This window comes from Saccharopolyspora sp. NPDC045839, from assembly GCF_056431645.1.
The window spans coordinates 67,064-256,713 of record NZ_JBWKKH010000011.1 but is presented as its reverse complement, the minus strand read 5'-3'; the positions used below and the strand labels follow the sequence as shown (position 1 = coordinate 256,713).

General features: G+C 70.1%; 175 protein-coding genes. 85 read left to right on the top strand and 90 right to left on the bottom strand.

The genetic code is table 11. From position 1 onward, the window contains the following. Positions 1-136: 136 nt before the first annotated feature. Positions 137-1,018 (bottom strand): 3-oxoacyl-ACP reductase, encoded by an 882-nt coding sequence (locus tag AC07EQ_RS18580; protein WP_478389147.1) that lies wholly within the window; start codon positions 1,016-1,018, stop codon positions 137-139. Positions 1,019-1,495: 477 nt separating this feature from the next. Here AC07EQ_RS18580 and AC07EQ_RS18575 point away from each other — a divergent pair, with 477 nt between their 5' ends. From AC07EQ_RS18575 to AC07EQ_RS18565, 3 genes are all read left to right on the top strand, one after another. Next, positions 1,496-2,674: an acyl-CoA dehydrogenase family protein gene (locus AC07EQ_RS18575; RefSeq protein ID WP_478389146.1), complete on the top strand. Its 1,179-nt coding sequence runs from the start codon at positions 1,496-1,498 to the stop codon at positions 2,672-2,674. A gap of 79 nt (positions 2,675-2,753) precedes the next feature. Continuing rightward, positions 2,754-3,845 (top strand): acyl-CoA dehydrogenase family protein, encoded by a 1,092-nt coding sequence (locus AC07EQ_RS18570; RefSeq protein ID WP_478389145.1) that lies wholly within the window; start codon positions 2,754-2,756, stop codon positions 3,843-3,845. Position 3,846: 1 nt separating this feature from the next. After that, complete coding sequence (locus AC07EQ_RS18565) at positions 3,847-5,424, top strand: long-chain-fatty-acid--CoA ligase (RefSeq protein ID WP_478389144.1); 1,578 nt, start codon at positions 3,847-3,849, stop codon at positions 5,422-5,424. Here the strand turns inward: AC07EQ_RS18565 and AC07EQ_RS18560 are convergent. Continuing rightward, on the bottom strand, positions 5,412-5,693 hold the full coding sequence (locus AC07EQ_RS18560) for an SDR family oxidoreductase (RefSeq protein ID WP_478389143.1): 282 nt from the start codon (positions 5,691-5,693) through the stop codon (positions 5,412-5,414). The two genes, AC07EQ_RS18565 and AC07EQ_RS18560, sit on opposite strands and share 13 nt — an antisense overlap. A 537-nt stretch (positions 5,694-6,230) precedes the next feature. Between AC07EQ_RS18560 and AC07EQ_RS18555 the strand changes: the two genes are divergently transcribed. The 4 genes from AC07EQ_RS18555 to AC07EQ_RS18540 are packed head-to-tail and all read left to right on the top strand — an operon-like array spanning position 6,231 to position 10,138. Further along, entirely contained in the window at positions 6,231-7,853 is a 1,623-nt protein-coding gene (locus tag AC07EQ_RS18555) for a nuclease/transposase family protein (protein WP_478389142.1), read from the top strand. Positions 7,854-7,861: 8 nt separating this feature from the next. Beyond that, entirely contained in the window at positions 7,862-8,377 is a 516-nt protein-coding gene (locus AC07EQ_RS18550; RefSeq protein ID WP_478389141.1) for a SigE family RNA polymerase sigma factor, read from the top strand. After that, positions 8,370-8,732 (top strand): hypothetical protein, encoded by a 363-nt coding sequence (locus AC07EQ_RS18545; protein WP_478389140.1) that lies wholly within the window; start codon positions 8,370-8,372, stop codon positions 8,730-8,732. Before AC07EQ_RS18550 ends, AC07EQ_RS18545 begins: the two co-directional genes overlap by 8 nt. Continuing rightward, a complete protein-coding gene (locus tag AC07EQ_RS18540; RefSeq protein WP_478389139.1) occupies positions 8,729-10,138 on the top strand; it encodes a DUF2079 domain-containing protein in 1,410 nt (469 codons plus the stop codon). The genes AC07EQ_RS18545 and AC07EQ_RS18540 overlap by 4 nt, the downstream gene beginning before the upstream one ends. Before the next feature lie 3 nt (positions 10,139-10,141). Here the strand turns inward: AC07EQ_RS18540 and AC07EQ_RS18535 are convergent, their stop codons facing one another. Both AC07EQ_RS18535 and AC07EQ_RS18530 read right to left on the bottom strand, forming a co-directional pair. Continuing rightward, positions 10,142-11,245, bottom strand: coding sequence for an NAD(P)H-dependent flavin oxidoreductase (locus AC07EQ_RS18535; protein WP_478389138.1), 1,104 nt, complete (start codon positions 11,243-11,245; stop codon positions 10,142-10,144). Between the two features lie 221 nt (positions 11,246-11,466). After that, positions 11,467-13,110 carry an acyl-CoA synthetase gene (locus AC07EQ_RS18530; RefSeq protein ID WP_478389137.1) on the bottom strand — a complete coding sequence of 548 codons (1,644 nt, stop codon included), beginning with the start codon at positions 13,108-13,110 and terminating at the stop codon, positions 11,467-11,469. Positions 13,111-13,293: 183 nt separating this feature from the next. Here AC07EQ_RS18530 and AC07EQ_RS18525 point away from each other — a divergent pair, with 183 nt between their 5' ends. Then, on the top strand, positions 13,294-14,097 hold the full coding sequence (locus AC07EQ_RS18525; RefSeq protein WP_478389136.1) for a crotonase/enoyl-CoA hydratase family protein: 804 nt from the start codon (positions 13,294-13,296) through the stop codon (positions 14,095-14,097). A 176-nt stretch (positions 14,098-14,273) separates the two neighbouring features. On the opposite strand, the gene AC07EQ_RS18520 is transcribed toward AC07EQ_RS18525, so the two are convergent. Continuing rightward, positions 14,274-15,824: an acyl-CoA synthetase gene (locus tag AC07EQ_RS18520; protein ID WP_478389135.1), complete on the bottom strand. Its 1,551-nt coding sequence runs from the start codon at positions 15,822-15,824 to the stop codon at positions 14,274-14,276. A gap of 150 nt (positions 15,825-15,974) precedes the next feature. Further along, positions 15,975-17,024 (bottom strand): LLM class F420-dependent oxidoreductase, encoded by a 1,050-nt coding sequence (locus tag AC07EQ_RS18515; protein WP_478389134.1) that lies wholly within the window; start codon positions 17,022-17,024, stop codon positions 15,975-15,977. A gap of 98 nt (positions 17,025-17,122) precedes the next feature. Here AC07EQ_RS18515 and AC07EQ_RS18510 point away from each other — a divergent pair, with 98 nt between their 5' ends. The 5 genes from AC07EQ_RS18510 to AC07EQ_RS18490 are packed head-to-tail and all read left to right on the top strand — an operon-like array spanning position 17,123 to position 21,709. After that, a complete protein-coding gene (locus tag AC07EQ_RS18510) occupies positions 17,123-18,100 on the top strand; it encodes a Zn-ribbon domain-containing OB-fold protein (protein WP_478389133.1) in 978 nt (325 codons plus the stop codon). An 18-nt stretch (positions 18,101-18,118) separates the two neighbouring features. Then, positions 18,119-19,174: a thiolase domain-containing protein gene (locus tag AC07EQ_RS18505; RefSeq protein ID WP_478389132.1), complete on the top strand. Its 1,056-nt coding sequence runs from the start codon at positions 18,119-18,121 to the stop codon at positions 19,172-19,174. Next, positions 19,174-20,331: a thiolase domain-containing protein gene (locus tag AC07EQ_RS18500; protein WP_478389131.1), complete on the top strand. Its 1,158-nt coding sequence runs from the start codon at positions 19,174-19,176 to the stop codon at positions 20,329-20,331. Before AC07EQ_RS18505 ends, AC07EQ_RS18500 begins: the two co-directional genes overlap by 1 nt. After that, a complete protein-coding gene (locus AC07EQ_RS18495; RefSeq protein ID WP_478389130.1) occupies positions 20,328-21,197 on the top strand; it encodes a TIGR03619 family F420-dependent LLM class oxidoreductase in 870 nt (289 codons plus the stop codon). The genes AC07EQ_RS18500 and AC07EQ_RS18495 overlap by 4 nt, the downstream gene beginning before the upstream one ends. Positions 21,198-21,256: 59 nt before the next feature. Continuing rightward, positions 21,257-21,709 (top strand): nuclear transport factor 2 family protein, encoded by a 453-nt coding sequence (locus tag AC07EQ_RS18490; protein WP_478389129.1) that lies wholly within the window; start codon positions 21,257-21,259, stop codon positions 21,707-21,709. A 529-nt stretch (positions 21,710-22,238) separates the two neighbouring features. Here the strand turns inward: AC07EQ_RS18490 and AC07EQ_RS18485 are convergent. Further along, complete coding sequence (locus AC07EQ_RS18485; protein ID WP_478389128.1) at positions 22,239-23,465, bottom strand: cytochrome P450; 1,227 nt, start codon at positions 23,463-23,465, stop codon at positions 22,239-22,241. Positions 23,466-23,676: 211 nt separating this feature from the next. Here AC07EQ_RS18485 and AC07EQ_RS18480 point away from each other — a divergent pair, with 211 nt between their 5' ends. Beyond that, positions 23,677-24,813 (top strand): steroid 3-ketoacyl-CoA thiolase, encoded by a 1,137-nt coding sequence (locus AC07EQ_RS18480; RefSeq protein WP_478389127.1) that lies wholly within the window; start codon positions 23,677-23,679, stop codon positions 24,811-24,813. A 230-nt stretch (positions 24,814-25,043) separates the two neighbouring features. On the opposite strand, the gene hsaB is transcribed toward AC07EQ_RS18480, so the two are convergent. The 3 genes from hsaB to hsaD all read right to left on the bottom strand — a co-directional run bounded on the left by hsaB (position 25,044) and on the right by hsaD (position 27,476). Then, on the bottom strand, positions 25,044-25,613 hold the full coding sequence (gene hsaB, locus AC07EQ_RS18475) for a 3-hydroxy-9,10-secoandrosta-1,3,5(10)-triene-9,17-dione monooxygenase reductase subunit (protein ID WP_478389126.1): 570 nt from the start codon (positions 25,611-25,613) through the stop codon (positions 25,044-25,046). Continuing rightward, positions 25,610-26,512, bottom strand: a complete 903-nt coding sequence (hsaC, locus tag AC07EQ_RS18470) for an iron-dependent extradiol dioxygenase HsaC (RefSeq protein ID WP_478389125.1) — start codon at positions 26,510-26,512, stop codon at positions 25,610-25,612. Before hsaC ends, hsaB begins: the two co-directional genes overlap by 4 nt. Before the next feature lie 103 nt (positions 26,513-26,615). Then, complete coding sequence (gene hsaD, locus AC07EQ_RS18465) at positions 26,616-27,476, bottom strand: 4,5:9,10-diseco-3-hydroxy-5,9,17-trioxoandrosta-1(10),2-diene-4-oate hydrolase (RefSeq protein ID WP_478389124.1); 861 nt, start codon at positions 27,474-27,476, stop codon at positions 26,616-26,618. Positions 27,477-27,602: 126 nt separating this feature from the next. Between hsaD and AC07EQ_RS18460 the strand changes: the two genes are divergently transcribed. Beyond that, positions 27,603-28,487, top strand: coding sequence for an RNA-guided endonuclease InsQ/TnpB family protein (locus tag AC07EQ_RS18460; protein ID WP_478389123.1), 885 nt, complete (start codon positions 27,603-27,605; stop codon positions 28,485-28,487). 15 nt (positions 28,488-28,502) lie between these two features. Further along, entirely contained in the window at positions 28,503-28,889 is a 387-nt protein-coding gene (locus AC07EQ_RS18455) for a zinc ribbon domain-containing protein (protein ID WP_478389122.1), read from the top strand. On the opposite strand, the gene hsaA is transcribed toward AC07EQ_RS18455, so the two are convergent. The 5 genes from hsaA to AC07EQ_RS18430 all read right to left on the bottom strand — a co-directional run bounded on the left by hsaA (position 28,832) and on the right by AC07EQ_RS18430 (position 34,557). Beyond that, positions 28,832-30,004, bottom strand: coding sequence for a 3-hydroxy-9,10-secoandrosta-1,3,5(10)-triene-9,17-dione monooxygenase oxygenase subunit (gene hsaA / locus AC07EQ_RS18450; RefSeq protein WP_478389121.1), 1,173 nt, complete (start codon positions 30,002-30,004; stop codon positions 28,832-28,834). The genes AC07EQ_RS18455 and hsaA overlap by 58 nt on opposite strands. A 44-nt stretch (positions 30,005-30,048) precedes the next feature. Continuing rightward, positions 30,049-31,092, bottom strand: a complete 1,044-nt coding sequence (gene dmpG, locus AC07EQ_RS18445; protein ID WP_478389120.1) for a 4-hydroxy-2-oxovalerate aldolase — start codon at positions 31,090-31,092, stop codon at positions 30,049-30,051. Positions 31,093-31,228: 136 nt separating this feature from the next. After that, positions 31,229-32,122, bottom strand: a complete 894-nt coding sequence (locus tag AC07EQ_RS18440; protein ID WP_478389119.1) for an acetaldehyde dehydrogenase (acetylating) — start codon at positions 32,120-32,122, stop codon at positions 31,229-31,231. A gap of 64 nt (positions 32,123-32,186) precedes the next feature. Next, positions 32,187-32,975 carry a 2-keto-4-pentenoate hydratase gene (locus AC07EQ_RS18435; RefSeq protein ID WP_478389118.1) on the bottom strand — a complete coding sequence of 263 codons (789 nt, stop codon included), beginning with the start codon at positions 32,973-32,975 and terminating at the stop codon, positions 32,187-32,189. Positions 32,976-32,979: 4 nt separating this feature from the next. Next, a complete protein-coding gene (locus AC07EQ_RS18430; RefSeq protein ID WP_478389117.1) occupies positions 32,980-34,557 on the bottom strand; it encodes an FAD-binding protein in 1,578 nt (525 codons plus the stop codon). A 145-nt stretch (positions 34,558-34,702) separates the two neighbouring features. Here AC07EQ_RS18430 and kstD point away from each other — a divergent pair, with 145 nt between their 5' ends. From kstD to AC07EQ_RS18410, 4 genes are all read left to right on the top strand, one after another. Then, the gene (kstD, locus tag AC07EQ_RS18425) at positions 34,703-36,376 is read left to right on the top strand and encodes a 3-oxosteroid 1-dehydrogenase (RefSeq protein WP_478389116.1); all 1,674 of its coding nucleotides are present in this window, start codon (positions 34,703-34,705) and stop codon (positions 36,374-36,376) included. A 220-nt stretch (positions 36,377-36,596) separates the two neighbouring features. Beyond that, on the top strand, positions 36,597-37,736 hold the full coding sequence (locus AC07EQ_RS18420) for a 3-ketosteroid-9-alpha-monooxygenase, oxygenase component (RefSeq protein ID WP_478389115.1): 1,140 nt from the start codon (positions 36,597-36,599) through the stop codon (positions 37,734-37,736). After that, positions 37,733-38,068, top strand: coding sequence for a hypothetical protein (locus tag AC07EQ_RS18415; RefSeq protein ID WP_478389114.1), 336 nt, complete (start codon positions 37,733-37,735; stop codon positions 38,066-38,068). Before AC07EQ_RS18420 ends, AC07EQ_RS18415 begins: the two co-directional genes overlap by 4 nt. 72 nt (positions 38,069-38,140) lie before the next feature. Further along, a complete protein-coding gene (locus AC07EQ_RS18410; protein WP_478389113.1) occupies positions 38,141-39,151 on the top strand; it encodes a 2Fe-2S iron-sulfur cluster-binding protein in 1,011 nt (336 codons plus the stop codon). On the opposite strand, the gene AC07EQ_RS18405 is transcribed toward AC07EQ_RS18410, so the two are convergent. After that, positions 39,138-40,058, bottom strand: a complete 921-nt coding sequence (locus AC07EQ_RS18405) for an NmrA family NAD(P)-binding protein (RefSeq protein ID WP_478389112.1) — start codon at positions 40,056-40,058, stop codon at positions 39,138-39,140. The genes AC07EQ_RS18410 and AC07EQ_RS18405 overlap by 14 nt on opposite strands. A 19-nt stretch (positions 40,059-40,077) precedes the next feature. Here AC07EQ_RS18405 and AC07EQ_RS18400 point away from each other — a divergent pair, with 19 nt between their 5' ends. Next, positions 40,078-41,043: a GlxA family transcriptional regulator gene (locus AC07EQ_RS18400; protein WP_478389111.1), complete on the top strand. Its 966-nt coding sequence runs from the start codon at positions 40,078-40,080 to the stop codon at positions 41,041-41,043. A gap of 72 nt (positions 41,044-41,115) precedes the next feature. On the opposite strand, the gene AC07EQ_RS18395 is transcribed toward AC07EQ_RS18400, so the two are convergent. After that, entirely contained in the window at positions 41,116-42,483 is a 1,368-nt protein-coding gene (locus tag AC07EQ_RS18395) for an FAD-binding oxidoreductase (RefSeq protein WP_478389110.1), read from the bottom strand. Between the two features lie 63 nt (positions 42,484-42,546). On the opposite strand from AC07EQ_RS18395, the gene AC07EQ_RS18390 reads away from it, so the two are divergent. After that, entirely contained in the window at positions 42,547-43,521 is a 975-nt protein-coding gene (locus AC07EQ_RS18390) for a helix-turn-helix transcriptional regulator (protein ID WP_478389109.1), read from the top strand. A gap of 503 nt (positions 43,522-44,024) precedes the next feature. On the opposite strand, the gene AC07EQ_RS18385 is transcribed toward AC07EQ_RS18390, so the two are convergent. The 5 genes from AC07EQ_RS18385 to AC07EQ_RS18365 are packed head-to-tail and all read right to left on the bottom strand — an operon-like array spanning position 44,025 to position 48,812. Beyond that, positions 44,025-45,191 carry a lipid-transfer protein gene (locus AC07EQ_RS18385; RefSeq protein ID WP_478389108.1) on the bottom strand — a complete coding sequence of 389 codons (1,167 nt, stop codon included), beginning with the start codon at positions 45,189-45,191 and terminating at the stop codon, positions 44,025-44,027. Continuing rightward, on the bottom strand, positions 45,188-45,613 hold the full coding sequence (locus AC07EQ_RS18380) for a MaoC family dehydratase (RefSeq protein WP_478389107.1): 426 nt from the start codon (positions 45,611-45,613) through the stop codon (positions 45,188-45,190). Before AC07EQ_RS18380 ends, AC07EQ_RS18385 begins: the two co-directional genes overlap by 4 nt. Then, the gene (locus tag AC07EQ_RS18375) at positions 45,610-46,566 is read right to left on the bottom strand and encodes a bifunctional MaoC family dehydratase N-terminal/OB-fold nucleic acid binding domain-containing protein (RefSeq protein WP_478389106.1); all 957 of its coding nucleotides are present in this window, start codon (positions 46,564-46,566) and stop codon (positions 45,610-45,612) included. The genes AC07EQ_RS18380 and AC07EQ_RS18375 overlap by 4 nt, the downstream gene beginning before the upstream one ends. Positions 46,567-46,578: 12 nt before the next feature. Continuing rightward, positions 46,579-47,751: an acyl-CoA dehydrogenase family protein gene (locus AC07EQ_RS18370; RefSeq protein WP_478389105.1), complete on the bottom strand. Its 1,173-nt coding sequence runs from the start codon at positions 47,749-47,751 to the stop codon at positions 46,579-46,581. An 8-nt stretch (positions 47,752-47,759) separates the two neighbouring features. Further along, positions 47,760-48,812, bottom strand: coding sequence for an acyl-CoA dehydrogenase family protein (locus tag AC07EQ_RS18365; RefSeq protein ID WP_478389159.1), 1,053 nt, complete (start codon positions 48,810-48,812; stop codon positions 47,760-47,762). 201 nt (positions 48,813-49,013) lie between these two features. Here AC07EQ_RS18365 and AC07EQ_RS18360 point away from each other — a divergent pair, with 201 nt between their 5' ends. Beyond that, positions 49,014-49,697 carry a class I SAM-dependent methyltransferase gene (locus tag AC07EQ_RS18360; RefSeq protein ID WP_478389104.1) on the top strand — a complete coding sequence of 228 codons (684 nt, stop codon included), beginning with the start codon at positions 49,014-49,016 and terminating at the stop codon, positions 49,695-49,697. Between the two features lie 409 nt (positions 49,698-50,106). On the opposite strand, the gene AC07EQ_RS18355 is transcribed toward AC07EQ_RS18360, so the two are convergent. From AC07EQ_RS18355 to AC07EQ_RS18345, 3 genes are read right to left on the bottom strand one after another with little or no spacing between them, the layout of a single operon-like run. Beyond that, complete coding sequence (locus AC07EQ_RS18355; RefSeq protein ID WP_478389103.1) at positions 50,107-51,180, bottom strand: prenyltransferase/squalene oxidase repeat-containing protein; 1,074 nt, start codon at positions 51,178-51,180, stop codon at positions 50,107-50,109. After that, the gene (locus AC07EQ_RS18350) at positions 51,167-51,889 is read right to left on the bottom strand and encodes a class I SAM-dependent methyltransferase (RefSeq protein ID WP_478389158.1); all 723 of its coding nucleotides are present in this window, start codon (positions 51,887-51,889) and stop codon (positions 51,167-51,169) included. Before AC07EQ_RS18350 ends, AC07EQ_RS18355 begins: the two co-directional genes overlap by 14 nt. 2 nt (positions 51,890-51,891) lie before the next feature. Beyond that, the gene (locus tag AC07EQ_RS18345) at positions 51,892-53,145 is read right to left on the bottom strand and encodes a glycosyltransferase family 4 protein (protein ID WP_478389102.1); all 1,254 of its coding nucleotides are present in this window, start codon (positions 53,143-53,145) and stop codon (positions 51,892-51,894) included. Positions 53,146-53,306: 161 nt separating this feature from the next. On the opposite strand from AC07EQ_RS18345, the gene kstR reads away from it, so the two are divergent. Further along, positions 53,307-53,915 (top strand): cholesterol catabolism transcriptional regulator KstR, encoded by a 609-nt coding sequence (kstR, locus tag AC07EQ_RS18340; RefSeq protein WP_132490427.1) that lies wholly within the window; start codon positions 53,307-53,309, stop codon positions 53,913-53,915. 42 nt (positions 53,916-53,957) lie between these two features. Here kstR and AC07EQ_RS18335 read toward each other — a convergent pair whose 3' ends face one another. From AC07EQ_RS18335 to AC07EQ_RS18310, 6 genes are all read right to left on the bottom strand, one after another. Further along, a complete protein-coding gene (locus tag AC07EQ_RS18335) occupies positions 53,958-54,998 on the bottom strand; it encodes an MBL fold metallo-hydrolase (RefSeq protein WP_478389101.1) in 1,041 nt (346 codons plus the stop codon). Positions 54,999-55,303: 305 nt separating this feature from the next. Then, on the bottom strand, positions 55,304-55,936 hold the full coding sequence (locus tag AC07EQ_RS18330) for a TetR/AcrR family transcriptional regulator (RefSeq protein ID WP_478389100.1): 633 nt from the start codon (positions 55,934-55,936) through the stop codon (positions 55,304-55,306). A gap of 324 nt (positions 55,937-56,260) precedes the next feature. Next, positions 56,261-56,689, bottom strand: a complete 429-nt coding sequence (locus AC07EQ_RS18325) for a MaoC family dehydratase (RefSeq protein WP_478389099.1) — start codon at positions 56,687-56,689, stop codon at positions 56,261-56,263. Between the two features lie 3 nt (positions 56,690-56,692). Beyond that, positions 56,693-57,154 (bottom strand): MaoC family dehydratase N-terminal domain-containing protein, encoded by a 462-nt coding sequence (locus AC07EQ_RS18320; RefSeq protein WP_478389098.1) that lies wholly within the window; start codon positions 57,152-57,154, stop codon positions 56,693-56,695. Between the two features lie 45 nt (positions 57,155-57,199). Then, the gene (locus tag AC07EQ_RS18315) at positions 57,200-58,363 is read right to left on the bottom strand and encodes an acetyl-CoA C-acetyltransferase (protein WP_478389097.1); all 1,164 of its coding nucleotides are present in this window, start codon (positions 58,361-58,363) and stop codon (positions 57,200-57,202) included. 140 nt (positions 58,364-58,503) lie between these two features. Next, positions 58,504-59,343: an SAM-dependent methyltransferase gene (locus AC07EQ_RS18310; protein ID WP_478389096.1), complete on the bottom strand. Its 840-nt coding sequence runs from the start codon at positions 59,341-59,343 to the stop codon at positions 58,504-58,506. Between the two features lie 201 nt (positions 59,344-59,544). On the opposite strand from AC07EQ_RS18310, the gene AC07EQ_RS18305 reads away from it, so the two are divergent. The 3 genes from AC07EQ_RS18305 to AC07EQ_RS18295 all read left to right on the top strand — a co-directional run bounded on the left by AC07EQ_RS18305 (position 59,545) and on the right by AC07EQ_RS18295 (position 61,086). Beyond that, positions 59,545-60,435 (top strand): helix-turn-helix domain-containing protein, encoded by an 891-nt coding sequence (locus AC07EQ_RS18305; protein WP_478389095.1) that lies wholly within the window; start codon positions 59,545-59,547, stop codon positions 60,433-60,435. Between the two features lie 110 nt (positions 60,436-60,545). After that, positions 60,546-60,779 carry a DUF397 domain-containing protein gene (locus tag AC07EQ_RS18300; RefSeq protein ID WP_478389094.1) on the top strand — a complete coding sequence of 78 codons (234 nt, stop codon included), beginning with the start codon at positions 60,546-60,548 and terminating at the stop codon, positions 60,777-60,779. Next, on the top strand, positions 60,763-61,086 hold the full coding sequence (locus AC07EQ_RS18295) for a hypothetical protein (RefSeq protein ID WP_478389093.1): 324 nt from the start codon (positions 60,763-60,765) through the stop codon (positions 61,084-61,086). Before AC07EQ_RS18300 ends, AC07EQ_RS18295 begins: the two co-directional genes overlap by 17 nt. A gap of 66 nt (positions 61,087-61,152) precedes the next feature. Here AC07EQ_RS18295 and AC07EQ_RS18290 read toward each other — a convergent pair whose 3' ends face one another. The 7 genes from AC07EQ_RS18290 to AC07EQ_RS18260 form a co-directional block, all read right to left on the bottom strand. After that, a complete protein-coding gene (locus AC07EQ_RS18290; RefSeq protein WP_478389092.1) occupies positions 61,153-66,171 on the bottom strand; it encodes a tetratricopeptide repeat protein in 5,019 nt (1,672 codons plus the stop codon). Positions 66,172-66,597: 426 nt separating this feature from the next. After that, complete coding sequence (locus AC07EQ_RS18285) at positions 66,598-67,689, bottom strand: lysozyme (protein WP_478389091.1); 1,092 nt, start codon at positions 67,687-67,689, stop codon at positions 66,598-66,600. Positions 67,690-68,088: 399 nt separating this feature from the next. Next, positions 68,089-69,285, bottom strand: a complete 1,197-nt coding sequence (locus AC07EQ_RS18280) for an alkyl sulfatase dimerization domain-containing protein (protein ID WP_478389090.1) — start codon at positions 69,283-69,285, stop codon at positions 68,089-68,091. After that, positions 69,282-71,291, bottom strand: coding sequence for an acetate--CoA ligase family protein (locus AC07EQ_RS18275; protein ID WP_478389089.1), 2,010 nt, complete (start codon positions 71,289-71,291; stop codon positions 69,282-69,284). The genes AC07EQ_RS18280 and AC07EQ_RS18275 overlap by 4 nt, the downstream gene beginning before the upstream one ends. A 71-nt stretch (positions 71,292-71,362) precedes the next feature. Beyond that, positions 71,363-72,691: an MFS transporter gene (locus AC07EQ_RS18270; RefSeq protein ID WP_478389088.1), complete on the bottom strand. Its 1,329-nt coding sequence runs from the start codon at positions 72,689-72,691 to the stop codon at positions 71,363-71,365. 155 nt (positions 72,692-72,846) lie between these two features. Then, entirely contained in the window at positions 72,847-73,449 is a 603-nt protein-coding gene (locus tag AC07EQ_RS18265; RefSeq protein ID WP_478389087.1) for a TetR/AcrR family transcriptional regulator, read from the bottom strand. Between the two features lie 95 nt (positions 73,450-73,544). Further along, entirely contained in the window at positions 73,545-73,862 is a 318-nt protein-coding gene (locus AC07EQ_RS18260; RefSeq protein ID WP_478389086.1) for a hypothetical protein, read from the bottom strand. Between the two features lie 616 nt (positions 73,863-74,478). On the opposite strand from AC07EQ_RS18260, the gene AC07EQ_RS18255 reads away from it, so the two are divergent. The 4 genes from AC07EQ_RS18255 to AC07EQ_RS18240 all read left to right on the top strand — a co-directional run bounded on the left by AC07EQ_RS18255 (position 74,479) and on the right by AC07EQ_RS18240 (position 80,419). Beyond that, a complete protein-coding gene (locus AC07EQ_RS18255) occupies positions 74,479-75,789 on the top strand; it encodes a hypothetical protein (RefSeq protein ID WP_478389085.1) in 1,311 nt (436 codons plus the stop codon). A 206-nt stretch (positions 75,790-75,995) separates the two neighbouring features. After that, positions 75,996-76,373, top strand: a complete 378-nt coding sequence (locus tag AC07EQ_RS18250; protein ID WP_478389084.1) for a hypothetical protein — start codon at positions 75,996-75,998, stop codon at positions 76,371-76,373. Positions 76,374-76,476: 103 nt separating this feature from the next. Beyond that, the gene (locus AC07EQ_RS18245) at positions 76,477-77,817 is read left to right on the top strand and encodes a hypothetical protein (RefSeq protein WP_478389083.1); all 1,341 of its coding nucleotides are present in this window, start codon (positions 76,477-76,479) and stop codon (positions 77,815-77,817) included. A gap of 229 nt (positions 77,818-78,046) precedes the next feature. Further along, complete coding sequence (locus AC07EQ_RS18240; protein WP_478389157.1) at positions 78,047-80,419, top strand: Tex family protein; 2,373 nt, start codon at positions 78,047-78,049, stop codon at positions 80,417-80,419. A 95-nt stretch (positions 80,420-80,514) separates the two neighbouring features. Here the strand turns inward: AC07EQ_RS18240 and AC07EQ_RS18235 are convergent, their stop codons facing one another. From AC07EQ_RS18235 to AC07EQ_RS18195, 9 genes are all read right to left on the bottom strand, one after another. Further along, entirely contained in the window at positions 80,515-80,775 is a 261-nt protein-coding gene (locus tag AC07EQ_RS18235; protein WP_478389082.1) for a hypothetical protein, read from the bottom strand. 482 nt (positions 80,776-81,257) lie between these two features. Further along, positions 81,258-81,998, bottom strand: coding sequence for a barstar family protein (locus tag AC07EQ_RS18230; protein WP_478389081.1), 741 nt, complete (start codon positions 81,996-81,998; stop codon positions 81,258-81,260). A 55-nt stretch (positions 81,999-82,053) separates the two neighbouring features. Further along, on the bottom strand, positions 82,054-85,743 hold the full coding sequence (locus AC07EQ_RS18225) for an RHS repeat-associated core domain-containing protein (RefSeq protein ID WP_478389080.1): 3,690 nt from the start codon (positions 85,741-85,743) through the stop codon (positions 82,054-82,056). A gap of 10 nt (positions 85,744-85,753) precedes the next feature. After that, positions 85,754-86,455, bottom strand: coding sequence for a WXG100 family type VII secretion target (locus AC07EQ_RS18220; RefSeq protein WP_478389079.1), 702 nt, complete (start codon positions 86,453-86,455; stop codon positions 85,754-85,756). Next, a complete protein-coding gene (locus AC07EQ_RS18215) occupies positions 86,452-86,769 on the bottom strand; it encodes a type VII secretion target (protein WP_397529005.1) in 318 nt (105 codons plus the stop codon). Before AC07EQ_RS18215 ends, AC07EQ_RS18220 begins: the two co-directional genes overlap by 4 nt. 2 nt (positions 86,770-86,771) lie before the next feature. Beyond that, the gene (locus AC07EQ_RS18210; RefSeq protein ID WP_478389078.1) at positions 86,772-87,221 is read right to left on the bottom strand and encodes a YbaB/EbfC family nucleoid-associated protein; all 450 of its coding nucleotides are present in this window, start codon (positions 87,219-87,221) and stop codon (positions 86,772-86,774) included. 208 nt (positions 87,222-87,429) lie between these two features. Continuing rightward, positions 87,430-88,413, bottom strand: coding sequence for a hypothetical protein (locus AC07EQ_RS18205; RefSeq protein WP_478389077.1), 984 nt, complete (start codon positions 88,411-88,413; stop codon positions 87,430-87,432). Positions 88,414-88,524: 111 nt separating this feature from the next. Then, on the bottom strand, positions 88,525-88,785 hold the full coding sequence (locus AC07EQ_RS18200) for a DUF397 domain-containing protein (protein WP_478389076.1): 261 nt from the start codon (positions 88,783-88,785) through the stop codon (positions 88,525-88,527). Next, on the bottom strand, positions 88,782-89,639 hold the full coding sequence (locus tag AC07EQ_RS18195) for a helix-turn-helix domain-containing protein (protein WP_478389075.1): 858 nt from the start codon (positions 89,637-89,639) through the stop codon (positions 88,782-88,784). The genes AC07EQ_RS18200 and AC07EQ_RS18195 overlap by 4 nt, the downstream gene beginning before the upstream one ends. 123 nt (positions 89,640-89,762) lie before the next feature. Between AC07EQ_RS18195 and AC07EQ_RS18190 the strand changes: the two genes are divergently transcribed. From AC07EQ_RS18190 to AC07EQ_RS18180, 3 genes are read left to right on the top strand one after another with little or no spacing between them, the layout of a single operon-like run. Next, the gene (locus AC07EQ_RS18190) at positions 89,763-89,972 is read left to right on the top strand and encodes an HC3 family zinc finger protein (protein ID WP_478389074.1); all 210 of its coding nucleotides are present in this window, start codon (positions 89,763-89,765) and stop codon (positions 89,970-89,972) included. Next, the gene (locus AC07EQ_RS18185) at positions 89,969-90,166 is read left to right on the top strand and encodes a hypothetical protein (RefSeq protein ID WP_478389073.1); all 198 of its coding nucleotides are present in this window, start codon (positions 89,969-89,971) and stop codon (positions 90,164-90,166) included. The genes AC07EQ_RS18190 and AC07EQ_RS18185 overlap by 4 nt, the downstream gene beginning before the upstream one ends. Beyond that, on the top strand, positions 90,166-90,465 hold the full coding sequence (locus AC07EQ_RS18180) for a hypothetical protein (RefSeq protein WP_478389072.1): 300 nt from the start codon (positions 90,166-90,168) through the stop codon (positions 90,463-90,465). The genes AC07EQ_RS18185 and AC07EQ_RS18180 overlap by 1 nt, the downstream gene beginning before the upstream one ends. 155 nt (positions 90,466-90,620) lie before the next feature. On the opposite strand, the gene AC07EQ_RS18175 is transcribed toward AC07EQ_RS18180, so the two are convergent. Together AC07EQ_RS18175 and AC07EQ_RS18170 are read right to left on the bottom strand one after the other, a co-directional pair. Then, positions 90,621-91,364 (bottom strand): metallophosphoesterase, encoded by a 744-nt coding sequence (locus tag AC07EQ_RS18175; RefSeq protein WP_478389071.1) that lies wholly within the window; start codon positions 91,362-91,364, stop codon positions 90,621-90,623. Between the two features lie 117 nt (positions 91,365-91,481). After that, entirely contained in the window at positions 91,482-93,059 is a 1,578-nt protein-coding gene (locus tag AC07EQ_RS18170; protein ID WP_478389070.1) for an SMI1/KNR4 family protein, read from the bottom strand. Between the two features lie 23 nt (positions 93,060-93,082). On the opposite strand from AC07EQ_RS18170, the gene AC07EQ_RS18165 reads away from it, so the two are divergent. Continuing rightward, positions 93,083-93,367: a hypothetical protein gene (locus AC07EQ_RS18165; RefSeq protein WP_478389069.1), complete on the top strand. Its 285-nt coding sequence runs from the start codon at positions 93,083-93,085 to the stop codon at positions 93,365-93,367. Here the strand turns inward: AC07EQ_RS18165 and AC07EQ_RS18160 are convergent. After that, entirely contained in the window at positions 93,310-93,807 is a 498-nt protein-coding gene (locus tag AC07EQ_RS18160) for a GNAT family N-acetyltransferase (protein WP_478389068.1), read from the bottom strand. The genes AC07EQ_RS18165 and AC07EQ_RS18160 overlap by 58 nt on opposite strands. A gap of 76 nt (positions 93,808-93,883) precedes the next feature. Further along, complete coding sequence (locus tag AC07EQ_RS18155) at positions 93,884-94,453, bottom strand: TetR/AcrR family transcriptional regulator (RefSeq protein WP_478389067.1); 570 nt, start codon at positions 94,451-94,453, stop codon at positions 93,884-93,886. 91 nt (positions 94,454-94,544) lie between these two features. Between AC07EQ_RS18155 and AC07EQ_RS18150 the strand changes: the two genes are divergently transcribed. The 4 genes from AC07EQ_RS18150 to AC07EQ_RS18135 all read left to right on the top strand — a co-directional run bounded on the left by AC07EQ_RS18150 (position 94,545) and on the right by AC07EQ_RS18135 (position 97,724). Next, the gene (locus AC07EQ_RS18150) at positions 94,545-94,973 is read left to right on the top strand and encodes a DUF4267 domain-containing protein (protein WP_478389066.1); all 429 of its coding nucleotides are present in this window, start codon (positions 94,545-94,547) and stop codon (positions 94,971-94,973) included. Between the two features lie 513 nt (positions 94,974-95,486). Beyond that, positions 95,487-95,897 (top strand): helix-turn-helix domain-containing protein, encoded by a 411-nt coding sequence (locus AC07EQ_RS18145; protein ID WP_132490476.1) that lies wholly within the window; start codon positions 95,487-95,489, stop codon positions 95,895-95,897. Between the two features lie 73 nt (positions 95,898-95,970). Beyond that, positions 95,971-96,528: a hypothetical protein gene (locus AC07EQ_RS18140; RefSeq protein WP_478389065.1), complete on the top strand. Its 558-nt coding sequence runs from the start codon at positions 95,971-95,973 to the stop codon at positions 96,526-96,528. After that, on the top strand, positions 96,525-97,724 hold the full coding sequence (locus AC07EQ_RS18135) for an MAB_1171c family putative transporter (protein WP_478389064.1): 1,200 nt from the start codon (positions 96,525-96,527) through the stop codon (positions 97,722-97,724). The genes AC07EQ_RS18140 and AC07EQ_RS18135 overlap by 4 nt, the downstream gene beginning before the upstream one ends. A gap of 90 nt (positions 97,725-97,814) precedes the next feature. On the opposite strand, the gene AC07EQ_RS18130 is transcribed toward AC07EQ_RS18135, so the two are convergent. The 8 genes from AC07EQ_RS18130 to AC07EQ_RS18095 form a co-directional block, all read right to left on the bottom strand. After that, positions 97,815-98,441: a hypothetical protein gene (locus AC07EQ_RS18130; RefSeq protein WP_478389063.1), complete on the bottom strand. Its 627-nt coding sequence runs from the start codon at positions 98,439-98,441 to the stop codon at positions 97,815-97,817. Positions 98,442-98,559: 118 nt separating this feature from the next. Beyond that, positions 98,560-99,303, bottom strand: a complete 744-nt coding sequence (locus AC07EQ_RS18125; RefSeq protein WP_478389062.1) for a MerR family transcriptional regulator — start codon at positions 99,301-99,303, stop codon at positions 98,560-98,562. Positions 99,304-99,482: 179 nt separating this feature from the next. Continuing rightward, on the bottom strand, positions 99,483-101,120 hold the full coding sequence (locus tag AC07EQ_RS18120) for a DHA2 family efflux MFS transporter permease subunit (protein ID WP_478389061.1): 1,638 nt from the start codon (positions 101,118-101,120) through the stop codon (positions 99,483-99,485). 673 nt (positions 101,121-101,793) lie between these two features. Continuing rightward, positions 101,794-102,540, bottom strand: coding sequence for a FadR/GntR family transcriptional regulator (locus AC07EQ_RS18115; protein WP_132494732.1), 747 nt, complete (start codon positions 102,538-102,540; stop codon positions 101,794-101,796). A 121-nt stretch (positions 102,541-102,661) separates the two neighbouring features. After that, complete coding sequence (locus AC07EQ_RS18110) at positions 102,662-103,429, bottom strand: 3-oxoacyl-ACP reductase (protein ID WP_478389060.1); 768 nt, start codon at positions 103,427-103,429, stop codon at positions 102,662-102,664. A gap of 46 nt (positions 103,430-103,475) precedes the next feature. After that, on the bottom strand, positions 103,476-104,846 hold the full coding sequence (locus AC07EQ_RS18105) for an aldehyde dehydrogenase family protein (RefSeq protein ID WP_478389059.1): 1,371 nt from the start codon (positions 104,844-104,846) through the stop codon (positions 103,476-103,478). Then, positions 104,830-105,558, bottom strand: coding sequence for a gamma-glutamyl-gamma-aminobutyrate hydrolase family protein (locus tag AC07EQ_RS18100; RefSeq protein WP_478389058.1), 729 nt, complete (start codon positions 105,556-105,558; stop codon positions 104,830-104,832). The genes AC07EQ_RS18105 and AC07EQ_RS18100 overlap by 17 nt, the downstream gene beginning before the upstream one ends. Next, the gene (locus tag AC07EQ_RS18095; RefSeq protein WP_478389057.1) at positions 105,539-106,897 is read right to left on the bottom strand and encodes a glutamine synthetase family protein; all 1,359 of its coding nucleotides are present in this window, start codon (positions 106,895-106,897) and stop codon (positions 105,539-105,541) included. The genes AC07EQ_RS18100 and AC07EQ_RS18095 overlap by 20 nt, the downstream gene beginning before the upstream one ends. A gap of 231 nt (positions 106,898-107,128) precedes the next feature. Between AC07EQ_RS18095 and eat the strand changes: the two genes are divergently transcribed. After that, the gene (gene eat, locus AC07EQ_RS18090) at positions 107,129-108,568 is read left to right on the top strand and encodes an ethanolamine permease (RefSeq protein ID WP_478389056.1); all 1,440 of its coding nucleotides are present in this window, start codon (positions 107,129-107,131) and stop codon (positions 108,566-108,568) included. Between the two features lie 166 nt (positions 108,569-108,734). On the opposite strand, the gene AC07EQ_RS18085 is transcribed toward eat, so the two are convergent. From AC07EQ_RS18085 to AC07EQ_RS18075, 3 genes are all read right to left on the bottom strand, one after another. Beyond that, positions 108,735-109,121 carry a YchJ family protein gene (locus tag AC07EQ_RS18085; RefSeq protein ID WP_358572664.1) on the bottom strand — a complete coding sequence of 129 codons (387 nt, stop codon included), beginning with the start codon at positions 109,119-109,121 and terminating at the stop codon, positions 108,735-108,737. A 248-nt stretch (positions 109,122-109,369) separates the two neighbouring features. Beyond that, a complete protein-coding gene (locus tag AC07EQ_RS18080) occupies positions 109,370-111,274 on the bottom strand; it encodes a primary-amine oxidase (protein WP_478389055.1) in 1,905 nt (634 codons plus the stop codon). A gap of 113 nt (positions 111,275-111,387) precedes the next feature. Continuing rightward, positions 111,388-111,750 carry a winged helix-turn-helix transcriptional regulator gene (locus AC07EQ_RS18075; protein ID WP_478389054.1) on the bottom strand — a complete coding sequence of 121 codons (363 nt, stop codon included), beginning with the start codon at positions 111,748-111,750 and terminating at the stop codon, positions 111,388-111,390. Between the two features lie 153 nt (positions 111,751-111,903). On the opposite strand from AC07EQ_RS18075, the gene AC07EQ_RS18070 reads away from it, so the two are divergent. Continuing rightward, positions 111,904-112,596: an SDR family NAD(P)-dependent oxidoreductase gene (locus tag AC07EQ_RS18070; RefSeq protein ID WP_478389053.1), complete on the top strand. Its 693-nt coding sequence runs from the start codon at positions 111,904-111,906 to the stop codon at positions 112,594-112,596. 20 nt (positions 112,597-112,616) lie between these two features. Here AC07EQ_RS18070 and AC07EQ_RS18065 read toward each other — a convergent pair whose 3' ends face one another. After that, positions 112,617-112,829 carry a hypothetical protein gene (locus tag AC07EQ_RS18065; protein WP_478389052.1) on the bottom strand — a complete coding sequence of 71 codons (213 nt, stop codon included), beginning with the start codon at positions 112,827-112,829 and terminating at the stop codon, positions 112,617-112,619. Positions 112,830-113,421: 592 nt separating this feature from the next. Beyond that, positions 113,422-114,399, bottom strand: coding sequence for a quinone oxidoreductase family protein (locus AC07EQ_RS18060; RefSeq protein ID WP_478389051.1), 978 nt, complete (start codon positions 114,397-114,399; stop codon positions 113,422-113,424). 137 nt (positions 114,400-114,536) lie between these two features. Between AC07EQ_RS18060 and AC07EQ_RS18055 the strand changes: the two genes are divergently transcribed. The 3 genes from AC07EQ_RS18055 (at position 114,537) to AC07EQ_RS18045 (ending at position 117,373) form a co-directional block, all read left to right on the top strand. Further along, on the top strand, positions 114,537-115,001 hold the full coding sequence (locus tag AC07EQ_RS18055; protein WP_478389050.1) for a MarR family winged helix-turn-helix transcriptional regulator: 465 nt from the start codon (positions 114,537-114,539) through the stop codon (positions 114,999-115,001). A 105-nt stretch (positions 115,002-115,106) separates the two neighbouring features. After that, positions 115,107-116,681, top strand: coding sequence for a sensor histidine kinase (locus AC07EQ_RS18050; RefSeq protein ID WP_478389049.1), 1,575 nt, complete (start codon positions 115,107-115,109; stop codon positions 116,679-116,681). After that, positions 116,678-117,373, top strand: coding sequence for a response regulator (locus AC07EQ_RS18045; protein WP_478389048.1), 696 nt, complete (start codon positions 116,678-116,680; stop codon positions 117,371-117,373). The genes AC07EQ_RS18050 and AC07EQ_RS18045 overlap by 4 nt, the downstream gene beginning before the upstream one ends. A 176-nt stretch (positions 117,374-117,549) precedes the next feature. On the opposite strand, the gene AC07EQ_RS18040 is transcribed toward AC07EQ_RS18045, so the two are convergent. The 6 genes from AC07EQ_RS18040 to AC07EQ_RS18015 form a co-directional block, all read right to left on the bottom strand. Beyond that, positions 117,550-118,782: a cytochrome P450 gene (locus AC07EQ_RS18040; RefSeq protein ID WP_478389047.1), complete on the bottom strand. Its 1,233-nt coding sequence runs from the start codon at positions 118,780-118,782 to the stop codon at positions 117,550-117,552. Further along, entirely contained in the window at positions 118,779-119,315 is a 537-nt protein-coding gene (locus tag AC07EQ_RS18035) for a GTP-binding protein (RefSeq protein WP_478389156.1), read from the bottom strand. The genes AC07EQ_RS18040 and AC07EQ_RS18035 overlap by 4 nt, the downstream gene beginning before the upstream one ends. 43 nt (positions 119,316-119,358) lie before the next feature. Then, positions 119,359-119,718 (bottom strand): DUF742 domain-containing protein, encoded by a 360-nt coding sequence (locus AC07EQ_RS18030; RefSeq protein WP_132495647.1) that lies wholly within the window; start codon positions 119,716-119,718, stop codon positions 119,359-119,361. Continuing rightward, a complete protein-coding gene (locus AC07EQ_RS18025) occupies positions 119,718-120,131 on the bottom strand; it encodes a roadblock/LC7 domain-containing protein (protein ID WP_478389046.1) in 414 nt (137 codons plus the stop codon). The genes AC07EQ_RS18030 and AC07EQ_RS18025 overlap by 1 nt, the downstream gene beginning before the upstream one ends. Positions 120,132-120,206: 75 nt before the next feature. Further along, positions 120,207-121,529, bottom strand: a complete 1,323-nt coding sequence (locus AC07EQ_RS18020; RefSeq protein WP_478389045.1) for a sensor histidine kinase — start codon at positions 121,527-121,529, stop codon at positions 120,207-120,209. A 267-nt stretch (positions 121,530-121,796) separates the two neighbouring features. Next, positions 121,797-122,423 (bottom strand): superoxide dismutase, encoded by a 627-nt coding sequence (locus AC07EQ_RS18015; RefSeq protein WP_478389044.1) that lies wholly within the window; start codon positions 122,421-122,423, stop codon positions 121,797-121,799. A 164-nt stretch (positions 122,424-122,587) separates the two neighbouring features. Here AC07EQ_RS18015 and AC07EQ_RS18010 point away from each other — a divergent pair, with 164 nt between their 5' ends. Continuing rightward, entirely contained in the window at positions 122,588-123,391 is an 804-nt protein-coding gene (locus tag AC07EQ_RS18010) for an SAM-dependent methyltransferase (RefSeq protein WP_478389043.1), read from the top strand. 99 nt (positions 123,392-123,490) lie between these two features. Then, positions 123,491-124,603 (top strand): acyltransferase family protein, encoded by a 1,113-nt coding sequence (locus AC07EQ_RS18005; protein ID WP_478389042.1) that lies wholly within the window; start codon positions 123,491-123,493, stop codon positions 124,601-124,603. 35 nt (positions 124,604-124,638) lie between these two features. On the opposite strand, the gene AC07EQ_RS18000 is transcribed toward AC07EQ_RS18005, so the two are convergent. Then, positions 124,639-126,006, bottom strand: coding sequence for a S28 family serine protease (locus AC07EQ_RS18000; protein ID WP_478389041.1), 1,368 nt, complete (start codon positions 126,004-126,006; stop codon positions 124,639-124,641). 148 nt (positions 126,007-126,154) lie between these two features. Between AC07EQ_RS18000 and AC07EQ_RS17995 the strand changes: the two genes are divergently transcribed. Next, the gene (locus AC07EQ_RS17995; RefSeq protein WP_478389040.1) at positions 126,155-126,550 is read left to right on the top strand and encodes a PPOX class F420-dependent oxidoreductase; all 396 of its coding nucleotides are present in this window, start codon (positions 126,155-126,157) and stop codon (positions 126,548-126,550) included. Between the two features lie 168 nt (positions 126,551-126,718). Here the strand turns inward: AC07EQ_RS17995 and AC07EQ_RS17990 are convergent, their stop codons facing one another. Both AC07EQ_RS17990 and AC07EQ_RS17985 read right to left on the bottom strand, forming a co-directional pair. Continuing rightward, complete coding sequence (locus tag AC07EQ_RS17990) at positions 126,719-127,669, bottom strand: cellulose-binding protein (RefSeq protein ID WP_478389039.1); 951 nt, start codon at positions 127,667-127,669, stop codon at positions 126,719-126,721. Between the two features lie 269 nt (positions 127,670-127,938). After that, a complete protein-coding gene (locus AC07EQ_RS17985; protein ID WP_478389155.1) occupies positions 127,939-128,514 on the bottom strand; it encodes a TetR/AcrR family transcriptional regulator in 576 nt (191 codons plus the stop codon). Between the two features lie 441 nt (positions 128,515-128,955). Between AC07EQ_RS17985 and AC07EQ_RS17980 the strand changes: the two genes are divergently transcribed. The 3 genes from AC07EQ_RS17980 (at position 128,956) to AC07EQ_RS17970 (ending at position 133,992) form a co-directional block, all read left to right on the top strand. Further along, positions 128,956-130,449, top strand: coding sequence for an aldehyde dehydrogenase family protein (locus AC07EQ_RS17980; RefSeq protein ID WP_478389038.1), 1,494 nt, complete (start codon positions 128,956-128,958; stop codon positions 130,447-130,449). 423 nt (positions 130,450-130,872) lie between these two features. Then, positions 130,873-132,423: an APC family permease gene (locus AC07EQ_RS17975; RefSeq protein ID WP_478389037.1), complete on the top strand. Its 1,551-nt coding sequence runs from the start codon at positions 130,873-130,875 to the stop codon at positions 132,421-132,423. Positions 132,424-132,444: 21 nt separating this feature from the next. Beyond that, entirely contained in the window at positions 132,445-133,992 is a 1,548-nt protein-coding gene (locus tag AC07EQ_RS17970; protein WP_478389036.1) for a GMC family oxidoreductase, read from the top strand. A 162-nt stretch (positions 133,993-134,154) separates the two neighbouring features. Here AC07EQ_RS17970 and AC07EQ_RS17965 read toward each other — a convergent pair whose 3' ends face one another. The 3 genes from AC07EQ_RS17965 to AC07EQ_RS17955 form a co-directional block, all read right to left on the bottom strand. Then, positions 134,155-134,529: a VOC family protein gene (locus AC07EQ_RS17965; protein WP_478389035.1), complete on the bottom strand. Its 375-nt coding sequence runs from the start codon at positions 134,527-134,529 to the stop codon at positions 134,155-134,157. After that, positions 134,526-135,140, bottom strand: a complete 615-nt coding sequence (locus AC07EQ_RS17960) for a TetR/AcrR family transcriptional regulator (RefSeq protein WP_478389034.1) — start codon at positions 135,138-135,140, stop codon at positions 134,526-134,528. Before AC07EQ_RS17960 ends, AC07EQ_RS17965 begins: the two co-directional genes overlap by 4 nt. Before the next feature lie 150 nt (positions 135,141-135,290). Then, positions 135,291-135,854: a helix-turn-helix domain-containing protein gene (locus AC07EQ_RS17955; protein ID WP_478389033.1), complete on the bottom strand. Its 564-nt coding sequence runs from the start codon at positions 135,852-135,854 to the stop codon at positions 135,291-135,293. Between the two features lie 49 nt (positions 135,855-135,903). On the opposite strand from AC07EQ_RS17955, the gene AC07EQ_RS17950 reads away from it, so the two are divergent. Further along, positions 135,904-137,076 (top strand): benzoate/H(+) symporter BenE family transporter, encoded by a 1,173-nt coding sequence (locus tag AC07EQ_RS17950; RefSeq protein WP_478389032.1) that lies wholly within the window; start codon positions 135,904-135,906, stop codon positions 137,074-137,076. Between the two features lie 58 nt (positions 137,077-137,134). Here the strand turns inward: AC07EQ_RS17950 and AC07EQ_RS17945 are convergent, their stop codons facing one another. Continuing rightward, entirely contained in the window at positions 137,135-137,770 is a 636-nt protein-coding gene (locus AC07EQ_RS17945; RefSeq protein ID WP_478389031.1) for a cyclase, read from the bottom strand. Between the two features lie 368 nt (positions 137,771-138,138). Between AC07EQ_RS17945 and AC07EQ_RS17940 the strand changes: the two genes are divergently transcribed. Next, positions 138,139-139,035: a TIGR03619 family F420-dependent LLM class oxidoreductase gene (locus AC07EQ_RS17940; RefSeq protein ID WP_478389030.1), complete on the top strand. Its 897-nt coding sequence runs from the start codon at positions 138,139-138,141 to the stop codon at positions 139,033-139,035. A 218-nt stretch (positions 139,036-139,253) separates the two neighbouring features. Here AC07EQ_RS17940 and AC07EQ_RS17935 read toward each other — a convergent pair whose 3' ends face one another. After that, positions 139,254-139,787, bottom strand: coding sequence for a DinB family protein (locus AC07EQ_RS17935; RefSeq protein ID WP_478389029.1), 534 nt, complete (start codon positions 139,785-139,787; stop codon positions 139,254-139,256). A 431-nt stretch (positions 139,788-140,218) separates the two neighbouring features. Between AC07EQ_RS17935 and AC07EQ_RS17930 the strand changes: the two genes are divergently transcribed. The 10 genes from AC07EQ_RS17930 to trpA all read left to right on the top strand — a co-directional run bounded on the left by AC07EQ_RS17930 (position 140,219) and on the right by trpA (position 149,421). Next, positions 140,219-140,902: an HAD family hydrolase gene (locus AC07EQ_RS17930; RefSeq protein ID WP_478389028.1), complete on the top strand. Its 684-nt coding sequence runs from the start codon at positions 140,219-140,221 to the stop codon at positions 140,900-140,902. Further along, positions 140,899-141,939 carry a phosphotransferase family protein gene (locus AC07EQ_RS17925; RefSeq protein WP_478389027.1) on the top strand — a complete coding sequence of 347 codons (1,041 nt, stop codon included), beginning with the start codon at positions 140,899-140,901 and terminating at the stop codon, positions 141,937-141,939. The genes AC07EQ_RS17930 and AC07EQ_RS17925 overlap by 4 nt, the downstream gene beginning before the upstream one ends. 1 nt (position 141,940) lies before the next feature. Then, the gene (locus AC07EQ_RS17920; protein WP_358572602.1) at positions 141,941-143,152 is read left to right on the top strand and encodes an acyl-CoA dehydrogenase family protein; all 1,212 of its coding nucleotides are present in this window, start codon (positions 141,941-141,943) and stop codon (positions 143,150-143,152) included. An 81-nt stretch (positions 143,153-143,233) separates the two neighbouring features. Next, a complete protein-coding gene (gene fabG / locus AC07EQ_RS17915; protein WP_478389026.1) occupies positions 143,234-143,989 on the top strand; it encodes a 3-oxoacyl-ACP reductase FabG in 756 nt (251 codons plus the stop codon). Continuing rightward, the gene (locus AC07EQ_RS17910; RefSeq protein ID WP_478389025.1) at positions 143,989-145,209 is read left to right on the top strand and encodes an acyl-CoA dehydrogenase family protein; all 1,221 of its coding nucleotides are present in this window, start codon (positions 143,989-143,991) and stop codon (positions 145,207-145,209) included. Before fabG ends, AC07EQ_RS17910 begins: the two co-directional genes overlap by 1 nt. Further along, entirely contained in the window at positions 145,206-146,324 is a 1,119-nt protein-coding gene (locus AC07EQ_RS17905; protein ID WP_478389024.1) for an acyl-CoA dehydrogenase family protein, read from the top strand. Before AC07EQ_RS17910 ends, AC07EQ_RS17905 begins: the two co-directional genes overlap by 4 nt. Before the next feature lie 104 nt (positions 146,325-146,428). Next, complete coding sequence (locus AC07EQ_RS17900; RefSeq protein ID WP_132487543.1) at positions 146,429-146,881, top strand: MaoC family dehydratase; 453 nt, start codon at positions 146,429-146,431, stop codon at positions 146,879-146,881. A gap of 187 nt (positions 146,882-147,068) precedes the next feature. Next, positions 147,069-147,239: a tryptophan biosynthesis modulator TrpM gene (trpM, locus tag AC07EQ_RS17895; protein ID WP_478389023.1), complete on the top strand. Its 171-nt coding sequence runs from the start codon at positions 147,069-147,071 to the stop codon at positions 147,237-147,239. Between the two features lie 98 nt (positions 147,240-147,337). Beyond that, entirely contained in the window at positions 147,338-148,582 is a 1,245-nt protein-coding gene (trpB, locus tag AC07EQ_RS17890; protein ID WP_478389022.1) for a tryptophan synthase subunit beta, read from the top strand. An 8-nt stretch (positions 148,583-148,590) separates the two neighbouring features. Continuing rightward, positions 148,591-149,421: a tryptophan synthase subunit alpha gene (trpA, locus tag AC07EQ_RS17885; RefSeq protein ID WP_478389154.1), complete on the top strand. Its 831-nt coding sequence runs from the start codon at positions 148,591-148,593 to the stop codon at positions 149,419-149,421. 65 nt (positions 149,422-149,486) lie between these two features. On the opposite strand, the gene AC07EQ_RS17880 is transcribed toward trpA, so the two are convergent. From AC07EQ_RS17880 to AC07EQ_RS17870, 3 genes are all read right to left on the bottom strand, one after another. Continuing rightward, positions 149,487-151,046: an AbgT family transporter gene (locus tag AC07EQ_RS17880; RefSeq protein WP_478389021.1), complete on the bottom strand. Its 1,560-nt coding sequence runs from the start codon at positions 151,044-151,046 to the stop codon at positions 149,487-149,489. Between the two features lie 174 nt (positions 151,047-151,220). Then, positions 151,221-151,658, bottom strand: coding sequence for a nitroreductase family deazaflavin-dependent oxidoreductase (locus AC07EQ_RS17875; protein ID WP_478389020.1), 438 nt, complete (start codon positions 151,656-151,658; stop codon positions 151,221-151,223). A gap of 1 nt (position 151,659) precedes the next feature. Continuing rightward, positions 151,660-152,403, bottom strand: a complete 744-nt coding sequence (locus AC07EQ_RS17870) for an SDR family oxidoreductase (RefSeq protein WP_478389019.1) — start codon at positions 152,401-152,403, stop codon at positions 151,660-151,662. Positions 152,404-152,491: 88 nt separating this feature from the next. Between AC07EQ_RS17870 and AC07EQ_RS17865 the strand changes: the two genes are divergently transcribed. Continuing rightward, complete coding sequence (locus tag AC07EQ_RS17865) at positions 152,492-155,554, top strand: AfsR/SARP family transcriptional regulator (protein ID WP_478389018.1); 3,063 nt, start codon at positions 152,492-152,494, stop codon at positions 155,552-155,554. 3 nt (positions 155,555-155,557) lie between these two features. Here AC07EQ_RS17865 and AC07EQ_RS17860 read toward each other — a convergent pair whose 3' ends face one another. The 4 genes from AC07EQ_RS17860 to AC07EQ_RS17845 form a co-directional block, all read right to left on the bottom strand. Continuing rightward, positions 155,558-156,175: a TetR/AcrR family transcriptional regulator gene (locus AC07EQ_RS17860; RefSeq protein WP_478389017.1), complete on the bottom strand. Its 618-nt coding sequence runs from the start codon at positions 156,173-156,175 to the stop codon at positions 155,558-155,560. Between the two features lie 70 nt (positions 156,176-156,245). Beyond that, complete coding sequence (locus tag AC07EQ_RS17855; RefSeq protein WP_478389016.1) at positions 156,246-157,019, bottom strand: SDR family oxidoreductase; 774 nt, start codon at positions 157,017-157,019, stop codon at positions 156,246-156,248. A gap of 104 nt (positions 157,020-157,123) precedes the next feature. Continuing rightward, positions 157,124-157,879 carry an SDR family oxidoreductase gene (locus tag AC07EQ_RS17850; protein WP_132487561.1) on the bottom strand — a complete coding sequence of 252 codons (756 nt, stop codon included), beginning with the start codon at positions 157,877-157,879 and terminating at the stop codon, positions 157,124-157,126. A 43-nt stretch (positions 157,880-157,922) separates the two neighbouring features. Continuing rightward, positions 157,923-159,599 (bottom strand): class I adenylate-forming enzyme family protein, encoded by a 1,677-nt coding sequence (locus AC07EQ_RS17845; protein WP_478389153.1) that lies wholly within the window; start codon positions 159,597-159,599, stop codon positions 157,923-157,925. 197 nt (positions 159,600-159,796) lie between these two features. Here AC07EQ_RS17845 and AC07EQ_RS17840 point away from each other — a divergent pair, with 197 nt between their 5' ends. From AC07EQ_RS17840 to AC07EQ_RS17830, 3 genes are all read left to right on the top strand, one after another. Then, the gene (locus tag AC07EQ_RS17840) at positions 159,797-160,777 is read left to right on the top strand and encodes a chitinase (protein ID WP_478389015.1); all 981 of its coding nucleotides are present in this window, start codon (positions 159,797-159,799) and stop codon (positions 160,775-160,777) included. A gap of 170 nt (positions 160,778-160,947) precedes the next feature. After that, complete coding sequence (locus AC07EQ_RS17835; RefSeq protein WP_478389014.1) at positions 160,948-161,532, top strand: DNA-binding protein; 585 nt, start codon at positions 160,948-160,950, stop codon at positions 161,530-161,532. A 40-nt stretch (positions 161,533-161,572) separates the two neighbouring features. Continuing rightward, positions 161,573-162,229: an RES family NAD+ phosphorylase gene (locus tag AC07EQ_RS17830; RefSeq protein ID WP_207954457.1), complete on the top strand. Its 657-nt coding sequence runs from the start codon at positions 161,573-161,575 to the stop codon at positions 162,227-162,229. 277 nt (positions 162,230-162,506) lie between these two features. Here AC07EQ_RS17830 and AC07EQ_RS17825 read toward each other — a convergent pair whose 3' ends face one another. Beyond that, positions 162,507-163,484: a TerC family protein gene (locus tag AC07EQ_RS17825; RefSeq protein WP_478389152.1), complete on the bottom strand. Its 978-nt coding sequence runs from the start codon at positions 163,482-163,484 to the stop codon at positions 162,507-162,509. A gap of 529 nt (positions 163,485-164,013) precedes the next feature. Between AC07EQ_RS17825 and AC07EQ_RS17820 the strand changes: the two genes are divergently transcribed. Both AC07EQ_RS17820 and AC07EQ_RS17815 read left to right on the top strand, forming a co-directional pair. Continuing rightward, positions 164,014-166,827, top strand: a complete 2,814-nt coding sequence (locus AC07EQ_RS17820; protein ID WP_478389013.1) for an alpha/beta fold hydrolase — start codon at positions 164,014-164,016, stop codon at positions 166,825-166,827. After that, positions 166,824-167,753, top strand: a complete 930-nt coding sequence (locus tag AC07EQ_RS17815; protein WP_478389012.1) for an ABC transporter permease — start codon at positions 166,824-166,826, stop codon at positions 167,751-167,753. Before AC07EQ_RS17820 ends, AC07EQ_RS17815 begins: the two co-directional genes overlap by 4 nt. 66 nt (positions 167,754-167,819) lie before the next feature. On the opposite strand, the gene AC07EQ_RS17810 is transcribed toward AC07EQ_RS17815, so the two are convergent. Further along, entirely contained in the window at positions 167,820-168,860 is a 1,041-nt protein-coding gene (locus AC07EQ_RS17810; protein WP_478389011.1) for a sigma-70 family RNA polymerase sigma factor, read from the bottom strand. Between the two features lie 76 nt (positions 168,861-168,936). Here AC07EQ_RS17810 and AC07EQ_RS17805 point away from each other — a divergent pair, with 76 nt between their 5' ends. The 6 genes from AC07EQ_RS17805 (at position 168,937) to AC07EQ_RS17780 (ending at position 173,810) form a co-directional block, all read left to right on the top strand. Beyond that, positions 168,937-169,527, top strand: coding sequence for a DinB family protein (locus AC07EQ_RS17805; protein WP_478389010.1), 591 nt, complete (start codon positions 168,937-168,939; stop codon positions 169,525-169,527). A 587-nt stretch (positions 169,528-170,114) separates the two neighbouring features. Further along, positions 170,115-171,812, top strand: a complete 1,698-nt coding sequence (locus tag AC07EQ_RS17800; protein ID WP_478389009.1) for a sensor histidine kinase — start codon at positions 170,115-170,117, stop codon at positions 171,810-171,812. 43 nt (positions 171,813-171,855) lie between these two features. Next, positions 171,856-172,296 carry a roadblock/LC7 domain-containing protein gene (locus AC07EQ_RS17795; protein WP_478389008.1) on the top strand — a complete coding sequence of 147 codons (441 nt, stop codon included), beginning with the start codon at positions 171,856-171,858 and terminating at the stop codon, positions 172,294-172,296. Positions 172,297-172,298: 2 nt separating this feature from the next. After that, positions 172,299-172,658, top strand: a complete 360-nt coding sequence (locus tag AC07EQ_RS17790; RefSeq protein WP_358572567.1) for a DUF742 domain-containing protein — start codon at positions 172,299-172,301, stop codon at positions 172,656-172,658. Beyond that, positions 172,639-173,211, top strand: a complete 573-nt coding sequence (locus AC07EQ_RS17785) for a GTP-binding protein (protein ID WP_478389007.1) — start codon at positions 172,639-172,641, stop codon at positions 173,209-173,211. The genes AC07EQ_RS17790 and AC07EQ_RS17785 overlap by 20 nt, the downstream gene beginning before the upstream one ends. A 32-nt stretch (positions 173,212-173,243) precedes the next feature. Further along, complete coding sequence (locus tag AC07EQ_RS17780; RefSeq protein WP_478389006.1) at positions 173,244-173,810, top strand: GAF domain-containing protein; 567 nt, start codon at positions 173,244-173,246, stop codon at positions 173,808-173,810. A gap of 70 nt (positions 173,811-173,880) precedes the next feature. On the opposite strand, the gene AC07EQ_RS17775 is transcribed toward AC07EQ_RS17780, so the two are convergent. After that, positions 173,881-175,437 carry an acyl-CoA dehydrogenase family protein gene (locus tag AC07EQ_RS17775; RefSeq protein ID WP_478389005.1) on the bottom strand — a complete coding sequence of 519 codons (1,557 nt, stop codon included), beginning with the start codon at positions 175,435-175,437 and terminating at the stop codon, positions 173,881-173,883. Positions 175,438-176,099: 662 nt separating this feature from the next. On the opposite strand from AC07EQ_RS17775, the gene AC07EQ_RS17770 reads away from it, so the two are divergent. The 6 genes from AC07EQ_RS17770 to AC07EQ_RS17745 all read left to right on the top strand — a co-directional run bounded on the left by AC07EQ_RS17770 (position 176,100) and on the right by AC07EQ_RS17745 (position 182,234). After that, positions 176,100-176,996: a LysR family transcriptional regulator gene (locus tag AC07EQ_RS17770; RefSeq protein ID WP_478389004.1), complete on the top strand. Its 897-nt coding sequence runs from the start codon at positions 176,100-176,102 to the stop codon at positions 176,994-176,996. Between the two features lie 233 nt (positions 176,997-177,229). Next, positions 177,230-178,423 (top strand): CaiB/BaiF CoA transferase family protein, encoded by a 1,194-nt coding sequence (locus tag AC07EQ_RS17765; RefSeq protein ID WP_478389003.1) that lies wholly within the window; start codon positions 177,230-177,232, stop codon positions 178,421-178,423. Beyond that, complete coding sequence (locus AC07EQ_RS17760; RefSeq protein WP_478389002.1) at positions 178,420-179,193, top strand: crotonase/enoyl-CoA hydratase family protein; 774 nt, start codon at positions 178,420-178,422, stop codon at positions 179,191-179,193. The genes AC07EQ_RS17765 and AC07EQ_RS17760 overlap by 4 nt, the downstream gene beginning before the upstream one ends. Continuing rightward, positions 179,190-179,924: an acetoacetate decarboxylase gene (locus AC07EQ_RS17755; protein WP_478389151.1), complete on the top strand. Its 735-nt coding sequence runs from the start codon at positions 179,190-179,192 to the stop codon at positions 179,922-179,924. Before AC07EQ_RS17760 ends, AC07EQ_RS17755 begins: the two co-directional genes overlap by 4 nt. A 13-nt stretch (positions 179,925-179,937) precedes the next feature. Next, positions 179,938-180,882, top strand: coding sequence for a 3-hydroxyacyl-CoA dehydrogenase NAD-binding domain-containing protein (locus tag AC07EQ_RS17750; RefSeq protein WP_478389001.1), 945 nt, complete (start codon positions 179,938-179,940; stop codon positions 180,880-180,882). Between the two features lie 167 nt (positions 180,883-181,049). Then, positions 181,050-182,234, top strand: coding sequence for an acyl-CoA dehydrogenase family protein (locus AC07EQ_RS17745; protein WP_478389000.1), 1,185 nt, complete (start codon positions 181,050-181,052; stop codon positions 182,232-182,234). Between the two features lie 201 nt (positions 182,235-182,435). On the opposite strand, the gene AC07EQ_RS17740 is transcribed toward AC07EQ_RS17745, so the two are convergent. Further along, complete coding sequence (locus AC07EQ_RS17740) at positions 182,436-183,845, bottom strand: MFS transporter (RefSeq protein WP_478388999.1); 1,410 nt, start codon at positions 183,843-183,845, stop codon at positions 182,436-182,438. A 61-nt stretch (positions 183,846-183,906) separates the two neighbouring features. Here AC07EQ_RS17740 and AC07EQ_RS17735 point away from each other — a divergent pair, with 61 nt between their 5' ends. Both AC07EQ_RS17735 and AC07EQ_RS17730 read left to right on the top strand, forming a co-directional pair. Then, a complete protein-coding gene (locus AC07EQ_RS17735) occupies positions 183,907-184,431 on the top strand; it encodes a winged helix-turn-helix transcriptional regulator (protein ID WP_478388998.1) in 525 nt (174 codons plus the stop codon). 271 nt (positions 184,432-184,702) lie between these two features. Next, positions 184,703-185,287 carry a TIGR03086 family metal-binding protein gene (locus tag AC07EQ_RS17730; RefSeq protein ID WP_478388997.1) on the top strand — a complete coding sequence of 195 codons (585 nt, stop codon included), beginning with the start codon at positions 184,703-184,705 and terminating at the stop codon, positions 185,285-185,287. A 248-nt stretch (positions 185,288-185,535) separates the two neighbouring features. Here the strand turns inward: AC07EQ_RS17730 and uvrB are convergent, their stop codons facing one another. Further along, positions 185,536-187,692 (bottom strand): excinuclease ABC subunit UvrB, encoded by a 2,157-nt coding sequence (gene uvrB, locus AC07EQ_RS17725; RefSeq protein ID WP_478388996.1) that lies wholly within the window; start codon positions 187,690-187,692, stop codon positions 185,536-185,538. A 108-nt stretch (positions 187,693-187,800) separates the two neighbouring features. Here uvrB and AC07EQ_RS17720 point away from each other — a divergent pair, with 108 nt between their 5' ends. The 3 genes from AC07EQ_RS17720 (at position 187,801) to AC07EQ_RS17710 (ending at position 189,536) form a co-directional block, all read left to right on the top strand. Then, positions 187,801-188,232 (top strand): SPW repeat protein, encoded by a 432-nt coding sequence (locus AC07EQ_RS17720; protein WP_478388995.1) that lies wholly within the window; start codon positions 187,801-187,803, stop codon positions 188,230-188,232. Between the two features lie 94 nt (positions 188,233-188,326). Continuing rightward, the gene (locus tag AC07EQ_RS17715; RefSeq protein ID WP_478388994.1) at positions 188,327-188,923 is read left to right on the top strand and encodes a ribonuclease FAU-1 family protein; all 597 of its coding nucleotides are present in this window, start codon (positions 188,327-188,329) and stop codon (positions 188,921-188,923) included. Between the two features lie 106 nt (positions 188,924-189,029). After that, a complete protein-coding gene (locus tag AC07EQ_RS17710; protein WP_235883697.1) occupies positions 189,030-189,536 on the top strand; it encodes a DUF402 domain-containing protein in 507 nt (168 codons plus the stop codon). Positions 189,537-189,650 lie beyond the last annotated feature (114 nt).

Sequence of the window (189,650 nt, the reverse complement as noted above, 5' to 3'; positions counted from 1 at the left end):
CACCCAACCCCCCCCCCCCCCCCCCCCCCCCCCCCCCCCCCCCTGCCCCCCCCCCCCCCCCCCCCCCCCCCCCCCCCCCCCCCCCCTCCGCCCCCCCCCCCCCCCCCCCCCCCCCCCCCCCCCCCACTCCCGACGGCTAGGGCAGGGACAGCAGCTCGGTGCTGGCGAAGTTGCGCTCCGGGTCGCGCTCCGCGAAGTAGGCGCCGACGGTGCCGGCCAGCTCGTCCTCCGTCCACAGCGGACCGCCGGTGTCGAAGCGCTGCTCGACGACGGGCGCCGCCATCAGCGCGATCATCCCGCTGTGCACCACGAAGACCTGGCCGTTGATCGCCTGCGCGGCCGGACCGGCCAGATAGGCGACCAGCGGCGCGACGTGATCGGTGGACAGCGGGTCGACGCCGGTTTCCGGTGCCGGGCCGAAGACTTCCTCCGTCATCGCCGTCCGCGCCCGCGGGCAGATGGCGTTCGCCCGCACACCCATCCGCCCCAACGCCCGCGCCGTGGACACGGTCAGCGCCGCGATGCCCGCCTTGGCCGCCGCGTAGTTCGGCTGCCCCGCGGAGCCGAGCAGGAACGCCTCCGAAGCGGTGTTGATCACGCTGCCGTAGGTCGATCCGGTCTGCTTGTACTCGTCCCGCCAGTGCGCGGCGGCGTTGCGGGACAACAGGAAGTGGCCGCGCAGGTGGACGCGGATCACGTCGTCCCACTCCTGCTCGGTCATCTTGAACAACATCCGGTCCCGCAACACGCCGGCGTTGTTCACCACCACGTGCAAGCCGCCGAAGCGCTGCACCGCGGTGTCGACCAGCTCGCGCGCTACGGCGCTGTCGGAGATGTCCCCGGCGACCGCCACAGCCTTGACGCCGAGATCCTCGATCTCGGCCACCACCGCCGCCGCGCCGCCGGAAACGTCGTTGACCACGATGTTCGCACCGGCGCGAGCCAGGGCCAGCGCCTCCGCGCGACCGAGCCCCGCACCCGCTCCGGTGACGATCGCGACTTTCCCGTCCAAACTCACCGCGCCTCCCGGCTCAGTCGCAGGTCACGATCTGGCGAACCATTTCGCTTCCCCTTGAGCACCGCTGCCTCCACCGGTTGGTCACCTCACCGAGATCGCCCGCGCTGTTATCCAAGACACAGTAGAACGTGTTCTCACTTGCAATCAAGAGCCGGGGAGCAGATCGGGGAATATTCGCCCAATGCACTGGTATCTGCTGTTGCAACCAGTTCTACCGATTCGCGAGAACCGGCCGTCCGGGCCACCTCGATCAGCCATCCAGCCCGCACAACGAGCCACCCGGCCCCCGGTGACTGCTCCATTCGGGGACCGATCCGAACGCCGCGCCTCCATAGAACCGGTTTTCACGGCGACGCGCGACGCGGCGCCCGCGAAAAATCACTCGTGGCAGTGCGATGTATCGACCGCCTCGCCACATCCGGACTATGGTTGGTGAAACATGTTCCACACGCTCTCCCGTCGATGCAGGAGGGATGCATGCGCATCGCCTACACGCCCGAGCAGGAGCAGCTGCGCAAGGAGCTGCGCCGCTACTTCGGCAAGCTCATGACACCGGAGCTCCGCGACGAACTGACCGCGCACGGCGACTACGGCGACGGCGCGGCCTACAAGCAGCTGGTCCGGCAGATGGGCGCGGACGGCTGGCTCGCGCTGGGCTGGCCGGAGGAGTACGGCGGGCAGAACCGGAGCATGCTGGACCAGCTGATCTTCACCGACGAGGCGGCGATCGCCGGCGCCCCGGTGCCGTTCCTGACGCTCAACAGCATCGCGCCGACCATCATGCGCTTCGGCACCCCGGAGCAGAAGGCGCACTACCTGCCGAAGATCGCGGGCGGCGAGATCCACTTCGCGATCGGCTACTCCGAGCCGGAGGCGGGCACCGACCTCGCCTCGCTTCGCACCACGGCCGACCGCGACGATGCCGGATACGTGATCAACGGCCAGAAGATGTGGACCAGCCTGATCCAGTACGCGGACTACGTGTGGCTGGCCTGCCGGACCGACCGCGACGCGAAGAAGCACCGCGGCCTGAGCATCCTGATCGTGCCCACGGCCGCACCCGGCTTCTCCTGGACGCCGGTGCACACCGTCGCCGGACCGTCCACCAGCGCCACCTACTACCAGGACCTCCGCGTGCCCACCTCCGCGCTGGTGGGCGCCGAGAACGAGGGCTGGCCGCTGATCACCAACCAGCTCAACCACGAGCGCGTCGCGCTCACCTCCCCCGCCCCGCTGCGGCTCGCGCTGGACGAGGTGCAGGAGTGGGCGCGGGAAACGCGGCTCACCGACGGGCGCCGGGTGCTGGACCAGGAGTGGGTGCGGCGGCACCTGGCGCGCGTGCACGCCGGGGCGGAGTTCCTCAAGCTGGTCAACTGGAAGATCGCCACGACCGCGGAGCAGCAGCCCGCGCCGGCCACGGCGTCGGCGACCAAGGTGTACGGCACGGAGTTCGCCACCGAGGCCTACCGCCTGCTGATGGAGGTGCTGGGCAGCGCCGCGTACGTGCGGCAGGGCTCCCGGGGCGCGGCGCTGCGCGGCCGGATCGAACGGATGCACCGCTCGTCGCTGATCCTGACCTTCGGCGGCGGGACCAACGAGGTGCAGCGGGACATCGTCGCCGCGGTGGGCCTCGGCCTGCCCCCGGCGAAGCGCTGACCGGCCGGCCACCGCGGTCGGCCCCGCGACCACCGCAGTGGCTGCGAGACCTCGACGACAGGACTTCTAGGGAGAGTTCATGGACTTCTCGTGCACCGAGGCGCAGCTCGATCTGGGCGGGCTGGCCAGGGAGATCCTCGACGATCGCGTGACGAACGAGCGCCTGCGCGAGGTCGAGCGCGAGCCAGACCGGTTCGACCGTTCACTGTGGACGGATCTGGCCCGGGCGGAGGTGCTGTCGGCGGCCTTGCCGGGTTCCGTCGGCGGCGGCGGTTTCGGGCTGCTGGAGCAGTGCTCCGTGCTGATCGAGCTGGGACGCGCGGTCGCCCCGGTGCCCTACCTCGCCTCGATCACCACGGCCACGGCGGCGCTGGCCCGCTTCGGCGACCCCGATCAGCAGCAGCGCTGGGGCGTCCCGGCGGCGAAGGGCGAGCTGGTGCTGACCGCCGCGCTCACCGAGGAGCACAACCCCGACCCGCGCCGTCCCGCCTGCCGCGCCGAGCGCTCCGGCGACGGCTGGGTGCTCACCGGCACCAAGACCACGGTCCCGGCCGGCGCGGTCGCCGATCTCGTGCTGGTTCCCGCGTCCACATCGGACGGACCGAGGATCTTCCTCGTCGAACCGGCGCAACTGTCGGTGGAACGGCAGCGCATCGTGGACGCCGACAGCGAAGCGTGGCTGGAGCTCGACGGCGTGCGGGTCGGCGACGACCGGGTGCTGGGCGAGGCGTCCCTGGAATGGCTGCTCACCCGCGCGACCATCGGCACCTGCGCGCACCAGGTCGGCGTCCTCGAGCGGGCGCTGGAGCTGACCGCCGAGTACGCCCGCGAACGCGTGCAGTTCGGACGGCCGATCGGCAGCTTCCAGGCCGTCGCGCAGCGGCTGGCCGACGCGTTCATCGACGTGGAGGCCGCGCGGCTGACGCTGTGGCAGGCGGCGTGGCGGGTCGACGAGGGGCTGCCGTGCGCGACCGAGGTGGCCACCGCGAAGTTCTGGGCGGCCGACGCCGGGCACCGGGTGGCCCACACCGCGGTCCACGTGCACGGCGGCGTCGGCATCGACGTCGACCACCCGCTGCACCGCTACTTCGTCGCGGCCAAGCGCAACGAGTTCTCCTTCGGCGGCGCGGCCGACCAGCTGGGCCGGCTCGGCGACGCCCTGGCGGTCTGACATGACGCCGACGGTGACCGACCTCCTGCTCGCCCGCGCCGACGACGACAGCTGCGGGCTGCGGTTCGAGGACCGCGTCTGGACGTGGTCGGCGAAGGTGCGCGCCTGCGCCCAGTACGCCTCGCTGCTGGAATCCCTGCGCCGCCCCGGCCCCTTCCACGTCGGTGTCCTGCTCGGCAACGTCCCGGAGTTCGCGTTCCTGCTCGGCGGCGCCGCCCTGTCCGGCGCGGTGGTCGTGGGCCTGAACCCGACGCGGCGCGGGGCGGCGCTGGCGCGCGATGTCCGGCTGGCGGACTGCCAGCTGGTCGTCACCGACAGCGCGCACGCGGAACTGCTGGCCGGCCTCGACCTCGGGGCGGCGGAGCTGCTGGTCATCGACGAGCCGCGGTGGCCGGCGCTGCTCGTCGAGCACGCCGGCAGCGCGGTCGATCCCGTGCCCGCGACGCCCGATGACCTGCTCGTGCTGGTGTTCACCTCCGGCACCGGCGGCGAGCCGAAGGCGGTCCGCTGCACGCACGGCAAGATCGCCGCGCCCGGCCGGATGCTGGCCGACCGGTTCGGCCTGACCGGCGACGACGTGACCTACGTGTCGATGCCGCTGTTCCACTCCAACGCCCTGATGGCGGGCTGGGCGGTCGGGCTGGCCGCCGGGGCGGGAATCGCGCTGCGCAGCCGCTTCTCCGCCTCCGGCTTCCTGCCCGACGTGCGGCGCTTCGGCGCGACCTACGCCAACTACGTCGGCAAACCGCTCTCGCACATCCTGGCCACGCCGGAACGACCGGACGACGCCGAGAATCCGCTGCGCGTGGTGTACGGCAACGAGGGCAACGAACGGGACCTGGCGCGGTTCGGCGAGCGGTTCGGCTGCCGCGTCGTCGACGGTTTCGGTTCCTCGGAGGGCGGCGTCGCGGTGGCCCGCACGCCCGACACGCCTCCCGGCGCGCTGGGCAGGCTCCCCGACGGCGTCGCGGTGCTCCACCCGGACACCGGGAAACCCTGTGCCCGCGCGGAATTCTCCGCCGACGGCCGCCTGCTCAATCCCGGTGAGGCGATCGGCGAGCTGGTCAACACCGCCGGTTCGGGCTGGTTCGCGGGCTACTACAACGCCCCGGAGGCCGACGCGGAGCGGATGCGCGACGGCATGTACTGGAGCGGCGACCTCGCCTACCTGGACGCGGACGGCTTCTGCCACTTCGCGGGCCGTTCGGCCGACTGGCTGCGGGTGGACGGCGAGAACCTCGGCACCGCGCCGATCGAGCGAATCCTGTTGCGCCACTCCGAGATCACCGAGGCCGCGGTGTACGGCATCCCGGATCCGCAGGTGGGCGACCAGGTGATGGCCGCGCTGGTCGCGACGCCGGGGTTCGACCCCGCGACCCTCCACGACTTCCTCGCCGCCCAATCCGATCTCGGCCCCAAGCAGTGGCCCCGCTACGTCCGGCTCGCGGCGGAACTCCCCCGCACCGCGACCTTCAAGGTCGTCAAGCGCCAGCTGGCCGCGGAGGGCCGCGAAACCGCGGATCCGATCTGGCACCGCTCGACCACCCGCTACTCCCCGGTGCCCGATCAGGCCAGGTAGCCGCCGTCGACGTCGAGGACCGCGCCGGTGATGAACGACGCGCCGGGCCCGGCCAGGAACGCGATGGCCGCCGCGACTTCCGCCGGCCTCCCGAACCGGCCCAACGCGTTCGCCGAGCGCTGGACGTCGGCGAACGGCCACGACCACGGCTTCGACGAGACCGGCCACCTGCCCCTGATCGGCCCGGTACGCGGCGGCCCCGTCGAGCTCCGCCACCACTTCCTCGGCGCGGTCGCCGGACGTGGCGTAGCTGATCGCCACCGTCGCACCGTCGGCCGCCAGTGCCCGGGTGGTCGCCGCCCCGATACCCGCGACGACCTTCGCGAACTCGCCGTTGCGGTAACGCTTCGACAACCGTCCCATCCGCGCCACAGCCCCTCGTCTAGCCGGAAGCCAACGGCGAAGGTTGCGATGCGTCCGCGAGGACCGGGACCGCAGATCTACTCATTTCCCGTCGAGGTCCGGGTCACAACGGCGAGCCCACGGCCGTCCGTGAGGGTGATCACATCGGAGCGGGAAATTCTCGCGCGGTGTCAACCCGAATCGTTCTAGCCGAGTAGAGGGATCATGACGTTGTGGAGCTGCTGTCGGTTAAGCGTGCACAGTGTAATTTTGGGTTCGGTATGGTGTTTGCGTGAATTTGACGGAGTGGGTGCGCGCGGGGATCAGTCCTCATCCGGCGTATCACTGGTTCCGTCAGGACACGTCGCCGGTACCGGGTCACCGCGTGGTTCGGGTCGAATCCCGAGATCGGTTCGGGGATGAACTGCGAACGGGCTCGCAAGGTACCGGAGGAGGCGACCGGCATGGCTGAGGGTCCACTTCGCTCGATTGACGCGCCGTTCGTCGCTGTTCGCCCTTCTGGTGTGGCAGTACGTGACCGGCTCAAGCACCTCACACCGCAGGATGAGAAGGTGTTGCGCCTGGTGGGCGGGCATCTTGGGTCGCTGGCCTCGCGTGATCTCAAAGCGCGGTGCGCGGACGGGTTGAAACATTCCACTGACACCTGGGCGGGCAGGAAGCGTGAGCTGACCGCGGTGTCCTCAGCACGGTGGGCAGGCAGCATCACGAAGGCCACCCATGATCAGTGGGCTCTTGCGCGGCGCTGCCAGTTCGCGCATATCACGTCTCTTGAAGCGGGCATCCGCACCATTGCGCACCGTCTTTCCCTGCCCCTAGGGCAGAAGGGCACGAAACGGTCGCCGGGCGGATACCGCAGCAGGCAGGAATGGCATGTGAAGAAGCGGCGTCTGCATGTGCTGCAGTACCGCCTCGCCGCACAGCAGGCCGACCGCAATGCCGGAAAAGTTCATGTGGTGCGGGGAGGGAAAAAACTCGCCCGCAACCGGCACAACCTTCAGGCAGCCCAGCTGACCGAGCTGCAGTGGCGGGAACGCTGGGAAGCCGCACGCTGGTTTCTTCAAGCCGACGGGGAGAGCGGAAAGCGGCACGGAAACGAAACGATCCGCGTCACCCCCGAAGGCGAAGTCAGCATCAAACTTCCCGCGCCGCTGGCCGAGTACGCCAACGCCCGGCATGGCCGGTACGTGCTGTCCTGCAGGGTACGGTTCGCGCACCGGAGTCGGGAGTGGGTCGACCGGGTCGAGACGAACCGGAGCGTGGCCTACCGCATCCACTACGATACCCAGCGCGGGCGTTGGTACATCACCGCATCCTGGCACTATCAGCCCACCCCGACGACCCCGCTGCATACGGCGCTGGTCGACGGTGTGGTCGGTGTGGACACCAACGCGGATCATCTCGCCGCGTGGCGACTCGATGAACATGGCAACCCGATCGGCCACCCTCGCCGCTTCCACTTCGATCTCGCCGGTACCGCCGATCACCGTGATGCCCAGGTGCGGCATGCCCTCACCCAGCTGCTGCACTGGGCCCGCATGTGCAGTGTTCGCGCTATCGCCATCGAAGACCTCGACTTCACCGCGGAGAAGACCCGCGAAAAACACGGCCGCCGCAGGCGGTTCCGGCAACTGATCTCCAGCATGCCCACCGGCAGACTCCGCGCCCGCCTCATCTCGATGGCCGACCAGAGGGGCATCTCGATCATCGCAGTTGACCCAGCCTACACCTCGAAATGGGGCGCCCAGCACTGGCAAAAGCCCCTCACCAACAACAACCGCAAGGTCACCTGTCACGACGCTGCGGCCGTGGCAATTGGACGACGCGCTCTCGGACATCCGATCCGGCGACGGACGGCACCTCCCCGCACCCACCAGAGCGATGGATGCGGGCATCGGACCGTCCAGGCCCGACCGGGCGCCCCAGAACGTGAGGAACCCCGACCCCGCAACCCCGGACCACGCACAGGATGCGCCGGTGCCGGACGCGGCGAGAACACGGGAGCCCAGTGTGCCCAACACCGTTCGGGGCACACGGCTGAGCCCGTACAACTCATGCTCAGTCTCTAGAAACGGTTATGCGAGTCTTGACGGTCGAAGAGTTCGAGGAGTTCTACGCGCTGTCGGCCAGGCGGCTGATCGGTCAGCTGTGCCTGGTCACCGGTGATGTCCACGAAGCCCAGGACGTGGTGCACGAGGCATTCGCGCGGGCGTGGGCGCACCGGAGCGCGCTGCTCCACGACGGCGCGCCGGAGGCGTGGGTGCGCGTCACCGCCACCCGGGTGGCCATCAGCCGGTGGCACCGCGCCAAGCGCGCGACGCAGGCGTGGGCCCGGCTCGCCGGCCAGCGCCCGGCCGTCGTGGACGAGCCGGACCCGGGAGGGCTCCTCACGCTGTCCGCGATCCTGCGGCAGCTACCGCCGAGGCAGCGGCTCGTGATGGCGCTGCACTACGTCTGCGACCTGTCCGTCGCGCAGATCGCCGAGGAGGCCGGGATGTCCACCGGAACCGTGAAGACCCACCTGGCACGGGGCAGGGCCGCGGTGGCGGCGCGGATGGGCGACATGTTGCGCGCGGAGGACCACGGTGCCTGACCACCACTTCGAGCCCGCCGAGGCGGCGGACGACCAGGTGCGCGCGGCACTCCGCCGCGCCGCCGCCGAGGCCGAGCGGCACGCGTCGCCGCTGCCCGCCGGCGAGATCACCAAGCGCGGCGGGCGGCGGCTGCTGCGCCAGCAGATCGCCGCCGGGGCCACCGGCGCGGCCGCCGTGGTGGCGATAGCCGTCGCGGTCACGGTGACGACCGACGGCCGCGAGCAGCAGCCCGTGGTTCCCGCCGGTCCGGCTCCGACGCTCACCACGTCCGCCGCGACGTCGGTCGTCCCGTCCTCGTCCGCCTCGATCTCGCCCAGCACGTCCAGCATCCCGATCACGACGGAGTCCCGATGAGCGCCACCACCGCCGTTCCCACCACCGCCGCGGCCCGCAGCCACCGCGCGGTGTCGAACCAGGTGGTCCTGTTCCTGCTGTGGGCGGCGTTCTTCGGCTGCTACGCCTGGATCTCGTTGTCCCGCTACAACAGCTACGGCTCGATGTCGTTCGACCTGGGCATCTTCGAACAGGTCGTGCGCTCCTACGCCGAGGGCCGGGCGCCGGTCGCGGACCTGCTGGGCCCCGGATTCGTGATCTTCGGCGACCACTTCAGCCCCGTGCTGGTCCTGCTCGCGCCGCTGTACTACCTGGTCCCCTCCGCCCAGACGTTACTCGTCACGCAGGCGGCCCTGTTCGCGCTCTCGGTCGTGCCGGTCACCCGCGCCGCCACCCGCCTGCTCGGCCGCACCCGGGGGTGGACCGTGGGCGTCGCCTACGGCCTGTCCTGGGGCGTGCAGCGGGCCGTCGACTTCGACTTCCACGAGATCTGCTTCGCCGTCCCGCTCATCGCCTTCGCCCTGGAGGCGATGCTGGCGCAGCGGTGGTGGCGCGCGCTCGCGCTCACCGCGCCGCTCGTGCTGGTCAAGGACGATCTCGCCCTCACCGCGGCGGCGATGGCGCTGGTGCTGGCCTGGTGCGCCAGGCACGACAAGCGGTTCGCCCGGGTCGCCGTGGCGAGCGCCGTTCTGTTCGGCGTCATCTGGGCCTGCGTCACGCTGCTGGTCATCCCGTCGTTCAGCCCGACGGGTGCGTACCGGTACTGGGACAAGATCTCCGGCGACACCCCCTTCCCCGCCTCGCTGCTGGAGGGCTTGGGCGAGAAGTTCAGCACCACGCTGTGGCTCCTGATCCCGACGACGGGCCTGATCGCGCTCCGCTCGCCGGTGCTGCTGGTCATCCTCCCGACGCTCGGCTGGCGGTTCGCGTCCGTCGAGGAGCACTACTGGAGCACGGACTGGCACTACAACGCCGTGCTGATGCCGATCGTCGCGCTCGCGATGGTCGACGCGATCGCCCGGCTGCGCGAGACGCATCCGTCCTGGTTGCGGGGCTACGCCTCGCACCTGCCGGGGCTGGTCCTGGCGGCGGCGGTCGCGCTCAGCGTCATGCTGCCGGTCGGGCAGCTGACCAAGAGCAACGACGAGCGCTTCGACCAGGATCCGGTCGCCGCGGAGAGCGTGCTGGACCAGATCCCGGACGGCGCCACGGTCCTGGCCAACAGCGCCACGATCGCGCACCTCACCGACCGCTGCCGGGTCTTCTTCCCCGGCAACACCGAGGGTTTCGTGCCGGACTACGTCGCCGTCTACGAGCCGGACAAAACGGCCGAGGAGATGCGCGACTACGCCGAGGAATACGGCGGGGCCAGCTTCCACATCCTGTCGGAGTACGACGGATTCTGGGCGCTGCGCCGCGATTCCTGAGGCTCAGCGGAGTTTGTTGAGGGCTGCGATCGTTTCGTCCAGTTCGGCGAGGAGGTCCGCGATGACGTCGGCGACCGGGCGGATCTTGTTCATCCGGCCGACGATCTGGCCCACCGGCATCGAGACCACGCCCGGATCGCCGGAGCGCATGATGCGCTGGTGGGCCTCGCTGACCAGGATGTTCTGCAGCGGCATCGGCAACGGTTCGGGGGCGTCGTCGGCCGCCCACGAGTCCGTCCAGCGGGTCTTGAGCAGCCGGGCCGGTTTCCCGGTGTAGATCCGGGAGCGCACGGTGTCGCTGGAGCCCGCCGCCAGCAGCGCCTGCTGCGTCGCCGTGTTGCCCGGCATCTGCTGGTATTCGCTGGTCGTCAGCCAGTACGAGCCCAGCCACGCGCCGCCGGCCCCGAGCGCGAGCGCCGCCGCGATCTGCCGACCGGACCCGATGCCCCCGGCCGCCAGCACCGGCGCCCGGTCGCCGACCGCGTCGACGATCTCCGGCACCAGCACCATCGTGGCGATCTCGCCGGTGTGCCCGCCGGCCTCGTGCCCTTGTGCCACGACGATGTCCACGCCGTTGTCGACGTGGCGACGGGCGTGCTCGGCCTTCCCGGCCAGCGCGGCGACCAGCACGTCGTGCTCGTGGGCCTGCCGGATGACGTCCACCGGCGGCGAGCCGAGGGCGTTGGCGATCAGCCGGATGGGATGCCGCAGCGCAACGTCCACATGGGACCGCGCGACCGAGTGCAGCCAGCCGAGCACGCCGTCCGCCTGCTGCTCGCCATCGGCGAGCTCCGGCACGCCGAGGTCCGCCAGCGTCCGCTGCACGAACTCCCGGTGCTCCGGCGGGATCAGGGCCTGCAGGTCGACGGCCGCGCCCTCGGTGGGGATCTTCGCGGGCATCACGACGTCCACGCCGTAGGGCCTGCCGTCGGTGTTGTCGTCCATCCAGTCCAGCACGGCGTCCAGCTCGTCGGCGTCGTTGAACCGGACGCAGCCGAGCACGCCCAGCCCACCGGCCCGGCTGATCGCGGCCGCAACGTGCTCGGAAGGCGTGAAGCCGACGATCGGATGCTCGATACCCAGGGTGTCACAGATCTTCGTTCGCATAGCAGATCTCGTTTCCAGGCTCATTTTGCGTGGCGGTGCGGGTAGCGGAACCTCAGACGCCGCCTGGACTGTGGGAGCCCCGACTTACGTATGACCAATACGCGGCATCGGGGCTGTCCTCGCCAGACGACATCTGAGAACCCGCGGCGGTGCGAGGTGCGAGGGTGGGCTAAGCGGCTGGCGCCGCTTCAAGAACAAGGGAAAGTCAAGTTCAACTGCCCTCAGCTCGGTTCGGTGGCCGTCTCGCGCCGCGACGGCTTGTGCACGTCGGCCGGCTCGTGCGTCTCGGTGTGCCGCTTCGCCCAGGTGTAGTCGGGCTTCCCGCTGGGCGAGCGGGTGACCTGGTCCACCAGCCACAGGCTGCGCGGCACCTTGTACCCCGCGATCCACTCCCGGACGTGCGCGTCGAGATCCGCGAGCCCCGGCGTCGCGCCGGCCCTCGGCTGGACCACGGCCGCGACCCGCTGGCCGAGCCGCTCGTCGGGCACCCCGACGACCAGCGCGTCGAACACGTCGGGATGCGACTTGAGCGCGGCCTCGACCTCCTCCGGGAAGACCTTCTCGCCGCCGGTGTTGATCGACACCGAGCCGCGTCCCAGCATCGTCACGGTGCCGTCGTCCTCGATCCGCGCGTAGTCGCCCGGGACGACGTAGCGGGTGCCGTCGATCTCGACGAACACCGACCGCGACTTCTCCTCGTCCTTGTAGTAGCCGAGCGGCACGTGCCCGCTGCGCGCCAGCCACCCGATCTCGCCGGGATCCGCGAAGCTCCCGTCGTCCCTGATCACCGTGGTGTCGGCATCGGCGTTGACCCGCGGGCCACCGGTCTGCGCGCTGTCGCGCCCGATGACGCCGATGCCGCTGAACCCGGTCTCCGAGGAGCCGATCGAGTCGGTGATCACCACGTTGGGCAGCGCGTCGAGGTATTGGCGCTGCACCGATGGCGAGAACAGCGCGGCGCTGCTGGAGATCGCCACCAGCGACGAGGCGTCGTAGCTGCCCTCGTGGAATGCCTCGATGAGCGGCCGGGCCATCGCATCGCCCACGATCGCCAGCACGTTGACCCGCTCCCGCTCGACCGCCCGCCACACCTCGTGCGCGTCGAACTGCGGCACGAAGACCACTGCGCTGCAAGCGAAGAGGTTGCCGAAGCTGGCCCACTGGGCGGCCCCGTGGATGAACGGGGCGGCGGGCAGCCGGATCAGGCCGCCGCTCTCGGCGCCGGCGCGGGCCTGCTGCCACTCGTCGCGCATCGCCTCGCCGGTCATGAAGTCGATGCCGCCGCCGAGCACCCGCCAGACGTCCTCGTGGCGCCACATCACGCCCTTCGGCATGCCCGTGGTGCCGCCGGTGTAGAGCAGGTAGAGGTCGTCGGCGCTGCGTTCCGGGAAGTCCCGCTCGCCGGACCGGCCGGCCAGCACCGACTCGTACTCGATGCCGCCGTACCCCGCGTAGTCGGCGTCGCTGCCGTCCTCGATGACGAGAACCTCGCGCAGATCCGGGAAATCCGGCCGGACCTTGGCCACGTTGTCGCTGTAGCGGCGCTCGTGCACCAGGGCGGCGAGGTCGGCGTTGCCGAAGATGTAGCGCAGTTCGTTCGGCACGTAGCGGAAGTTGATGTTGATGGGCACCGCGCGGATCTTGTAGGCCGCGAGCATGGTTTCCAGTGCCTCGATGGAATTCCGGGAGTAGACCCCGATGTGGGAGCCCGGCCCGAGGCCGCGGGCCGTGAGGTGGTGCGCGAGCCGGTTGGCCCGCCGGTCCAGCTGCGCGAAGGTCAGCCGCCGCTCGCCGCAGACCACGGCGACGCGATCTGGCATCAGATCGACGGCGTGCTCGAAAAGATCTGCGATGTTGTATGCCACCCCAGAGAAAGTAGAACGTGTTATCGTTCCGGACAAGAACCCGAAAAGCCGAATCGATGTCACGTTCCGCAGCCGGGACACCCGCTCGCGGAGCGTGATCCGGCTTGCCGTCCGGCAGGTTCCTCCTGCGGCCGAACGGGTGATCCGGCGAGCCCATTCCCAACACCGACCGGAAAGGTTCCCATGACGTCGACAACCGAGGTCGTCGAGCAACCCCACTGCCTGGTCGAGCGGCGCGGCGCGGTGCTCGTGGTGACGATGAACCGGCCCGAGGTCCGCAACGCCCTGTCCGGGCCGATGCTGGAGATCATGCGGCAGGCCTGGGACGAGGTGGACGGCGACGACGACATCCGGGCGTGCGTGCTGACCGGCGCGGGCGGCGCGTTCTGCGCCGGCGCCGACCTGAAGGCGATGACGCAGGCGCATCCCGGCGACACCGCCCGCGGCATGGACATGTCCGTGATCGAACCGCTGCTCAAGGGCCGGCGGCTGACCAAGCCGCTGATCGCGGCGGTGGAAGGGCCCGCGGTGGCGGGCGGCACGGAAATCCTGCAGGCCACCGACATCCGGGTGGCGGGCGAGAGCGCGCGGTTCGGGGTGTCGGAGGCGCGCTGGGGCCTGTTCCCGCTGGGCGGCTCGGCGGTCCGCCTGCCGCGCCAGATCCCGTACACGGTCGCGGCGGACATCCTCCTGACCGGCAGGCACGTCTTCGCGCCCGAAGCCAGGGAACTGGGCCTGATCGGCCACGTCGTCCCGGACGGCCAGGCCCTCGGCAAGGCCCTGGAACTGGCCGACCTCGTCACCGCCAACGGCCCGCTCGCGGTGCAGGCGATCCTCCGCACGATGCGGGAAACCGAAGGCATGCCGGAGAACGAGGCGTTCCAGGTGGACGCCCGCCTAGGCATGGCGGTCTTCGGCAGCGAGGACGCCAAGGAAGGCCCCAGGGCCTTCGCGGAGAAGCGCAAGCCCCAGTTCCGCGGCCGCTGACACCCAAAGCCGACCCCCGGCAGGGAAGTCCCAATTTTGCCTAAAATTGGGACTTCCCAAAGCGCCCACACCGGAACCAGGCCCAGCAGGGCCTCCCAATTTTGCCTAAAATTGGAGCTCGTGCGTCCAGGGACTCGTCTCGCAGGTCACGGTGCGGTGCATCTCCTTCGACAGCGTCAGATCGCGCGGTCGCGGTCGGTCCAGTAGGGCTCCCGGAGCTTTCGCTTGTAGAGCTTTCCGTTGGGGTCCCGGGGAAGTTCCGCGACGAAGTCGATGCTGCGCGGGATCTTGAACTTCGCCAGCCGGTCTCGGGCGAAGGCGATCAGGTCCGCCGCCAGCTCCTCCCCCGGCTCGACGCCGTCGGCCGGCTGCACGACGGCCTTGACCTCCTCGCCCCAGTCCGCGTGCGGCACGCCGAACACCGCCACGTCCGCGACCTCCGGGTGCACCGACAGGGCGTTCTCGATCTCCGCCGGGTAGATGTTCACCCCACCCGAGATGATCATGTCGCTCTTGCGGTCGCACAGGTACAGGTAGCCGTCCTCGTCGAGGTAGCCGACGTCGCCCATGGTGAACAGGTCGCCCATCCGCGCCTGCTCCGTCTTCTGCGCGTCCCGGTGGTACTCGAAGCTGGAGCCGCCCATCCGCATGTAGACGGTGCCGATCTCGCCGGCCGGCAGCTCCGCGCCGTCGTCGCCGAGCACCTTGACCGTCGAGCCCGGCCACGCCTTGCCGACCGAACCCGGCTTGTCCAGCCACTCCGACGCGGTGATCGAGGTGCCGCCGCCCTCGGTCGCCGCGTAGTACTCCACCACCACCGGTCCCCACCACTCCAGCATCGCCCGCTTGACCTCGGGCGGGCACGGCGCGGCCCCGTGGATCGCCGCGCGCAGCGACGAGACGTCGTGGCGCGCGCGGACTTCCGGTGGCAGCGCCAGCAGCCGGTGGAACTGGGTCGGCACCATGTGCGTGTGGGTGACGCGGTGCAGTTCGATCAGCCGCAACATCTCCGCCGGGTCCCAGCGGTCCATCAGCACCGCCGTGTGTCCGAATTGGACGGAGTGGCTGACGAAGTTGAGCACCGCGGTGTGGTACAGCGGCGAGCCGCACAGGTGCACGTGGTCGTCGAACGGCTGCAGGCCGAAGATGCCGAAGAACCACTTCGCCGCGGCCGGAACCTCGTCCGGGTCCGCCCCGGTCAGCGGGCGCCGAACGCCCTTGGGGCGACCGGTGGTTCCCGAGGTGTACAGCATGGGCGAGCCCATCGTCCGCGCCTCCGGGCGCTTCGGTGGCTCCTGCGCGCCGAGCCCGGAAAGGGCCTGGAATCCCGGGATCTCGCCGACCGCGAAGCGGGCCGACGCGGGAAGCCCGCTGCGCGCGGCGGCATCCGCGGCCGTCTCGGCGAACCGCTCGTGCGCCACGAAGGCCTTCGCCCCGCTGTCCTCGATCAGGTAGGCGACTTCGGCGCCGACGAGGTGCCAGTTCACCGTCACCGCGTAGAGCCCGCATTGCAGCGCCGCGAAGTACGCGGCGAGCAGGTCTTCGCCATTGGGCAGCATCAGCACGATGCTGTCGCCGGCCTCGAGGCCCATGCTCTGCAGGCCGCGCCCGTAGCGGTCCGCGGCGGCGGCGAGTTCGGCGTAGCCGACCGCTCTTCCGTCCGGTGCGATCACGGCCGTCCGGTTCGGTTGTTGCTCGGCGATCTTCCACAGCCCGATGTCGGACACGGCGGACTCCTGTCGACGATGACGCGGGATTCGGAGTACTGAGCAGGGCGCGGCGGTGGGCGAGGAGTCATGAGTGCTGAGCCGGTTCTTACCGGGTTCCGCACTCACGACATCACGAGCCGACCCGCGCGACCTACAAACTAGAACCCGTTACAGATCTTCGGCAAGCCCCAGCGCGTCCGCGACGCCGCGCAGGTGCCCGGTCTCGCGGCAGCCGACCAGCAACGTGTCCACCCCGGCCCGCTCCCACTCCCGCACCCGGCTGCGCACCGCAGCGGCGTCGCCGATGATCGCGATGTCATCGACCATCTCGTCCGGCACCGCCGCGACCGCCTCCTCGCGCCGCCCGGCCGCGAACAGCCGCTCCACGTCGTCGACGGCGGCCCCGTAGTCCATCCGCCGGAACAGCTCGGCGTGGAAGTTCATGCCCGGCGCGCCCATCCCGCCGATGTAGAGGGCCAGCGAGGGCTTCAGCCGCGCCCGCTCCGCCGCCGGGTCGTCGGTGACGACCACCTGGCAGCTGGCCGCGATCTCGAACTCCTCGCGGCTGCGACGTGCGCCCGGCCTGGCGAATCCCTCGGCCAGCCAGTCCTCGTACGTCGCGGCGATGCGCGGCGAGTAGTACACCGCCAGCCACCCGTCGGCGATCTCGGCGGTCTGCGCGACGTTGCGCGGCCCCTCGGCGCCCAGCCAGATCGGCAGGTCGGCGCGCAGCGGATGGGTGATCGGGCGCAGCGGCTTGCCGAGGCCGAGCGAGCCAGGCCCGTCGTAGGGCAACGGGTGGTGCGGGCCGGCGTTGCGCACCGGCGCCTCGCGGGCCAGCACCTGCCGCACGATCGAGACGTATTCCCGCGTTCTGGCAAGGGGTTTCGCGAACGGCGTGCCGTACCAGCCTTCGACGACCTGGGGGCCGGACACGCCGAGCCCCAGCACGCAGCGGCCGCCGGAAAGGTGGTCCAGCGTCAGCGCGTGCATCGCGCACGAGGCCGGCGAGCGGGCGGAGAGCTGCGCGACCGAGGTGCCCAGCCGGACCCGGCTCGTCCGCGAACCCCACCAGGCGAGCGGGGTGAACGCGTCCGACCCCCAGGACTCCGCCGCGAAGATCCCGTCGAATCCCACGCGCTCGGCTTCGAGAACGAGTTCTTCCGCATTCGACGGCGGTTGTGCACCCCAGTAGCCGAGCTGCAGCCCTATCTTCATCCGCGAACCTCCTCGTCCGGCAGCACTGCTGGCGAATCCTCCCGGGTCATCCTGCCCGGATATTGCCCCAAAATCGAGAACATGTTTCACTTCAGTGCGTGACTGGGCTCCCGGAACCACTCAGCGCCCCTCTCGAAATCAGCTTCGACTACACCCGATCCCTGGGGCCGGTGCACGGCCGGTTCGCCACCGCCCTGCGGGATCGCCGGATCGTCGGAGTCCGCGGCAGCGACGGCCGGGTGCACGTGCCGCCGGTCGAGCACGACCCGGAAACCGCCGCCGTCCTCGACGAATTCGTGCCGGTCGGCTCCCGAGGCACCGTCGTCAGCTGGACGTGGATGCCGGAGCCGATGGAGGGCCAGCCGCTCCAGCGCCCGTTCGCCTGGGCGTTCGTGCTGCTGGACGGGGCGGATACGCCGATGCTGCACGCCGTCGACGTACCAACGCCGGAGCAGATCAGCACCGGGATGCGGGTGCAGGTCCGCTGGGCCGAGGAACTCGGCAACGGCATCCGGGACATCGCCTGCTTCGAACCGGCGCACGACGTCGTGAGTGATTTGGAGCGCCATGACGATCCAAACCACTCACGACCCGAACCCGTCACCACGCTGACCTCCCCGGTGCACCTGCACTACCGGCACTCGGCGTCCCCCGAGGAGAGCCGGTACCTGCGCGGCCTCGCCGAAGGGCGGCTGCTCGGCCAGCGCTGCCCGGCGTGCGCGAAGGTCTACATCCCGCCGCGCGGCGCGTGCCCGACCGACGGGGTGCCCACCGAGGAAGAGGTCGAGCTCCCCGACACCGGGATCGTGACCACGTTCTGCATCGTCAACGTCCCGTTCCTGGGCCAGCGCATCAAGCCGCCGTACGTGTCCGCGTACGTGCTGCTCGACGGCGCCGACATCGCGTTCCTGCATCTCGTGCTCGGCTGCGCGGCCGACGAGGTCCGGATGGGGATGCGGGTGCGCGCGGTGTGGAAACCCCGCGAGGAGTGGGACCACACGCTGCAGAACATCGACCACTTCGAACCGACCGGCGAGCCCGATGCGCCGTTCGAGTCCTACGCCCAACACCTCTGAACCCTCCGGGAGTCCGCCGTGACAGACGTAGCCGTCGTCGGGTTCGCGCAGGCACCGAACGTGCGCGCCACCCGGGGCACCACCAACGGCGTCGAGATGCTGGTACCGATCTTCCGCGAAGTGCTGGCCGAAACCGGGCTCGCCAAGGAGGACATCGGGTTCTGGTGCTCGGGGTCGTCGGACTACCTCGCGGGCCGGGCGTTCTCGTTCATCGCGGCGGTCGACGCCATCGGCGCGTTCCCGCCGATCAACGAGTCGCACGTGGAGATGGACGCGGCGTGGGCGCTCTACGAGGCGTGGGTGAAGATCCGCACCGGCGAGGTCGACACGGCGCTGGTCTACGGCTTCGGCAAGTCCTCGGCGGGCGACCTGCGCCGGACCCTCGCGCTGCAGCTCGATCCCTACTCGGTCGCGCCGCTGTGGCCGGACTCGGTGAGCATCGCCGGGCTGCAGGCCCGGCTCGGCCTGGACGCCGGCGACTGGACCGAGCGCGACATGGCGGCCGTGGCCGCTCGAAGTCGTGCCGCCGCAACGGAAAACCCCAGAGCACAGGTGTCCGGATCGGTCGAGGCCGAGGATCTGCTCGGCGCGCCCTACCTCGCCGATCCGCTCCGCGCGCACGACTGCGCGCCGATCTCCGACGGCGCCGCCGTCGTCGTCCTGGCGAGCGCGGACCGGGCCCGGGAGATCCGCGAAAGGCCCGCCTGGATAACCGGTTTGGAGCACCGCGTCGAGTCGGGCAGCCTCGGCTCCCGCGACCTGCGCCGATCGGCTTCGACCACCGCCGCGGCGCGTGCCGCCGGGGCCGACGGCATCGAAGTCGCGGAACTGCACGCGCCGTTCACCCACCAGGAAATCCTGCTGCGCCGGGCGATCGGGCTCGACGACTCGGTCGCGATCAACCCCTCCGGCGGCGCGCTCTGCGGCAATCCGATGTTCGCGGCCGGCCTGGCCCGCATCGGCGAGGCCGCGGCGCGCGTGATGGACGGGCGGGCCGGGCGGGTGCTGGCGCACGCGACCAGCGGCCCGGCGCTGCAGCAGAACCTGGTCTGCGTGATGGAGGGAAGGTCCTGATGGGCAAGCGGTCGGCGGCGGTCCTCGGGACCGGCCAGACGCACCACACCAGCAAGCGGCTGGACGTCTCGATCGCCGGGCTGTGCCGGGAGGCCGCGGAGCGGGCGCTGGCCGATGCGGGCCTGGACTGGCCGGACATCGACGCCGTCGTGGTCGGCAAGGCGCCCGACCTGTTCGAGGGCGTGATGATGCCGGAGCTGCATCTCGCCGATTCCCTCGGCGCCACCGGCAAACCGCTGCTGCGGGTGCACACCGCCGGATCGGTCGGCGGCTCGACCGGCAACGTCGCGGCCAGCCTCGTGCACGGCGGCGTGCACCGCCGGGTGCTCGCGGTGGCGTTCGAGAAGCAGTCCGAGTCGAACGCGATGTGGGCGCTGTCGATCGTGCCGCCGTTCACCATGCCGGTCGGCGCGGGCGCGGGCGGCTACTTCGCCCCGCACGTCCGCTCCTACATCCGCCGCTCCGGGGCGCCCGGGCACATCGGCGCCATGGTCGCGGTGAAGGACCGGCGCAACGGCGCCCGGAACCCGTACGCGCACCTCAAGCAGGACGACATCACGCTGGAATCGGTGCTGGCCTCGCAGGTGCTGTGGGATCCGATCCGCTACGACGAGACCTGCCCGTCCTCCGACGGCGCGTGCGCCGTGATCATCGGCGACGAACCGGCGGGCGGCCCGGCCGCGTGGATCCACGCCACCGCGATGCGCACCGAGCCGACCACCTTCGCCGGGCGCGACCAGGTGAACCCCCAGGCCGGGCGGGACGCGGCCGCGGCGCTGTGGAAGCAGGCGGGCATCACCGATCCGCTGTCCGAAGTGGACGCCGCGGAGATCTACGTGCCGTTCTCCTGGTTCGAGCCGATGTGGCTGGAGAACCTCGGCTTCGCGGCCGCCGGTGAGGGCTGGAAGCTCACCGAGGCCGGGGAAACCGCGCTGGGCGGCCGGCTGCCGGTCAACCCGTCCGGCGGCGTGCTGTCGTCGAACCCGATCGGCGCGTCCGGGCTGCTGCGGTTCGCCGAGGCGGCGATGCAGGTGACCGGCAAGGCGGGCGAGCACCAGGTGGACGGCGCCCGCACCGCGCTCGGCCACGCCTACGGCGGTGGCTCCCAGTACTTCTCGATGTGGGTCGTCGGAGCCCAGAAACCGGGGGAACGATGAAGTTCACGCTGTCCGTCGCGATGAGCCCGCTCGACCAGCTCACCGAGCTGGCCCGCACCGCCGAGGAATGCGGCTTCGACTCGGTCGCCCTGCCGGATTCGCTGTTCTACTCCGAACAGGTCTCGGCGGCCTACCCGTACACCCCGGACGGCTCGCGGATGTGGACCGCGGAAACGCCGTGGGCGGACCCGCTGATCGCCGCCGCGGCGATGGGCGCGGCGACCTCGCGCCTGCGGTTCTACACCTCGGTCCTCAAGCTCGGGCCGCGCAATCCGGTCCTGCTGGCGCGACAGCTGGCGTCGGTCGCGGTGCTCACCGGCGACCGCTTCGGCCTGGGCATCGGGCTCGGCTGGGCGCCGGAGGAGTTCGAGTGGTGCGGCGCCCCGTACGCGAAGCGCGGCGCGCGGGTGGACGAGGCGATCGAGGTCCTGCGGTTGATCCTCGGCGGCGGAATGGTGGAGTACCACGGCGAGTTCTTCGACTTCGACCGTCTGCAGATGAGCCCGGCACCGGCGCGCCCGGTGCCGATCTACGTTGGCGGGCACACCGATGCGGCACTGCGCCGGGCGGCCCGGGTGGGCGACGGCTGGGCATCGGCGATGATGGGCATCGACGACCTGCGCAGCACCATCGGCCGGCTCGCCGAGCTGCGCGCGGAGTGCGGGCGAGCGGGTGAGCCGTTCGAGATCCAGGCGGTCTGCGTGGACCGCTTCGGCGCCGACGGCTACCGGGAACAGGCGGAGATCGGCGTGACGGACGCGATCGTGGTCCCCTGGCTGTTCGACGGCCACGGCTTCGACGCGGACCTGAGCGCCAAGCAGGCGTCGATCGCCAAGTTCGCCGAGGAAGTCATCGGTAACGTGTGACCGCAACCCGGGCCGGGCGCTCTCGCGAAACCGAGGTTCACCAGACCAGGAGGCGGAACGTGGCCGAGGACAGCAAGGGCGTGCACTGGGCGGCGACGCGCGAGCCGCACCCGGCGCGCGAAGCGGCGCTGGCGTCGATGAGCGCGGTGGCGCGCGGCGCCAAGGACGAGTGGGTGGCGCTGTTCGCGCCGGACGGCGTCGTGGAGGACCCGGTCGGCCCGTCGATCTTCGATCCCGAAGGCCGTGGCCACCACGGCCGCGAAGGCATCGCCGCCTTCTGGGACCTGGCGATCGCCCAGGCCGACCGCATCGAGTTCCACATCGACGACTCCTTCGCGGCGGGCCGCGAAGTCGCCAACGTCGGCCGGATCACCACGTTCCTCCCGGACGGCAACGCGATGGACGCCGAAGGCGTGTTCGTCTACCACGTCGACGACGCCGGCCTGATCCGCTCGATGCGGGCGTTCTGGGAATTCGACCGCGCAATGGCCACCATCCGCCAGGCGAACTGACACCGGCCCGATTCCCGACTTCAGGGGTCGTTCCAGGATGGCCAAGGGCAAGCCCATCCCGAAGACTCCGATGCCTGACGGGATGGCGTTTTCGCGCAGTGACGACTCCCCTTCACGCGGGGCGCTGATTTCGCGCGAAATCGCCGCCCCGCGGTCCCGCCTCACACGTACCCGCGCCCAAACCGAAACGAGTCCTGCAAATCGGAAACCCGCCTCGCCGATTTCACCCGATGGGCGCAGGCCCTGACCAACTAGAGCCGGTGCCGGACTTCCCGATTTCGGCGCCGTTTCAGCAAGGGACGCGGCCCGCGTGAGGCCTGGCCGCCGGGAACGCCTGGCGGCGTTTTCGCGCGAAACCGGCGCTCCGCGTGAGGGCGGGGTGACGGTTTCGCGCGAAAACGGCGCCCCGTCAGCCACCCGGCGCCTTCGGGATGAGCCCTTCTGGAACGACCCCGTGGGCAAAATCGGGCGCTCTGAACGCGCGGCATCCCCGACCGGGTCTTCCCGGCCGGGGGTACCGCTCGGGTGATCAGGTGTACTGGACCTGGACTTCCTTGATCCCGTTGAGCCAGCCGGAGCGGAGGCGGCGCGGGTCGCCCACCCGCTTGATGTCCGGCATGTGATCCGCGATCGCGTTGAAGATCAGGTCGATCTCCAGGCGCGCCAGGTTCGCGCCGAGGCAGTAGTGCGCGCCGTTGCCGCCGAAGCCGACGTGCGGGTTCGGGTCGCGGGTGATGTCGAAGCGCTCCGGCTCGTCGAAGACGTCCGGGTCGAAGTTCGCCGAGCTGTAGAACATCCCGACCCGCTGGCCCTTCTTGATCTCCACGCCGCCGAGCTCGACGTCCGTCGTCGCGGTGCGCTGGAACGCGACCACCGGCGTCGCCCAGCGCACGATCTCGTCGGCCGCCGTCGACGGGCGCTGCTCCTTGTAGAGCTCCCACTGGTCCGGGTTGTCCATGAACGCGAGCATGCCGTGGGTGATGGCGTTGCGGGTGGTCTCGTTGCCGGCCACCGCCAGCAGGATCACGAAGAAGCCGAACTCGTCCGAGGTCAGCGCGTTGCCGTCGATGTCGGCCTGCACGAGCTTGGTCACGATGTCGTCCATCGGGCAGCCGCGGCGCTCTTCGGCCATGTTCGCGAAGTAGCCGAGCATCTCGGCGGCGGCGACCTCCGGCTGGATGTCGTACTCCGGGTCGTCGTAGCCGATCATCTGGTTCGACCAGTCGAAGATCTCCTTGCGATGCTCCTGCGGCAGCCCCAGCAGCTCCGCGATCGCCTGCAGCGGCAGCTCGCAGGCCACGTCGGTGACGAAGTCACCGGTGCCGCGCTTGCGCGCCTCCGTGGCGATGTGCTGCGCCCGGTCGCGCAGCGCGGCCTCCAGGCTGTTGATGGCCCGCGGGGTGAAGCCCCGCTGCACGATCTTGCGCAGCTTGGTGTGCTGCGGCGGATCCATGTTGATCATGATGAACCGCTGCAGCTCGATCTGCTCGCGGCTCATGCTCTCGTTGAACCGGATCACGGCGGTGTTCTCCCAGGTGGAGAAAACGTCGCTGCGCCGGGAGACCTCCTTGACGTCGGCATGCCTGCTGACCACCCAGAACCCGCCGTCGTCGAACCCGCTTCGACGGTCGGGCTGCTGGTTCCACCACACCGGCGCGGTGCGGCGGAGCTCGGCGAACTCGGCCAGCGGCAGCCGTTCGGCGAGCAGGTCGGGATCGGTGAAGTCGAAGCCCTCCGGAATGCGCGGTGCGACCACGGATACCTCCTACAGCGGCGCGAGATCCGACCGAAGAATTGGAACGGGTTCTAAGCAAGAGAACCACACTTCCAAGATTCAGTAAACCCCTGTAACTAACCTTGAATCGAGCAAGAGAACGCACTTTCGATCATGCTTGATTCGAACTCTTGTAAAGGCATCAGAACGTGTTCTAGTTTTGAGCGCGGAGACCGTGCGAGAGGAGATCCAGGTGGGCAATCCGGTGATCGTGGAAGCGGTCCGCACGCCGATCGGCAAGCGCCGCGGCCGGCTCTCGGGGCTGCACGCCGCCGAGATCCTCGGCGCCGCGCAACGCGGCCTGCTCGACCGCGCCGGCATCGACGCCGCCGAGGCCGACCAGGTGATCGGTGGCTGCGTGACCCAGGCGGGCGAGCAGTCGAACAACGTCACCCGCACGGCGTGGCTGAACGCCGGCCTGCCGCACCAGGTCGGGTGCACCACGGTCGACGCGCAATGCGGGTCGGCGCAGCAGGCCACGCACCTCGTCGCGGGCCTGATCGCCGTCGACGCGGTGCGGGTCGGCATCTCCTGCGGCGTCGAGGCGATGAGCCGCGTGCCGCTGCGCAGCAACCTCGGCACCGACGTGGGCATGCCGCGCCCGGACACCTGGGACATCGACCTGCCGAACCAGTACGAGGCGGCGGACCGCATCGCCGAGCGCCGCGGCATCGGCCGCGAAGAGCTGGACGCCTTCGGCCTGCGCTCCCAGGACCGAGCGCAGGCGGCGTGGCGGGAGGGCCGCTTCGACCGCGAGATCGTCCCCGTCCGCGTTCCCGGCGGCGACCCGGTGACCCGCGACGAGGGCCTGCGCGAAACCAGCATGCAGGCCCTCGGCGGCCTGAAACCCGTTCTGGAGAACGGGATGCACACGGCCGGGACGTCGTCGCAGATCTCCGACGGCGCGGCGGCGGTGCTGCTGGCAGACGCCGACCGGGCCGCCGAGCTCGGCCTGCGGCCGCGCGCCCGGATCGTCGCGCAGTGCCTGGTGGGCGGCGAGCCGTACTACCACCTGGACGGGCCGGTGCAGGCCACCCAGCGGGTGCTGGAGCTCAGCGGCATGAAGATCGGGGACATCGACGTCTTCGAGGTGAACGAGGCGTTCGCCTCGGTGGTGCTGTCGTGGGCGGCGGTGCACGAACCGGACCTGGACCGGGTCAACGTCAACGGCGGCGCGATCGCGCTGGGCCACCCGGTCGGCAGCACCGGGGCCAGGCTGATCACCACGGCCCTGCACGAGCTGGAGCGCCGCGACGCCACGACGGCGCTGATCACGATGTGCGCCGGCGGAGCCCTGGCCACGGGCACGATCATCGAACGGCTGCGCTAGAGGCGTCGAGGTGAACGGCCCGTTCGCTCCGCCAAACGAGACGAACGGGCCGTTCACCCCATCTTCTCGACCCCGACACACACCTCCGATATCGAGGTGAACGGACCGTTCACCTCGATAGACAAGACGAACAGGCCGCTCGCTCGAACACCGACGCGCACCACCAGCAGTGCAGTGAACGGCCTGTTCACCTCACTAGACGAGGCGAACAGGCCGTTCGCGTCGGGCGCTCACAGCCAGTCGTCGGGGTGGATCGTGGTGAGGAACAGGTCGAGATCCGTTGGCGGGGACTGCGGCGTCGGGGCGAGCCCCGCGTAGGCGCCCCGGTAGAACAGCAGCGGTGCGCCGGCAGCGGTTTCGCCGAGGGACCGGACGCGGCCGATGGCGATGTAGTGGTCGCCCGCCTCGTGCACCGCCTCGATGTCGCAGTCGATCCAGGTCAGCACGCCGTCGAGGATCGGGGCGCCCGACGGGGCCGGGTGCCAGCGGAGGCCCGCGAACTTGTCGTCGCCGCTGCGGCCGAACACGGAGCTGACCGGTCGTTGCGACTCCGCCAGGACGTTGACGCAGAACCGCCCCGCCCGCTCCAGCACCGGCCAGGCCCGGGACGTCCGGGCCGGGCAGAACAGGACCAGCGGCGGATCCAGGGACAGCGCCGCGAACGACTGGCAGGCGAAGCCCACCGGCCGCTCGCCGTCCGTCCCCGTCACCACCGTGACGCCGGTGCCGAAGTGCCCCAGCACCCGCCGGAACACCGCCGGCTCCGGGGCGAGCGACACTCGTGCCTCGTCGCCGCTCATGGGCGGGCGCCGACGCTGAAGTCGTGGCCCCACAGGCTGACCGCCGTGCTCTCGCGGGCGATCCAGTCCTCGTCGTCGACCTGCCTGCCCTCACAACCGAATTCGACGTCGAAGCCACCTGGCGCCTTCATGTAGAACGACAGCATCAGGTCGTTGACGTGCCGCCCCAGCGTCGCCGACATCGGCACCTTCCGCCGCTGCGCGCGGTCCAGGGTCAGCCCGACGTCGTCGACGTCGGCGACCTCCACCATCAGGTGCACGATCCCGCTCGGCGTCGGCATCGGCAGGAACGCCAGGCTGTGGTGGCGCGGGTTGCAGCCGAAGAACCGCAGCCAGGCCGGGTCCCCGTCCGCGGGGCGGCCGACCAGTTCCGGTGCCAGCCGCATCGAATCGCGCAGCCGGAAGCCCAGCACGTCCCGGTAGAACCGCAGCGCCGCCTCGTCGTCGTGGGTGGACAGCACCACGTGCCCGAGGCCCTGCTCCTCGGTGACGAACCGGTGCCCGTACGGGCTGACCACGCGGCGGTGCTGCAGCGCCACCCCGTGGAAGACCTCCAGCCCGTTGCCGGACGGGTCGTTGAAGCTGATCAGCCCGTTGACCCGGCGGTCGGCGAGCTCGTCGGCCGTGCCTTCCTTGTACGGCACGCCCGCGCTCTCCAGCCGGGCCCGGACCTCGTCCAGCTCCCCGGAGTTGGCGACCTCCCAGCCTGACGCGGCGAGCCGGTCCTGCTCGCCGGGCAGGATCACCAGGCGCGCCGGGAAGTCGTCCATCCGCAGGTACAGCGCGTCCGGGTCGCCTCCGGTGCCTTCGATCATGCCGAGCACCTTCAGGCCGAACACCCGCCACGCCTCGACGTCGGTCGCCTCGATGCGCAAGTAGCCGAGCGAACGAATGCCCACGGCGGGCCTCCTATTGATCGTCTTGACTGTGGCTTGCGTGGCGGTGCGAGCCGAGTCCCACACCGCAAGCGGCTGACGCCGCTGGTAAAACAGGTCCCTCAGGTCAGTCGAGCAGGAAATCCTTGGCGATCCGGTTGAATTCGGCGAATTTCTCCACCTGTGCCCAGTGCCCGCACTGGCCGAACACGTGCAGCTGCGCGCGTGGGATCAGCTTCAGCGCGACCAGCGCGCCGTCCAGCGGGTTGACCCGGTCCTCGCGACCCCAGATGAGCAGGACGCGCTGCCGCAGGCGGTACGCCTCCCGCCACAGCATGCCTTCCTCGAAGGTGTCCGGGTGCATGAACGACGCACCCATCGCCCGCATCGCGGCCAGCGACTCGGGGGACGAGGCGGCGGCGTAGCGCTCGTCGACGAGCTCGTCGGTGATCAGCGACTGGTCGTAGACCATGGCCCGCAGGAAGTCGGCGAGCTTCTCCTTGCTGGGACCCGGCGGCGCGCCGAAGGCGCTGAGCTTGCGGACGCCCTCGGTCGGGTCCGGCGCGAACGCGTTCAGGCTCAGGCCGCCGGGGCCCATCAGCACCAGCCGCCCGGCGCGGTCCGGGTGGTTCAGCGCGAAGCGCACCGCCGTGCCGCCGCCCAGCGAGTTGCCCAGCAGGTGGGCGCGTTCGATGCCGAGCTCGTCGAGCAGCTCCAGCAGCGCGGTCGCGCTGTGCGTGAAGTACTGGCCGTGCTCGGTCGGCTTGTCGGAGCGGCCGAAGCCGGGCTGGTCGACCGCGATGGCGTGGAAGTCCTCGGCGAAAACACCGATGTTGCGGGAGAAGTTGCTCCACGACGAAGCCCCTGGCCCCCCGCCGTGCAACATGACCACTGTGGACGCCGACGGGTCGCCGGCCTCGTGGTAGTGCAGGGTCAGTCCGGACGGCAGCTTCGCGGTCCGGCTCGTCGTGTCGAAATCGACCGTCATCGGACGTCCAATCGACGGATGTCTACCCAAGGGTGAAACGCCGCCAATCCGGGGACCACATCTGCCAGGATTCGCGATGTCCACCACGATGATCGGATTTGCACGTCAACTCCTATCATCTGTTACATGGCAGGCACATTGGTGAAGCGGGCATACAAGTACCGCTTCTACCCCACCGAGGAGCAGGCAGCCGAGCTGTCACGCACCTTCGGTTGCGTCCGCAAGGTCTACAACCTCGCGTTGGACGCGCGGACCCGCGCGTGGTTCACCGAGCAACGCCGGGTGAACTACGCGGATACTTCCGCGATGCTCACGGCCTGGAAGAAAACTGAGGGCCTCTCGTTCTTGTCCGAGGTTTCGAGCGCGCCTCTGCAACAGTGCCTGAGGCACCGGCAAGGAGCGTTCGTCGCGTTTTTCGGCAAGCGTGCCGGCTACCCCCGCTTCAAATCCCGCAAACGCTCCCGCAGCTCGGCCGAGTACACCAGGTCCGGGTTCCGGTGGCGCGACGGCCGCCTGACCTTGGCGAAAATGCGTGAGCCGCTCAACGTCGTGTGGTCCCGCCCGTTGCCCGTGGGGGCGAAACCATCGACGGTCACGGTGTCGCGTGACGGCGCTGAACGATGGTTTGTGTCGATCTTGGTCGAGACGAGCATCCCCCGTGGAACCGCCGCGAGCCGCACAGTCGGATCGGACATGGGACTCACATCGGTGGTGACGCTCTCCACAGGGGAGAAGGTCAGCAACCCAAAGCACGAGGCCCGGGCGCACTGGCGACTCGCACGTGCCCAGCGAGCCCTGTCTCGCAAGCAGAATGGCAGTAACAACTGGGAGAAAGCGCGCTTGGAGGTCGCGCGGGCGCACGCAGAGATCGCCGATCGACGACGTGATCACCTGCACAAGCTGACGACTCGACTCGTTCGCGAAAACCAGGCGATCGTGATCGAGGACCTGAACATCCGCAGCATGCGCAAGAACAGGAGCTTGTCTCGTGCGATCTCCGATGCTGCGTAGTCCGAGTTCCGTTGTGTGCTGAAGTACAAAACCGCGTGGTACGGCCGAGAGCTGATAGTGATCGACCGCTGGTTCCCTTCTTCGAAGATATGCTCGGAGTGCGGGAAACGTTCCGATTGCATGCCCTTGGGCATCCGCGAATGGACTTGTGGCTACTGTGCCGCCATCCACGATCGGGACATCAACGCAGCGCGGAACATCCTGGCCGCCGGGCCGGCGGTGTCGGCCTGTGGAGCTGGTGTGAGACCTCAACGGGAGACCTCCCGGACGGGGCAACCGGCCGTGAAGCAGGAACCATCCGGCGCGAGCCGGGCGGGAATCCCGACCTTCGGGTATGGGAGTAGTCAAACCATCGAATCCTTCACTGGGATGCCGAATTCTCCGGAACCGAACATCAGGTAGGCGCGCTCCAGGTCGTTGGCGGCGTGCACCCGGCCCGCGTGCGCGTCGCGCCAGAACCGCTGGATCGGCGTGCCCGACCACAGCGCCCGACCGCCGGAGTTCTCGAAGAGCCGGTCGATCGCCGAGATCGCCCGCGCCGTGCCGCGCACCTGGTCGCGCCGCGCCCGCAGCCGCAGCGACATCGGGACCTCCTCGCCCGCCTGCACCAGCGCGTACTCCTCGGCGAGGTTGTTCGTCAACTGCAGCCACGCCGCGTCGATCTCGCTGGCCGCCTCCGCGATCCGCACCTTCGCGAACGGGTCTTCCTTGGCCTTCTCCCCCGCGTACGCCGCCCGCACCCGCTTGGCCTGGTGCGCCACGTGCGCGTCGTAGGCGCCTTGGGCCATGCCGATGATCGGGGCGGTGATGGTCGACGGATGCACCGTCCCCCAGGGGAGTTTGTACAGCGGCGCGGTGTTGACCTGGTGCCCCGGGCACTGCGTCTTGGACATCGACACGAAGCTCAGCGCCCGGTGCTGCGGGACGAAGACGTCCTCCACGACGATGTCGTTGCTGCCGGTGCCGCGCAGGCCGACGGTGTCCCACACATCTTCGATCCGGTAGTCGCCCAGCGGGAGCAGGTACGTGCAGAAGTCGACCGGCTTGCCGTCATCGCCCAGCACCGGCCCGCCGAGGAACACCCACGACGCGTGGTCGCAGCCGGAGGAGAAGCTCCACCGCCCGCTGAGCCGGTAGCCCCCGTCGACGATGGTCGCCTTGCCCATCGGCGCGTACGACGAGGAGACTCGCGTCGCCGGGTCGTCGCCCCAGACTTCGTCCTGGGCCTGCTCCGGGAACAGGGCCAGGTGCCACGGGTGCACGCCGAGGATCGACGCCACCCAGCCGGTCGAGCCGCACGCGCTGCCGATGAGCCGGACCGCGCCGTAGAAGTCCAGCGGATCGGCTTCGTAGCCGCCGTAGCGCTCCGGTTGCAGCAGCGCGAAGAAACCGGCCTCCTGCAGGGCCGCGATGGTCTCGTCCGGGATCTTCCGGCCGTCCTCGGCCTTCTGCGCGCGGTCCCGCAGAACCGGCAGGAGTTCCCGCACCCGTTCGACGACTGCTCGACTGTCCTTCATCGGCCGCTCCCGTTTCCCGAGTGATCACAGGCTAGAACATGTTCTTATTCGTGTCGATCCCGCTGGAGTTCCAGCGCGATGTCGATGAGCTGGTCCTCCTGACCGCCGACGAGCTTGCGCTCGCCCGCGCGCACCAGCAGCGCCGCCTCGCTGACGCCGTAGCGCTCGGCCTGCCGGGCGGCGTGCTTGAGGAAGCTGGAGTACACCCCGGCGTAGCCCATCATCAGCGCCGAGCGGTCCAGCAGGCATTCCTCGGGCATCGCCGGGCGCACCACGTCCTCGGCCGCGTCGGCGATGGCGAAGAAGTCGATCCCGGTGCGGATGCCGAGCTTGTCGCACACGCCGACGAACGCCTCCACCGGAGTGTTCCCCGCCCCCGCGCCGAAACGCCTTGCGCTGCCGTCGATCTGCACCGCGCCGGCCCGTGCCGCGGCGACGGAGTTGGCGACGGCGACGCCGAGGTTCTCGTGCCCGTGGAAGCCGACCTGCGCCTCGCCGCCGACCTCCGCGACGAGCGCCGACACCCGCTCGGCCACCTGCTCCAGCACCAGCGCGCCCGCCGAGTCGACGACGTAGACGCACTGGCAGCCCACGTCGACCATGATCCGCGCCTGCTTCGCCAGCGACTCCGGCGGCTGGGAGTGCGCCATCATCAGGAAGCCGACGGTCTCCAGGCCCAGCTCGCGCGCGAGGCCGAAGTGCTGCTCCGACACGTCGGCTTCGGTGCAGTGCGTGGCGATCCGGCACACCGAAGCGCCGTTGTTGCGGGCGATGACGATGTCGTCGGTGACGCCGACTCCCGGCAGCATCAGCACGGCGATCTTGGCGTTGCGCGCCGTCTCGGCGGCGATGGTGATGAGTTCTTGTTCGGGCGTGCGGGAGAACCCGTAGTTGAACGACGAGCCGCCCAGCCCGTCGCCGTGGGTCACCTCGATGACCGGCACTCCCGCGCCGTCCAGCGCGGTGACGATGTCGCGCACCTCCGCCGCGGTGAACTGGTGGCGCTTGTGGTGCGAGCCGTCGCGCAGCGACGTGTCGGTGATCCGCACGTCCAGAGCGCCGGAGTAGGTGTTGGGCAGGTCGGTCATGCCAGTTCCGCCTCTCCGCGTTTCACAGTTGTGGTTGCGGCCGGCTCAATCTCGCGTTTCGCGGTTTCTTGCGGCTGGTTCGCGTCACGTTCCCCCAAGGTGCGGCTGAGGAGGACTGGGGTTGACACAGGGCTACTCATGCCACTGCCTCCTTGCCGACCAGCTGCTCCCCCACCCGCACCGCGGCGGCGGTCATGATGTCCAGGTTCCCGGAGTACGGCGGCAGGAAGTCGCCCGCGCCCTCGACTTCGACGAAGATCGCCGCGCGCGCCATGCCGCCGGTGGCCGGCGACGGCTGGTCGAACTGCGGCTCGGCGAGCAGCCGGTAGCCGGGCACGTACTCGGCGATCTCGGCGGCCATCTTGGTGATCGACGCGCCGATCGCGTCGGTGTTGGCGTCGGCCGGGATGGCGCAGAAGATCGTGTCGCGCATGATCACCGGCGGATCGGCCGGGTTCAGCACGATGATCGCCTTGCCGCGCTCCGCGCCGCCCAGCACCTCGATGCCGGTGCTGGTGGTGCGGGTGAACTCGTCGATGTTGGCGCGGGTGCCCGGCCCGGCCGACACCGACGCGACCGACGCGACGATCTCGGCGTAGGCGACCGGCACCACCCGCGACACCGCGTGCACCATCGGGATGGTGGCCTGGCCGCCGCAGGTGATCAGGTTCAGGTTCGGCGCGTCGAGGTGCTCGTCGAGGTTCACCGGCGGCACCACGTAGGGCCCGACGGCGGCCGGCGTGAGGTCGATGGCCCGGATGCCCGCCTCGGCGTAGCGGGGCGCGTTGGCCCGGTGCACCTTCGCCGAGGTGGCTTCGAAGACCACGTCGGGGCGGTGGTTGTCCAGCAGCCAGTCCACGCCGTCCGCGCTCGCCGCGACCCCGAGATCCGCCGCCCGGCGCAGCCCAGCGCTGGCCGGGTCGATGCCGATCATCCACCGGGGTTCGAGGTGCGCGGAGCGGCTCAGCTTGTGCAGCAGGTCGGTGCCGATGTTGCCGGATCCGACGATCGCCGCGGTCGCCTTGCCCATTCCGCCTCCTTTCTGCAGGTCAGGTGTCGTGAGTGGTTGTGGTCGCCAGGGCAGCCACAACCACTCACGACCCGAACGACACCGACACGGAGCCCAGTTCGGCTCCCCCGCACCGGAAGTCGGCGCGGAATTCGTCACCGGGCGACACGTCGATCGCGCGGGTGCAGGAACCGGGCAGCACGACGTTGCCGGCCCGCAGCCGCACGCCGAAGTCGGCGACCTTCCGCGCCAGCCAGGCGACGGCGGTGGCGGGGTTGCCCAGCACCGCGTCGGACCGGCCGTGCTCGATGGCCTCGCCGTTGCGCCACAGCACCGCGCCGATCCGTTGCAGGTCAACGGAACCCGGGTCGATCCGCGCCGCGCCGAGCGCGAAGCCCGCCGAGGACGCGTTGTCGGCGATCGTGTCGACCAGGCTGATCCGCCAGTCCGCGATCCGGCTGTCGATCAGCTCGATCGCCGGCACCAGCGCCTCGGTCCCGGCCAGCACGTCGGCCTCGGTGCACTCCGCGGGCAGGTCCGCGCCCAGCAGGAACCCGACCTCGACCTCCACCCGCGGCACGCAGTACCGCCGCGGGTCGACCGGTTCGCCCTCGGGCAGCCGCATGCTCGCCAGCAGGTGCCCGTAGTCGGGCTCGGACACGCCCATCATCTGCTGCATGACCGGCGAGGTCAGCCCGACCTTGTGGCCGACGACCGGCTCGTCGCGCCGGCGCACGTTCAGCAGCTGGATCTCGTAGGCGTCGACCGCGTCCAGCCGCGGCACCGTTTCCACCAGCGGCGGTATCGGCGCGCGATCGCGCTCGGCGTCCCAAAGCCGCTGCGCCACCTCGGCGCGCGCGTCAGCTGCCAGCATCCGTTCACCCCTTCGCCGAGTTGAGCCCGGCCCGGCGGCCGGAGAACACGCAGTCGGCCAGCGACAGCCCGCTGATGTAGGACTCCGAGCACACGCCGACCGCCGAGCGACCGGCCGCGAACAGGCCGGGAACGGTGCCGCCGTGCTCGTCCCGCACCTGCCCGGTGCCCTCGTCGACGAGCAGCCCGCCGACGGTGAGCATCGGGCACGGGTAGGCCAGGCTCGGCCGGATCGAGACGTCCAGCAGCGCGAACGGCGGCCGGTCCAGGACCTGGACGAACTCGGCGGGTTTGCCCGCCGGATCGGGCTTCCCTTCGTGCGCAGCCATGTTGTGGCTGTCCACTGTGGTCTTCAGTCCCGTCGCGTCGACACCGGCTGCACGGGCGACCGATTCGAGCGTGTCGCCGGTCGCCGCGGTCGAGAGCAGGTACCGCGCTTGCAGCCGCTGGAACCACACCGTCTGGCTGCGCAGCTGCTGCTTGGCCAGCCGCTGCAACCGCTGGTCGACCAGTAGCCAGCCCCGCCCGCCGTGCCGCTCGACGAGCGCCTGCCCGTGCGCGGCGCCGTAGCGGGATTCGTCGCCGACCCGCCGGCCGTCCCGGTCGACGAGGACGCCGCTGAGCATCGCGCTGGGCGGGCTGATGAAACGCCATGCCGAGACCCGGTCCAGCTTGCCGACCGCGCCGCCGGCGTCCTGCCCGAGCCGGATGCCGCTGCCGTCGTCTCCCCGCGTGCCCAGCGGCAGCCCGCCCCGGTAGGCGGGCGCGAATCGCCGCATCATCTCCCGGTTGGCCACGAATCCGCCCGCAGCCAGGACCACCGCCCGGTCCGCGTGGATCCGCACGGCTTCGCCGCGCCGCTCCAGCCGCTCGACCCGGCCGTGCAGCAGCCGCGCCAGCTTCGGCACGTACAGCCCGGGTTTCGCCGCGACGCGGCTCAACGCCCGGTGCACGCGGCGAGCGGCTCCGCCGACGCGCTCGCAGTCCACCGCGCAGACCCGGCCATCGGCGTCCAGCACCAGCTCGCGCGCACGGGTCTCGGTGAGCACCTGGACCCCGGCCCGGCGCACCGCCTCCGCCAGCGCCGCGAACAGCACTTTCCCCGACGTGCCACGACCCTTCGTGCGGTGGCCTCGCGGGGCGGGCACGGCGATATCCCGGAAGCCGCCCGCCGCTTCACTGCCGGAGTAGTAGAGGTAGTGCCGGTTGCTCGGGTACGACGTCTTGTACGGGCAGAGGCTTCCCTCGAACGGCACGCCCTGCTGCTCCAACCAGGTGATCATGTCGGCGCTGGAGTCGCAGAACCGGCGGAGCGTGTCCGCGCCGACCGCGTCGCCGACCTCTTCCCGCAGGTATGCGTACATCTCCTCGGGCGTGTCCGGCACGCCGGCCGCGCGTTGCTGCCGGGTGCCGCCACCGGCGTAGACGACGCCACCGGACAGGGCGCTGGCACCGCCGCCGCCGAACCGGTCGATCAGCACGACGCGGGCGCCCGCGCGGGCCGCTTCGAGCGCGGCGCAGGCCCCGGCGACGCCGAAGCCGACGATCACCACATCGGCGTGCAACGCGCTGCGCTGGACCATCGCACCCCTCACAAGTTTGGAACAGGTTCTCTTCGTGAATTCATCGAGGCAAGTGCCTGTTTTCTGGCTACACCATAGCGCCACTGGCACAGAAATCTATAACATGTTTCAGTATTGACCGCGAGGTTGGCGCGAGGGAGGTGCGATGACCGCAGGGACACCCGATGCCCGCTCCGAGTTCGACGTCGTCGTGGTCGGCAGCGGCGCCGCCGGGATGACGGCGGCGCTCACGGCGGCCCGGCAGGGACTCGACGCCGTGCTCGTCGAGAAGGCGGCGAAGTTCGGCGGCTCCACGGCCCGATCCGGCGGCGGCGTGTGGGTACCGAACAACCACGTGCTCGCCGAGGCCGGCATCACCGACAGCCCGGAAGCCGCGAGCAACTACCTCGCCCACATCGTCGGCGACGCGGTCGACCCCGAACGACAGGCCGCTTTCCTGGCGGCCGGCCCGCGGATGCTCGCCGACGTCCTGCCGAGCACGCCGCTGCGCATGCGGTGGGTGCCCGAATACGCGGACTACTACCCGGAAGCCCCCGGCGGCCGGGTGCGCGGGCGATCCATCGAGTCCGCGCCACTGGACGGCCGGGTGCTCGGCGACCTGCTCGCCGACCTCGAACCCGGCTACGGCAAGGCCCCGGCGAACCTGGTCGTCACGCAGGCCGACTTCCGGTGGCTGAACCTGCTCGCCCGCCACCCGCGGGGCCCGCTGCGCGCCCTGCGGGTGGGCACGCGCTGGCTGCTCGCCCGGATCCGCGGGCAGCGCCTGCTCGCGCTCGGCCAAGCGCTGGCCGCGGGGCTGCGGGTCGCGCTGCGGGACGCCGGAGTGCCGGTGTGGCTGAACACCCCGCTGATCGACCTGGAGCACGACGACGGCCGGGTCACCGGTGTCGTCGTCGAGCACGCAGGCGAGCGCCGAACCCTGGTGGCACGGCGCGGAGTCGTGCTGGCCGCAGGCGGTTTCGAGCACAACGAGCAGCTGCGCAAGCAGCACCAGCGCGAACCGATCGGTACACAGTGGACCGTCGGCGCGAAGGCCAACACCGGAGACGCGATCACCGCCGCCCAGCGGCTCGGTGCGGCGACGGAGCTGATGGACGACGCGTGGTGGGGGCCGTCGATCCCGCTGCCCGGCGGGCCGTGGTTCTGCCTCGCCGAACGAACCCTGCCCGGCTGCATCCTGGTCAACGGCGACGGAGAGCGGTTCGTCAACGAGGCCGCGCCGTACGTCGACGCGGTGCACGCCATGTACGGCCCCGGCGACGGGCCCGGGCGGCACATGCCGACCTGGCTGATCGCCGACCAGCGCTACCGCAACCGGTACATGTTCGCGGGCCTGGGCCCGCGACAGCCGTTCCCGGGCCGCTGGTACAAGACGGGGGCCGTCCAGCGGGCGGCGACGGTCGAAGCGCTGGCCGAGCGCATCGACGTGCCCGCCGACGCGCTGCGCCGCACGATCGACCGGTTCAACGGCTTCGCCCGCAACGGGGTGGACGCCGACTTCCAGCGCGGCGACTCCGGATACGACCGCTACTACGGCGATCCGCGCAACAAGCCGAACCCGAGCCTGGGCGCGCTGGAGGTAGCGCCGTTCTACGCCGTGAAGATCGTGCCGGGCGACCTCGGCACCAAGGGCGGCCTGCGCACCGACGTGCACGCGCGAGTGCTGCGCGAAGACGGCACGCCCATCGAAGGCCTGTACGCGGCGGGCAACACCAGCGCCGCCGTGATGGGCCGCACCTACGCCGGACCGGGTGCGACCCTCGGCCCAGCGATGACCTTCGGATATCTCGCCGCGCAACACCTGGCAACTGAGGGGTGAATTCGGCAATGGGCTTGCGTAGCGGTGCGGGTAGCGGAACCTCAGACGACGTCTGGACTGTGGGAGCCCCGATTTATGTATGCCCAATACACGGCATCGGGGCTGTCCTCGCCAGACGACGTCTGAGAACCCGCGGCGGTGCAAGTCGAGTCCCCCACCGCATGCGGCTAACGCCGCATTTTCAAAAGCCTACTGAGGCGGTACGAGCGAAAGGGACGAGATGACGGCGGCAAACAACGACGAGGTGCGCACCATCGACGTCGGGACTCCACCGACCCGGTTCGCGCGCGGCTGGCACTGCCTCGGACCGGCCGAGCAGTTCAAGGACGGCCGACCGCACGCCGTGGAGGCGTTCGGCACCAAGCTCGTCGTGTTCCAGGGCGAGGACGGCGGCCTCAACGTGCTCGACGGCTACTGCAGGCACATGGGCGGCGACCTCACGCAAGGCACCATCAAGGGCAACGCGGTCGCCTGCCCGTTCCACGACTGGCGCTGGGCGGGCAACGGCCGCTGCACCGGAATCCCCTACGCCAAGCGGATCCCGCTGCGCGCCCGCACCAAGGCGTGGCCCGCGATGGAGGAGAACAAGCAGCTGTTCGTGTGGAACGACCCGCAGGGCAACCCGCCCCCGGCGGACGTGACGATCCCGCACCTGCCGGAGTCGTTCTCCGACGAGTGGAGCAACTGGACCTGGGACACCGTGCGCATCGAGGGCTCGAACTGCCGCGAGATCGTCGACAACGTGGTGGACATGGCGCACTTCTTCTACATCCACTTCGCGTTCCCGACGTACTTCAAGAACGTCTTCGAGGGCCACGTCGCCAGCCAGTACCTGACCACCAAGGGCCGCCCGGACATCGGCGCGGGCACCTACTCCGGTAGCGACAACCAGGTGCGCTCGGAGGCGTCGTACTACGGGCCGTCGTACATGATCGACCGGCTGTGGAACGAGTACCACGGCTACACCATCGAGACGATCCTGATCAACTGCCACTACCCGATCACCGCCGACTCGTTCGTGCTGCAGTGGGGCGTGCTGGTCAAGAAGCTGCCGGGGCTCTCCGACGAGCAGGCCGACAAGCTGGCGGCCAAGATCGCCAAGAACACCGGCGTCGGGTTCCTGCAGGACGTGGAGATCTGGCGGAACAAGACGCGGATCGACAACCCGCTGCTGTGCGAGGAGGACGGCCCGGTCTACCAGCTGCGCCGCTGGTACGAGCAGTTCTACGTGGACGTCGAGGACGTCAGCGAGGACATGGTGGCGCGGTTCGAGTTCGAAGTGGACACCGGCCGCGCGAACGAGGTGTGGGAGCGGGAAGTCGCGGAGAACCTCGCGCGCAAGCAGGCGGAGAGCTCATGACCTGGGCGAAGGCACCGGACCTGGCCGACCGGCCCGCGGCGCTGGCCAGGGTGCGCGAAGGCACGGCCGCCGACCGGGCCGACTACCTGCGGTCGGGGTTGTGCCCGGTGGAGTGCGCGCGCTGCGGCGTCCGCGTGCTGGCGAAGAAGAACAGCCCGCAGCACACCAGCATCCAGTGGACCGCCGAAGGCGCTCGCCGGTGCGCGACGTTCGCCGACCGCCCGGGCGAGGTCGCCGAGTCCTGCACCGACGTGCTGGAGAGCATCGACGCCGCCGCCCGCGACGGCTTGATCGAGACCCCACCGCACGGTCCCGACCGCAATTTCCATTGAAATCGAAGGTTCGATTTCAATGGAAATTGCGGACCAGACCCACCGGGCCCACCCAGACCTCAGGAGCCAGTGATGCCCGAACCCGCCCGACTGCGGGTCGCCGCGGTCATCGACGAGACCCGGGACAGCCGGTCGCTGGTGTTCGAGCCACCGCCGGAGTGGTCCTACCGGCCCGGCCAGTTCCTCACCCTGCGAATCCCCAGCGATCGCACCGGTTCGGTAGCGCGCAGCTACTCCCTGTCCAGCTCGCCGCACGTCGACGAGGCGTGGCAGGTCACGGTGAAGCGAGCCGGCTACGGCTCGAACTGGCTGTGTGACAACGTCGTCGCCGGGACCACTGTGGACGTTCTGCCGCCCGGCGGCGCGTTCACGCCGGGTTCGCTGGACGAGAACTTCCTGCTGCTCGCGGCGGGCAGCGGGATCACGCCGGTGCTGTCCATCGCGAAGTCGGTGCTGGCGGCCGGGACCGGGCGCGTGGTGATCGTCTACGCCAATCAGGACGAGGATTCGGTCATCTTCGCCGCCGAGCTCCGGGATCTGATCGCCCGGCACCCCGACCGGCTCGTCGTGGTGCACTGGCTGGAGTCGGTGCAAGGCCTCCCGACGGTGCCCGCACTGCGCGAGCTGATCAGGCCGTTCGCGGATCACGAGTGCTTCGTGTGCGGCCCAGGCGGTTTCATGGACGCCGCCTCGGAAGCGCTGAAGGACCTGGAAGTCCCGCGCGCCCGGACCCACGTCGAACGCTTCGTCTCCCTGAAGCGCAACCCCTTCGAGAAGAAGCGGCCCAAAGCGCCCGAACCGGCCGAGGACACCGCGACGATCGCGGTCGAGCTCGACGGGGAACACCACCGGTTCGCGTGGCCACGCCAGAAGCGCCTGCTGGACCTGCTCCTGGAAAAGGGCCTGGACGCGCCGTTCTCCTGCCGCGAAGGCGCGTGCAGCGCCTGCGCCTGCCGGATCCGGAGCGGCGAGGTGAAGATGCTCCAGAACTCGGTCCTCGACCAGGAGGACCTCGACGACGGGATCATCCTGGCCTGCCAGTCCCTCCCGATCACCGACGAGGTCCACATCACCTACGATTGAGGCCTCCGGCGAGCACGTCCGAGGCGAAGTCCGCCGCCGAGAGCGGCGGCCGCCCGAGGACCTCCTGAACGCCGGTTCCCAGCTCGGACTCCGCTTCCGCGCGGTAGTTGCGGTAGAGCGCGGCCAACCCCGCGACGTACTCGGCCGACAACCCTGCGCGCACCAGTCCGGCCTGCCATTCGGCGTCGGGCACGACGTCTCGGTATCGGACCGGACTCCCCAGGACGGCGCCGAATTCGCCGGCCAACCGCTCGACGGTGATCCGCTCGGGGCCGCTGAGGAACAGCTGGCCACCGACCGGCCGCTCCGCGAGCAGCTCGGCGGCGGCCACCTCGGCGATGTCGCGGGTGTCGATGAAACCACGCGCCCCCGCCCCTCCCGGATCGGCGAGCGCCCCAGCGGCGATGGAATCGCGCTGGCCCAAGAAGTTCTGCAGGAACCGGTCCGGCCGCAGCACGGTCAGCTCCGGCACGCCCATCGCCTGCAGCCGGTCGACGACGACCTCGTGCGCCCCGGTGACCGGGTCGGGCTCGTCGGCGGTGCGCCACGGCAGGGCCCCCAACTTCACGATCCGCGTGACCCCGGCTTCCAAGGCCGCCCGCGCGAGGCCGATCTCGGCCTCCGCTTGACCCGAACGGTAGGGATGGGCGAGGTACAGGCGCTCGGCACCGTCCACTGCGGCGCGCACGTCGGTGGGATCGCCCGCGTCGCCGCGGATGACGCGACCGGCCACCGGCCCCAGCGAGGCGGCGGAGCGGTCGGAGCGGACCAGGTAGCGCACGTCGGGGTTGCCGCGCAGCAGTTCGGTGAGCTCGCGGCCGACGCTGCCGGTCGCGGCGGTGATGAGGATCTTCACCACCCGATCGTCCGGCGCGGCGCCCGGGCCGGCCAGCAACGAACCGGCCATCACTGGATATGTTCTGGCCATGCCGCGCACTGGTCGACCGCGCCGGGTGGTGGTCCCGGTCCTGCCCGGTCTGCCGCTGTTCGAGCTGGCCGCACCCGCCGAGATCTTCGGCACCGATCGCCGCGACCTGCATCCCGACTGGTACGAATTCTCCTTGTGCGCGGTCGGAAGCCGCTCCGTGCCGGTGCAGCCGACCGCGCGGCTGCGGCTGGACGCGGGAGTGGCCGCGCTGTCCGAAGCGGACACGGTCATCGTCCCGTCCTGCGACGCACCCGGAACGCCCGCACCGGCGTCGCTGCTGAGGGCGCTGCGGCAGGCCGGGCGCCGGGGTGCCCGCATCATCGGCCTGGGCGGCGGCACCTTCGTGCTGGCGCAGGCCGGGCTGCTGGACGGGCGAGCGGCCACCACCCACTGGATGTTCGCCGCGGAGTTCGCCCGGGAGCACCCGCAGGTGCGCGTGCGGCCCGACGCGCTCTACGTGCAGGACGGCCGCTACTTCACCGCCGCGGGCACCGCGGCGAGCATCGACCTGTGCCTGCGGCTGGTCGCCGACGATCTCGGCGCGGCCGTCGCCGCCCAGGTCGGCAGCCGGATGATCGCCTCCCCGCACCGCAGCGGCGACCAGGCGCAATCCCGGCCAGGACCGGCGAATCGCACCACGGGGCCGAGCCTGGCGGCGACGCTGGACTGGGCGATCAAGCGCCTCGACCGCGATCTACCGGTCGCCGAACTGGCCGAGCACGCCTCGATGAGCCTGCGCACCTTCAACCGGCAGTTCCGCCGGCAGGTCGGGATCAGCCCGGTCCGCTGGCTGACCCGGCAGCGGCTGTGGTTGGCCTGCCGGCTGCTGGAGACCACGGACCTGACGATCGAGCGCATCGCGCAACGCTGCGGCTACACCCACGCCGTGCCCCTGCGGCAGCACTTCCGGCGGGAGTGCGGGATGTCGCCCGGCGACTACCGCGCCCGCCACGGCGAGCGGTGACCTCAACCGACCGGCACCCGCGGTTCCGCATCGACGCTGGTCACGTGCCGTGAGTACCTGCAGGAACACTGATCAGCGCGCCGGCGGGATGTTGTGGTTCAGGCGGAAGAGGTTCTTCGGGTCGCGGGCCTTCTTCAGGGCGCTGAGGCGGTCGTAGTCCGCCGGGTCGTATGCCGCGCGGACGCCTTCCGGATTGGCGCTGCCGCCCGCCAGGAAGTTCAGGTTGCGGCCGCCCGTCGACCACGGGGACATCTCGCGCATGACGCGGCTCTGCAGCTCGCGGGCCGCGTCGACGGTGGCTTCGTCGACCTTGGAGTTGACGCCGAAGACGTACGGCGCGTCGCGGTGCCCGACGCAGTTGCCCGCCGGCCGGGACAGCGCGCCACCGAGGTGGCGGACCTCGACCACGCACCGCTGCGGCGCGTCGGGGCCGACCAGGTCGAGCAGCGTCTTGATCGCCGCGTCGTCGAAGTCGCGCAGCATCGCGTTGTCCGTGACGTAGCCCATCGGCTGGACCGGGTCGTTGTTGATCGAGCCGACCTCCCGGTACGGCATCTCGCGCACCGAGTCGATCAGCCGCGGCCCGACGGCCCGCAGCGGCTCGGTCAGCCGCTCCCCCGCCGCCGGATCACCGGAGTGCGCGATGCGCACGTGCACGACGTGGCGGCCGCGCAGCGGCTCCGGCAGGGCCGGAACGTCCGGGAACGGGACCAGCGCGACCGAGGAGGTCATCTCCTCCGGCAGGTCGCGGGTCCACTGCTGCCAGGTCCGCAGCACGTCGCCGATCAGGTGCGAGTCGAAGTACAGGCCGCCGCCGTAGAGGCTCGCGACCGGCATCAGGTCCACCTCCATGCCGGTCACCACGCCGAAATTGCCGCCCGCGCCGCGCAGCGCCCAGAACAGCTCGGCGTCGGATTCGGCGGTGACGCGGCGGAGCCGCCCGTCGGCGGTGACGATCTCGATGGCGCGCACGTGGTCCGCGGCGTAGCCGTAGCGCCGCCCGAGGTGCCCGAGGCCGCCGCCGAGGGTGTAGGACACCGCGCCGACGTGCGGTGCGCTGCCGGACAGGGGCGCCAGCCCGAACTCCGCCGCGGCCTCGACCACCTGGCCCCAGCGCACGCCCGCGGCGAACCACGCGGTGCGCCGCCCGGCGTCGATCCGGACCTCCGACATGCGACCGGTCGTGATCAGCACGCCGCCCTCGACCTCGGAGGCGATGCCGTGACCGGTGCTCAGCACCGCCACCGGCAGGTCCCGCGCCGCCGCGAACTCGACCGCCGCCCGCACGTCCTCCGCGTCGACCGCGCCCACCACGACCTGCGGTCGGCGCTGGTCGAAGGCCAGGAATCCGGAACGTTCGGCGTCGTAGTCGGTGTCTCCCGGCAGGAAAACCGGTCCCTGCACGCGGTCGGTCAGTGCGGCGAATTCGTTTGGTGCCATGCCAGGAACGTTAACCATCCTTGAGGACAGTTCTTGTCCTAAGTGGTGTGCGATCCTGAGCACATGACCACGACGCTGCCCGCCCGGTTGCTCCGCCTGCTGTCGCTGCTGCAGAGCCGCCGCGAGTGGTCCGGCGGCGAGCTCGCCGACCGGCTGGAGGTCACCGGCCGCACCGTGCGCCGCGACATCGACCGGCTCCGCGAGCTCGGCTACCCGGTCGAGAGCACCACCGGCACCGCGGGCGGCTACCGGTTGGCCTCGGGCAAGAACCTGCCGCCGCTGCTGCTCGACGACGACGAAGCCGTCGCGGTGGCGGCCGGGCTGCTCACCGCCGCGAGCGGCAGCGTGACCGGCATCGAGGAGAGCTCGATCCGCGCGCTGGCCAAGCTGGAGCAGGTGCTCCCGGCCCGGCTGCGCGGCCGGGTGGGGGCCCTCGCGGGCGCGACGGTGCCGGTGGTGGTGCGCGACGGCCCGCAGGTCGACGCCGGGACGCTGGCCCTCATCGGGGCGGCCTGCCGCGACCACGAAGTGCTGTCCTTCGACTACGAGAAGCGCGGCGGCGCAACGGAATCCCGGCGGGTCGAACCGCACAGCCTGGTCGCGGTGCGCGGCCTGTGGTACCTGATCGCCTTCGACCGCGATCGCGAGGACTGGCGCACCTTCCGCGCCGACCGCCTGATCCGGCCGCTGGCCACCGGCCGCCGCTTCGAACCGCGCGGCCTCCCCGCGGATAGCCCGGCCGCACATATCCGGCGCTCGATCATCGACGCGCCCTACCGCTACTCCGCCCGGATCACGGTGCAAGCCCCCGCCGAGACCGTGCGCGAGCACCTGCACCCGCTGCTGCCGGACCGGGTCACCCCGATCGACGAGCACAGCTGCACCGTGCGGCTCGGCGAAGACGCGCTGCCCGCGATCACCCGCCGTGTCCTCGACCTGGCCGTCCTCGACGCCGACTTCACCATCGACGCCCCGGACGACCTGCGCGATCACCTGCGATCACGTCTCGGGCGATTGCTCGACGTGCTGTCCGGGTAGCCGACCACGGTGAGTGCCCGAATTTCCCCCGAGAAACCGACCGTTTGCACCTTTTCCTCGAAGCGATCTCGGCCGACGTGAAGGCCGAGGGCACGAAGATCAGGAGTGAACCATGGGTGTCGGCGGTGCAATCCGAGCCAAAGTCGCGCAGTACCGAGGCCGGATCGCACTCCGATGCAGACCCCCGCACGTCCCGAACATGGACGAATGCCCGGCCGGCGGCGGCCACGCCCCGGTCCCGAAGCAGGGCGGCGGCGGCCGCGTCTGCGCCAAGTGCGGCGAGTCCTGCTGACCCTGGTTCCACCAGAGCATGCCTCGTGGCGGCTTTCGCCTTCGGCAGGCTGAAGTGAACGGACCGTTCACATCCTCTACCGGCACGAACGGTCCGTTCACTCCACACAAACAGCTCCTGCCGAAGTTCGGATGGCTGAAGCGAACGGACCGTTCACCTCGCCTACCGGCACGAACGGTCCGTTCACTCCACTCCAAAGCGCTCACGAGGTTCACGTCCGGGAGAGCACCAGGCCGCTGGTCGGGACGCCGGTTCCGGCGGTGACCACGACGTGCCCGACGTCGTCGACCTGGTTCACCGCCGAGCCCCGGACCTGCCGGACCGCCTCGGCGATGCCGTTCATGCCGTGGATGTAGGCCTCGCCGAGCTGGCCGCCGTGGGTGTTCAGCGGCAGCCGCCCGCCGAGCTCGATCGCACCGCCGGCGATGAAGTCCTTCGCCTCGCCGCGCCCGCAGAAGCCCAGTTCTTCCAGCTGCACCAGGACGAACGGCGTGAAGTGGTCGTAGAGGATGCCGACCTGGACGTCCTGCGGCCCGATCCCCGCCTGCCGCCACAGCTGCCGGGCCACCACACCCATCTCCGGCAGCGCCGCCAGGTCGTCGCGGTAGTAGCTGGTCATGGTGAACTGGCCGGCGCCGCTGCCCTGCGCGGCCGCGGCCACGACGGCGGGCGGGTGCGGCAGGTCCGCGGCCCGCGCCCGGCTCGTCACCACGATCGCCACCCCGCCGTCGCTTTCCTGGCAGCAGTCCAGCAACCGCAGCGGCTCGGTGATCCAGCGCGACGCCTGGTGGTCGGCCAGGGTGATCGGCCGCTGGTAGAACCAGGCGTGGGGGTTGGTCGCCGCGTGCTTGCGGTCGGCCACCGCGACACGGCCGAAGTCCTCGCTGGTGGCGCCGTAGTCGTGCATGTAGCGGCGGGCGAACATCGCGACCTGCGCGCCGGGCGTGGCCACGCCGACCGGGTACGACCAGCTGTTGTCCAGCCCCGACGAGGTCGGTGCCGCGGCGGCCGCGGCCTGCACCTGCCCGAACCGGCTCCCGGAGCGCTCGTTGAACGCCCGGTAGCAGACCACGACCTCCGCCACGCCGGTGGCGACGGCCATCGCGGCCTGCTGCACCGTGGCGCACGCCGCGCCGCCGCCGTAGTGGATGCGGCTGAAGAAGCTCAGCTCCGGGATGCCCAGTTCCCGGGCGACGGCCGTCTCGGTGTTGTTGTCCATCGTGAAGGTCACCAGACCATCCACATCGGACGGTTCCAGCCCGGCGTCCGCGAGGGCGGCCCGGACGGCCTCGGCGGCCAGCTGCAGCTCGCTGCGCCCGGAGTCCTTGGAGAACTCCGTCGCGCCGATCCCGACGATCGCCGCTTCGCCCGAGATCATCGCGCCACCTCCGGAAGTTCCACCCGGACCGTGCCGGTGACGTGCGTGCCGAGGCTGTTGCGGCCCAGCACCTCCACGACGAGCACGTCGCCGTCCCGCTCCAGGACCTGGCCGTGCATGGTCAGGACGTCGTAGGCGTAGCACGGCACACCGAGCTTGATCGCCACCCCGCGAACCAGGGCCTCCGGCCCGGCCCAGTCGGTGACGTAGCGCTGCACCAGGCCGGTGGTGGTGAGGATGTTGACGAAGATGTCCTTGGAGCCCTTGGCCACCGCGAGGTCGCGATCGTGGTGCACGTCCTGGAAGTCGCGGGTGGCGATGGCGGTGCTGACCACGAAGGTCGGCGAGACCTCGATGCGTTCCTCCGGCAGCGCGTCGCCGATGCCCACTTCGGCGAGCGACCGCGTTCGAGCCAGTGTCATGACGCCTTCGGCCTCCATCCGGGTAGCACCAGTTCGTCGTCGATCCGCTGGAAGTCGGCCACGACCCGCTGGCCGATCTCGACCGCCGCCGGGTCGACGCCGCGCAGCTCGCCGAGCATCCGCACGCCTTCGTCGAGCTCGACCAGAGCGACGACCAGCGGTAGTTCCTTGCCCGGCACCGGCGGGTGGTGGTGCACGATGTAGCTGTAGACCTCGCCGACTCCCTCGGAAACCAGGTAGGTCCGCTTGGTAGCGCCGCACTCGGGGCACATCGGCCCCGGCGGGTGCCGCAGCAGCCCGCACTGCCCGCAGCGCTGGATGCGCAGCTCGCCGGCCGCCGTGCCCTCCCAGAAGTACGCGGTGTCCCGGTCGATCGCCGGCCGGATCACGTCGGCGCCGGATCGTTGTTGCGGCGCTTCGGGTTTCCGCTCCGGCGGGCGGAACTTCAGGACCCGGAACAGCATTTCGGCCACCGGCTCGTCGCCGACGTACCAGGTGTTGCGGGTGGTGACGAACCAGCCTTCCCCGAGCCCGGTCTTCTTCGGCCCGACGACGCCGTCCAGCCGGGTGGTGACGGTGAGCTGCTCGCCGTGCCGCAGGTACCGGTGGTAGGTCTGCTCGCAGTTGGTCGCGACGACCGAGGTGTACCCGGCGTCGTCGAGCGCGGCCATCATCGCGTACAGCGGGTCGTCGGTGTCGCGGTCCGGGTGCAGGCCGCCCATCGTCCACACCTGCGCCATCGCCGGGGGCGCGACCGGTCCGCCGTGGACCGATGCGGCCGCATCGGCCGCCGAGGTGTAGACGGGGTTGGCGTCGCCGATCGCCTCCACCCAGTTGTTGATCATCGGGAGGTTCACGGGATCGCGCGCGGCTCTCGGGGCGCTGGGCCCGCGCTGCTGGATGCGGTCGGCGGCGGCCAGGATGGCGTCCGTCGCGGTGGCAGTGCTGGTCATGTTCCCTCCGGCTCAGCGCGGCACGCGTGGCAGGTCGAGCCCGGCAGTGGCGATCAGTTCGCGCTGCACCTCGTTGACCCCACCGCCGAAGGTGAGCACGAGGTTGCGCTTGTACTGCACGTCGAGCCAGGCGAACAGGTCAGCGGTGTCCACATCGGACGGATCGCCGTGGCGGCCGACGACCTCGGCCAGCAGCCGGCCCAGGTGCTGGATGCGCTCCGAGGAGAACACCTTGGTCGCCGAGGCGTCCGCGACGGCCACCGGCCCGAGCGCGGCCGCCGCCGCGACCTGCCAGTTGAGCAGCTCGTTGACCCGCTCGCAGGCGCGCACCCGCGCGAGGACCCGGCGCACGTCGGGCAGTTCGAGCAGCGGCGTGCCGTCCGGCGCGGCCCGGCCCCGTGCCCACTCGCGCACCCGGTCGCGCATTCCCGCGATGCGCCCGGCCGGGCCGAGCATGACGCGCTCGTGGTTGAGCTGGGTGGTGATCAGCTTCCAGCCCCTGTCCTGCTCCCCCACCAGCATGTCCACCGGCACCCGGACGTCCTGGTAGTAGCTGGCGTTGACGTGGTGCGCGCCGTCGCAGGTGATGATCGGCGTCCACGAGTAGCCGGGATCGCGGGTGTCCACGATGAGGATCGAGATCCCCTTGTGCTTGGGCGCATCGGGGTCGGTCCGGCAGGCCAGCCAGATGTAGTCGGCGTCGTGCGCGCCGGTGGTGAAGATCTTCTGCCCGGTGACCACGTAGGAGTCACCGTCCCGGACCGCCGCGGTGCGCAGCGAGGCCAGGTCCGTGCCCGCGTCGGGCTCGGTGTAGCCGATCGCGAAGTGGATCTCGCCGGCCAGGATCTTGGGCAGGAAGAACGCCTTCTGCTCGGGCGTGCCATAGGCCTGCAGGGTCGGCCCGACCGTTTGCAGCGTCACGGCGGGCAACTGCACGTCCGCCCGGGCGGCCTCGTTGGCGAAGATCAGCTGCTCGACGTCGCCGAAGCCGCGCCCGCCGTACTCGACGGGCCAGCCGACGCCGAGCCAGCCGTCCCGCCCCATCCGGCGCACCACGTCGCGGTGCGCGGAGCAGTGCCGGTCCACCGCCATCCGCTCGCGCTCATCGCGCGTCACGAGATCGCCGAAGTAGGCTCGCAGTTCGTCCTGCAGGGCGCGTTGCCCGGCGGTGAGTTCGATGAACATGCCCCTCCTCAGGCTCGCGCCGCGAGCACGTCCAGGCGGTGCTGCGCGCCGCCTGCCAGCCGGGCGAGGTCGGTGATCAGCGACGAATAGCGGTGCAGCGGGTAGGTGATGTCCAGGCCGAGGCCGCCGTGCAGGTGGTGGCAGGTCTGCAGCACCGCCGGGGCCTCCTCGGCGAGCCACCACGCGGCGACCGCCAGGTCCTCGGCCGCGTCGAGCCCGGCGGCCAGCCGCCAGGACGCGGACTGCGCGGCCAGGTGCACGGTGCGGGCGGCGATGTAGACGTCGGCGATCTGCTGGGCGACGGCCTGGAAAGCGGCCAGCGGCTTGCCGAACTGATGCCTGGTGCGCAGGTGTTCCGCGGTGTGGCCGAGCGCGCCGGCCACCGTGCCGTCACCCACGGCGCAGATGCCCGCGAGCGCGCATGCGTGCAGGTCGGCGAGCACCTCGCGGTCCGGCGCGCCGCCGAGGAACTCGCCGGGCGCATCGTCGAGGCGGACGGACCATTCGACGCCGGACGACGACCGCACCTGGTGCAGCGTCACGCCTCGCGCGGCCGGATCGACGAGGACGACTCCGGGACCGTCGGGTGTGCTCGCGGGGATCAGGATCCGGTGCGCGAGGTCGGCGTGCAGAACACCGGTCTTCGTACCGGAAACGCGGCCGTCCACCGCCTCGGTGCGCGGCTCGTCCGGCAGCGGCGACGACGGCTCGTTCAGCGCGGCGGTGAGAATCCTGCCGTCCAGCAGCTCGTCCTGCTGGGCGGGCGTGCCGTGGCGCGCGACCGGCAGGACGCCGAAGGCCAGCGTGCTCAGGGCGGGGACGTCGGCCGCCGCGCGCCCGATCTCGGTGAGGACGATCGCCGTCTCCAGCACGCCGAGTCCCGCCCCGCCCAGCCGCTCCGGCACCGCCAGGGACCGCAGCCCCGCGTCGCCCAACGCCTTCCAGATCGCCTCGTCGTAACGGGTTCCATCGCCTGGTGCGCCGCGACCGGATTCGCGTCGCAGCACCTCGGCGGCCAGATCTTGCACGGATTTCTGCGTTTCCCCGAAGGCGAACTCCATCCGACCCGCCCCATCCATCGCCCGGTATTGAAACTTGTTCTAGTAGTACCGGCAGGCGGACCGCATTGCAAGCGGTCGGATGCCCCGACAACGTTGACGACCGCGCCCAGACCCGGCGAAAGACAACAGGTTCTACCGGAACTGCCCAGTTCAGGAGGTAGGATTCCGGCGGCACCGAACCGGACCAGACGGAGGACGCACGTGACGCAGGGATCGGCCACCGACCGCGAGCAGCACCCCCCGATCCCGGCGGATCTGCGCGAGCTCGCCGAGCGGGCCACCGGATTCATGCCGCCGGCGGAGGGCCAGGCGCTCTACGAGGCGGCGCTGGAGCACCTCGGCACCGGCGTGGCGGTCGAAATCGGCACCTACTGCGGCAAGTCCGCCATCTACCTCGGCGCCGCGGCCCGCCGTACCGGAGGCCGGATCGTCACGGTCGACCACCACCGCGGCTCCGAAGAGCACCAGCCGGGCTGGGAGTACCACGACCCGAACCTGGTCGACCCGGTCGTCGGCAAGCTGGACACGCTGGGCGAATTCCGCCGGACGATCGCCGCGGCCGGCCTGGAGGACGAGGTCACGGCCATCGTCGGCCGCTCCGGAGCGGTCGCGGAGTTCTGGCGAACGCCGCTGTCGCTGCTGTTCATCGACGGCGGCCACACGGACACGGCAGCGAGCACGGACTACGAGGGCTGGGCGCACTGGCTGGCGCCGGGCGGAGCCCTGGTCATCCACGACGTCTTCCCGAACCCGGAAGACGGCGGCCAAGCGCCCTACCGGATCTACTGCCGAGCCCTGGAAACGGGAGCGTTCCGCGAAACCCGAGTCGTCGGCTCCCTCCGGGTCCTCCTACGCACAACGGGCGAACCAGGCACCCGCCCCTGAAGCCCGAACCCCCGAATCCCAAACGACCCCCAACGGGCCCCTGCCCCAAGGTCCACAGTTTCAACTGAAACCGCTACGGGTTCCAAGGAGCGTTTTCGATGCTCCGTGCGTGATGCCTGCGTCGCCGGGTCGCGAGTGGTCATGGCTGCTATAGCGACCATAGCCACTCACGACCCCTTGGGACCTGGCCTGATACCGCAGATCAGGACGAAAAGGCCCAAGGGAACCAGTGAGATCCAGTTTCAGTTAAAACTGGGCCTCACCGGTGTGTCTGGCCACGACACGCCGAAGGCTGTGGACAACTTCCGCAATTTCAATGGAAATCAGAGGTCCGATTTCCATTGAAATTGCGGATGGACCCGGTGGGCACCGACGTCAGCGGACGATCGACCAGGCGCCGAACGGTCCGTCAGGTGCCGGAGACGTTCTCGAGTTCGCAGCAGGGGACGTTCTCCAGCGGCAGGCCCACCGGGAGCTTCTCGCCCCGGAAGATGCCGTTGCCCGGCGTCGCGCGGGACAGCGCGTCCGCCGCCAGGACCACCGCTGCTCCGGTCCAGGTCGAACGCTCCTCCGGCCAGCGCTTGCCGTCCGCGTAGACCAGGCCCGTCCAGTACGAGCCGTCCGGGTCGCGCAGGTGCTGCATCGCCGCGAGCAGGTCACGGGCCCGGTCGTGCTCGTCCAGCGCATCCAGGCTCAGCACCAGTTCGCAGGTTTCCGCGCCGGTGACCCACGGGTGGTCGTCGACGCAGCGCACCCCGAGCCCGTCCACGACGAAGTCCGACCAGCGCGCGAACAGCCGCTGCCGCCCGGCCTCGCCGCGCAACGCCCCGCCGAGGATCGGGTAGTACCAGTCCATCGAGTACCGGTGCTTCGGCGTGAACGCCTCCGGGTGGTGGCGCAGCGCGTGCCCGAGCCGGCCCAGCGCCACCTCCCAGCCCGGCTGCGGCTGGTCCAGGTACTCGGCCAGCGCGAGGGCGCAGCGCAGGCTGTGGTGGATGCTGGAGCAGCCCGACAGCAGCGCCTCGCCGGTCGGGATGCCCGACTCCCCCACGGCCCAGTCGATCTCGCCCCGCTCCCGCTGCGCGGTGAGCACGAAGTCGATGGCGGCCCGCACCACCGGCCACATCCGCTCCGCGAACCCGTCGTCGCCGCTGATCAGCAGGTGGTGCCAGACGCCGACGGCCGGATACGCGCAGAAGTTGGTGTCCGACCCGGCGTCCTCGATCCGCCCGTCGCGGACCTGCAACGGCCAGGAGCCGTCCGGGCGCTGGGTCGCGCGCAGCCACTCGTAGGCGCGCTCGGCCTCGGCGAGCAGCCCGGTCGCGGCCATCGCCATCGCCGACTCGACGTGGTCCCACGGGTCCACGTGCCCACCCGGGAACCACGGCACCGCGCCGGAGGCCAGCTGCGTCGCGGCGATGGCCTTGCCGGTCTGGACGGCCGCCTCGGCGGACAGCACGCCCGGAACCTCAGGCCCCGGCACGGGCCGATCCCGGCTTGCCCAGGTAGACCGCGATGCTCTTGCCCATCACCGGGTCCAGCAGGCGCTCGGCGGTGCGGGTGATCCAGGGCCCCTTCATCAGGTCCCACACCAGCATCCGGTGGTAGAGCTTGGGCAGCGGGTGGTCGTCGTTGTCGGTGCCGACCGCGCACTTCAGCCACCAGTACGGCGAGTGCAGCGCGTGCGCGTAGTGCTGGAACGCCGGGCGCAGGCCCGCGTCGCGGAGCTTGCCGATCAGCTCGTCGGCGGAGTAGATCCGCACGTGGCCGCCCTCGACCTGGTGGTACTCGTCCGACAGCGCCCAGCAGATCTTCTCCGGCCACGCGCGCGGGACCGTCACGACCACCCGGCCGCCGGGCTTGACGACGCGCACCAGCTCGCGCATCGCCTTCTCGTCCTCGGGGACGTGCTCCATGATCTCCGAGGCGATCACGCAGTCGAAGTGCTCGTCCGGGAAGGGCAGCGCGAGCGCGTCACCGGAGACGGTCTGCGCGGCGGCGCCGTCGGGCACCTGGTTCTCGGCCTTCATCGCGGCGAACATCGCCGCCACGTTCTCCAGCTCCGCGACGTCCTGGTCGAACGCGATCACGTCCGCCCCGCGCCGGTAGAGCTCGAAGGCGTGCCGCCCCGCGCCGCAGCCCAGGTCCAGCACCCGCTGGCCCGGCTGCACACCGAGCTTGTCGAAGTCCACCGTCAGCAAGTTGCTCCCTCCCCGGCGCGCGCCCTCCGCGCGATCGCCTCGGCGTAGCAGTCGACCGTCGCCGCTGCCACCGATTTCCAGCTGTACTTCGCCAAAACCCGAGCCCGGCCGGCCGCGCCGAGCCGCTGCCGCCGATCGGCCGAGTCGAGCAGCCCGGCCAGCGCCGTCGCCAGCGCCTCGGCATCGCCGGGCGGCACGAGGTCGGCGCACTCGCCGTCCGGCCCGGCCACCTCCGGGATCGCCCCGGCGCGGCTGGCCACCAGCGGCGTCGCGCAGGCCATCGCTTCGACCGTCGGCAGCGAGAACCCCTCGTAGAGCGACGGCACGCAGGCCACTTCGGCGGAGCCGAGCAACTCCGCCAGCTCGGCGTCGCTGATGCCGCTGACGGTGCGCACCACGTCGCCGATGGCCAGCTCCTCGATGCGCTGCTCGGTCGGTCCGCCGGGCGTCGGCTTCGCGACCAGCACCAGCTCCACGGCGCGTTCGGTGCGCAGCTTCGCGACCGCCTCCAGCAGCGTGCCGATGCCCTTCATCGGGGTGTCCGCACTGGCCATCGCCACGATGCGGCCGGGCACCCGGGGCGCGGCCGGCGGCTTGAACACCTCGGCGTCCACGCCCAGCGGCACCACCTGCAGCTGCTTCGCGGCCACGCCGAAGTCGCGCCGGATGTCGGCGGCCGAGGACTCCGAAACGGTCAGCAGCTGCGGGATCCGGCGGGCCACCCGCGCCTGCATGCGGGTGAACCCGTACCAGCGGCGCACGCCGACCCGCCGCCAGCCGGTCGTCCCGGCCAGGTCGACCTGGCGGTCGTGCGTGATCGGGTGGTGCACGGTCGCGACCAGCGGAATCCCGGCTCGCTGCAGGGCGAGGAGGCCGTAACCGAGGCACTGGTTGTCGTGGATCACGTCGAACTCGTGACGCCGGGCTCGCAACAGCTTCGCCGCCCGCAGGCTGAAGGTCAGCGGTTCGGGGAAGCCGGCGCTCCACATGGTGCCGACCTCCAGCAGGTCGACGGCGTCACGCAGTTCCCGCCAGTGCGGAGTGCGGAACGGATCCGCGTCGTCGTAGAGGTCGAGGCTGTCCACCGCGGTCAGATCCACCCCGGGATCCAGCTCCGGGTACGGCTTGCCGGAGAACACCTCGACGTGGTGGCCCAGTTCCGCCAGCCCGCGGCTGAGGTGCCGGACGTAGACGCCTTGTCCGCCGCAGTGCGGCTTGCTCCGGTAGGACAGCAACGCGATCCGCACGGCTCACCTCACACAGCCCGCGCCCGGCGGGCTGGGTAGACTGGAACATGTTTCGATCGAACCACGTCGATCACCTTAACCCGTCAGGGTGGTGCGGCGACGAGCCGCGTGGTGACCACCACGCGTTTCGACCAACGAGTCTTCGAGGGGACCGACGCTGCATGGCAAGCACCTCGCGGAATGTGCTGCAGGCGCTCCGGGACGACGAGACCGGTTCCACTGCCCAGCACGAACGCCGCAAGCGAATCATCGACGCCACAATCGCGCTGGCCACCAAGGGTGGCTACGACGCGGTCCAGATGCGCACCGTCGCGGAGAAGGCCGACGTGGCGCTGGGGACGCTGTACCGGTACTTCCCGTCCAAGATCCACCTGCTGGTGACCGGCCTGGCCAGGGAGTTCGAGCGGGCCCAGGACAAGATGGACCGCACGAAGATCCCCGGCGAAACGCCTTACGAGCGGGTCATGTTCGTGCTCAACCGCACCACCAAGACGCTGCAGCGCAACCCGCAGCTGACCGAGGCGATGACCCGCGCGTTCATGTTCGCCGACACCTCGGCGGCGGCCGAGGTCGACACCGTCGCGGCGCTGGTCGAGCGGTTCTTCACCAACGCCATGACCGTCGACGATCCCACCGACGAGGAGAAGGCGATCGCGCGGGTGATTGGCGACGTGTGGCTGTCCAACCTGGTGGCCTGGGTGACCCGCCGCGCATCCGCGTCCGACGTCTCCAACCGCCTGGAGCTCACCGTCCGCCTGCTGCTGGCGTGAGTCTTCCGGGGTCGCTCCGGAAGACCCGCGCCGGCAGTCGCGTCAGGCCTGGCCGGGCACCGCGTACTCGACGATGCCGTCCGTCGCGGACGAGGTCAGGATTCCGCGGGCCACAAGGACATCCAGGTGCGCGTTGGTCTCGCCGACGGCCAGCACCTGGTTGAACAGGTCGAGGTCGAGCAGCTTGCGGTTGTGGCGGGTCCAGCCCAGCTTCAGCGCGGCCTCGTACGCGGTGCCCGCCCCGTCGCGGATCGCCTCGGCCGTCTGGTCCAGCCGTTCCTCGTGGTGCTGCAGCAGTTCCGCGGCCCGGGTGTGCGAGCTCCCGCCCGTCGGGCCGTGCGCCGGCAGCAGCCGCATGTCCGGGTAGGACTGCATCAGGCGCAGTGAGTCCAGGTACTCGCCCAGCGGGAGGTCGGCGCGCGCCGGTTCGACGCCGATGGACGGCGTGATGTGCGGCAGGATGTGGTCGCCGGAGAACATCAGCGACGACTCGGAATCCAGGAACACCACGTGGCCCCGGGTGTGCCCCGGCGTCGGCACGGCGAGCAGGGTCCGGGACTGCAGGGGGATCTCGACCTTGCCTTCCAGCCACTCGTCCGGGAGTTCGTAGCTGCTGCGGGACTTCGGCGCCTTGCCGCCGTACGCCTCGGCGAGCTTGGCGAGCAGCTCGTCCGCGCCCCAGCGCCGCAGCCGCTCGGCCTCGGCTTCCTGCCGGTTGGCCAGCAGCGCCTCCATGGAGGGCTGTTCGCCCGCGCCGAGGCTGATCCGGGAGCCGAAGTTGCGGCGCAGCGCGACGGCGAGCGTGTAGTGGTCGCGGTGGGCGTGGGTGACCAGGAAGCGCTGCACGTCCTCGAAGCCGTAGCCGAGCTCGCCGAGCGAGGATTCGAGCTGGTCGCGGGCTTCGTCCAGGGCCCAGCCGGAGTCGATGAGCACCAGCCCGTCGCCGTCTTCGATCGCGTAGACGTTGACCGCGCGCAGCCCGTCGTTGGGCAGCGGCAGCGGAATCCGGTGCACGCCCGGCGCCACCTCGAACACCCCTGAGTTGATCCAGGCGTGCCGTGCTTCTGCCGCACCGTCGTTCACCGTTGACCTCCAGCCGTCCGCAGCACACTGCTCCCGCGAGGATAACCCGGGCCTCTGCGGCGCGGAGAAGCTTCCCCGCTCCTCGAAACCTAGGCGAAACAGTTCGGCCGTTCAGGGCTCGTGAGCGTTTTGGGCTGCTATAGCGCTCCAAAACGCTCACGAGCCATCACGCACGAAACCGCGGCGCGCCGCAGTGTCTATTGGGGACGTCGCCCTCAATGGACGAATCCGGGCATCCCGCACAAGATGAGTCCAATTTGTACATTCAAAAACCCTGCACCACGACGACGAACGCGACCCCGTCGTCACTCCCGCGACACGATGCCGTCGCAGAGGATCTTGACGTACTGATCCGCGATGGCGTCCGCGGTGAGCGTTCCGCTCGGGTCGTACCAATGCACCGCCGTCCACACCATGTCGCGGATGAAGCGGTAGGTCACCTTGGGGTCGAGGTCCGCGCGGAACACCCCGGCGCTCCGGCCGTCCTGCAGCACGCGGGTCCAGACCCGCTCGAAGTCCTCGGCCGCCTGCTGCAGGTAGCCGAACCGCTCGAACCCACCGAGGTACTGCGACTCGTTCTGGAAGATCGCGATCGCCGCCCGGTACTGCCGCATCGCGCCGAAGGACCGCCGGATGAGCTCGGTGATCGCGGCGTGCGGGTCGCTCGCCTCGCGCAGCACCTGCTCGTTGGTCTCGCGCTGGGCGTCGAGGAACTCGCGCAGGATCTCGTCGACCATCGACTCCTTGGAGTCGAAGTGGTGGTACAGGCTGCCGGAGAGGATCCCGGCGGCGTCGGCGATGTCCCGCACGGTGGTGGCGAGGAAACCGCGGGTGGCGAACAGCTCGCCGGCGATGACCAGCAGTTCGGCCCGCCGCCCGGAGCCGCCGGAATCCCGCGCCGCGCGGCCGCGGGCGGACAAGCGCTTGGTCGAAGCCACGACGCCATCTTCGCAGAACGCCCCCGACCACACCGCCGGAGGTGGTCGATTTCGCGAGAAATCGACGGTCACCCGGGTGCGGGTCGATGTCTCGCGAAATTGCGACCTCCGGTCGCGGTGCAGGACGTCTTCACAGGTGGCCGAGAGGTTCCGGGTTCCTGGGTGGAGCTCCGGCGGTGGATCGCGGAGGCTGGTCGGGTTCCGGCTCGGCAGGACGGCGGTCAGCACCGAGCCCGCTCCCCTGGCCGAACGCACTACGCCTTCTTCACGCCGCAGAGGCGCCTGTTCTTCTTGCCTGGCAACAGGAACAGGCACCGCGCCGGGTCAGGCGAGCTGGACGACGGCCCTGGCCTTGGCCAGGACGTCGACTCCCCCGGAGGTGGCCGCGAGCTCGATCACGGCCTGCTTGTCACCGAGCTTCTCCGCCACCCGGCCCGCGACCACGACCTCGACTCCTTCGTCGTCGTCCGGGACCACGACCGGCTTCGCGAAGCGGACGCCGTACTCCAGCACCGAGCCCGGGTCTCCCACCCAGTCCGTGACCAGCCGCGCCGCCTCCGCCATGGTGAGCATGCCGTGCGCGATCACGTCCGGCAGTCCCGCCTGCTTGGCGATCCGCTCGTTCCAGTGGATCACGTTGAAGTCGCCGGAAGCCCCGCAGTACTTCACCAGCGTCAGCCGGTGGATCGGATAGCGCTCGGGGCCGATCTCGGTGCCGACCTCGACGTCGTCGTAGCGCACGCTCGCCGGCATGCCTCACTCCTCTCCGGCCGCGGTGCCCCGCGACACGATGACGTTCACCGCGGTGCACACCAGCTCGCCGGCGCCATCGCGGACGTCGGTCTCGATGCGCACCAGCTCGTTGCGCCCGGCGTCGCGGATCTCCGCGATCCGGCCCGTCGCGGTGAGCACGTCACCGGCCCGGATCGGCCGCCGGTAGCGGAACTCCTGCTCGCCGTGCACGACCATCCGGTAGTCGAGGCCGAACTCGGGGCGCCGGATCGGGTTGTCCGACGACGCGGCGCCGGCCGCGACGATGCCGAAGGTCGGCGGCGCGATCACGTCGGGATGCCCGAGCGCGCGGGCGGCATCAGGGCTGCGGTAGGCCGGGTTGGCATCGCCGATGGCGTCGGCGAACTCGCGGATCTTGCCGCGCGTCACCTCGTACGGTTCGCCGGAACCGAAGGTATGCCCGACGAATTCCCGGTTGATGGCCATGAAGCTCCTCCCACACCGCCGAAATCCGTGCGCCCGCGATGCCCGTCAGCCGAGGCGCTCGATGATCGTGACGTTCGCCGTGCCCCCGCCTTCGCACATCGTCTGCAGTCCGTAGCGGCCGCCCGTGCGCTCCAGTTCCGCCAGCATCGTCGTCATCAGCTTCGTCCCGGTCGCGCCCAGGGGATGCCCCAGGGCGATCGCGCCGCCGTTGGGGTTGACCCGAGCCGGGTCGATGTCGATCTCCTTCAGCCAGGCCAGCACCACGCTGGCGAAGGCCTCGTTGATCTCCACCACGTCGATGTCCGAGGCGCTCAGCCCGGCCTTCGCCAGCGCGTGCCGGGTCGCCAGGATCGGCGCCGACAGCATGAAGACCGGATCGTCGCCGCGCACGCTCATGTGGTGGATGCGCGCCCTCGGCGTCAGGCCGTGGTCGGCGACGGCCCGCTCGGAGGCGACCAGCAGCGCCGAGGCCCCATCGGAGATCTGGCTGGCCAACCCGGCGGTGATGCGGCCGCCCTCGCGCAGCACCTTGAGCCCTTCGAGCTTCTCCTTGCTGGTGTCGCGGCGCGGACCTTCATCGCGCTCGACTCCCGCTATCGGCGCGAGTTCCTCGTCGAACCGGCCCGCGTCGATCGCCTCGATCGCCCGCCGGTGGCTGGTCAGCGCGAACTCCTCCATGTCCGAACGGGAGATGTTCCACTTCTCGGCCATCAGCTCGGCACCGCGGAACTGCGTCACCTCCACGTCGCCGTAGCGGTCCTGCCAACCCGCGGAACCGGAGTTCGGGCCGTAGGCGACGGGGAATCCGAGCTCCGCACCGCCCAGCAGCGCGCTGCCGATCGGGATGGCGCTCATGTTCTGCACGCCGCCGGCGATCACCAGGTCGGCCGTGCCGCTGAGCACCGCCTGGGCGGCGAAGTGCACCGCCTGCTGGGAAGAACCGCACTGGCGGTCGATCGTCACGCCCGGGACGTGCTCCGGGAACCCGGCCGCCAGCCACCCGGTGCGGCCGATGTTGCCCGCCTGCGCGCCGACCGCGTCGACGCATCCCCACACCACGTCGTCGACCGCTGAGGGGTCGATCCCGGTGCGGGCCACCAGATTTCGGAGCACGTGCGCGGACAGGTCGGCCGGGTGGATGCCGCTGAGCCCACCGCCGCGCCGGCCCACCGGGGTCCGCGCCGCGTCGATGATGTACGCCTCCGCCATGACCGTCCCTCCGTCGCAGGCACCGGTCGGCTGATCCGGGCGAGGCACCGGCCGGGCAGGCTCGATCCGCTGGACACCAGCGGCAGCCGGAGTCTAGCCGAACAAGCAAGTGTTTGGTAGAGACGAAGAGCGTTGCGACGTCAGGGTTTGCGGGCGACTGCTCCTGCGATGCAGTGCTGCACCGGGTAGAGCGAGTTGAGGCGGGGGCCGGTCGGCCACCAGTCCGCGCACTTCACCAGGCCCGGGTCGATGAGCTCCAGGCCCGGGAACATCGCCTCGATCTCGTCGCGGGTGCGGAACACCCCGGTGCCCATCGGGCTGTGCAGGAACGCCTGCTCCATCCGCCGGGCCAGCTCGTTGTACTCCTCGGTCTCCGGGTCGAGGAAGTGGCTGATGGCCACGTAGGACCCCGACGGCAGCGCGTCGATGTACTCACGCATGATGTCGGCCGGTGGTCGCTCGCCGTCGTAGTGGTGCAGCGTGCCCAGCTGGAACAGCGCGACCGGCTCCGAGAAGTCCAGGTGCCGGTTGACGATCTCGTCCTGCAGGATCCGCGCCGGTTCGAAGATGTCGGCGGGGCTGAAGTGCGTCTGCGAGTTCTCCTCCAGTAACGCGCGACCGTGGGCGAGGACCACGGGGTCGTTGTCCACGTAGACCACCCGCGACTCCGGCTTGATCCGCTGCACCACCTGGTGGGTGTTCTCCGCGGTGGGCAGGCCCGATCCGCAGTCGAGGTACTGCGTGATCCCCGTTTCCGCGGCGATGAACCGGCTGACCCGGATCAGGAACTGGCGGTTGTCCCAGGCCAGCTGCGCGGCCTCCGGCGTGACCTCCCGGACGCGCCGGAAGACCTCGCGGTCCACCTCGTAGTTGTCCTTCCCACCGAGGAAAGCGTCGTAGACGCGGGCGATGCTGGCCTTGCTGGTGTCGATGTGGACCGGGGTAGCTTCACCGTCGGACGCGGTGAGGTCGGCTGCCATGGTGTCCTCGCTTACGGGTGATGTCGGGTGCCTCGGGGTTGCACAGCGTACGAGCTTCGTTTCAGGGAGTAAACGTCCGGCGTGCTAGGAATGTGAGGTCGTGCAAGTCGATCTTGACCCGAACGAGTGGATCGAGCGGTGCGGGTGCATCCACCGCGGCGGTGCGAGAATCGGGCGGAAATTCGACCAGGAGGTGCGGCGATGGCTCGGGAAGCGGGATCCGCCGACGGCGACGCGGCCGGGCCGGACGGCAGCCCGACCGCCCGGCGCATCATCCTGGGCGCGCAGCTGCGCCGGCTGCGGGAGGCCGCGGAGATCCTGCCCGCCGAGGCCGCCTACGCCATCCGCGGCTCGGAATCCAAGATCAGCCGGATGGAACTGGGCCGGGTCGGGTTCAAGGAACGCGACGTCGCGGACCTGCTCACGATGTACGGCGTGACCGATCCGACCGAGCGGGAGCACTTCCTCCGGCTGGTCTCCGAATCCAGGCAGCCCGGCTGGTGGAACCGGTACGCGGAGGCCATGCCGCAGTGGTTCCAGGACTACGTCGGGCTCGAAGGGGTCGCCGCCCGGATCCAGACCTACGAGCTGCAGTTCGTGCCGGGTCTGCTGCAGACCGAGGCCTACGCGATGGCGATCGCGAGCTCGGGACACCCGAAGCTGGCCGATGACGAGACCCGGCGCCGGGTCTCGCTGCGCATGAAGCGGCAGCGGCTGCTCGCCCGCCCGGACGCGCCCCGGCTCTGGGCGGTCATCGACGAATCCGTGCTGCACCGGCCGATCGGCGGCGCCGCCGTGCTCCGCGCGCAGATCGACCACCTGCTGGAGATGACCAAGCTGCCGAACATCGCGCTGCAGGTGGTGCCGTTCTCGCTCAGCGGGTACGCGGCGGAGGGCTCGTTCACGATGCTCCGCTTCAACGAGCCCGAACTGCCGGACGTGGTCTACCTGGAGCATCTGGGCGGCGCGCTGTACCTGGACAAGCGGGAGGAGATCGAGTGGTACGGCAGGACACTCGATCGGCTGATGGTGGACGCCCGCACTCCGGAGCAAACCCGCCAGTTGCTGCGAAAAGCCCGCGAAGTGCTCTGACTCCGAAATCGTTCGAGTACGCACAGTGATCGCGCGTGTGCGCAGAGCTGTGGTACGGTCCGGCGCAATGGCGAATGCAATTGCATGTGCAGTCGGCCGAGGGAGATCTGATGAACGGTCAGTTCGAGGTCCCGGTCTCCGCGCTGGGCGATGTGACCTGGCAGAAGTCCCGCCACAGCGGTAAGTGGGGCAACTGCGTAGAGGTCGCCGCCCTGGACGACGGCACCATCGCGATGCGCCAGTCTCGCCAGGCACACGGCACCGCGCTGATCTACACCCGAGCAGAGCTCGCCGCTTTCGTGCGCGGCGCCAAGGACGGTGAGTTCGATGACCTCGTCAGTTGAAGTTGAGGACCAGGACGCTTCCAGCATCCGCTTGCGCAAGCTCGTGGCGCGGGGCTTCCGGTTGATGCCGCCGGTACGCGACACCGACGGCGAGCTCATGGCGTTGATCTACGTGCGCCCGCACGGCGACATCGTCGACGTGGTCGAGCTCCGCGGCGAGGACGACGTCCGCGCCGCCCGGGTTTCCCGCGGGGCCGACTTCCGCGACGACCGGGTCGAGGCGCAGTGGCGCACGGCCGGTTCGGCGTGCGACGTGCTCGACCAGGTCCTCGCGCTCCCGGAACGCCTCATCACGGTGCACGCCTGACCTTCGGTTTCCCGCGCTCGTGAGTGTTTTGGACCGCCATGGCGGTCCAAAACACTCACGAGTCCGCTACGCGCCCAGCTCGGTCAGTAGTTTCGTGGCTTGGTCGGCGAAGGACGGGTCCTCGGTGCGCACCGCCCGGTTCAGGAGTTCGCGCGCCTGCTGGACTTCGCCGCGCCGGTAGCGGATCTCGCCGACCCGGAAGGCGGCCTCGGCGATGAGTTCCGGGTCTTCGGTGCTCGCCAAGGTGTACTCGTAGTGCCGGACCGCCTCGGCGTGATCTTCGTGCCAGTAGTGCATTTCCGCGAGGTGGGCGGCGGCGAGCGCGGCGGTGGGATGCCCCAGATCGATCAGCGCCTGGAACCACGGCGCCGCGGCGGCGATGTCGCGGCGGCGCTTGGCGATCACCCCGAGGTTCATCGCCGCCTTCGCGGACAGCTCCGCGTCGTCGGATTCCCACGCCCGGAGGCTCCAGTCGTGGGCCTCCGCGTAGTCCTCGGTGTGGAAGGCCATCGACGCCAGCTCCAGCAGCGCCTCCCTGGCGTAGCGGTCCTCCGGCGCGGACTCGATCAGCCGCAGGTAGGTCTGCCGGGCCTGGTCGAGATCGCCGTCCTGGCGCAGGGATTGCGCCAGCGCGTAGGTGGCCATCGGCGAGAACCGGTCGTCGGCGCTGCCCGCCGCTTCGCGGAACGCCTCGATCGCCCCGGCGGTGTCGCCCTCCTCGCGCCGCTTGAGCCCGAGCATCGCCTTCATCGCCGGAGCCAGGACGCCGTCCTGGCTCCGCATGAGTTCCTCGGCGGCGGCCGGGTCGTCGTCCCTCAGCAGTTCGACCAGCCGGTACTTCGCCATCGCGGCCCGGTTTTCGTCGCCGGTGGCGAGCACCCGCTCGTACGCCTGCCGCGCGCCCGCCGAATCTCCGCGCAGCTGCAGCGCCTCGCCCAGCGCGAGCACCGCCTCCGGCGCGGGCTCCGGGGCGCCGATCTCCACCGCGCACCGCAGGTAGATCAGCGCGGCGTCGTGGTCCTCGGCCTCCAGGAACTCCACGCCGGTCTCGTGGGCCCACTCCGCGACGTGGGATTCGGGCACCACTTCGGCGAGCCGGCGCAGGGTGTTCGCGGCGCCGAGGTGATCGCCCGCGGCGCGCTGCCCGTCGAGCACGACGCGGACGTTGTTCAGCGCGTCCTCGGCCATGTCGTCGTCGGAGGTGCAGGACGCGGTCTTGACGAAAGCGGCTACGGCACCGGCGAGATCGTCCGCTTCGTAGCGGATCAGGCCCAGCCCGAACTCGCCGCGCGCCGCGACGTCGGGCTCGTCGCTGCGGCTGACCCGCTCGAACTGGATTCGCGCCGCGTCCCGGTCTCCTTGCGACAGCAGCAGTTCGCCGAGCCGCCCGCGCACGGCGTCGGAATGCCCGGGCACCCCGAGCTCCGCGGCCTCGCCGAACCAGCGGATGGCCTCGGCCGGGTCCTCGGCACGCTCGCCGAGCAGGCCCATCGCGATGATCGCCGTTTTCGGATCGGTCGACTCCGCGGCCCGGCGCAGCAGTTCTAACGCCTCGTCGGTCATCTCGCCGACCTGCTCGATGCGGTGGTGCAGCACCGTCCCGAACTGCTCGGGGGTTTCGGCGGCTTCCTCGGCCCGGTCCCAGATCTCGCGTGCCTCGGCGACCTCCCCGGCGGCGAGGTGGAGGTGGCCGAGCAGCACGCCCGCGTCCACCGCCCAGATGCCGGAACCCGCGGCGATCGCGTGCCGGCACGCGGATTTCGCGCCTTCCTGGTCGTGCAGCCGGGTCAGCAGCTGGGCCAGCAGCACACCGGCCTTCGCGGTGGCCTCCGGTTCGTCGGCGGAGCTCGCGCGGCGGTACCAGGCCAGCGCCAGCGCGTGCTCCCGCTCGCCTTCGGCGAGTTCCCCCAGCGCGATCTGGCCCTTCGGGGACAGTGCGGGATGGCCGTGGTCGGCGACCATCCGGAAGAACTCCCGGGCCGCGGGTTCGTCGTTGTTCGCCAGTGCCCGGCCGAAGTCCAGCCCGAGCTCGGAGCAGGTCTGCAGGTCGTCGCCGAAGGCGCCGGACAGGATCGACGCCGCGGCCGCCGGGTCGCTCCAGGAAGCGCACCAGTAGTCGGCGACGCGCGCCGAGCCGAAGTGCTCGCGGATCGCCGCCCGGGCGCCCTCGACGTCGCCGTCCTGGATCAGCCGGAATCCCCGCTGCTCGGCGGTTTCGACGCCCATCTGCTGGTACACGTACGGCGTGACATCGGGATCGCCGAACTCCAGCGCCCGCTCGTAGGCGTCCTTCGCGCCCGCCTCGTCGCCGTTGTCCCGGAGCAGGTTGCCCAGGTCCAGCGCGGCCTGGGCCTGCACATCCGGCACGCCCGAGGCGATCACGCGCTCGAACGTTTCCCGCGCGCGCTCGGTTTCTCCGCGCCGGGAAAGCAGAACAGCGATGCTGGCGGTGGCGTGGGCGGCCTCGACGCGGGTTCCCACCGACTCCGCGCGGCGGAACGCCTCCATCGCGCCGTCGGTGTCGTCCCGCTCGAAGCGGAGGGCGCCCAGCTTCAGGGCGGCGTTCACGGTGTTGGCGGTGTCGCCCGCGGCGACCTCGTCCAGCAGCGCATCGGCGCGGTCGAGCTCTTCCCGGTCCTGCAGCAGATCCGCCAGGCTGCACTTCGCGACCGCGGCCTCGTCGTCGTCCGTGCTCCGGGCCGCGTGCTCCCACGCCTCGACCGCGCCGTCGATGTCGCCGCTCTCGTTGCGCAGTGCGCCGAGGAAGAGCCAGCCCTGCTGGATCCGTTCCGGGTGGCCGGCCTCGACCACCAGCCGCAACGCCCAGTCGGTGAACTCGGCGACGCCCCGGCCTTGGTACCGGTGCGCCAGGTTCAGGCACAGCTGCGTGGCCGTGTAGTGCGGCTTCTCGTCGTCGGCCAGCGCGAGGAAGCTCGCCCGCGCGGCATCCAGTTCCTGCCGGATGGCGTGCATGCCGAAGGCCGCGACCGGCGCGGCGGCGGAGGTGGAGTCGGCCGCCTTGGTGAACAGCTCCAGCGCCGACTCCAGGTCGTCCGCCTCGACCAGTTCCTCGCCGAGCAGGAACGCCGCCCGCGGAGCGAACTCGGGGTGGCTGCCGGCCGCGGTGCGGCGGTAGAGGTCCAGCAGCTCGTCGTGCCGGTCCCAGGTGCGGTACATCAGCGCGAGCTTCCCGAACACCTCGCCCAGCACGATGGGGTGCCCGGTGGCCGCCGCGGTCTCGAACGCCGCGATGGCGCCTTCGAGATCTCCCTGGTCCAGCAGCAGATCACCGAGCTCGGACGCCGCCCACGGCCGCAGCGCGGGATGTCCTTCGCCGACGACCCGGTGCAGCATCCGCAGCCCGTCCTCCAGCCGCTGCTCGCGCAACAGCCAGCGGGCCAGCAGGTGACCGGCCTTCGTCCAGACCAGCCGGTTCGGCGATTCGGCCAGCCCGGTGAGCATCTCCACCGCTTCCGGCACGTCGGTGGTCATCACGTGCTCGGCCTTGATCACCGCCGCCAGGTCGCGGGCCGCCGGTTCCTCGCCGGCGATGAGCCCGTCGATCATGCTGCCGTCGCCGTGCTCGAACTGCAGCAGCGCTTGCAGCACCGGCTGCGCAGCCGGTTCGTCGAGCAGCGCGTGGCGGAACGCGCCGTCCTGCGCCAGCGATCCCTCGTCGGAGGTCGCGGCCCAGCGCAGCGCCCGCCGTGCCCGATCGGGCTCGCCCGCGGTCGCCTCCACCAGGCCGAGCGAGTTGGCCGCCAGCACCGACCAGATGCGCACGCCCATCTCGATGACCTGCTGGTACGCGGCTCGCGCGGCGGCGAGGTCGCCCGCCGCGGCCGCCTCGCGGGCGCGCTGAGCGAGTTGCTTGGCGTCGCCGCCTTCCGGGGCTTCCTGCGCGTCGATCACGTCCATCATGGACAGTGCCAGCTCGGCCTGGTGCGCGACGTGCGGGTCGGCGGCGTCCGCGGCCTTCCGGAACGCCTCGGCGGCGGCCGCCTGGTCACCGTGCTCGTAGAGCAGGACGCCCATGTTGTACGCGGCCAGCGGTGCCTTCTCCGGATGCCCGGAATCGGCCACCTTGCCGAACGTCTCGACGGCTCCGGCGATGTCGCCCTCGTCGCGCTGCAACTCGGCGAGCATGCCGAGCGCCTCGGTCGAGTAGCGCGGGTGGCGGGTGTTGATCACCCGCTGGTAGATCTCGCGGGCCTGGTCGGCCCGGCCGAGTTCGCGGTGCACCATCCCCAGGTGGATCAGCGCGTGCAGCCGCACGTCGGGGCGCGGGTCGTCGGCGGCCTGCCGGAACGCGTCGGCCGCGCCGGGCAGGTCGCCCAGGTCCTCCAGCACGCCGCCGAGCAGCACGTAGCCCCAGCCGAGGTGCTCGGGATGGCGGTAGGCGATCATCCGCTCGGCCATCCGGCGCGCCGTCGCGGAGTCGTCGACGTGCAGCGCGTACAGCTTCGCCGCGCCCAGCGATCCGTACTTCGGGTGCCCGCTGTCCAGCAGCCGCAGCAGGATCGGCTCGGCGTCGTGATCCCGGCCCTGGTCCAGCAGCAGGCACGCCTGCTCGTAGGCGACCTGGAGGTATTCGTCGGCGGACCGCTCGCCGGGGCCCGGCAGGTCCAGTTCTTGGGCGAGCTCGACCACGGCGGGATCGTTGCAGGTCAGGGCGCGATCGCGGGCCTCGCGGGCGCCCTCGGTGTCGCCGAGCATGTGCAGCACTTGCGCCAGCAGGGCGTTGGCGCGCCCGGCCGCGTCCGGGTCGGCGCCGTCGGCGGAGAAGTGCAGGACCGCCTGGGCGGCGGTCAGGTCGTCGGCGTCGAAGAGCAGCAAGCCCAGCGAGATCGCGGCCGTCTGGGCGTAGATCGGGTGCCCGGAGTCCAGCGCCCGCTGGTACATCGCGCGGGCACCGGCGGCGTCGTCGCGCTCGTCGAGCAGACCGCCGAGCAGGCACGCCGCGTGCACGGCGCTGTCGAAGTCGCCGTCGGCGAGGACGGTCCGCAATTCGTGCTCGGCGGCGGCGTGATCACCGCTGATCCACAGCTGCCGAGCCCGGGTGACCCGCTGTTCCCAGAGTGACATGCCGTGCCTCCGATCAGGTGATCATCGATCGCGGCGAGGATATCGGTCCGGCACCCGGGCTTCGGGCGAATCCCCTCCATCCGGGGCACGACGAAGATCACCCATCACGACAGCAACCCGAGGCCGGGGTCATGCGTCCCACGACGTCACACATCCGAGCTCCGATCCAAAGAGGACTCGGGTTCGTCAGCAGGCCGGAGTGAACGGCCCGTTCGCCCCGATAGACGACACAAACGGTCCGTTCACCTCAAAAACCCGACACCAGCACACACGACCAACGACGAGCGAACGGCCTGTTCACCTCAATAGACGAGGCGAACAGGCCGTTCACTCGTGGCCGCGTCGCTGTGCCGGCGCACGAAAAGGAGCGGGCCGCCCGCTTGCGCGGACGGCCCGCTCCCGTCGAAATTCCGGCGAACGCCGGGGTCAGCCGGCCAGCTGCTTGAGCCGCTCGAAGCCCTGCTTGTACTGGTTCAGGTCCGTGCTGCCGCCGATACCGGCGACCTTGCCCTTGTCGGTGTACTGCCAGAAGTCCCAGTCGGAGAAGCCGCCGGGAACCGCCGGGCTGTCCACTTCGTAGGAGGCCAGCCACAGCGGGTGGCCGTCGAAGGTGTCGGTGCCGCCCATGCACTGCCGCCAGAACGACGGGTTGGCGTAGATGATCGGCTCCTTGCCGGTGCGCTCCTTGACCTTGTCGTTGAAGGTCTTGGTCCACAGGTGCATGTCGGACACGGACAGGCCGTAGCAGCCGCCGCTGTTCGGGTCCACTTCCAGGTCCAGCACCGGCGGCAGGGTCTTGCCGTCGGACTGGTAGTCGGCGGTGTTCAGGAACCGCTCGGCCTGCACCTCGGCCGAGGACGAGCCCGGCCGCGCGAAGTGGTAGGCGCCCGCGATCAGGCCGGCGTCCTTGGCGCCGTGGTACTGCTCGCTGTAGCGCGGGTTGGTGAAGCTGGTGCCGTCGGTGGCCAGCACGAAGGTGAACTTCTTGCCGTCGGCCGCGACCTTGCGCCAGTCGATGTCGCCGTTGTGGTTGGACACGTCGATGCCCTCGACCGGCGGGCCCAGCGGGGCCTCCGGAGCCGGCTGCGCCTGCGGGGCGGGCGCGGCCTGGGGCGCCGGGTCCTGGGCGGCCTGCTCGGGAGCGGCCTGGGCCTGCTGCTGCTGGATCGGGGCTTCCACCGCGGCTTCGTGGATCTCGGTCTCGGTCGGGCCGGAGGTCGCGCTGCCGATCACGAGGCCCACCACGCCGACTGCGGCGACGGCGGCGCCCACCTGCATGGACCGGGTCCGCGGCGCCCGCCGCACCGACTCGGGGAGCTTGTCGACGTGCGGCGCAACCCTCTCCCGGAGACGCCGCACCACGGGTGCTTCCTGAATTCGCTGCAGCAGCGGTGCGAGCCACTGCAGGACGCGCTGGATCAGCGGAGCGAGCCACTCGCCGACGCGGTGCGCCGCCGGCCGCACGCGATCCACTGCCGTGCGCAGGGCCTGGTCGGCACGCAGCGCAGCGGAACGCAACCCGCGGTCAGTCGCCTCGTTCGGGGTGGAGGCGTGATCGTTGTTTTCGGGGGATCTTGGTTGGTCGGAGGATTCGGGGTTCACGAGTCACCACACTCCAGCACGGAGCGTGTGCGTGCATCGCGGTTTGTACGTACGCGAGTACCTGGATTAACCCCATCAGGCTACGCCCGCCGCTTGATCCGTCACGATTTGTGACTGTGCAGCGTTCGGCGGCAGGAGCCTAGCGGCTCAGCTCACATGCCCCGCCCCGCGGGGTCGACAACCCACGGGGCGCATGTGCCAGGTGGGGATATCGGTGGCGTTGTGCCACGGCACCGGCGCTCGGGGCCACGTTCGTGAGTGTTTTGGACCGCCAGAGCGGCCCAAACACTCACGAACGCCGCGACCGGCCGCACGCTAGATCCGGTACAGGCTCCGGGACACGTAGCTCGACGTTTGCTTCGCCCGCAGCTCGCACAGCTCCGCCTTCAGCTCGCGGGCCTCGACGACCTCCGGCTTGTCCCCCGGCGCCAGCGCGAGCAGGTCGATCACGTGCAGCGCCTGCTGCACCTCCCCCGCGTCGCGCAGCTCGCGGGCCCGGGCCAGCACCGCCGCCTGGTCGGTGATCGCGTCCGCGACGGCTGCCGCGGCGACGTCTGGGTGGGACGGGTGCAGGTTGGTCGGGTTGAAGTCCCACCAGCCGGTCTCGGACCGCACGATGTCCCGGACCACGTAGTCGCGGTGCCCGTAGGTCTCGGCCATCCACGGCTGCTCGAACAGCTCGGCCGGGTAGTCGAGGTCGTGCAGGATCTCGCCGGCCACCATGCCCTTGTTCAGCCGCGACACCACTTCGGCTCGCAGCCAGCGCAGGGCCCGCGCGGTCCCGGTGAGCATCTCCCCGACCTGCTCGCGCCGCGGCTTGCCCCACTCCGGCACCACCACGGCGGGGTCCAGCGCGGCGAACCGGTCGAGGGTGTCGGCCCAGCGCACGGGGTCGCGGAGGGTTCGCAGCGGCGTGCCGACGTTCGGGATGGACTCGATCAACGCCGCACTGCCGTAGAGGATGCGCTCCTGCGGCAGCCACACCGCCGTCACGTCGTCGGTCTCCGACGGCGCCCAGAGCAGCTGCACCACGCGGCCGGTGGTGCCGAGCGTGAGCGACTCGGCGTAGGTCTGGTCCGGGAACGTCTGCGGGGGTACCGCCGGGAAGTCCTCCTTGGCGCGGCGGAACTGCATCGAGTTCAGGTGGGACTGCAGCCCGCCCGTCTCGGCGTACCGGCGGTAGCGGCGGACCACGTTCTCGTGCGCGATGATCGTCGGCCGCGGGTCGCCGCGGCGTTCGGCGTCGGCGAGGAACCCGGGCACGCCGTAGTTGTAGCCCATGTGCCCGTGGCTGTAGACGATCCAGCGGATCGGGGCGTCGGTGTGCTGCCGCAGGTCGGCGAGCGCGTCCGGGACCAGTTTCGGGCTCGGCCCGGTGTCGACCACCAGCAGCCCCTGCTCGGTTTCGACGATGAAGCTGTTGCCCTGCAGGCCCAGCTGGTAGATCCCCGGGGCGACGACCTGGGTCGGCCGGCGCTTCTCGAGCGGGTTGCGTTCGGCGGTGCCGGTCATGCTTCCTCCGATACGACGATGAGCGAGTCGACGGCGACGGGCGCGCCGTCCGTCGTCAGCAGCAGCGGGTTGATGTCGAGTTCGGCGAGCGCCGGTACCCGCACGACGAGCTCGCCGAGCCGGGCCAGCACCCCAGCGAACTCCACAGTGGACAGCTGTGGAGCCGCGCCGGCGAGGGCTCGTGCGATCGCCCCGGGACGCGCGGGCAGGCGGATCACCTGGCGCGCCAGCCCCGCCTCCTCGACCCGCGAGCCGCCGGGCCCGATCAGCAACGCGGGTCCGTAGTGCGGATCGCGCACCGCCCCGACAGCGATCTCGCCCTGGTGCGCGAGCTGCGGCTGGATCACCGCGCGCGCCCCGGCGAGACCCAGTTCTCCTGCCCTGGCGAGCAGTTCCGCGCAGGTCCCGGCGACGTCCGCCGCCGCGACGCCCAGCTTGACCAGACCGAGGCGAGCGCGGTGCGGCGCGTCCGGTGAGTCGATCTTCACGACGTACCGATCGGCGGGCGGCAGGTCCGCGCCCGCGACGGCGGTGTCCACGTAGCGCACGCCGAGTTCGCGCAGCACCTCGCGGGCATCGATCTCGGTGACCACGCCGGTGTGCGGCTTCAGCATCTCCACCGCCGCCGACACGTCCTGCTCACCGATCTCGACGTCCAGCTGCGCCGGGCGGATCACGCCGGGCAGCGCGCGGATCAGCCCGGCGATGCTCGGGTACACCACCCCGGGTGGCGTGCCGACCAGCGCGCCCGGCGGCGGGCACGCCCACACCAGCCAGCTCGGCGAGTCAAGCCCGGCGATCTTCTCGGCGAGGTCCCGGTACAGCTCCGGGAACAGGTCGCCGAAGGTGAAGCAGCAGACGACGCCGTCCACCTCGGGATCCTCGTCGAGCAGCGCGAGCAGCTGCCCGAACGCGTCGGAGCTGCGGTAGAACTGCCCGCCGAGGTCGATCGGGTTGTCCGTCGACGCGACGCCCGCGAGCTCCAGCTCCTCGATCCGGTCCCGGGTCTTCCCGCTCAGCGGCCGGACTTCCGCGCCGAGCGCGGCCAGCCGGTCGGCGATGATCGCCCCGGCTCCGCCCGACATCGACAGCACCGCGATGTTCGGTCGCGGCGGCAGCGACACCTCGCGTTGCAGGGCGACGACGAGGTCGGCGAACGACTCGTCGTCCTCGGCCACCACGATTCCCGCGTCCCGGCACAGCGCGTCGAACAGCAGCTGGTCCCCGGCCACGGCCGCGGTGTGCGAGAGCGTCGCGCGCTGCCCGGCCTCGCTCGCCCCTGCCTTGAGCACCACGATGCGCTTGCCGAGTTCGACCGCCCGCCTGCCGAGCCGCTCCAGCGCCTCCGGGTCGCGGATCTGCTCCACGTACAGCCCGAGCACCCGCACGTCGGGGCGTTCGACGAGGTAACCGCCGATATCGGTGACCTCCAGGCAGGCTTCGTTGCCGACGCTGGCGTAATAGGTGAAGCCGACGCCGCGGGCGTCGAGCAGGCTGGCCAGCACGAAGCCGACCGCACCGCTCTGCGACACCAGCGACACCGGGCCCGGCGGCGGCGCGGGCCGCGCCACGTACGCGGTGGTCGTCACGTTCGCCGAGGCGGGCTTGCTGATCACGCCGAGGCAGTTCGGCCCGAGCACCGGCATGTCCCCGGCCGCCTCGCGCAACCGCTGCTGCCGCGCCCGGCCGTCGGCACCGTCCTCGGCGAATCCGGACGAGAACAGCACGACGGCTCCGACGCCACCGCGCCGCGCCCGCTCGATCACCTCGATGGCGGCCTCGGCCGGCACGGCCACGACCAGGATGTCCAGCAGCTTCCCGGATTCCGCCAGGTCGTCGAGGATCGGCAGGTCCACGTCGCGATTGCGGGGCTCCACGGCGTACAGCTCGCCGCCGAACCCGCCGGAGCGCAGGATCTCCACCACCCGGCTCCCCCACGACCCGGGCCGGGCGGACAGCCCGATCACCCCGATCGCCCTGGGGAAGAACAACGAATCCAGCGGCATGCTCGGCCTCCTCGAGAAATCAGGTGTCAAGCCTCGTGAGCGTTTGGGACTGCCATGGCGCTCCAAAACGCTCATGAGCGGTCAGCTGCGGCCGGCAGCAGGCCGAGGCGGCGGGCGTCGCGCTCGGGGTTCACGACCAGCACCGCGAGCAGGCCGCCGACGATCATCAGCCCGGCGCACAGGCCGAACGCGGTCTGGAATCCCGCCCCGCCCGAACCGGCCGCCTGGACGAGTGCGCCGGTCACGGCGGGCGCGAACACCCCGGCCAGGGTCACCAGCGCCGTCTTCGACGCGATCACCGCCCCGCGCTTGCGGACCGGCGCGATCTGCGCAGCGGTCAGGTAGCCCAGCGGGAACGCCACGCTCGGCAGCCCGAACGCCAGCGTCATCAGCACCAAAGCGGTGGCACCGCTGGTGTGCGGCAGGAGCAGCATGCAGCCGCCCGCGAAGGTGACGGCCAGCCCGGCGACGACACCGCGGGCCACCCGGCCGGTGGCACCGCGGCGCATCCAGCGCCCGGAGAGCCACGGGACGACCAGCATCACCAGCGCGTTCAGCACGTTCGGGATCACCACGACGACGCCGATCTGGTGCGGCTCGTACCCGAGCGCCTTCTCCAGGTACATCGGCAGCCAGGCGGTGTTCATCGCCAGCGCCCAGTACGCGCCGACCCCGGCCAGCAGGCCGCCGACGAAAGTCCCGTTGAAGAACAGCTTCCGGTACAGCACCTCCGGCTCGCCGCCCGCCCGCACGACACCGTGCTGCCCGGCGTCGTAGGTGGTCAGCGGCCCTTCGCGGCCGATGAACGCCCACAGCACCACCCACACCACGCCGGCCAGCGCCAACGCGACGAACGCCGCCCGCCAGCCGTGGTTGATGATCAGGTAGACCAGCGTCGGCGACGCGATGACCAGGCCCAGCGCGCCGCCCATCTGCGTCAGCGCCGTGGGCACCGACCGGCGGTCCTCCGGGAACCACTTCTGCACGGCGTGCACGACCATCGGCGCGGTCGGCCCTTCGGCCGCGCCGAGCGCGATCCGGCTCAGGTACAAGGTGGAGACGCTGGCCGCTAGCAGCAGCGGCACCGAGGTCAGCGACCACAGCACCGCCAGGACGCCCAGGATCCAGGTCGTCTTGACCCGGTTCGACAGGAAGCCGACCAGCACCGCGGACAAGCTGAACAGCAGGTAGAAGCTGCTGGCCACGGCGCCGTACTCGGCGGCGCTGAGCCCGAGCTCCCGCATGATCGGCCCGGCCGCGAGCCCGAGCACCGCCTTGTCGCCGAAGTTGATCACCATCAGGGCGACGACCATCGCCACGACCAGCCAGGCCCGCACGCTCCCGGGCTGCGTCCGGCGCGTGCCGCTGCCGGCCAACTCGGTGGTCTGGGGAACCGCCAATGGACTCGCCTCCTCGCGGCGGCGGCCTCAACGGCGAGGTCGCACCGACCCACAGAGGAAAGCGCGTGTTTAACGTTTCGTCAATCCTGCGGAGGCAGATTTTCCCTCAGCAGCAAGCTCTTTCCCAATCTACTCAGACATTCTGAACAGGTAGTTCAGCGCTTCTCGGGCGCCTGCGGCCCCAGCCGCTCGGCGAGCGCGAGCATCCGCTCGTCCAGTTCGCGCACGCCGATGCCGAACTCCTTGGCCAGCTGCGTGCGTGCCATCGGATACCCGAGGGACAGCGAAACCATCATCGCGTGCAGCGCCACCGGATCGATCTCCGGATCCAGGGCCCCCTCGGCCTGGTCCTGCTTCAACCGCTGCTGGGTGCGCGGCAGGTCGGGCATCAGCCGCAGCGTCGAGTCGCCGTCCAGCACCAGCAGCGCGACCAGCCGGTACATCGACACGTACCGGATGCAGCCGCGCAGCATGTGCTTCATCCGCTCGCCGAAGCCCAACGGCTCGTCCAGCATCCGTACGCTCGTGATCCGCTGCCGCACGTTGTGCCGCAGCGCCGCGCGCAGCAGATCGCGCCGCGAGCCGAAGTAGTGGTACACCAGCGCCCGGTTCACGCCGGCGTGATCGGCGACCTCGCGCAGGTTGAGACCCTTGAGCACGCCGTCCCGGGCCAGCAGATCCAGCGCCGCCCGCTCCAGGGAGCGCGCGGTCTGCTCGCTGTCCATCGACGCGCCGCCCGGCGTCCGCGACTTAGCCATCCGCGTACCGTACTCAAACCGGATCACCGCAGGGGATCAGGCGGCAAGCGGCGGACCCGCGAAGACGCGGGCCCGCCGATGCAGCCGGGGGTGGGTCACCACCACACGTTGCCGCCACCCATGCCGCCGATGCCGCCACCGCCCCAGCCGTTGCCGCCCCAGCCGTTGCCGCCGTGGCCACCCGGGCCACCGATGCCGGAGTGCCCGACGTCGGCCGCGCCGTCGCCACCGTCGCCGCCGTCGCCGCCGCCGGTACCGCCGCCGGTACCGCCGCCGTCGCCGCCGTCACCGCCGTTGATCACGATGGGGCCGCCGGTGGGCGCGAACGCGGACATGACCGTGCGCGCGGGCAGGAACTCCACGCGCTGCTCGCCGAGCTCCTCCGAGCTCAACACTTCATCCTTTTCGAACACCTGATCCTCCTCCGTCCGGAAAAAGGGCTCGGAATTCAGTGGAGATCGATGCCCGAACAAGGTCCAAACCCCCAGATCCCCGCTCCAATGCCCCAGATTAGTCGGCATCAGCACGGAGGGTAGAGGCAGCCGCAATGCCGCGCAGCCCGAAAACCTCCACCACCCCGGTCGACCATCCCGTAAAACCCCGACCAATATCCATAAACATACCCCATGACCTGCATCAACGCAGTCCACGATCTCCAGCCAATATCAAATTCAATCGAGTAGAGATCTTTTCTTTCGAACAATGCGGTCGCACTCCCGTTTGCTTTTCTCCGGCAAAATCAACTCCCGAAAACACCGCGTCGCGTAATATCCAGCAACCGATCGCGTCGGACGAAATCCGGTCACGCAAACCCACCAGAACGAAATCGTTCGCATTCCGCGCGACGCGAAGATCACCACCCCCGCACCAAGATCAGATTTGCGGCGCGCCGAACCGGCGACGGCACGCGAGCGGACCCCGCGCAACTCGAAATCACCCTTTCGAATTCAGCGAGTCAGTAGTTCTTTCGCCTCGAACTCTGCGACCGTTTGGCCCAGTCATGATCACACCCGGTTAGGAGTTGCGTCGATGAGTAACCGTCCACGTCGGGCCGTTCCCGCCGAGGTGCCGAGCGCCTTCGGCGGCGGCCACAACCCCGGAACGCGCTGGCCGCTGCCCGGCGCCGCCGTGCTCGCCGCGGCGTTCAGCCTCATCGCGGTCCAGCCGGCCGACGCCGCCGCCCCCTCCTGCACCCGGGCCGACAACGGTTCCGGGGTGAACATCTTCTGCAGCCGGGGAATCCCGGCCGGGATGACGATCGACGGCACCGAGGGCAACGACCGGATCGTGCTCACCGGGGCGCTGGCGGGCACCATCAACGCCCGCGGTGGCGACGACACGATCACCATCACCGGCCGCAGCGGCGGCACCGGCGGCAAGGGCGGCAACGGCTACCTCGGCTGGGCCCGCAGCGACCGGGACATCGACGGCACCAGCGGCGGCAAGAACGGCGGCGACACCGGCGGCACCGGCGGCCTGAACGGCACCGACGCCAGGACCAGCGCACGGGCCGGCGGCAGCGCGGGCAAGGGCGGCCCCGGCGGCGTCGGCGGTCCTGCCGTGGCGGAAACCGGCGTGATCAACGCCGGGCTCGGCGACGACACGATCACCATCCTCGGCGGTGCCGGCGGCAACGGCGGTGAAGGCGGCGACGGCGGCCCGGGCAGCACCAACCCGGCCGACGCGCGCGGCGGCGCCGGCGGCAACGGCGGCCAAGGCGGCATCGGCAACCTCGGCCGCATCAACCCCGGCGAGGGCGACAACACGATCACCATCACCGGCGGGAACAACGGCGACGGCGGCACGGGCGGCCGCGGCGGACCCGGCACCGCGGAAACGCGCAGCGGCAACGGCGGTGTCGGCGGCAACGGCGGCGGTGGCGCCCTCGCAGCCAACGGACCCGGCGGCGTCGGCAACGGCCCCACCGGCACGATCGTCAGCACCGGCGACGACGACATCACCGTGCAAGGCGGCAAGGGCGGCCGGGGCGGCGTCGGTGGCAAGGGCGGCGACGGCCAGCCGAGCGCCACCAGCTCCCGCGCGGGCGTCGACGTGGAAGGCGACGGCGGGGCCGGCGGAATCGGCGGCAGCGGCGGGGCCGCCAACGTCGGCAAGATCATGTCCGAGAACGGCGGCCGGTCCGCGGTCCACGTCCTCGAGGGCCCCGGCGGCGACGGCGGCAGCGGTGGCGACGGCGGCGACGGCAGCGGCATGGGCAGCACGGCCGGGCTGCAGGGCCAGGGCGGCCTCAACGCCATCGCGGGCACCGGCGGAGTCGGCGGCACCGGCGGGGCCGGCGGCCGCATCGGCACCGAAGAGGCGGCCCGCCGGAACTCCTGATGAACGCCCCGAGCCGACTGCGGCGGATCAGATCACCGCCCGCCCCGACGAGATGCACCCCGTGGGAGTGAATCGAAGTGCAGCGGACGTCCGGTGCTTCTAGGTTCTGGCCCGTGCGCCGGGATCATGCCGCAGCGGCGCTCCAGCGGGGCGGCCGAACTCCGGTTTTCCCCTGTGAATCCCCTCGAATTGAGAAGGAGCACCAGATGCCACAGACCTCTCGGTCGCTGAGCGCTGCCGAACTGGACGATCAGCGCGTCGAGTTCCTGCCGGCGCGCACGGTCATGTCGACGTTCTGGCTCCCCTGGAGCGGCACCGACGTCCTGGCCCCGTACGACCCGCCCACGCACACTCACACCGTGACCGGCGACGCCAACGTCATCACCACCGGTGACATCACCGGCGGCAACGGCGGCACCGGCGGCGGCAACGGTGGCGGCCAGGGCGGCGGCAACGGCGGCGCCGGCGGCGCCGGCGGCCTCGGTGGCGACGGCGGCGACGGCGGCGATGGCGGCGACGGCATCGGCGGCGACGGCATCGGCGGCAACGGCATCGGCGGCGACGGCGGCGGCAACGTGGGCTGACGCCGCGGATCGTTCGACAGCACCACCACCGGCGGGCGCGACCTCCCCCACCAGCGAGGATGTCGCGCCCGTCGGCCACGTTCGGACCTGATCAGGAGTCGCGATGGCCGCCCCGCACCAGGCCGGGTCGCCCCCGGCGGACGAGGACGTAGCGCACCTGCCCGTGCCCGCGCTCGTGGCGGGCACCGAGCTGATCGGCCGCTACCAGGGCTCCGGCCACCGCGAGGCGCCGTACCTGGTGCGCCGCCGCGACGGGCAGGTCCTCCAGCTCTCGCACCTGCTGTACCTGGCGGCGGCGGGGCTCGACGGGCGCCGCAGCTTCGCGGAACTCGCCGCGCGCCTCAGCAGCGATTCGGCGCGCACCGTCACCGCCGGGCAAGCGTTCTTCCTCGTCGAGAGCCGGTTGCGGCCCGCCGGGATCGTGGCTGTTTCGGAGTCGGGTGCGCCGCCGGAGAAGGTCCCGAAGGGGCGGGATCGGTTGCTGGCGCTGAGGTTCCGCGTCGCGCTGGTGCCGGAGCGCACCGTGGCGGTCATCGCCCGGATCTTCCAGCCGCTGTTCTGGCCGCCGGTGGTGCTCGCCGTCCTCGCGGCCTTCGTCTTCGCCGATGTCTGGCTGGCCGTCAACGGCGGCGCCGAGCAGGTCGTCGCGGGCGCGAAGGAGCTGCTCAACCGGCCGGAGCAGATGCTGCTGGTGCTGGGCGTGCTGATCGTCGCCGGGATGTTCCACGAGTGCGGTCACGTCGCCGCCTGCCGCTACGGCGGCGCGCGGCCGGGCGCGATGGGCGTGGGCATCTACCTGGTGTGGCCGGCGATGTACAGCACGGTCACCGATTCCTACCGGCTCAGCCGCGGCGGCCGGCTGCGCACGGATCTCGGCGGCATCTACTTCAACGCGATCGCGATGCTCGTCATGATCGCCGCCTACGCGCCGACCGGTTCGGCGTGGCTGCTGGCCGCGTTCCTGGCGTGGCAGGCGACCACCTTCTGGCAGCTCCTGCCGTCGGTCCGCTTCGACGGCTACTACATCCTGAGCGACCTGGTGGGCGTGCCCGACCTGTTCGACCGGATGGGGCCGGTCCTGCGCAGCCTGCTCCCGGGCCGCCGCTCGCATCCGCGCGTGCAGGAGCTCAAGCCGTGGGTCCGCCGGGTGATCACGGTGTGGGTAGTGCTGGTGATCCCGTTCATGGCGTACTGGATCATCGCCTTCCTGCTCCTCGCGCCGCACGTGCTGCCCACCGTGTGGCAAGCGCTGGTCCTGCAGTGGAACGGCGTGGGCGCCTCGGTGCGGGCGGGCGCCCCGGCTGCGGCGGCGGTCGGCGTGCTCCGGCTCGCACTGCTGGTGCTGCCGTGGGCGGGCCTCGCGCTGGTGCTCACCAACCTGACCCGCCAGCTCGTGCGTGCGCTCCGCAGGTGGCGGGCGCGCCGGGTGTCCGACTCGCGGTAGGCCCGGCGCCGGAGGACGGCGTTTTCGCGCGAAACCGGCGTTTGCCCTGAGGCGACGGCGCCGGTTTCGCGCGAAAACGCCAACTTCACCCGGTCGACCCGGGGTGATCGCGCGGTCTCGGTGGGCGACGTTCCGACACGCCGACGTGAGTGCCGACGTCGCGCGCGGGCGGTGTCCGGCAGAATGCTCGGTCGGATCTGGCGAAGATCGCAGAGAAGGCGGAATCAGCATCGTGACGACTGTTCATCAGAAGATCGCCGAGGAGCTCGGCGTCCGCGAGCGCCAGGTGCAGTCTGCCGTCGACTTGCTCGACGGCGGGGCGACTGTGCCGTTCATCGCGCGCTACCGAAAGGAAGCGACCGGCGCCCTCGACGACGCCCAGCTGCGCACGCTCGAAGAGCGGTTGCGCTACCTGCGCGAGCTCGAAGAGCGGCGCACGACGGTGCTGGAATCGATCCGCTCGCAGGGCAAGCTGACCGACGAGCTGGAAGCTCAGGTCAACGCGGCGGACTCGAAGGCACGGCTGGAGGACATCTACCTGCCGTACAAGCCCAAGCGCCGCACGAAGGCCCAGATCGCCATCGAGGCGGGCCTGGAGCCGCTGGCGGACCGGCTGCTGTCGGACCCGAACAACGACCCGCAGGAGGCCGCGACCGGTTTCGTGGACGCCGAGAAGGGCGTCGCCGACACCCAGGCCGCGCTGGACGGCGCGCGCTCGATCCTGGTCGAGCGGTTCTCCGAGGACGCCGACCTGATCGGCGAGCTGCGCGAGCAGGTGTGGACGCGCGGCCGGATGGTCTCCAAGGTGCGCGAGGGCAAGGAGGAGGACGGCGCGAAGTTCGCCGACTACTTCGAGTTCTCCGAGGGCTTCGCGGACCTGCCGTCGCACCGCATCCTGGCGCTGTTCCGCGGCGAGAACGAGGAGGCCCTGGAGCTGGCGCTGGAGCCCGACGACGGCGCGGAGCAGGTGGGCCCGACCGACTACGAGCTGCGGATCGCGCAGCAGTTCGGCATCGCCGCGCAGGGCCGCCCGGCCGACAAATGGCTGTCCGACGTGGTCCGCTGGGCGTGGCGCACCCGCATCCTCACGCGGCTGAGCGTCGACCTGCGGCTGCGGCTGCGGCAGACCGCCGAGGACGAGGCGGTCCGGGTGTTCGCGGCGAACCTGCGAGACCTGCTGCTGGCCGCGCCGGCCGGTTCGCGCGCCACGATGGGCCTGGACCCGGGCTTCCGGACCGGCGTGAAGGTCGCGATCGTCGACGGCACCGGCAAGGTCGTCGCGACCGACACGATCTACCCGCACCAGCCGCAGCGGCAGTGGGACCAGGCGCTGGCGAAGCTGGCGACGCTGGCCAAGGCTCACAACGTGGACCTGATCGCGATCGGCAACGGCACGGCGTCGCGCGAGACGGACAAGCTGGCGGGCGACCTGATCAGCCAGAACCCGGACCTGAAGCTCACCAAGATCTCGGTGTCGGAGGCGGGCGCGTCGGTGTACTCGGCGTCGGCCTACGCGTCGCGGGAGCTGCCGGAACTGGACGTGTCGCTGCGCGGCGCGGTGTCGATCGCCCGGCGCCTGCAGGACCCGCTGGCGGAGCTGGTGAAGATCGACCCGAAGTCGATCGGCGTCGGCCAGTACCAGCACGACATTTCGGAGACGAAGCTGTCGCGTTCGCTGGACGCGGTGGTCGAGGACTGCGTGAACGCGGTCGGCGTGGACGTGAACACGGCGTCGGCGCCGCTGCTGACCCGCGTGTCGGGCATCAGCGAGGGCCTGGCGGACAACATCGTCCACCACCGCGACGCCAACGGCCCGTTCCGGACCCGCAAGGCGCTCAAGGACGTGGCACGGCTGGGCCCGAAGGCGTTCGAGCAGTGCGCGGGCTTCCTGCGGATCCCGGACGGCGACGACCCGCTCGACTCCTCGGCGGTGCACCCGGAGGCCTACCCGGTGGTGCACCGGATCCTGGGCAGCACCGGCGGTGAGATGACCGGGCTGATCGGCAACGCGAAGGTGCTGAAGTCGTTGCGGCCGCAGGACTTCGTGGACGACAGCTTCGGCCTTCCGACGGTCACGGACATCCTGGCGGAGCTGGACAAGCCGGGCCGCGACCCGCGGCCGGAGTTCAAGACGGCGACGTTCGCGGACGGCGTCGAGAAGATCGCCGACCTGAAGCCGGGCATGACGCTGGAGGGCGTGGTCACGAACGTGGCGGCGTTCGGCGCGTTCGTGGACGTGGGCGTCCACCAGGACGGCCTGGTGCACGTGTCGGCGATGTCGAAGAACTTCGTCAGCGACCCGCGCGACGTGGTGAAGTCGGGCGACATCGTGCGCGTGAAGGTCCTGGACGTGGACATCCCGCGCAAGCGGATCTCGCTGACGCTGCGCCTGGACGACGAGCCGGGCGCCGGCGGCAAGCCGGAGCGCGACAACAACCGCGGCGGAGGCCGAGGCCAGGGCAGCGGCAACCGCAACGGCGGCGGCCGAAACGGCGGGGGCCGCGGCAACGGAGGCCAAGGTCGCGGCAGTCAGCGCCAGCGCGACAACGCCCCGAGCGGAGCGATGGCCGAAGCCCTCCGCAAGGCCGGCTTCGGCAAGTGATCCAGCACCGGCGCTGTGGCTGATCAGGGGCCCGGGAGCAGTTCTGAACTGCTCCCGGGCCTCCGTCGTCAGGAGAGGTCGTCAAGCCGACTGCATCACGGCCACGTTCCACCGAGCAGATCTCGCCAACGTTCCTCGATGACCGAAATGTCGACCAGCGGGCGCATTTCCGGGTCGAAGAACTCCAGCAGGTGACGAGTCCGGACGAAGGAGATTCCCAGTTCCAGCTGGATCGTCTTGAGGAACGACAGCGGTGTCAGGGTGAACGTCTCGTGGGATTTCAGGTGCTCCAGCAACTCCGTCAAGGTCGCGCCCCGTTCCACGAGCTGCCGGATTCCGAGGTCGCTCTGCGTCATCTGCCTGGCCTCCTGAACTGAACCTCGACGTTGGTGTACTTGCCAGGCTCTCCCTTGAGAGAACCGGGATCCACCGTCGCCTCGGTGATGCCGTACGAGGCCGAAGGCAGCAAGGGCGGTTAGGCTCGCGGTGGTCAGTGCCAGCGCGACAACGCCCCGAGCGGAGCCATAGCAGACGCCCTCCGCAAGGCCGCCTTCGGGAAGTGACGTTTTCGCTGGTCAGGCGACCCGCCCGTACTTCGCGAAGCCACATCGCCGCGAAGTACGGGCGGTCACACTGAACCGCACAGCTAAACTATTCCGCGTTCTCGCTCACCCATTCTCGTACAGCTTCCGGGCCGCGTTCCCGCGCCTCTTTCAGAACCTCGCCGCACTCTAGAATTGCAGGCACAGGCAGAGCACCTCCTGGAAAAATCAGTCCTTCCAGCGCAGCTTCCCCACATACGAACCACCGAAGCCGCAGATCTACCAGAAGGACAAAATCAGGAGGTAACAACATCCACACGAAACTCTTGCATCAAATCCATAACCGCATCCAAGAATTCGAAATCCAAAGAGTTCCGCGAGTCCTGAAAATTCTGCCAGACGATCTTCATCAGAGGTCCCTTCCCGAAGCTGGAGGACATGCAGTCCGCCAGCGCATCGAGATTCGACCCGAAGTATCCTCCAGGACCGTTGACCGCTTCACCCAACGCGCAGTAGAAACCCGGTTTCGTAGAAATGTGCGCGCCGTCCAATTGAACTACATCATCGGAACCGTAGCGGGCAGCCCTATGGTTCGAGGCAAACCAAGAATTCTGGACAACATGCAGCCAAGCATCCTGGTAGTTCGCCGACTGCTGAACCCATTCATCCTTCCCCAAATCCGCACCCGTCGCCCATCGTCTCCACACCTTCGCAGCCTCCGGAAACTCGCAGTGATTACCGAAGAAGCGATATGCAACGCTCAAGGAGCCATCTTGGGCCGATCCCACATCCCCAAGCACCGCGCGACCGATGAAGTACTCGCCAATCTTTTCCTGTCGACGACTCATGACCTCCAGCACGGCATCTTCGACTCTGCGCCTTGCCCTGTTGATCTCGTGGATCCCGAAGAAGATCGTTTCCGACGGCTCGTCGTCCGGATCGACGAAGAAGCCCACCACTTCGTCAGCCGCAACAAGCACGTCACGCGCCTCTTCACCAACCAGCGCGTACAGTGGGACATCCGCGTGATCCGTCATAAGAGCTTCACCAGCCACATTGCCCGACGACCCGGAACCAACACGAGCAAGGCTACTACCGCCATCCCGAATCAGGAAAATGAGGGGCGCTGAACTTCTGAATCTTCCGATAGTGCGTATTCGTCCATCCATACACCTTCGTGCCGTCCGGCAACGTCTTCTCCAGAATTCTGTCAGTATCCGGCCTACCAGGAACGCGGTATTCCTTGGCGTCCTTCCACCAGGGATGTTCACGACCCTTGTAGGTGTCGTGCGATGTGAGGTTACCCGCCTTCACATCGTCATACGCCTGGGCGATCTTGTTGTTCATCCCGTTGGGCAGCGGGTCCGACAGCTTCCCAGTGCACTTCAGACCGAGCGGGTCTAGCCACGTGTGCGGATTGGGGACGTACTGATGCGGGTTGGCACCTCCATCCAGGCCAATCGGGTCGGCGCTGCCGTAGCGGCCGGATGCAGGATCGTAGTGGCGGTGGAAATTGTAGTTGAAACCCGTTTCCGGGTCGTAGTACTGCCCTGGGAATCGCAGCGGGGTGTAGGCGCCCGTTCTGCTCTGATCGACCGTGGCACCCCAGAGCGTTGTTCGGTGGAACCAGGCTATTCCACCTTGATCGTTGATCAGTTCCGTCGGACCGCCAACCAAATCCGTGACGATCGAATAGAACTGTTCGTCGATCCACTCCTGCGACGCTCGGCGCAGTGGCGATCGCTCAGTTTGGGTCAGGGGCCGGAAGGTTCCCGGCTCGTAGTCCCAGACCGTCACGCGGACGTCTCCGAGCTCGGGACCGTTCGGAAGCCCGTCGGTGTGTGCCTGCTCCGCCAGAACAGTGCCGTCCCAAGCGAACTCGACCTGTTCGAGCACCCGCGAGCCATCGGGGGCAAGACGCTGCTTCGCGACACGACGTCCGAGCGGATCGTATCGGTAGCGCCAGCGGGAGCCGTCTGGCGTGAGCACCTCGGTCAGGCGGTCCTCTGCGTCCCAGAAGTAGCGCCACGTTTCGGGCTTGTGGGACAGCCGCTTCCGCTGCCGCAGCACTACACGGCCCTGCGCATCGTGCTCGTAGCGGACAGCGCCCGCCCGGCGAATCAGGGTGCCACTGTACTCCCGGTCTCCCCGCTCCTCGACAGTCTCACCAGGTAGCGCCGGCCAAGATGCATTGGTGATGTTTCCCGCTGCGTCGTAGGCATACCGTTCGGTCCAGCTCGCCCCCGTGACAGCGGTGACGCGTCCAGCGCTATCGAGGTCGAAGGTACGGGGTCCGGTCAGCTGGTCATCCACTCCCGTCAAGTAGCCATCTGCGCGGTAGGTGTAGGAACGTTGCTGCATCCGACGCCCCGCACCACTGGTGAGCGACTGCGAAACCAGCTGGTGCTTAGCGTCCCAACGCTGGGCCAACACCGCGCCACGACCGAGCTGGCGCTCGGTTTCGTTACCTGCGCTGTCGTAGCTGAAGCGCAACGTGCGCCCGGCAGTGTGCAACGCGACCGGCTGGTTGTTCTCGTCGTACTCCCACGTGCTCTCCGCGCCCGAAGGCGTGCGGCGTCGAATCCGCCTACCCAACGGATCGTAAACCGAGGCGACCGTGCGACCGTTGATGGTTTCGGCGAGCACGCGTCCAGCCTGGTCCCGCTGGAACGCGATCTGGGTGTCGTTGTCCATCGCTTCGAGCAGGCGACCCAAAGGATCGTAGGAGAACGTCGCGGTGTTCAGATCGTCACGGCGTTCGATCACGTTGCCGAGGACATCACGAACGAAGTGCGTGACCTCCCCAGCACCATTGCTACGCGAGACCATCTGACCAGCTGCATCGTGCTCGTACGCGACCACCCGGCCGTTGAAGTCGGTCTCCCGAACCAGGTTCCCAGCCAAGTCGTACTCGTAACGCCACACCGAGCCGAGTTGGTTCGTGACGCTGACCAACCGGAGCTCGGTGTCGTAGTGGAACTGGAACCGCGTGCCGTCCGGTCGGACTTCCTGCGATGGCAGATCGAAATGCGTCACATCGGTATGAGTTTCCTGCCCGAGCGCATCGACGAACAGGCGAAGGTTGCCCTCGCCATCGTGCACCCAGCGCTCGGTCGCCCCGTCCGTGAGCGTCATCCCTGCGGGCTTGCCATCGACAGTCCAGCTGAACCGAATGGTGCCGCCCAACGGGTCCACTGCCTCCGTGACGCGGCCGAATTTGTCACGCACGTAGCGAGTCGTTCCATCTCTCGGATTGGTCACGGCAACCGGCAAGCCCGCCGCATCGGTCTCGATATGCTGCATGTTGCCCAGCGCATCAGTGATGCTCGTGAGGTGCCCGCGTTCGTTGTAGGCATAGCTCGTGACCGCTCCGGCCGGGTCGATCGCCCTGATGGGATTCCCGTGGTCGTCGTACTCACGTCTCGACACCGTGCCGTCCGGGGCGACGATCGTGATGGGGAGCCGGAGGTCGTTGTACTCGAACCGGACCTGGCTGCCGTCCGGACGTGTCACCGCGATCAGGTTGCCAACGTCATCGTAGTCGTAGCGGACCGTTCGGCCGAGCGGGTCGGTTCGGGAGAGCAGGCTGTCGTACTCGTCCCACTCGGAAAGGGTTTCACCGCCTAGCGGGTCGATCTCGCGGATCGCCTGGCCCACTTCGTTGAGGTGGTAGGTGGTGCGGGCCCCCTGCGAGTTGGTCCAGTAGGTGATGCGGTTCTCGCGGTCGTACTCCATCGTGCCGCTGAGGAAACCTCCAGACCCTTCACCCGCCACTACGCGACCTTCGGAGTCGTAGGTGAACCGGTACCACTTGTCGTTGCGGTCGGTCCAGCTGGTGATGCGGCCCGCGTGGTCGTAGGTGAATCGCATCGGCAGACCCGAAGCGTTGATCACCTCGGTGAGGCGTCGGTCTTCGTAGCCGTAGCGCATCAGCGGGACGTCGTCACCGCTGTCCGCTTCGCAGAGATGCAGCGCCGTGACCAGGCCTTCTTCGGAGTCGACACGAATGCGGTAACCACCCGAATGCCGCACCTCGATGGGCGTTCCCGCAGCGTCGCGGTCGAAGTCGATGCGGTGGCCGTTGCGATCCACGATCGTCGTCAAGGGCAGCACCCGGGCATCCGAGGCGAACAGGAGCTTTCGCCCGGTGTCATGCTCGGTGAGGGTATAGCCGCCGTCCTCGTGACGGGTGAGCTCGTGGCGCGAGCCGGCGAACCGCACAGTGGCACCGACCGCCGGTGTCGGAGCGAGCAGCAGCTTGCCATCCTCCGCGGCGAACGAGACACCTGCGCTGCTGAGCTCCAGACGTTGGTCCAGCGTGGAAGTCCAGGACGAGCCGAAGTGCTGGCCGACCCGGTACGACGACAGGTGCATCCTCTTCAGCACCAAGGGCAGGACCGACTCCAGCTCCACATCGGTCTGCGGCAGGATCATCTCGCCGGTGGCGATGTCGATCGGGTCGCCCTCAGTCTGCCGCGAGTCCCCATCCTTCGTCGGGTTCTGCGGGTCGTCGGACTTGTCGCTCAGCGGGGTGTCGTCCTTGCCGCCGGGCTTTGGCGGGTCCGTGGGCGGCGGGTCGCTCTTCGGCGGCGTGTTGCCTGCCGGGTTGGTGGAGCTTTCGCCGTTGGAGCCGGAGCGGCCTTTCGTGGCCAGTTCTTGGGTTGCATCTTGGGCTTTGGAGACGCTGGAGCTCGCGTCTACCTTGCTGGTCTTCTGTGACGGGGGCGAGTCGGAATCCGTCTTGGTGTTCTTTCCGTTGCCGCCTTTGGGCTTCGGTGTCACGGATTCCCCCTCATCCGCTCATGAGCTTGCTCAGGTTCGTCAGGCTGTCGATCAGGCTCGTGACGTAGGTGAAGATGCGGCCGACCCACTTCACCACCGCCGCCACGATCTGGGCTGCGATCACCGGGATCGTCACCACGAAGATCGCTTCGACCGCCCACACGATCACCCGCGCCACCAGGTCTGCGATCAGGTCGCGGACGATCTCGCGGGTCATCTCCACCAGGCCGCCCGCGCCTTCGGTGGCCGAGGCCATCGCCGCCGAGATCGCGGCCAGGCCGCCGACGGCGTCGACGTTGTTGGCCATCATCGACTGGTAGGCGTCGGCCGCCGCGCCCTGCCATTCGGGCAGGTCGCTCTCCAGGCTCGCTTTGAGGTCTTCGGCCATGGAGCCGAGCTCTTCGGCCATGTTGTTCCAGGTCGCGGCGTGGGACTTCACCACGTCGGGCATACCGGTCAGCTCGTCGAGGATCTCGCGCAGCGGCTCGAAATACTCCATGGCCCAGCCGATGCCGTTGGACAGCAGGGCGCTGAAGGGATCCAGCACGCTTGCCGCGACTTCGAGGCCCAGGCCGACGCCGGCCAGCGCGCCGGAGACCCAGTCCTCGCTCTGGATCGCAGTGACCAGGCCTTCGACACCTTCGGCCAGGCCGGAGCCGGTCCACGGCTTGCGGGACGACTCCACCGGGGCGACCAGCGAATCGTCACTCACGGCATCTCACCGCCGGAGGACTGGATCAGGTCCGCGTGCTCCTGATCGATGTTCTCGTAGTCGTCGGCAGTGGCGCGCAGCGACTCGGCCGCGAGCGATAAGTTCTCCGCCACGAAGTCGATCAGCTCGTCCTGGCGGGTGTGCCTGCCTTCGAGCACTCCGGCGATCCAGCCGCACAGGAGCCCGTAGGCCTGGTCGTCCTGCTGGATGTGCGAGCTGGCGGATTTCACCGCGTCGAAGCGCGCCTGGATCTCCTCGATCTTGCCCGCGTGCGCGCGGATCTGCTCGGCGCTGACAACGTAGCCGTCGCCCATGGTCACCACTTCTCCATGAACGACTGGTTCTCGTTGCCGTCCTCGACGTCGGGTTCCGGTGCGGGTTGCTCGGGCTGGTCGGTGCGCAGGTGATTCCCGACCGATTCCGAGATCGCTCGCGCCGCCGCGGATTCGGTGCCGACCGTGTCGGCGATGATCTCCTGGGAGCGGTCGGCCAGCTGGTTCTTCGCCTGGGCCAGGGTTTCCATGATGGTCCGCGAGACCACGTCGGGCGCGGTGCGCTCCATCTTGCTGGTCAGCTTGAGATCCACCAGCGCACCCGTGGAATCGATGGTGAGCTCGACCAGGCCCTTCGGGTCGGTCGTGGTGACCCGGACCTCCTGCAGCCGATCGCTCATCGTCTGGGTGTCGGCGGCGAGCTTCTCGATCCGGTCCTTCCACGCGGCCAACCGTTCGCGGGCACCATCCGGGTCGAGGATGTTCCCGTCCATGCGCTCCCCCCAGGTTCAGGTGCGGACACAGAAGCCTTGCAGCGGGAGGGTAATCAGCCCGGCGCACCTGTGGGCGGGAAATCGATCAAATGGTCCAATCGGCGGCAGGATCACAGTCGATCGCACTAATGGGCCAGAGGGTCATAAATGCGTTAGGGGGGCGCCTTGATCAGCACAACTGGTCAAGACGCCCTCGCAGTCCGTCCTATCAGCACTCCTGGCCGATCGGTGCGGGCGGGGTGCAGCCGTGGCGAGCTGCGGACTGCTGCGCGAAGCGCTGCAGATCGGCCAGTTCAGCGTCATTAAGGGGTTCCTCGCGGAAGTTCCCGTCGGTTCCCTTGGTCACGGATGCCTGGTAGAAGCCGGGGGCGAACGGAGTCGCGCAGGTCGCCGACGTCCAGGCAGAGGACTCATACGCGCCAGACGGCCGGTCGATGGCCGGGTCCCGGCCTACGTAAGCCTCCTTGTACTGCCCGTACGTGGCGGTGAGCAGCAGGCCGTCGACGAGCACGCACTCCTCGACGGGCGCGGTCCCCGCATCGGTTTCCCAAACCGTCTCGGCCGACGTCATCCCGGCACAGGTCCCGGATGCCTCAGCGGCGGGCACAGTCCGGCCGGTTCCTCCTGGAACCGCGAGCTCGGCATCCCCGCCGAGCTGCGCATCGCACCCGGTTTGCTCGACAGCGGACCGCGCTGTTCCGACGACGGCGCGGACCAGCTTGCGGCGCATGTCGGGAACGCTTTCCGGTGCATCAAGCTTGACCGTCACCGCGATCCCAGTGCCTTCGTGGCTGCCCCAGTTTCGGCAACCCACCAGCACGGATGCGGTTCCGTCGGCGTCCACGACGAACCCGGACCACCCGGCCTCCAGCGGAACCGGGAAGGAATCCTGATCTCGGAACGAGTGGAGATCGAAATTCGTGGACCTATCGCTCGGATTCTCGATGTAGACGCCGGCGTTGTCAGCCCTGCAGTGCACGTTCACGCTCTGCGAACTGACCTTCTCCTCGTACTGCTCGAGCAAGAAATCGAAGCCGATCAGGCTGAACCTGCTCGCCCCGGACAGGTCGAGGATCGGATCAACCGGAAGCATCCCGCCACAAGCCCGGCCCACCATCGCCGCCGGATACTGCTGCCAGAACCCATACCCGCCAGCACCCACCAGCAGCACGACCGCCCCGATCACGAACAACCTGCGGAACCGCCTCGCCCTGCCGGAACCCGCCCGGACTCCGCCTCCACCCTCTAAGCCACTCATTCGGAGCAGCGTAGACGATCTTGCAGCCTCAACCGGCGCGATCGGTCAAGCCTCGAAGCGGCCCGCCTTCACGGCGGTGACGAATAACCGCCACTGCTCAGCGCTCGCCGTGAAGTACCCGGCGGCCCGGTCCTTCGAGTCCCGCACCGCCGCACCGTACGTCGCGGGCGCGACCTCGACGCAGGCCGTCTCCTGGTGAGATCGGGAGGACTTCCGCCAGTCCCCCTCGATCCGCCCGACCTCAACACATGTAACCTGCTGCGCGGAACGGCTGGACTTCCGCCAGCCGGTGGGAAAATCGGTCATCGGCAACCACCTTCCAGCTCGTCGACAATCTCCGCGATCCAGTTTGCAGAACGATCTGGCGTCATGGCCAGGCTTCGAAGCTGTGAAACTGCTGCAGCATGAACCGTCACTTCGTTCTTGCTGTAGAGGAACGCACCGGTTGTCAAGTGCTCAAGATGAACGATCGACTCCGTCTTGGCGAACTCGAAGAGGATGAAAGAGCCCGCATGAGCGGGATGCCATGCCCCCGAAGCAGCTGGTAGCACTTGGATCGTGACATTGGGAAGTTCGCTCATCTTGTGAACGAACCGCAGCTGATTTGCCATGATCGAGCTGCCGCCGATCGGTTCCCGCAACGCCGTCTCCGTGATGATCGCAACGAAGTTCGGCGCATCGTCACCTGTCAGAACGTCTCGTCGACCGATCCGCATGGCTACGCGAGCTTCCAGGTCGTCTCCAGGAGCAGTGCCCATGATCGCCCTCGCGTAGTCCGAGGTTTGAAGCAAACCCGGAACCACACCGGTTGCAACGTCGGTGATCGTCGTGGCTGTCCTCTCCAACTCGATCAACGTCGTGAGCTCACGCCGGATACCAGTAACGCCTGAAGACACCAACCAGTTCGGCTGGTCAGCACCGCGCGCCATGTCGACCAGTTCTGCGTATCTGTCGCCGTTCACGCCCAGAGTCGCCAAGATCTGCGCCACGTCTTCCGGCTTCGGTAAACGCGTACCCGATTCGTAGCGTGACACCGACACGTGACTGACGCCGATCTGCTCAGCGAGTTCCTGCTGCGTCAGCCCAGCATCGCGGCGGCACTCACGAAGTTCAGCGCCGAGTGCCCGGGCCTTGGGCGTGTGTTCGGATTTTCCGACCATGAAAACCATGCTAGGCGTTTGACCTGCATAAACAACACCCTATTGGGTAGTTGATCGATCGATTCACCATCGGCAGACTTTTACCGGTAAGCGCGGTAAGACTCTCCGAGACTGGAGCCGCCGATGTATCCGTTCCACTGGGTTCCTGCCGCTGGGCAGCGGCATGCGAGCTTGGATGCCAAGCCCGTCGGGTGCGCCTATCCGACCGGGACGCAGGTGGAAACGCTGTGCCAGCAGGAGGTTTCTGCGGACAGCAGTGAGTTGGCGTGGCTGTGGGGCACCTGCGTCGAGTGCAGCCGGAAGGCTCGGCAGCTCGCCGGTGTCGATCCATGAGCGCGAAAACCGCTGCCCTGGCCGCTTTCCTGAGCAAGACGCAGTGGCTCATCGACGATCTCGCGTTCAACGCGGGTGCCGGTCGGCTCGACGCCGTCGACGTCGATGCGGCGACCGCCGCGCTCGAAGAAGTCGTCCGGCTGCTGCGCGAAACCCCACCGACCGTGATCGACCAAGCCGAAGGAGTCTCCTGATGTCCCCGTTCTGGACCGCGATGGCGTGCCTGCTCTCCCTGCTCACCGGCATGACGCTGATGTATGCCTGCCACCGGCGACCCCAGCACGCGGGAGCGGGCGAAGGCGCGACGAACGTCTGGCAACTGATCGACCACGTGGAAGCCGAAATGACGCGGGACGCCACCCCGACCGGCAGGCACCACCTGCGAGAACCCCGGGAGCCGACCGAACATTCCACACTGGACACGGTGCCGATCCACGAGCCGCCGTCGTTCGAGCTCCACCACCGGGTCCTGGAAGCCCTGCAACGCCTCTGACCACCTGGCCCGGCTCGATGCCACCTCCCCCGACCCCGAGGCATCGAGCCGACGCGGCCGGGCGGCGCACCCCCTGCGCCGCCCGGCCGCACCCCACTGAGAATCCACAGTGGATGATGCGATCCGGTATTACTAGCCGTTGGCCATCGCCGCTGTCAGGGCACGACGCGGAAGTGGGTGGTCAGGCGCCCATCGTCGGCCAGCACGTGGAAGGCGATGCCGGGCGGCACGTCGCGATCGTCCGGGCGGTCGCCTTCCCAAGCCATACGCAGGTTCCAGTTGACCGCCGGCCCCACGAGCAGCGGCCGCCCGGCGAAGGTCGAGGCGGCCGCAGTGTGGGCATGCCCGGTCAGCACGGCGGCGACCTGCGGGCGCGCTTCGAGCACGGCAGCCAGTTCTCCGGGCTGTTCCAGCAGGATTCCGTCGATGAACGGGTGGTGGAGCCCGACCGGCGGGTGGTGGAACGCGATCAGCGCCCGGGCATCCGGCGGCAGTTCGTCGAGTGTGTCGCCGATCCAGTCGAGCGTCTGCGCGTCGAGGCGCCCCTCGTCGCGGCCCGGGATCGTGGAGTCGCACATCAGGATCGCGGTCCCGGCGACGTGATGGACCTGGTTGACGGGCTCGCCGCCGGAATCTCCGCCGAGCAGGACCTTCCGGTATTCCGGGCGCGCGTCGTGGTTGCCCGGGCACATGAGCACCGGGAACGGAGCGGCGAGAATCCGCGCTGCCTCCTCGTATTCGGCCTCCGCGCCGTGATCGGCGATGTCCCCGGTCACCAGCAGCGCATCCACCGGGCGGGGCAAGGCCCGAAGGTGGTCCATCACGCGCGTGGCGCGTTGCGTCGCCCACTGGCTGCCGTCCAGGTGCAGATCGCTGATCTGAGCGAGCAGAACGGTCATCACTCCTCCAAGACGTGAGCTTCAGGCGCAGAACTTCCCAATTTTAGGCAAAATCGGAACCCACCCGACCCATGCCCGAAGCTCCCAATTTTAGGCAAAATCGGAAACCGCTTGGTGCTACTCGGTCGCCCCGGAGTAGGTGTCCAGCCGGAACGGGCGCTGGGCGAGCCATTCGCACCACTCCGCGGTCTCGCGCAGCGACGACGTCCCGACCCGTTCCGCCGCCGCGAGCTTCGCCGGCCGCCGGTCGGCGGCCCGCAACCGGTCCCACTGCTGTGCGTTGAGGATCAGCACCCGGACGCTCGGCAGGTCCGCGACGACCAGGGGGTCGACGACCTCCACTGCCGACAGGTCGAGGCGGGCCAGCGACGGCAAGGATCGGAGCACGTCGATGTCGATCGGATCGGTGGTCCCGGCCAGCTTCAGGTCCCAGAGCAGCGGATGTCCGGCCAGGCCGGTGAGGTCGATGCGCTCGGCCTCGATCGCCGCGCGCTCCAACGCGGGCAGGTCTCCGATCCGCGCGTGCACCGCCGATGCGCGGTTGATCGACAGCTCCCGGAGGTCGGGCAACGACGCCAGCGCGGCCAGATCCAGCTGCTCGGCGTCGTTGAGGTACAGGCACTGCGCCGTCCAGCCGTCGTCGATCCGGCTCACGACGTCCGCGAGGTCCCGGTCGCCGAAGTCGTGGTAGACCTGCTCGTGCCCGCCGCCCGAGCCGCCGAAGCCGGTGAAGGAATCCAGGTAGTCGGACTCCGGGTCCTCGTCCTCGAAGTCCTCCTCTCGGAGGGATTCGACGACCTCGGTCAGCATGGCCGTCACGGACTCCGCGACCAGCACGGGCGGGCCCATGATGTCCCGGCCGTACTCGATGACCTGCCCCGGGCTCCCCCGCTCGCCCGGGTCCAGGTCGACCGCGATGTCGTTCATGGCGAAGTCGGTGCCGAAGGTGATCCACCAGTCGTTGCGGGAAACCCGCTTGATCGCGCCCGGCGGATCGGGCTCGAAGACCACCGCGTCGTCGAACGGGCCGTCGTTCCAGCCCAGCGAACCCGGATCCCCGGTGGTGAACCACTCGACCACCACGTCCAGCGGATAGGGCGAGAACCCGCCGAGCAGCCCGGTTTCGGCCGCGTCGTCGCGGGTCATCCGGTACAGCGCCCGCAGGTCCTCCGGCAGCCGCGCGCCGATTTCGTCCTCCGCGGCGGCGATCTCGGCCTCGGTGTAGCCGGGCCGCAGCTCGGGTGGCCGCCCCTTGATCTCCGCGTACCGCTGGACGAACTCGTTGAACAGCAACGAGATCTCGGCGAGCGCCTCCGGGTCCGTGGGCGCGCCCGAGTTGCGCGCGGCGGGCGGCAGCGGCATCCCGGGCAGGGGGTGCCCGGGAAGGCGGAGGCCGTGGTCGAGCACGACGCGGGTAGCCGAATCCAGGTCCGCGGTGCAGGTGAGGTCGAAGCTCCCCGACTCGCGCACCGCGAGTTCCACGACGAGCGGGCTCGCCTCGGATCGCAGCAGATCGACCAGCTCCGACTGGGCCTCGTGGAAGTCGTTGCCGAGGCGGAAGTGCGCCGAGCCGACGGGGTAGGTGGTCTCGGTGACGCCGGGCGTGATGCGCAACCAGGTGGTCGCCGCCTCCCCTGCGTCCGCCAGGAAAGCCTGTGCCAGCCGCCGCGCGGTGGCATGCAGTTCCGTCGTCAAGTCGAACTCCTCGGCAGTCATCGATGCGAGGGCCAGCGTTCTGCCGGCTGCGGGACCAGGTCCTGCACGTCACCGGGAACCTCGCGGCACTCCAGGCCGTGGTCCCGGACCATCGCGGCGAACTGGCGGTGCGCGGCGACGGCGACCGGATGGCCCGCGTCCCGGATTCGGCGCCCCAGCCCGGCATCGCCGCGTGCACGATGGCGGAGTTCGCCGCGACCGGTCAGGGTGCGACGGCGCGCCTCGGGCGTCAGGAGGCGCGCGGCAGCGCGAGCCAGTCCTGCCAGGTGATGTCGCGTCCCAGGTAGCGGGGCTGCTGGAAGGGCCAGTCGGCGGCGATCCACTGCGGAACCAGCGCGTCGAACGCGCGCTCCACCTCGCCGCCGACGAGGTCGTCCACCACCCACCAGGCGACCTCGCCGTCGGAGCCGGCGCGCTCGGGCGGGTCGATGTAGACGCAGCCGAAGAGCGCCGTCTCGTCCTCGTCCAGCAGCGCGTAGTTGAACGACTGGTGCGCGGCTATCTCCTTCTCGTGCCGCAGCAAGTCGGTGCGGTTCTCCTCATAGGTCATCGTCTCCCTGGGCCAAGACCAGGCCTGCCCGAAGATCTCCCACAACCGCTCTCGGGAGCCCATCACGGCGGGGTAATCGCGCACGGCGTCCGCCTCCCGGATGGGCCGCAGGTGAAACGCGGTGCCCGGCACGGGCACGTGGACGGGGTGGACGAAGTCATCAGGGAGCCAACTCATAAGGGCCGAGGCTACAACCGGCCGGCGGACGACCACCGGGCTTCGGCAAGACCGACCGCGATCCGGCAGAAGGGCTCTAGGCGAACTGGTCGATCAGCAGGTCCAGGCGGGCCTCGTGGTGACTGGCTCGGAGCCGGTCGCCGCGGGTCAGGATGGCCAGGCCGTGCAAAGCGCTCCAGAACACCTCGGCGAGGGTTTCCAGATCGCGGTCACCGGCCAGCGGTTCGAGCACCGCGATGAGCTCGCCGAACGCCTCCTTAAGCGCGGCGGGCGAATCCGCCGTGCCGAACGGGATGTCGACGGGCCGCACGAACATCGCCTCGTAGAGCGCGGGCCGGTCCCGGGCGAAGTTCAGGTAGGCGTCGGCCAGTGCGCGCAGCGCCGTCTTGGGGGCGCGGCGCCCCTGGCGAGCCCGGCGGAATTCGGTGGTGATTTCGGCGATGCCCTCGATGGCGACGGCGGCGATGATCGCGTCCTTGCCGTTGAAGTGGCTGTACAGGACCGGCTGGCTGTACTCGACGCGCTCCGCCAGCCGCCGCGTGGTGACGGCGTCCCAGCCCTCGGCTTCGGCGAGCTCGCGCGCCGACTCGATGATCAGCCGGTGCCGTTCCGCCCGCTCCCGTTCCTTTCGCTCTCTTACAGACATGACCGAATCCTAGCATCGCTAGACAATCAAGCAGAGCTATTGCTAGCGTCGCTAGCGAACGGATCACCGCTAGACAAATGGGGAGCCAGCCATGACGCTGCGACGCTTCAACACCGGCCTGATGATCGTGCTCGGCCTCTTCGTGGTCTCCTTCGGAACGAGGTTCCTGATCGATCCGATTGGAGCAGCGGCAGGGTTCGGCATCCCCAACTGGCCGCAGGGCGACGCGGCGGGCTACTTCATCATCAAGGGAGTGCGCGACCTGGCCTGCGCACTGATCATCTTCATCCTGTTAGCGCTGCGTCAACGCCGAGCCCTGGGCTGGGTGGCGCTGGCGGACGCGATCATCCCGTTCGGCGACATGATCGCGGTCCTCACCCACGGCGGCACACCGGCGGCGGCCTTCGGCATCCACGCGGCCACGGGAGTGGTCGTGGTGGTGGCGGGAATCCTCCTGCTCTGCGAACGACCGCACCCCACCACCACAACCGCGCCGGCCCGCCAGGTCGCGACGGCGTAGCGATCAGCGCACCTTCGCCGGCAGAGGCGGAGTCAACGGCCTGTTCGCTTCGATAGGCGAGGTGAACGGACCGTTCGCCTCATCCACCCGAACCTCGACGAGCGCCGCCGGAACGGAGTGAACGGACCGTTCGTCCCGATAGACGAGGCGAACAGGCCGTTGACTCCCCCCTGAACGCACACGCGCCGCCCGGGCCGCGACCCACTAGCGTGCGAGCGGCGATCGCGAACGATGGGTGGCGTCGCAGCAGGCCTGGTCAGGACCCGTGCGCATTGTGCGTCGCTATGGCGAAACCAAGTACGCACGGCCATCTGCCTGTGCGAATGCCGGTTCGGCCCCTGGTGCCAGGCGGGGCGCGGGTCGACGCGCGACCCGTGCGCCGCCTGGCACACCCCCAGATTCCGGACCCCCCGGAATTCCACGATCGTGTAATCCGATCAAACGGTAGTCTAGAATGTGAGAAATCGTCAACGACGTGGTGGGCACGCGTGCTGTGATCTCGGAGTGAGTGCGATGGCTGACCCAGGAGCCGCCCTGGCCGAACGGCTGGCGTGGCTGCGGGAGTCCTTCCCCAGCCCCGAAACGGGAAGACCGTACGACGTCAAGACGATCGCCACGGCGACGGGGATGTCGGTATCGCAGCTCTACAAGATCCTTTCCGGCGAATCGCCCAACCCCGGCTGGCAACACCTGAAAGCGCTGGCCGCATTCTTCCGGGTGCCGTTGGACACGTTCGACAACAGCGAGCACGGCGAGAAGATCCGGGCGCAGCTGGCCACCCTGGTGGAACTGCGCGCCCTGAAAGAAGAAGGCGTGGAGTCCGTGAGCCTGCGCGGACTGACCGCCGCCCAGGCCGACCGGATCCGGGGCGTGGTGGAAGACCTGCGCCGCTCCAACAGCACCACCGGTCGCGATGAGTCATGAGCGCGGTCACAACTCGGATCCGACATCGTTCCGCTGCGCGCGGCTGGTGCTACCGGTGAGCCACGATCGGGACGTGACACGATCCGACCATCGCGATCTGACGGCGCGGTGCCAGGAGCTGGCCGCCGCGCTGCCGCTGCCCGCGCCCTGGGACCTGCAGACGTTCATCGCCGAGTTGGCCGAGGCCCGCGGCCGGCCGATCGAGCTCCGCCAGGTGTCCACCGTGGACTTCGACAGCCCCTGCGGAGCGCTCGTCTCGCTCACCGACCGGGACGTGATCGGCTACGTGACCAGCACCCCGCTGCACGAGGAGCACATCATCCTGCACGAGGTCGGCCACCTGGTGTGCGGGCACTCGGACACCAGGCTGGCCGACTCGCCGGTGGTGGCCGCGCTGGTGCCGGACCTGCCGCGGGAGCTGGTCGAGAGCGTGCTGGGACGCTCCGCGTTCGACGCCACCACCGAGCAGGAAGCGGAGCTGGTGGCGAGCCTGTACCTGTACCGCGCGGGCCGCGTGCCCGCGCCGATCCGTGGCGTGCGCAAGCTCGACGCGAAGAGCGGCCGCACGCTCCGCCAGATCCAGGCGACGTTCGACAGCGCACGCCGCCGAGGGCCCGAGAAGCTCCGATGATCAGCATCATCCTGCAAGGCGCGGGGATCGTTGCCGTGCTGGCGGCGGTCACGAAGCTCGCGCAATCCCGGCGCTCTTTGACGCCGAGCGTGGTCTACCTGTGCGGCGCGATCGGCTTCGTCGGCCTGTCGGCGGCCCTGGTGGCCCCGGCGTCGCTGCTCTGGGTATCCGCCTGGGAACCGATGCCGAACCTCGGCCGGTTGGTGGCCAACATCCTGGCCATGGTCGCCGGCGTGTGCGTCCACGGGCTGCTGACCCACCTGGTGCACGACGGCGCACGGGCACGGCGGGTGATGCGCGTCCAGGTCCTCGTGGCCGCCGTCGCCGCGGCCACCATGACGGCGTTGATGATCGCCGCCGGCATCCCGTTCCACCCCGAGTTCCTGTCCGCGTTCGCCGACCGCCCGGCCGTGGCCGCCTACGTCACCGTGTTCGCGCTCTACATCGGGTGGGCCACCTCGGCGTTCGGGTGGTTCCTGCGCCACTACATCGCCCAGAGCAGCCGTCGCTGGTTGCGCGCCGGGCTGCGCACGATCCAGGCCGGCTGCGTGGCTTCCGCCGGCTGGGCGCTGACCAAGATCGCCGCTGCGGTGTGGGCGGTGACCGGACACGACCCGGGCGTGCTGGACCCGTTGGGCGGCGCCTGTGCCGGGGCGTGCGTGGCGCTGGTGGCCGTCGGGGCGACGATGCCGGTCTGGGGTCCTCGGGCGGCGATGCCGATCACCTGGTGCCGCGCCAAGTTCCAGGCCCGGAAGCTGCACCCGCTGTGGCGGCGACTGGCCGACGAGCTGCCGCAGATCACCCTGCCCGCAGGCGCGGTCGCCTCGAACGCGCAGTTCGCGCTGTACCGGCGGGTGGTGGAGATCCGGGACGCGCAGCTGGTGCTGCGGTCCTTCGTCCACCCCGAGGCGGGCGACTGGGCCCGCCGGGCCGCCGAGGAGGCCGGGCTCGACGAGCGTGCGACCCACCAGGTGGTGGAGGCGGCGGGCCTGGCGGCCGCGCTGGACGCGCATGCCGCTGGCCACCGGCACCGCACCGAACCGGGCGAGGCCACCGCGCCGTACCGGGGCATGGCCGCCGACCTGCACACCGAGGCGCGCTGGTTGATCCAGGTCGGCCGCACTTTCGACCGGTCGCCGATCGTGTCGACCGTGCGGGACCGCGCCCGAGCCGACCTCCCGGACCCGACGCCCTAGCTGCGACCGGGCTCGCCTGACGCCGATTTCGCGCGAAATCGTCGCCACCTTGGCACAGCGAACGGCGATTTCGCGCGAAATCGCCGCGGGTCAGGCCAGCGCCGCGAACAGGCCGCCGCCGACGACCGCGCCGACGACCGCTCCCACGGTGACCTGCGCGGGCGTGTGGTCGCCGAGCCGCGCCCGGGACCAGGAGACCGCCGCCACCACCAGCATCAGGACCAGGTAGGCCGGGTGGTAGACCACGGCGAGGATCACCACCGCGCCCGAGGCCACCGCAGAGTGCATGGACACCTTCCACCAGACCGTGATGCCGCCCGTGACGAACAGCGAGGCGATCATGGCGATGTCCAGGGCGATCAGCAGCCACGGCGCACCGAACGCGACCAGCAGGCCCAGCCCGATCAGGCTCATGACGATCAGCGCGACGAACGGCACGAACCGGCCCGCGCGGTCGCGCACGTGGTGGCTGTCCCACCGACCGGTCTTCGCGCCCCACACGATCACGCCCATCGGCAGGATGCTGCTGGTGGCGGAGACCAGCAGCCCCCAGCCCAGGGTGGGAGCGAGGGCGCGGGTGGCCTGCCAGGCCACCGCCAGCGGCAGCAGCACGACGATCACCCACGGCGCGAAGACCTCGGTGAGCACGCGCGCCGCGCGGTCCTTGCCGGACCGCCGGGCCGGCACGGGGTCGGTCTTGGGGGCTGCGTTGGTCATGGGCTCCTCTGGCGCTCAGGTGACGGGCAATGTCCACATGGGACAGATCTGGGTGCGTCGTGAGTACTTCGGTTCGCCATGGCGATCCAAACCGCTCACGAGCGGCTGGCCACGCCGATCAGGATGCCTCGCCTGGCTTGCCGGTGTTCACCAACAGCTCCACCAGCTTGTCGCCGAGCACGCCCGGGATGACCCGCTCCGCCGAGCGCGCCGCGGCCGCGTTGAGCGCGGACATCACCAGCGGCCGCAGCCGCTGCAGGACGTCGGAGTAGTACGGGATCTCGTCGTCGCTGGGCACCGGGCGGGTCAGCACGTGCTTGCGCACCACCTCGACCAGGATCTCCGCCACGTGGTCGATGTCCTTCTGCAGCTGCTCGGCGAGGTCCAGCACCTCGTTGAGCGGCACGCCGAGGCTGACCAGTTCCGCGCCGGCGTCCAGCAGCTGCGGGCTCGGCGAGACGAAACTGCGGCCGCGCCGCTCCAGCAGACCCAGTTCGATCGACCGCTTGACGTTCGACGGGGAGAGCTGCTTGCCGAACTTCTTGCGCAGCTCCCCCACCGTGACGGCGCGGGGCGCCTCGTCCGCCCAGGACGCGCCGACGACCTCCTCCAGCCCGAGCACCTCGCCGAGGCTGCGCCCGGACTCCCAGGCCGCGATCATCTCCTTGATCTGCGCGAACGCGTAACCGCGCTCCAGCATGTTGATGATCAGCCGCAGCCGCACCAGGTGCGCGTCGGAGTAGATCGCCGTGCGACCCTCCCGGCGAGGCGGCGGCAACAGCTCCCGGTCCTGGTAGACGCGCACGTTGCGCACCGTCGTGCCCGCAGCCCGAGCAAGATCGTCGATCCGGTAGTCCGCCACTCGACGAAGTCTAGTTCCCCTGTTCGAACCGCGCCGCGACCTGGGCCGCGCCCGTGCGTCGCCCGAACCGGCCGGCTTCGAACGGGGCGAGGCCGACGGGCAACGGCAGCCGCGAGCACGATCCCCTCGCGGCCGAGCAGCGGGCGTGGCCACCGCCGCGCCCGCTGCTCCGTCGAACGTCAGCCAGCGTCCGCCTTGGCCGCTTCGCCTCGTGGGGCTCGGTCGTTCCCCTTGAGCGCGAAGCAGAACAACGCGGCTACCACTAGCACCGCGGCGGACGCCAGCAGCACCACCTGCATCGCTTCGACGAACCCCACCGCGAACGCCTCCTGGCCCAGCCGCGCGAAGAGGGCGGCGTCCTCGGGCGACAGACCAGCCGGGACCGACGGCGGGCTGAACCGCCCTCCCCCGGCCACCGCGCTCTCGACGAACTGCGCGCGCAACCCCGCGGGCAACTGGCCCGCGCGCAGCTCCGCTTCGCCGCGCAGGGCCGAGTTCAGGCAGGAGGCCAGGACGGCGCCCACCAACGCGGTGCCCAGCACCCCGCCGACCTGCCGCGTGGTGCCTGCGACCCCCGACGCCGCACCCGCGAACCTGGGATCGACGCCGTCCATGGTGACCTGCTGCAACGGCGCGAACGTCGCGCCGCTGGCGATGCCGATGATCAGCAGGCCGGGCAGGAGCGGCCAGGCTCCGGAGTCCGGCCCCGCCATCGCGGCGATGACCACCAGACCGAGCGCGAGCATGATCATCCCCGCGGCGAGGACGCGCTTGCCCCCGATCTCGTCGGCCAGCCTCCCCGCATACGCCGAGCCGATCGCGGTGAGAACGGCGTTGGGCAGCAGGACGAACCCCGCTTCCAGCGGCGAATACCCCTGCGCCAGCTGCAGGTAGAGGACGAGCACGAACGCGGTGCCGATCATGCCGAGCTGGAAGACGAAGCCGATCCAGTTCCCGGCCGCGAAGTTCCGCCCGGCGAACAGGCCCAGCGGCATCAGCGGCTCACCGCGCTGAACGTGCTGCCAGCCGACGAACAGCGCCAGGAGCACGACACCGGCCGCGATGACCGACGGGATGCCGATCGGCCCGCTGATCGTTCCCCAGTCGTAGCGCTCGCCCTCGATGAGGCCGAACACGATCCCGCTCAGCCCCGCGGTGGCGAGCACGACGCCCACCAGGTCGATCTTGTGCGGGCGTGCGACGCGCAGTTCCGGGACGAACACCAGGGCCAGCACCGCGGTGGCCACCCCGATGGGGACGTTGATGAAGAAGATCCAGCGCCAGCCGAGGTGGTCGACGATGAACCCGCCGAACACCGGGCCGAGGATCGGCGCGAGACCCGCGATCGCGCCGAAGACGCCGAACGCCCGGCCGCGCATCCGCGGCGGGAAGATCGTCAGGATCGACGAGATCACCTGCGGGAACAGCAGCGCTCCGCCCAGCCCCTGCAGCACTCGCGCGCCGAGCAGCTGTCCCGGCGTGCTCGCGAGGCCGCAGAGAGCGGATGCGGCGGTGAAGGCGGCGATGCCGGTCAGGAACAGGCGCCGGTACCCGAAGGTGTCCCCGAGCCGTCCCGTCGTGATCAGCAGCGCCGAGAAGACCAGCAGGTAGGCATCGATCACCCACAGCACCTGGTCGTACGAGGCGCCGATGCCGTCGATCAGGGTCGGGACCGCGATGTTGACGATCGTCCCGTCGAGCAGCGACATGAAGAAGCCGACGCAGAGGATGCCGAGCACCAGCCACGGGCGTCGCGCCGCGGGCCGGTCGGCGGAATTGTTCTCCAGCACTCCGATTACCTCCGAGAATTCGGGCACCGGTCGGCGATCCGGGGCCGAAGCACACGGCCTCGGGCCCGGATCCCATGACCGGTCCGGGAAAAGTGGGTTTCCGGTGACGTCGCGGAGACGCCCTAGAACCCGGGTTTCGGAGGATTGCCGGAAGCTGCGCCGAGTTCGGCGCGCGGAGAGCCGGAATGCGGTGATTCGAAGGCAGAACGCAGGTCTGCTCGCCCGATTGTCACAACCATCTCAGAACACCTTGCTGCGATGTGGTGTGACTCCCACCTTTCTCGCGTCATCGGACCCGAGGAAAGCTGATCGGCGAGGCTACGTCCACGATGGGAGGTGCCCACGGTGAGATGTCGACGCGGAGCCTAGCACGACGCGCCCCCGGGCCGGGCCGAGCTGTCGTGACCGCGGTTTCAATTGAGCGTTTTTCATCCTGGTCGGCCCGTAGCCGCGGGTCGCAAAGCCGCATGTCGGTGGGGTGTCGCATGCGCCGCAGGCGCATAGCCCACCTACGACACTGGCACCGCCGCGGGTTCTCAGCGTTCGCCTGGCCAGGACGGCCCCTCCGCCGTGTATTGGCATACATCAGGAGGGGCACCCACAGACCAGGCGGGCGCTGTAACTCCCGCAGGGGGGCCGCCACCCGCACCGCCACCCAAAACGAGGCTGGAAAAACCTCATTGAAACTGCGGGGAACCCGTCACGACAGGAAGCCGCGCAGCAGCGACGCGGTGCCCTCCAGGTGCTCGGCCATGGCCCGCCTCGCGGCCTCCGGATCGCCGTCGAGGATGGCCCGCACGACCTCCTCGTGCTGCTCGTTGGAGTGCACGATGTTGCGCTCCAGCAAGGGAATCGCGTCGAGCAGCTCGTTGAGGCGCATCCGCACGTCGGCGACCGCCGAGGTCAGCGACGCCGAGCCGGACAGCTCGGCGATCGCCAGGTGCAGCCGCGAATCCATCCGCCGGTAGTTGTGCAGTTCCGCGGTGCCCGCGTCGGACAGCCGCGACACCAGGTGGGCGCGCTCGGCCTCGCCGAGGTCCCGGGCCGCCGCCTGCTCGGCCGCGCCCACCTCGAGCACGTGCCGGTGGGTGAGGGCGTCGTGCAGGTCGACACCCATCTCCCGGGCGATCCGGCGCGGCCCCTTGCGACTGGGTCGCGGCGGTTCGACGTTGACGAACGTGCCGCCGTAGCGGCCGCGCCGGGACTCGACGTACCCGGACTCCTGCAACGCCCGGATCGCCTCCCGCAGCGTCACCCGGCTGACGTTGAGCCGGGCGGCCAGCTCCCGCTCCGCGGGCAGCCGCTCCCCCGGCGCCACCACGCCGAGCCGGATCGCCTGCAGCAGGCGCTCCACGGTCTCCTCGAACGCGTTGCCGGTGCGCACCGCTCGGAACAGCGCCTCGCTCGCCCGGCTGTGCAGCACCAACGGCTCGTTCTGGCTGCTCACGTCACTCCCCCCGGCCTGTCCTGCCGCGATTCCAACGGGAATCAACGCACCGATTCCCATTGAACCCCGTCAACGTCGCCCCGGCGCTGTGGGGTCGTGAGCGGTTCTTGCGGTTCACATCTCACAGGGGCGTGACGTACGCGCCGGAGATGCCGCCGTCCACCAGGAACTGCGAGGCCGTGATGAACGACGCGTCGTCGCTGGCCAGGAAGGCGACCGCGGCGGCGATCTCGGTCGGCTCGGCGAAGCGCCCCATCGGGACGTGCACCAGACGCCGCTGGGCGCGCTCGGGGTCCTTGGCGAACAGCTCCTGCAGCAGCGGCGTGTTCACCGGCCCCGGGCACAGCGCGTTGACCCGGATGCCCTCCCGCGCGAACTGCACGCCGAGCTCGCGGGACATCGCCAGCACGCCGCCCTTGCTCGCGGTGTAGGAGATCTGCGAGGTCGCCGCGCCCATCACCGCCACGAACGACGCGGTGTTGATGATCGAGCCCCGCCCCTGCCGCCGCATGTACGGCAGGACGTGCTTGCAGCACAGGTACACCGAGGTGAGGTTGACCTCCTGCACCTTCCGCCACGCCTCGATGCCGGTGTCCAGGATGGAGTCGTCGTCCGGCGGGGAGATGCCGGCGTTGTTGAAGGCGATGTCGACGGAGCCGAACTCCGCGTCGGCGGTGGCGAACAGCCGCTCGACGGCTTCGCCGTCGGTGACGTCGGTCTGCACGAACAGCCCACCGACCTCGTCCGCGGCGCGCTTGCCCGTGTCCGGGTCGACGTCGGCGATGACGACCTTGGCCCCCTCGGCGGCGAACCGGCGGGCGGTGGCCAGCCCGATCCCGCTGGCGCCGCCGGTGATGACGGCGACGCGGTCCTGCAAACGTTCCGGCATTTGCTCACTCCCTGGTTCTCGCGGGACACCGGCCGGACGCATGAACTCACACGTCCTCCGAAGTCGGGATGAAGACGTTCTTGGTCTCGGTGAACGCGTCGACCGCGTCCGGCCCGAGCTCGCGGCCGAGCCCGGACTGCTTGAACCCTCCGAACGGCGTGTTGTAGCGCACGGAGGAGTGCGAGTTGACCGAGAGGTTCCCGGCCTCGACCGCGCGCGACACCCGCAACGCGCGCGCCACGTCGCGGGTCCAGATCGATCCGGACAAGCCGTACGCGGTGTCGTTGGCGATGCGCACCGCGTCGGCCTCGTCCTCGAAGGGCACCACCGCGACGACCGGCCCGAAGATCTCCTCGGCGAACGCCGGATCCGCCGGATCGGGCGTGAGAACCGTTGGCGGGAACCAGAATCCACTGCCCTCCGGCGCTTCGCCCTGGAACGCCACCGGCGCGCCGTCGGGGACGTAGCCGGCGACCTTGGCGCGGTGCGCGGCCGAGATCAGCGGCCCCATCTCGGTCTTCTCGTCGGCCGGGTCGCCGACGACCACACCGCGCACCGCCGGTTCCAGCAGCTCCATGAACCGGTCGTAGACGTTGCGCTGCACGAGAATCCGCGACCGCGCGCAGCAGTCCTGCCCGGCGTTGTCGAAGGCGCCGTAGGGCGCCGTCGCCGCCGCGCGCTCCAGGTCCGCGTCGGCGAAGACGATGTTGGCGCTCTTGCCGCCCAGCTCCAGCGTCACGCGCTTGACCTGGCTCGCGCACCCGGCCATGATCCGCCGGCCCACCGCGGTCGAGCCGGTGAAGACCACCTTGCGCACGTCGGGGTGGGTGACGAACCGCTCCCCGACGACCGCGCCCCGGCCGGGCAGGACCTGCAGCAGCCCTTCCGGAAGTCCCGCCTGAAGCGCGAGTTCGCCGATCCGGACCGCGGTGAGCGGCGTGAGTTCGGCGGGCTTGAGCACCACCGCGTTGCCGGCGGCCAGGGCCGGGGCGAACCCCCACGCGGCGATGGGCATCGGGAAGTTCCACGGCACGATCACGCCGACCACGCCCAGCGGCTCCTGGAACGTGATGTTCACGCCGCCGGCAACCGGGATCTGGCGGCCGAAGAGCCGGTCCGGTGCGGCGGCGTAGTACTCCAGCACGTCCCGCACGTTGGCCGCCTCGCCACGCGCATTCCCGATGGTGTGCCCGGAATTGCGCACTTCCAGCCGCGCCAGGTCCTCGATGCCGGCATCCACCGCCGCGGCGAACCGGCGCAGCAGCCGTCCCCGTTCCGCCGGGGCGAGGGCCTGCCAGGACCGCTGCGCGCGGACCGCCCGCGCGATGGCGGCGTCGGTCTCGTCGACGGAGCACAGCTGCACGGTGGTCACGACCTGCTCGGTCGCCGGGTTGATCACGTCATGCGCGGTGGTCACCGCGTACCTCCTTCGCCGCCGCGGCAAGCGCCACGAACAGCCGATCGTCGGCTGCGTCTTCTTCCGGATGCCACTGGACGCCGAGCGCGAACCGCGCGCCGGCCAGCTCAACCGCCTCGACGGTGCCGTCGCCGGCCCGCCCGGTGATGTCGAGGCGCGGGGCGACCTCGGCGATGGCCTGGTGGTGGTAGCAGGGCACCTCGACGTGCTCGCCGAGGACCTCCGCGATCCGGCTGCCCGGGCTCAGCTCCACCTTCGTGCTGCCGAAGACCGCCGGCTCCGGCTGGTGGTCCCGGTGCTCGACGAGGTCCGGGAGGTGTTGGTGCAGGGTTCCGCCGAGCGCGACGTTCATGATCTGCGCGCCCCGGCAGACACCGAGCACCGGCAGGTCGCGGCCGAGCGCGGCGCGCAGCAGCCGGATCTCCCAGCCGTCCCGGGGCGGCCGGGTCGGGCCGAGCTCGGCGTGCGGCCGCCCGCCGTAGCGCGCCGGGTCGATGTCCGCGCCGCCGGCGAGCACCAGACCGTCCACAGCGGACAGATCGGGCTCGCCCGGGAGGACCGGCAGCAGCACCGGGAATCCACCGCCGCGGTGCACCGCGTCGACGTAGGTCGTGGGCAGCAGGGCCGCTTCGCGGTGCCAGACCCCCCAGCTCGCCGCTTCGACATAGGTGCTGATGCCGATGATCGGCCGGTCAGAGGCGTTCGAACCCACGGATCCGCTCCCAGTCGGTGATCGCCGCGTCGAAGGCGGCCAGTTCCACCCGGGCCGCGTTGACGTAGTGGTCGACGACGTCCTGGCCGAACGCCTCGACCGCGACCTTGCTCCCGGCCAGCAGCCCGGCGGCCTCGCGCAGCGTCGTCGGGACCGTGGGTTTGCCGGAGGCGTAGGCATTGCCCGAGAGCATCGGTTCCAGCGGCAGTTCTTCGGAGATACCGTGCAGCCCGGCCGCCAGGATCGCCGCCACCGCGAGGTACGGGTTGACGTCGCCGCCCGGCACCCGGTTCTCCACGCGCAGGCTGTCGCCGTGGCCGACCACCCGCAGCGCGCAAGTGCGGTTGTCCCGGCCCCACGCGATGGTGGTGGGCGCGAAGCTGCCGGCCGCGAAGCGCTTGTAGGAGTTGATGTTCGGCGCGAGGAAGTAGGTCAGCTCCGGCAGGCAGGCCAGCTGGCCCGCGATGAAGTGCTCCATGACCGGGGAGAACCCGTGCTCCCCGGCGCCGGGCATCGCCGGGCCGGCGTCGTCGCGCAGGCTCGCGTGGATGTGGCAGGAGTTGCCCTCGCGGGCGTCGTACTTGGCCATGAAGGTGAGGCTCACGCCCTCCGCGGCGGCTATCTCCTTGGCGCCGTTCTTGTAGAGCGTGTGGTTGTCGCAGCTGGTCAGCGCGTCGGAGTAGCGGATGGCGATCTCGTGCTGGCCCAGGTTGCACTCGCCCTTGGCCGACTCCACGTACAGCCCGGCCCCGGTCATGTCGTTGCGGATCCGCCGCAGCAGTCCCTCGATCCGGCTGGTCCCGGCGATGGAGTAGTCCACGTTGTACTGGTTGGCCGGGGACAACTCGTGGTAGCGCTTGTCCCACGCCTGTTCGTAGGTGTCGCGGAAGACCAGGAACTCCAGCTCCGTTCCGACGTGCGCGGTGAACCCGAGCCCGGCGAGCCGGTCGAGCTGCCCGCGCAGCACCTGCCGCGGCGACGGGGCGACCGGCTCACCGGAATGCCACTGCACGTCGCAGAGCACCAGGGCGGTCGCTTCCTGCCACGGGATCCGGCGCAGGGTTGCGAGGTCCGGGCTCAACACGAAGTCGCCGTAGCCGGTCTCCCACGAGGTCATCGCATAGCCGTCCACAGTGGTCATATCGACGTCGACGGCGAGCAGGTAGTTGCACGCCTCGGTGCCGTGGGCGAGCACCTCGTCGAGGAAGTAGCGGGCCGAGCACCGCTTGCCCTGCAACCTGCCCTGCATGTCGGTCAGCGCGACGACGACCGTGTCCACCTCGCCGGAGGCGACCAGCTCGCGCAGTCGTCCGACGGTCAGCTGCTCGTTGGGCGACACCGGTGGCTCCCTTCGGCCGAACCAGCGGCCATGCATTGGTATGGGACCAGACCTTTGAACGCGAGCCAATGGAAGCAGCCGCCGACTCCGAGTGTCAACACCCGTTCGGCTGCTCGTATGGAATCGGCGTCGAGTTCCGGCCACGGGTATTGACATCGCCCGGAGGCGGCAGCACGCTGCCCAACTAATCAATGGGCCACGGTCATACCAATCTCGGGAGAGGACCCCGCCATGACCGAGAAGCGGCGGCAGGTGGACTACGAACGAGTCGGCAGCGACTACCTGGACAAGCGCCGGCTCCGGCAGGGCGCGGCGGGCTGGGTCCTGCTCGCCGGGCTCGGGGTCTCGTACGTGATCTCCGGCGACTTCGCCGGGTGGAACTTCGGGCTGGCCGAGGGCGGCTGGGGCGGGCTGCTCCTGGCGACGGTGCTGATGGCGACCATGTACACCTGCATGGTGTTCGGGCTGGCCGAGATGGCCTCGGCGCTGCCGGTGGCCGGGGCCGGGTACGGCTTCGCCCGCCGCGCCCTCGGCCCGCTCGGCGGCTTCGCCACCGGCACCGCGATCCTCATCGAGTACGCCATCGCGCCGGCCGCCATCGCGGTGTTCATCGGCGGCTACGTGGAATCGCTGGGCCTGTTCGGGCTGACCAGCAGCTGGCCGGTGTACCTGGCGTGCTTCGCCGTCTTCGTCGGCATCCACCTCTACGGCGTGGGCGAGGCGCTGCGGCTGATGTTCGGCATCACCGCCGTGGCCGTGGTCGCCCTGATCGCCTTCGTGATCGGAATGATCCCGCAGTTCTCGGCGGCGAAGCTGTTCGACATCGCACCGGTGGACGCCGCGGGCGCCAGCGCGTTCCTGCCGTTCGGCTACGCCGGGGTGCTCGCCTCGCTGGTGTACGGCATCTGGTTCTTCCTCGCCGTGGAAGGGGTTCCGCTGGCCGCGGAGGAAGCCCGCGACCCGCGCAAGGACATGCCGCGCGGGATCATCGCGGCGATCGCGGTGCTGCTGGTGTTCGCCGCGGCCATCCTGGTGGTCGCGCCGGGCGGGGCCGGGTCAGCGGCCATCGCCGACGCCGACAACCCGCTGCCCGCGGCCGTGCGCGCCGCCACCGGCGGCGACAACGCGCTCGCCGAGATCGTCAACTACGTGGGCCTGGCCGGGCTGGTGGCGAGCTTCTTCTCCATCATCTACGCCGCGTCCCGGCAGCTGTTCGCGCTGTCCCGCGCGGGGTACCTGCCGCGCCGGCTGTCGGTGACCGGCAAGCGCCGCACCCCGTACCTGGCGCTGGTGGCGCCGGGCACCGTCGGCTTCGTGCTGGCCGCGGCCACCCGCGACGGGGCGCTGCTGATCAACATCGCGGTGTTCGGCGCGACGATCTCCTACGTGCTGCTGAACCTCTCGCACATCGTCCTGCGCTTCCGCGAACCGGGCTTGGAGCGCCCGTACCGGACCCCCGGCGGAATCGTGACGACCTCGGTCGCGCTGGTGCTGGCGATCGCGGCGGTGATCGCGACGTTCATCGTGGACATGGTCGCGGCGGCCATCATGGCCCTGATCTTCCTGGCGGCGCTGGCCTACTTCTGGTTCTACAGCCGCCACCACCTGATCGCCAACGCCCCCGAGGAGGAGTTCGCCGCTCTCCGAGCCGCCGAATCCGAGCTGTCGTGACCCCGGTTCAATTGGGTTTTTCCAACCTCTGTGCGGAATGCCTGTGCCTCTGGGTCGTGAGTGGTCATGGCTGCTATGACGACCACAGACACTCACGACACCTGCGCATTCGGGCCCCTGACCTGACGTCGCAGATCAGGATGAAAAACGCTCAATGAAACCGCGGTCAGTCGTGGTCGCCGTCGACGTAGAACCAGGCCCCGTCCTCCCGGACGAAGCGGCTGTCCTCGGTCAGCACTCCCGCTCGTCCGCCCAGGCGGTAGTGGGCCTCGAACCGGACCGTGCCCTCCGCGTCGAACGGCCCGCCGCCGGTGCGGTCGAGGATTTCGAGGCGGACCCAGCGCTGGTCGGGATCGAGGCTCAGCGAATCCGGCCGGGTCGAGGGGTGCCACGAGGCCAGCAGGTAGGCCGTGTCACCGACCGCGAACGCGCTGAACCGCGAGCGCATGAGCTGCTCGGCCGTGGCCGCGCGGCGCTCGCCGGCGTGCAGGCGGGCGCAGCACTCGGCGAACGGTTCGCCGAGGCCGCAGGGGCATCGCTTGGGGGTGCTCACCCCGACAGCTTCTCATCGCCGGCGCGCTCGGAATCAGTGGGCGTTTCACAACGAGGCGCGGGCACGCGTAGGACGCCGTTTTCGCGCGAAACCGGCGCTCCGCGTGAGGGCGGGACGCCGGTTTCGCGCGAAAACGCCACCCCGCCGGGCACCGGATGCCTTCGGATGACCTGGCCCGGAGTCCTTCCGGAACGACGACTTGGAGCGGTCGTGGGCGCGGAAGCCGGTTCCGCCCCCACGGCCCCCGGTCAGCTCTCGCGGCACTGCGACGCGGTGCCGTTGCCGGGCGGGACGTCGAGCGTCGGGTTCCGGTCGAAGAAGCCGACCGGCTTGAGGGTGAAGCCGCAGAGGTCCACCGGCATCACCGGCCAGTCCTCCGCGCGCGGGAAGTGCGTCAGGCCGAAGGTGTGCCACAGCACGATGTCCTCGCCGTCGATGCCGCGGTCCTCCGCCGTGAACGCCGGGATGCCCGCGCCGCCGTGGCTCTGGTTCACCCACTCCCCCGCCGGGTACCGCTCGTCCGCCGCGTACCGGGTGACCCACAGGTGCTTGGTCGCGAACTCGGCGCGCTTCGCGATCGATGAACCGGGATCCGCCAGCAGCACCGGATGGCCCTGCGGGTGCAGCGCGTACCCGACCGGCTGGCCGAGCCGGTTGGTGCGCTCGGTGTTGACCACGTGCCAGGCCCGCCCGCTGGCCGGGTCGGCCTCCCGTCCGGCGTCGCTCTCCTGCGTCAGCCGGGTGACGCTGCGGGTGAAGGCATTGCCGTGCGGGTTCTCCGCGCTGATCGGCTCGCGCTTCGCCTGCACCTCGTCGACGGCGTTGCTGGTGCCGTCGACCATCATGTCCAGCCGCGCGCTGAACAGGTGCTGGTGGAACGGCGCGCCGAGGCCGGGGGCGAGCTCGCTGGCCCAGCGCGAGCCCTCCGCCGGGTAGGACGAGGTGAACACGATGCCGGTGGCCTTGACCTCCAGCTGGATGGTGCCGTCCAGGTAGAGGTACCAGTAGAAGCCGTAGTCGTAGTTGCCGACGCTGGAGAAGAAGGAGATCACCAGCCGCCGCTGCCGCCGGGTCTCGGCCGATCCGGTGAACACGTCGGTGTGCTTCCACAGCACGCCGAAGTCCTCCTCGTGCATGCACACCGCGTTGCGCAGCGTCCGGGGCGCGCCGTCCTCCTGCGCCACCACCGCGTCGAAGTAGTGGATCTCGCCGAGGCAGTCGCAGCCGAGGGCGAGCTCGTTGGCGAGCTTGCCCAGCGAGTACTCGCCGGAGTCGAAGTAGTTCTGCCAGAACCGCGCCGGGGCCGGATCGCCGTAGTTGACCAGCATCTCGGCGACCGAGGCGCGGTAGATCACCGGCCGCTCCCGGTCGCCGTCGCGGAACGACAGCTGGTGCAGCACCAGGCCTTCGCGCGGGTCGAAACCGACGCGGAAGCGCCAGTTCTCCCAGCGCACCTCGTGGCCGTCGACGGCGAAGCTCGGGCCGTCGGGCTGGGTGATCTCGATCGGCTTCAGCGTCTCGCGCTGCGGGCCGAACAGCTCCTGGTCGGCGTAGTTGCCGCTCTCCGCCGGGACCGGCAGGTGGCGGTCGTCGACGACTTCCAGCACGCGCTGCTCGATGACGTCGACGTAGGCCACCAGCCCGTCCACCGGATGCGCCCACGGCAGTTCGTCCGGGTCGTTCTGCACGAACGCCAGAGCGCGCAGCATCCGCCGTCCGCTCTCCTCCGCGGCGCCGAACCAGCCGGCGGACAGCGGGCAGACCCGCACCTTGTCGACGTCTTCGATGCCGCGGTCGCGGATCGCCTGCCGCCACGTCTCGTCGGCGCGCACGATCTTCTCGACCAGCTCGTACTCGGTCAGCATCACCGGCGGCTGGCCGTGCTCGACCGGGTCGACGGTGTGCCTCGCCACCACCCGATCGCCGGTCAGCGACACCACGGTGGTGGTCAGCTCACCCGTTTTCGTGTCGAGCAGCACCGAACGCACCTGGCGGTCGGAATCGCCGCCCGCCAGCACCACGGCCTTCGCCGGTTCCTCCAGCTGCACCAGGGGAAACCGGGTCGATTCGCGCAGGAGTCCCGCGCCCAGCAGGATCTCGCGGTTGCGCACGATCTCGTCGGAGCTCAACGGTTCCAGCGGATGCTTCGTCATCGCCTGCCCTCTCCAGTCTCGGTCGCCCCGGATCGCCCCAGATTCCCTTGGAACAGGGCGGTTCGTCCAGCGGATCACCCGATCACCGGATCGTCGCAACCGTGCCGTCCGGCTCAGCGCGCGTCGTAGCGAAGCCGGTTCGCCGCGATCTCGGTGCGATGGTCGATCGCCCACTCGCCGAGCGCGAGCGCCGGGCAGAGCAGCGAGTCGCCGAGCTCGGTCAGCGCGTAGTCGACGCGCGGCGGCACGCTCGCGTGCACGGATCGGCTGACCAGGCCGTCGCGTTCCAGCTTGCGGAGCGTCAGGGTGAGCATCCGTTGCGAGATGCCGCGAACGGCGCGGTGCAGTTCGCCGAAGCGGAGCGACCCGTCCCGGAGCTGCCCGACGACCAGCAGGCTCCACTTGTCCCCGACCAGCGCCAGGATTCCCAGCACCTCCTGGCAGGCCGCTGCTTCCGCGGCATCGGCGCGGGTCAATGGTTACCTCCGTGTGCGTCACCGACAGGAATGTGCCGTCTTGTGCCAACCCCGTTGGTACCAAATGATGTGGCTACGCACAAAGCGTAAGCATTGGAAAGTTCAGACGTTTCCACTGGCAACGGGCCTGCGGTGACGCGGAAAGGGCAGCTGGTGCACAAGAATCTGGTGGTCGTCGGGGCCGGGCCGGGGCTCGGGATGGGCGTCGCCCGGGCGTTCGGCAGGCGCGGGTTCCGGGTCGGGCTGATCGCGCGGAACGCGGCGCGGCTCGCCGAATCCGTCCGGGAGCTGGAGAGCAGCGGCATCACGGCGACCGCGCATCCGGCGGATGTGCGGGACCGGGACGCGCTGACCGGCGCGCTCGACGAAGCGCAGCGCGCGCTCGGGCCGATCGACGTGCTCGAATACAGCCCCGGCCCGCAGGCACCGATCACCTCGGCCGCCGAGACCGATCCCGATGCCGCGAGCGCGCAGTTCGAGCTGTGCGCGCTGGGCGCGGTCACCGCCGTCAGCCACGTGCTCCCCGGCATGGTGGCGCGCGGCCGCGGATCGCTGCTGCTGACCACCGGGGTGTCGTCACTGGTTCCCGCGCCGTTCCTGGGCAACGTGGGGCTGGCGATGGCGGGTCTGCGGAACTGGGCGCACGCACTGCACATCGAGCTCGCCCCGAAGGGGGTCCACGCCGCGGCGGTCACGATCGCCACCGCAGTCACCGCCGAAAACGCCGCCGAGGTGGGCGAACACTACTTCGGGCTGTACGAATCCCCGGAACGGGCCGAGGAAATCATCGGCGACGTCGCGGCTTTCGAATCGCTCGTCAGGGGCAACGCCGCGCCGCGCCCGTAGCCGGGCGCGGCGCGGGTGCGCTACTGCTGGGGCTGGTGATCGGCTGGCGGTGACGTCTCGGAGTGCGCGGTGCCGTCCTGCGAGGTCCCGTCGTGCCCGGACACGTCGAGGACCGTCGCGGTCAGGAGCTTGTCCAGGCCGAGCGGATGGGAACCTTCCGCCGCGGCGGCGGTTCCGGTCGCTGCAAGCGCGGCCAGCCCGCAGAGCAGCGTGGTGATGAGTGGACGACGCATCGAAAACCTCCCGGTGAGTGGGAATTGCCGGGAGAACGCCATCACAACTCGATCATCTCCGCCGGGTGCATCACCGAGCCGGGGCACCGGTTCCCGAGTTCGGGGGACGGCGCGGTCCGCATTGAGGTCTTTCCAACCTCGTTTTGGGTGGCGGAACTTCGGAGGCGGTCTGGACTCCGGGATCCCCGGCCTCGTCTGGGGTGCGGGGCGCCGGGTGCCTCCGGGACGAGCCACGCGGAGCCATTCCGAAACGACCACTTGGAGAGCAGTGGCCCGGTCGCCGGGGGATGTGTGACCGGGCCACCACGAGGTGGGTACCTGGGGTGTCAGGTGTCCACCCGTTCCTCCTCCCGCGATTCCGCGGCCTGCGCACCGCGCCGCGGAATCACCCGGGATTCGTCGGCCGGAGGACCCGCCGACGGCGACGAACGCACTGCTGCACGGGGAGTTCGTCTCCGCGGTCGAGAGCCGAGTGATGCCATGTTGCCGCGCCACCACCGCACTGTCGCCGTTGCGTACATAAGGAAACTTTTGTCACTTTTGTAACCGGGAGAAGTGGCCGATTCTCCGCGGAACCGGCCACGGCTCGCGATCAGGGCACGAGCACGACCCGGCCGAGCTGGCCGCGGGCTTCCATGAGCTCGTGCGCCCCTGCGGCGTCGGCCAGCGGCAGCGCGGCGTGGACGACCGGGCGGACCCTGCCGTCGGCGACGAGGTCGAGCAGCACCTTCGCCCCGGCCGCCAGCACGTCGGGCTTGTGGCGCATCAGGCCCCACATGCCGAAGCCCAGCACGGTCTTGTTGCCGAAGAGCTCCGCCATGTCGAGGGCGGGCACCTCACCGCCGGCGGCGCCGTAGAACACGAGCCGGCCGAACTCACCGATCAACGGCACGCTCCGGCGCAGCACGTCGCCGCCCACCGTCTCCAGGACGACGTCCACGCCCTTGCCGCCGGTGGCCGCCAGGATCCGCTCGTCCCAGTCGTCGTCGCGGTAGTCGAAGGCGAGGTCGGCGCCCAGCGACCGGGCGAAGTCGAGCTTCGCCGGGCCGCCTGCGGTGGCGATCACCGTCCCCGCCCCGAGCGCCTTGGCCAGCTGCACCAGCAGGTGCCCGATGCCGCCGGCCGCCGCGTTGACCAGCACGCTCTCCCCCGGCTGGAGCCGGGCCGCCGTGGCGATCACGTGGTAGGCGGTCTGGCCGGGGATCGGCAGCGCGGTGGCCTGACCGGCGTCGATGCCGGCCGGGACCGCGAACAGCCAGTCGGCGCGCGCGAGGACGTGGTCGGCGTAGGCGTCGGCACCGACGCCCGTGGCGACGCGATCATCGATGCCGACGGCCGTCACCCCGTCGCCGACGGCCTCGACGATTCCCACGACGTCACCGCCGGGCGAACCGGGCAGTTCCGCCGGCCCGCCCATCGGAATTCCCCTGCGCCGCTGGCATTCGGCGAAGTTGACGCCGATCGCCTCGGCGCGGATGAGGACCTCGCCCGCGGCCGGGCGAGGCTTTTCCACCTCCTCGATGCGGAGCACGGACGGCGCCCCGTGTTCGTAGTGGCGGACTATGCGCATTCGGTTCTCCACGTCGGAAAGTTCGATCGAGCCGCGCGGCTCCGCCCGGATCTTCCGGGTTACATATGCATGATGTCATGCACATATTTGACATTAGACACATGCATGCCGGTGCGTCAATCGCTTAAGGTGCTCACGTGGCACGTGGAGACGAACCGGACGAGCTGCTGGACGCGGTCGGCCCGGCCTTCTCGCGGCTCCGGCGCACTGTGTTGCTGGACGTCGAGAACCCGGTCTCGCGCAAGGACCTGACGCGAACCCTGGTCCTCGGCGTGGTGGCCGATGAGACCGGCGGGGAGATCACCGTCGGCGTCGTCGCGGAACGCCTCGCGGTCGACCCCTCGGTGGCGAGCCGGATGGTCTCCGACTGCATCTCCGCCGGGCACCTCGTCCGCGCCGCCTCCCAGCTCGACGGCAGGCGGACGATCCTCCGGCTCAGCCCGGACGGCGCCGAGCTGCTGGACCGATTCCGGCGGCAGCAGCGCGAAGCGTACGAGCACATCACCCGGGACTGGCCCGAGCGGGAACGGCTGGAATTCGCCCGCCTGCTGCTGAAGTACGTCGGCGCGACCGAAGCGCTCCGCGAGCGCCGCGCCCGGTGATCACACCCTGAGATCGATCGCTGACCTGCGGCGATGGCGGGGTGCCGGGCGTTCGCCGGACCCGAGCGGTTAACGTTCGGGCCGGCGGCGGAGGAGGCGGGCGCGGTGTTGCGGGTGCAGGGATCGTTGTCTCGGCAGTTGCTCGGGTGGCAGCTGCTGATCATCGTTTTGCTGCTCGCCTCGATCGCGGTGTTCTCCGTCGCGCAGACCGACTCCGCGTTCCGGGCCACCGAGGGCCGCAAGATGCTGTCGGTCGCCGAAGACCTCGCCGCCACCTCCGGGGTGCGCGTCAGCCTCGAGGACCCCTACAAGCGCGACACGCTGCCGATCTTCGCCGAGAGCACCCGCAACCTCTCCGGCGCCGACTACGTGATCATCACCGACCGGCGCGGCATCGTGCTCACCTCGCCCGATCCCGGGCAGCGCGGGCAGCTGCTGCCGAAGTCCGAGACCGCGCTGGGCGGCCGCTCGTGGGTCGGCGAGATCGAGCTGGACGGCGCTGATTCGCTGGTCGCCCAAGTGCCGGTGATCTCCGAGGACGCGCGCGTCCTCGGCGTCGTCGCGGCCGGCCGCAATCCCCCGGACCTGCTGCAGGGATTGCGCCAGGCGCCGGAGAACCCGCTGACCCTGCTGGCCTTCGCCACCGTGCTCGGCATCGCCGGATCGGTGCTGCTCGCCCGGCGGGTGAAACGGCAGACGCTCGGCCTGGAACCGCAGGAGATCACCCGGCTCGTCGAGCACCGCGAGGCCCTGCTGCACGGCGTTCGCGAAGGCGTGCTGGGCGTCGACGAGCAGAACCGCATCACGCTGGTCAACGACCAGGCGCGCCGCCTGCTGTCGCTGCCGGCGAACTGCGTGGGCAGCGACATCGACTCGCTGGACCTCAACGACCGCGCCCGCGACGTGCTCACCGGCCGCACCGACGGCGTGGACCAGATCGTGCTGCGGCGCGGCAAGGTCGTGGTGCTCAACCGGATGCCGATCTCGTCGGTCGGCGCCGTGGTGACCATGCGCGACCGCACCGAACTCGTGGACCTGCAACGAGAACTCGCGGTGCACCGGGACACCACCGACACCCTGCGCGCCCAGGCGCACGAGTTCAGCAACCGGCTGCACATCATCTCCGGGCTGGTCGAGCTGGGCGAGTACGAGGAGCTGCAGCGCTACGTGCACCGCATCAGCCACACCCACGAGCAGTGGCACGCCGAGGTCACCGCGCGGGTCCACGACCCGGCCACCGCCGCGCTGCTGATCGCCAAGGCCAGCCTCGCCGCCGAACGCGGCGTCGGCCTGCGCCTGAACGAGGGCAGCTACCTGCCGGAGGTCGACGAAGAGCTGTCCGCCGACCTCGTCACGGTGCTGGGCAACCTGATCGACAACGCGCTCGACGCCCTCGAAGCCGGCCCGGCCGACGCGGACCGGTGGATCGAGATCGACCTGCGCTGCACCGACGAAGTCACCGCGGTGGTGCGGGACTCCGGGCCCGGGGTGGCCGCCGAGATCGTCGAAGAGGTGTTCCGGCACGGCTTCACGACCAAGGCCGCGCGCGGCGGCGAACGAGGCCTGGGGCTGGCGTTGACGAGGCAGATCTGTCATCGTCGCGGCGGTTCGGTGCAGGTGCACAACGCGCACGGCGCGGTGTTCACCGCGCGGCTGCCGCTGGAAGGGCCGGGATCGTGATCAAGGTGTTGGTGGTGGACGACGACTTCATGGTCGCGAAGATCCACAGTGGATACGTGGCCCGCGTCGACGGGTTCGAGATCGCCGGGGTGGCGCACACCGGTGCGGACGCGATCCGCGCCGTCGACGAACTGCGCCCGGAACTCGTGCTGCTGGACATCTACCTGCCCGACATGGACGGCCTCTCGGTGCTGCGGGAGCTGCGCGCGAGCACCACTCGCCCGTCGGCGGACCCCGACGTCATCGTGATCACCGCGGCCCGCGACCTGGACACCGTGCGCGGCGCGATCCGCGGCGGGGCGCTGCACTACCTGATCAAGCCGTTCAGCTACGAGGCGCTGCGCGACCAGCTGGAGAACTTCCGCGCCCTGCACCAGAAGCTCAGCGGACTGCCCGGCGACTCCCCCGCCGCGCAGCAGGACGTCGACCAGATCTTCGGCACCCGGACCCACCGAGCGGCGCCGCCGAAGGGGCTGGCCACCGAGACGGCGCAGATCGTCGAGCGCATCCTGCGCGAGACGACCGCGACCGACGGCGACGTGTCGGCGGCGGAATGCGCGGACGCCGCAGGCGTTTCCCGCGTGAGCGCGCGAAAGTACCTGGAGCACTTCGTCACCTCGGGCCGCGCCGAGGTCCGCCTCCGCTACGGCGGTACCGGCCGCCCGGAACGCCGCTACCACTGGACCCGCTGACCGCCCGACACGCCGACAACACCAAATTTTAGGCAAAATCGGAAACCCCGACCCCCGCCCGCCCCAGCACAGGGACGCCCAATTTCAGGCAAAATTGGGCGTCTCCCGACCCGGTCAGCGGGTTCCAATTTTAGGCAAAATTGGGGCGTCTGGTGCGCGACCTTCGGTCGCTGCGGTCAGTACCAGGTGAAGGTGACCGGCAGGGATGTGAGGCCGCGCATCCAGACCGACGGGCGCCACACCAGGTCCTCCGGCGCCACCGCCAGCGCCACGTCCGGCAGCCGGTCCAGCAGCACCTCGATGCCCGTCGACGTGATGATCCGCGCGATTTCCTGTGCGGGGAACGGACATCCGTGCTCGCCGTGGCTGAACGACAGGTGCGCCTGGTTGCCCGCCGCGCCCGCGTAGGAGTCCGGCCGCACCTGCGGGTCGGTGTTCGCCGCCGCCAGCCCGAGCACCACCAGGTCGCCCTTGCGGATCCGCTTGCCGCCCAGCCGCGTGTCCTGGGTCGCCCAGCGCCCGACGAAGTTCTGCGTCGGGGTGTCCTCCCACAGCACCTCGTTGAGGGCCTGGCCGACGCTGCGGCGGCCGCCCGCCAGGGTCACCGCGAAGCGCTCGTCGGTGAGCATCAGCCGGATGGTGTTGCCCATCCAGTCCGAAGTGGTCAGATAGCCCGCGCCCATCGTGATGAACAGGTCCGTCGCGATCTCCTCGTCGGTGAACCCCACCGGGTGCGCCTGCAGGAACGAGGGCACGTCGCGGCCGGGGTTCTCGCGCTTCTCCCCCGTCAGCGCCAGCATCCGCGCGACGACCCGCTCGTGCGCCCGGACCGCCTCGTCGCCCTCCTCCGCGGACAGCGCCACGTCCCGGACCAGCGTCGGAGCCTCCTCGTCCGGCAGCCCGTAGATCTTCAGCAGCGCCAGCAGCGGGATCTGGTGCGTGTACTCGGCGATCAGATCCGCCTCGCCGCGGCCGGCGAAGCCGTCGATCAGGCCGTCGCAGATCTGCTCGACCTGCGACCGCAGGTCGAATTCGTCCACATCGGCCAGCGCCTCGGCCAGCGCGCCGCCGCGCTTGCGGTGGTCCTCGCCCTCGGTGAAGACCACCGAGGGCTGGGGCTCGACGTAGGGCCGCAGCGACCAGTCGGGGGGCACCGAGTTCCAGCCGTTCCAGCGGCGGGAATCGCGGCCGAACAGGTCGGGGTTGCTGGTGACGTGGTGGACCTCGCGGTAGCCGAGCGCGCACCACGCCGGCACGCCGCCTTCGAGCAGCACCGGCGCGACGGTGCCGTGCTCGCGCCGCAACTCCCGGTAGACCTCCTCGGGGTTGTTCTGGAACCGCGGACCGTAGAACGTCGCGGCCCCGGCGTGCGTGTCCTCGTCCGCCGAAGACTTGTTGGGGCTGGTCACCGCGTGGCCTCCCGGGCGGTCGACAGGGCGTGGAGGTGTTCGACGAGCCCGACCAGCACTGCCTTGCTGGACTCCCGGTCGCGGGCGTCGCAGTCGATCAGCGGCACCTCGGGCGACAGGTCGAGCGCATCGCGCACCTGCGCCGGGCTGTGCTCCGGTTCACCGAAGTTGTTGCGGGCGACCACGAACGGCATCCCGTGGTGTTCGAGGCGGTCGATGGCGTACCAGGAATCGGCCAGGCGGCGGCCGTCCACCAGCACGACGGCGCCGAGCGTCCCGGAGAACAGCTGGTCCCACAGGAACCAGAACCGCTCCTGGCCGGGCGCGCCGAACAGGTACAGCACCAGGCGCTCGTCCAGCGTGATGCGGCCGAAGTCGAACGCGACCGTCGTGGTCGACTTGCCGCCGACGCCACCGGTCTCGTCGATGCCGATGCCGGCCTGCGTCATCGTCTCCTCGGTGCTCAGCGGCCGGATCTCGCTGACCGAGCGCACCATGGTGGTCTTGCCGACGGCGAACCCGCCGACGATCACGATCTTCAGGCCGTCCGCGGCGGTGTCGCGGAGCGGGACGCGACTAGATGTTCCGGAGTCCAACGAGCACCTGCTTGAGGAATTCGGGGGCGGGCAGTTGCGCCTCGACGCGCTTCGAGGACGGGTGGCGGGCGGTGATCTTGCCCATGTCGAGCAGGTCGGAGAGCAGGATCTTCACCACGCTCACCGGCAGCCCGAGGTCCGAGGACAGCTCCACCACCGCCACCGGCTCGCGGCACAACCGCAGGATCTTGGCGTGCTCGGACTGCATTCCCGGGCTCGGATCGGATTCGCTGACGATCAGCGTCACCAGGTCGAAGGTGTCCTCGGCGGGCCGGCTGCGGCCACCGGTGACGGTGTAGAGCCGGTCCGGGTCCTCCTCGTCGACCAACCGCCTGGCCATCACGCCTCGGCCGGGTCGTCGTCGCGCGGCGGGGAGCTCAGGTATTCGCCGATCTGCTCCACGAGTTCGTTCATGTTGTGCCCGACGACGCCGACGTCCGCGTCGTCGGCGGCCAGCACGGCGAGGTGCGCGCCGACCCCGGCCTCCACGATGCACAGCACGCCGCCGTAGAACTCGGTCATGGACTGCCGGACGCCGCCGCTGCCGTCGCCGAACTCGACCGACGCCCCGTAGGACAGGCTTTGGATGCCGGAGGCGATGGCGGCCAGCTGGTCCGCCTGGTCCACCGACAGGCCGGGCGTGTGGCAGAGCTTGAGGCCGTCCTTGGACAGCACCAGGGCGTGCCGGGTGCCCGACGTCCGCTCCAGCAGGTTCTCCAGCAACCAGTCGAGGTCGCGAGTTGTCGTGGTCATCGCAGCTGTGGGGCGGTGCTCCGGGTTCCCGGCACCGACCCGCGCCTCCAATCCGTTGTCCAGGCGGTCAGGCCGTCATCGAGCGTTGTCGTCCGAAGTGGACGGTGAGTCGCGGCGGGCGTTGCGGAAGGCGCCGAACCGCGCCCAGGCGTCCGGGCGCGGCCGGGGCGGCTCGGACTCATTCGGCTCGGCGGCAGCCGATCGCGCCGCGGCCAGCGTCTTGCCGCGGCGACGCTTCGGCAGCGCGTTCGGCTCGCCGGTTTCCGGTGCCGGATCGGTGCTTTCGGCCGCGATCGGCGCGGTGGAGGCCGCGGGGGCTTCCGGCGCCTGCCTCGGGGTGGGCGCGGGTTCCGGCCGGGGCTGCGTGATCAGCTGACGCGGGATCAGGACGACGACGCCGGTTCCGCCGCGCGAGGACGACCGGAAGGAGACGGTGAGGCCGTGCTTGCGGGCCAGCTGGCCCACCACGGCGAGCCCGAGCCGGGTGCCCGACATCGCGGCCAGGTCCAGCGGTTCCGCCGACACGGCGCGCTCGGCGCGGGCCAGCGCGGCGGGGCTCATGACCAGCCCGCTGTCCTCGATCGTGACGATGACACCGGTGTGGAGCTCCTCCACGTAGACGTGGACCTCCTCCGCCGGCGGCGAGAAGCGGGTGGCGTTGTCCATCAGCTCCGCGAGCGCGTGCATGACGCCTTCCGCGGCGTACCCCACCACCGCGACCGTGCTGGTGGAATGCAGCCGGACCCGCTGGTAGGAGCTGATCCGGCCCATCGCGCCGCGCAGCACGCTCTCCATCACGATCGGCTTGGTCCAGCGGCGGCCGGAGCGGGCGCCGGTCAGCACCGCGATGCTGTCCGCGAGCCGGCCGGCCTGGGCCGTGCTGTGGTCCAGCTTCAGCAGGTCCGCGAGCACGTCCTCGTCGTGCCGGTTCTCCATCTCGCGGAGGTCGGCGAGCGTGCTGGTCGCCAGCGCCTGCATGCGACCGGCCGCGTTTGCGCAGGTGGCCATGGCCGCGGCGCGCATGCGTTCGCCGGTGGCGACTTCCTGCGCCACGGCCCGGATGACGCGCTGGTGCGCGACGTCGAAGGACGGCGCCGCTTCGGCGGCGGCGGCGTTCGCGGCGACGCCGCCGCGAATCCGGTGCGCCAGGATCGGAAGCGCCTCACCGGCGAGCCGGGCGCGTTCCGCGTCGAGCGCCGCCGAATCCGCCCGCGCCTGGCGCGAAAGCTGCGCACCGCCGATCGCGACGGCGATCGCGGTGGACAGCAGGAACGAAAGAACGCCGCCGTACCAGGCCACGAGCGCCTGGCTGCCGGCCGGCGCGGCGAGGGACACCCACAGGCAGGCGCCGCCGGTGACGACCAGTGCGGCCAGAAACGCGAGCAGCGGCAGCCGCACTCCTCGACGGTGAACGGAGACGCGGGTCGGCATCAAATGAGGTCCTAAGTGGCCGGTCGGTAGCGGGGCTGAGCTGGCAAACTCGCCATCGGTCCACGGATCGTATCCGAGCCTGCATTCGGATAACTCACAGTTGGATGACATTTCCGGAACCGGTTGCCACGGCGCCGATCCGGAGCCGGACGCACGACGGGGCCGTGCGTGGTTTGTGCTGCTCTGGCGACACAAAACACGCACGGCCCCGAAACCGCCGTCCTGCTCGACCCGTCAGGGAAGGAGCAGGCCGTTCTTGCCGGCGCGGGCGTCGGCGAAGCGCTTGGAGACCTCGTCCCAGTTGACGACGTTCCACAGGTGCTTGACGTAGTCCGCCTTCACGTTGCGGTACTGCAGGTAGTACGCGTGCTCCCAGATGTCGAACACCAGCAGCGGCGTCGTCGCGATCGACAGGTTCGAGTGGTGATCGCGCAGCTGCTGGGTGATCAGCCGCTGACCGACCGGATCCCAGGCCAGCACGCCCCAGCCATTGCCCTGGATCGTCGTCGACACCGCCTCCAGCTGGGCGCGGAACTTGTCGAACGAGCCGAAGTCCTCGTCGATGGCAGCCGCCAGCTCACCGGTGGGCTTGTCCCCGCCGTTGGGGGAGAGGATCTTCCACCACACCAGGTGCAGCGAGTGCCCCGCCAGGTTGAACGCCAGCGTGGTCTCCAGCCCCACGATGGAGGAGAAGTCACCCTTCTCCCGCGCCTCGGCGATCTTGTCCACCGTGTCGTTGGCGCCCTTGACGTACGCCGCGTGGTGCTTGCTGTGGTGCAACTCGTTGATCTCACCGGCGATCGCCGGCTCCAACGCCGCGTAGTCGTAATCCAACTCCGGCAACACGTACTGCTGCGCCATTGTCCTCATCCTTCCGCCGTACATCTGCGATCGACGAAAGTCTCAAACCTCAAGCGCGCTGCAGGTCAATGGCACGATGGTGGTGTTCTCGATCACGTTTCACCCTGTTCGACCGGTGTTCGGCCGACTACGCTCCGCTTCCTGCACGGTTACCCGGAGGCATCATGTCGGCACACGGCCAGCTCCCGCAGGACCTCGACCCGGACCGCCCCAGCGGCGCCCGGGTGTACGACTTCTTCCTGGGCGGCGGCTGCAACTTCGCGGTCGATCGCGAGCTGGGCCGGCGCGTGCTGGCGGTGGCCCCGGACATGCGGCTGAGCGCGCTGGCCAACCGCGCCTGCCTGCACCGGGTGATCCGGATGTGCCTGGCCCAGGGCGTGCGGCAATTCCTCGACGTCGGCTGCGGCATCCCGTCGATCGGCACCCCGCACGAGCTCGCCCAGCGGCTCGACCCGACCGCGCGCGTGGTCTACGTCGACAGCGAGCCGGTCGCCGTGACGCACGGCGAACTCGTCCTCGAGGGCAACCCGAACACCGCCATCGTGCAGGCCGACCTGCGCGACATCGACGAGGTGCTGGCCGCCGCCGACGTCCGGCGGCTGCTCGACCGCGACCAGCCCACGGCGGTGCTGATGTTCGCGGTGCTGCACCACGTCCCCGACCGCGACGACCCGTCCGCCCTGGTCCGCGCCTACCTGGAATCCTTCGCGCCCGGCTCGTTCCTCGCGCTGACCCACCTGACCGCCGACCATGCTCCGGAGATCATGCGAGCCGTGTTCGACCTGCTGCCGACCGACCCGCATCCCGGGACGTCGCGCAGCCGGGCCGAGCTGGAGGCCCTGCTGACCGGACTCGACCTGGTCGACCCGGGCGTGGTGCCGATCGCGCAGTGGCGGCCGGAGCGGGGCGATCTGGACCTGCAACCGGCGGCGCCGCTCGGGTACGCCGCCGTGGTGCGGAAGCCGTGACCATCCGGGAGCGATCCGGCGAACCGGTCGTGATCAAACCGACCGGAATCCGGTAATAATCAGACAAAACTCCCTGATACGGTGGCGGGCGTGCCCGAGATGACCACTGCCAGAACCCGTCGAACCTCGGGCCGGAGCACTCGAAAGATCAGCTGGGACGTGGTGCGCACCGGCTGCGTGGTGCTCGTCATGTGCTACCACTCGACGTTCCTCGGCGCCTTCCTGCACCCCGAGATGACGCCGCGCGACATCGTCTTCCCCTACCAGGTCGGTGCGAGCCTGCTGCTGGTGATCTCGGCGTACTTCGCCTGCGTGACCATCGGCCGCGGCACCGTGCTGCGCTACTGGTGGGGCCGCATCGCGCGGCTGCTACCGCCGTTCCTCGGCGCGGTCGTGGTGATCTTCGTGGTGATGCGCTGGGCGGCGGTCGAGGGCTGGTTCTACCCGAGCTTCAACGACCTCTGGTGGAACCTGCTGATGCTGTGGAACTGGAAGCCGGCGGACTACTGGTTCATCGACGGATCGCACTGGACGGTCCCGCTGCAGCTGATGGGCTTCACCGCGGCCGCGCTGCTGTTCCGCACCAGGTGGGGGCACGGGCGGCGGATCATCGCGGTGCTGTGGGCGGCCGTGCTGGTGCCGATCGCGCAGTGGCCGATCCGGGTGGCCGACAAGTCCGAGCTGTACCGCACGATCGTCGACGGCATCGGCGTGCACCGCTGGCACCTGTTCGTCGCCGGGGTGGCGATCTGGCTGTGGTCGACGCGACGCATCCACCTGCTGCACTTCGCGGCGATGCTGGCGGCCTGCATGCTCGGCCAGGCGCTGCACAACTACAGCGAGACGCCGGAGGGCCTGATCGCCGACTGGGGCTCGACGGTCGGGGTGTGCATCGGCATGGTCGTGGTGGCGCTGACGGCCTTCGGGCCGGACTGGAACCGGTTCGTCCCGGGGTGGCTGGCCGGCCGGATCACGTGGTTCGCCGGGATCTCCTACGGCGTGTTCCTGGTGCACCAGACCATCGGCTACATCGTCATGAAGAAGCTCGACGAGGTCGGCGTCGACCCGCTGCTGCAGACCGCCGCGATGCTGGTCATCGGCACCGCGCTGGGCTGGGCGCTCACCCGTGTCGTCGAGCGCCCGACGCACAAGTTCCTGATGCGCGCCTACGACTCCCTGGCGGACCGCCGCGCGCGGTCGAGCGAAGCGTGAGGGGCGCCCCGAGCCGGTGAGACGCCCCGCGCGCGTCAGATCGGGCGCTGCGTCACGGGCTCCGCGTCGAGCGGGGTGAGAACGCGGGCGGGTGGCTGGACGCCGGCCCAGCGGCGGACCGCCGCTTCCGCCTCGGCTCGCTGCTGATCGGGCAGGCCCTCGATCTTGGCCCCGTGGTTGCCGCCCGGCACCAGGTAGCTGTAGGAGTCGGCGGTGCCCTGGCCGAGCTCGAAGGGTTCGGCGCTCCACGGGTCGCGCTCGCCGTTGACGAACATCAGCTCCGCTCCCCTGCCGCGCACCCACGCGTCGATCTGCCGCATGACGCCCGGTTCGAAGCTCATCGGGATGTCGCGCGACACCAGGTTGCGGGGCTGGCCGAGCTCGCGGTGGTGCAGCAGGTCGGCCAGCGGCTCATCGGAGACGCCGGGCCAGCCGAGCTGGGTTCCGGCCTGGTAGTAGTACGGCGCGTACGGCTCGATGCCCTGGTCGGTGTAGAAGGAGAACTGCACGGTCTCGTCGAAGAACGCGAAGATCTCGTCGGTGCTCGCGGTGGTCGCCGGGACCTTGCCGCAGTCCTGCTGGCCGCGGTACTGCCAGAACGCGAACGGCGCGTCGAGCACGACCATCTCCAGGCCCCGGTCGATGTCCCCGATGATGCGGTCGAAGGTCAGCCCCTCGGCGTCGGCGTAGGCGCGGAACTTCGCGAGCATCTCGTCGCGCCGGACCAACGCCTCGCGCTGCACCGCGAGCAGCGCGCCGCGGCAGGCCGGGTCGGTGCCGACCGAGGCCAGGAACTCGTCGTAGACGTCCCGGTCGTTGTCGACGTCGTTGGGCGCCACGTAGGCCACCGTGCCCGCCACGTCGTCGGGGTAGAACCGGCGGTGGTAGACGGCCGTCATGCCGCCCTTGCTGGCGCCGGTGGTGAGCCATTCGCGCTGGTAGACGGACTTCAGCGCGGCGATCACCCGGTGCTGGTCGGTGGCCGCCTGCCAGATGTCCAGGTCGTTCCAGTCGGCGGGATCGGGCCGGGACGGGGTGAAGAACCGGTGCTCCAGGTCGACCTGGTTGCCGTCGACCAGCCGCGTCGGCTCGGTGCGGGCGGTCCGGCCCGGCAGCTCGTACCCGCTCGTGTAGAGCACCGTGGGCCGGTCGAGGTCGCGATGCAGCAGGGTCAGGCGCTGCTGGAACTGCCCGGCTTCCGGGTGCCGGTGGTCGTCGGGCTGGGTGAAGGTCAGGTCGAACAGCCGGAATCCCGGCTCGGTAGGCCGCTCGCCGACGACGGTCAGCCCGGGCACCGCCGCCAGCCGCTCCCCGATGTCGTCCGGCGGGGCCGCGCCCACCGGCGCCCCGACGAGCAACATCCCGCACACCACCGCGAAGGTGACCAGACCGCGCCAGTTCATTCCGCCTCCTGCTGGGCCCGAGATCAGGCCGAACCTAGTTCCACCGGGCGGCAGCGGGAAGGCTGCGGCGTGTTCTCGCCGTTTCCCGCTGCGCCAGCTGGAATCCTCGCGGCAGGTAACGAGAACCGCCTCCCGGAAGGAAGAATCGATGCCGAAGGAAGACCTGCCTGCGGACGTGCAGGAGCTGCTGTCGCACCCGAACCCGGCGGTGATCGCCACCGTCAACGCCGCTGGCGCGCCGGTCTCGGTGGCCACCTGGTACCTCTGGGACGGCGGAAAGGTGCTGGTCAACATGGACGCGGGCCGGGCGCGGCTGAAGCACCTCCGGGCCGATCCGCGGGTGTCGCTGACGGTGCTGGACGGCGACAGCTGGTACCGCCACGTCAGCTTGCGCGGCCGGGTGATCGCCCTGGAGGACGACCCGGACCTGACCGACATCGACCGGCTGGCCCGGCACTACACCGGCGAGCCGTACCCGGTCCGCGACCGGCCGCGGATCAGCGGCTGGATCGAGGTGACCTCCTGGCACAGCTGGGGCGGCTGACCCGGCGGCGCGCGCAGGCAGCGGTGAACGGCCTGTTCACCTCACTAGGCGGCGTGAACGGTCCGTTCACTTCACCAACCCGGCGGACACGCACCCGTCGCGATCCGGAGCGAACGGACCGTTCACCTCGATAGACGGCGTGAACGGTCCGTTCACCTCGTCAGCCTGTCAGGCCGTGGCGGCGGCGTCCGCCTCCTGGGGCACCGGCTCCTCGGCGCGCTGCTTGGGCACGTTCACGTCGCCGGACGGCACCTGTCCACTGTGGACCACGTCGGCGACGTAACCGTCCGCCTCCTCGCTCCCCGCGCCGGCCTCCGTCGCCGCCAGCAGCGGCTCCGCCGTCGCCAGCACCTGCTGCGCAGCCCGGACCCGCTCCGCGACGTCCTGCCGCATCCGCAGCATCGACTCGGCGTACTCGTCCGCCTCGCGGATCAGCCGCTCGGCCTCGGCGGTCGCTTCGCGGACCCGCCGCTGCGCCTCCTCGCGGCTCTTCTGCTCGCGCTCGGCCTGGATGCGCATCGCCTCTTCACGGCGCGCCGCCATCGACACCTCGAAGTCGTGCTCGACCTGGGTGCGCCGGTCCTCGGCCTCGGTGTCCAGCCGCCGGCGGCACTGCTCCGCCTCGCGCGCCATCGCCTGGACCTCTTCGCGGGTGCGCGTCAGCATCTCGCCGCGCTGCTGCTCGGACTGGCGGCGCCACTCGTCGGCCTCGGCGACCAGCTTCTCGTAGCGTTCCCGGAGCTCGGCGGCGGCCTGCTCGGAGCGCGCCCACTCGTGCTCGGACGCGGCCTGCGCGGCGGCGACCACGTCGTTCGCCTCGTCCTGCGCGAGCCGGACCATCCGGCGTAACCGGTCGGTCAGCGCGGCGGCGTCGATCGGCGTGCGAGCCTGCTCGTCGAGCTGCTCCTTGAGCGACTCGATCTCGGCTCGCGCCTGGTCCAGCTGCGCCGCCAGGTCGCCGACCTGGCTGAGCGCCGAATCCCGGTCCTCCGTGATGAGCCTGATCTCGTTCTCGGTCTGCTGGATGTAGAACTTCACCTGCGATCGGCGAAACCCGTACCACACTGTGTCGAAATCCGACTTCAGCGGCACCAGTTCGCGGTCTTCGATGTGCCCCACGGTCTCACCCCGCTCGATTGATCAACTTTGCTGGGAGCGAGCCACGCCCCGACGCGGCAAGTCCGTTGTACACCTGGAGAACGTCCCCGCGATGTGCTCCGCCGGACTGAAATCCGCCGGAGTGCACGCGCGGACGCGAAGGTGCCACGGATCGCTGCACCCATTGTCGCCCGCAACGGCGATCGAGATCAACTGCTCGGAATCCGGTGCAATGCAACGGTCATCGGATGTTGACCATCCGGTCACCGGGGCGGATTTGCCTGCTGGAATCAGGTTTTCGCGCCCGGGCCGAGCACCCGGCGGAATATCGTCTCGATTTCATCTCGGCTCGGCACCGATTCCCGGACGATTCCTTGCAGCAGCAAACCGCAGAACAGAACGGACAATGCACGCCCGGTGGCCGGATCGGTGTAGGAGGCGAACAGCTCGGCCAGCGCGGTGTCCCATTCCTGGCTGACGCCGCGCAGCGCCGGCTTGTGCAGCGAGGCGATGTAGAGCTCGTGCTCGACGGCGGTCTGGGGGCGGGCCGGGCCGAGGTAGTGCAGCACCAGGTCGGTCAGCGCGACGGCGAGATCACCGCCGCGCTCCAGCCGCTCGGCCCACTGCCGCAAGTGCTCGACGTCGTCCTCGGCGGCCTGTCGCAACGCGCTGGCCAGCAGGTCGTCGAGCGTCGCGAAGTAGTAGGTGGTCGACCCCAGCGGAACACCGGCCGCAGCCGCGACGGCACGGTGCGTGAGCTTCTCCACCCCGCGCTCGGCGACGACCGTGATCGCGGCGCGGGCGATGCGCTCGCGGCGGGCCGGGTCCTTGCGGCGGGCGGCGGGCGCGGGCTGGGTGGTCGACATTCGCTTCGGCGTTCCTCCCGTGAACTCCACAACGGTGTCCAGCGTGCCATGTTGACCACCCGGCGCGATGCGGTCCAGGTCACCGGAACGGCGTTCCGCCTGTTCATCACGCATTTTTCGGCGATTCATCCCGGGGCCGCAGCCCCGATGATGTACAGATGTACAGGAACGGTGTTAGGGTCTTCCGCGGCACTGCGCCGGGACACAAGCGTTAACCGCCACCGAATGGACCGCCAGGAGGTGAATTCCGCAACTCGCGGGTCGATCGGTCCCCATTCCGCGAATAGCGTGCCGCCCGCGCTTACCGGCGGCGCACTCGGCGAACGCGCTTTAGTGTGGCGGAGCGAATCGGATCGCGGCTATGTGCACACCGGTACCAGAAGTGCGCAGCGGTGCGGTTCCGGCGCGAAAAGCACAATCGACATCACGGGGAAACGAGCCATGTCGCAAGCAGAGAATTCGACAGCCTCGCTGTTCATCGACGGCGAGTGGACGTCGGCCGCCGACGGCCGCACCCGCGAGATCCGCTGCCCCGCCGACGGCTCGCTGGTGGCCACGGTCGCCGAGGCCGGACCGGCCGACGCCGAGCGGGCCATCGCCGCCGCGCGCCGCGCCTTCGACGACGGCGCCTGGGCGAACACCTCACCGTGGGAGCGCGGCGACCTGCTGCTGCGGGTCAGCGACATCCTGCAGCGCGACAAGGCGGAGTTCGCCCGCGCCGAATCGCTGGACACCGGCAAGCGGCTGGTCGAGAGCGAATTCGACATGGACGACATCACCGCGTGCTTCCGGTACTTCGGCAAGATCGCCGGCACCGACGCGGGCCGCCTCGTCGACACCGGATCGCCGGACGCGATCAGCCGCGTGCAGTACGAGCCGGTCGGCGTGTGCGGCATGATCACGCCCTGGAACTACCCGCTGCTGCAGGTGGCCTGGAAGGTCGCCCCGGCGATCGCGGCGGGCAACACCTTCGTGCTCAAGCCCAGCGAGCTCACCCCCAGCACCGCGATCCTGCTGATGCGGGCGCTGACCGAGGCCGGCCTGCCCGCCGGGGTCGGCAACCTCGTGCTGGGCACCGGCGCCGAGGCCGGCTCGGTGCTGGCCGAACACCCGGACGTCGACCTGGTGTCGTTCACCGGCGGCCTGCACACCGGCCGCAAGATCTCGGTGGCCGCGGCCGCGACGGTGAAGAAGGTGGCGCTGGAACTCGGCGGCAAGAACCCGAACGTCGTGTTCGCCGACGCCGACTTCGAGACCGTCGTGGACTACGCGCTGACCGCGATCTTCCTGCACTCCGGGCAGGTCTGCTCCGCCGGGGCGCGGCTGATCGTGCAGGACGAGCTGCACGACGCGCTGGTGGACGAGATCGTCCGCCGCGCCGAGCGGATCCGCATCGGCGGTCCGTTCGACTCCGACGCCGAGACCGGGCCGCTGATCTCCGCCGCGCACCTGAAGAAGGTGGACGACTACGTGACCAAGTCGGTCTCCGAAGGCGCCGTGCTGCGCACCGGCGGCCGCCGCCCCGAGGGCGAGCGCTACGCGAACGGTCACTACTACCTGCCGACCGTGCTCGACGAGGTCAAGCAGGGCACCTACCCGGTCATCGAGGAGTCCTTCGGACCGGTGCTGACCGTCGAGCGCTTCACCGACGAGGACGACGCGGTGCGCATCGCCAACGACACCTACTACGGCCTGGCCGGCGCGGTGTTCACCGGCGATCCGGGCAAGGCCCAGCGGGTGGCCAACCGGCTGCGGCACGGCACCGTCTGGATCAACGACTTCCACCCCTACCTGCCGCAGGCCGAATGGGGCGGATTCAAGCAGTCCGGCATCGGCCGCGAACTCGGCCGCGCCGGCCTCGGCGAGTACCAGGAAGCAAAGCACGTCTACCAGAATCTGCGGCCCGGACCCCAGAACTGGTTCTCCGGAGAATAAATGACAGTGAGCTGGTCGTTCTGCGTAGGTGGTCCCGTAGCGGAACCTCAGACGCCGCCTCGACTGCGGGATCCCCGACTTGTGTATGCCCAATACGCGGCATCGGGGCTGTCCTCGCGAGACGACGTCTGAGAACCCGCGGGTGGTCAATCTGCGTAGGTGGCCGAAAGCGGCTTCGCCGCTTGCCTGACGCCAACTGCGGCCGAGCACTTCAAACGTTGCAACCCACCCGACCCACGAGGAGGAAGAACGTCTTGCGGCGGTGACCGAGCCACCGCCGCGGGAACCGCGCGACCGATCGGGCCGCGCTTCAGCTCGAAACCGCCGCCGTAGGCGGTGTTCTTCGCGCGACGCAAACAACCACCCGATTCGTTCCCCTCCCCGCATCCGGCGGGCGGGGAGGATCGGGAAAGGAGTCGGGGCATGAGCGCGCCCAATTACGACGCCGAGCTCAACGAGTTCGGCTACACCAACAAACTGAAGAGAAGCCTCGGCGGATTCTCCACCTTCGCCGCCGGGATCAGCTACATCTCGGTGCTCACCGGCACCTTCCAACTGTCCTACTTCGGCCTGTCCTTCGGGGGTCCCGCCTACTGGTGGTCCTGGCCGATCGTGTTCGTCGGGCAGTTGCTCGTGGCGTTGAGTTTCGCCGAGCTGGCATCCCGGTACCCGATCGCGGGTTCCATCTACAACTGGGCGAAGAAGCTCGGCGGTCAGCACGTCGGCTGGCTGGCCGGCTGGATGATGCTGCTGGCCTCCATCGTGTCGATCTCGGCCACCGCGCTGGCGTATCAGAACACGCTGCCGCAGATCTGGTCCGGCTTCCAGCTCGTCGGCGACGGCAGCACCGGCACCGAGCAGGCCGTCAACGGCATCTTGCTGGCCCTGGTGCTGATCCTGTTCACCACGCTGGTCAACGCCTTCGGCGTGAAGCTGATGGCCCGGATCAACAGCGCCGGGGTGTTCATCGAGCTGGTCGCCGCGGTGCTGCTGATCGTCGCGCTGGCGCTGGTCGTGGTGAACCCGCCGACGATCGTGTTCGACACGGGCGGCACCGAGTCCGCCTTCGGCGGCAACTACCTGAGCGCGTTCCTCGTCGCCGGGATCGCCTCGTCGTACGTGATGTACGGCTTCGACACCGCCGCCTCGCTGGGCGAGGAGTCCATCGACCCGCACCGCAACGCGCCGAAGGCGATCCTGCGGGCGCTGATCGCCTCGTTCATCCTCGGCGGCCTGATCATCCTGCTCGGCCTGATGGCCACCAAGGACTTCTCGGCGCCGCAGCTGGCCGAGAGCGGCCTGCAGTTCGTGCTCAACGACGCGCTGGGCCCGCTGGTGGGCCGGCTGTTCCTGCTGTCGATCTTCGTGGCGATCACGGTCTGCGTGCTGGCGGTGCACACCGCGGCGATCCGGATCGCCTTCGCGATGGCCCGCGACAACGCGCTGCCCGCCGGTTCGCTGCTGGCGCGGGTGAGCCCGCGCTTCCAGACGCCGATCGTGCCGGCCGTGGTCATCGGCGTGCTCGCGGTGGCTCTGCTGGTGGTCAACGTCGGGCAGCCGCAGATCTTCACCGCGGTCACCAGCCTGGCGATCATCCTGATCTACATCTCGTACCTGCTGGTCACCGTGCCGATGCTGGTCGCGCGGCTGCGCGGCAAGTGGTCGGTGCCGCGGGACGAGGCCAAGCGGCAGGGCCGGTTCAGCCTGGGCAAGCTCGGCCTGCCGATCAACATCCTGGCCGTGCTCTGGGGCGTGGGCATGACGGTCAACCTGGCCTGGCCGCGCCGCGAGGTCTACAACGCCGAGCCGCCCTACCACTGGTACCTGCAGTACAGCTCGGTGCTGTTCGTCGGAGTCGCGGCGGTCGGCGGGTTCGCGTACTACTGGTTCGTCCAACGCCACAAGGTCGGCGTGCTCTCAGACCACGCCGCCCGGTCCACCTCGGACGACGACACGACCAGCCCGGTCGCCTGAGCGGAAACGGAGTTTCGATCCATGACTGACCAGTTCGACTACGTCGTGGTGGGCGGCGGCAGCGCCGGCGCGGCGGTCGCCGCGCGGTTGTCCGAGGACCCGGACGTCACCGTGTGCCTGCTGGAGGCCGGGCCGTCCGACGTCGGCGACAAGGCGATCCTGGAGCTCAACCGCTGGATGGCGCTGCTGGAGTCCGGTTACGACTGGGACTACCTGATCGAGCCGCAGGAGAACGGCAACTCGTTCATGCGGCACGCGCGGGCCCGGGTGCTCGGCGGCTGCTCCTCGCACAACTCCTGCATCGCGTTCTGGGCCCCGGCCGAGGACCTCGACGAGTGGGAGTCGATGGGCGCCACCGGTTGGGGCGCGAAGGACATCTTCCCGCTGTACAAGCGACTGGAGACCAACGACGGGCCGGGCGAGCACCACGGCCGCAGCGGCCCGGTGACCATCCGCAGCGTCCCGCCGGAGGATCCGTGCGGTGTCGCGCTGCTGGAGGCCTGCGCCCAGGAGGGCATCCCGACCACGGAGTTCAACTCCGGCAAGACCGTGCTGCACGGCGCCAACTGGTTCCAGATCAACGCGCGGGAGGACGGCACCCGGTCCTCGTCGTCGGTGTCCTACCTGCACCCGAACCTGGACCGGCCGAACCTGGAGATCCGCACCCAGGCTTGGGCCAAGAAGGTCACCTTCGACGGCACCCGGGCCACCGGCGTGCAGTACCTGGACTCGGACCTGATCCACAGCCGCACGGTGACCGCGCGCCGCGAGGTGGTGCTGTCCGCCGGTGCCATCGACACCCCGAAGCTGCTGATACTCTCCGGCATCGGGCCGTCCGAGCACCTGCGGGAGTTCGGCATCGACGTGCTGGTCGACTCCCCCGGCGTCGGGTCCAGCCTGCAGGACCACCCGGAGGGCGTGATCAGCTGGGACGCCGAGCAGCCCATGGTCACCGACTCCACGCAGTGGTGGGAGATCGGCATCTTCACCACCACCGAGCCTGGCCTGGACCGCCCGGACCTGATGTTCCACTACGGTTCGGTGCCCTTCGACATGCACACCGTGCGCCAGGGCTACCCGACCTCGGAGAACAGCTTCTGCCTGACCCCGAACGTCACCCGCGCCCGGTCCACGGGCACGGTCCGGCTGCGCAGCCGGGACTTCCGGGACAAGCCGAAGGTGGACCCGCGGTACTTCACCGACCCGCACGACATGCGGGTGATGACCGAGGGCATCAAGCTGGCCCGCAAGATCGTGGCGCAGCCGGCGATGCGGGACTGGGCGGGAGCCGAGCTGTTCCCCGGCCCGGACGTGCGCACCGACGACGAGATCGCCGACTACCTCAAGCGCACCCACAACACCGTCTACCACCCGTCGGCGTCGGTGCCGATGGGCGCCGAGGGCGACCCGACGAAGCCGCTGGACCCGCGCCTGCGGGTGAAGGGCGTGCAGGGCCTGCGCGTCGCGGACGCCTCGGCGATGCCGTTCCTGGTGGCGGTGAACCCGAACATCACGACGATGGCGATCGGCGAGAAGTGCTCCGACATGCTCAAGGAGGACAACCGCTGATCCGGTGAACGGCGTCTCCCGCCGATTCCGCAGGAGACGCCCGACCGTGGTGCGGATGCGGCGATTTCGCGCGAAATCGCCACCTGTCCCCCGAGAGCGCGTCGGTGTCCGAGCGCTGCCGAAGGTCCCTCCGGTCCCCCGTCCCGGAGGGACCTTCGGCTTTCACGCCGTGGTCATGACCTCGTAGAGGTTCCCGGTTTCGTCGGCGAAGAACAGGCCGCGGGGGCACAGCGGGTGGTCGGTGCGGCCGTTGGCGGGATCGCGCGGGCTGTTGCCGTAGGACACGCCCCGCGCCTGCAGCCGCGCGACGATCTGGTCGAGCTCCGCCGGTTCCACGTCGAACGCGAGGTGGTGCGGTTCCGCCCCCGGCACGGTCATGAACTGCAGGGTCAGCGAGTCGTTGACCGCGACCGGCGCGAACTTCCCGTCGATGCCGTCCGGCGGCAGGCGCCGCAGGCCCATGATCCCGGCGAAGAAGTCCGCCTCCGCGTCGTTGTCCCGGGCCGGGACGATCGTGTGGTTCAGGGTGACCGTCATTTCGCCTCCTCGATCGCGCCGTGCAGGAAGACCTCGACGATCTCGGCGGTTTCGACGGGTGCGGGCTCCCCCGTCCGCGGCCGCACGAACAGCAGCCCGAGGAACATCGCCGCCAACTTCTCCGGCGCCAACCGCAAGGACTCCCGCTCCGGCTCGAACAGCTCCGCTATCGCATCGCGGACCTGCCGCATGGACTCCGCCCGGTCGTCGGCCGCCGGCCGCTCCCGGTCCGCGCCGCGCTGGCCGCGCAACTGCCCGGAAGCGTGCAGGGATCCGACCACCGCGCCCATCCGCTCCAGGTGCGCGGCCAGCGCGTCGGCCGCATCGACGAGCCGCTGCGCCAACGGCTCGTCGATCGAAATCGAGCCGATCTCGCGCACCACATGGTCCGGCCGGACGGCTTCCGCCACGCACGCCCCCAGCAGTTCGTCCTTGTCCGCGAAGACGCGGAAGATCGTCGCCTCACCGATCCCCGCGGCCCGCGCGATGCGGCTCGTCGTCACGGCCGCCCCGTGCTCCGCGACGAGCGGCACGGCCGCCGCGATGATCATCGCCCTCCGCTCTTCCGGACTCATCCCCGGCGCCCTGCGCCGCGTCTTCGCTTCCGCCATGCCCCCAAAGTACGGAGTGAGCACTCACTCCGTCAAGAAAGAAGTGAGCACTCACTCCGCACACGAGCGAAGACTGAACGGTTTCCGCTGGTCATGTGGCCCGTGCGTGTTTTGTGTTGCCATAGCAGCACAAAACGCACACGGCCGATTTCAGGCCGGATCGACGTAGCGCATGACGAGCGTTGCGGAAACGTCCTCGTCGAGGGCCTGGTAGACGTGGTCGACGCCGCCGTCGAAGCGGATGTAGTCGCCCGGGCCGAGCGTTTCCGGCGCGGATTCCGGGCCGGCGACCAGGGTTCCGGAGTGCACCAGCAGCTGCTCGACCACGCGCGGCCGGTGCGCGGCCGAGACGTACCGGCTTCCGGCGCGCACGTGCAGCCGGTACACCTCCAGCTGCTGGCCGCCGCCGAACACCCGGTCCATCAGCTGCACGTCCACCGTCCGCCCCGAGAGGTCCGAGCCGCTGGCCCGGCTGACCACCACCGCCGGCTCCGCGATGGCTTCGGACTCCGCGACGAGCAGCCATCCCAGCGGCACGTCGAGCACCGTCGCGAGCGCGTACAGCGTCTCCAGCGTCGGATTGCGCCGCCCCGCCTCAAGCTCGGAGAGCGTGCCCTTGCCGATGTCGGCCCGGCGGGCGGTCTCGGACAGCGACAGTCCACGCAGGGCCCGGGCGGCGCGCAGGTTCGCGCCCACCACCTTGACCAGCTCCACCGCTTCCTCCTAGCATCGCATCGTTCCATAAACAGAACGGAATCCCACAGTGCAGTTGCGGCAACAGCTCCCGACCGCCCCGCCGATGTCCACATTGGTCTCCGGTGCCATCACCACGCTGGTCGGCGTGGTGAGCTCCGCTGCCATCGTCTTCCAGGCCGCGCGGACCCTCGGCGCGGGCCCCGCGGAAATCGGCTCGTGGATCCTCGCGCTCGGCGCGGGCATCGGCGTCACCTCGATCGCACTGTCCCTCCGCTACCGCGCGCCGGTCGTGCTGGCGTGGTCCACGCCGGGTGCCGCGCTGCTGGCCACGAGCGGTCAAGGTACCTCGATGGCGGAGGCCGTCGGCGCGTTCCTGATCGCCGCGGCGCTGACGGTGCTGGTCGGGCTCACCGGCTGGTTCGAGCGGGCGGTCAACCTGATCCCGTCGTCGATCGCATCCGCGCTGCTCGGCGGCGTGCTGCTGCAGTTCGGGCTCGGCCTGTTCACCACCATGCAGACCCAGTTCTGGCTGGTGCTGGCGATGCTGGTGGGCTACCTGCTCGGCAAGCGGCTGCTGTCCCGGTACGCGGTGCTCATCGCGCTCGTGATCGGCGTGGTGTTCGCCGCCGTCCAGGGCTCGTTGCACTTCGACGGCGTCGGCTTCGCGCTCGCCACACCGGTGTGGACCTGGCCGAGCTGGTCGCTGCACGCCACGATCAGCCTGGCCGTGCCGCTGTTCGTCATCACGATGACCTCGCAGAACCTGCCGGGAATGGTGACGCTGCGCGCCCACGGCTACTCGACGCCGGTCTCGCCGATCCTGTCCTGGACCGGGGCGGTGAACGTGGTGCTGGCGCCGCTGGGCTGCTTCGGCATCAACCTCGCGGCGATCACCGCCGCGCTGTGCATGGGCCGCGACGCGCACGAGGACCCGGCGCAGCGCTACAAGGCCAGCATCGCCTCGGGCGTCTGCTACCTGCTCTTGGGGATCTTCGGGGCGATGCTCGGCAGCCTCATCGCCGCCTTCCCGATCGCGCTGGTCACCGCGCTCGCCGGGATCGGCCTGCTGGACACCATCGGCGGCTCGCTGGCCAAGGCCACCGAGGACCCGGGCAGCCGCACCGCCGCGCTGATCGCGTTCCTGGTGACGGCCTCGGGCGTGACCGCCTTCGGCATCGCCTCGGTGTTCTGGGGCCTGCTCGCCGGCCTCGCCACCCACCTGATCACCAGGAGAGGATGATGTGGAACGGCCTGCCCGCCTCCGTCGCCGAGGCGGGCAGGCCGTCTTCATCGCAGGATCAGCCGATCGTCGTGGTGGTCAGGACCGGGTTGGGGTTCGGGAAGCACCGCGACGGCACGTTCTGGTCGCCGATGATCGACCCCACCACGGCCGTGAAGGTCAGGCCCGGGTCGTCGTGGCTGGTGCCGTGCAGCTTGGTCTCGATCGTGCCGGATTCACCGGCCGTGAGGTGCGCGGTCACGGTGGGCAGCTCGAACTCCGAGCCGCCGGCGATCGGACCGTCCAGGTGGAGCGTGGCGACGTTGCCGTCCACCGTGAACGTCGGCGGGTTCGGCCCGAGACCGGAGCCGCCCGCCAGGTCCGCGGAGACGAGCGTGGTGTTCGCCGGGATCGGGATCTTCAGGTCCATGCCCTCGATCCGCTTCACGGTGTACCCGTTGACCTCGGCGGGCACGGTGTTCGGACCCGGGTCGATCACGATGTCGAGCGCCCCGCCGGGAGCGACCGAGGCCGGCGCGGTGACGTCGGCGGCCTGCTGCAGGGCGAACTTCTGCTCCCCTACCGGGGAGTCACCGGCGCAGTCGAAGTTGATGTCGAATGCGGCGGCCATGGCTTGGGGGGTCAACGCGAGCGCCGTGGCCGCGGCGACCGCCGCGGTGATGGCGGCACGTCTACCACGAAGAAGGGACTTCATTGGCCTCACCTCGCAGAATCGGTGAACGAAAGGGGCGAGCCGCGCGGCGACCGAAATACTTACTGACGAGTAAACTCGGCGTCAACGCGAAGGCATTTCACAGAATTCACAGCCCGCACCGAGCACCACGGCCCGCTGTCCCCGGCTCCGCGCACAACCGCCGATGGGCTGGACCACGTTGCGACATGCGTGTTCTGGCGAAGCTCTATCGGCCCGATTCGCAACCCGGCGTGATCGAGGAGCTCCATTGGTGGTAGTTACACGCTCACCCGGGGCAAGGCCGCGGCCCGCGGCGCGCGCTCGCCCGAACGCCGACCAGGTGCACCCGTTCCGACCAGCGCCATTCCGGATCGACAGGAGGATTTCCCATGCGTCTCGGACTCGCCCTCCCCCAGTTCGGCCCCTTCGCGGACCCGACCCTGGTGCCGGCGATCGCGGCCGAAGCCGAAGCGCTCGGCTTCGGAAGCCTCTGGACCGGCGAACGCGTGCACGCCGCCACCGCCCCGAGCACGCCATACCCGGGCGGCACCATGCCCGAGCAGTTCCGCAGTGGCCTCGACCCGATGCTCGTGCTGACCCTCGCGGCGAACGCCACCACGCGCCCGCTGCTGGGCACCAGCACGCTCAACGCCCCGCTGCACCCGCCGATCCACCTGGCCCGCAGCCTCGCCGGGATCGACCGGCTCAGCGGCGGCCGGGTCATCGCCGGGCTCGGGCTCGGCTGGTCGCGCGACGAGTACGACGCCGTCGCGGTGCCGTGGCGGGAGCGCGGCGCCCGGCTGGACGAGACGCTGGACGTGCTGGAAAGCCTCTGGGCGGCCGACCCCGTGCAGCACGACGGCAGGTTCTGGACCATCAGCCCCGGCGACTTCCGGCCCAAGCCGGTGCAGCAACACCTGCCGATCTACCTGGGCGGACTCTCCCCCGCCGCGTTCCGGCGCATCGGTCGCCGCGCGGACGGCTGGCTCGGCGTGGCGCTGCCGGCGGAGGAGCTGCGGGGCGCGCTCGCGAGCATCGGCGACCAGGCGCGGGACGCCGGGCGCGGGCCGATCGCCACGGCCCTGCGCATCAACGTCGCGGTCCACGCCGCGGCGACGGAGAGGCCGGGGACCGGCCCGGTCGAGCAGCTCGTCGACTACCTGCACGAGGTGGCGGAGCTGGGCATCGACGACGCGTTCGTGGACCTGCAGTTCACCACCTCGACCCCGGCCGAACTCCTGGACCTCGCGGCCAGGATCCGCAACGCCTTCGAAACCACCGTCTGACGCCCAATCCCAACTCCACCGAAAACCGTGCCACCCAACCCGGGCGACCGAAGGAGCGCCCGATTTTGCCTAAAATTGGGACATCCCGACCCCTCGCGCCGAGGTTCGCCACGAGTACGGGTTCCGATTTTGCCTAAAATTGGGGATGTCTCGGGTCCCGCCGGGCTCGGTGGGGAGGGTTGCTTCCGATTTTGCCTAAAATTGGGCGGGCTTCGCCGTCAGGCGAAGCTTCGGCCGGCCGAGGCGCGGTGGAGATCGCGCAGCAGGCTCACCTCGGCGCCGTGGTGGAACAGCTCGCGGTTGAGGTGCAGCGCCAGCGCCACGTAGCTGCGGTCGGCGAACGGCCCCTCCGCCGGGCCGACCGGCTTCTCCCAGCCCTCGGCGTCGAGCGCGCCGATCCCGTTGCGCCACAACGCCTTCTGCTCGTCCAAGTAGGCCAGCGCCGCCGCCGCGGTGCCCGGGTAGTCGTGGTTGTCCATCCGGTACGAGGCGTCGCCGAAGTGGTTGTTGGCGCGCATCGCGAAGACGTGCCCGGAGATGTGGCTGAGCCGCCAGGCGATCGTGGTGAACGGCGGCGGCACCGGCTCCGGGTAGCTGAAGTCCATCGCCCAGCCGTCGTCCACCCGCCGCAGCGACCAGCACCCGGCGACCGGCTCCCAGAAGTACTCCTCGTCGGTCAGGCCATCGAGGCCTGGGCGCCACATCGTCCAGTAGAAGTCGAGCTGATCCAGCACTTCCGCCCGCCAGTCCATGCCGCGAGCCTAGACGAGCAGTACCGATGTGCTCGGTGACCAAAGGCGATCAGTGCTCGTGCGGCGCGTTGGCCGGTGTGGCGGTCGTGCCACCTGGGGCCGCCTTGGCGGTCGCCGCAGCGCGGGACCTGTCGGCACAGGGACACGTCCGGGGAAAGCTGGTCCTCTCGATCGCACCTCGACTCTGACAACACCGGCGGGCACCCGGCGAAACCGACGGCGGCACAGCCCGCAGTTCGCCGGGCGCCCGTCGGCAGGCGCGACGACCTCCCGGACGAATCGCCGCTGAACAGCACTCCCGGCGTGCGTGTTCACACCGGAACCACTCGTCCAGGTCCGACCTGGGGCGACCGCCCGGATTTCGCGGAACACCACTCGAGGTGAGCAGCAGGGTCTAGCGCACATACCGTCTAGTCGGTACGGTCCTGGGCATGGGTTCCAGTGACGCGACGCCGGAGATCCGGGCGGCGATCTTCGACTACGGCGGCGTGCTGACCACGCCCGGCCGCACCGCCATCCGGGCCTGGACCGAGCACGAGCGGATCCGCCCGGAGACCTTCTCCGCCGCGATCAAGGACTGGCTGTCCCGCAACGCCCCCGCGGGCACCCCGATCCACCAGCTGGAGACCGGCGAGATTACCGCCGACGAGTTCGACCTCACCCTGGCGAAGCGGCTGCGCACCGTCGACGACGAGCCGGTCGCGCCCGACGGGCTGATGGGACGGATGTTCGCGCGGATGCGCAGCGAGCCCGCCATGCTCGACCTGGTTCGCCGGCTGCGCGACTGCGGCGTGCGGACCGCGCTGCTGTCCAACAGCTGGGGCAACAACTACCCCTGGGAATTGCTCGACGGGCTCTTCGAGTGCACGGTGATCTCCGGCGAGGTAGGACTCCGCAAGCCCGATCCGCGCATCTACGAACTGACCCTGGACCGGCTCGGCCTCACCGCAGGCGAAGCGGTGTTCGTCGACGACGGCGCCCCGAACATCGAAGCCGCCGAGCGCCTCGGACTGCACGCGGTGCTGCACACCGACGTCGCCGCGACCCTCGCCCGGCTCACCGAGCTCGTCCCGGCCCTGCGCCGGAGCGTCCCGCAAGGCAAGGAGAGTTCATGAACGCCCAACCGTCGCCCGGCGAGCTGCCCGGCCTCGACCTGGACCGGCTGCGCGCGCACCTCGACGCCGAGCTGCCCGGCCTGGTCGGCGGCCCGCTGACCGGCGAACTCGTCCAAGGCGGCCGGTCGAACCTGACCTACCTCGTCGGCGACGGTGCGAACCGGTGGGTGGTGCGCCGCCCGCCGCTGGGCCACGTGCTGGCCACCGCGCACGACATGAGCCGCGAGTTCCGGGTGATGTCCGCACTGGCCGGCACGCCCGTGCCGGTGCCTGAGACCCACCTGCTGTGCCAGGACGAGGACGTCATCGGGGCCCCGTTCTACGTGATGGAGTACGTGCCGGGCACCGTCTACCGCACGCCGAAGCTGACCGATCAGCTCGCCCCGCAGCAGCGCGTCGACCTGGCCTTGCAGCTGATGGACGTGCTCGCCGACCTGCACTCGATCGACCCGGGGTCCGTCGGGCTGGGCGAATTCGGCCGCCCCGAGGGATTCCTGGAACGGCAGGTGCGCCGCTGGAGCAAGCAGCTGGCCGCCTCGCACAGCCGCGACATCGACGGCATCGAGGAGCTCGCCGCCCGGCTGGCCCGGACCGTCCCCGGCACGCCGCGTGCCGGCATCGTGCACGGCGACTACCGGCTGGACAACGTGATCGTCGGCGACGACCAGCACATCCGGGCCGTCCTGGACTGGGAGATGGCGACCGTCGGCGATCCGCTCACCGACCTCGGGCTGCTCGCCGTGTACTGGGAGGGCTTCAACGGCGTCGAGCGCAACCCCATCGCCAAGGGCGTCGGCCCCGAGTACGGCTTCCCCACCGCCCGGCAGCTGCTGGACCGCTACGCCGAACGCAGCGGCACCGATCTGTCCGAAATGGACTGGTACCTGGCGTTCGGGTTCTTCAAGATCGCCGTGATCCTGGAAGGGATCCACTACCGCTTCATCCACAACCAGACCGTCGGCGAGGGCTTCGAGCACGTCGGCGCTCTGGTGGCACCGCTGGTCGACCAGGGTCTCGCCACCCTCAAGGAGGAATGAGATGGATTTCGGCTACGACGAACGCACCGAGGAGCTGCGCAAGCAGCTGCTGGATTTCATGGACTCCCACGTCTACCCCGCCGAACCGGTGTTCCTCGAACAGCTGGCCGCGGGCGACGACCCGTGGTCGGCGCACCCGCCGATCATGGAGGACCTCAAGGCCGAGGCCCGCAAGCGCGGCCTGTGGAACCTGTTCCTTCCCGGTGAGCACGGCGCCGGGCTGACCAACCTCCAGTACGCGCCGCTGGCCGAGATCATGGGCCGGGTCGGGCGGCTGGCCCCGGAGGCCACCAACTGCGCCGCGCCGGACACCGGCAACATGGAGGTGCTGTCGCTGTTCGGCACCGAGCAGCAGAAGAAGCAGTGGCTGCAGCCGCTGCTGGACGGCGAGATCCGCTCCGCGTTCTGCATGACCGAACCCGACGTCGCCTCCTCCGACGCCACCAACATCGGCACCCGCATCGAGCGCGACGGCGACCACTACGTGATCAACGGCCGCAAGTGGTTCTCCTCCGGCGCGATGAGCCCGCGCTGCAAGATCCTGATCGTGATGGGCAAGACCGACCCGGACGCCGAGCGACACCGCCAGCAGAGCCAGATCCTGGTGCCCAAGGACACGCCCGGCGTGCAGGTCATCCGCAGCATGAACGTGTTCGGCTACGACGACGCCGACCACGGTGGGCACGCCGAGATCGTGTTCGACAACGTCCGGGTGCCGGCGGAGAACATCATCGCCGGCGAGGGCGAGGGCTTCGCGATCGCCCAGGCCCGGCTCGGGCCGGGCCGCATCCACCACTGCATGCGCGCCATCGGGATGGCCGAGCGGGCGCTGGAGCTGATGTGCCGCCGTGCCAACGAGCGAATCGCCTTCGGCAAGCCGCTGGCCGAGCAGGGCGTGGTGCAGCACTGGATCGCCGAGTCGCGGGTGAAGATCGAGCAGGCCCGGCTGCTGGTGCTCAAGACCGCGTGGCTGATGGACACCGTCGGCAACCAGGGCGCGCACACCGAGATCCAGGCGATCAAGGTCGGGGTGCCGGAGATGGTCACCTGGGTGATCGACCGCGCCATCCAGGCGCACGGCGGCGGTGGCGTCAGCCAGGAGTTCCCGCTGGCCAACCTGTACGCGCACGCGCGCACCCTGCACATCGTCGACGGTCCCGACGAGGTGCACCGCCGCTCGCTGGCCCGCCGGGAGCTGAAGAAGTACCGCTGATCGCTCGTGAGTGGTAGTGGTCGCTGGAACGTCCACTACCACTCACGACCCCAACCACAACCAAACCTGCGAGGAGATCAAATGGCAGACAGTCGTGTCGCGATCGTCACCGGTGCCGCGCGCGGAATCGGGGCGGCCACTGCGAAGCGCCTGGCCGAGGACGGCTTCGCCGTGGCGATCATCGACCTCGACGAGAAGCAGTGCGCCGACACGGTGTCGGCCATCGAGTCCAGCGGCGGCAAGGCGCTGGCGGTCGGCTGCGACGTCAGCGACGCCGGGCAGGTGCAGGCCGCGGTCGACCGCATCGCCGCCGAGCTCGGCGGGCCGACGGTGCTGGTCAACAACGCCGGCGTCATCCGGGACAACATGCTGTTCAAGATGTCCGAGGACGACTGGGACACGGTGATGAACGTGCACCTGCGCGGCGCGTTCCTGATGAGCCGCGCCGTGCAGAAGCACATGGTCGAGGCCAAGTGGGGCCGGATCGTGAACCTCTCCAGCACCTCCGCGCTGGGCAACCGCGGCCAGGCCAACTACTCCACCGCCAAGGCCGGGCTGCAGGGCCTGACCAAGACGCTGGCCATCGAGCTCGGCAAGTTCGGCGTCACCGCCAACGCCATCGCGCCCGGCTTCATCGCCACCGACATGACCAAGGCGACCGCCGAGCGGGTCGGGATGGGCTTCGAGGACTTCACCAAGGCCGCGGCGAGCCAGATCCCGGTGGCCCGCGTCGGCCAGCCGGAGGACATCGCCAACACGGTGTCGTTCTTCGCCGACGAGCGCTCCGGGTTCGTCTCCGGCCAGGTGATCTACGTGGCCGGCGGGCCGAAGGCGTGATGACCGTGGACGCCGACGAACTCCGCGGCAAGGTAGGGGAATTCCTCGCCGCGAACGATCCCGCGAAGATGGACCGGCTGGAGTTCCTGCGGGCCCGCTTCGACGCCGGGCTGGCGTGGGTGCACTTCCCCGCCGGCCTCGGCGGCCTGGGCGCCGCGCGGGAGCTGCAGCCGGTGGTGGACGCCGCCTTCGCCGAGGCCGGTGCGCCGGACAACAAGCCGCAGCTGAACGTCATCGGGCTGGGCATGGCCGCCCCGACGATCCTGCGCTTCGGCAACGACGAGCAGCGCCGCCGCTATCTCCGTCCCCTGTGGACCGGGGAGGAGATCTGGTGCCAGCTGTTCAGCGAGCCGGGCGCGGGCTCGGACCTCGCCGCGCTGTCCACCCGGGCCGTGCGCGATGATGGGGGCACCTCCCGCTCGAGCGAAGCCGAGAGCGGGGGAGAATGGGTGGTGGACGGGCAGAAGGTCTGGACGTCGCTGGCGCACCAGGCCCGCTGGGCGATCCTGGTCGCCCGCTCCGACCCGGACCAGCCCAAGCACAAGGGCCTGAGCTACTTCATCTGCGACATGACCGCGCCGGGCGTGGAAGTCCGCCCGCTGCGGCAGATCACCGGCGAAGCCGAGTTCAACGAGGTGTTCCTGACCGGGGTCCGGATCCCGGACTCCCAGCGCCTCGGCGAGGTCGGCCAGGGCTGGCAGGTCGCGCTGGGCACCCTGATGAACGAGCGGGTCGCCATCGGCGGGCGCGCGCCCGCGCGGGAAGGCGGCATGATCGGCCTCGCCGCGCAGGCGTGGCGCGAGCACCCCGAGAAGCGGACGCACGGCCTGCACGACCGGCTCCTGCGGCTGTGGGTCGAGACCGAGGCGACCCGGCTGACCAGCATCCGGCTGCGCCAGCAGCTCGCCATCGGCGAACCCGGCCCCGAGGGCTCCGCGGTCAAGGTCGCCTACTCCGAGCAGAACCAGGCGATCACCGGGTTCGAGCTGGAGTTCCTCGGCGAACCGGGCCTGGCCTACGACGACTGGACGTTCCGCCAGCCCGAGTACACCGACTTCGTCAAGCGCGGCCCCGGTTTCCGGTACCTGCGGGCGAAGGGCAACTCGATCGAGGGCGGCACCACCGAGATCCTGCGCAACATCATCGCCGAACGGGTGCTGGGCCTGCCGCCGGAGATCCGCACCGACAAGGACCGGCCGTGGAAGGAGCTGCCGCGATGAGCGCCCCGGACCTGCTCTACAGCGAAGTCGAAGAGGACCTGCGCTCGAACGTCCGCCGGCTGCTGCGGGACCGGTGCGACTGGACCGCGGTGCTGGCCCGCTGCGAGACCGACGAGCCCTACGACCTCGCGCTGTGGCGGACCCTCGCCGGCGAGCTCGGGCTCGCCGCGCTGCTGGTGCCCGAGGACCTCGGCGGCGCCGGGGCCAGTGCCCGGGAGCTGTCGGTGGTGGCCGAGGAGATCGGCCGGTCCGTCGCGCCGGTGCCGTTCCTGAGCAACCTGCTGACCACCGCCACGCTGGTGGCCTGCGCGGACGAGCCGCGGGTGCGGGAGATCCTGCCGCAGTTCATCGACGGCTCGCAGCTCGGCACCGTCGCCGTCGGGCTGACCACCGTGCCCTACGGCGCGTTCCCGCAGTCGGTGAAGGCCGACGGCGCCGCGCTGACCGGCTCGGTGTCGGCGGTGGTGGACCTGGAGGTCGCCGACTACGTGGTCGTGCCCGCCGCCGACGCGGACGGCGCGGCGCTGTACCTGGTGGACACCTCGGTGTCCGGGGTGTCGCGGACGCCCACGACCTCACTGGACCTCACCAGGCGGTTCGGCACGCTCGCCCTGGACGGGGCGGTCGGCGAGCGGATCGCGGCCGGCGCCGACGCCGAGCGGATCCTCCGGCAGGCGCTGGTGACCGCGGCCGGGCTGCTGGGCGCCGAGCAGGTCGGGCTGGCCCAGCAATGCCTGGACGCCACCGTGGAGTACGCCAAGACCCGCTACCAGTTCGGCCGCCAGATCGGCTCGTTCCAGGCGGTCAAGCACCGGCTGGCCGACCTGTGGGCGGCGGTGAGCTCGGGGCGGGCCGTGGCCCGCAACGCCGCCGACGCCCTGGCGCGCGGCGACGAGTCGGCGGAACTCGAGGTCGCCATCGCCCAGGCCTACTGCTCCGAGCTGGTCGTGCGGGCCGCGGAAGAGCACCTGCAGCTGCACGGCGGCATCGGGATGACCTGGGAGCACTCGGCGCACCTCTACCTGGGCCGGGCCAAGAGCTCCCAGCTCACCTTCGGCATCGCCGAGGCGCACCGGCAGCGCATCGGCGAACTCGCCGACCTGCCCACGCCGTAGGCCTGCGCGGATCGGGGCTCGTGAGTGCGGATTCCGGTTCTTACCGGAATGACCACTCACGAGCCCACGCACAGCTTTTCGTTGTCGCTCAAGGAGGTTTTGCGTTGCGGGTATTCAGCAGCAAGGAAGAGATCGTCGCCGCCAAGGGCGAGAAGCTCGGCACCAGCGAATGGCTCACCGTCACCCAGGAGCAGGTGAACCTGTTCGCCGATGCCACCCTGGACCACCAGTGGATCCACATCGACGTCGAGCGCGCCGAGCAGGGCCCGTTCGGCGGCCCGATCGCGCACGGGTTCCTCACCCTGAGCCTGCTGCCGAAGCTGAACTCCCAGACCTACAAGTTCGAGGGCGCCAAGATGGGGATCAACTACGGCCTGAACAAGGTCCGCTTCCCCAGCCCGGTCCTGGTCGGCTCGCGGGTCCGCTCCACCACAGAGCTCGCGGACGTGACCGAGGTGGCCGGCGGCCTCCAGCTGACCGTCAAGTCCACCATCGAGATCGAGGGCGGCGCGAAACCGGCCTGCGTGGCGGAGGGCCTCACCCGCGTGGTCTTCTGACCGGTTCTCCACGTGACGGGCACCAGCTGGGAACGCTCTGGCGAGCGGCCCAGGTGGTGCCCGCTGCTGTGACCACGAGTGCGGCGGAGCAAGTGAATTCCGCCGAGGCGGAAGCAGCAAGCGACTCCGGCGGTTCCGAAGGCGGACTTCCAGATCTTCCGGCGTTCTGGGCCCGGCCGGTGTACTAGTGGCAGGACGGCTGCTAAATTTTCGTTTCGTGAACGTTGGCGCGCGCTTTGAGCCTGGTTGCCGCACATGCGGCTGCCGGGCCCCTGCGCGCCGCGTGCGGGGCCGCCGAGTGCGGTACCACATCGGATGTGAGCCTGGGCAGGTCAACGGCCGGCGATGGCAGCACTGAGCTGATGCTCGACCTCGCGAGCTCATCGTGCTCGCGAGGGTGCTTTGCCACTCATACGCACCTGACCGCGGGCACGGTTGTGCCCGCGAGGAGACATCATGATGTGCCGCCGGTTCTTCTTCCCTGCCCAGAACAGCGATAGCGACGCCTATTTCGGCGCTTTCGGTGGATCATTCGTCCCGGAAGCACTGTTCGCGACCATCGACGAGCTCGCCGACGAGTACGCGGCGGCGAAGGCCGACCCTTCGTTCGTCGCGGAGTTCGATCGCCTGATGGCCCACTACGTCGGCCGCCCCAGCCCGCTGACCGAGGTCACCCGGTTCGCCGAGCAGGCGGGCGGCGCCCGCATCTTCCTCAAGCGCGAAGACCTGAACCACACGGGCTCCCACAAGATCAACAACGTGCTGGGGCAGGTGCTGCTGGCCAAGCGGATGGGCAAGTCCCGCGTGATCGCCGATACCGGCGCAGGTCAGCACGGCGTGGCCACTGCCACCGCGTGCGCGTTGCTCGGCCTGGAATGCACCGTCTACATGGGTGAGGTCGATACCCGGCGACAGGCGCTGAACGTGGCCCGCATGAAGGTTCTCGGCGCCGACGTGGTGCCGGTGACGTCCGGCAGCCGGACGCTCAAGGACGCGATCAACGAGGCGTTCCGGGACTGGGTGTCGACTGTCCGAAGTACCCACTACGCGTTCGGCACGGCAGCCGGGCCACATCCCTTCCCCACCCTGGTGCGCGACTTTCAACGGGTGATCGGTGTTGAAGCGCGCGGCCAGATCCTGGAACACGCCGGCCGGCTACCGGATGCGGTCGCGGCCTGCGTCGGAGGCGGTTCCAACGCCATCGGTCTTTTCCACGCCTTCCTGCCGGACGAGCACGTCGGGCTCTACGGCTTCGAAGCCGCCGGCGAAGGGCTTGGCGGCACGCGCCACGCAGCGACGATCGGTGCGGGATCGGCCGGTGTCCTGCACGGTTCGCGTTCGTACGTCCTGCAGGACGAGCAGGGGCAAACCCGGGAAACCCACTCGATCGCCGCCGGCCTGGACTATCCGGGGGTGGGAGCCGAACACTCCTATTTGCACGCCACCGGCCGCGCCCACTACCTGCCCGTCACCGACGCCGAGGCACTGGAAGCGTTGCTGCTGCTGTCTCGAACCGAAGGGATCATTCCCGCGCTCGAATCCAGCCACGCCTTGGCGGGCGCGTTGCGGCTCGGCCGGGAACTGGGCCCCGAAGCCGTCATCCTGGTCGGCCTGTCCGGACGCGGCGACAAGGACATGGGCACGGTCGCCCGCGAAGCGGGGTTCCTCGACGACCCGACCGCTGCGGAGGTGGCCCGATGACCGGCGGGATCGAGCAGCTCGACAACACCTTCACCCGCATCGCGCGACAGGATCGCGCCGCGCTCATCGGCTTCCTCCCGGCGGGCTTTCCAAGCGCCGGGGAGGACGTGCAGGTGCTGGCGGCGATGATCGACGGCGGCTGCGACATCATCGAGGTCGGAATGCCGTACAGCGACCCCATGCTGGACGGTCCGGTCAACCAGACCGCCTACGACCTCGCGCTGCGTGGTGGCGTCACCGCCGAAGCCGTCCTGAACACCGTCAGCGCGGTCACTTCCCGTGCGGCGGCGCCGGTGCTGGTCATGACGTACTGGAATTGCGTTGACCGCTACGGCGTCGAGGAGTTCGCGGCCGATCTCGCCGCGGCCGGCGGTGCGGGCTGCATCCTCCTGGATCTGCCGGTGCAGGAGTCGGCATCGTGGCGTCGTGCGGCCGGACGACACCGGCTCGCAACCGTTTTCGTGGCGGCACCGAGCACACCCGACGATCGCCTGCGCACGATCACGGCGGCGGGATCCGGTTTCGTCTACGCCGCATCCATCATGGGCGTGACCGGCGCACGCGAATCTGTCAGTGCTGATGCGGAGAAACTGGTGCGCCGCACGCGCGCGACCACAGCGCTGCCGGTGTGCGTAGGACTGGGTGTGGCTACCGGCGCCCAAGCTGCGCAGGTCGCCTGCTACGCCGATGGCGTCATCGTCGGGTCCGCATTCGTCCGGCAGCTGCTGGACGCACCCGACTTCCCCACCGGTCTCGCGCGCATCCGGCGGCTGACAGCGGAGTTGGCACGAGGTGTGCGCACCCGCCGCTCCGATGTCGACGCCGCGCCGCGGTCGTAAGGTCGTCCGGCCTCTCCCCTTGATCTGCTCCCGCGGCGCAGATCAAGGGGAGCTCCGGCCCCTGGTCAGGGTGCGATGTGGATGCCCATGCCGGGACCCAGGGGCAGGTCCGCGAAGTAGAAGACCGTCAGGATCAGGGCCCACACCAGCCAGAACGGGATCACGAACGGAACCATCCTGGCGACCAGGGTGCCCATCCCCGCGTTCGGTTCGTAGCGGCGCAGGTAGCCCAGGATGATGATCATGTACGGGTTCAGCGGCGTCATGATCTGCGTCGCCGAGTCGCCGACCCGGAACGCCGCCTGGGCGAAGCCCGGCTCGAAGCCGAGCAGCACGAACATCGGCACGAACACCGCCGCCATCAGCGTCCACAGGCTCGAACCCGAGATGATGAACAGGTTCAGCGTCGACGCCAGCACCATGAACCCGAGGAACGCCGGATAGCCGTCCAGGCCGAGCACGCGCAGCAGGTCCGCGCCCGAAACCGCCACCCACGCGCCGAGGTTCGTCCAGTTGAACAGCGCGATGAACTGGCCCAGCATGAACGCCAGCACCAGGAATCCGGTGAGGTCCCGCAGCGCGGCGGCCATCAGCTTCGGCACGTCGGCCGCGCGGCCGATCGCCCCGACGATCACGCCGTAGACGATGGCGGGCACCGCGAAGCCGAAGAAGATCAGCGTGGTCACCGAGTCCAGCAGCGGCGACTTCGGCAGGAATCCGCCGGTTTCGTTGCGCAGCGGCGAATCCGGCCACAGCACCAGCAGCAGCACCAGCCCGAACGCGATCAGGAACGCCACGCCCGCCCAGATCAGCCCGCGCCGCTCGGCGGGCTCCAGCGCCACCGCGGGCACCGGCTGGTCGGCCACTTCGGACGCCTCGCGGGGCACGCCGGTGCGCGCCAGGCGCGGCTCGATGACCTTGTCGATCAGCACCCCGGCCAGCAGCCCGAGCAGGATCGAGGACACCACGTTGAAGTAGTAGTTCGACACCGGCGTGACCGCGGTGCCGGCGTGCGGCAGGGTTTCGGCGACCTTGTTGCTGATCCCGGCGAACAGCGCGTCCAGGCTGGTGACCACCGGCGCGGTGGAGTACCCGGCGCCGGTGGCGGCGAAGCCGCCGAGCAGCCCGGCGACCGGGTGCCTGCCCGCCGCCTTGAACACCAGCGCGGCCAGCGGCGGGATGATGATCATCGACGAATCCGCCATCACGCTGGACGAGATCCCGACCAGCCCCACCGCGTACGGCAGCACCCAGCGCGGCGCCCCGCCGAAGGCGGCCCGGATCATCGCGGTGAGCAGCCCGGCCCGCTCCGCGAGCCCCACCGCCAGCATGATCGTGACCACGGTTTCCAGCGGCGGGAAGCCGATGAAGTTCTCCGCCATCTTGGTGAACAGGAACTCCAGGCCCTCGCCGCTGAACGCGCCGCGGATCCGCGTCACCTCGTCGGCGCCGGGGATCTGCACGGTGACGCCGAAGGCGGCGACCACCGTGGACACCACCGCCACGACGAGGAACAACAGGCCGAAGAGGATGAACGGTTCGGGGAGCTTGTTGCCGACCCGCTCCACCAGGTTCAGCACGCGGTCGAGCCTCGGTGGCCGGGCGGCCCGGGTTTCACTGCTCATGCTGGCTCCTGCAGCCGGAGGGAAAAGCGCAAGCAGCAGCGAACCTGCCGGGACCGCCCGGCGCAACCCCCGGCGGCGGATTGATCGATCCGCGCAACACGACCGAAACCGGCGACCGGCCGTGAGTGCTTTCGGCTGCTGCGGCGACCAAAAGCACTCACGACACCCCGGCCGCTACCGGGGCTCGATGCGCTCCAGCACCACCACGGGAATGACGCGCCGCGTACGCGCCTCGTACGTCCGGTACACCGGCGCCATGTCGACCATCAGCTGCCAGAGCCGCTCGCGCTCCGCGCCCTCCGCCGTGCGGGCCCGCACGGCGAAGCGCTCGCCGCGGATCTGGACCTCGGCCTCGGGGTTCGCGGCCAGGTTCAGGTACCACTTCGGGTGCGTGTGCGTGATCGCCGAACCCGACGCCACGAGCACGAACCGACCGTCGTCCTCGCCGAAGAACAGACCCGTCCGGTACAGCTTCCCGGTCTTGCGGCCGCGGTCGGTGAGCACCAGGTTCGTCGCCCCGCCCTCGTGGAAGCCGCTCTCGCCGTTGGTCGCGAGGTACCGGCGCACGTGCTCGGCGACCGACGGGTCGGGGCTGTCCAGCACCTCGGCCACGTCAGTGACCCCCCAGTCCCTGCGCGAAACCACCGTCGACCGCCAGCTCGACGTTCGTGGTGAACGTCGCGCCCTCGGCCAGGAAGAGCGCCGCGGCGGCGACTTCCTCGACGGTGCCGTTGCGGCGCAGCGGGGTCGACTCGTCGCCCTGCCGCTCGAACTCCCGGCGCTCCTCGTCGGACAGGTCCGCCACGCCCATCGTCGGCGTCTTGATGTACCCCGGAGCCACGCTGTTCACGCGGATCTTCTTCGGCAGCAGCTCCACCGAGAGCACGTGGGCGAACGCGCGCATCGCTTCCTTCGACGCCGAATAGGCGCTCAGGCCGGGGAACACGACGTCGTTGGCGACCGTGGTGAACACCACCGCACCGCCCTCGTTGAGCAGCGGTGCGAGCCGCTGCACGGTGAAGAACGCGCCCTTGGTGTTGACCGCGAAGTGCCGGTCCCACGCCTCCTCGGTCACCTCGGCGAGCTCGGCGAACTGCGCGATGCCGTGGTTGATGAAGAGGTGGTCGACGCTGCCGAGGTGCTCACCCACGAAGTCACCGAGCGCGGCGATGTCGGCCATGCTGGCCGCGTCGGAGCGCACGACGTGCGCCTTCTCGCCCTTGAGCGCGGTGCGCGCTTCCTCGATGTTCCGCTCGTTGCGGCCGGTGAGCACCACCTCCGCACCGCGGGAGAGCAGCTCGCGCACGATCGCCAGTCCCATGCCGTGGGTGCCGCCGGTGACAACAGCCTTCTTCATGACTTACTCCGTTTCGTCGTTGACGAGACGAAGGTGCCCGGCGGCGCTCTCGGTCTGCTGTCGATCCTCTTGCGGCTATCGTGATCGCATGCGTTTCGGGGTGCTGGGGCCGCTCGCGGCGTGGACGCCGAGTGGTGATCCCGTCACGGTGCGCGAGGCTCGCGTTCGCGCGCTGCTGGCCTCCCTGCTCGTCGCCCCGGGGCGTGTCGTGTCCGCCGACCGGCTGGTCGACGACCTGTGGGGCGACGTACTCCCGGCCAACCCCTCGGGCGCCCTGCAAACCCTCGTGTCGCGCCTGCGCCGCGCCATCGGCGCCGGCCTCGTCGTGCACCGCCCGCCGGGCTACCTGCTGGACGTGCCGCCGGACACCGTGGACAGCGGGCGGTTCGCCGAGCTCACCGGGCGCGCGCGGCGCGCGACCGACCCGGGCGCGCTGGCGGCGCTGCTCGCCGAGGCGCTCGGCCTGTGGCGCGGCGAGGCGTTCGCCGGTTTCGCCGACGAGCCCTTCGCCAGCACTGCGGCCGCCGCCCTGGAGGAGCAGCGCCTGGTGGCCTGGGAGGACTACGCCGGGGCGCGGCTGCAGCTGGGTGACCACGCGGTGCTGGCCGGCGAGCTGGGCGAGCTCATCGAGCGGCATCCGCTGCGCGAACGCCTCCGCGCGGCGCACCTGCGCGCGTTGCACGGTGCGGGCCGGACCACCGAGGCGCTCGACAGCTACCGCAAGCTGCGCCGGCTTCTCCGCGACGAGCTCGGACTCGAACCAGGTGCGGAACTCACTGCGCTGCAACAGGAAATGCTGAGCGCCGAACCACCCGCACCAGTCCGGCGGCAGACCCCGCCGTCGCAGGCGCCGTTGCCCGCACCGCAGACCGAGCTAGTCGGCCGCGACGACGCCGTCGCCGACGTCCGCGCACTGCTCGGCACGCATCGCCTGGTGACGCTGACGGGACCGGGCGGGGTGGGCAAGACCAGGCTCGCGCTCGAAGTCGCCCGCGCCGAGGACGAGGTGTGCCTCGTCGAACTCGCCGGCCTGCCACGCGAGACCACAGTGGACGGTCTGGCCGACGTGCTCGCCGCAGCGCTCGGCATCCGCGACGGCGTCCGTCCGCAATCATCGGTCGAACGCCTCGCCGACGCGCTGCGCGGCAGGCGACTGCTTCTCGTGCTGGACAACTGCGAGCACGTCGTCGAGCCGGCCGCCGCGCTCGTGCCGCTGGTGCTGCCGGCATCGGACGTACGGGTGCTGGCGACGAGCCGCGAACCGCTCGGCGTCTCGATCGAGCACCTGTGGGAAGTGCCGCCGCTGGACGTCCCGACGCCGGGCGCGCCGTCGGCGGACGTGCAGCGCTCCGGAGCGGTGCGGCTGTTCGCCGTGCGAGCAGCGGCAGCCTCGCCCGGATTCGCGCTGTCCGCCGAGAACGCCGAAACCATCGCCACGATCTGCCGCCGCGTCGACGGCATCCCGCTCGCCATCGAGCTGGCGTCGGCCCGCGTCCGCGTGCTCGGCACGGCCGAACTGGCAGAACGCCTCAACGACCGGTTCGCCGTGCTCACCGGCGGGCCTCGCGACGCGCCGCCGCGCCAGCGCACGCTGCGCGCGGTGCTCGACTGGAGCTGGGAGCTGCTGACCGCGGCCGAGCGGACGGTGCTGCGCAGGCTCGCGGTCTTCGCCGACGGCTGCACGCTCGCCGCCGCGGAGGCCCTGTGCGCCGGCGACGGCGTCCGGCACTCGGAGGTGCTCGACCTGCTGGCGCGGCTGGTCGACCGCTCGCTGGTCGTCGTCTCGCATTACGCCGACGGCCCGCGCTACGGCCTGCTGGAATCGGTGTCCGCGTACGGCGAGCGGCAGCTGGAACCGCAGGAGCTCGCCCGGCTGCGGCACGCGCACGCCGCGTACTACACCTCGCTCGCCGAGGAAGCGGCCGAGCACCTGCACGGCCCGGAACAGCAGCGCTGGCTGAGCCGCCTCGACACCGAGACCGGCAACCTTCGTCGCGCCCTCGGCGACGGCGAGTTCGCGTCCCGCCTGGCACGCGCGATGGCGTGGTACTGGTTCCTGCGCGGGCGACTCACCGAGGCGCGGCGGGCCACCGAAGCCGCGGGGTCCGCAGTGGTCGCCGCCTGGCACACCGGATTCCGGCTGCTCACCGGCGAACCCGTCGACAGCCGCACCGCGCTGCGCCTGCGCGACGCCATCACCGACCCCTGCGAGCGCGCGATGGCGGGCTGGTTCCTCGGCTACGCCGCGACGAGGTTCGGCGACATGCCGGTCGGTGAGGAGCTCATCCGCGCGGCGCTCGTCGAGTTCGAAGAACTCGACGACAGCTGGGGCGTGGCAGCGACTCTCAGCGTGCGCGCCGTGCAGCGCCACGTCCGGGGCGACCTGAACCAGTCCACTGTGGACGCAGAGCGGAGCCTCGCGCTGTTCCGCGAGACCTGCGACCGCTGGGGCCGGGTCCAGGCCTGCGCCGTGCTCGGCAGGCTCGCCGAGATCGCGGGCGACTACCCCGCGGCGGCCACCTGGCAACGCGAAGGGGTCGAGCTCGCCGAGGAACTCGCGCTGTGGCCGGACGCCGCCATGCGCTGGTCCGAGCTGGGCCGCATCGCGCTCCTGGAAGGCGACCACGACCGCGCCGACGAACTGCACGAGCGGGGACGAGCGCTGGCCGTCGAGCACGGCGATTCGGCGGGCCAGGAATTCGCGGAGGTGGGGCTCGCGCTTTCCGCGCGCCGCCGCGGCCGGTTCGCCGAGGCCGAAACCCTGCTGCGGCCGTGGCTGGAGTGGAACCGGCGGTTCGAGGCGGACAACGGCGCGGCGCTGATCCTCGCCGAACTGGGCTTCGCCGCCGAACAGCGCGGGGACGCGGACGCCGCGTTCCACCTGCACGGGCAGGGCCTCGCCGCGGCCCGGCGCACCGGCGACCCGCGAGCGGTCGCGCTGGCGCTGGAGGGCCTCGCGGGCGCCAGGTTCCTCGCAGGCCAGCCAGGGCGGGCGAAGGGCCTGCTCGGGGCGGCGGCACGCCTGCGGGAATCCGCCGGCGCGCCACTGCCGCCCTGCGAGCGCGGGGACGTCGACCGCATCGAGCAGGCGCTTCGCGACGTCTTCGGCGAACTCCCCGGCAACGAACGGGAATTGCAGGAGCGCCGGTAGCGACTACGGGCGCAGGGACGCGATGAGGAGGTCGGCGAACTGCTCGCCGACCTCCTCGCCGGTGAGCTTGCCGTCCTTGCGGAACCAGGTGCCGAGGTGGTGCACCGCGCCGAAGAAGAAGTCGACCACCAGGTCGGCGGCCTTGTCCTCGCGGAACACCCCGGAGCGCTGGCCCTCCTCGATCAGCGCCCGCACCCGCTCGTGGTAGCGCCGCCGCTGCGCCCGGACCTCGGCCTGCTTGTCCGGGTGCAGCAGGTGCATCGAGCGGAAGAAGATCACCGTGTCGTCGAGGTTCGCCGCCGTCGTGGCGACGACGTCCGCGGCGACCGCGTGCAGCCGCTCCTGCACCGGAGCCTCGCTTTCCGCCGCGCTCTCCATCCGCGCCTGCTGGACCCGCAGGACCCGCGCGTAGATCTCGTAGAGCAGGTCGTCCTTGGAGCCGAAGTAGTGGTACATCGCCCCCTTGGTGACCCCGGCCGCGTCGACGATCTGCTGCACCGAGGTCATCTCGAAGCCCTGCTCGGCGAACAACCGCGTGGCCACGGCCAGCAACCGCTGCGGAACCGGTTCGGCGCCCACCGCCGGTCCGGCAGTAGTGCGACCGTTCGCCGACCGCGCCATGTCAACCTCCCCTGTCGATCTACACCCAGCGTATCGACCCGCCGGCGCGAACCGGCGGCGACACCTTCTCCTACTGCACCTTGCGCTGGAGCTTTCGCATCCCGGCTTGCCAGCGCTGCGGCTCGGCGGCCCGCAGCGCGTAGTAGTCGGCGACCTCCGGGTGCGGCAGGATCAGGAACTCACCGCTGCCCAGCGAGTCGGCGACCACGTCGGCGACCTCCTCCGGTTCGAGCGCGCCCTTCGCGAGGATCACCTCGCCGGCGTTGCTGCTGGTGCCGAGCATGTTGGTGCGCACACCCTGCGGGCACAGCGCCTGCACCGTGATGCCCTGGTCGGCGTAGCTGATCGCCAGCCACTCGGCGAAGCCGAGCGCGGCGTGCTTGGTCACCGAGTACGGCGCCGCCTTCAGCATCGTCAGCAGCCCGGCGGCCGACACGGTCGCCAGGAAGTGCCCCTGGCCCCGCTCCAGCCAGTGCGGCAGCACCGCGCGGGCGGCGCGGACGTGCGCCATGACGTTGACCTCCCAGGACTGCGCCCAGGCGGCCTCGTCGGCCTCCGGCCCGCCGCCGCGGGAGATTCCGGCGTTGGCGCAGAACAGGTCGATCCGCCCGTGCTCGCCGAGCGCGGTGTCGACCAGCGCGCGCACGCCGTCCTCGCTCGCCGCGTCGCCGGGCACCGCCGTCCCGCCGACCTCGGCGGCCACCTTCCGCACCCCGTCGGCGTCCACGTCGCCCAGCACGACCTTCGCCCCGGATGCCGCGAACTTCCGGGCCATCGCCGCACCGATGCCGTTGCCGGCACCGGTGATCACCACGACCGCATCAGCGAGCTGCAACTCGCACACCGCCCTTCCCGAGTCTGGTTCCGCTTGCACCAGCGGCGATTTCGCGCGAAATCGCCGATTCCCACGCGTGCCGGATGGCGATTTCGCGCGAAATCACCAAGAGCTCACACACCGCCCTTCAGGGTCACGCCGCCGTCGAGCACGAGGACCTGTCCCGTGATCCACGAGGCCTCGTCGGAGAGCAGGAACGCCGCCGCGCCGCTGATGTCGGCCGGAATTCCCAGTCGCTTCAACGGATAACCCGCCGCGACCTCGTCCTCCTTGTCCTCGTACAGCGCGGTGGCGAACTTCGTCTTCACCACGGCCGGGGCGACGCCGTTGACCCGGACCTTCGGGCCGAGTTCCACCGCGAGGTCCTTGGTGATGTACGCCAGCATCGCCTTGGTGGCGCCGTAGAAGCCGATGCCCGGCGCGGGCCGCAGACCGGCCACCGAGGACACGTTGAGCACCGAGCCGCCGTGCTCCTTCATCCACGCCTGGTGCACCTGCTGGGTCCACGCCAGCGCCGCGAGCACGTTGACCTCGAAGGTCTTGCGCGCGATGCCGTGCTCCAGCTCGATGAGCGGGCCGTAGGCGGGGTTGATGCCGGTGTTGTTGACCAGCATGTCCACCCGGCCGAACGTCTCCACGGTCTTGGCGACCGCTTCCGCCTGGTGCTCCGCGTCGTCGGCCTTGCCCGCGATGCCGAGCGCGTTCTCGGCTCCGCCGAGGCCCTGCACCGCCTCCGCCAGCGGCTCGGGCTTGCGCGCGGTCAGGGTGACCTTCGCGCCCTCGGACACCAGGCGCTCGGCGATGGCCAGGCCGATGCCGCGGCTGGCGCCGGTCACGATCGCCACCTTGCCGTCGAAACGCTTGCTCATGAATTTCCTTCCTCTCCAGGCTCTTCCGGTGCCGAACGGCCCTTCACCGCACAGCGGCTCGGGCGGTGTCCCGCAGTTCGCGGCGCAGGATCTTGCCGGTCGCGGTCTTGGGCAGCTCGTCGAGGATCTCGATGCTGCGCGGGTACTTGTACGCGGCGAGCTGCCGCTTGCAGTGGGCCACGAGCTCCTCCGCGGTGGCCGACGCGCCCGCGCTCAGGCTGACGTAGGCCTTGACCGTCTCGCCCCGGTAGGAGTCCGGCACGCCGACGACGGCGACCTCCCGCACCGCGGGGTGTCCGTAGAGGACGTCCTCCACCTCGCGCGGCCAGACCTTGAAGCCGGAGGCGTTGATCATGTCCTTCTTGCGGTCCACGACGTAGAACCAGCCCTGCGCGTCCATGAACCCGACGTCGCCGGTGTGCAACCGGCCGCCGCGGATGCCCGCCGCGGTCTCCTCGGGCTTGTTCCAGTAGGACGGCACCACCATGGGCCCGTCGACGACGATCTCGCCGACCTCTCCGACCGGCAAGTCCTGCCCGGCGTCGTTGACGATGCGCAGCACGGTGTTGTAGGTGGGCACGCCGACGCTGAGCGTGCCCGACTCCTCGTCGACCGGCGCCTCCAGGTGCGCGGGCACCGACGTCGCCGTCGCGGTCGTCTCGGTCAGGCCGTAGCCGTTGCGGATGTAGTGGCCGTACCGCGCGCGGAAGGTCTCGACGACCGCCGACGGCAGCGGCGCGCCGCCGGAGTACACCAGCTCCAGCGAGGAGAAGTGGCCCGCGGTCACGTCCGGGTGGTTCATCAGGGCCATGTACGCGGTGGACGGGCCCACCATGTAGCAGGGCCGGTGCTCGGCCAGCGCGTCGAGCACCACGCCCGGCTCGAAGCGGTACACCAGGTCGAGCTGCCTGCCCAGCGCCAGCGCGGCGCCGAGCTCGCAGACCAGGCCGGTGATGTGGAACAGCGGTGCGAGCCCGAAGATCCCGTTGCCACCGAGCTTCTCAACGCGGGTCCGCATGCCTTCGGCGTTGAACACGACATTGCCGTGCGTGTTGGTGGCGCCCTTGGGCACGCCGCTGGTCCCCGAGGTGTAGACCAGCAGCGCGACGTCCGAGCTCGACAGCTCGACCTCCGGCGCACGCCGGCCGACGTGCGCCCGCGCGACCGCCAGCAGATCCGCGCAGCCGGCGGCCGGGCGGCGTTCGAGCTTGGCGAACAGCCGCGGGTCGTGGCGGGTCTGCAGGTCGAGCTCGCTGGTGGTGATCGCGACCCGCACCCCGGCGGGGCCGGCGAGCTCGCCGAGGACGTCGTGCCAGCCCTGCTCGGAGGAGACGACCGCGGCCGGCTGCGCGTCGGCGAGGATCTTGGTCAGCTCGCGGGTCCGGTACATCGGGTTGAGCGGCACCACGATCGCGCCGGCCTTCCACCCGGCCAGCAGCGCGATCGCGAACTGCGGCACGTTCTGCAGGTACAGCGCCACCCGGTCGCCCCGGCCGACACCGTGTTCGACGAGGTGGCAGGCCAGGCCGTCGCTGAGCTCGTCGAGCTCCCGGTAGCTGAGCCGGCCGTCGAAGTAGGTGATGGCCACGCGATCCGGATGGTCCCGGCGGGCCGCGGCGAACAGTTCGAGCATGGTGCCGAACCGCGGCTCGATCGCCACGGGCACGTCGCCGCCGTCGTAGAGCGCCAGCCAAGGCCGTTCGTCGTACGCGCTGCCCAACACGCCACCTCCACGTTGAGACCGACCAGTCGGTACGTCCAGTCAACGGCTCGCGCCGCGTCTCGTCAACCCTCGGCGGCATGCCGTGCTCCAAGCGGCGCAACTCCGGCGTCGCAACCTCGCCAAAACCTTGACCGGACAACTGGTCCAGTCCATTTTCGAGGACATCATCCGGCTCTCACCCCACGGAGGCCCGCATGACCGGAAGACTGGCCGCGCTCGCCGCGGCCGTCCTCACCACCGCACTCGCGTTCGCACCGGCCGGCTCCGCCGCCGCCCCGGCGGCCGTGCCCAACCACCACCTCACCGGGTACTGGCAGAACTTCGTCAACGGCGCCAAGCCGCTGAAGATCAGCGACGTTTCGGCGAACTACGACGTCATCGCACTGGCCTTCGGCAACGCCGATCCGGCGAAACCCGGCGCGGTCACCTTCAACGTCGACCCGGAGCTGTCCACCGCGCTCGGCGGCTACACGGACGAACAACTCAAAGCGGACATCGCCGCGAAGAAGGCCGAGGGCAAGTCGTTCGTGCTGTCCATCGGCGGCGAAAAGGGAAACGTCGATCTGGGGAGCGCTGCGAACGTCGCAAATTTCGTCGACTCGGTTGGAAAAATTTTAACCGATTACAGCATCGATGGGTTAGATATTGACTTGGAGCACGGGCTCAACGTCGCCAACACGACCAGCGCGATCCGCCAGCTGCGCGAGCGCGTCGGCGACGGATTCGTGCTCACCATGGCGCCGCAGACCCTCGACGTGCAGCCCGGCGGCTCCTACCTGCAACTCATCGAGAACGTCAAGGACATCCTCACCGTCGTGCACACCCAGTACTACAACTCGGGTTCGATGAACGGCTGCGACGGCCAGGTCTACAGCCAGGGCTCGGTCGACTTCATCACCGCACAGGCGTGCACCCTGCTGCAGACGCTGCGCCCGGACCAGGTTTCGCTGGGCCTGCCCGCGACCGCATCGGCGGCCGGTAGCGGGTACGTCGATCCGTCGATCATCAACAACGCGCTGAGCTGCCTGGCCGCGGGCACCGACTGCGGCCAGTACACGCCGGACCAGCCGCGCCCCGAGATCGGCGGCGTGATGACCTGGTCGATCAACTGGGACGCCAGCAGCGGCAATGCGTTCTCGGATCCGGTTCGGACCCATTTGGACAGCCTGCCGTAGCCACACCGGACTCCGGTCGGGGTCTTCAGATCCACGATCACGCCAAAGAACACCCCGACCGGAGTCGGCCCGCGGTCACGTTGCGCAATCCACATGCTACGACAAGTGATATTTGGCACTGGGCGCACGTTCGCGCACACATTTTCCGAATCCCGCGCTACCCTGGAGTCATGTCAGCCGCGCTGGAGACCGTGTTGGCACGAGCCGGTTTAAAGGTCACCGCCAACGAATTCCTGACCCTGGTCGAGGACGCCGCGAAGAAGCTCACCTCGCCGCAGGTGGACCCAGCCGCGCACTTCACCGAGGCGGAGCGACGGGCGCTCACCGAAGCAGGCCTGGACCTGACGCCGCTGAGCGACTCCGAAGTCGACGCTCGGGCGCGGACCGTCGCCGAACAGGCGGTGTTGCGCGACACCGCGCTCTCGGTCAACCAGGCCGCGGACCGCGTGGGAGTGGACAGCAGCCGGATCCGCCACCGCATCAGCGAACGACGGCTGATCGGCTGGAAGGACCGCGGCGGATGGCGGCTGCCCGCGTGGCAGTTCAGCGACACCGACGTGCTGCCCGGCCTGGACACCGTGCTCGCGCTGATGCCCGCCGACCAGCCGGCACTCGTGCTGGCCAACTTCATGACCACGCCGCAGGAGGACCTCGAAATCGGGGACCGGCCGGCGAGCCCGCGCGAGTGGCTGCTGGCCGGCGGCGATCCGCAGCGGGTCGCCGAGCTCGCCGCCACCATCGGCACCCCGGCCTGAGCCCACTCCCCAACCTTCGAGACCCCAACCCAGGACCTCCATGGCACGGCTACCACAGCCGCCTGCGCCCGCTGCGCTGCAGGCGATGCTCCGGCGCACCGAAGACGTGATCGCGGTGCCCGCCGGCACTCGCCTCGTGCGCGTGTTCACCTCCGGGGGCAACCACCCGCAGCAGTGGAACAGCTTCCGCTACGCCGGCCCGCTGCCGCACGCCCGGTTCGACCCGCACCTGCCCAACTCCCAGGGCGGCCCGACGGTCACCCGGGAGCACGGCGTGCTGTACTTCTCGCTGTCGGTGCAGACCTGCATCGCCGAGGTCTACCAGGCAACCTCCACAGTGGACCGCCGGACGCGCAGCCCGCACCTGGTGCTGTTCCGTCCACGTCGGACGCTCCGGCTGCTGGACCTGACCGGCCTGTGGCCCACCCGGGCCGGCGCCTCGCAGGCGATCAGCAGCGGCCCCAAGCTCCGCACCCAGGCGTGGGCCCGCGGCATCCGCGCGGCCTACCCGGAACTCGACGGCCTCTGGTACCGGTCCTCGATGGACGCGGGCAACCCGTCGCTGTGCCTGTGGGACCCGCCGGCGGCGACGGCGCTCCCGGATTCCCCGGACGTCCTGTTGCCCCTGAGCCACCCGGGACTGGACGTCCCATTGGGACGGGTCTGCAAAGAACTGAGCTACACGTTGCTGGACTGAACCGCATGCGTTCGATGTTGCGATAGAGGCTGTTCTGGCGGCGGCGTGGGGCCTGCGGAGCGGCTTGCGCCGTCGAAGAGCTGAAGCGAACGGCCTGTTCACCTCACCAATCGAGACGAACGGTCCGTTCACTCCACATCAGGCAGCACGAACGCAACATTGCGCCAATGAATTCTCGAACAGGCTCAACAGCAACACGAACCGCACATGGACCGGAACGGCTGCAACAGAAGTGCCCGGAGTTCTCGTGTGGAACTCCGGGCACTCGCGTGTCAGGTCAGGCGTTCTCGGCCGGTTCCTGTTGCTGCGACTCGGTGTCCTTCTTGGACTTCGCCAGGCTGGCCCAGGTGGTGATGCCCAGGACCACGATGATGAAGCCCAGCGACATCCAGTTGGTGATCTCCAGCCACTCCGGCACCAGGTGGTACTCGTGGAACGCGTGCAGGATCAGCTTGATGCCGATGAACCCGAGGATCACCGCCAGGCCAACCGACAGGTAGATCAGCTTGTCCACCAGGCCGCCGAGCAGGAAGTACAGCTGCCGCAGCCCCATCAGGGCGAAGGCGTTGGCGGCGAAGACCAGGAACGGGTCCTGGGTGATGCCGAAGATCGCCGGGATCGAGTCCACCGCGAACAGCAGGTCGGCGCTGCCGATCGCGACGATCACCACGAACATCGGGGTCAGCAAGCGCTTGCCGTCGATCTTCACGGTCGACTTGGCGCCGTGGTAGTCGTCGGTCACCGGGAACACCTTGCGGACCCAGCGGACGACCGCGTTCTCCTCGTATTCCTCGCCCTCGTCCTTCTTGCGGACCATGCTGACCGCGGTCCAGATCAGGAACGCGCCGAAGATGAAGAAGACCCAGACGAACTGGGCGATCAGTGCGGCGCCGACCGCGATGAAGATGCCGCGCATCACCAGCGCCAGCAGGATGCCGATCAGCAGCACCCGGTGCTGGTGGATGGACGGCACCGCGAAGCTGGACATGATCACCATGAAGATGAACAGGTTGTCCACGCTCAGCGAGTACTCGGTGATGTAACCGGTGAAGTATTCGATCGCGAAGTGCGAGTCCCCGAACACCCAGACGCCGATCCCGAAAAGGATCGCGCAACCGACGTAGAACACGACCCACTTGGCTGCTTCACCCGTGGTCACCTCGTGCGGCTTGCGGTCCACGATCACGAGGTCGAGCAGGAGCAGCAGGGCCAGGCCGCCGAGCGTAGCCGCCCAGATCCACCAAGGAACGTCCAGTCGATCGACTGCGGGCTGTGCCTGTTGGGCCAGCAACGTCACGGCACCCATTCATCACCTCCGGTTCAGGGCATGCGCCAGGGACCGGAGGTCTCTTCCACCGGCCTTCGGCCGGTCGACGGCACCGGGCTTGTCCGAGCAAGTTCCGTGATGACGACACCGCCGCGAAGGAATACTCCCCTCCACCTTGCCAAGATTGTCACTTATGCGTGGGTCCGCACACCACCCCGGGGCCGCACAAGCAACGAACATCACGTCGCGAACCGTACGGGGGACCGCTCAGGGCGGCAACGGGAGTCATCGCGGCATCACACCGACGGCCGCAACGAGATCATTGCGTCTCACCCGATCATCGCTATGATCACCACCGCCCGGTCGCACCGGGACCGCACGCGGGGATGCGGAAGCGGCCTCGGCGGTCGGCACGACGACGTGTCCGGTTGCTGTTTGGTCTCTGGTTCATAGCGTCTTGCCTTCGCCCCCGTCTGGAACGAATCCGGTGCCGTCCTCTTCACCTACTGTCGAATGCGTGTCCGCCTCCCCCCGTCGCCGCAAGGGCCTCGCGCTGATAGCCCTTACCTGCGTTGCCCTCGTGGTGTTCGGTGCTTTCCTGTGGTCCGGTGACGAGAAACCGGTCGCCACGCCGGAAGCGCCCCGGGAAGCGCTGCTGGACGTGCTCGACGGCCCCGGCGCGAACGAGCGGGTGCAGATCGACGTCACGCTGTTCGCCCCGGCGGACACCCCGGCGCCGTCGATCCTGCTCGCGCACGGCTTCGGCGGCAGCAAGGACGACACCGCGGCGCAGGCGCAGGAGCTGGCGCAGCGCGGGTTCACCGTGCTCACCTATTCCTCCCGCGGTTTCGGCCGCAGCACCGGGAAGATCGCGCTGAACGACCCCGACTACGAGGTGACCGACGCCCGCCAGCTGCTGGACTGGCTGGCCCGCCAGCCGGAGGTGCTGCGCGACGGCGAGGGCGATCCGAAGGTCGGCGTCACCGGCGGCTCCTACGGCGGCGCGCTGAGCCTGCTGCTGGCCGGCAGCGACCGGCGGGTCGACGCGATCGCGCCGGTGATGACCTACAACGACCTCGGCCAGGCATTGCTGCCCAACGCCGGCTCACGGGACCAGATCGACGGCAGCACCCCGGCCCGCGGCGCCGCGTCCGCCCAGGGCGTGTTCAAGCAGGCGTGGGCGGGGCTGCTGTTCTCGGCGGGGAGCTCGCCGGCGCAGCGCGCCGTGGACCCGCCGCAGGCCCCGCCGGCGTCCGACGGCGCCGCGGCCACACCGACAGGGCAGCCGCTGACCTGCGGGAGCTTCACCGAGCAGGTGTGCGCGGCCTACACCGAGGTGGCGCAGACCGGCCGCGCCGGGCAGTCGACGCTGGACCTGCTCGACCGCGTCTCCCCCAAGACCGTCACCGCCCGCATCCATGTGCCGACGCTGCTGGTGCAGGGCGAACGGGACACCCTGTTCGGCCTCGACCAGGCCGACGCCAACGCCCGGCAGATTTCCGCCGCCGGCGGCAAGGTCAAGACCATCTGGTTCGCCGGCGGTCACGACGGCGCCTCGCCGGACGCGGCGCTGCGGGGACGCATCGCGGACTGGTTCGCCTTCCACCTCGGCGGGGTGCCGCCGGTGCCCGATCCCGGCACGGCCTTCGAGTACGACATCGCGGGACGGCCGCAGCGCAACGGCGAGATCCCGGTGCGCACCGTGTCGGCACCCGCCTACCCGGGCGTGCACGCCGAGCGCACGCCGCGCTTCGCGCTGCAACTGCACGGCGCGGTCACGCAGGTGGTCAACCCGCCGGGCGGCAGCCCGGCCGCGACCAGCTCGCTGCCCGGCGCCGGCGAGGTGCTCGACGCCGCGGGCAGCCTCGGCCGCTCGCTGGCGCGCGACCTGCCCGGCCAGGTGGCGGTGTTCCGCACCGATCAGCTGGACAGCCAGCTGCTGGTCTCCGGCACGGCGCAGACCCGGATATCGGTGGCTTCGGTGCCCGGCCAGCCCGCGACCGGGGACGCGGTGCTGTTCACCAAGCTCTACGACGTCGGCCCGGACCAGCAGCGCAGCCTGATCGGCAACGCCGTGTCGCCGCTGCACGTGACCGGCCTGCCGGCGGACGGCACGCCGGTCGAGGTGGACGTGGCGCTGCCGGGCGTCGTGCACCCGCTGGAGACCGGTCACCGGCTGGAACTGGCGGTGGCCACCACCGACCAGGCCTACGCGGTGCCGCGGGAACCGGCGGTGCACCGCATCGGCCTGGCCGGCGACGGCTCGGTGTCGATCCCGTCGGTGCGCGGCGAGACCACGACCGGCAACTCGGTGCCGGTGGCGCCGCTGGTCGGCATCGGCATCATCATCGCGGCGGCGCTGGCGGCGTGGGTGATCTCGCTGATCCGGCGCAAGAGCACCGACGACGTCGACCCGCTGCTGGCCGACACGCCGCTGCTGATCGCCGGGCTGACCAAGTCGTACCCGGAGAAGCCCGCCGCGGTCCAGGACCTGTCGATCCGCGTCGAGCGCGGTCAGATCGTCGGGCTGCTCGGCCCCAACGGGGCGGGCAAGACGACCACGTTGCGGATGCTGCTGGGGCTGCTCAAGCCGAGTTCCGGGCAGATCCGGGTGTTCGGCCACCGGGTGGCCGGCGGGGCTCCGGTGCTGTCCCGGGTGGGTTCGCTGGTCGAGACCCCGGGCTTCCTGCCGCACCTGTCCGGCCTGGACAACCTGCGGTACTACTGGGCGGCGACCGGGCGGCCGATGCTGCAGGCCCGCTTCGACGAAGTGCTGCAGATCGCCGGCCTCGGCACGGCGGCCCGCCGCCCCGTCCGCACCTACAGCCAGGGCATGAAGCAGCGGCTGGCGATCGCGCAGGCGATGCTGGGGCTGCCGGAGCTGCTGGTGCTCGACGAGCCGACCAACGGGCTGGACCCGCCGCAGATCCACCAGATGCGCGAGATCCTGCGCCGCTACGCGTCCACCGGCCGCACGGTGCTGGTGTCCAGCCACCTGCTGGCCGAGGTCGAGCAGACCTGCACGCACGTGGTGGTCATGCAGAACGGCCTGCTGGTGACGGCGGGCAGTGTGGGCGACATCGTGTCGGTCAACGGCGAGGCGACCTTCCGGGTCGACCAGCCGGAGCAGGCCGCCGAGGCGCTGTGCACCATCGAAGGGCTCGGCCCGGTGGAGACCGACGGCGACCTGGTGCACGCCGACCTCGCCGGGCACTCGACCGCGGTGGCGGTGAACGTGCTGGTCGCCTCCGGGATCGGAGTGCACCAGGTGGGGCCGCGGCGGCGGTTGGAGGACGCTTTCTTGCAGCTGGTCGGGGAGGATCACCGGTGACCGACGACGCCGAAGGACCCAAGGTCGGGCAGCTGGACACGGCCGAGACCGCGGTGGTCCGGTCCGGCCGCCGCCAGCCGACCCAGCCCGACGGCAGCGTCGAGGGCTACCGCGCGAAGCGGACCTTGCCGGTGCGGGTGGAGCTGGCGCGGCAGCTGCGGCGCCGCCGCACCCGGCTGGCGCTGGGCTTCCTGGCCGTGCTGCCGTTCCTGCTGCTGCTGGCCTTCGAGCTCGGCGACGACGGCGGGCGGCGCGGCCGCACGCTGGCCGACATCGCCACCGCCAGCGGCCTGAACTTCGCGGTGTTCACGCTGTTCGCCTCGACCAGCTTCCTGCTGGTCGTGGTGGTGGCGTTGTTCTTCGGCGACACCGTGGCCAGCGAGGCGTCCTGGTCGAGCCTGCGGTACCTGCTCGCCGCGCCCATCCCCCGCACCCGGCTGCTCCGGCAGAAGGCGGTCGTTTCGGCGCTGCTGTCGGGTTTCGGGCTGGTCCTGCTGTCGGCGGTCGCGCTCGGCGTGGGCCTGGTGTGGTACGGCGGCGGCGACCTGGTCAGCATCACCGGCGAGGCGGTGCCGTTCCCGACCGGGGTGGTCAGCCTCGCGGCGGCCACGGTCTACCTGGCGGTGCACCTGGCGTGGATCGCCGGGCTGGCCCTGTTCCTGAGTGTCAGCACGGACGCGCCGCTGGGCGCGGTCGGCGGCGCGGTGGTGGTGTCGATCCTGTCGGAGATCCTGGACCAGATCACGGCGCTGGGAGACCTGCGGAACTACCTGCCGACGCACTACTCGACGGCCTACTCGGACCTGCTGGGCCACGACGTCGACTGGACGGCGATGACGCACGGGGCGTTCTCCGGCCTGGCCTACGCGGCGGTCTTCACCGCCCTGGCGATCTGGCGCTTCAACCGCAAGGACATCACCAGCTGACGAAGGCTGTTTTCAGACTCGTTTTGCGTGGCGGTGCGGGTAGCGCCGGAAGTCCTCACGATCCCGTCAGGGCAGCTCGGTGGGCAGGCCGAAGGGCGGGAAGTGGTCGCGGCCGATGAACGACGTGACCTCGGCGATGCGGTCGTCGCGCAGCGTCAGCACGTTGACCGACCAGGCCAGGTGGGCGCCTGCCTCGTCGTCCCAGAGGTAGCAGCCCACCGCGGGCTGGCCGTTGGCGCTGGTCCGGAGGTGCCGCCAGGAGCCGCAGACCAGCGGGACGTGCACGGCGAAGTCGGTGACGGCCTCGATGCCGCAGTACCAGTGCCGCATCGGCGGCATCGACCAGGTGACGTCCTCGGTCAGCAGCGCGACCAGGGCGTCGGCGTCGCCGTGTTCCAGCGCGGCGGCGAACCCACCGACGATCTCGTGCAGGCGCGCGTCGTCGATCTCCCGCAGCGCCTGCTGCTGGGTGCGGGCCGGGACCCGCTCCGCGACGACCTTGCGGGCGCGTGCCAGGGCCGAGTTCACCGACGTGGTCGTGGTGTTCATGATGGCGGCGATCTCGGCGGCGGAGAAGCCGAGCACCTCGAAGAGCAGCAGCGCCGCCCGCTGGTTGCCCGGCAGGTGTTGCAGCGCCGCGACGAAGGCGAGCTCGACGGCTTCGCGTTGTTCGTAGCGCGAAGCCGGGCCTGCCGGGCCGTCGCCGAGGCCCGCGTCCGGGTAGGGCCCCAGCCAGGCGACTTCGGTCACCGGAACGTCGCCGGTCACGGCGCGGTCGCTGGCCGGGCCGAGGTCGACGGGCAGCGCCCGCTTGCCGCGCGCTTCGATCGCGTCCAGGCAGGTGCGGGTGGCCACGGTGTAGAGCCATGAGCGCAGCGAGCTGCGCCCCTCGAAGCGCGCGAGGCCGCGCCACGCCCGCAGGAGCGCGTCCTGCAAGGCGTCGTCGGCGTCGTGGGTGGAGCCGAGCATGCGGTAGCAGTGCGCGTGCAGCTCGCGGCGCAGCGGCTTCACGAGCCGGGTGAACGCGGCATCGTCACCGCCGCGCGCCCGCGCCAGGTCGTCCTCCGCGACCGGATCCGAAGTCCGCGCGGAAAAAACTTCGCTCACGATCGACGATTCTGCCGTATTGCGGGAGTCCCTGTGCCGACCTGACATCGACCGCTTGCGCAGGAGACGATCCACAATGACCGAGGCAGACCTGAAAGCCGATCTCCACCGGTACCTGCGGGAGGCGCGCGCGGCGCTGCTGTGGAAGCTGGACGGGCTTCCCGAGCGCGACATCCGCCGACCGCTGACGCCGACCGGCACCAACCTGCTGGGGTTGGTCAAGCACCTGATCACCGTCGAGCTGCTGTACCTGAGCCACGTCTTCGGCGAGCCCTTCGACGAGCCGGTGGCCTGGTTCAGGCCGGACGCCGAGCCCAACTCGGACCTGTGGGCCACCGCCGGCGAATCCCGGGAGTACATCGTCGGGTTGTACCGGCGGGCGTGCGAGCACTCGGACGGCACGATCGCGGCGCTGCCGCTGGATTCGGCCGGCTACGCGGAGTGGTTCGCCGAGCCGGACCGGGAGACGACGCTGCACGGGATCCTGCTGCACATGATCGCGGAGACGAACCGGCACGCCGGGCACGCGGACGTCGTCCGGGAGCTGATCGACGGCGCCGTCGGCCTGCACGAGGACATCCCGATGATGGCCCCCGGCGATCAGGAGTGGTGGGCGGACTACCGGAACCGGCTGGAGCGGATCGCGAGCGGCGCCGCGCAGAGCTGACCGGTTCGGCGGGCTCGGCCGTGGCACGCCCGAGCCCGCCACCGCGTTCCGGCGTTCCATTCCGGAACCGCCGAACCAAGTCGATCCACTGTGGACCGATGAATTGAAGGCCCGGCCCGAACCGGATCGACTCCCCCGGGCGCTTCGAAAAAGATCAAGAACAATTGGCGACGGATCGCGAAGCTGCGCCGAGCGCCGGATCGTATATACCCGAATGGAGCATCGAAGCGTCGTCACCTGCGAGGACATTCGCCGCCGAGGCCCGCTCAGGCCAAGGATCCCTGCAGCTCAGCAGCCACTCGACCGGATGCCCGGACAACGCGCGGAGCCGCTCCCGGCGGGCGTCGCGCCCGGGTGAGCGGAGTCGCCGATCCCGCATCCGGACGGGGAGTTTCGCCACGTCGCGTCGGGTAATCCGCATTCTTCCAATGGGTCGACCCCCTGCCTATTCAGCTCCCTTTAGTGTCGCTAGGATCACCCTCGGTGATAAAGTTGATCAACTAGCGAGCACCAGTAGTCCCAGCGGTGACGCCCCGACCTCAGGCACTCGTGCCCGTCGCCGAACATTCCCCGTACCAAGGACGCTGATGTCTGAGTTCCCCCCATCCGCCGCGGAATCCGAGCACTCGCCCGGAACGCGGCGCAGCACGGACGACGACCTGCGGAGTCGATTGTTGCGGCTGGTCATGGTGCACCTGGCCGCCATGGCCGTGTTGGGGATCGCCGCCGCTGCCGTACTCGCCACCAACCCTTCCGGCGTGCTCCGCTACTCGGTGCTCGGCGGCGGCCTGGTCGGCTGCGCGGCCATCGCGATCATCGCCTTCAACCGGGTCAACGCCACGGCGGCCGCCGTCGACCGGCAGATCGCCGAATCCACCCAGCGCTCCCAGCAGTGGATCGAGGAATCCGCGCAGCACACGCAGCGGTGGATCGAATCCCTGCGCGCCACCGTCGAACAGGGCAAGAACGAGTTCCCCCGGCTCGTGGAGCAGGTGCGCGCGGGCGAGCCGCCCGCGCCGCGATGGCCCGCCGACGACCCCGCCCCGGGCAGCCATCCCTTCGCGCTGCTCTCCCACGAGATCCGGCAGGCGCAGGCCGCCGCCGAGTTCGCCGTGGCCCGCCTGCAGCAGGCCCCCGGTGCCACCGGCGCCGTCGAGCCCAGCGTCGCGGTGTTCGCCAACATCGCGCGGCGGGTGCAGTCCCTCGCGCACCGGGCGATCCAGCGGCTCGACGAGCTGGAGCAGATGGTGGAGGACCCGGATCTGCTCAAGGGCCTGTTCGCCGTCGACCACCTCGTGACCGGCATGCGCCGGCAGGCGGAAAGCCTCGCCGTGCTCGGCGGTTCGATGCCGCGGCGGCAGTGGAGCCGGCCGGTCCCCATGTACACCGTGCTGCGCTCCGCGGTCGCCGAGGTCGAGCACTACGCCCGCGTCAAGGTGCTGCCGCCGGTCGAAGGCACGGTCCACGGCCACGCCGTCGCCGATGTGATCCACCTGATCGCCGAACTCGTCGAGAACGCCACCGCCTGCTCGGAACCCGACACCCAGGTGACGGTCAGCACCCAGCGGGTCACCGCCGGGCTGGCCATCGACATCCGGGACCGCGGGCTGGGCATCAGCCCGGCCGACCGGACCAAGCTGAACGCGCTGCTCGCCGATCCCAGCGGCGTCGACCGCGACGAGCAGCTCAAGGACGGGCGGATCGGCCTGTACGTGGTCGCGCAGCTGGGCCAGCGGCACCACGTCGCCGTCGAGCTCGAAACCAACATGTACGGCGGAACCGACGCCCACGTCGTGGTTCCCCTCGGCCTGCTGGGCGACAACTACGAAGAGCCGCAGCAGGCGCCCGCGGTCGTCGACAGCGTCGCCGTTCCCGAGCCGCAGCCGGCCATCGCGCCGACTCCCGCGCTGCCCGCCGCACCGGCCGCCGAGCGCGGCGGCGCGCACCGGGCTCCCATCGAGTGGGAACCGGTCCGGCAGTTCGACGCCGCGGTGCCCGCCGCGTCGAACGGGACCGGCACCACGCAGTGGTACGGGCGGCACACGGGAATCGTGACCGAGGCCGTCGCCGAAGACGTGATCGCCACCCCGCCGGGCAACACCGAGCGCCCGCCGCTGCCCAAGCGCGACCGCACCAAGTCGTACGTGGCGCCCCAGCTCGCCGGCGGCCCCAAGCCGGCCGAGGCTCCGCGCGGTGGCCCGAATCCCGGCTTGTGGGCCGCATACCGACACGGCGTCAAAGGCGGCACCCGCGACAACGACGGTCCGGGTGACCACGGCGCCTGATCCGCCTCGTCCGCACCGCATTGATCTCAAGGAGACGTTACCCATGGCCAATGACCTGCCCGCCGGCCAGGCATCGGACCTCGGCTGGCTGCTCGCCGACCTGCTCCGCCGGGTCCCGCACACCCGCTGCGCCCTGCTGGCTTCCACGGATGGGCTCAAACGGCACTACCACGGCCTCGACGCCGACGAGGCGGACGCCCTCGCGGCGTGGGCCGCCGCGCAGTGCTCCCTCGCCCGCAACGGCGGGGCCCGCTTCGGCGCGGGCGACGGGGTCCGCCAGGTCGTGGTGGAGTTCGACGACCTGCTGTTCTTCGTCTCCGCCGCCGGCGTCGGCGCGGTCCTCGTCGTGATCGCCTACCCGGACGCCGACGCCAGCGTGCTCGGCTACGAGATCGCCCAGCTCGTCAAGCGCGTCCCGTCGCACCTGACCACGGCCATGCGCCAGCCCACCGCCGCCGCGCGCGCGGGCGAGGTGGGCGGCTGATCATGTCGGTTCCGCCGGACAAGCCCTGGCTCGACAGCGAAGCGGGGCCGCTGCTGCGCCCGTACTCCCTCACCAACGGCCGGACCAAGCCGACCGCCACCCTGACGCTGCAGTCGATGGTCCGGTCCACCGGCAGGATGGCGCCCGAACGCATCGAGCCCGTGCACGCCAAGATGCTGGAGCTGTGCCGGTTCGCCACGTCGGTCGCCGAGGTCTCGGCGCACCTGCACCAGCCCGCCGTGGTCACCAAGGTCCTGCTCTCGGACCTCATCGACTGGGGTGCCGTCACCACCCGCCTGCCCGACGACCTGCCCGACCGAGGACAACTGGAGGCGTTGCTCCATGGTCTCCAACAACTCTGACCTCTTCCCGACCGCGTTCAAGTTCCTCATCGCGGGCGGGTTCGGCGTCGGGAAGACCACGTTCGTCCGGTCGGTCAGCGAGATCGAACCGCTGACCACCGAGGAAACGCTGACCGTCGCCAGCATCGGCACCGATGACCTGGCCGGGGTCGGCGACAAGAGCACCACCACCGTCGCCATGGACTTCGGGCGCATCACGTTCGCGCCGCAGAACATCGTGCTGTTCCTGTTCGGCACCCCGGGGCAGGAGCGGTTCTGGTTCATGTGGGACGACCTGGTGCACGGCGCGCTCGGCGCCGTCGTGCTCGCCGACACCCGGCGGCTGCAGGACTGCTTCGCCGCGGTCGAGTTCTTCGAACAGCGCGGCGTCGACTTCCTCGTCGCGGTCAACCAGTTCCCCGACGGCTTCCGCTACGAACCCGATGAGGTCCGGGAAGCGCTGGACATCAAGCCCCACGTGCCGATCGTCCTGTGCGATGCCAGGGACCGGCGCTCCGCGGCGGCGGCCCTGGCGCGCCTCACTGAGCACGTCCTCACCAACCGTCGCCTGTAGCCGAAACCCGCACTGCGGAAACGGAGCCCCTCTTGACCACCTTCGACGCGACCGGACACCGCCACTTCACGCCCGTGGACAACGACGCGCCGCAGCGCGCGGCGCGCCTTCGGCAACTCGGGCTCGGTGAGCGAGGAGAGCCGGCGTTCGACGCGTTCGCCCAGCACGTCGCGAGAACGCTCGGCGTCCCCAACGCCATGGTCAACTTCATCACCGACAGACACCAGTACCTGGGCGGATTCTACTCGGCGGTGCTGCCTCCGGAACCCGCCGGGATGCCTGCGGATTTCGATCCCCGCAAAGGCCCCATGGAAACCGGCTACTGCCCGCACGTCATCGCCCGGGGCATCGCGCTGGTGCTGGAAGACGTCTGCGACTACCCGAGGTTCGCCGGCAACGACATCGTCGACCGGATGAACGTCCGCTCCTACCTGGGAGCACCGCTGATCGACCGCACCGGCATCGCGCTCGGGACGGTCTGCGTCATCGACACCGAACCGCGCCCGTGGGGGCGCGACGGCCTGCACGCCATCAAGACGCTGGCAGGCGAAGGGGTGCAGCTGATCCACCAGCACGAGCGGGAGAGGCTGGCGCGGTGAGCCCGCGGCGGCGCTGAAACCGCGGCGAACGGGCCCGCGCGGCGATGTCCGTGCGGGCCCGTTCCGGTTTTCAGCCCCGCCGCAGCAGTGCGTCGAGTCCGTGCTCCTCGCCCGGGCGGCGCTGTTCGACGTTGCCGATCTTGCCCTCGTAGGCCGCGATGTGCCTGGCGATGGAGTCCACCGTGGGCAGTTCGCCGAACGGCAGATCGTTCTCGATGGCGCGCAACCGCTCGCGCAGGCGCTGCTCGCACCAGGACGCGGTGTAGGAGTGCATGTCGGATCGGTGCCGGACCTCGCTGGTCAGCGCCGCCAGCATCGCCCAGCACGACAGCTCGCCCACGGCGTTCGCGAGCATGTGCCGTTGCGGGGCGCTGGCGGTGGCCCTGGTGGTCAGCTTGGCGACCGCGGCGGCGAGTTCCTGCACCTGCGGCGCGTCGAACTCGTCGAGGAGGGAGACGAGTTTCTGCGGGTCGGCGAGGAACGCGGTGCCCAGGTAGACCGTGATGGCCTCGGTCGAGCCTTCGAAGATCCGGAACAGCCGGTAGTCGCGGAAGAACTGGCCGACGACGTTGGTGTCGAGGTAGCCGCGCGCGCCGAGCAGCTGCACGCACCGGTCCACGACGTGCCACATGAGGTCGGCACCGAGGATCTTCGCGGTGAAGTACAGCGGCTCCGGCACGCGTTCGTCGCCGTCGAGCCGCGCGGCGATGTTGTCCACGAGCGTTTCGACGGCCTGCGTCGCCGCCGTGCATTCGGCGAGGATCTGCTGGATCCGGCCGTTCTCCGCCAGGTTCCCGGTGGCGACCTCGCGCCGGCGCGCGAAGCGGTGCGCGAGCTCCAGCGAACGCATCATCGCCCCCAGGCCCCCGGCGGCGATGCTCAGCCGGCCGAAGGTGAAAGCGGTCTTCGCCACGCGCAGTCCCTGACCTTCGGCGCCCAGCAGGGCTTCGGCGGGCACTCGCAGTTCGTTGAAGGTCAAGCTGTTCTGCGGCACGGCCTTCAGCCCGAGGGTGAAGACCTCCGGCCCGTGCTGGAACCCGGGGCTCGCGGAATCGACCAGGAAACCGGTGATCCCCGCGTCCTGGCCGTCTTCATCGGTCAGCCGCGCGAACACGTTGATGTACTTGGCATCGGCGCCCAGGCTGATCCACTGCTTTTCCCCGTTGAGCACATAGGACCCGTCCGGCTGCTTGGCCGCGTGGCTGGCGATGGCGTGCACGTACGACCCCTGCCCGGGTTCGCTGATCGCGCTCGTGATCAGCTGCCTGCCCCGCGCCAGTTCGGGCAGGACGGCTCGCTTCACGTCCTCCGGGGCGAAGTGCTGCACGGGTGGGACGCCCAGGGTGTTGTGCACCCCGACCAGGACGAGCAGGTTCGCGTCGATCGCGCCGAGCTGCGTCATCACCCGGACCATGTCCGAATGCGAGAGCCCGAGCCCCTGGTGCGCCTGCGGGATTCGCAGGCCGAAAAGGCCGGCGGCGCCCAGGTCCGGCACCAGCGACAGCGGCATCGAACGGCGCTCGTCCATCCTCCGCGAGTCGAGCCGTTCCCTGCTGTACTCGCGCAGGAAATCCAGCAATCCCGATATGGCGTCCGGGTGCGGCGCGCTTCTACCGGTCGAGTCCATACATCCCTCCTATGAGGACCGCTCAGCAATGATCGTTGCGACGCCATGACGAGAAATCCGGCCGGATCCGGGGGTCTGGGCGTGCCGGGTGCGGGTCGTCAGGGCGCGAAAAATCCCCTGCAGGACGAGGTTCCACGCAGGTGGGTTGCGAAGCGTCTTACGGCGTAAAGGCGGCTCCACGGCCGTTGGCCGCTCGGCCTGCGAACGCCGGCCGCCGGTCGATGCGGCACGACGGGGGCCACGATGCCCGGCCGGCGAGCAGGGAGACCGGGGCCGGCCCGCCACGCGCACCGACCGCCGGCAGCGGTGCCGTTCGGGACTGTGGAGAAGCGTGCCTGCCCCCACGGGGAGCGAGAACGCGAAGCGGCAGGACGAGGTCCATGCGCATCTCCGATCCGACTTGGCTCACTGCACCTGTTCAACTACGAACAGTGAGATTAAACTAGCTCGCCTTACTTCTTACGGGTACCACCTTTAAGGTGACCGAATCGGCATTTGACCTGAACTTTGTTACATAGAGCGATATTCCCTTTTCCTCGCGGGATTGCGACATCGCCCCGGTCAACCTGGATGATCATCGACGAGACGATCATCACTCTTCTCCCCTACCGCATCCGGCGGACGCCTTCGCTCATCTGAGCAGCGGAGTAACCTACTGATTGATGGAGATGTTCCACCTGCGCTACTTCGTGGCGGTCGCGGAGAACCTGTCCTTCTCCAAGGCCGCCCGGCAGCTGCACATGGCGACCTCGCCGCTGAGCCAGCGGGTGCGGGACCTCGAACGCGACCTCGGCTCGGTGCTGTTCGAGCGGGACTCGCACCACGTGCAGCTGACCGACGCCGGTGCGGCGCTGCTGCCGATCGCCAAGGACGTGCTCGGCCGCTTCGACGACATCCCGTGGCGGCTGCGCGAGGCGATCAGCCCGCAGCGCGCCGTCGTCTACATCGGCATCCCGCCCGGCCTGCACTCGTCGATGCGGCAGCGACTCAGGTCGTTCGAGGACCGGTGCGCCGCCGAATGCGACATCAAGCGCTGGCCGAGCGGCAGCGACGACCTGCTCGCCGGGGTGCAGCGCGGCGAGCTCGCGGTGGCGCTGGTGCACCTGCCGGTGCATGCCGAGGGCATCGAGGTGTTCGAGCTGATGCGCGAGCCGCTCGGGGCGGTGCTGCCGGCGGCGGAGTTCGGCTCCCGCAGCTCGGTCTCGCTCGCCGAGCTGGTCGACTACACCTACGTCAGCCCGGCGCCGCGGATGCTGCCGACCTACTACGGGGAACTGCTGGTGCGGTTGGAGGCGGCGGGAATCCGCCGGCGGATCACGCTCGACACCGGTGATTACGGCAGCACCAGCGAATTGGTGGCGAACGGATCGGCATTCTCCATTTCGATGCTGGATCCGGAAAGCGGGATGCACAAGCACCGCAGCGAGAACACGGTCGTGCTGCCGTTCGAGGATTTCGACCCGAGCCTGGCGACCGGCATGATCTGGCGTCGCGACCGCGCCGAAAACCAGCCCGATCTCCGCCGGCTGATCGACGAGGCCAAGCTCGCCCTCCGCTGATCACCCACCGGGTGCGCAATTTCGCGAGGAATTGACCATTGCCCGGATGAATACCGAATCAATTGCACCCCTCCCGCACGGGGCGACCACCCGATCGGCGTGACCGCTGCGGTCATGCCGTTGTTCGCGCATCGGTGCCGCTGATCAATTGAACCGCCGACCCACCCCGACCTAACGTAGTTAGCGAAGCAAATAAAAGCCGGGACAGCTCCCCTTTCCCACCTGGAGCGGCGATGATGATGAATTCCGCACCGAGCACCGAAGTCAGGTCCGGCCCGCTGGCCGGCGTCCGCGTGATCGACATGGCCACCGTGGTGATGGGCCCCTACGCCGCGCAGATCCTCGGCGACCTCGGCGCCGACGTGATCAAGATCGAGTCACCGAAGGACACCGCGCGCTTCGGCAACCTGCACCGCACGCCGGGCATGACGCCGCTGGCCCTCAACGTCAACCGCAACAAGCGCAGCGTCAAGCTCGACCTCAAGGACGACGCCGACCGGGAACGCGCGCTGGAGCTGATCGGCAGCGCCGACATCCTGATCACCAACATGCGGATCGGCGCCCTGCGCCGCCTGGGCATGGACTACGAGAGCCTCGCCGCCGCCAACCCGCAGCTGATCTACGCGCACGCGCAGGGCTTCCGCCCCGACTCCGACCGCGCCGACCTCGCCGCCTACGACGAGACGGTGCAGGCGGCTTCCGGGCTGCTGGACGTGGCGCAGCGCGCCGGCGACATCGGCGAACCGGTGGTGCTGCCGAGCATCTTCGCCGACAAGGTCGCGGCGCTGACCATCGCCTACTCGGCGCTCGCGGCGCTGGTGCACCAGCGGGCCACCGGACGGGGCCAGCTGGTCGAGGTGCCGATGGCCGACACGCTGCTGGCGTTCAACCTCGTCGAGCACCTGCAGGGCCGCACCTTCGAGCCGCCGATGGGCCCGACCGGGTTCGCGCTGTCGATGAACAAGGGCCACCGGGCGCGCCCCACCAAGGACGGCCTGGCCATGATCATCCCCTACTCCCCGCAGAACTTCCGCGACCTGTTCTGCGCCGCCGGGCGGCCCGACCTCGCCGAGGACCCGCGGGTCAACGGCGAGTTCGTCGACGCCCGCCGCGACGGCGAGGCGATCTCCGAACTGGTCGAGTCGGTCACCCCGAGCCTGACCACCGAGGAGTGGATCGAGGTGTGCACCAAGCACAGCATCCCGGTCGGCCCGGTGCTCCGGCTCGACGAGGCGGCCGACGACCCGTACGTCCGCGAAGGGCACCTGCTGGACGTCGCCGAGCACCCCAGCGAGGGCAGCTACCGCGTCGTCGGGGTGCCGATGAACTTCTCCGCGACGCCGGCCTCGGTCCGCAGGCACGCCCCGCTGCCCGGCCAGCACACCGACGAGGTCCTCGCCGAACTCGACGCGCGGAGGCTCGCATGACCGCCCCGAACACCGCGGTGCAGACCGAAACCGTCGGCTCCGCGCTCGTGATCACCATCAACCGCCCGGCGGCGCGCAACGCCATCGACGCCGCCGCGGCCCACGGCATCGCGGCCGCCATCGACGAGCTCGACGCCAACCCCGACCTGCGCGTCGGCGTGCTGACCGGCGCGGCCGGCACGTTCAGCGCGGGCATGGACCTCAAGGCCGCCGCGCGCGGCGAGTCGCCCACCGCGCCGGGCAAGGGCTTCGGCGGCCTCACCGAGGCCGAGACCGGCAAGCCGCTGATCGCCGCGGTCGAGGGCTACGCCATGGGCGGCGGGTTCGAGCTGGCGCTGGCCTGCGACCTGGTGGTCGCCGCCGAGGGCGCGCGGTTCGCGCTGCCCGAGGTAAAGCGCGGGCTGATCGCCGGTGGCGGCGGCGTGATCCGGCTGCCGAAGCGGATCCCGCACCACCTGGCAATGGAACTGCTGCTCACCGGCCGCGCCATCGACGCGGCGCGGGCCCGCGACCTCGGCCTGGTCAACCGGCTGGTGGCCGACGGCGAGGCGGTCCCGGCCGCGCTGGAGCTCGCCGCCGAGGTCACCGCGAACGCGCCGCTGGCGCTGGCCGCGGTCAAGAACGTCGTCCGGCTCGCCGACGGCATCTCGGACGCCGAGGCGTTCACGTTGCAGCGCAACGAAACCCGCGCCCTCCGGGAGTCCGCGGACTTCGCCGAAGGAGTCCGGGCGTTCACCGAGAAGCGCACTCCGAAGTGGACGGGACGTTGAACCGCGAACAGATCCTGCACGGCCTCAACACGCCGCTGACCAACCCGGCCTACGCACCGGCCGTGGCGCGGTTCACCGACCGCGAGTACCTCAACATCGTCTACCGCACCGATCCCGAGGCGCTGCGGGCGGTGGTCCCGGAGCCGCTGGAGTTCAGCGAACCGCTGGTGCGCTTCGAAATCATGAAGATGGGCGACGTCACCTCGTTCGGTCCGTACGTCGAGGCCGGGCAGGCGATCCCGGTGCGCCTCGGCGACGAGCACGGCGAATACCTGCACGCCATGTACCTCGACAACTTCCCGGCCACCGCTGCCGGTCGCGAGGCCAGCGCCTTCCCGAAGGTGATGGGCAGCCCGACGCTGTACGTCGACAACGCCGCGCTGGTGGGCACCCTGGACTACGGCACGCTGCGGGTCGCGACCGCGACGATGGGCTACAAGCACCACCCGCTGGACCTCGACGAGGCCAAGGCGCAGATCACGACGCCCAGCTACATGCTCAAGATCGTGCCCGGCTACGACCACCGGCCGCGCGTGTGCGAGCTGGTGCGCAGCCAGATCACCGACGTCGTGGTGAAGCAGGCCTACACCGGCCCGGCCCGGCTGCAGCTGTTCGGGCACGTGCTCGCGCCGGTGGCGGACCTGCCGGTGCGCGAGATCGTCTCGGCGAGCCACATCCTCACCGACCTCACCCTGGGCGACATCGAACCCGTCCACGACTACCTGGCCTGACCGGGAGGACATCATGCATCCACAGTGGACGAAGGTGGCGGTCGTCGGGGCCGGGACCATCGGCCTGTCCTGGGCGGCGCTGTTCGCCTCGCGCGGCATCGAGGTGCGCATCAGCGATCCGCGCGATGACCTCGCCGACGTGGTGCGCGACGCGATGCCAATGCTGGCCGCGAGCATTCCCGGCGCCGACGCCGACGACCTGCTCGGCCGCATCCGGCTCACCAGCGACCTCGCCGAGGCCGTCGCGGATGCCGAGCTGGTGCAGGAGAACGGCCCGGAGCGGCTGGAGTTCAAGCAGCGGCTGTTCGCCGGCATCGCCCGCCTCGCGCCGGAGAACGCGGTGCTCGCGTCCTCCAGCTCCGGCATCATCGCCTCGGCGATCGCCGCCGGACTGCCCGACGAGGTGGCCGCCCGGCTGCTCGTCGCCCACCCCTTCAACCCGCCGCAGGTGGTGCCGCTGGTCGAGATCGTGCCCGGCGAGCGCACGGCGGAGCCGGTCGTGGCGGCCGCGATCGAGTTCTACCGGGCGCTGGGCAAGACCCCGGTGCGGCTGCACAAGGAGATCCCCGGCTTCGTCGCCAACCGGATGCAGAGCGCGATCATGCAGGAGTCGATCTTCCTGGTGCAGGACGGAGTCGTCCGCGCCGACGAGCTCGACGAGGTGATGAAGGCGTCGCTCGGCGGCCGCTACGCGGCGGTCGGCCCGTTCGAGAGCTTCCACCTCGGCGGCGGCCCCGGCGGGATCCGGCACATGATGGCCCACCTCGGCGTGGGCATGGCGGAACGCAGGAAGGACCTCGGCCACCCGGAGCTGACGCCGGAGACGATCGCCGCCGTCGCCGACCAGACCGAAGTGGCCTACGGCGCAGGACCCGAGGCGTACCGGGAGCGCTCCGAACTGCGCGACCGCAAGCAGAACGCGCTCAACACCGCCCTGCACAACATCCGGAAGAACTGACTGCCCGCGCAGCACGCGCCCCCACCGAACCGCAATTTCCATTGAAATCGAAGGTTCGATTTCAATGGAAATTGCGGGAGAACACCGGGCTGGCGGCGGAGTCGCGAGGTTCCGCCCCCTCCCCCGCCACTACGCAAGTCATCCGTACACCTCTAAGGACCGAGACAATGCCCAAGCCCGCCAATGCAAATCCCGACTTCTTCGGCTTCTACGACCTGCTGAGCGAGTCCGAGCGAGCCGAGCTCGCCGAGATCCGCGCCTACCTGGAGCGCGAGATCAAGCCGCTGGCCAACGCCGCATGGGACAAGGCCGAGTTCCCGTTCGAGGTCGTCGAGAAGTTCGCCAAGCTCCAGCTGGCCGGCTACCAGTACCCCGAGTACGGCGACGGGAAGCCGCGCAGCCCGCTGTTCACCGGGTTCCTCAGCCTGGAGCTGAACCGGATCGACCCGTCCCTGGCGGTGTTCTCGGGTGTCCACACCGGACTGGCGATGGGCAGCATCTACAACGGCGGCGACCAGGAGCAGCGGGATCGCTGGATCCCGGACATGGCCGACATGACCAAGATCGGCGCGTTCGCGCTGACCGAGCCCGAGGGCGGCTCGGACGTCGCCGGCGGCATGCGCACCACCGCGCGCCGCGACGGGGGACAGTGGGTGCTCAACGGCGCGAAGCGCTGGATCGGCAACGGCACGTTCGCCGACCTCGTCGTGGTGTGGGCGCGCGACGAAGCCGACGACCAGGTCAAGGGGTTCGTCGTCGAGAAGGGCACGCCCGGCTTCACCGCCACCAAGATCGAGGGCAAGATCGCGCTGCGCACCGTGCAGAACGCCGACATCGTGCTCGACGACGCCCGCATCCCGGAGGCCAACCGGCTGCAGAACATCAACAGCTTCCGGGACACCGCCAAGGTGCTCGCCAAGACCCGCGGCGGCGTGGCGTGGCAGGCGCTGGGCGTGGCGGTCCGCGCCTACGAGCTGGCCCGCGAGTACGCGGTGCAGCGAGTGCAGTTCGGCAGGCCGATCGGCGGATTCCAGATGATCCAGGACCTGCTGGTGAAGATGCTCGGCAACGTCACCGCGATGTTCGGCATCGTGGTGCGCCTCAACGAGCTGGTCGCGCAGGGCCGCGGCGGCGCGGAGCAGGCGGCGCTGGCCAAGGCGTTCACCACCACGAAGATGCGCGAGGTGGTGGCCTGGGCACGAGAGCTGTTCGGCGGCAACGGAATCGTGCTCGACTACGAGGTCGCGAAGTTCTTCTCCGACGCGGAAGCGGTCTACTCCTTCGAGGGCTCCCGCGAGATGAACACCCTGATCGTCGGCAAGTCCATCACCGGCCTCAGCGCCTTCGCCTGATCGGCTCCTGTCCCGTGAGTGCTTCGGGGTGCCATAGCGCCCCAAAGCACTCACGGGTGCCTACTTCCGCAGCGGGCAGAGCTCGTCGACGACCTTGACGAACCATCCCGCAGCTCCACATCGCTCCCCACCGAAATCCGGCCGCCAAGCCAGCCGGGGCCACAGTAGTGCGGCTCGCCGGATGGACGCGGCCGAATGCGCTCATCCTCGTTCGCGCCCGAACCGGACCAGCGCCAGCACGGCGGCGGCACCGACGAGGGAGACGACGCCGGTGAGGACGGCGACGTGGTTCCAGCCGGACAGCCGGGCGGCGATGTCGTCGTGCGGGGCGGCGGCGAGGACACCGACGACGGTGACCCCGATCGAGGCGCCGACGTAGCGGATGGTGTTGTTCATCCCGACCCCCACCGCGGCCCGGTCGGGCGGAACGGTCGCCGTGGCCTGCCGCCCCAGACCGGCGTTGAGCACGCCGGTGGCGACGCCTGCCACGAGCAGGCCGGGGATCAGCTGGCCAGCGGTCGAATCCGCGCCGAGCCCGGTGAGCATCAGCAGCCCGACACCCGTGGCCGCGAGCCCGATCGCCAACTGCGCTGTGCCGGTCAGCCGCGCGACGAGCCGGCGGCTGACCACGGCCGAAACGGCGCTGGTGCCGGACCACAGCCCGAGCAGGGCGCCGGCTTCCAGGGTGCTCATCCCCATGCTGGTGACGAGGAAGGTGCAGGCGAACGACATCAGTGCGATCACACCGGCGCCGGTGACCGCGGCCGCCAGCGTGGCCGCCGCGAAGTCACCTCGGCGGAACAGCACGAACTCCACCATCGGCGACCGGCCCCGGAGCTGGCTGATGGCGAAAGCCGTCAACGCGACCGCCGCAACACCGGCGCAGAGCAGTGCCGGCCGGAGTCCGCCCTGGCGCACTTCGACCAGCGCGACCAGCAGCAGCCCCAGCCCGCCGGTCATCAGCGCGGCGCCGAGCAGGTCCAGGCTCCGGCCCGGGATCACCGCCGTCTCGGGGAAGCACCACCGCGAGGCGATGGCGATGCTCACGCCGACCGCGGCCAGCAGCCAGTACGGCGCGCTCCACAGGCCCGCGAGATCGAACAAGCCGGTCATCAGCGGGCCGAGGGCGATGCCGAGGCCCATGCTCGCGCCCCACCAGCTGGCCGCCGCCGAGTGGGCTCGGGCGTCGCTGTTCACCGCGGCGACGAGCCCCAATCCGGTAGCGATGACACCGGCCGCGCCAACGCCTTCGACGAGCCGCCCGATGACGAATTGCGTCGCCGTGGCCGAGGTGGCGCACACCGCGGAGCCGACCGCGAACACGTACGCGCCGAGTTCGAAGACCCGGCGGCGGCCGGACTGGTCGGCCAGCGCGCCCGCGGCCAGCAGGCTCACCGCGAGGCCGGTGCTCATCGAGCTCAGGATCCACATGGTGGCTCCCGGTCCGGCGGCCAGCGCGCCGGTGAGCGTCGCCGCGTTCCCCAGCGGACCCGAGTAGGCCAGCATCGCCCCGAACGTGCTCAGCGACGTCAGGACGAGAGCCGCCGTGAACGACCTGCTCGCACCGCCGGTGCGCCGGGTCGTGGCATCGCGAAGACTTAGTCTGTTCACCAGACCATGCTCGCACGGCGATGGTCTGGTGAACAGACCGCACCGCGGTACAATCGATGCCGTGGCACTCGGAACCGGATACGACCAGCAAGGCTGCTTCCTCGCCCGCGCGCTGGAAGTGGTCGGCGAGCGCTGGACCCTCCTGATCCTGCGCGACTGCTTCTACGGCGTGCGCCGCTTCACGGACCTGCGCGAGCACCTCGACATCTCCCGAGCCGTGCTCACCGACCGGCTCGACACCCTGGTCGAGGCGGGCGTGCTGACCCGGGCCGATGCGGGCGGACACCCGGAGTACCTGCTCACGGAGGCGGGCCGGGCGCTGTGGCCGGCGATCTTCGCCCTGTCCAAGTGGGGCGAGCGGTACACCAGCGGGCCGCATCCAGCCCGGATCTTCAGCCACGCGGCATGCGACGCCGACCTCGACGAATCCGGCCGATGCCCCGCGTGCGGCCAGCACCCGGACCCCGACGACCTCGTCGTCCGCCCCGGCCCCGGAACGAACGCGATGCACCGCAGCGACCGCGTAGCCCGAGCCCTGCAGAACCCCCACCGAATGCTGACCCCGATCGGCACCACAACCGACTGACCGGCCAGGGTGCCGGGTCGACGCGAACCGAACCGGGCCTGCCGCGCGACGGCGGCGAGGTCACCACCGATTGACCACTGTGGACATGGCCCGCTCGACCAGGTCGCGCCGTCGAGCGAATGCCCCATCACCGCACGCAGAACTCGTCGCCCTCCGCTCTGGTCATCGCCGACGTGTCACGTGCGGATCGGCTGGTGGACGCATTGTTGTCGGTACCCCGTGGTTGGGTACGCCGATGATCGTCCGCCCAGCGCGAGGAGGCATCCGCCTGATGACCGAAGTCGATGCGACACCGGATCCGCGGCCGAACCTGAGTGCCGCGCTCGACCAGACCGAACACCAGATCAACGCGATCGGGAACGCAGACCTGGGCCTGCCCACACCGTGTGCCGAGTACGACGTGCGGACACTGCTGGCTCACCTCGTCGCTGTCCTGCGCAAGCTCACGTCCCTCGGCAACGGCGAAGGCATGAGCCACGTGAAAGATCCGGCCGACGACCACACCGACCACTGGGGTGACACGTTTCGCAGCGCTCGTGCCGACCTCGAACAGGTCTGGACGCCCGACTCGGCACTCGGCAAGAGCTACACCCTGGCCTGGGCAACGCTGACCGGGCATGAGCTGCTCGAGGCGTACACGCACGAATTCACCGTCCACGCCTGGGATCTCTCCCGAGCCACCGGCCGGGGCAACGACCTCGACCCGGTCCTGGCCGAGGCCGCCCTCGACTGGTTCGCCCGCAACCTCACGGCGGAGGACCGCAGCGAGGGGGGACCGTTCGCACCGGCCGTGGCGGTCGCCGCCGACGCCGACGTGTACCTCCGGCTCGCCGCTTATGTCGGCCGACCGGTGTAGATGTTGAGGAGCGGCCCCAGGGTTGCACCTGGCCCCCGAAAAAGTGTCACAACTGGGGTATTGCCTCGGGATCACGCGGGACGATGCAGTAGCCGCTGGGTTCGTCCACCTCGCGCCTCAAGGCGGCCCCCGCCGCCTTGAGGCGCTCGACGTGCCGCCGGGTGCCACCCCTTCCCGAATCGCTCGTAGGCCTCGACCGCGACCTTCCAGCGCTGCGCCCCTCAGTCGACGACCTCGACACCCGCCCGTCACTCGATGCCGGCGGCGTCCATGCCGCGGATCTCCTTCTTCAGGTCGTGGATCTCGTCGCGCAGCCGCGCCGCCAGCTCGAACTGCAGCTCGCGGGCCGCGTTCATCATCTGGTCGTTGAGCTGCTGCACCAGGTCCGCCAGCTCCGCGCGCGGCATCGACTTGATGTCGCGATCCTCCAGCAGCCCGGCGCTGGCCACCGACTCCCCGGTCGGCTTCTTGCCGCGCGAGACGTTGCGGCCGGAACCGCCGACCGCCACCGACTCCTCGGTGTCCTCGGACTCGGAGTACACCCGGTCCAGGATGTCGGCGATCTTCTTGCGCAGCGGCTGCGGGTCGATGCCGTGCTCTTCGTTGTAGGCCATCTGCTTGGCGCGCCGCCGGTTGGTCTCGTCGATGGCGTGCCGCATCGAGTCGGTGATCCGGTCCGCGTACATGTGCACCTGGCCCGACACGTTCCGGGCCGCACGGCCGATCGTCTGCACCAGGCTGGTGCCGGAGCGCAGGAAGCCCTCCTTGTCGGCGTCCAGGATCGAAACCAGCGAGACCTCCGGCAGGTCCAGGCCCTCGCGCAGCAGGTTGATGCCGATCAGCACGTCGTACTCGCCCAGGCGCAGCTGCCGCAGCAGCTCGACCCGCCGCAGCGTGTCCACCTCGGAGTGCAGGTACCGCACCCGGATGCCCAGTTCGAGCAGGTAGTCGGTGAGGTCCTCGGCCATCTTCTTGGTCAGCGTGGTGACCAGCACCCGCTCGTCGCGCTCGGCGCGCTCCCTGATCTCGTGCACCAGGTCGTCGATCTGGCCCTCGGTGGGCTTGACGATCACCTCGGGGTCGATCAGCCCGGTCGGGCGGATCACCTGCTCCACGAACTCGCCGCCGGCCTGCGCCATCTCGTACGGGCCCGGCGTCGCCGACAGGTACATCGCCTGGCCGATCCGGTCGGAGAACTCCTCGAAGGTCAGCGGCCGGTTGTCCAGCGCGCTGGGCAGCCGGAAGCCGTGCTCGACCAGGGTCCGCTTGCGGGACGCGTCGCCCTCGTACATGCCGCCGATCTGCGGCACCGTGTAGTGCGACTCGTCGATGACCAGCAGGAAGTCGTCCGGGAAGTAGTCGATCAGCGTCGCCGGCGCCGACCCGGCGGGGCGGTCGTCGATGTGCCGGGAGTAGTTCTCGATACCGGAGCAGAACCCGACCTGGCGCATCATCTCGATGTCGTACTGGGTGCGCATCCGCAGCCGCTGGGCCTCCAGCAGCTTGTTCTGCTTCTCCAGCAGGCCCAGCTGCTCCTCCAGCTCGGCCTCGATGCTCTGGATGGCCTTCTCCATCCGGTCCGGGCCGGCCACGTAGTGCGTCGCCGGGAAGATCCGCAGGTCGCGCACCTCGCGCACGACCTCGCCGGTCAACGGGTGCAGGTAGTGCAGCCGGTCGATCTCGTCGCCGAAGAACTCCACGCGCACCGCGAGCTCCTCGTAGGCCGGGATGATCTCCACGGTGTCGCCGCGCACCCGGAACGTGCCGCGGGCGAACGCGATGTCGTTGCGGGTGTACTGGACGTCCACCAGCGCGCGCAGGAACACGTCGCGGTCGATCTCACCACCGACCTCGAGCGGAATGGCCCGGTCCAGGTACGACTGCGGGGTGCCCAGGCCGTAGATGCAGGACACCGACGAGACCACCACGCAGTCGCGGCGGCTGAGCAGGTTCGACGTGGCGGAGTGGCGCAGCCGCTCGACGTCCTCGTTGATCGACGAGTCCTTCTCGATGTAGGTGTCGGTCTGCGGGACGTAGGCCTCGGGCTGGTAGTAGTCGTAGTAGCTGACGAAGTACTCGACGGCGTTGTCCGGGAAGAAGCCGCGCAGCTCGTTGGCCATCTGGGCGGCCAGCGTCTTGTTCGGCTCCAGCACCAGGGTGGGCCGCTGGATGCGCTCGATCAGCCAGGCCGTGGTCGCCGACTTGCCCGTACCGGTTGCCCCGAGCAGCACGACGTCCTTCTCGCCGGAGTTGATCCGGCGCTCCAGGTCGGCGATCGCCTGCGGCTGGTCGCCGGCGGGCTGGTAGTCACTGACCATGCGGAACCGGCCGTCGGCCCGCGGGATGTCGCTGACCGGCCGGAACTCGGAACGGGCCAGTACGGGGTGCTCAGTCGCGAATGCCACGACAACCAATGTACGAGCCCACCCCGACATAGTGTCGCGTCACGGGGTGCTCAAACGGCCACCAGGGCAGATAATGGATTGCGTCACCCCAGTGCAGGAGGTGGTGTGATGTCGGGCAGCGCACCGATCGCTGGGCATCCGGATCTCACCGAGATGCGCCTGCGCTACGAGCGGGCGGCGGAAACTCCGACCGCTCAGGTGGCGGACGGCTTCACCGTGCTCGGTGGCCTGTTCGTCGCATTGTCGCCGTGGATCACCGGCTTTCACGCAATGACGCCGTCGTTGACGCTGAACAACCTGGTCACCGGTCTGACCGCGACCGTTCTCGGGCTCTCGTTCGCGGCCGCCTACCACCGCACGCACGGCATCGCCTGGACCGTACCGGTGCTGGGTGCGTGGACGATCGTGGCCGTATTCATCATGAGCGGCACCGCCATCATGACCAGCAGCGTGCTGTGCAACGTGATCGGCGGAGCGGTCCTGATCCTCGCGGGTTTGGGCACGATGGCTCCGGCCTACGCCACCCGCGCGACGACCTGACCCCGACCGATCGGAGGTGAGGGCACACAAGTGGTGAAGGAATAGCGGGCGCGACGACCTTCGGACGTCGCGCCCGCCCGCATACAGTGGCAGGGTGACCACGCAGCGCGAGATCGCCGAACAGCTCGGCCTGCCCGTTCACCCGCCGAAGGTCGAGGTCTTCGACCTCGTGGCGAACACCAACACCGACCCCAAGGGCCACGTGCGCCCCGTGACGCACTACGCGCGCGAGCCCTTCGGCCTCTACCTGGCCCGTCCGATGCCCGGGCATCCCCGCATCGCCGCCCTCGAATCCTGGCTGCTTCCCTCGCTGGGGCTGCGCGTGACCCGCTGGTACTGGCATCCGGGCCACGAAGGCGACGTGGACTTCTACATCGACGTGGCGGACGTCGAGCCGGGCGAACGGCAGTGGCGGACCGTCGACCACTACCTGGACATCGTGGTGCGGGAGGGGCGCGCGGCGGAACTGCTGGACATCGATGAATTCGTGATCGCGGTGCGCGCGGAACTGCTCGATCCGGAAACCGCGGAACGCGCGATGCGCCGCGCCTGCGCCGCCGTCGACGGCCTCGCGAGGCACGGGTACGACCTGTCGAAGTGGTTGCGCGACAACGGAATCGAGCTGTCGTGGCGTGGGCAACCCACCCAAGATCCCGTACCGGACCAGCGGACGCTACCGCCATCCCGGTGATGGTCCCACCACGCACCGAATCGATATTCGACGAGCTCCGAAAAGTTACGTTAAAAACTGGTGCTGTCGATCTTTGAACGCTGATTTCCCGTTACTGTCTGACGCCGTGAGCGCTGCGATTTCACCCCAACTGGTTGAAGTTATCGACGTCTTCAGCTCGCAGCGTAGGCAGTCGTCCGGTGTCGTCGCGCCGCTGGAGGTCTGCCACGTCGAGCGCTGGGGACTCTCGGTGGAATGCCCGACACCGGACGCGGCGGACCACGCCGCCGAGATCACCTGGCTGCTGCCCGACCTCGGGCTGCGGCTGACCCGCTACCGCCCGCGCCGCAGGCACTCCCGCCGCGGGCCGAGCCTGCTCACCGCGGTCCACATCGAGCGCGAAACCCGGTCGTGGACGACCACCGACCTGTTGCTGGGCCTGGAGGTCGGAGAGCACGGTCGGCCGCGGATCACGCGTGCGGCCGAGTTCGCCGCCGCTGTCGACAACGGCCTGATCCGGCTCAGCGAAGCCGACTACGCGCTGCGCACGGTGCACCGCACGCTCGACGAGGTGACCCGCCACCGGGACATCAACCAGTGGCTGGCCCACCGGGGCATCTTCGACATCTGGTAACCGAACCGGGCACGCGCGGATCCGGGGCGCCCGGTCGGGGGGGTTTTGGGGGGGGGGAGGGAGGGGGGGGGGGGGGGGGGGGGGGGGGGGGGGGGGGGGGGGGGGGGGGGGGGA

Coding starts and splice junctions, on each gene's coding strand:
- AC07EQ_RS18575 (WP_478389146.1), top strand. CDS start 1,496: ATGCGCATCGCCTACACGCCCGAGCAGGAGCAGCTGCGCAAGGAGCTG.
- AC07EQ_RS18570 (WP_478389145.1), top strand. CDS start 2,754: ATGGACTTCTCGTGCACCGAGGCGCAGCTCGATCTGGGCGGGCTGGCC.
- AC07EQ_RS18565 (WP_478389144.1), top strand. CDS start 3,847: ATGACGCCGACGGTGACCGACCTCCTGCTCGCCCGCGCCGACGACGAC.
- AC07EQ_RS18555 (WP_478389142.1), top strand. CDS start 6,231: ATGGCTGAGGGTCCACTTCGCTCGATTGACGCGCCGTTCGTCGCTGTT.
- AC07EQ_RS18550 (WP_478389141.1), top strand. CDS start 7,862: ATGCGAGTCTTGACGGTCGAAGAGTTCGAGGAGTTCTACGCGCTGTCG.
- AC07EQ_RS18540 (WP_478389139.1), top strand. CDS start 8,729: ATGAGCGCCACCACCGCCGTTCCCACCACCGCCGCGGCCCGCAGCCAC.
- AC07EQ_RS18535 (WP_478389138.1), bottom strand. CDS start 11,245: ATGCGAACGAAGATCTGTGACACCCTGGGTATCGAGCATCCGATCGTC.
- AC07EQ_RS18525 (WP_478389136.1), top strand. CDS start 13,294: ATGACGTCGACAACCGAGGTCGTCGAGCAACCCCACTGCCTGGTCGAG.
- AC07EQ_RS18515 (WP_478389134.1), bottom strand. CDS start 17,024: ATGAAGATAGGGCTGCAGCTCGGCTACTGGGGTGCACAACCGCCGTCG.
- AC07EQ_RS18500 (WP_478389131.1), top strand. CDS start 19,174: ATGGGCAAGCGGTCGGCGGCGGTCCTCGGGACCGGCCAGACGCACCAC.
- AC07EQ_RS18495 (WP_478389130.1), top strand. CDS start 20,328: ATGAAGTTCACGCTGTCCGTCGCGATGAGCCCGCTCGACCAGCTCACC.
- hsaB (WP_478389126.1), bottom strand. CDS start 25,613: ATGAGCGGCGACGAGGCACGAGTGTCGCTCGCCCCGGAGCCGGCGGTG.
- hsaD (WP_478389124.1), bottom strand. CDS start 27,476: ATGACGGTCGATTTCGACACGACGAGCCGGACCGCGAAGCTGCCGTCC.
- AC07EQ_RS18460 (WP_478389123.1), top strand. CDS start 27,603: ATGGCAGGCACATTGGTGAAGCGGGCATACAAGTACCGCTTCTACCCC.
- hsaA (WP_478389121.1), bottom strand. CDS start 30,004: ATGAAGGACAGTCGAGCAGTCGTCGAACGGGTGCGGGAACTCCTGCCG.
- dmpG (WP_478389120.1), bottom strand. CDS start 31,092: ATGACCGACCTGCCCAACACCTACTCCGGCGCTCTGGACGTGCGGATC.
- AC07EQ_RS18440 (WP_478389119.1), bottom strand. CDS start 32,122: ATGGGCAAGGCGACCGCGGCGATCGTCGGATCCGGCAACATCGGCACC.
- AC07EQ_RS18435 (WP_478389118.1), bottom strand. CDS start 32,975: ATGCTGGCAGCTGACGCGCGCGCCGAGGTGGCGCAGCGGCTTTGGGAC.
- AC07EQ_RS18430 (WP_478389117.1), bottom strand. CDS start 34,557: ATGGTCCAGCGCAGCGCGTTGCACGCCGATGTGGTGATCGTCGGCTTC.
- kstD (WP_478389116.1), top strand. CDS start 34,703: ATGACCGCAGGGACACCCGATGCCCGCTCCGAGTTCGACGTCGTCGTG.
- AC07EQ_RS18420 (WP_478389115.1), top strand. CDS start 36,597: ATGACGGCGGCAAACAACGACGAGGTGCGCACCATCGACGTCGGGACT.
- AC07EQ_RS18415 (WP_478389114.1), top strand. CDS start 37,733: ATGACCTGGGCGAAGGCACCGGACCTGGCCGACCGGCCCGCGGCGCTG.
- AC07EQ_RS18410 (WP_478389113.1), top strand. CDS start 38,141: ATGCCCGAACCCGCCCGACTGCGGGTCGCCGCGGTCATCGACGAGACC.
- AC07EQ_RS18405 (WP_478389112.1), bottom strand. CDS start 40,058: ATGGCCGGTTCGTTGCTGGCCGGCCCGGGCGCCGCGCCGGACGATCGG.
- AC07EQ_RS18400 (WP_478389111.1), top strand. CDS start 40,078: ATGCCGCGCACTGGTCGACCGCGCCGGGTGGTGGTCCCGGTCCTGCCC.
- AC07EQ_RS18395 (WP_478389110.1), bottom strand. CDS start 42,483: ATGGCACCAAACGAATTCGCCGCACTGACCGACCGCGTGCAGGGACCG.
- AC07EQ_RS18390 (WP_478389109.1), top strand. CDS start 42,547: ATGACCACGACGCTGCCCGCCCGGTTGCTCCGCCTGCTGTCGCTGCTG.
- AC07EQ_RS18385 (WP_478389108.1), bottom strand. CDS start 45,191: ATGATCTCGGGCGAAGCGGCGATCGTCGGGATCGGCGCGACGGAGTTC.
- AC07EQ_RS18380 (WP_478389107.1), bottom strand. CDS start 45,613: ATGACACTGGCTCGAACGCGGTCGCTCGCCGAAGTGGGCATCGGCGAC.
- AC07EQ_RS18375 (WP_478389106.1), bottom strand. CDS start 46,566: ATGACCAGCACTGCCACCGCGACGGACGCCATCCTGGCCGCCGCCGAC.
- AC07EQ_RS18370 (WP_478389105.1), bottom strand. CDS start 47,751: ATGTTCATCGAACTCACCGCCGGGCAACGCGCCCTGCAGGACGAACTG.
- AC07EQ_RS18365 (WP_478389159.1), bottom strand. CDS start 48,812: ATGGAGTTCGCCTTCGGGGAAACGCAGAAATCCGTGCAAGATCTGGCC.
- kstR (WP_132490427.1), top strand. CDS start 53,307: ATGGCAAGCACCTCGCGGAATGTGCTGCAGGCGCTCCGGGACGACGAG.
- AC07EQ_RS18325 (WP_478389099.1), bottom strand. CDS start 56,689: ATGCCGGCGAGCGTGCGCTACGACGACGTCGAGGTCGGCACCGAGATC.
- AC07EQ_RS18320 (WP_478389098.1), bottom strand. CDS start 57,154: ATGGCCATCAACCGGGAATTCGTCGGGCATACCTTCGGTTCCGGCGAA.
- AC07EQ_RS18315 (WP_478389097.1), bottom strand. CDS start 58,363: ATGGCGGAGGCGTACATCATCGACGCGGCGCGGACCCCGGTGGGCCGG.
- AC07EQ_RS18310 (WP_478389096.1), bottom strand. CDS start 59,343: ATGGCAGCCGACCTCACCGCGTCCGACGGTGAAGCTACCCCGGTCCAC.
- AC07EQ_RS18305 (WP_478389095.1), top strand. CDS start 59,545: ATGGCTCGGGAAGCGGGATCCGCCGACGGCGACGCGGCCGGGCCGGAC.
- AC07EQ_RS18300 (WP_478389094.1), top strand. CDS start 60,546: ATGAACGGTCAGTTCGAGGTCCCGGTCTCCGCGCTGGGCGATGTGACC.
- AC07EQ_RS18295 (WP_478389093.1), top strand. CDS start 60,763: ATGACCTCGTCAGTTGAAGTTGAGGACCAGGACGCTTCCAGCATCCGC.
- AC07EQ_RS18290 (WP_478389092.1), bottom strand. CDS start 66,171: ATGTCACTCTGGGAACAGCGGGTCACCCGGGCTCGGCAGCTGTGGATC.
- AC07EQ_RS18280 (WP_478389090.1), bottom strand. CDS start 69,285: ATGACCGGCACCGCCGAACGCAACCCGCTCGAGAAGCGCCGGCCGACC.
- AC07EQ_RS18275 (WP_478389089.1), bottom strand. CDS start 71,291: ATGCCGCTGGATTCGTTGTTCTTCCCCAGGGCGATCGGGGTGATCGGG.
- AC07EQ_RS18265 (WP_478389087.1), bottom strand. CDS start 73,449: ATGGCTAAGTCGCGGACGCCGGGCGGCGCGTCGATGGACAGCGAGCAG.
- AC07EQ_RS18255 (WP_478389085.1), top strand. CDS start 74,479: ATGAGTAACCGTCCACGTCGGGCCGTTCCCGCCGAGGTGCCGAGCGCC.
- AC07EQ_RS18250 (WP_478389084.1), top strand. CDS start 75,996: ATGCCACAGACCTCTCGGTCGCTGAGCGCTGCCGAACTGGACGATCAG.
- AC07EQ_RS18245 (WP_478389083.1), top strand. CDS start 76,477: ATGGCCGCCCCGCACCAGGCCGGGTCGCCCCCGGCGGACGAGGACGTA.
- AC07EQ_RS18235 (WP_478389082.1), bottom strand. CDS start 80,775: ATGACGCAGAGCGACCTCGGAATCCGGCAGCTCGTGGAACGGGGCGCG.
- AC07EQ_RS18230 (WP_478389081.1), bottom strand. CDS start 81,998: ATGACGGATCACGCGGATGTCCCACTGTACGCGCTGGTTGGTGAAGAG.
- AC07EQ_RS18215 (WP_397529005.1), bottom strand. CDS start 86,769: ATGGGCGACGGCTACGTTGTCAGCGCCGAGCAGATCCGCGCGCACGCG.
- AC07EQ_RS18210 (WP_478389078.1), bottom strand. CDS start 87,221: ATGGACGGGAACATCCTCGACCCGGATGGTGCCCGCGAACGGTTGGCC.
- AC07EQ_RS18200 (WP_478389076.1), bottom strand. CDS start 88,785: ATGACCGATTTTCCCACCGGCTGGCGGAAGTCCAGCCGTTCCGCGCAG.
- AC07EQ_RS18195 (WP_478389075.1), bottom strand. CDS start 89,639: ATGGTCGGAAAATCCGAACACACGCCCAAGGCCCGGGCACTCGGCGCT.
- AC07EQ_RS18190 (WP_478389074.1), top strand. CDS start 89,763: ATGTATCCGTTCCACTGGGTTCCTGCCGCTGGGCAGCGGCATGCGAGC.
- AC07EQ_RS18185 (WP_478389073.1), top strand. CDS start 89,969: ATGAGCGCGAAAACCGCTGCCCTGGCCGCTTTCCTGAGCAAGACGCAG.
- AC07EQ_RS18180 (WP_478389072.1), top strand. CDS start 90,166: ATGTCCCCGTTCTGGACCGCGATGGCGTGCCTGCTCTCCCTGCTCACC.
- AC07EQ_RS18175 (WP_478389071.1), bottom strand. CDS start 91,364: ATGACCGTTCTGCTCGCTCAGATCAGCGATCTGCACCTGGACGGCAGC.
- AC07EQ_RS18165 (WP_478389069.1), top strand. CDS start 93,083: ATGCGAGGGCCAGCGTTCTGCCGGCTGCGGGACCAGGTCCTGCACGTC.
- AC07EQ_RS18160 (WP_478389068.1), bottom strand. CDS start 93,807: ATGAGTTGGCTCCCTGATGACTTCGTCCACCCCGTCCACGTGCCCGTG.
- AC07EQ_RS18155 (WP_478389067.1), bottom strand. CDS start 94,453: ATGTCTGTAAGAGAGCGAAAGGAACGGGAGCGGGCGGAACGGCACCGG.
- AC07EQ_RS18150 (WP_478389066.1), top strand. CDS start 94,545: ATGACGCTGCGACGCTTCAACACCGGCCTGATGATCGTGCTCGGCCTC.
- AC07EQ_RS18145 (WP_132490476.1), top strand. CDS start 95,487: ATGGCTGACCCAGGAGCCGCCCTGGCCGAACGGCTGGCGTGGCTGCGG.
- AC07EQ_RS18135 (WP_478389064.1), top strand. CDS start 96,525: ATGATCAGCATCATCCTGCAAGGCGCGGGGATCGTTGCCGTGCTGGCG.
- AC07EQ_RS18130 (WP_478389063.1), bottom strand. CDS start 98,441: ATGACCAACGCAGCCCCCAAGACCGACCCCGTGCCGGCCCGGCGGTCC.
- AC07EQ_RS18110 (WP_478389060.1), bottom strand. CDS start 103,429: ATGCCGGAACGTTTGCAGGACCGCGTCGCCGTCATCACCGGCGGCGCC.
- eat (WP_478389056.1), top strand. CDS start 107,129: ATGACCGAGAAGCGGCGGCAGGTGGACTACGAACGAGTCGGCAGCGAC.
- AC07EQ_RS18080 (WP_478389055.1), bottom strand. CDS start 111,274: ATGACGAAGCATCCGCTGGAACCGTTGAGCTCCGACGAGATCGTGCGC.
- AC07EQ_RS18065 (WP_478389052.1), bottom strand. CDS start 112,829: ATGCGTCGTCCACTCATCACCACGCTGCTCTGCGGGCTGGCCGCGCTT.
- AC07EQ_RS18060 (WP_478389051.1), bottom strand. CDS start 114,399: ATGCGCATAGTCCGCCACTACGAACACGGGGCGCCGTCCGTGCTCCGC.
- AC07EQ_RS18030 (WP_132495647.1), bottom strand. CDS start 119,718: ATGGCCAGGCGGTTGGTCGACGAGGAGGACCCGGACCGGCTCTACACC.
- AC07EQ_RS18025 (WP_478389046.1), bottom strand. CDS start 120,131: ATGACCACGACAACTCGCGACCTCGACTGGTTGCTGGAGAACCTGCTG.
- AC07EQ_RS18015 (WP_478389044.1), bottom strand. CDS start 122,423: ATGGCGCAGCAGTACGTGTTGCCGGAGTTGGATTACGACTACGCGGCG.
- AC07EQ_RS18010 (WP_478389043.1), top strand. CDS start 122,588: ATGTCGGCACACGGCCAGCTCCCGCAGGACCTCGACCCGGACCGCCCC.
- AC07EQ_RS18005 (WP_478389042.1), top strand. CDS start 123,491: ATGACCACTGCCAGAACCCGTCGAACCTCGGGCCGGAGCACTCGAAAG.
- AC07EQ_RS18000 (WP_478389041.1), bottom strand. CDS start 126,006: ATGAACTGGCGCGGTCTGGTCACCTTCGCGGTGGTGTGCGGGATGTTG.
- AC07EQ_RS17995 (WP_478389040.1), top strand. CDS start 126,155: ATGCCGAAGGAAGACCTGCCTGCGGACGTGCAGGAGCTGCTGTCGCAC.
- AC07EQ_RS17985 (WP_478389155.1), bottom strand. CDS start 128,514: ATGTCGACCACCCAGCCCGCGCCCGCCGCCCGCCGCAAGGACCCGGCC.
- AC07EQ_RS17980 (WP_478389038.1), top strand. CDS start 128,956: ATGTCGCAAGCAGAGAATTCGACAGCCTCGCTGTTCATCGACGGCGAG.
- AC07EQ_RS17975 (WP_478389037.1), top strand. CDS start 130,873: ATGAGCGCGCCCAATTACGACGCCGAGCTCAACGAGTTCGGCTACACC.
- AC07EQ_RS17970 (WP_478389036.1), top strand. CDS start 132,445: ATGACTGACCAGTTCGACTACGTCGTGGTGGGCGGCGGCAGCGCCGGC.
- AC07EQ_RS17965 (WP_478389035.1), bottom strand. CDS start 134,529: ATGACGGTCACCCTGAACCACACGATCGTCCCGGCCCGGGACAACGAC.
- AC07EQ_RS17960 (WP_478389034.1), bottom strand. CDS start 135,140: ATGGCGGAAGCGAAGACGCGGCGCAGGGCGCCGGGGATGAGTCCGGAA.
- AC07EQ_RS17945 (WP_478389031.1), bottom strand. CDS start 137,770: ATGAAGTCCCTTCTTCGTGGTAGACGTGCCGCCATCACCGCGGCGGTC.
- AC07EQ_RS17940 (WP_478389030.1), top strand. CDS start 138,139: ATGCGTCTCGGACTCGCCCTCCCCCAGTTCGGCCCCTTCGCGGACCCG.
- AC07EQ_RS17935 (WP_478389029.1), bottom strand. CDS start 139,787: ATGGACTGGCGGGCGGAAGTGCTGGATCAGCTCGACTTCTACTGGACG.
- AC07EQ_RS17930 (WP_478389028.1), top strand. CDS start 140,219: ATGGGTTCCAGTGACGCGACGCCGGAGATCCGGGCGGCGATCTTCGAC.
- AC07EQ_RS17925 (WP_478389027.1), top strand. CDS start 140,899: ATGAACGCCCAACCGTCGCCCGGCGAGCTGCCCGGCCTCGACCTGGAC.
- AC07EQ_RS17920 (WP_358572602.1), top strand. CDS start 141,941: ATGGATTTCGGCTACGACGAACGCACCGAGGAGCTGCGCAAGCAGCTG.
- fabG (WP_478389026.1), top strand. CDS start 143,234: ATGGCAGACAGTCGTGTCGCGATCGTCACCGGTGCCGCGCGCGGAATC.
- AC07EQ_RS17910 (WP_478389025.1), top strand. CDS start 143,989: ATGACCGTGGACGCCGACGAACTCCGCGGCAAGGTAGGGGAATTCCTC.
- AC07EQ_RS17905 (WP_478389024.1), top strand. CDS start 145,206: ATGAGCGCCCCGGACCTGCTCTACAGCGAAGTCGAAGAGGACCTGCGC.
- trpB (WP_478389022.1), top strand. CDS start 147,338: ATGATGTGCCGCCGGTTCTTCTTCCCTGCCCAGAACAGCGATAGCGAC.
- AC07EQ_RS17880 (WP_478389021.1), bottom strand. CDS start 151,046: ATGAGCAGTGAAACCCGGGCCGCCCGGCCACCGAGGCTCGACCGCGTG.
- AC07EQ_RS17870 (WP_478389019.1), bottom strand. CDS start 152,403: ATGAAGAAGGCTGTTGTCACCGGCGGCACCCACGGCATGGGACTGGCG.
- AC07EQ_RS17865 (WP_478389018.1), top strand. CDS start 152,492: ATGCGTTTCGGGGTGCTGGGGCCGCTCGCGGCGTGGACGCCGAGTGGT.
- AC07EQ_RS17860 (WP_478389017.1), bottom strand. CDS start 156,175: ATGGCGCGGTCGGCGAACGGTCGCACTACTGCCGGACCGGCGGTGGGC.
- AC07EQ_RS17850 (WP_132487561.1), bottom strand. CDS start 157,879: ATGAGCAAGCGTTTCGACGGCAAGGTGGCGATCGTGACCGGCGCCAGC.
- AC07EQ_RS17840 (WP_478389015.1), top strand. CDS start 159,797: ATGACCGGAAGACTGGCCGCGCTCGCCGCGGCCGTCCTCACCACCGCA.
- AC07EQ_RS17835 (WP_478389014.1), top strand. CDS start 160,948: ATGTCAGCCGCGCTGGAGACCGTGTTGGCACGAGCCGGTTTAAAGGTC.
- AC07EQ_RS17830 (WP_207954457.1), top strand. CDS start 161,573: ATGGCACGGCTACCACAGCCGCCTGCGCCCGCTGCGCTGCAGGCGATG.
- AC07EQ_RS17805 (WP_478389010.1), top strand. CDS start 168,937: ATGACCGAGGCAGACCTGAAAGCCGATCTCCACCGGTACCTGCGGGAG.
- AC07EQ_RS17800 (WP_478389009.1), top strand. CDS start 170,115: ATGTCTGAGTTCCCCCCATCCGCCGCGGAATCCGAGCACTCGCCCGGA.
- AC07EQ_RS17795 (WP_478389008.1), top strand. CDS start 171,856: ATGGCCAATGACCTGCCCGCCGGCCAGGCATCGGACCTCGGCTGGCTG.
- AC07EQ_RS17790 (WP_358572567.1), top strand. CDS start 172,299: ATGTCGGTTCCGCCGGACAAGCCCTGGCTCGACAGCGAAGCGGGGCCG.
- AC07EQ_RS17785 (WP_478389007.1), top strand. CDS start 172,639: ATGGTCTCCAACAACTCTGACCTCTTCCCGACCGCGTTCAAGTTCCTC.
- AC07EQ_RS17775 (WP_478389005.1), bottom strand. CDS start 175,437: ATGGACTCGACCGGTAGAAGCGCGCCGCACCCGGACGCCATATCGGGA.
- AC07EQ_RS17770 (WP_478389004.1), top strand. CDS start 176,100: ATGGAGATGTTCCACCTGCGCTACTTCGTGGCGGTCGCGGAGAACCTG.
- AC07EQ_RS17765 (WP_478389003.1), top strand. CDS start 177,230: ATGATGATGAATTCCGCACCGAGCACCGAAGTCAGGTCCGGCCCGCTG.
- AC07EQ_RS17760 (WP_478389002.1), top strand. CDS start 178,420: ATGACCGCCCCGAACACCGCGGTGCAGACCGAAACCGTCGGCTCCGCG.
- AC07EQ_RS17750 (WP_478389001.1), top strand. CDS start 179,938: ATGCATCCACAGTGGACGAAGGTGGCGGTCGTCGGGGCCGGGACCATC.
- AC07EQ_RS17745 (WP_478389000.1), top strand. CDS start 181,050: ATGCCCAAGCCCGCCAATGCAAATCCCGACTTCTTCGGCTTCTACGAC.
- AC07EQ_RS17730 (WP_478388997.1), top strand. CDS start 184,703: ATGACCGAAGTCGATGCGACACCGGATCCGCGGCCGAACCTGAGTGCC.
- AC07EQ_RS17720 (WP_478388995.1), top strand. CDS start 187,801: ATGTCGGGCAGCGCACCGATCGCTGGGCATCCGGATCTCACCGAGATG.